Below are 230,076 nucleotides of genomic sequence, written 5' to 3' on the forward strand. Positions count from 1 at the left end.
GGTAACCACCATTTTCCAAAGATGCCCCGGATGAACAACCTACCGAGAGATCACAGTTAGCCGGCTGTGGTGCTTCGCAGGGGCGTTCCTCCATCTGCTTTTAACGTGGGTATGGTGGTGTGGAGTGCGTCACGCACGGACCATGCGCCGTATCTCGTTTCCCGTGAAGAGGCCGCAAGTGCTCATCCACTTTCCGGTCACCGCTCTGCGCAGACGCTGGGCGTCCCTCCGATCAAGGACCGCGCCGTGACCCAGCTCACCCTCCCAGAACTTGCCAAGAAAATGGCCGGCATCGATTTCACGATGCTGCAGACCCACGCCGGTGGAGAAATTGCCGGTCGCCCCATGAGCAACAACGGTGACGTGGACTATGACGGTGACAGCTGGTTCTTCACCATGGAAGACACCGACATGGTGCGCGAGATCGAGGCTGACCCTGCCGTCGCACTGGGTTTCTCCGGCAGCAAGTCGCTGCTGGGCAAGCCGCCGCTGTTCGTGCACGTGCAGGGAAGGGCAGCGCTGGTGCGCGATCGGGCCACGATGCGCGAGCACTGGGTGAAGGACCTGGAGCGGTGGTTCGAACAGGGAGTGGATACACCAGGACTGGTACTGATCCATGTGCGCGCCAGCCGCATCCACTACTGGGATGGCGAGGACGAGGGCGAAATCACAGCCTGATCCCGGTGCGGGGAGGCCGGCGGCAACGCGGCCGTTGCACGCCACGCCCGGGCTTTGCCATCCTCCCCGCTGCGTTCCGTACCGTGGAGTTCCAATGCGCCCTGCCTCCTGGCTGATCCTGGCCCTGCTGCCTGCCCTGGCGGCGGCGCAGCCTGCGCGTGCACCCAAGGCCAGCGCACAGGCGCAGGACCCTTTCAGTGAGTTGTTCGATACCGCTTGCATGCAGCACATCGGCGCGCCAGCGCGGTTGCAGTCGTTGATGGAATCCAACGGGCTGTCACCGCTGCAGCCTGCCGAGGCGGCAACGTTGCTGCAGGGGCAGTCGGGCGTGGCCTGGATGGTGCCGCTGGCCAGCGGCCGCTATGCAGTCAGCTGGGCTGACGATGGCACGTGCACGGTCTACGCCGAAAAGGCCGACGCGGCGGTCGTGCAGAAGGGCTTTGCCCGGTTGGTGCAGGCGGCGCCGACGCCGTTGCAGGCGCGCTCGCTGCCAGGCCGTGGGCCGTTGTCGGCGGACCAGGTGGCGATCCAGTACGGCTGGGCCACGCCCGGGCAGGCCAAGCTGCAGGTGCGTTTCCGGCTGGTCACGCGGCAGGCCGCCGAGGCCGGCGTGCAGGCGATGGCCTCGGTGACGCCGGGCGAAGCGATGCTGGAGCAGGCTGCACCCAGTCGGTAACGCTGGCCCCGCGCCGCGCAGGCCGCCCATGCCTGCGATCCAGCCTTTCACGCTGGTTGTGATATATCGTTTATCGATAAATCCACCCCGGGGCGGCGAGGCCGCCCCAACGCCGGAGGCCGCTTGACCGCTCGTCCCGCCCGCGCCAGACCCGCGCGAGGCTTGTTCACCCTGGCCCAGGCCGCCGTCCAGGCCGTCCGGGCGATGTGCTGGCTGGGCATCCTGGCCGCACTGCTGGCCGTGCCGCTGGTCGCGCACGACCGTCGCTGGCTGCTCGACAGCGTCCACGATGCCGCTGCCGCTGCTGCGCACGGCAACGCCCTGTTCCTGCACTTCTGCCTGGGGCTGGCTGTGATCGTCGCGCTGCTGGTGCTGTGCCTGCTGTTCCTGCGCCATCTGCTGCGGCTGCTGAAATCGGCGGCGCGTGAAAGGCCGTTCACCCACGCCAATGCGCAGCGCCTGCAACGCATGGCGTGGCTGATGCTGGCGATGGAGCTGCTGTCGATCCTGATCGGCGCCTACGCGGCCTGGATGGGCCCGGACTTCAGCTGGATGGAGGTGGGCGGCGGCATGTCGATCACCGGGCTGGTGGCGGTGCTGATGCTGTTCGTGCTGGCACGCGTCTTCGCCGTGGGCGCGGCGATGCGCGATGACCTCGACGGTGTCATCTGATGGCAATCGTCATCACCCTGGACCGCGTGCTGCAGGAACGGGGCATGACCCTGTCCGAGCTGGCCGGTCGCATCGACATCACCCTGGCGAACCTGTCGATCCTGAAGACCGGCAAGGCGCGCGCCATCCGCTTTTCCACGCTGGATGCGATCTGCCGGGAGCTGCAATGCACGCCTGGCGACCTGCTCGGGTACGACCCGGCGCGGGCGCAGGACGCAGACTGAGTGTTTCTTCTTCTCCCTTGCCCACTGACGAAACGGACCTGAAATGGAATGGTTGACTGACCCCTCGATTTGGATGGGCCTTGCAACCCTGGTCGTGCTTGAGATCGTGCTCGGCATCGACAACCTGGTGTTCATCGCGATCCTTGCCGACAAGCTTCCGCCCCACCAGCGCGACCGCGCGCGGGTGATCGGCCTGGCACTGGCCCTGCTGATGCGGCTGGTGCTGCTGGCGGCGCTGGCCTGGATCATGAAACTGACCGCGCCGCTGCTTACGCTGTTCGAGCACAGCTTCTCCGGGCGTGACCTGATCCTGCTGGGCGGTGGCCTGTTCCTGCTGTTCAAGGGCACCATGGAGCTGCACGAACGGCTGGAAGGCCGCGCGCACCACGAAGACGGCAAGAAGGTCTACGCCAGCTTCGCAATGGTGGTGGCGCAGATCGTGGTGCTCGATGCGGTGTTCTCGCTGGACTCGGTGATCACCGCGGTCGGCATGGTCGACAACCTGGGCGTGATGTATGCCGCCGTCACCATCGCGATGGCGCTGATGCTGCTGGCGAGCAAGCCGTTGACCCGCTTCGTCAACAAGCATCCCACCGTGGTGGTGCTGTGCCTGGGCTTCCTGCTGATGATCGGTTTCAGCCTGGTGGCCGAGGGCCTGGGCTACAAGATCCCGAAGGGCTACCTGTACGCCGCGATCGCCTTCTCGATCCTGGTCGAGGCGTTCAACCAGTGGGTGCGTTTCAATCGTGAGCGCAACGAGCGCCGCCAGCCGTTCCGCCAGCGCACCGCTGATGCGGTGCTGCGCATGCTCGGGGCGCGCCCGGCCAACGGCCATTCCGATGACGGCGTGGACGAGCCGGTAGATGCCGAAGAGCGCCTGCAGCCGGCCGAGCACGAGATGATCCGTAGCGTGCTCGGCCTGGCTGACCGTCCGGTGTCGAGCGTAATGACCGTGCGCGCCGATGTGCAGTGGATCGACCTGGCGCGGGGCCAGGAGGATGTGGTGGCCCGCCTGGTGGCATCGCCACACACCCGGCTGCTGGTGGGCGATGGTGACCTGGACAGCCTGCGTGGCGTGGTGCAGAGCCGCGACCTGCTGGCTGACCTGCTGCAGGGCAGGCCGCTGCAGCTGGAAGGCAACCTGCGCGAGCCGCAGTACGTGCTGTCCAGCGCCAGTGCGCTGCAGGCGCTGGAACTGATCCGCCAGCATCCGGTACCGCTGGCGGTGGCGGTGGATGAGTACGGCAGCGTGGAAGGCCTGGTGACCGCCAACGATCTGCTGGCGGCGATTGCCGGCGATCTGGTCGATACCCAGGACGAGCGCTATGGCGTGGTCGCGCAGGGCGAGGACCAGTGGGAGGCCGACGGTGCGCTGACCCTGGACGACCTGCAGCGGCTGACCGGCGTATCGCTGCCACGCAGTGCCGACTACATGACCATCTCCGGGCTGGTGCTGGAGCAGCTGGGCCGGCTGCCGGACACCGGCGATGCGGTGGAGGTGGCGGGTGTGCGCATCACCGTGCTGGCGATGGAGAAGCGCCGCATTGCCCGCCTGCGGGTGGAACACCTCGACCAGCCGTTGTAGAGCCGAGCCCATGCTGGGCTTCGGGGATGCAGCCCAGCATGGCTCGGCTCTACACAACATGGCCCGCAGCCGTCACCATGGCGGGCCCGCTTTCTGTCATGGATGGTTGCAGTGCTGAGTACGATCGGTTTGTTGATGGGCCTGTATGTGGCCTGGCGCCTGTTCTGGCCGCTGCGCATGCCCATCGGGTTGAAGGTCGTGCTGTCGCTGCTGATGGTGGCTGTGGCCGTGCAGCTGCGCATCGTGGCGACCTTTTGGGGCACGATGGCGTCGCCGGAAATTCCGAAACTGGCCATCGCCACGCTGGCCACCGGCTCCACGGCGGTACTGCTGCTGGCATTGGTGATGCTGGTACTGGACGCCGGCCTGCTGGTTTCGCGCCTGCTGCGTTGGCCGCGCATGGTATCGGCCCTGCGTGCACCGCAGCTGCGGCCGGCGGCCGGCGTGCTGGCCCTGCTGGTCAGTGGCTATGGTGTCAGCCAGGGCATGGCAGTGCCCCAGCCGCGGCAGATCGAGGTGAGCATTGCCGGGCTGCCAGCGGCGTTCGACGGCTATCGCGTGCTGCAGCTGACCGACATCCATGCCAGCCGCCTGCTGACCGGTGACTGGGTGCGCAGGGTGGTGGACCAGGGCAACGCGCTGAAGCCGGACCTGATCGTGATCACCGGTGATCTGATCGACGGCAGCGTCGAGGCCCGTCGCGACGACGCGCGACCCCTGGCCGATCTGCGGGCGCCGGACGGTGTCGTTGCCATTACCGGCAACCACGAGTATTACGCGCAGTACCAGGCATGGATGCAGGCGTTCCGCGCGCTGCACATGCAGGTGCTGGAGAACAGTCATTTGCAGGTACGACGCGGCGATGCGGCGCTCACCATCGCCGGTGTCACCGACCCGGTGGCGGCACGCTACGGCCTGCCGCTGCCGGATCTCCAGGCTGCACTGGCGGGTGCCGATCCGTCCGCGCCGGTGATCCTGCTCGATCATCGCCCGCGCAATGCACGCGAGGCGGCGGCGCGTGGGGTGAAGCTGCAGCTGTCCGGGCATACTCACGGTGGGCAGATCATCGGCATGGACCAGCTGGTGAAGCGAGCCAATGGCGGTTTTGTCTCCGGCCGCTATGACGTGGATGGGATGACGCTGTACGTGGGCAACGGTGCGGGCCTCTGGGCCGGTTTCCCGGCGCGCATCGGCGTGCCGTCGGAGATCACCCTGGTGACATTGCGCCGCGCGCCGTGACCTGAAGTGGGGCAGGTTCCTTTGCGCAGGGAGTTCGCTGCCTATCGCGCTGGGATCCCTCTGTAGAGCCGAGCCCATGCTCGGCTGAACCAGAGAGGCAGCCGAGCATGGGCTCGGCTCTACAAGTAACCGCCTCCTCAAGAACTCCGCAGCGGCGGCCGCGCATGCGCATTGCGCCGCAGTGACTGCGCCCGCTTGGCTATCCAGCGCACCACGAAGGCGGTGAACAGCAGTGCCGACGGCACCGCATACCAGAAGTTGCCTGGCACGCGCTTGAAGTACGAGTAGGTGAACACCGCCGCGATGATCCACATGCCGGTCAGGTGCAGGCGACGCCAAGCGGTGGGGCCCATGCGTCGGGCGATCCCCCGATGCGAGGTGATGGCCAGCGCCAGGATGGCGATGTAGCCCACCGTGCCCGGAAGGTTGGCCAGCGCGGATCGTGCTGGCCAGAACGCCGGGTTGAGGATGCCGAAACTGGTGATGGCGATGGCATGCAGCAGGTGCGAAAACGCGAAGGACAAACCGACGGTGCGCCGTTCGCGCAGCAGGAACCGGGTGAATGGGCCGGGCAGAAGACTGGCGAACGACGATGCGGTGAACGCCGCCAGGAACAGCAGGAACGATGTACGTGCAGTGACCCGTATCGCCGCACGGCTGCCTTCGGCTGCATCGGGATACACGGCGAAGGCCGCCAGCGCGAATGCGATCAGGACCACGGCCATGGCCACAAACAGGCGCCAGCCGTGCAGGAAGGAAGTGTTGGAAGCAGGCATGGTGAGACCTCGAAGCAGGAATGGGGAGCACCGGCCGCTGGCCGGGCGATGAGTGGGTAGCGCCGGCCGCTGGCCGGCACCCTCAACAGTCGTTCGGCACAACCAGCACGCTCGCCGCACACAGCTCGCCCAGTACGGGCGCGCAGGCCGCGCGCAATGCGTCCGTTGCCACGCCATGTGCCCCGGACAGCACCCGGAGTGCTGCTTCCACAGCCGCGCCGTCTTCACCAAAGATCGATAGCAGCGCGTAGGCCAGCGGCGACAGTTGCTCGACCTGCAGGCTGAAATCGGCGAGGCGCCGGATCAGCAGCAGCGTGGGCGCAGCGCTCGGCACCGGCTCCAGGGCCTCGTCCTCATGCACCGGCCATCGGTAGCCCAGCACCCGCACCAGCGGCGAAACCGCCAGCACATCGCTGCCCTCGGGAACGCTGTGCAGCGACTGCCCGGCGTCACGAGCTTCAATGTGCAGCGACTGCAGCGTGCTCTCGTAGTGCGCAAGTTCCGCTGCCCAGGCCGGGAGTGCCAGCGCGTCCTGCACTGCCAGCCAGGCCGTGAACTCGCCGGCGATCTGTGGGAACAACGGGGTCTGGCAGGCGTGGTGGGCGTAGTAGTGCTCCACTGTGTCGCGCCAGTGTGGCGTGCCCAACTGCTGTTGCAGGCGCGGCAGGCTGCTGGCCAGCAGGGCGTCCAGGCTGTCGATGCACAGGCGGCAGTATACCGCCAGCCTGCCCGCCTCGACGCTGTCGGGTGCGGCCATTGCTGGGTCGCGCACATGATCGGCCCAGCGCCGTTGCAGGGTAGCCAGCGACTCAGCCATGGGCCACCTCGGGCCAGCGTGCCTCGGCTTGCGCCTGGCGGATCTGCGCGACCTCGGCCAGCAACTCCGCCAGCGGCGGAAAGTTGAAGTCGCGTTCGAGCAGCGTGGGGCGCACGCCGACCCGCGCATAGGCCTCGCGCAACAGCGCCCAGACCACGCCTTTCACCGGGGCACCGTGGGTATCGATCTTGAAGCCATCACCTTCATCGAAATGGCCGGCCACATGCAGCGAGGCAACACGGTGGGACGGCACGCGGGCCAGGAATTCGAAAGCGTCGTAATCGTTGTTGCAGGCGTTGACGAAGACGTTGTTGACGTCCAGCAGCAGGTCGCAGTCGGCTTCGGTGAGCACGGCGTTGATGAAGTCGATCTCGCTCATGTCCGCGCCGGCAACGGCGTAGTAGGAGATGTTCTCCACGGCGATGCGTCGGCCCAGCATGTCCTGTACCTGGGCGATGCGGCCGGCGACATGGCGTACGGCCTCGGCGGTGAACGGCAGCGGCAGCAGGTCATAGACATGGCCACCGGCGGCGCAGTAGCTCAGGTGTTCGCTGTACAGCTGCACCTGGTGCAGGTCGAGGAAGGCACGGGTCTGTGCCAGCAGGGGGAGGTCCAGCGGATCAGGACCGCCCAGCGACAGCGACAGGCCGTGGCAGGTCAAGGGGTGGCGCTCGCTGAGTTGGCGCAGCGCGGCGCCGTGTGCACCGCCGACGCCGATCCAGTTGTCGGGGGAGACTTCGAGGAAGTCGATGGCGCCGGCCGGCATTGCCAGCAGCTCGTCGATCAGGCCACGGCGCAGGCCAAGACCGGCGGCATTGGAGGGCAGGGGCAGGGACATGGCGGATGCTCCAGAGAGAGGGCGCCGCCTTGAAGGCGGCGCCGGTTGAACGTCGATCAATCGGCAACGCGGGAGAACAGGCCCTTCGGCATCGGCTTGCCGTTGGCGGTGTAGACGCTGCGCAGGTAGTCGTGTGCTTCCTGCTCGCTGATGTAGCCGTCGTGGTCGGTGTCGATGCGGTCGAACTCGGCGGCACGCTTGGCGGCCACCGCGTTGAACTCGGCGCGCGAGACCTTGCCGTCGTGGTCACGGTCGGTGCGGGCAAACGAGGCGTCGCCGCACTTGCCTTCGCCACACTGGCCCTCGGCCACCTTGGCCTTGCCGGCGGGCTTGCCGGTGGTGGCCTTGTTGGCCCCGCACTTGCCTTCGCCGCACTTGCCTTCGGCGGCGGCGCTCATGGCCACCGCGCTGATCGCCAGCGGCTGGATCGCAGCGGCCTGGCCGGCCAGCAGCAGGCCACCGGCCAGGGCGATGCCGATGGCACCGATGCGCGGCAGACGGGAAGAGGGGGTGTTCTTGGTCGAGACGGACATGGTGGTGACTCCTTGGGAATGCACGCGACGCGTGCGGGGTGGACGCCGCCGAAAAGGCGACGGAAAGGGAAACACTCGGGAACAGGGGGAAGCGGCTCAGGCGGTGCGGCGGCGTCGCAGCAGATGACCCAGCAGCAGCACGCCACCGAGCAGGGCGCCGCCGAAGCCGACGCCGGGCAACAGCGCGGCAACCGGCAGCAACAGGGCGATCAGGCTGACGCCCCAGCCCAGGCCGTCATTGCCGACGGGGGCATGCTGTGGGCCGGCCAGCAGCCGGTCCACGCTGAGCGCGCCACCGCCGTTGAGGATCAATGGCAGCAGCATGGCCAGGAACAGCAGCGGCAGCTTGAAGTTGCCGTAGCCCTGGTCTGTGATCGCGTAGCCCTGCCAGAGTTCACCCAGGCCGTTCCACTGGTCGGGCCAGTGCACGGCGGCGATGGCGACCACCGTCAACACCCAGAAGACGTAGGCCACCGAGCGCGTGGCCAGGCCGAGCAGCAGCATCACCGCACCCACCAGTTCCAGCCAGGTGGCCAGTTGCCAGTTCAACGATGCGGGCAGGGTGGAGAACGGGAACGGGAAGCGACCTTCCAGGTCGGCGAACCAGTTCTGGCCGCCCAGCTTCTCGCGGCCTGACTCAAAGAACTCCCAGGCCAGCAGGGTGCGCAGCGCCAATGGCGACAGCCAGCGGCCGACGGCGTCCAGGCGGGGGGTATACACGGAAGAGGCGGTGCTGATCATGGTGGTGTCCTGCGGGCCAGTGGTCGATGGAGGCCATTCCAGGCGGTGCAGGTATCGGCAACGTGTGCCGTTGCCCGGGGTTTTGTCAGCGACTGTGGACGCGACCGGGGTTTCGTACAGTCCGATACAAAGACGATGCGTGGATGCACATCGGCGTTGTGCGCACGCGGGCGGGGAACGATGTCCGGCCGGTAGTAGCCGGCCTGGCCCGTCGCGCAAATGTATCCCAGTGTAGAAACCCGCCTGCGCCCTACAGTCCGGTACAACTCCGCACAACGGAGAAACAGCGCCGATACACCGGCAGGCGGAAATGGCCACTCCCAACACCGGAGTGACACCCATGATCCGTACCTCCTTGCTTGCCGCCGCTCTCGCCCTGGCCGGCGCTGCCGCCCCCGCCTTCGCTACCCAGGTCGATACCGCTGCACCGCCCACCGTCATCCTGGTGCACGGCGCCTTCGCCGATGGCTCCAGCTGGAGCAAGGTCCTCACCACGCTGCACGACTGGAAGGTGCCGGCGGTGGCGGTGCAGAACCCGCTCACCTCACTGGCCGACGATGTGGCGGCCACCCGCCGCGCGATTGCCGCCGCGCCTGGCAAGGTGGTGCTGGTCGGCCACAGCTGGGGTGGCACGGTCATCACCGAAGCGGGCAATGACCCGAAGGTGCAGGCGCTGGTGTACGTGGCGGCCTTCGCACCGGATGCAGGGCAGTCTTCGGCGCAACAGGGCGAAGGCTTCCCGGTCGGGCCGGGCCTGGCCCGGCTGCAGGAGAGGGATGGCTACCTGACCTTGCCGGCCGATGCCATCGCCCAGGACTTCGCCCCGGACGTGATGAAAAAGTCGGCCGCACTGCTGTACAGCACGCAGGTCCCGTTGAAGGCCAGCGCGCTGGGCGAGGTGGTGAACGTGGCGGCCTGGCGCAGCAAGCCGAGCTGGTACGTGCTCAGCCGTGATGACCGCATGCTGTCGCCACAGCTGCAGGCCGCGACCGCACGTCGCATCGGTGCTCAGCTGCAATCGATCGGCAGCAGCCATGTGTCGCTGCTTTCGCATCCGGCGCAGGTGGCCGACAGCATCCTGGAAGCGGCGGGGGTGAAGCCGGTGGAGCTGCCGCTGGCCGAGCAGGGGGGCTGAGCGATGGCCGCACTGCGAGGGTACGCACGGCCGCTGCTGCTGGGCCTGCTGGGCGGAGCGGTGTTGTTGCTGGCATGGCCCAGCCCGGAGGCCGATGCGCGGCCGGCACAGGCCGTTCCCGCCACCGGGTTCGACGGTGGCGGGCCCTGGCACAACAGCCCACCGCTCACACTGAAGCAGTTGCGGGGACAGGTGGTGCTGGTCGAGTTCTGGACCTACACCTGCAGCAACTGCCTCAACGTGGCGCCGTATGTCCACCAGTGGCATGCACGCTACGCGCCGCAGGGCCTGAAGGTGATCGGCGTGCATACGCCGGAATTCGCCCATGAAGGGTTGCCCGGCAACGTGCGCAAGGCCATCGCGCGGTTGGATATCACCTGGCCGGTGGTGCAGGACAACCAGTACCGGATCTGGAACGCCTGGGGCAACCGCTTCTGGCCCGCGCTGTACCTGCTCGACCGGCAGGGGCGGGTGGTCTACCGCCATTACGGCGAGGGCGACTACGCACGTACCGAAAGCGAGATCCAGCGCCTGCTGGCCAGCCCTTGAGCCGCGCTACCATGGCCGCGCAGCGCGGCCCTGACCTCCGTCTTCATCGAGAACGCAATGAACCATGTACCGCACATCCTGGTCGTCGACGATGACAGCGAGATCCGCCAGATGCTGGCCGACTACCTGCAGCGCAACGGCCTGCGCGTGAGCCAGGCCGACGGTGGCCGGGCCATGCGCGCGCTGATGGATACCCATGCGGTGGATCTGGTGGTGCTGGACGTGATGATGCCGGGCGAGGACGGCCTGAGCCTGTGCCGCAACCTGCGCGCCGGCAAGCATCGTGCGGTGCCGGTGGTGCTGCTGACCGCCCGCGATGACGAAACCGATCGCATCATCGGCCTGGAAATGGGCGCTGACGACTACGTGACCAAGCCCTTTTCTTCGCGCGAGCTGCTGGCACGCATCAATGCGGTGATCCGTCGCACGCAGATGCTGCCGCCGAACCTGCAGGTGAGCGAGGCCGGGCGCCAGCTCGCCTTCGGCGAGTGGCGCCTGGATACCACCGCGCGCCACCTGCTGGACGCACAGGGGACCGCGTATCCGCTCAGCGGCGCCGAGTTCCGCCTGTTGCGCGTGTTCCTCGACCACGCCAATCGGGTGCTCAGCCGCGACCAGCTGCTCAGCCTCACCCAGGGCCGCGATGCAGAACTGTTCGATCGCTCGATTGACCTGCTGGTCAGCCGCGTGCGCCAGCGACTGGGTGACGACGCGCGCGAGCCGACCTACATCAAGACCGTGCGCAGCGAAGGCTATGTGTTCAGCGTGCCGGTGCAGTTGCTGGGGCCGGACGAATGAACACCGGCGCACGCCGTCCACGCTGGCCGCGCACGCTGTCGGCGCGGCTGCTGCTGGTCCTGCTGGGCGGACTCACCCTGGCCCACACGCTGTCCTTCGGCCTGCTGTTCTTCGAACGCTACCAGTCCACCCGTAGCATGATGCTGCGCAACCTCGACGAGGATGTGGCGGTGAGTGTCGCACTGCTGGAGCACCTGCCCGCAGACCAGCGCGATGCCTGGGTACCACGGTTGGAACGACGCACCTACCGCTACCTGTTGCGTCCAGCCGAGCCCGGGCCGGGGCTGCAGACCGATCGTGCGCGCCAGGTCACGACGATCATCGACGACAGCCTGCGGCACCGCTATCGGTTGCAGGCGCGCCAGGTGGCTCGCCTGCCGGAGCGGTTCGAGGTGGAACTGCGCCTGCACGACGGTACCCCCGTGACCATTGAAGTCACCCCGTCGGGGCTGCCGCTGGCGCGTTGGTTGCCCGCCGTGCTGCTGGCGCAGCTGGCGCTGCTGCTGGTGTGCGCGTGGCTGGCGGTGCGCCTGGCCATGCGGCCGCTGCAGCAGCTGTCGCATGCGGTCGAGCATCTGCAGCCGGGCAAGGACGGGCCTGCACTGCCTGAAGATGGCCCTGCGGAAGTGGGCGGCGCGGCGGCTGCACTCAATGCACTGCAGGCACGCATTCGTGGCCATGTCAGTGAGCGCCTGCAGATCCTGGCCGCGATCTCGCATGACCTGCAGACCCCCATCACGCGCATGAAGCTTCGGGTGGAGACCCTGCCTGAAGACAGCACCCAGCAGCGGCTGCTGGCCGACCTCGACCACCTGGGTCAACTGGTGCGTGAGGGCGTGGCCTATGCGCGCAGCAGCCACGTCGCCAGTGGCGCGCCGGTGTCGATGGACCTGGGCGCGTTCCTGGCCAGTGTGGTCGGCGACTACGAGGACATGGGCAAGCCGGTCATTGGTGGTGCGCCCGCTGGACTGGTGGTGCAGACCTGGCCGCAGCCGCTGCGCCGGGTGGTCGGCAATCTGGTCGACAACGCGTTGCGTTACGCCGGTGCCGCCGAGATCGAGGCGGGTCGCGATGAGGCCGGAAGGGTCTGGATCAGCATTTCCGACCGTGGCCCCGGTATTCCCGAGGGCCAGCTGCAGGCAGTGCTGGCGCCGTTCCACCGGCTGGAAAGCTCGCGCAATCGCGATACCGGCGGGACCGGCCTGGGCCTGGCCATCGCGGTGCAGCTGGCGCAGTCGCTGGGCGGCTCGCTGCGGTTGCACAACCGCGAGGGTGGCGGCCTGCGGGCGGAACTGCAGCTGCCGGGCTGAGTTGCCCGGCCTTGTGTTCCAGCAAGGATGCTTCTGCTTCGGCTTTGACGGCGAACGTTTCACCGGCCATGAAACCCAGTACATGCAGGCAGCGGACAGCCGATGACCGGCATTTCACCCCGTCCATGCCACGCTGCGCCGAACCTGTACATCCGGGATCGAGGCTGTTGAAGGCGAACACGCAATGACTGCGGCGCGGCAGCGCTCGATGTGGGTGGCCGGCCTGTCCACGGTGGTGGAGTGGTACGACTTTACCCTGTACCTGTACTTCGCCACGGTGCTGTCGCGGGTGTTCTTTGGCGGTGGCGAGCAGGCGTTGCTGGTCACCTTGGCCGGATTCGCCGTGTCCTACCTGATGCGTCCGCTGGGCGCGCTGTGCTTTGGTCACCTGGGTGACCGGCTCGGCCGGCGATGGATGTTGCTTGCGTCGATGGCGTTGATGGCAGCGGCAATGCTGGCCACCGCGCTGCTGCCGACCGCGGCCACCGCAGGCGCCACGGCCGGCGTGCTGCTGCTGGTGCTGCGCTGCGTGATGGCGTTCTCGGTGGGCGGCGAATATACCGGCGTGGTGGCGTACCTGCTGGAAAGCGCACCGGCGCGCCGACGCGGCCTGGTTACGTCATTGGCTTCGGCGGCCAGCGAAGTGGGCGCACTGCTGGCGGTGGCGATCTCTGCACTTACCGTCGCGCTGCTGCCCACACCGCAGCTGGACAGCTGGGGCTGGCGGATTCCGTTCCTCGTCGGCGCTGCGCTTGCGCTGGTGATCCTGATTGCGCGTTCGGGCATGCACGAGTCGCCGGAGTTCGAGCGCCAGCGCCGCGAAGGCAGCATTCCCGCCACACCGCTGCGGCATGTGCTGCAGCATCATCCGTTGGCGGTGGCGCGCACGTTCGCGATTTCGGCGCTGGGATCGATCACCTACTACGTGGGCATCACCTATGTGCCTGCATTCCTGCACGCGCAGGGCCACGATGAGGGTGACGCACTGTGGCTGTCGACGATCGCGGCGGTGGCAGTGATCGCGATCACGCCCCTGTGTGGCGCATTGTCGGACCGCGTCGGACGACGTCCGGTGTTGTTGGGCCTGACCGTGCTGGCAGCGCTGCTGCCGCTGTCCCTGTTTGCGTGGATGGCACAGGCGACGGCGCTGGGCGTCGTGCTGGCTGCGGTGCTGCTGGCCTGCGTGGCCGGCGGTGTAAGCGCGGTGGCCGCCCCGGCCACGGCTGAGCAGTTCCCAGGCGAAGGCCGGGTCAGCGGTCTCGCACTGGGGGTAACCATGGCCACTGCCTTCTTCGGCGGCGCAACGCCGTGGCTGGCGCAATGGTGGGTGGAGCGCAGCGGCTGGGCGGCGGCGCCGGGCGCGATGATCGCACTGGTGGCGGTGCTGGTGCTGCCGGTGCTGTGGACCCTGCCCGAGACGGTCCCGGGCAGGGCCAGGCGCTAGACGGTCAGACCTTCAGGGTCTGCTCGATGTCGGCCAGTACCGCGGCCGCATCCACACCGATGGCAATCGACTGCACCACGTGGCCGTCCCACACGCTGGGGCCGAATGCCAGGCCTTCCGGCTTGGGAATGGTCATGCCGCGGGCAACGCCGTCGGTGGCCACACGCACGCTGGCGCGCTCGAACTGGAACAGTTCCGGGCGGGTCAGCGCGATGCATGCGCAGCAGTCATGCACGACCATGCCCTTGTGGCCGGCCTGCAGGTAGAAGTCGACGTAATCCTGCGACAGCGCACGGACCAGCTCGGCGTCGGCACCGCCGATGGCGGCCAGCTTATCCAGGCCGTCACGGTCCATTTCCACGCGGGTGGTCACGTCCAGGCCGATCGCGGTGACCGGCCAGCTGGCGGTGAACACCACGTCGGCCGCTTCGGCATCGCCCCAGATGTTGGCCTCGGCGGCCGGGGTGATGTTGCCGTTGACGTGGAAGGCGCCGCCCATGATCACCACGCCGCGTACCAGGCCGGCGATGTCCGGGGCCTGCTGCAGGGCCAAGGCCAGGTTGGTCATGCGGCCGACCGCGACCAGGGTCACTTCGCCCGGATGGGCGTGGACCAGATCGATGATCAGCTGGTGGGCCGGGCGGGCATCGGCGGTCACGTCCAGGCTGGCCGGCACCGGGTGGTTGCCCAGGCCGTTGTGGCCGTGGATGTGCACCGGCCAGGCTTCCGGGGTGGCTTCCGGCTGCAGCGGGCCATCGGCACCGCGCGCGACCGGGGCGGCGAAGCCCCAGGCCTGCTTCAGGTACAGCGCGTTGTGCGTGGTCGACTCCACCGAGGCATTGCCGAAGGTGGTGGTGACACCGATCAGGTCGATCTGGGCGTGCTTGTGCAGGTACAGCAGGGCCAGGGCGTCGTCGACGCCCGGGTCGGTATCGAAAATGACTTTCAGCATGTTGTTGTTCTTCTTCTTCCGTGTGGTGCGAGGGGCGCCGGCGGCCACGGGGCAGGCCGGCGCGCCCCCACATTGTCCCATCTTCATGACAGGCAGGGCCATTGCCGGGGTGGCAGGCCATAATGCCTCCAGTCCAGGCATGGAGTCGCCGAATGCTGATCGTTGCCCTTCTGCTGGTCCTGCTGGTGCTGGGCCTGAACGTGGTGGCCACCGTGGTGATCGTCAGGCGTGATGGGCTGTCGGCGGGTGGCCGGACGGTGCAGCTGCTGCTGGTCTGGCTGCTGCCGCTGGTCGGCGCCATCCTGTGCATGGCGGTGGCTACGGCCGATGGCTCCGGGATCCGGGGCGACAACAGTTTCGGCGGTGGCTACGATCATCCGGGCGGCCAATCCGGCGACAGCTACAGCCATCAAAGTCACAGCAGCTCCGACTGCAGCAGCGACGGTGGCAGCGGTGACGGCGGCAGCTGCGGTGGTGGCGATTGACGAGATGTTCCAGGATGCCGGCCAGCGGCCGGCACTACCAGGGCGTGACCTCGGCTGGGTAGTGCCGGCCGCTGGCCGGCAACCTCATCCGCTCAACCGCCGCCTTCGGTCGGCAAGGGCGCTGGCACGTTCAACAGCCCGCCCGCTGCCACATAGGCGGCCAATGCCTGGCCCTGGCTGAGCAGATGGCGCTCCATGGTGCGTTCGGCAGCCTGCGCATCGCGGCGGCGGAAGCACTCCATCAACTCGCGGTGTTCGGCCAGCGACTGCGCCGTGCGGCCCGGGGTCAGCAGCTGGCGGCCGCGATGCATCTTCAGGATGCGGTGCAGGTCGTGGGTGATGCGGATCAGCCACGGATTGCCCGCGTAATGCTGCACGGTTTCGTGGATCAGGTAGTTGTTGCGGTAGTACTCGGCAATGTTGCCCTCGGCCGCCGCCGCTTCCATCGCCGAATGCAGGGCCTCCAGTTGTTGCACACCGGCATCGTCGATGTGCTTCACCGCCTCGTGCGCGCAACGGCCTTCCAGCATGGCCATTACCGGGAACAGCTGGTTGAGGTCTTCCAGCGTCAACCGGGTGACCCGGCTGCCACGACCGGCATCGATCTGCACCAGGCCTTCGGCTGCCAGCAGCTTCAACGCCTCGCGCAGAGGCGTACGGCTGATGCCCAGTTCTTCGCACAGCGCGGGCTCGTCGATCCACTCGCCCGGCGGCAGCCGGTAGTCGTAGATGCGCTCGCGCACGTGGTCGGCCACCTCTTCATACAGAGGTGCGCGCTTCTTCGGTGACCGCGGGGCAGGGGCAATGGCCATGGAGGAAGTGTACCGCCAGGTAGTGCCGGCCGCTGGGTGGCAACCCATGATCGCTGGATGGCTTCATGGGATTGCCGGCCAGCGGCCGGCACTACCGTTGGGTGGTTACATCCAGCCCGGCACCACGAACACCAGCCAGGCCAGCAACGGCCCCAGCGCCACCACCAGACCGCTGTACACCAGGAAGCGACGGAACAGGCTCTCGCGCTCTTCCTTGGCTGCCGAAGCCACCACCAGTGCGCCATTGGTGGAGAACGGGCTGACATCGACGATGGTGGACGACACCGCCAGCGCGCAGATCACGCCGGCGGCGCTGAGGTGACCCTGCATCAGGAACGGCACCGCCAGCGGAATCGTGGCGCCCAGCACTGCGGCCGACGAGGCGAATGCGGAGACGATGCCGCCGACGTAGCAGACCAGCAGCGCGCCGAGCAGCGGAATGCCGATGTCGGACACGCCATTGCCGATGAAGTCCACCGCGCCGGCATGTTCCAGCACGCCGATGTAGGTCACCACGCCACAGATCAGCAGCACGGTGGACCAGCTGATGCCATCGACCGCGCCCTTCTGGCTTTGTGGCGACAGCAGCGCCAGCGCAACCGCGACGGTGATCGAGACCAGGCCGACGTTGAGGTTGTAGATCAGCGCGGCCACGCCCAGGCCGAGCAGGCCGATCAGGGTGAACAACCGTTCGCGGGTCAGGCCCACCGCATCCAGTGCCGCCGGATCATTGCTGAGCGTGCCGCCGCCTGCTGCGACCAGCGCGCCATGGCCTTCGATCGCGAACTGGCGCGACGACGCCTGCGGGCCACCGGCCATCGCCAGTTCGGCATTGCCGATCGTTCCTGCCGCGGTGATCGAGCCGCGACGCAGCAGGGCGATGCCACCGAAGGCGAAGAAGCAGATCGTCGCCATCATGAAGTTGAAGCCCAGGCTGGTCAGGAACACTGCCATCTCGGTCACTTCCAGCCCAGCCTTCTGCACCACGCCGTTGGTGATGCTGCCGTACACGCTGATGGGCGAGAAGCCGCCGGCCTGCGCACCATGGATGACCAGCAGGCCCATCATCAGCGGGTTGATGTTGTACTGCTTGGCAAAGCGCAGCGCGACCGGGCCGATGATCGCGACCGCCGCCGGGCCCAGCGCACCGAACGCGGTGAGCACCGCGGTGATCACGAACATCACCCACGGAATGGCCACGATATGGCCGCGCACCGCTTTCACTGCCCAGTGCACCAGCAGGTCGATGGTGCCGTTCTTCTGCGCGATGGCGAACAGGTAGGTGATGCCGACCAGGGTCAGGAACAGATCGCCGGGAAAGCCGGCCAAAACCTCCTTGCCGCCCATGTCGACCCACAGCCCGCCGATGATGAAGGCCAGCGCAAAGGCGACCGCGCCCATGTTGATCGGCATCGCGGTGGCGACGATGAACATGATCACCAGACCGATGATCGTTGCGATTTGTGGACTCATGCGCCCTCCCAGACACGTGACTCACGTACAGCGCGGATGGAGACCCGCCATCCCCGGGGTAAGGCGACGTACTGCGTGATGCGTGATACGTACTGCTCGAACCCGTTACTGCAGCCGCTCCAGCGCACTGCGGACCCACGCCGCGGCGCCTTCCAGGCTCTGGAACTCTTCCACCGCGCGCACTTCGCAGCACGGATAGGACGGCGCGACCATGCGCGCCAGTGCGTTGCCCGGGCCCAGCTGCAGGAACACCCGCGCGCCGCGCTCGAAGGCCTGGCGCATCACCTGCGCCCATTCGATGGTCTGCGCCAGCTGCGCCGACAGCGTGTGGACCGCCATTGCGCGATCCCGCACCGGTCGCGCATCGATGCCGGCCAGCAGCGGCAGGCGTGGGGCCTGCAGTGGCGAGGCATGGAGTGCGGCAGCAAACGGTGCTACCGCCGCCGCCAGCAACGGTGTGTGTGCAGGCACGTGCACCGGCAGCGGACGGATGTCCGCACCCTGCGCCTGCGCTGCATCGGCTAGCCGCAGCAACGAGGCGTGCGTGCCGCCCACGATGAAATGGTCCTGCCCGTTGGCGATGGCCATGTGCGCACCGTGCAGATCGCACAGCGGCTGCAGTACATGGCGTTCCAGGCCGAGCACGGCCTGCAGGCCTGCATCGGCGGGGCTGGCGCCGTCCATCAACTGCGCGCGCTGCGCAGCCAGGGCAAGGCAGGTGGTCGCATCGAAGCTGCCGGCGATGGCATGCGCGGCCAACTCGCCGATGCTGTAGCCGGCGATCAGCGTCGGCGTTGGCACGTTGTCGCGCACCCCCTGCCACTGCGCCAGAGTGGCCGCGCACAGCAGCGGTTGCGCCTGCGCATTGTCGAAACGATCGTCGGCCGCAGCGGCGGAAAACACATCGCGGCCGAGTACCGTGCTGGCCACATCAAGGGTATGGCGTGCGGCCGGAAGATCGCGCACGCGGTCGAACATCGCCGCATGCTGCGCACCTTGGCCGGAGCAGAGCAGGGCAAGGCTCACGCGTCCTCCTGATGTAGCAGGAACCAGGCACAGGCCAACAGGTCGGCACTGCCACCGGGACTCAGGCGGCGCGCGACGAAGCGCTCACCGATGCCGTGCAGGCGTGCCTGCCAGCCGGGCACGAACGCACCACCGCCGTCGAGGAAACCATGCGCCTGTCGCTGTGCCCAGCGCAGGCCGTCGGCGCCGCCACGGTGCAGCAGGTTGAGGTCATCCACGCATGCGACCAGCTGCATCAGGGCCTGGCACATCGCGGCCTCGCGTGGCAGGCCGCTGGCCAGTGCGTGGCGCAGGACAGGCAGTGCCACTTCGCGCAGCAGCGGGTAGCCAGCGGCTGCTTGTTCGCGCACCCCCTGCACGCCATGCCGGGCGCGAGCGCGCTGGCCAGGGCTGTTGGCATCCAGAGGTGCGTTGGCGAGCTCGGCAGACCAGCGGCGCACTTCCTGGCAGACCTGCTCACCTGTGGCGGCATGGTCCAGGCGGGAGCGACAGGCCGCGGCGGCCGCCACCAGCAGGCCGAGACTGAAGACCGCGCCACGATGGGTATTGACGCCGGCGGTTGCGCGCAGCATCGCGATTTCAGCGGCAATGCCACATCGGCGCAAGGCGTCGAAGTCCGCCCCGGCTGCACCGATGCAGGCCACGGCGGTGAAGTAGTGGCGCAGTGCGAACAGGCTGCGCAGGAACATGCCGGCGTCCATGTCGTGATGGCTGCCGCTGTCGAATGGCGTGACCAGTCCGGGCTTGGGTGCCAGCGCCAGCTCCGCATGCAGGCTGGCGACGGCGAGGCGCCCCAGACGCGCGCTGTCCACGGCAGCTGCCGGCCTGACTGCCGATTGCAGGACGGCGTTCATGCGCTCACCCCGGCGGAGGCGAACAACGCATCGCGGAGTTCCAGTGCGGCACCATCGAGGCGCTTGACCAGTACCTCGCGGCTGCGTCCGGCGTACTCCCGCCAGTTCACGGCGGCGTCGCGGCCCAGGCACAGCTCGCCATCGACCCGCCGGTCGTGTTCGGCTTCCCATGCCTGTAGCCGTGCAGCCAGGGCATCGGCCTGCGCGGTGGTGTCGATCGGCCACAGCAGATCGACGTCCGAGCGCGCGTGCACATAGCGCAGGCCAGTAAGGTGCTGCCACGCGAAGGCACCGAATACGCGCGCCTCAGCGATGTTCTGCAGCACTTCAAGGGGCCGCCGCCAGTCCTGTGGAACGTCGCCTTTCAGCACCGCCTGAAGTGCCGGCGGCGGGGTGGTGCGCAGCACATCGTGTGCTGGCACGCGCAGGGCCAGGCGCAGTTTGTCCTCGGCGGGCGGCAGCGGCACGCCGAGACGCAGGCGTGGATCGGCATCGTCGGCGGCACGCCGCGCGACGATGGCCGGCCGGCCCTGTGCAAACCAGTCGGCCAAGCGCGACTCATGCGCGGCGATGTCCGCCTGCCAGCCGGCGTGCGCTGACAGCCAGACCAGCGTATGTCGGGGCAGCCGCTCAGGCATCGCCCTGGCTCACGGCTTCAGCCACGCGTGCGGCAAGCATGCGCCCGCCACGTTCGGCTCCGCGCACTGCGCGGTGGTCGCCATGGGCGGGCGTGCGCAGGGCCTGCAGAAGGTGCTGCGCAAGATCGCCCTCCCACAACGATTCCACCGCACCCATCGCCACGTAGTTCTCCACGCCCGGTGCGAACACCGGTGAGGTCTGGCTCAGCGCCTGCAGTTTATCCAGCGGCTGCTTGGTCACCCGGGCCATCGCGCGCAGGTCCATCACCCGCACCTGCGCATCCGGCAGGGCATGGATGTGGTCGGCCATCAGCCCGAACGAGAGGAAGCCACCACTGACGGATTCACCGTAGACCAGCGTGACCAGTCGCGCGCCACGTCGACGCGCGAGATCCAGCGTCTGCGCCAGGTGCGCGAAACAGCCGTTGATGCCGAGCAGTTCGTCGCGGCGTGCCAGGCGCTGGCCGGCGGTGTCGACCAGCATCACGATCGGTTGCTGCGGATGCGCGGCGGTGCTGGCCAGCACCGTTTCGGCCAGTGCCAGTGCGTGGTCCACGCCCACCTCGAGCTTGTTGGCGGTGCCGATCACAGTCACATCGCCGTTGTCGGTGGTGGCGCTGCCGGTCAGCACCGAATCGCTCACCGCAATGGCATGCCCATGCGGAAACAGGGCATCGAGCAGTGTCTGCAACGGCATGCTCATGGCAGGCTCCGGTCGCCGGTGGCGGTGAGGAATTCATCGGTGTCGAGCAGTGGCAGGCGTTCGGGGTGGGCAATGCCCAGCCGCGCCCAGATCTCCAGGCCATCGCGGCAATCGCTCCACGCCTGCACGCGCGTCTTCAATGCCAGATGGCGTTGCTGCAGCGCGGCCAGTGCAGTATCCGGATCGGTACTGCTGGTATCCGGCCGCAGCGCATTGAATGCCGCTTGCGCGAACGCCTCGATGGCATCGGGCACCAGCACCTGTGCCTGGTCGATCAGGTAGCGGTGCTTGCCTCCCGTTACGCGCCAGACCAGTGCGCGGTCGCGGGAATCGAACTCTTCCACGCCGCGTACGGTTTCGATCACCTCTGGCCCGGACAGCGACAGCCGGCCTTCCTCGGACATGATGACCGTGGTGCAGCAGCGGGCAACGATGCCCATGCCACCGAAGGCGCCGTTGCCGCTGCCGATCAGCGCGATCACCGGCACGCCCGCTGCACGCGCGTCCAGGGTGGCGCGCATGATCTCGGAGATCGCAATCAGGCCCGCATTGGCTTCGTGCAGCCGCACGCCGCCGGTATCGAGCAGCAGCAGCACGCCGTCAGGGCGGGTGTACGCCGCACGGCGCAGCAGCCCGATCAGCTTGGCGCCATGCACTTCGCCCACGCCGCCGCCCATGAATTCACCCTGTTGTGCGGCCAGCAGCACGTGTTTGCCCTGCAGCCTGGCCTCGCCGACGACGATGCCATCGTCGAACGCGGCCGGCTGGTCGAGCTGGTCCAGGTGCGGACTCATCATCCGTCGCGCCGGGCCGAGGAACTCGTGGAACGAGCCGGCGTCGACCAGCCCGGCGATGCGCTCGCGCGCATCGGCTTCGTAATAGCTGTGGCGCTGTACGTGGTTCATGGCGCGCCTCCGGCCAGCAGGGTTTCCACGGCCTGGTCCAGGCGCAGGCTGACCACGGCCGGGGTCGCACCGGCGTCGTTGATCGAGACGCGCACATCGCGCAGCGGATGACGCTGTGCGAAGTCGTTGATCACCGCCTGCCAGATGCTGCCGAAGCCCTGCGCGGCGGTGATGACGCGCACCGTCATCGCGCCCTGCTGCGCCGCCGGTTCCAGCAGGATTTCCAGGTTGCCTGACGCCAGCACGCCCACCAGCACCGCATCGCGCGCGAACGGCACGTCGGTGCGGCCTTCGAATCGATAGTCGAGGGTTTCCATGCTCAGCCCCTTACCAGTTGCGGAAGCGCTTGGGCGGGTCGTACAGACCGCCGGACCAGCGCACCAGGTCCTTCACCGAACGCGCCGCCAGCAAGTCACGGCTGGCATCGCGCACGGAGATGCCGAGGTCATCGGGACGGCGGATCACGCCGCGGTCGCGCAGGTTCTCCACCATCGCGCGGTCGCGCCCGATGCCCACGGCGGTATAGCCGGCCACGCCACGGATCGCCTGTTCGCGCTCCTCGGGGGTGCGGCACAGCAGCAGGTTGGCGATGCCTTCCTCGGTCAGCACATGGCTGACGTCGTCGCCGTAGATCATCACCGGCGGCAGCGGCATGTTCGCGCGTTCGGCCAGTTCCCAGGCGTCGAGGCGGTCAACGAATGCCGGGGCCATGTGCTCGCGGAAGGTTTCCACCATCTGCACCACCAGTTTGCGCCCGCGTGGCATCTCGCCCGGGCGTGCGGCCTGCTGGCCGGCCTTGATCCAGGCCTCGCTGGCATGGCGGCGGCCGCGCGCGTCCGAGCCCATGTTCGGTGCGCCGCCAAAGCCGGCGATGCGGTCGCGGATGGCAGTGGAACTGTTGCCCTGCAGGTCGATCTGCAGGGTGGAACCGATGAACATGTCGCAGGCATACAGGCCTGCGGTCTGCGAGAACGCGCGGTTGGAACGCATCGAGCCGTCGGCGCCGGTGAAAAACACGTCGCCCCGCGCGGCAATGTATTTCTCCATGCCCAGTTCCGAACCGAACGAATGCACCGATCTGACGAAGCCCGATTCGATCGCCGGAATCAGTGCAGGGTGTGGGTTCAACGCCCAGTGCTGGCAGATCTTTCCCTTCAGCCCGAGCGATTCTGCGTAGGTGGGGAGCAGCAGTTCGATGGCGGCGGTATCGAAGCCGATGCCGTGATTCAAACGATTCACGCCGTACTCGGCGTAGATGCCCTTGATGGCCATCATTGCCATCAGCACCTGGATCTCGGAGATCTGCGCAGGGTCGCGGGTGAACAGCGGCTCGATATGGTTCGGCTTCGGCGCCTGCACCACGAAGTTGACCCAGTCCGCAGGAACATCGACGCGGGGGAGGCTGTCGACGATCTCGTTGACCTGGGCGATGACGATGCCGCCACCGAAGGCGGTGGCTTCGACGATCACCGGCGTGTCTTCGGTATTTGGCCCGGTATAGAGGTTGCCGTGGCGGTCGGCGGCCTGCGCGGCGACCAGCGCTACGCGCGGCGTAAGGTCGATGAAGTAGCGGCCGAACAGTTCCAGGTAGGTGTGGATGGCACCGATCTGGATGCGCCCTTCGGCCACCAGGTTGGCCAGTCGCACCGATTGCGGGCCGGAGAACGAGAAATCCAGTTTCGAGGCGATGCCACGCTCGAATACGTCCAGGTGCGAGGGCAGTGAGAGGACCGACTGCACCATGTGCAGATCATGCACGCGGGCGGGGTCGAGGTCGGCCAGCGCCTGGGCGAGGAAATCTGCCTGCTTCTGGTTGTTGCCCTCCAGGCAGACCTTGTCGCCTGGCTCCAGCAGTGCATGCAGCAGCTCGCCGACGTCGCCGGCGGCGACCTCGCGTCCCCGGGCCCACGGCGCGGCACGTTCCAGGCGGGCCTGGCGGCTGCGTTCCAACGTATCCCAGCTCGGGTTCATCGACCGGCTTCCGATTGGTGTTGATGTAATTACGACATAATTACGAAGCGCGCCGCAACCTGCAGTGCAGCAAAAGGAAGGGCCCGCGCGGAGGCGGGCCCATTCAGGTAGGCCGCGACGGTGGGTCGTGGCGGAGGGCGTGCCGACCAACGGTCGGCACCCACCAGGCACCCACCGGTTCGCGGGTTGCTCAGAACTTCCAGCGCAGGCTGGCGGACACGAAGCGCGGCTCGCCGTAGTTGTTGTAGTCCAGGTTGGCCCAGTAAGTCTTGTCCAGCGCGTTGCGCACGCTCAGCGTTGCAGTCCAGCTGTCGCTGATGCGGTAGTTGGCATTGAATTGCACCAGCATGTACGCCGGCTGGTTCACGGTCACCGTGCCGCCCAGCGGGTAGGCGATGTTGTAGCCCTGCACCTTGCTCTGCCACTGCAGGCCACCGCCGATGCTCAGGCGTTCCAGCGCACCGCGCAGCTGCAGTTGCGTGTTGAGCTGCAGCAGGTCCTTGGGCGGGTTGGCGTACAGCAGGTCGGTGGCGGCGCGGGTGACCTTGACGTGGGTGTAGCCGGCATTGACCGTCCAGCCCGGCAGGATCTCGCCGTTGATGTCCATCTCCCAGCCACGCGCCTTGGTACCGTTGACGCCGATGTAGGCCGAGCTGCCGTCGCTGAGCGAACCCTCCGGCACACCCATGTCACGCACAGCATAGTTGTCCTGCTTGGCCTCGAACACAGCGGCATTTGCGGTCAGGCGGCCATCGAACCACTGCGTCTTGATGCCCGCTTCCAGGTTCGAGCCCTGCACCGGTGCCAGCAGGTTCTCGTTGCGGTCCTTGTAGTTCTGCGGATTGAAGATCTCGGTGTAGCTGGCATAGGCCGACACGTTCGGGGTGATCTCGTAGACCAGGCCCACGTACGGAGTGACTTCATCGCTCACCTTGTACGCACCGCTGGTGCCGGTATAGGCGCCGGTGGCGTTGTAGGAGCGGGTGAGGGTTTCCCAGCGGCTCAGGCGTGCACCGGCAATCAACGACAGCGGATCGGCCAGGTGCAGGCGGGTGGCCAGATAGACGCCGCTCTGCGTGGTCTTCGCTACGCGGCGTGCGCCGGTGCGGGTGTAGGTCACCTCGGAAATGTCGCCGTTCCAGGAGTACACATTGGGGATGTAGTAGCAGCGCTCACGCCCGCAGGTGGCCCAGTCTCCCGGGAAGTTCAGCGACACGGTATTGGTGGTGCCTTCCAGGTCCGACCACTGGGCGCCGATCGTGAGGTCGTGGTCGCGGCCGAACAGCGGGAAGCTGCCGGTCAGGTAAGCATCGACATTGCGGCGGGTGTCCTTCGAATCACCGGCGGCCGCACGCAGGAAGATGCCCGAGCCGGTCACCGGTTCCGGGTTGCCGGTGCCGTACAGGCGCACGTTCTGCACGTTGCCACGGGTGTAGGCGGTGTTGATCTTCAGCAGCCAGTTGTCGCCGAAACGCTGCTCCAGGTTGGCGAAGGCGGTGTTGCTCTCGCGCTTCCAGTAGCTCCACTTCGGCGACAGGTTGGTCGAGCGCGGCAGATGGGCGAAATTGCCCTGGCTGTCGAAGAACGGCACGGTGCCCCAGGTCGAACCGGTCGGGTTGTTGTCCTGGGTCTGGTAGCCGAGGGTGAGGGTGGTGCTGTCGGTGACATCGCCTTCCAGCACCGCCATGCCGGCCATCTTGTTCTCGTCGTAACGGTCGTAGTACAGCCCGCGATCGGTGTAAGCGGCGACCACGCGGCTGCGGAAACGGCCGTCATCGGTCAGCGGTGCGGTGACGTCGGCTTCCATGCGGCGGTAGTCCCAGCTACCGGCGCTGACCGCGAACGACGCGTCGAATTCCTTGCCGGGGCGCTTGCGCAGCAGGTTGACCGTGGCCGACGGCACGCCGGCGCCGCTGAGCAGGCCGTTGGCACCGCGGATCACTTCGATGCGGTCGTAGAAGGCGGTGTCGTATTCCTGGTTGGTGGAGCCGCTGTAGGTGGGAATGCCGTCGACCTGGAAGTCGGTGATGGCGAAGCCACGCGCGTAGTACAGCGGGCGCTGCGTGTCATAGAAGGACACACTGACGCCGGTCACGTTGCGCATCACATCGTTGATGCTGAACAGTGATTCGTCCTGCAGGCGCTGCAGGCTGATCGCGGTGGCCGACTGCGGGGTTTCCTGCAGGGTGATCGGCAGGCGCGTGGTGCTGGCCGGCGGAGCGGACTGCTCGGCCCGGACGCTGACCCGGTCCAGGGTCTTGGCATCGCCGGCGGCATCGGTGGCGGCGAACGCGGCGGGCGTGGTCAGCAGGGTCAGCGACGAAAGCAGGGCAGCCGGCAGCAGCGCGCGGCGGGGCAGGCGGTTACGGACAGGCAGGGGCATGGTGGGCTCGAGGCTTGGAAACGGGGGAAGGGCGGCAACAGTCGTCCAGCACCCGGGGCGGCGGCTTCGGGCACGGTCAGGTCCATCTGGAGCGGCGCGATTACTGCGCAGGGTGTAAATGTAAATAATTCTTAACAACATTACAATTCGCGTCACTGCGCAGGGGCTTCCCGGCGCAGAGCGGTGGCGGGCTGGGGTCGGATCCCGTTGCTGCAGGCAATGGGCTCTGACCCCATCATCGACGCCCAATCGCAGGTCAGAGCCCTCCCGTGCGGGAGGGATCCGACCCACCTCGCACAAAAACAAACGGCCACCCGAAGGTGGCCGTCCGTCTGCATCGAAGGAACGCGCGGGCTTACAGCGCCTGCAGTTCCTCATTGGCATTGCGCTTTTCCTTCGCCGGTGCCGGAGCCGCAGCGGCCGGAGCCGGCACCGCCGCGTTCGCATCCACCGGCACCTCCAGGTACGGCAGGTGCAGGGTCTGGCTGGTCAGCGTACGGATCTCGTTGACCAGTGCGGCGCTGTCGTTGAGCTTGCGCCCGTACGACGGCACGATCTCGCGCAGGCGGGTTTCCCAACCGGCCTTCATCTGGTCCGGGAAGGCCTTGGCCATCAGGTCCAGCATGATCGGCGGCGAGGTCGACGCGCCCGGCGACGCGCCGAGCAGCGCGGCGATGGTGTGGTCCTTGTCGGTCACGATCTCGGTACCGAACTGCAGCACCGGGCCCTTCAGCGGATCGCGCTTGATGATCTGCACGCGCTGGCCGGCGGTGACCAGCTTCCAGTCACCCGGCTTGGCATTGGGGAAGTACTTGACCAGTTCGGCCTGGCGGTCGGCATCGTTCAGGCGCGCCTGGCCCATCAGGTACTGCACCAGGTCCAGGTTGTCCTTGCCCACTTCCAGCATCGGGCCAACGTTGTTGTGGGTCACCGAGGAATACAGGTCCCACCACGAGCCGTGCTTGAGGAACTTGGTGCTGTACAGCGCGAACGGCCCGAACAGGACCACCGGCTTGCCGTCCAGCTTGCGTGCATCCAGGTGCGGCACCGACATCGGCGGCGAACCGGTTTCGGCCATGCCGTAGGCCTTTACGCCATGGCGCGAGGTCACGTCCTGGCCCTGGAAGGCGAGGAACTGGCCACCGACCGGGAAGCCTGCGTAGTCCTTCGATTCCGGAATGCCCGACATCTGCAGCAGCTTCAGCGCGGCGCCGCCGGCACCGATGAACACGAAGCGGGTGTGAGTGGTGGTTTCGGTGCCGGCCTTGAGATCCTTCACCGTGACGTTCCAGCTCTTGTCGGCGTTCTGCCGCAGGGCGGTCACTTCATGGTTCAGGTGCAGGCTGAAGTTCGGGCTGCGCTGCAGGCCGGCGGTCAGCTGGCGGGTGATCACACCGAAGTTGACGTCGGTACCGAGCGGCATCCAGGTCGCGGCAACCTTCTGCTTCGGGTCACGGCCTTCCATCAGCAGCGGGGCCCACTGCTTGATCTGCGCCGGATCCTCGGAGTACTGCATGCCGTAGAACAGCGGGTTCTTCACCAGGGCCTGCTGGCGCTTGTGCAGGTAGGCGATGTTGTCATCGCCCCAGACGAAGCTCATGTGCGGGGTCGGGTTGATGAAGTCGCTGGGCTGGCTCAGCCGGCCTTCCTTCACCTGGTGCGACCAGAACTGGCGCGAGACCTCGAACGATTCGGCGATGCCGACCGCGCGCTTGGTCTCGATGCTGCCGTCGGGCAGTTCCGGGGTGTAGTTCAGTTCGGCGAACGCCGAGTGGCCGGTGCCGGCGTTGTTCCAGCCATCGGAGCTTTCACCGGCGACGCCGTCGAGGCGTTCGTAGACCTGGATGTTCCAGTCCGGCTGCAGTTCCTGCAGGTAGGTGGCCAGGGTGATGCTCATGATGCCGGCGCCGACCAGCACAACATCGACGGGCTTGTCGTTGCTGGCGGCGGGCACGGAGCGCTGGGTCAGTGGCCAGTACAGGAACAGCGCGGCGGCCAGCAACAGCAGCACGAGCAGGGCGAGCAGGGCCTTGCCAAATTTCTTCATGGGGGCGGGATCGTTGGCGGAGGGGAAGGGGTCAGGATGCGCGTGGGGCAGGGAAAGGGCGTGAAGAAACAACGCCTTGCAGCATCCATCCGCGATTCTAACCGGATCCGGTCGTTTTTTGATGCAACGCAGCATCCGACGTTTCGCGGCGCCGTCACGTGGGGGGCGGGCTCGACCTGATGACCTCAGCCCAGTAGCGCCAGGCCATGCCTGGCGACGCCTTCAATCAGACCAGCTCAAGAATCTCGTCACCGGCCTCGTCGATCTCCCCGGTCGGGCGCCAGCCCAGGCGGCGGTAGAAGCCATGCGAGCGCGAACGCGGGTCGGCCGAGCAGGCCAGGAACAGCCGCTGGTGGCCGGCATCGCGGGTCAGGCTGACCACGTCCTGCAGCAGCTGGCGGCCGATGCCGCGGCCCTCGTAGTCCGGCAGCAGGGCAAGCACCAGCACCTCGCCGCTGTCACGATCGGCGAAGCAGTAACCGGCCATGCGCTCGCCGTCCCAGGCGACGCGGCCGATCGAATCGCCCTGGGCGATGCCGGCTGCCCAGCTGTCCTCGGTGATGCCCAGTTCTGCCAGCTGGGCCGCACTGAAAGCGTTCTCGCGGGTGCGCCCGCGCAGGTCGATGCAGGCGGCGGCATCTTCGGGGCGGGCGTCGCGGACGAATACAGGCATGCAGGGCATCCTTGCAGTGATCGGCCGACCAGTATCCGCATCACGCATGGACCTAGTGTGGAGCTTACGTGGAGATCCGATGGAGCAAAAAAGGGGACGGAGGGGATTAAGTCGTTTAAGACCCAAACGACATCCGGGGCAAAGACGACTTAATCCCCTCCGTCCCCTTTTTCCCGCTGGGCGTCAGCGCTTGCGCCGGATCAGCGCCGAGGACGCGTCCAGTACCGCACGGGTCAGCAAGGCCATGGTCTGCACGTCGCCCTTCCAGTGCTGCCAGTACAGCGGTACGTCTTCCCACGCGCGCTGCCGTACGTAGACCAGTCGCCCGGCGTCCAGGTGGCGCTTGACCAGCGGCAGGGGGTTCATGGTCCAGCCCAGTCCGCCGAGGTTGGCCTGCACGAAGGCCCGGGTGGAGGGGATCCACCAGGTCGGTGCGGTGCTGGGCAGGTCGTCGCCGGCCATGCGCCGGGCGAAGCGCGACTGCATTTCGTCCTTGCGGTTGAACACCAATACCGGCGCCTGTGCCAGCGCCTGCGCGGTCACGCCCTTGGCGAAGTGGCGCTCGCGGAACTCGGGGGTACAGGTCGCCGCGTAGCGGATGCTGCCCAGCGCGTGGATCTGGCAGCCCTGCACCGGCTCATCCAGGGTGGTGACCGCGCCCAGCACCGTGCCCTGGCGCAGCAGCTCCACGGTGTGGTCCTGGTCTTCCACGCGCAGGTCCAGGGTGGTGCCGGTGGTCTGCGCGAACTGGTAGGCGGCCTGCGGAAACCAGGTTTCCAGGCTGTCGTGGTTCACCGCCACCGGGATGCTGGCCTGGGGCAGGTCCTCATCGGCCAGGCCCATCCGGTGCAGCGCATCGTGTTCGAGCAGGGCGGTCTGCTCGGCCAGCTGCACCAGCAGCTGCCCTTCGGCGGTGGCGGTGGCCGGGGTGCCGCGCTTGACCAGCAGGCGGCCGATCCGGTCCTCCAGTGCCTTGACCCGCTGCGAGATGGCCGAGGGCGTGACATTCAACGACTGTGCGGCGCGGTCGAAGCTGCCTTCGCGGATCACCGCGGCCAGGGCGCGCAGCTGGGCATGATCGATGCGCATCGAATTAAGCTCCGCTAATGTTGGTTTAGGAAGTTTAGCTCGTCTTTTCCATGTTGCGGCGCGACAATGGCGTCCGTTCCGGTGCTGTCCGCCTTCGCGAGGCACCGTCCCCCCAAGCAATACAAGGCAGTGAATCCCATGTTCTCGGTCATCTCCGCCAGCACCGGCCTCGGTGCCTGGTTCTCTGGTGCAGCCACCGGCATCGGCCTGTTCGCGGTGGTCGGCGCCCAGAGCGCCTTCATTCTGCGCCAGGGCATCCTGCGCAAGCACATCGTGCCGGTGGTCGCCACCTGCGCGGCCATCGATGCCATCTTCATCTTCGCCAGCGTGGCCGGCCTGCGCACGCTCACCTCGGCGCTGCCGTGGCTGACGACCGCCGTGCTGTGGACCGGTGTCGCGTTCCTGGCCTGGTATGCGATGAAGTCGGCACGCCGTGCGATCGCCGGGGGTGGTGGCATGGGCGAGGCCGACAGCGATGACGGCAGCCGCCGCGCGGTGCTGATGGCCGCGGTCGGCTTCTCGCTGATCAACCCGCACTTCTGGCTGGACATGATGGTGATCGGCTCCATCGCCGAGAACTTCGGCAACGCCCGCATGGCCTTCGCTGCCGGCGTGGTCACCGCCAGCTGCCTGTGGCTGACCGCGCAGGGCCTCGGCGCCCGCCTGCTGGCGCCGCTGTTCACCAAGCCCAGCACCTGGCGCGTGCTCGACGGCACCATCGCCGTGATCCTCAGCATCCTGGCCCTCATGTTGGCGGTGCGCGGGGTCCACTGACCCGGCGCACGTCCCCCGAACCCACGTCCTGACTCTCTCTCCAAGGTAGTGGCAACGACGGCACCGGCAACGGTGCCGTCGTCTTTTCCGGCTCTGGCGTCAAACGCTCGGCGCTGCCTAGAATCGGCCACCAGGACAAGGTGTCCACAGGAGCAGGGGAAGGATGCACAAGACCATTCTGGCGGCCGCACTGGCCGTCATCGGGGGCGTTGCCGCAGGCAGCGCGGGGGCGGTGGACCTGACGCAGTACCTGCGCCGGGAGACCTTCACCGATATCAAGATCTCGCCGGGGGGCGAGTACGTAGCGGCAACGGTTCCGAGGGAGGACAGTACCGCGATCGCGATCCTGCGGTTGAAGGACAAGGAGGTGGTCGGCAGTTTCTGGCCGCCCAGCCGCAATCATGCGCAGGAATTCGACTGGGTCAGCAACGAGCGCCTGTTGATCGGCCTGGCCCAGAAGTGGGGCTCGCTCGACCAGCCCAATCCCACCGGCGAACTCTATGCCATCGACGCCAATGGCAACCGTGGCGAGCTGCTGGTCGGCTATCGCGTCGAAAGCAAGGGCCCGGGGACCCGCATCCAGCCGAAGAAAGTCGAAGCCGTGGCCGCCTTCCTGGCCGACGACCTGCCGGGTGACGAGCGCAACGTGCTGGTGACCGTATGGCCGCTGGCCGAGGATCCGTTCACCCGCGTCGATCGCATGGATGTGACCACCGGTCGTCGCTCGCGGGTGGCGTCTTCGCCGGTACGGCGCGGTGAGTTCACCACCGACGGCGCCGGCGAGGTCCGCTTCGTGCACGGCTCGGGCAGCGACAACATCAACAAGCTGTATTTCCGCGAACGCAGTGGCGACAGCTGGAAGCTGATCAATGATGAGGCGGTCAGCAAGCGCATCGAAACCGCCCTCGGCTTCTCGGCCGATGACAGCCTGGCCTACCTCAACGTCGAGCAGGCCCAGGGCCCGGATGCGATCGTCAGCTGGAACCCGCAGACCGGCGAACGCGCGACGCTTCTACGCGACGAGGTGGTCAATCCGTACCGCATCATCCACCGGCCCGGCACCCATGTGCCGGTAGGCGCGCTGTACCTGGGTGACAAACCGCGCACGCGCTTCTTCGATGAAGGCTCGGCCGATGCGCGCCTGTACCGCAGCCTGGAGGCCGCCTTCGGAGGGCCCGTCTACATCACCTCCAGCACCCGCGATGGCCGTGTCGTGCTGGTGGAAACCTGGTCGGGCTCGAATCCAGGCGATTTCTATGTGTACGACACGGTGGCGCGCAAGGCCGATCACCTGATCAGCCGCAGCGACTGGATCGACGTGGACCGTAGCGCCAGCGTGAAGCCGATTGCACTGAAGGCGCGCGACGGGCTGCCGCTGCATGGCTTCCTGACCCTGCCGGCCGGCAGCGACGGGCGCAACCTGCCGATGGTGGTGATGCCGCATGGCGGCCCGTTCGACATCTTCGATTCCGGCCAGTACGACCGCGAAACGCAGATGCTGGCCGCGGCCGGTTATGCCGTGCTGCAGGTCAACTTCCGTGGTTCGGGCAACTACGGCCGGGCCCACACCCAGGCCGGGGCGCAGCAGTGGGGCGCGGCGATGCAGGACGATGTCACCGATGCCACCCGCTGGGCAATCAGCGAAGGCATCGCCGACGGCCGTCGCATCTGTATCTACGGCGCCAGCTACGGGGCCTACTCGGCGATGATGGGTGCCGCCCGCGAACCCGGGTTGTATCAGTGCGCGGCGGGCTATGTCGGGGTCTACGACCTGCCGATGATGTACACCCGCGGCGACATCCAGGACCGGGGTTCAGGCGTGACCTATCTGCGCGAATGGCTGGGGGATCCGGCCAAGCTGGGTGCGGTGTCGCCGGTGAACATGGCCGAACGGATCAAGGTGCCGGTGTTCCTGGCCGCCGGTGGCGAAGACAAGCGCGCGCCGATCCAGCACACCGAGCGCATGGAAGCCGCGCTCAAGCGCGCCGGCACGCCGGTGGAAAGCCTGTACTACAAGACCGAAGGCCACGGCTTCTACACCGAGGCCCATCGCAGCGAGTACTACGACAAGCTGCTGGCCTTCCTGGCGCGCAGCCTGGGCGGCAAGACTGCGACGACCGCGCCCGCGACCGGCAAGGACAAGGCGCCCTGAGCTGACAGGGCGGTGGATGATCATTCCGCCGCCCTGGTTTTCCGCAAGCGCGGGGTTTACTTCACCCCGTGCATCATCTTCTTCAGCAGCGGTGCGGCGATGAAGGCCGCCAGTGCGCAACCCAGGCCGATCCACATCAGCAGCCAGAACAGGTGCGCATAGGCGCCGGCTGCGGCCACCATGTCCAGCGATTCGCCTTCCGGCACCTCGATCGCGGCCAGCTTGCCGAACAGCGCGGCCAGCGTTTCCGAGAACGCGGTGGCCAGGAACCAGGTGCCCATCATCAGGCTCATCACCCGCGGCACGGCCAGCTGGGTCACTGCCGACAGGCCGACCGGCGACAGGCACATCTCGCCGCTGGCGAGCAGGAAGTAGGCCAGCACCAGCCACCACACGCTGGCCATCTCGCCAGTGGCGCCCACCTGCTGCGCCGCCAGTGCCAGCGGTACGAACGACAGTGCGCCAATCACCAGGCCCCAGGCCGACTTCACCGGCTTGCCCGGCTCCCAGCCGCGGCGGTCCATCCACGTCCACAGCGCGGCGAAGGCCGGCGCCAGCAGCACCAGGAACAGGCCGCCGAGGTAGGTGAGCGAACCTGCGGTCTGCGGGATCACCAGGCAGTCGCGCACCAGCAGCACCAGCATCAGCACGACAATGGCGGCGAAGAACGCGCGCGGTGCGGCCGAACCCGGGCGCCGTTCCGACAGGCGCGCGCTGACCACGAAGCCCAGCGGTGCCAGCAGCAGCGAGAGGATGGACCACGGCAGCGGCGTGCCGCCGGTGATCACCAGCGAGGGCACGATGTCCTTGGTCAGCAGGCGGTCGGTGAAGGTCACCCACGAGCCGTAGGACTGCTCGTACATCGTGAAGAACACCAGTGCCATGAAGATCAGCACCATCAGCGCGATCATCTGCTGGCGCTGCACCGGCGTGCATTTCGTGCCGGTGAACCAGGCGAACCAGACCAGCACGCCGCCCAGCACCACCAGCATCAGCATCAGCGCCAGGCTGATTTCTCCGCCCAGCGCGAACGCGCCGTTGCCGGCGGCCCACATCAGCCACGCCACCGGCAGCACACCAAGCACCGCGCACAGGTAGATGAGCCATTCGCGCGGCAGGCCCATCACCTTCTGCTTCAGCGCCGCCGGCTGCGGCGGTTCGGCGTGGCCCTGCAGGTACTTCTGGCCCCACAGGAACATCGCCAGGCCGGCCAGCATGCCGATGCCGGCTGCACCGAAACCGTACTTCCAGCCATAGGCCTCGCCGAGGAAGCCGCACACCAGCGAGGAGAACAGCGCGCCGAGGTTGATGCCGGCGTAGAACAGCGAGAAGCCCGAATCGCGGCGCGGGTCGTCCTTGGCGTACAGCTTGCCGACGATGGTGGAGATGTTCGGCTTCAGGAAGCCGACGCCCATGATGATCAGCGCCAGCGACAGGTAGGTCACCGCCAGTGCCGAGGTGTCGCGCACCACTTCGCCGTTCACCCGGTAGGCTGCATGGCCCTCGAAGGCCATGCCGAGGTGGCCGAGCACCAGCAGGATGCCGCCGAACAGCACCGCCCGGCGCATGCCCAGCCAGCGGTCGGCCAGCATGCCGCCGAACACCGGGATGCAGTACACCAGGCCGCCGTAGGCGCCGAGCAGGTCCAGGCCGGCCTTGTCGCCGAACAGGTGGTACTTGGTCAGGTACAGCAGCAGCAGCGCCTTCATGCCGTAGAAGGAGAAGCGCTCCCACATTTCGGTGAAGAAGCAGACGTAGACGCCCTTGGGGTGGCCCAGGAAGTCGTCGGAAGCGATAGCGGTGGAATTCATCGCGGAATTATAGGCCTGTGGCCCGATCCGCTTTCAGTAGATCCACGCCATGCGTGGATTGCCGGACTGGCCTGGGCGATCACAGGTATCGCAACCAAGGCAGATCGCGCCTTCGCGCTTTGAACCGCGCGAAGGCCCGCGTCGGCGGATACAGCACCACTGCCAGTGCACAGGCCGCCAGCAGCAGGCCGCTGACCGAATCCAGGGCATACAACTCGCCATGGGTCGGCCCCCAGGCCGCCAATGCGGCCAGGTACAGCCCCTTCAGTAAGTACAGGTGCAGCAGGTAGAAGAACATCGGCGCAGCGCCGATATCGGCCAGCGGCTGCAGTGCCCGCGCCAGCGGCGGCCATTCGTACAGCCGCAGCAGCAACACTCCCACGCCCAGGGTCAGCAGCAGGAACTGCAAGGACGGCGGGTACTTGGTGACGTTGAAGATGCTCAGCCAGGTACGCAGCGTGGTGGCCTGGTACTGCCACGGTGCATCCCCGTACTGGTTGGCCAACCGCAGCAATGCGAACAGGGCCAGCGCGCTGACGCCTGCCCACAGCAGCCAGCGCTGGCGCTGCTCCGGCGCGCGCTCGCGGGCGAACCAGGGCCCCATCAGATAACCCAGTGCGATCACCCCGATCCACGGCAGTACCGGATAGGAGGTGCGCAGGCGCAGCGTGCCGGCCTCGATCCAGTCGCGCTGGTGCAGCACTTTCCACAGCACCGCCAGCAGGCCATTGCCTTGCAACCGAAGGCCGTCGAACAGGTTGTGCCCGGCCACCACCGCGATTGCCAGCATCAGCAGGGCCGGGCGTGGCAGCCACAGCAGGCCGGCCAGCGCGATCATGCTCAGCCCGATGGCCCAGATCACCTGTAGGTACAGCGTGTGCGGCGGCAGCTGGAAGGTCCAGGCGAAGTTCACCAGGGTCAGTTCCAGCACCACCAGGAACAGCCCGCGCTTGAGCAGGAAGGCGGCTGTGGCCCGGCGCGGATCCGGCTGGCGCTGGCCGTACAGCCAGGCCGACAGGCCGGTCAACAGGACGAACACGGGTGCGCACAGGTGGGCCAGCAGACGGCAGGCGAACAGCGCAGGGGAGACCGTGGCTGCGTCCATCGGGTCGCTCACCTGGTGCTGCAGGAAGAAGGTCTCGCGCACGTGGTCCAGCAGCATCAGCAGCATCACGGTGCCGCGCAGCTGGTCGATGGAGGCCTGGCGGGGAGAGGGGGAAGAGGGCACGTACGAGGTTTGGTTGGCGTGACAGGATATAACATAACGTTATGCGGTGCGGCCGTTCAGGATTGGCAGGCGTCCGCGCTCCAGCCCTTCTGTGCGTCGTGGCGGACGGGGATCACCCGAGTCGATCCGTCAGGCGCAGCTTTCAGGCAGAACTTCGCCGTGTAGCCCCTGATTGGGCCATTGGTGGGAGCGTTGAGGTAGACCTCATACAAGGTTGCAGGAATCAATGGCTGTGGAGAGGTGCGCAGCGTGGCCGAGGCTGGCAGATCACCGTAGACGATGCACTGGCCCGGCGCCAAAGGCTCTGCGGGAGTCAGGTCGTACATGAACGACCATGCCTTCACCGTGTCGTGGTGATAGACCATCACCGCTTGCAGGATACGGGGCGATCGGACCCATTCCAGTGCCCGCGGAGGCAGGCCGAAACAAGGTATTCCTTCCCGATCCTCGATCACCGCGGTGCCAAACCCGCTGTAGGCGTTGACGTTGCCTATACCCAGCAGCAGGCACAGCATCGCGCCCGCTGCAACGAGGAAGGCTCGCATCATCGTGATCAATGGTGCGTCTGCCATGCGGTCTCCTTGCCGACGATGTGTTGGTGGCAGTGCACGGTGTTGGATTCCGGGAATCGACTCAAGCAGGCGCTGAGCCGCAAACCCCATCGCCTGGCACGCATCGCCCGGTGGGCCGGGGGCGTCGGGGGATTGGGGTCAAGGGACCCCCGCTCCGACAAACCGGTGCACTGTGCACAACTTGGTCAAACACGACACATCTGAAGGGGCCAAGGGCCTGCTGGGGCGCAGTGCTGGGCGAGGGCTTGCCAGCCGGTACCAACCGCACTGGACTTGCCGCCCCCTGAACGCTAGCGTGGCAGGGATTTTTTGCCAGCAGGGGCTTCCATGAACCACGACGCTGCGCCCAAGCAGCTCACCTTCCGCGCAGTGGCCCTTGCCATCGTGCTGGCGGTGGTGCTGTCGGCCGCAAACGCCTACCTCGGTCTGTTCGCAGGCCTGACCATCGCCACCGCCATTCCCGCCGCGGTGATTTCCATGGGCGTGCTGCGCCTGCTGGGCGGTGGTTCCATCCTCGAGAACAACATCGTGCAGACCGGCGCCTCGGCCGGCTCGTCGATCGCCGCCGGTGTGATCTTCACCATCCCCGCGCTGGTGATCATGGGCTACTGGCCGGACTTCAAGTACTGGTGGGTGCTGGGCATCGCCGGCCTGGGCGGCCTGCTGGGCGTGCTGTTCTCGGTGCCGCTGCGCCGTTCGATGATCGTTGAAGACCCGCTGCCGTTCCCGGAAGGCAAGGCGGCGGCGGAAGTGCTCAAGGCCGGTGAGAACCCGGGTCCGGGCCTGAAGATCCTCGGCCTGTCGGCGGTGATCGGCGCCTTCGTCAAGCTGGCTGCGGAAAGCGGCATGCGCTTGATCCCGGACGCCTGGGCCACCTCGGCCTATGTCGGCAGCTCCAAGGTCACCGCCTTCATCGGCACCAACCTGTCGCCTGCACTGCTGGGCGTGGGCTACATCGTCGGCCTCAACGTCGGCATCGTGGTGGTGTCGGGCTCGATCCTGACCTGGCACATCGCCATTCCGATCTACCAGGCGTTCTTCATGAACACCGATCCGGCATTGGCCGCGTCGGTTGCTGCGGCTTCCTCCACCGAGGCCGCGTTCGCCATCTGGGGCGCGAAGATGCGCTACCTGGGCGTTGGTGCGATGCTGATCGGTGGCATCTGGACCCTGATCTCGCTGCGCAAGTCGCTGCTCAACGGCGTCAAGAGCGGTTTCGCCGCGGCCCGCAAGAGTGGTGGCCCGGTGCTGGCGCATACCGAGCGCGACCTGCCGATGAAGTGGATGCTGGTCGCCCTGGTGGCGTTCGTGCTGCCGCTGCTGGCCCTGTATCAGGCCATCGTCGGCCAGTGGCACGTGTCGATCCCGATGACCCTCATCATGATCGTCGCCGGCTTCCTGTTCGTCTCGGTCTCGGCCTACCTGGCCGGCCTGATCGGTTCGTCCAACAATCCGGTCTCGGGCATCACCATCTCCACCATCCTGTTCGCCTCGGCCGTGCTGGTCGTGCTGCTGGGCGCTGACGGCCTCAAGCCGGTCGGTGCCGGCGGGGCGCCGCTGGGCGCGGTGGCCGCGATCATGATTGGCGCGGTGGTGTGCTGTGCCGCTGCGGTCGGTGGTGACAACCTGCAGGACCTCAAGGCCGGTTACATCGTCGGTGCCACCCCGTGGAAGCAGCAGCTGATGCTGGGCATCGGTGCGTTCTCGTGCGCACTGATCATGGCCCCGGTACTGAACCTGCTGGCCACTGCCTACGGCATCGGCGTGAAGTCCGAGCTGCACCCGAACGCGCTGGCGGCGCCGCAGGCCAACCTGATGGCCTCGGTGGCCAAGGGCCTGTTCGGTGGTGAACTGCCGTGGACCTTCATCGGCATCGGTGCTGTGGTCGGCGCTGCCATCATCGCCTTCGACAGCTGGCTGAAGTCGCGCAACGCGCGCTTCCGCGTGCCGGTGCTGGCCGCCGCCATCGGCATCTACCTGCCGCTGGAACTGATGGTGCCGATCTTCCTCGGCGGCCTGATCGCCCATCTGGTCGAGCGCTTCCACAAGGTGCGCGCCGATGACGAAGAAGGCCGCGACCGCGTGCACAAGCCGGGCGTGCTGTTTGCCGCCGGCCTGATCACCGGTGAGGCACTGATGGGCATCGCCATCGCGATTCCGATCGTGGTCAGCAGCCGCGCCGACGTGCTGGCGGTGCCGTTCCACCTGCCGGGCGCACAGTGGATCGGCCTGGCCGTGCTGTTCCTGGTGGGCTGGCTGATCTACCGCACCGGCAAGTACGCCAAGGCGTAAGCAATGGGGTCGGACGCCTTCCCGCAGGGAAGGGCTCCGACCCCGCGCTGACGGCGTCTGGGGTCAGAGCCGATTCCGCCGGAATCGGATCCGACCCCGGCGTCCCCACAAACCCCGCTTCGGCGGGGTTTGCTGTTTCTGGCGATTGCCCGCCTGCAGCCATGACCGATGGCCTTGGCAGCCCCGGCCATGCGGGCCTACCATCGGTTTTTTGCCGTCCTGCGGAGACCCCGATGAAACTGCGTCATGCCCTGCTGCCACTGAGCCTGCTGGCCGCCCTGCCCAGCGTCGCCGCTGCCCGTGGCCTGGAAGTCCGCGACATGGTGGCCATGGACCGCGTCTCCGCGCCGGTATTGACCGCTGACGGCGGCACCGTGGTGTTCGCCAAGCGCAGCGTGGATGCCAATCTCAAGGCCTCCACCGCGCTGTACGCGCGCAACCTGCGCACCCGCGACGCAGCGCCGCCGAAGCAGATCACCCCGGCCGGCTGGAACGTCAATTCCGCTTCGCTGTCGGCCGATGGCCAGACCGTGTATTTCCTCAGTGCCAGGAACGGCAGCCAGCAGCTGTACGCGCAGCCGATCAGCGGCGGCACGCCGCGCCAGCTGACCGACTTCCCGGTCGACGTGGACAGCTACCGTGTGTCGCCGCAGGACGACCGCGTGTTGTTCAGCGCCGGCGTGTTCCAGGCGTGCGCCTCGGACCTGGCCTGCACCGAGAAGAAGCTGAAGGAAAAGAAGGACGCCAAAGCCAGCGGCCAGGTGTGGGATTCGCTGTTCGTGCGCCATTGGGACACCTGGAACGACGGTCGCCGCAACACCCTGTTCGTCGCTCCGCTGCCGGCAGCCAAGGCCGGTGCAGTCAAGGGCGCTTCGGCGCTGAGCGCGACCATCGATGGTGATGCGCCGTCCAAGCCGTTCGGCGGCAATGACGACTTCGTTTGGTCGCCGGACGGCGCCAGCGTGGTGGCCAGCATCCGCGTGGCCGGCAAGCAGGAGCCGTGGTCGACCAACTTCGACCTGTACCGCTTCGACGCCGCCGGCAAGCAGGCGCCGGTCAACCTGACGGCCTCCAACCCGGCCTGGGATGCCGGCCCGGTGTTCAGTGCCGACGGCAAGACGCTGTTCTACCGCGCGATGAAGCGCCCGGGCTTCGAGGCCGACCGCTTCGGCCTGATGGCGATGGACGTTGCCAGCGGCAAGACCCGCGAGATTGCCCCGCAGTGGGATCGTTCGGCCGGTGGCATCACCCTGTCCGCCGACGGCGCCAGCATCTACACCACCGCCGACGACCTCGGCGAACACCCGCTGTTCCAGATCGACGTGGCCAGCGGCAAGGCCACCAAGCTGATCGGCGACGGCAGCGTTACCGCGGTCGACGTGGCCGGCAACAGCGTGGCGATCACCCGCAACAGCCTGAAGAGCAACGACCAGGTGCTGGTCGGCCTGCTGCCGGCCGCGGGCGAAGCCATCGGCGAACTGCGCGCGCTGACCCCGGCCGCAGGCGAGGTGCTGAAGGACGTGTCCTTCGGCGACTACGAGCAGTTCGAGTTCAAGGGCTGGAACAACGACACCGTGCACGGCTACGTGGTCAAGCCGCACAACTACCAGGAAGGCAAGTCCTACCCGGTGGCGTTCCTGATCCACGGCGGCCCGCAGGGCAGCTTCGGCAATGGCTGGAGCTACCGCTGGAACCCGCAGACCTACGCGGGCCAGGGCTACGCGGTGGTGATGATCGACTTCCACGGCTCCACCGGCTATGGCCAGGCATTCACCGATGCGATCAGCCAGCACTGGGGCGACCGCCCGCTGGAAGACCTGCAGAAGGGCTGGGATGCGGCACTGAAGAAGTATTCCTTCCTCAACGGTGACAAGGCCTGCGCGCTGGGCGCCAGCTACGGCGGCTTCATGGTCAACTGGATCGCCGGCAACTGGAACGGCCCGTTCAAGTGCCTGGTCAACCACGACGGCGTGTTCGACCAGCGCATGATGGGCTACGCCACCGAAGAACTGTGGTTCACCGAGTGGGAGCAGGGCGGCACGCCGTACCAGAAGGCCGCCAACTACGAGAAGTTCAACCCGGTCAACCACGTGGCGGACTGGAAGAAGCCGATCCTGGTCATCCACGGCCAGCAGGACTTCCGCATTCCGGTCGAGCAGGGCCTGGCCGCGTTCACCGCCGCCCAGCGCCAGGGCATCGAATCGAAGTTCCTGTACTTCCCGGATGAAAACCACTGGGTGCTGAAGCCGAACAACAGCATCCTGTGGCATGACACCGTCAATGCCTGGCTGAAGCAGCACATCGGCAATTGATGATTGCAGCGCCGCCCTTCGGGGCGGCGCTTTTGTTTCACCCTCTGCTTTACCGGTGGGGGCCGACCGTTGGTCGGTACACCTTCCGGATCTGCCGCCAACAGCAGCCGGCCAGCGGCCGGCTCTACCAGAGCGCCTGCATGCCTTCGACTGCCCTGATCCAGAACGACATCGTCGTCTTCGGTTTGATTGCCGCCACCCTTGGCGCCGTGTTCTGGACCGCCTCGCGGGAGCAGGGCCTGTGGAAGCGCGTCTACACCTTCGTGCCGGCACTGCTGCTGTGTTACCTGATTCCCGGCATCTACAACACTGTGGGCCTGATCGACGGGCAGAACACCCGGCTCTACAACCCGATCGCGCGCGACATCCTGCTGCCGGCGGCGCTGATCCTGCTGACCCTTGCGGTCGACATCAAGGGCATCCTGCGGCTTGGCCCGAAGCTGGTGCTGATGTACCTGGGTGCCTCGGCCAGCATCATGCTCGGTGCGGTGGTGGCGTTCCTGCTGATGCGTGCCGTGCATCCGGAAACCGTGGCCGGAGACACCTGGGCCGGCATGGCCGCGCTGGCGGGCAGCTGGATCGGCGGCGGCGCCAACATGCTGGCGATGCGTGAAGTGTTCGACGTCAATGCGACCACCTTCGGACAGTTCGCGGTGGTCGACGTCGGGGTCGGCTACGTATGGATGGCCGCGCTGATCTTCCTGGCCGGGCGCGCGGCGAAGATCGACGCGCGCAGTGGCGCCGATACCTCGGCCATCGATGAGCTGAAGGAGCGCATCGCGCGCTTCCAGGCCGAACACGAACGCATTCCCAGCCTGACCGACCTGATGCTGATCGTGGCGGTGGCCTTCGGCGGTGTCGGCCTGGCTCACGCCATTGGCGCACCGCTGGCGGCGTGGTTCAAGGCGAATGTCAGCTGGGCTGCGCAGTTCGGCCTGGACGCGCCGTTCGTGTGGGTGGTGGTGCTGTCGACCACGCTCGGCCTCAGCCTGAGTTTCACCCGTGCGCGCAACCTGGAAGGCGCGGGCGCATCGCGCCTGGGCTCGCTGCTGCTGTACTTCCTGATCGCCTGCATCGGCATGCAGATGGATCTGCTGGCGCTGCTGGACCGCCCGTGGCTGTTCCTGCTGGGCATCATCTGGATCAGCGTGCACATCGTGCTGCTGTGGTGCCTGGGCAAGCTGCTGAAGGTACCGTTCTTCTATTTCGCCATCGGTTCGCAGTCGAACATCGGTGGCCCAGCCTCGGCGCCGGTGGTGGCCGCGGCGTTCCATCCGGCCCTGGCGCCGGTCGGCGTGCTGCTGGGGACGATGGGCTATGCCACCGGCACGTACCTGGCCTACATCGTCGGCATCACCCTGCGCGCGCTGGCCGGGCAGGGCTGATACGGTGATGGGGTCAGATCCCTTTTGCGACGCAAAAAGGATCTGACCCCGGTTCCCGGTGAATCACGCCACCGGCAAGCCGCGTTCGATCAACCACGCCTTCGCGTCTTCGGCGTCCTGTTCAAACCACGCCTGGGTAGATCCCAGCCGATACGTATATCCCCACGCATCCATGTCGGCCATCAGCCGCTGGCTGCCGACACCGGGCAGCTGCCCGGCCAGCACGATCTGCAGGTAGCAGGTCGCGTCTTCCTCGGCCACCGAGTCGGTGGCATCGGTGTGCACCTGCGCACGCCGTTCCGGCGGCAGTACGATCAGGTGGCAGGCCTCATGCAGCATCGAGTGCACGGGCGTGTCATCGCGTACGTACACGTTGCTGGCGATGATGCCGGCCTCTGGCTCGCCCCAGTAACTGCCGGGAATCGGTTCGCCGGGCGCCACGTGGTGCAGCCGAAGGCCATGCGCGGCGAGCAGGCGCTGCGCGTCGGCGAAGGCGATGTCGCCCACGCAGGTGATGTCCACGGCGGTTGTCGTATCGGTCATGCGGGTCAGACAGCCCCGCCCATGCAGGCACGGGCGGGGCAGGGGATCAGGGCTTGTCCGGACCTTCGGGCAGCGCCACGGAAATGTCCAGCACGTCGTGCTGGCCATCCTTTACCAGGTCGACCTTCACCGCATCGACGTCGATGTTCACGTACTTCTTGATCACTTCCAGCAGCTCGCGCTGCAGCAGCGGCAGGTAGTCCGGGCCACCACGGTGGCTGCGTTCCTGCGCGATGATGATCTGCAGGCGGTTCTTGGCGGTTTCGGCGGTGGTCTTCTTCGCTTTGAGGAAATCAAACAGGCCCATGCTTACCCTCCGAACAGCTTGCTGAAGAAGCCCTTCTTCTCGACGTTGGTGAAGCGCATCGGGCGTTCTTCGCCGAGGATGCGCGCGACGGCGTCTTCATAGGCCTGGCCGGCAGCGGATTCGACATCCAGGATGACCGGCTCGCCCTTGTTGGAGGCGTTGAGCACGTCGCCCGATTCCGGAATCACGCCGATCGCCTTCAGGCCGAGCACTTCCTCGACGTCGGCGATGCTCAGCATCTCGCCGCTTTCCACGCGCAGCGGGGTGTAGCGGGTCAGCAGCAGGAAGGCCGGCACGTCCTGGCCGGACTCGGCCTTGTGGGTCTTCGAGTCGAGCAGGCCGATGATGCGGTCGGAGTCGCGCACCGACGACACTTCCGGGTTCACCACCACCACCGCACGATCGGCGAAATACATCGCCAGGAAGGCACCCTTCTCGATGCCGGCCGGGGAGTCGCAGATGATGTAGTCGAAACCGTCGGCGGCCAGGTCCTTCAGGACCTTGCCCACGCCTTCCTGGGTCAGTGCGTCCTTGTCGCGGGTCTGCGAGGCGGCCAGCACGTACAGGTTGTCAAAGCGCTTGTCCTTGATCAGGGCCTGCTTGAGGGTGGCTTCGCCGTGCACGACGTTGACGAAGTCATACACCACGCGGCGTTCGCAGCCCATGATCAGGTCGAGGTTGCGCAGGCCGACGTCGAAGTCGATCACCGCCACCTTCTTGCCGCGCCGAGCCAGGCCGCAGGCCAGGCTCGCGCTGGAAGTGGTCTTGCCGACGCCGCCCTTGCCGGAGGTGACTACGATGATTTCAGCCAAAGGACTTCTCCTGATGATTCTGTTTGGGGGCTGCGTCAGTCCAGCGCAGCGATCTTGATCTGGTCCTGTTCCAGCCACACCTGCACGGCCTTGCCGCGCAGGTTGTCCGGGACATCGTCCAGTACCTTGTAATGGCCTGCAATGGCGACCAGTTCCGCATGGAAATCACGGCAGAAAATGCGTGCCGCAGTGTTGCCCTGGGCCCCTGCCAGCGCGCGGCCGCGCAGGGTGCCGTAGATGTGGATGCTGCCATCGGCAATGACCTCGGCGCCGGCGCCGACGGTGGCCATCACGGTCAGGTCGCAGTTCTCCGCGTACAGCTGCTGGCCCGAACGCACGTTGCCCAGCTGCATGCGGCCCGGCTTTGGTGCAGCCGCGTCGGCCACCTTGGCCACCGGCGTTGCCGGGGCCGGCTTCGGTTCGGCACGGGCTGCGCGGCGCGGCTCCGGTGCAGGCGGCGGCGGGGCCGGTTCGGCCTCGGCACGCTCGTACTGCGCTCGGAACTTGGCCAGCAGCGGCAGGCCGAGCTGCTGCGAGAGCAGGTCGATCGCGCTGGTGCCATAGGCAAGCGCCACCGGCAGCACGCCGGCGCTGCGCAGGCCATCGACCAGCGCCTGCGCGGTGGCCACATCCGGCACCTGGCTCAGGCCGCCGAAGTCGAGGATCACCGCGGCGCGGCCGAACAGCTTCGGGGCGCGGGTCACGCGCTCGCGCATTTCCTGCACGAGGCGTTCGACATCAAGGGTACGGATGCGCAGGTTGGCGATGCCCACCTGGCCGATCTTCAGTTCACCGGCCTGTTCGTAATCGAAATTCACCGCCACGCTCAGGTCCCCGTCGGCCGCTGTGCCTGCGCCGGCAGCTGCCGTGCGCGTGTCCATGCCACATCCGGCAGCTTGCCGCCGTAGGTCTCCTTGACCCAGGGGTAGCTGCACAGTTCCTTGGCCAGCATGCTGGCGCGCACATCGACCTGCGGCATCGTGTTCTGGCCCAGCTCGCGGAAGCCGAAGCTGCCGTGGAAGAGCAGGGCGGCATCGGCGCCATGGTCGAGGAAGACTTCGCAGGTCATCTGCGGGTAGCGCAGTTCGGCGAAGCTCTGCGCGTCGGCATAGAACGCACGGCCGACGCCGCCGCCACGACGGCGGCTGGCGACCACGATGCGGTCGATATAGAAGAACGGGGTGTCCAGCTGCTGCTTGAACCAGGCGAAATTGCTGCTGTCGTGCTGGCTGTCGCTGCCAAAGCCGATCAGGAAGCCGGCCAGGTTGCCGTCGCGCTCGGCGACGCGGAAGTATTCAGCGGTTTCATAGAACAGGCGCAGGCGAGCCGCATCCAGGGGAAGGATGGCCAGGCCAGCATTGTTGTTCAAAGCCAGGACGGAATCGAGCTCGTGCTCGCGCACGTCGCGGATGACAATCGACATTGTGACTCCGTGGGGTAACGCGGTTGGTCCATCAAGGGACCCTGCGCACGATTATTGCATGCCCGGGGTGGGCTGCGGCATGAACAGGCGACTGCAGGGGCATGACTTCCGTGGGAGTGCGCGACGCAGGCCGGGCCCGTAGAGTGCTGGCATGTTGGGAGTCCTCAGCCATACCCGCGTCCTCCGCCTGGCCGGCCTGTTCACCTGGGTCATGGTCGGCCTGCCGCTGGCGTACTCGCAGTTCGAGAACCTGCACAGCCGCGCTGACATGGGCGGCTGGGCGATCCTGCTGTTCGTTGCCTACCTGTCCTTCGGCACGGCCTACTACTGGCTGACCCGCATCCTGCGCAGCGACAGCCACACCAGCTGGCTGGACCGCAGCCTGCTGCTGTTGCTGACGGTCTCGGCGCTGGGGGTCAGCTTCCTCAGCGGGTCGGGCCTGGGCAGCATCCTGATGATGGTCGCCGCCGGGGTCATTCCGTGGATGCTGTCGGTACGGCTGGGGGTGCTGTGGCTGCTGGTCAGCCAGCTGGCCGTGGCTCCGGTCTACTACATGCTGCTGCGCTTCCCGCTGTTCGAAGCGGTGATGCAGTCGCTGCTGTACGGCGGCTTCTCCATGTTCATCTTCGTGACCAGCCTGGTTGCGCGTCAGCAGACCGAGGCCCGCGACGAGCAGCGCCGGCTCAATTCAGAGCTGCGCGCCACCCGCGCCCTGCTGGCCGAGAGCGCGCGGGTCAACGAGCGCACCCGCATTTCGCGCGAACTGCATGACCTGCTGGGCCACCAGCTGACCGCGCTGACCTTGAACCTGGAGGTCGCCGGGCACCTGGCCGAGGGCCAGGCCCTGGATCACGTGAAGCGCTCGCACGCGCTGGCCAAGCTGTTGCTGGGCAACGTGCGCGAGGTCGTGAGCCAGCTGCGCGAGACCGGCGCGATCGATCTGGCCGCGGCCCTGCGCCCGCTGACCGAGAACGTGCCCTCGCTGGACATCCAGCTGGAGATCGAGGATCCGCTGAACGTGGAGGACCCGCAGCGGGCCCACGTACTGCTGCGCTGCACCCAGGAGATCATCACCAACGCGGTGCGCCATGCCAGTGCCCGCCACCTGTGGATCAAGGTGTACCGTGAAGCCCCCGATCGGGTGGTGGTCGAGGCCCGCGACGACGGCGTCGGCGCGGATATGGTCAATGTGGGCAATGGCTTGCGCGGCATGCGCGAGCGCCTGCAACAATGTGGTGGCCAGCTGCAGATCGAAACCCGCCCCGGTGAGGGTTTCCGGCTGCGGGCGACGGTGCCGGCAACGGTGCTGGTGGCGGCCCTTACCAAGGTTCCTGAAGGAGTGCGTTGATGATTCGCGTCTGCCTGGTCGACGACCAAACCCTGGTGCGGCAGGGAATCCGCTCCCTGCTGGCGCTCGACGACGGCATCGAGGTGGTGGCCGAGGCCGGCGACGGCCGGCAGGCGGTCGAGCTGATCCCCCAGGTACGCCCCGACGTGGTGCTGATGGACATGCGCATGCCGGTGATGTCGGGGCTGGAGGCCCTGCAGGTGCTGTCGAGGCAGGAACAGCTGCCGCCGACCATCATCCTCACTACCTTCGACGACGATCAGCTGGTGCTGGCCGGGCTCAAGGCCGGTGCCAAGGGCTACCTGCTCAAGGACGTCACCCTGGCACAGCTGGTCGGTGCCATCCGCACCGTGGCCGACGGGGGATCGCTGGTGCAGCCGGCGGTAACCCAGCGCCTGCTGTCCGGCCTGGAGCACATGCGCAATGAATTCGTCAGCCTGGACCGCCCGGACCCGCTGACCGACCGCGAGACCGAGATCCTGCGGCTGATGGCCAGTGGCTTCTCCAACAAGGAGATCGCCAATTCGCTGGGCGTCGCCGAGGGCACCATCAAGAACCACGTGTCCAACATCCTTTCCAAGCTGGGTGTGCGCGACCGTACGCGTGCCGTATTGAAGGCCTTCGAACTCCAGCTGGTATAAGAAAAATCTTTCAAGTACAAAGACTTGGGCCGTGGCCGGGGGTTTCCGCCAGGGTTGACCCCTACTTGCCGGGTAGCGGTATGCGTTACCCTTCGAATCCTTTGTCCATACAAATACGCAGCCGGCAGGGAAACCGGTGCGCCAATCCCGATAAACAATGCCCGCGAAGCCTGCTAGGATTGGCGCTTCGCTTCAATCAACCCGGCCGTGGGATCGGCCCCGGAGACTCTCTGAATGACCCGTATTATCGAGTTCCTGATCGCCTTGGGGATCGTGGCTGGCCTGTTCGTCATCATTGGCGTATGTCTGCCGGGCGAGCGTCACATCACCGAAAGCATCGAGACCAACCGCAAGATGACGATCGTGTACGACACGGTCAGCAGCCTGCGCCGCTTCAAGGACTGGAACCCGCTGGTACTGCGCGATCCCGCCGTTGACCTGAAGCTGTCCGGCCCGGCCTCGGGTGTCGGTGCCACCCTCGACTTCACCTCCAAGGACCTGGGTACCGGTTCCTGGAAGATCACCGAAGCCGAAGAGAACAAGCGTGTTGTGATCGCCATCGAGGACGCCACCAAGGGTCACGACAAGGTCACCACCTTCAACCTGGAGCCGACCGGCAAGGGCGGTCGCAACGTCAAGATCACCCAGGACTACTCGGTGAAGTACGGCTTCGACCTGTTCGGCCGTTACGCCGGCCTGTATGTCAGCCGCCAGATCGGCGACGACATCAAGATGGGTCTGTCGCGCATGGCCAACATGCTCGCAACCGTGCCGAACGTGGACTACCGCACGCCGGAAGCCCCGCTGACCGACCTGGCCATCGTTGAAGTGCCGGCCGAGAACCTGCTGGTGGTCAACGCCGGCAACGTGGACCGCGGTCAGGACACCATCACCAAGTCCATCAAGGACAACCAGGAGTGGATCAAGCGCGTGATGGAGGCCAATGGCCTTGAAGCTGCCGGTCCGTTCCGCATCATCACCACCGACTTCGGCCAGGAGAAGTACGCCTTCGACATTGCCCAGCCGGTGAAGAAGAAGGGTGCCGAAGGTGCTGCTGCCGACGAGCTGACCGTCAAGATCGACGGCGGCGCTCCGGTCAAGTACGTGCACGTTGCTCCGCACCGTTCGGCGCATGCGGCCTACACCGGCCACATGGCGGGTCTGGACGTGGCGCGCAACGGCCTGCGTGCCTGGGCCGTGACCTCGGGCAACGAAGTCATCGACCGTCCGTACGAAACCTGGAAGGACGGCATCGACAAGTCGTTCACCCCGGAAGGTACCTACGACATCTACTGGGCCGTCAAGTAATCCCCGGCTGACCCATGTAGTGTTGGACACGAAAACGCGCCGCTCATTGCGGCGCGTTTTTTTTTCATCCGGCGCCCGGCAAGGGGCGCTGCGCAAGGAGCCCTCATGTTCAATCTGGAACGTCGCGCACGTAAGCCTTCCCTGCTGGCCTGCCTCGGGGCGCTGTTGGCTGCCGTCTCGATCGGCCTGTCTGCCTATGCATCGCATGGCGTGGCCGACCCGTTGGCGCAGCAGCATCTGAACATGGCGGCGCTGTATGCGTTCGCGCATGGCGCGGTGCTGGTCGCGCTTGGGCCGCGCGCGCAGGGGGTGATCGCACACCTGGCGCTGTACGTGCTGCTGCTGGGGGTCCTGCTGTTTTCCGGCAGCCTGGTGGGTGGGGCGTTGTGGCAGTGGCCGACACGGATGGCGCCGATCGGTGGCACCAGCATGATGGCCGGGTGGGTATTGCTGGCGATCAATGCGTTGAGGCGGTGAGGGTCGCAGGGCTGTCGCTCCGATCCATGCCGATGCGATCGTGATGGTTCATGGGCGTTACTTTTCTTTTCGGGCGAAAAGAAAAGTAACCAAAAGAAACGCGCCGCCGGCCGCGAGCCGGTGCTGTGCACCGGTCCCCTGCGCTCCTCGGCCCGTCGAGGGGCGGTGCGGAGAGCAGCCGAGCATGGCTCGGCTCTACAGAATCGCAAGCACCTCTTCACCCTCGCCGGACCTGCGGTGCTCGGCTCGCTTGAAGGCGGACCCAACAGCCGCGCGCTGATCCGTTGTAGAGGCTTCGAGCGAAGCGACCGGCTTTTGTCTTTGCTCTCTTGTTCCATCCCGCGGCCATGCGCTGACCGCTCCAGGCTTTCGCCACGAGGGGCTCAGCCGTTGGCCGGTTTCCAGCACCAGTGCCACGGTTCGTAGACGATGCCGTGCGGGTTGTCGCGCGGGTAGCTCAGCTGGAAGCCGTGCCCAGCGGCATGGGCTTGCAGCCAGGCGAACGCGTCGGTGGCTTCAAATGATTCCTCGGCCGGGGCATCGCCCGGCGTGCCGATGTCCAGCGCGTGGCCGCTGTGGTGTTCACTGAACCCCGGCGCGGCATTCACCTTCAGGATCTCCGTCACGCTCAGCCCGCGTGCCAGCTTCCGTTCGAAGATGCCCAGCTGGTAGGCATGGCTGCGGAAGCCGGAGATTGCATCCAGCGCGATGCCATCGCGCGCTGCATGCAGGCGCATCCGCCGCCAGGCCTGTGCAGCGCCGCGGCGCAGCCACAGCGGGCGGGCGAAGCGGTCGCGCCCAGCAAAGTGAAGCAGGCACGGTTCGGGTTCCAGCGGCAGGCCGCTGTCGTCGGCATAGCGCTGGGCATCCAGGCCGAGCTGCTGCAGGCGCTGCTGCAGCCCGGCGAGGGGCAGCCACTGCGCTTCCAGATTTGCACCGAACGGCCGGGCCGCGGCTGCATCCAGCAAGGCCAGTGCTTCCTCGGCCCCGAGCTCGCGCGCCAGGCGCGGCACCATGGCGTGCACGCCGTGTTCCACCACCGCCGCCAGGTAACGGCCATCGCACTTGCGCCGCAGCACCCAGTTCGCTCTTGACAGCAGGCGCGCGTCGAGATTGCTGCGCGCACGCAGCAGGTCTGCGGGCCACAGTTCGATGGCTTCGGTATTGATCAGCAGGGGCAGGCGTCGTTGCATCGCCGCAGCTTACTGCCGCGGGCCCGGCACGGCCACCTTGCGCAGTGCTTCCAGCAGCGCCTGTGGCCGATCGAGACTGAGCAGCAGGGTGCTGCCATCGCGGACCGGCAGGGCGAGGACGCTCGCGCGGTTGGTGACCAGCGCGAAACCCTTGCCACCGCCCTGCAGGCGAAAGTGACCGGAATAGAAGCCCGGCATCGCGTAGCCGTTGGTCTTGAAGCGGATGCCATAGCGGGGATCACGCTGCAGGTCGACCACCTCGGCCTGGTCCAGCCGCAACTGCGCCACCGGCACGCGGCGGCGGTACATCGTCGAGCGCACATCCAGCACGTTGTCGGCCAGTTCCACCCGGCGACGGAAGAATGCTGCGCCCAACCCGATGCCGAGTACCGCGATCACCAGCAGACTCCAGGCGGCACTGCCGCCCATCCGGAACCAGGGCGGCGACAGCGTTACTTCGATCCAGGGGGCACTGGCCGGCGCCTTGTACAGCTGCGCATACAAGCAGGCCACGAAGGCGGCGAGCAGGGGCAGCACGATCCACAGCACGCGCAACGGCGAGCTCTCGGCCACCTCGTACTGTTTCGGATCGCTGGCGCCCATGGCTCAGGCCTCCTTCTTGAACACCAGCATCGCCGGGCGCATCGGTGCGGGGATGATGATGTTGACCAGCTCCCAGCCCAGTTGGCCTTGGCGGCTCAGTTCGCTCTGGATGTCCTCGGCCTTGAGCAGGCCCATCATGGACGTCTTGACCTCGATCGTCTGGTAGCTCCAGCGCTTGCTCATTCCTTGTCCTCTGAAGATGGCGTGGGTTTCGGCAGGCGGCCTGCCTTGCGCAGGGCGTCGCGCAGCACGTATTCGATCTGTGCGTTGAGGCTGCGCAGCTCGTCGTCAGCCCAGCGTTGCGCCGCGGCCAGGACCTCGGCGTTGATGCGCAGCGGATAGGCTTTCTTCTCACTCATGCAAGCTCCTGGCGGGGCGGTGGGGCGCCCCGTTGCGAGGGTGGTTCAGTACAGCGAACCGGCGTTGACGATCGGCTGGGTGCCGCGGTCCGAGCACAGCACGGTCAGCAGGTTGCTGACCATGTGCGCCTTGCGTTCCTCATCCAGCTGCACCACGCCGTTCTTCTGCAGTTCGGCCAGGGCCATTTCAACCATGCCGACCGCACCGGCCACGATGCGCGTGCGTGCAGCGATCACTGCGTTGGCCTGCTGCCGCTGCAGCATCGCCTGGGCGATTTCGGCGGCGTAGGCGAGGTGGCTGATGCGTGCGTCGATCACCTGCACGCCAGCGTCGGCCAGGCGTTCGGCCAGCTCGTTCTTCAGGTGCTGGGAGATCTCGCTGGCATGGCTGCGCAGCGCCAGCTGTCCCTCCTCGTGCTGGTCGTAGGGATAGCTGGTGGCCATCGCGCGCAACGCCGATTCGGACTGGATGTGCACGAAGCTTTCGTAGTCGTCCACGTTGTAGACGGCCTCGGAGGCATCGACCACCTGCCAGACGATGACCGCAGCAATCTCGATCGGGCTGCCGTCCAGCTCGTTGACCTTCAGCTTGCCGCTCTCGAAGTTGCGCACGCGCTGGCTGACCCGGCGCTTGGCATAGAAGGGGTTGTTCCAGCGCAGGCCGTTGTCCTTGACGGTGCCGATGTACTTGCCGAACAGGCTCAGCACCGCCGCCTGGTTGGGCTGGATGGTGTACAGGCCGGCCAGGATGAACACGCCCAGGACCCCCAGCAGCGCACCCAGCAGCATAAGCAGCAGGTTGGGCGAGCCGGTGCTGGCCTTGGCGGCCACGCCCAGTACGAACAGGGCAGCGCCGGCGAGGGCGACGAGCAGGGCACCGGCCAGGGTGCCCAGGCCGTTGAGGGAGGCAAGCGACTTCTCTTTCATGGCGGTACGTCCTTGAGGGTTCGAATTGAAGATATCAAAGTGATATCACTTTTCGACTACCGTTCGTCGGATGCCATGACCAGGGTGCGCGGCCAGCTAGAATGCCCACCCGCCTTCACGTCGCTGCTGGAACCGCCATGGCCAAGCTTGGAACTCCGTTGTCTCCCTCCGCCACCCGCGTGCTGCTGCTGGGCTCGGGCGAACTCGGCAAGGAGGTGGCCATCGAGCTGCAGCGGCTGGGCGTGGAAGTGATCGCCGCTGACCGCTACGCCGATGCCCCGGCCATGCAGGTCGCCCACCGCTCGCACGTGATCGACATGCTCGATGCGATGGCGCTGCGCGCCCTGATCGCCCAGGAGCAGCCACATCTGGTGGTGCCGGAGATCGAGGCCATCCATACCGAGACCCTGGTCCAGCTGGAGCAGGAGCAAGGCCTGCGGGTGATCCCGACCGCACGCGCCGCGCGCCTGACCATGGACCGCGAGGGCATCCGCCGCCTCGCCGCCGAAACCCTGGGCCTGCCGACCTCGCCCTACCGCTTCGTCGATACCGAGGCCGAATACCGCGCTGCCGTGGCTGCCATCGGCCTGCCGTGCGTGGTCAAGCCGGTGATGTCGTCCTCGGGCAAGGGCCAGAGCACCCTGCGCAGCGAAGCGGACGTCGCTCCGGCCTGGGAGTACGCACAGACCGGTGGCCGTGCCGGTGCCGGCCGCTGCATCGTCGAAGGCTTCATCGATTTCGACTACGAGATCACCCTGTTGACCGTGCGCCATGCCGGCGGCACCTCATTCTGTGCGCCGATCGGCCACCTGCAGAAGGATGGCGATTACCGCGAAAGCTGGCAGCCGCAGCCGATGTCGAGCGCGGCACTGGCGCGTGCCGAAGAGATTTCGCGTGCGATCACCGACGACCTTGGCGGCTGGGGCCTGTTCGGCGTCGAGCTGTTCGTGAAGGGCGACGAGGTGTGGTTCAGCGAAGTGTCGCCGCGCCCGCACGATACCGGCCTGGTGACCCTGGTTTCGCAGGAACTGAGCGAGTTCGCGCTGCACGCGCGCGCGATCCTCGGCCTGCCGGTTCCGGTGATCCGCCAGAGTGGCCCGTCGGCGTCGTGCGCGCTGTTGGCACACGGCGAGGGTGTGCCGTACTTCAACAATGTCGCTGCCGCGCTGCAGGTACCGGATACCGCCGTGCGCCTGTTCGGCAAGCCGAGCGTGCATGGCCACCGCCGCGTCGGTGTGACCCTGGCGCGCGCGGAAACCATCGACGAAGCACGCGCCATCGCGCGTGATGCCGCCGACGCCATCGGCGTCGAACTGCGCCCCTGAAAAAGGAGCGACGACCAACGGTCGTCGCCTACCGAAACCCGGTGGGTACCGACCGTTGGTCGGTACAAAAAAAGGGGACGGACGGTTACGGCTTCACATCCACCCACACCAGGTGGTGGTCGCTGCCGTCGGCGATCTTCGCTTCCGGGCTTTCATTGGCCGGCCAGAAGATGCCGCTGCCCACGTACTCGAAACCGGTCGAGGGAAGCACGTAGTCCAGGCGCATGGTGCCGGACTTCGGGCCGAAATCGCCGGTGGCGTGGAACGGTGCGCCCTTGCGTTCGATGCCCTTGGCCGCATAGGCCAGGCTGGTCTGCTCGCCGCCGACGCTGCGCGGGGTGGGGTAGCGCAGCACGCGCGCGTTCTCGATCAGCTCGACGATCGCCTCGTGGCGGCCATCGCCATCGACCGGGTCGTTGTTCAGATCGCCGAGGATCACGAAGCGCGCGTCCTCCGCCAAGCCGCCGCACTGGCCCTTGTCGTCGCACAGCCAGGGCTTCTCACCCTTGGACAGGTATTCCTGCCACAGGCGCAGTTCGTCGTGGTTGCGTGCCGCGTTGCGCTTTTCCGGGCCGTCGAACACCGGCGGCGTCGGATGCGAGACCAGCGCGTGGACCACGCCGCCCGGGGTCTTCACCGGCACGTCCCAATGCGACTTCGAGGACAGGCGCAGCTGCGACCACACGTGGTCGTTGTAGAAGCTCTGGCCGGTACGCGGATCGACCGGGCGGATGGCGCCGGGCATCGCGCTCCACTTCAACAGCTGGAAGCTGCGCACCTTGGTTTCATCGATCGGGTAGCGCGACAGCACCAGCATGCCGTACTGGCCCGGGTGCAGGCCGTAGCCCCACGCGTCATTGCCACGGCTGCGGCCTTCGCCGCCGACCACGCCGTTGTTGTCCAGATCCAGGCCGCTGGGCACACCGGTGTTGACCGGTGCCAGGTAGCGGTAGGCAAAGTGCAGCGGCTTGCCGCCGCCGGGCTGGGCGACTTCCAGGTAGCGCTTCTGGAACAGGTCGGCGGCGCGATGGGCATCGTCGAAATCGAATTCGTTCAGCAGTACCAGGTCCGGGCGCACCTGCTGCAGCACGGCGGCGATCTTGCGTGCGTGCTCGCTGTCGCCCTCCAGTTCCTTGATCAGGCCACCGGCATCATCGGAGTACAGCGAAGTGTTGTAGGTGGCCAGGCGCAGCGCAGTGGACGGCTTCTCAGTCATCGCGGGGGACGTGGCAAAGGCGGGGGCGGTGGCGCCGCAGAGCAGGGCCAGGGCGAGGATCAGGGGTTTGGCGTTCATCCCCCTATTCTGCACCCGGCCCGGTGTCAGCGGTTTGTCAGCGCCCGTCCAGTTCGTTGTCGAAATCGTGCCAGCGGCGGCCGTCGTAGGCCTCAAGGGGATGGAAGCGGCGCTTGTAGTCCATCTTCTGGTGCCCGCGGATCCAGTAGCCCAGGTACACGTGCGGCAGCCTCTCGCGGCGCGCCCACTCGATCTGTTGGAGGATCGCGAAGGTACCCAGCCCGCGCGCGGCGTGGTCCGGGTCGAAGAACGTGTAGACCGCCGACAGGCCATGCTCGGTGACGTCGGTCACCGCCACCCCCAGCAATTGGCTGGGCTGGCCGTCGTGGCCGGGCAGGCGCATCTCCATGAAGCGGGTGTGCGACCAGCTGCCGATCAGGAACTGCTCGAACTCGTGCGGGCCATGGTCGTCCATGCCGCCATTGGCGTGGCGGTGGGTGAGGTAGCGGTGATACAGCGCGAACAGGTCGTCACGGGCGGTGGCGGCGGTGATCCGCACCTCCAGGTCGTCATTGCGGGCGGCACAGCGGCGCTGGCTGCGGTCCGGGGCGAAGCGGGCCACCGGGATGCGCACCGCCACGCAGGCCTGGCAGTGCGCGCAGTGCGGCCGGTAGACCAGATCACCGCTGCGGCGGAAGCCCCAGCTCAGTGCCAGCGGGTACAGGCCACCCAGCCGGCGATCGTGCGGATCCAGCACCAGGTCGCGCGCCACCCGGTCGGACCAGTACCCGCAGGGGTGCTCGCCGGTCTGGAAAAGCCGCAGTTCGTCGTCTCTATCGCCGTGTAGTGCCATGGGCACAGCATAGCCCCAGCCCGTCGCAGTGGCGGCGACTGTCCGCCGGATGAATGGAACCGGCCACGGCGTCAACCGATGTCGCGCCCGGGCGTTGTTGTCACTCGAGGGTGAAGTGATCACCCCGACGCAATTCCCATTCCCAGGAGTGACCCCATGATCCGTACCCCCCTGCTGCTGGCCCTGCTGCTCGGCACTTCCGCCTCCGGCATCGCGCTGGCGGCCGACACCCCGGCCACGTCGGCGCAGCGCCCGGCCAAGCTGGACACCAATGGCGACGGCGTGATCGACCGCAGCGAGGCGGCTGCCAACCCGCGCCTGGCCGCGAAGTTCGACGAGCTGGACAGGAACAAGGACGGCAAGCTCTCGCGCGATGAGATGCCGCGCTGGCAGCATGGCCGCCGTGGCCACGGCGGTGAGCGCTGGGCCAGGCTGGACGTCAACAAGGACGGCCGCATCAGCCGCGACGAGGCCAAGGCCGACCCGCGCCTGGCCGCGCGCTTCGACCAGCTCGACCTCAACAAGGACGGTTACCTGGACAAGGCTGACCGCGAGCTGCGCATGAAGCAGCATCGTGATGCCTGGTTTGCTGCCGCCGACACCAACAAGGATGGCCAGCTGAGCAAGGCCGAGTTCGACGCGGCCAAGGGCCCGATGCACGGTGGCCCGCGCCAAGGCGGTCCGCGCGACGGCGGTGCACCGAAGTCGCAGCGCTGATTCATCGCGCGCTGACCGACCACGACGCCGGCGTACTGCCGGCGTCGTGCGTTGAGGCCCTAGCGGCCGCTGGAATGGGCCACGGCATACAGCACGACGCCCAGCACCACGATGTTCATGGCGATGATCCCGGTACGCCCATACAGCGATTCATACACCCAGTTGGTGCCGGTGCGCCCACGCCGCGACGAATCGCGCGCGATCAGCGGCGCCATGATCTGCTGCAGCGGTCCCAGGCACTGGTAGTTCACCAGACCCATGCCGAGCACCAGCACCAGCAGATGCACCCACGTCGGGGTCTGCAGCAGTACCACCGCCAGCACTGCCAGGCAGCAGGCCATGGCTGTCCAGGTGTTCATGCGCACAAAGCGCCAGACCCGCGCGCGTTCGGCATCGGTCTTGGCATAGGACAGCAGGAATCGACCGCCCAGGTAGCTGCCGATCACGCCGCCGGCAACGCCACCAGCGAACGCGCCCCAAGTGCTGGCCGGAATCATGTGCAGGTAGCCCAGGGTGGCGGTGACCGAGCCCATGGCTGTACCCCCGGCCACGCTGGCCCCGCCCAGGCCCAGCTTGCTGCTGCCCACGCCGACGCCGGCGCTCAGCAGGATCGCGGCACTGGCGGTGCCGGGTGCGGCCACCAGCACCATCGACACCACGGCGGTGGCGAAGGCGGCGCTCGGCGCGCTGCTGCGCGCGAACTCACCGAAGCGCTGCAGCAGGCCGTCGCGCACCAGCGCGCGGGCGCGCGACAGGCGCTTGCGCACGGCGGCGTCGCTGAGCCCGAGCAGGTCGGCCACCTGCTGCGAGCGCTGGCCTTCGCGGTAGTACAGCAACAGGACTTCGCGGCTGTCGGCGGGCAGGGTGGAGATGATGTCCTCGGCGGCGATTTCTTCCTCCACCCGTTGCAGGCGATCGGCTGCGCCCGGGGACGGATCGGCGGCCATCCCCATCGCCACCTCGGCCGCCTCGCCGGTCAGTGGACGGTCACGCTGGGCGCGCAGCCAGTCGCGGGCCAGGTTGCGGGTGATCTGCCGCAGCCACGGCAGGAAGCTGGTCGCGCTGCGCAGCTGGTGCAGCTGCTGCCAGCCCTTCACAAAGGCCTCCTGGGCGATGTCCTCGCTGGCCTGGCGGTCCCGGGTGATGGCCAGCGCGATGGCGGTGACCGTGTTCTGGCAGGCCAGCACGATGCGGCCGTAGGCGTGCTGGCAACCGCTGGCGGCGGCGGGCAGTTCGCGTTCCAGGGTCTGGTCGATCGATGCGGTGAACGTCGTCATGGCGGCGGCTCTCCTGCGGGGATTGTGTCCCATGACGGAGCCGCGCGCGAAGTGTGACCAGCATTCTGTGCGGTAGTGCCGGCCGCTGGCCGGCATCCTCATGACAAAAAGGGGACGGAGGGGATTAAGTCGTTTGTGCCACAAACGACTTAATCCCCTCCGTCCCCTTTTTCACCCGCGAATCATTTCGAGGGCTGGATGCGGACCCGGACTTCTTCCTCTTCCGGCGCGGCCTGCGGGGCCGGTTGCGCCTGCTGCGGCTGGGCCTGCGGGGCGGGCACCGGGGCGCCGCGATGGCGCAGGCCGATCACCAGCGCCACGCCAGCGATCACCACCAGCAGCGCGATGCGGATGCGCCAGGCCCAGCTGCGGCCGCCGCTGCCCGGTTCCGGCGCGTCGCGGAAGGCGAATTCGGCGGTGGGGTGGTCACGGCGGGTAGTGTCGAGCAGGCGCGCTTCGCGCAGGATTTCGCGCGCGCGCGGCTGGTCGTCGGCACGCACGATCCATACCGCCGGATAGGCGTTGGCGTTGCCCAGGTCGGTATAACTGAACTGGCCGCGGCGACGGGTCTTGTACGAGCGCCCGTTGGTCACCTTGACGTCGATCCCATGCCCGCGCAGGAGCTCGGCCACGCCTTCGACGGTTTCCACGCGCTGGCTGCTGAAGATCTGGCGCATGGGTTACTCCTTGGCCGGCACGGCGGCGGCCGCAGCCTGGTCGGGAACCACGCGGATCAGGCCTTCCTGCGCAGTGCTGGCCACCAGCACGCCGTTGCGGGTGAAGAACTGGCCGCGGGCCAGGCCGCGCGAATCCTGCGCGCTGGGGCTGTCCAGCGAGTACAGCAGCCAGTCGTCGGCGCGGAACGGGCGGTGGAACCAGATTGCGTGGTCGAGCGAGGCCATCTGCACGTGCGGATGGTAGTAGCTGATGCCGTGCGGGAAGGTCGCCGTGCCCAGCAGGTGGAAGTCGGAGGCATAGGCCAGCAGCGCCTGGTGCAGCTCCGGGGCATCGCCGACCGGCTCGCTCAGGCGCAGCCACACCTGGTGGTAGGGCGGGCGCTTGGGCGGGTTCAACTCGTCGCGCGGGTAGACGTGGCGGAACTCGAACGGGCCGCCACGCGACAGCCAGCGCTGCACCTTGATCGGCAGCCGCTCCAGCACTTCGGCCGGCAGCGGCCGGTTCGGTTCGATGTCTTCCGGCTGCGGCACTTCAGGCATCTTGTGCTGGTGCTCGGCGCCGGTCTCGGCCTGCTGGAACGAGGCCGCGCAGAAGAAGATCACCTTGCCGTGCTGGATCGCGGTGACCCGTCGCACCGAGAAGCTGCCGCCATCGCGGGTGCGGTCCACGTCGTAGACGATCGGGTGGTCGATGTTGCCGGCGCGCAGGAAGTAGGCGTGCAGCGAGTGCACGTGGCGGCCGTTGTCGACCGTGGCCTGCGCCGCAGCCAGGGCCTGGCCCAGCACCTGCCCACCGAACACGTACTTGGTGCCGATGTCGCGGCTCTGCCCGCGGAACAGGTTGTCCTCCAGCCGCTCCAGCGTGAGCAGGTCGATCAGCTCGGAGACGACGGGTTCGGGCGTGTCGTTCAAGGGGGCGGCCACAGCAGTGAAAGAGGGCCTGATTATACCGGTCAGGGGTCAGATCCCTTTCGCCCGGCGAAAGGGATCTGACCCCGGGCGGGGCAACCGCTACTTGCCCAGGCGCGCCGCCAGGGCCTGCAGGGCGTTCTGTGCGTCCGGGGCGAACCAGGCCTCGACGAAACGGTCCAGCTGGATCAGGTCCGGGTGCAGCGCTTCGTGCAGGTCGGCGCGAGCGATGGCGCGGGTCAGCAGCATCGGCTGCCGAGGCTGCTTGAGCAGGTTCTGCAGCCAGGCCACGGCGCGGGCCACCACCAGGTCGCCTTCGGCCAGTTCATCGACCAGGCCGATCTGCAGCGCCTGTTCGGCCGGTACCAGCGAACCGGTGGTCAGCAGCACGCCGGCGCGGTGCACGCCCACCGCACGGCGCAGCAGGCGCTGGATGCCCTCCGGCGCGATCAGGCCCACCTGCACCTCGTTCAGGCCGATGGCATACGGCCGCGACGGATCGGCGCTGCGCGCCATTACCCGGTAGTCGCAGCACAGGGCCAGCACGCAGCCGCCGGCCGGCGCGTGGCCGGTGATCGCCGCGACCACCGGGATGCGGCTCTCGGCCAGTGTGCGCACGGCGCCAAAGAAAGCGTTCCAGGTGTCCAGCAGCTTGTGCTTGTCATCGCCATGCGAGAGCAGGTGCGGCACGTCCATTCCACCGGTGAAGATGCGCTCGCTGCCCGACAGCACGATGCCGTGCGCGTCTTCGGCCATGGCCAGTTCGATGGCATGGATCAACTGCCGGCACAGATCGGTGTCCAGTGCATTGACCGGCGGCCGCGCCAGGCGCAGTTCGCGGATGGGGCCGTGGTTGATCACCTCGATGAGCGTCGTCATGCTGCGGTCTCGTTGCGAAGAAGGAACCTGGGCGATGATAACCAAACCATTCGTTGGCGTACTGTGGGTGCTGTGTGCGGCCGCAGCATCGGCTTCGGCTGCGGAATCACGCTGCGTCACGGTGGAGCAGGGCTGGGCGCGGTTGCCACCGAATCCGGCGATGCCGATGACTGCCGGCTATGGCGTGATCCACAACGGCTGCAGCAGGGCGGTGGTGATCACCGGTGCGACCAGCAGTAGTTTCGGCGACGTGTCGCTGCACGAGACCACGATCGTCGATGGCGTCAGCCGGATGCGCGCGATCGAGCGCCTGCCGCTGGCAGCCGGCGCGCGTGCCGAACTCAAGCCCGGTGGCCTGCACCTGATGCTGATGCAGGGCAAGGGCGCGCTGAAGGAAGGCCAGGCGCTGCCGTTGCGGCTGCAGCTGGAAGGCGGTGGCGAAGCGAGCGCGACGTTGACCGTCCGCAAGGCCGCGCCGTAGCGGGATGGTAGTGCCGGCCGCTGGCCGGCAAAAACAGGAAATGCCGGCCAGCGGCCGGCACTGGCGCAGGGTTTTACGACCAGTCGTACGAGAACAGCACCGTGCGGCTCACCGGCTCATACAGCATCACGATCGCGTCGGCGCCGGTGGCGCACCAGTTGTAGCCGGCGACTTCGGCGACGGCGAAGAACTTGTGGCCATCGCGGCGGATGATCGCCAGTTCGGCATCATCTGGAGCATGCCGGTCGTTGGCGGCGTCGGTGAATTCCAGGGTGAAGGCGGCAGGAATATCGGCCGTTTCGATCCAGTTGCCACAGGAAATCTGTCCCCCCAGCGTATCCAGATAATCGCGCTCGCTGGCCTCACCCTTGCCGTAGCGCGAGTAGCAGGCGAGGCGGCCATGCATGGCGTGGTAGTCGCGGGCCTTGGCGTAGCTGTCGCGCATCTGCGCAATGTGTTCCTGCGCGTCCTTGTCCTGTACTGCATCGCCGATGAAATAGCCCTCGTTGCCGAGGAAGCGCATCTGGTTGCCGGCGGTCAGCTCGAAGGCGATCCAGTTGGTGGCGGTGAAATCGTTGTGGTGTTCTTCGGTGGTTTCGCCGATGCAGCCGTCGTACGGCTCGATCGGGCACAGCATCGTCGCCACCTGGCCGGCCAGTTCCGGGCGCAGCACACCGAGGTCGATCTTCAGCAGCGGCAGCAGATGCTGGCCGAGCCAGGCCTGGTCGGCGGGGAAGACGTCGGTGGGGAAGGGGACCATGCCGGGCAGCAGGTCGCTCAGTTCAGTCTGGTGGATCATGTCAGTCCTTTGAATTGGATCGCTAGTGCCGGCCGCTGGCCGGCATGCGCGAAGCGTCTGGAGGTTGCCGGCCAGCGGCCGGCACTACCTTCAGGTGGAAGCGTTGCGGATCGCCTCAGGCAGCGGCGCGCTCTTGCCGGTCTGGGTATCCATCCAGACCACCACCACGTTGCCATCCGAGTACAGCTTCGATGCGTCCTGCTGGTCGACGATGCGGTGGCCGATGGTCACGCTGCTGTTGCCCAGGCGCTCGACGAACAATTCGACCACGATGTCGTTGGGCCACACGATCGGCAGCCGGTAATTGACGTTGGTCGCGGCCACGACCGGGGCGATGCGGTCGGTCATCGACACGCCGTCCACGCCCAGCATCCAGCGCACGCGCGCTTCTTCCAGGTAGGAAATGTACTTGGCGTTGTTGACGTGGCCCATGCTGTCCATGTCACGCCAGCGCACGCTGATCGGGATGCGGGCCAGGATCTTGTGTTCGCTGCTCATCAGGCGTCCTTCTTCTTCGACGTGCTCTTGCTGGCCTTGCCGGTGCTCTTGGCGGCCACGGCCTTCTTCGCCACCTTGGCCGGCTTCTCGGGCTTCACCTTGCGCGGCGGGCGGGCGTCGGGCTTGTTGGCCACGGCGGCCGGTTGCTCGGGGCGCGCGCTGGTGGAGGGCAGCATGCGGGCCAGGAACTGGCCGGTGTACGACTGCGGGCAGGCCGCCACGTCTTCCGGCGTGCCGGTGACCAGGATGGTGCCGCCGCGGTGGCCACCCTCCGGACCCAGATCGACGATCCAGTCGGCGGTCTTGATCACGTCCAGGTTGTGCTCGATCACCACCACCGTGTTGCCTTCGTCGCGCAGCTTGTGCAGGACGCCCAGCAGCGCTTCGATGTCGTGGAAGTGCAGGCCGGTGGTCGGCTCGTCGAGGATGTACAGGGTGCGGCCGGTATCGCGGCGCGACAGCTCCTTGGACAGCTTCACGCGCTGCGCTTCACCACCGGACAGCGTGGTCGCGCTCTGGCCCAGCTTGATGTAGCTCAGGCCGACGTCGACCAGTGTTTCCAGCTTGCGTGCGATCGACGGCACCGGCTCGAACAGCTTCAGCGCATCCTCGACGGTCATTTCCAGCACGTCGTTGATGTTGAAACCCTTGTACAGGATCTCCAGCGTCTCGCGGTTGTAGCGTTTGCCATGGCAGACATCGCACGGCACGTACACGTCCGGCAGGAAGTGCATCTCGACCTTGATCAGGCCATCGCCCTGGCAGGCCTCGCAGCGGCCACCACGCACGTTGAAGCTGAAGCGGCCCGGCGAGTAGCCGCGTGCACGCGCTTCGGGCACCTGTGCGAACAGTTCGCGCAGGGGAGTGAACAGGCCGGTGTAGGTGGCCGGGTTCGAACGTGGGGTGCGGCCGATCGGCGACTGGTCGATGTCCACCACCTTGTCGAACAGGTCCAGACCATCGATCTCCCTGTACGGGGCGATCGGGTGCGAGGAACCGTTGATCTCGTTGGCGGCCAGCGAGAACAGGGTGTCGTTGATCAGGGTCGACTTGCCGGAGCCGGACACGCCGGTCACGCAGGTCAGCAGGCCCGACGGAATCGCCAGGTCCACGCCCTTGAGGTTGTTGCCGCTGGCCCCGCGCAGGTGCAGGGTCATCTTCGGGTTCGGCTTGTGCCGGCGCGCCGGGATCTCGATCGCGCGCTTACCCGACAGGTACTGGCCGGTCAGCGAGCGCGGTGCCTCCAGGATGTCCTGCAGGGTGCCCTGGCCGACGATCTCGCCGCCATGCACGCCTGCGCCCGGGCCGATGTCCAGCACGTAGTCGGCCAGGCGGATCGCGTCCTCGTCATGTTCGACCACGATCACCGTGTTGCCGAGGTCGCGCAGGCGGGTGAGGGTGCCCAGCAGGCGTTCGTTGTCGCGCTGGTGCAGGCCGATCGACGGTTCGTCGAGCACGTACATCACGCCGACCAGGCCGGCACCGATCTGGCTGGCCAGGCGGATGCGCTGCGCCTCGCCACCGGACAGGGTGTCGGCCTTGCGCTCCAGGGTCAGGTAATCCAGGCCCACGTCGACCAGGAAGCCGAGGCGTTCGCCGATTTCCTTGACGATCTTCGCCGCGATCTCGCCACGCCAGCCCGGCAGGCTCAGCTCGCTGAAGAACTTCAGCGCCTCGTCGATCGGAAGCACCACCAGCTCCGGCAGCGGGCGGTCGGCCACGAACACATTGCGTGCAGCCTTGTTCAGGCGCGCGCCATGGCATTCCGGGCAGGGTTGTTCGCTGATGTACTTGGACAGCTCTTCGCGCACCGCCGGCGATTCGGTTTCCTTGTAGCGGCGCTCGAGGTTGGGAATGATGCCCTCGAAGCGATGCTTGCGCTGGGTGCGGCCACCGGCTTCGGTGAAGTAGGTGAAGGTGATCGCTTCGTCGCCGCTGCCGTACAGCACGGCCTGCTGCACCTTGTCCGGCAGCGAGTTCCAGGCCGCGTCGACGTCGAACCGGTAGTGCTTGGCCAGCGAAGCGATCAGCTGGAAGTAGTAGGCGTTGCGGCGATCCCAGCCGCGCACCGCGCCGGCGGCCAGCGACAGCTCGGGGTGCACCACCACGCGCGAGGGATCGAAGAACTCGGCCATGCCCAGGCCATCGCAGCCGGGGCAGGCGCCCATCGGTGCGTTGAACGAGAACAGGCGCGGCTCCAGTTCTGGCAGCGAGTAATCGCAGACCGGGCAGGAGTATTTGGAGGAGAACAGGGTCGGCGCGGTTTCCGTGTTGTCCAGGCTCTGCACCGAGGCCATGCCGTCGCCCAGCTTCAGCGCGGTCTCGAAGCTCTCGGCCAGGCGCTGCTTGATGTCCTCGCGCGGGCGGAAGCGGTCGATCACCGCCTCGATGGTGTGCTTCTGGCGCAGCGCCAGCGGCGGCACCGCGTCGATCTCATGCAGCTCGCCGTCCACGCGCACGCGCACGAAGCCCTGTGCGCGCAGCTGGTCGAACACCTGGGCATGCTCGCCCTTGCGGTCGCGGATGACCGGCGCCAGCAGCATGTAGCGCTGTTCCGGGTCCAGGGTCAGCACCTGGTCGACCATCTGGCTGACCGTCTGCGCTTCCAGCGGGTAGCCGTGGTCTGGGCAGCGCGGGGTGCCTACGCGGGCGTACAGCAGGCGCAGGTAGTCGTAGATCTCGGTGATCGTGCCGACCGTCGAACGCGGGTTGTGCGAGGTCGACTTCTGCTCGATCGAGATCGCCGGGGACAGGCCCTCGATGTGGTCCAGGTCCGGTTTTTCCATCACGCTCAGGAACTGGCGCGCATAGGCCGACAACGACTCGACATAGCGGCGCTGGCCTTCTGCATAGATGGTGTCGAACGCCAGCGAGGACTTGCCCGAGCCGGACAGGCCGGTGATCACGATCAGCTTGTCGCGGGGCAGGTCGAGGTCGAGGTTCTTCAGGTTGTGCGTCCGCGCGCCGCGGATGCGGATGAAATCCATCGCCATGGGGGATCCGGTTGTGGGGGCGTTGGCTGGGTGCCGGGCCAGCAGGGAACGGCAATCGGTCAGCCTACCGAGGTGACCAGATGGGGGCAATGGGCGACAATGCCAGCCCGGTGTCTCACCTTGTGAGACAGGCCGACAGGCAGGGGTCAGATCCCTTTTCACGGGGTGAAAAGGGATCTGACCCCGTTCCGACGCCGCCCCCTGCGGCGTTCAGGGGTTGACTTGACCCGCGCCCGATGATCTGCGTACAATCCCGCTCCTGTCCGCCCTCGATGGCGGCAGCTCAGACCACAATAACTACAGAGGAAGGCCTGGTCATGTACGCAGTACTGGTCACCGGCGGTAAGCAATACCGCGTGGCGCAGGGCGAAAAGCTCCGCATTGAAAAGCTCGAAGTCGAAGTCGGCAGCGAGATCAAGTTTGACAACATCCTGATGCTGGGTGACAGCGACGGCGTGAAGCTGGGCGATGCGCTGAAGGGCGCTGCCGTCACCGCCAAGGTCCTGTCCCAGGGTCGTGCTGACAAGGTCCGGATCATCAAGTTCCGTCGCCGCAAGCACCACATGAAGCGTCAGGGTCACCGTCAGTACTACACCGAAATCGAGATCACCGGCATCGCCGGCTAAGCATCAGGAGAAGCAGTCATGGCACATAAAAAGGGCGTAGGCTCCTCGCGCAACGGTCGCGACTCCAACCCGAAGTACCTGGGCGTCAAGATCTTCGGCGGCCAGGCCATCGAAGCCGGCAACATCATCGTGCGTCAGCGCGGCACCCAGTTCCACCCGGGTTCGGGCGTTGGCCTGGGCCGTGACCACACCCTGTTCGCCCTCGTGGACGGCAAGGTGGAGTTCTCGGTCAAGGGCGCCAAGAAGCGTCGCACCGTCAGCATCGTCTCGGCCGACGCCTGATCCAGGCATCGCCGGCACCCGTGCCCCGGCATGGGAGTGCTGCATGAAGAGCCCCGCTTCGGCGGGGCTTTTCGTTAGAGTTGAAGCAAGACCGGCCAGGCCGGGCTGCCGGCCATCGGCAGGCATAACATTCAAGGCGGCGGCCTGCAGGCCACGCCCATCGCAGGCATCGAAACAATGAAACTGGTAGACGAAGCAGAAATCGAAGTGTTCGCCGGCAACGGCGGCAACGGCTGCATTGGCTTCCGTCGCGAGAAGTTCATTCCGCTCGGCGGCCCGGACGGCGGCGACGGCGGTGCGGGCGGCAGCGTGTACATCCGCGCCGACGAAAACCTGAACACCCTGGTCGACTTCCGCCATGACCGCATCTTCAAGGCGCAGCGCGGCGAGAACGGCATGGGCCGCCAGGCCTATGGCAAGGGTGGCGAAGACCTGACCATCACCGTGCCGGTCGGCACCGTGGTGATCAACGTGGCGACCGATGAAGTCATCGGCGACCTGACCCAGCACGGCGATCGCCTGCTGGTGGCCAAGGGCGGTCGCGGCGGCCTGGGCAACATGCACTTCAAGAGCTCGACCAACCGCTCGCCGCGCCAGGCGTTGCCGGGCGAGCCGGGCGAGGAGCGCACGCTGAAGCTGGAGCTGAAGCTGCTGGCCGATGTCGGCCTGCTGGGCTTCCCCAACGCCGGCAAGAGCACCCTGATCCGCGCCGTTTCGGCGGCGACGCCGAAGGTGGCTGATTACCCGTTCACCACGCTGTACCCGAACCTGGGCGTGGTGAAGGTGGAGAACCACCGCAGCTTCGTGATCGCCGACATTCCCGGCCTGATCGAAGGCGCGGCCGATGGCGCCGGCCTGGGCGCGCAGTTCCTGCGCCACCTGCAGCGCACCCGCCTGCTGCTGCACCTGGTGGACATCTCGCCGATGGAAGGTGGCGTGGACGGCATCTCGCCGGTGGAGCAGGTGCGTGCGATCGAGCGCGAGCTGGGGAAGCACGATCCGGAACTGCTGAAAAAGCCGCGCTGGCTGGTGCTGAACAAGGCTGACCTGATGTTCGAAGACGAGGCGCAGGCCGCGGCCGAGCAGATCGTTGCCGAGCTGGGCTGGAAGGAGCCGTGGTTCCTGGTCTCCGCACTGGGGCGCGAAGGCACCTTCCCGATCATGAGCCGGATCATGGCCTTCTTCGATCGCCAGAAGGAAGAAGAGCAGGAAGCCCGCGACGCGCAGTAATGCTGTTGTGGTTCCATGCGAAAAACCCGGCTTCGGCCGGGTTTTTTGTTGCCGGGGTCAGATCCCTTTTCCGCTGGAAAAGGGATCTGACCCCGGACGTGTCAAAAGTCCCGGATCGCGGGCAACAAAAAACCCGGCCGGGGCCGGGCTTTTGTCTGCAGCCCAACCCCGAAGGGCAGGGCGGCAACGCCGGATCAGGCGGCCTTGAGGGCCTTGATGCGGTCGTTCAGGCGGCTCTTGTGGCGAGCAGCCTTGTTCTTGTGGATCAGGCCACGCGCGCTGAAGCGATCCAGGATCGGCTGGGCAACGGCGAAGGCGGCTTCGGCGCCGGCGGCATCGTTGGCGTCCAGCGCCTTGATCACTTTCTTGACAGCGGTGCGCAGCATCGAGCGCTGAGCCACGTTGCGCGCGTTGCGCACGACGGTCTGCTTGGCGCGCTTCTTGGCGGACTTGATATTGGCCACGGTGGTGGTTTCCTGAAAAAATCGGTGTTATGGGAACAGCAAGCTAGCTAGTATGATGGCGTAAGAAATGCACGTCAAGTCGATTGTCAAGAGGGACGCTGAGTGAGTTCACCCAAGTTGTTGCGGGGCCTGCTGTCGTTCAGCAGCATGACCATGGTCTCGCGCGTTCTCGGACTTGTCCGGGACTTCGTGGTGACCACCACGTTCGGCACCAACGCCATCACTGATGCTTTCTGGGTCGCCTTCAGGGTACCCAATTTCCTGCGGCGTTTGTTCGCCGAGGGCTCGTTTGCCACTGCTTTCGTGCCCGTGTTCACGGAAGTGAAGGAAACCCGCAGCCACGCCGAGCTGCGCGAACTGATGGCGCGCACCGCCGGCACCCTGGGCGGGGTGCTGATGCTGGTCACCGCACTGGCGCTGATCTTCGCGCCGCAGCTGGCCTCGGTCTTCTCCAGTGGCGTTGATACCGACCCGGTCAAGCAGGGCCTGCTGGTCGACCTGTTCCGCCTGACCTTCCCGTTCCTGCTGTTCGTCTCGCTGACCGCACTGGCCGGTGGTGCGCTGAACAGCTTCCAGCGCTTTGCCATGCCGGCGCTGACCCCGGTCATTCTCAACCTGTGCATGATCGCCGGCGCGCTGTGGCTGGCACCGCGGCTGGGCGGCACGCCGGAAAAGCAGATCCTGGCGCTGGGCTGGGCGGTGCTGGCCGCCGGCATCCTGCAGTTGCTGTTCCAGCTGCCCTCGCTGAAGGGCATCAACCTGCTGACCCTGCCGCGCTGGGGCTGGCGCCACCCGGGTGTGCGCAAGGTCATGACGCTGATGGTGCCGACCCTGTTTGGTTCCTCGGTGGCGCAGATCAACCTGCTGCTGGATACGGTGATCGCGGCCAAGCTGACCGACGGCTCGCAGTCGTGGCTGTCGCTGGCTGACCGCTTCCTGGAGCTGCCGCTGGGCGTGTTCGGCGTGGCACTGGGCACGGTGATCCTGCCGGCGCTGGCCCGCCACCATGTCAGCACCGACCGCGAGGGCTTCTCGCGCTCGCTGGACTGGGGCCTGCGCATGACCCTGCTGATCTCGGTGCCGGCCATGCTGGGCCTGCTGCTGCTGGCCGAGCCGCTGATCGCGACCATCTTCCAGCACGGCCAGTTCAGCGCCTTCGACACCCGCATGACCGCGCTGTCGGTGTATGGCCTGAGCTTCGGCCTGCCGGCATTCGCCCTGCTGAAGGTGGTGCTGCCGGCCTTCTACGCCCGCCAGGACACCAAGACCCCGGTGCGCGCCGGCGTGGCGGCGCTGGTGGCCAACATGGTGTTCAACTTCGCCCTGCTGGCCGTGCTGTACCAGGTGATGGTGCCCGACGCGCTGAAGGCGCAGGGCGTGATGGCGGCCATCGGCAAGCAGCCGGGCCTGCACCTGGCACTGGGCATCGCCAGCGCGCTGTCCAGTTACCTGAACCTGGGCCTGCTCTGGTACTGGCTGGGCAAGACCGATGTCTACCAGCGCCGGCCGGGTTGGGGCGGCTATCTGCTGCGCCTGGTGCTGGCCTGTGTGGCCATGGTTGGCGTGCTGTTGGCCCTGCTGCACTGGCTGCCGGGTTTCTCCGCGATGCGTGTCTGGGAGCGGATCGGTGCCCTTGCGTTGCTGGTCGGCGGCGGCGGCGCGACCTATGCGGTGGCCATGCTGGCGATGGGCTTCCGTCCGCGCGACCTGCGCGGGCATTGATCGCGGCCCGTGGCGGCTATACTTCAGGGTTACACCATTGAAGCGGCGGCCCCGGTCGGGCCGGAACGAGAGTTGATGAGCAGGCTGTTCAGAAGCGTCGAGGGCGGGGAGCTGTTCCCCAACGGAAGCGTGGTCTGTATCGGTGCATTCGACGGCCTCCACCTGGGCCATCGTGCGCTGGTCCGCCACGCGGTCGCCCGCGCGCGCGCCTTGGGCGTGGCCGCAGTGGCCGTGGCATTCGAGCCGCTGCCGCGTGAATTCTTCGCCCAGGGCACGCCGCCGCCGCGGCTGACCCTGGCGCGCAGCAAGGTCGAGATCCTGCGCGAGCTCGGTGTCGATGCGGTCGGCCTGCTGCGCTTCGATGCTGCGATGGCGGCGATGCCGGCCGAGACCTTCGTGCGCCGGTTGCTGGTGCACCGGCTGGGCGCCCGCGAAGTCTGGATCGGGCCGGAGTTCTGCTTCGGCAACCGCCGCCGCGGTGATCTGGCACTGCTGCAGGAGATGGGCGCCGAACTGGGCTTCAGCGCCGGCGAGATTGAAGCGGTGGACCTGCATGGCGAGCGCATCTCCAGCACCCGCATCCGCCAGCTGCTGCAGGGGGGCGATTTCGCCCGCGCCAACGACCTGCTCGGTCGCCCGTATGCGATCAGCGGGCGCGTGGTGCGCGGTCGCCAGCTTGGCCGTACGCTGGGCTTCCCCACCGCCAACCTGCGCTTCCCGAAGACCCCGGCGCTGTCGGGCATCTACGCAACCTGGGTGCACGGCGTGTTCGACCAGCCGTGGCCGTCGGTGTCCAGCTTCGGCACTCGGCCGACGGTGGAGGGCGTGGAGCCGCTGCTGGAAGCCCACCTGTTCGATTTCCAGGGCGACCTGTACGGGCGCCACATCGACGTGGAGTTTGTCGCCAAGCTGCGCGACGAAGAGAAATTCAATGATCTGGCGGCACTGACCGACCAGATGCACCGCGACGCCGAACAGGCGCGCGCCCTCCTTTCCGAACATAGATTGCGAGCCACTGCGTGAGCCAGGACTACAAGACCACCCTGAACCTGCCAGCCACCGAATTCCCGATGCGCGGCGACCTGCCCAAGCGCGAGCCGGGCATTCTGGCGCAGTGGGAAGCGCAGGGGCTCTACCAGCAGCTGCGTGACAACGCCGCCGGCCGCCCGCTGTTCGTGCTGCACGACGGCCCGCCCTACGCCAACGGCCGCATCCACCTGGGCCATGCGGTCAACAAGATCCTGAAGGACATCATCGTCAAGTCGCGCTACCTGGCCGGCTTCGATGCGCCCTATGTGCCGGGCTGGGACTGCCATGGCCTGCCGATCGAGATCGCGGTCGAGAAGAAGTGGGGCAAGGTCGGCACCAAGCTCGATGCGGTTGAATTCCGGCAGAAGTGCCGCGAGTTCGCCGAAGAGCAGATCAACATCCAGCGCGTGGACTTCAAGCGCCTGGGCGTGACCGGCGATTGGGACAACCCGTACAAGACCCTGAGTTTCGACTTCGAAGCCAATGAGATCCGTGCGCTGGCCAAGGTCGTCGCCAACGGTCACCTGGTGCGTGGTGCCAAGCCGGTGTACTGGTGCTTCGACTGTGGCTCGGCATTGGCCGAGGCGGAGATCGAGTACCAGGAAAAGGAATCGCCGGCGATCGACGTGGCCTACGCCGCGCGCGATGCCCAGGCCATCGGCAAGGCGTTCGGTGTGAGCGTGCCGGCCGACGTCGAAGTGGCCGTGCCGATCTGGACCACCACCCCGTGGACGCTGCCGGCCTCGCTGGCGGTGTCGCTTGGCGCGGAAATCAACTATGTGCTGGCCGAAGGCCCGGCCCACAACGGCAAGCGCCGTTGGCTGGTGCTGGCCGCCGCGCTGGCCGAGCGCTCGCTGCAGCGCTACGGCGTCGAGAGCGTCGTGCTGCACGGTGAAACCACCGGTGCGGCGCTGGAGAACCAGCTGCTGGCGCATCCGTTCTATCCGGAGCGCGACATCCCGCTGCTCAATGGCGACCACGTCTCCGACGAGGACGGTACCGGTGCGGTGCACACCGCCCCTGGTCACGGCCAGGAAGACTTCGTGGTCAGCCAGAAGTACGGCCTGCTGGACAAGTACAACGCCGGGCAGGTGACCCCGATCGACGGCCGTGGCGTGTACCTGGAATCGACCCCGCCGGCCGGTGAGGTGGTGCTGGCCGGCCAGCACCTGTGGAAGGCGCAGGAGGCCATCGTCGGCGTGCTGCGCGACAACGGTGCGCTGCTGGCCTTCCACCCGATCCGCCACAGCTATCCGCACTGCTGGCGCCACAAGACACCAGTGGTGTTCCGCGCCACTCCGCAGTGGTTCATCTCGATGGACAAGGCCAACCTGCGCAGCGATGCGCTGGCTGCGATCGACACTGTCGGCTGGTTCCCGACCTGGGGCAAGGCGCGCATCCAGAGCATGGTCGACGGTCGCCCGGACTGGACCATCTCGCGCCAGCGCACCTGGGGCGTACCGATCGCACTGTTCACCCATCGCCAGACCGGCGAGATCCACCCGCGCTCGGTGGAGCTGATGCAGCAGGTCGCCGACCGCGTCGAAGCCGAGGGCATCGATGTGTGGTACTCGCTGGACGCCGCCGAACTGCTCGGCGCCGAAGCGGCCGACTACGAGAAAGTCACCGACATCCTCGACGTCTGGTTCGATTCGGGCGTGACCCATGAAGGCGTGCTCGCCGCGCGTGGCTTCGGCAAGCCGGCCGACCTGTACCTGGAAGGCTCCGACCAGCACCGCGGCTGGTTCCAGTCCTCGCTGCTGACCGGCGTGGCGATCGACAAGCGCGCGCCGTACAAGCAGTGCCTCACCCACGGCTTCACCGTGGATGAGCACGGCCGCAAGATGTCCAAGTCGCTGGGCAACGGCATCGAGCCGCAGGACATCATGAACAAGCTGGGCGCGGACATCCTGCGCCTGTGGATCGCCTCGGCCGACTACAGCAACGAGATGTCGCTGTCGCAGGAAATCCTGAAGCGCAATGCTGACGCCTACCGCCGCCTGCGCAACACCGCACGCTTCCTGCTCGGCAACCTGGACGGTTTCGATCCGGCCCGGCACCTGCAACCGCTCGAGCAGATGGTCGCGCTGGACCGCTGGATCGTGCATCGCGCCTGGGAGCTGCAGGAGAAGATCAAGGCGGCCTACGACGGCTACAACATGGCCGAGATCGTGCAGCTGCTGCTGAACTTCTGCAGCGTGGATCTGGGCTCGCTGTACCTGGACGTGACCAAGGACCGCCTGTACACCATGCCGACCGATTCGCATGGTCGCCGTTCGGCACAGAGCGCGATGTACCACATCGCCGAAGCGTTCACCCGCTGGGTGGCGCCGATCCTGACCTTCACCGCCGACGAGCTGTGGGGCTACCTGCCGGGCGAACGTGCCGGCCATGTGCTGTTCACCACCTGGTACGACGGCCTGGCGCCGCTGCCGGCCGGTGCCCAGCTCAACGCCGCCGATTTCGACCAGCTGCTGGCCGTGCGCGAGCAGGTGGCCAAGGTGCTCGAGCCGATGCGTGCAAACGGCGCGATCGGTGCCGCGCTGGAAGCGGAAATCACCATCGCCGCCAGCGAAGAGCAGGCCGCGAAGTGGCAGCCGCTGGCCGATGAACTGCGCTTCCTGTTCATCAGCGGCGACGTGCAGGTGCGGCCAGCGACCACCGACGAGGTGTTCGTCAGCGCCCAGCCGACCACCAAGACCAAGTGCGTGCGCTGCTGGCACCATCGCGCCGATGTCGGCAGCAACGCCGACCATCCGGAACTGTGCGGCCGCTGCGTGAGCAACATCACCGGTGCCGGTGAAGTGCGGAGCTGGTTCTGATGGCCGCGTCCCGTCCGCATCCGAACGCCCTGGTCTGGCTGCTGCTGTCGGCCGCCATCATCGGCCTGGACCAGTGGTCCAAGGCCTGGGTGCTGTCGAGCCTGCCGGAGTTCCAGCCGGTGGTGGTCATCGACGGCTTCTGGAACTGGTACCGCACCTACAACACCGGTGCGGCGTTCAGTTTCCTGAGCGACGCTGGTGGTTGGCAGAAGTACTTCTTCACCGCGCTGGCAATCGCCATCAGCGGCCTGATGGCCTGGTGGCTGCGCGGCACCGCCCGTGGCAACTGGAAGGCCGCGGTGCCGTATGCGCTGATCATCGGCGGTGCCATCGGCAACGTGATCGACCGCCAGGTCCACGGCCATGTGGTCGATTTCATCCAGTGGTACGTGGGCAGCTATACCTGGCCCTCGTTCAACATCGCCGATTCGGCCATCGTGGTGGGTGCCATCGGCATCGCCCTGTTTGGCCTGTTCGACGGCAAGTCCGCCAAAAAGGCGGATAATGCCAATCCGAAACCGTAAGCCGGCCGCTGCCGGGAGATTGAACTGATGGATGTGCTGCTCGCCAACCCGCGTGGTTTCTGTGCCGGTGTCGATCGTGCGATCGAGATCGTCAAGCGCGCGATCGAAACGCTGGGCGCGCCCATCTACGTCCGCCATGAAGTGGTGCACAACCGCTTCGTGGTCGACGACCTGAAGCAGCGCGGCGCGATCTTCGTCGAAGAGCTCGACGAGGTTCCGGACAACAACACGGTGATCTTCAGCGCGCATGGCGTCTCCCAGGCCGTGCGCCAGGAAGCCGAGCGCCGTGGCCTGAAGGTGTTCGATGCCACCTGCCCGCTGGTGACCAAGGTCCACTTCGAAGTCGCCCGCCATTGTCGTGCCGGCCGTGACGTGGTGCTGATCGGCCATGCCGGTCACCCGGAAGTGGAAGGCACCATGGGCCAGTGGAACCGCGAAGCCGGTACCGGCCAGATCTACCTGGTCGAGGATGTCGAGCAGGTTGCCACGCTGCACATCAACCAGCCGGACAACTTCGCCTACACCACCCAGACGACGCTGTCGGTGGACGATACGCGCGGCATCATCGATGCGCTGCGCGAGCGTTTCCCGGCGATGCAGGGCCCGAAGAACGACGACATCTGCTACGCCACGCAGAACCGCCAGGACGCCGTGCGCGACCTGGCCAAGCGCTGCGACCTGGTGCTGGTGGTCGGTTCGCCGAACAGCTCCAACTCGAACCGTCTGAGCGAACTGGCCCGCCGTGAAGGTGTGGAGTCGTACCTGATCGACGGTGCGCACGAGATCGACCCGGCGTGGGTGGTGGGCAAGCAGCACATCGGCGTGACCGCTGGCGCCTCGGCGCCGCAGGTACTGGTCGATGGCGTGCTGGCGCGCCTGGCCGAGCTGGGTGCAACCGGCGTGGGCGAGCTGGAAGGCGAACCGGAATCGATGGTGTTCGCGCTGCCGAAGGAACTGCGTCTGCGCCTGGTCGACTGACCGGGAAGCGCCTCATCCACGCATGGCGTGGATCTACTGAAACTGCTCTGGTGGGTGCGAACCTTGGTTCGCACGCTTTTTGTCATGCGCGGATGGCCGGCCCGCCCATGACCTTTGGCCATGGGGCAGGGCACTTTACAGGCCTAGCATCGGAGGATTCTCCGCTGTTGGATGCTGCCCGATGAAGACCCGAGCCCTGGTGATGTCCGTGCTGTTCGCGCTGGCTGCTTCGCCTGCACTGGCGCAGACCTCGCCGCCTGCCGACGCCGCGGCTCCCGGCCTGCTGCGCATCGATGTGGATGCGCGCGATCTCGCTCGCCGCATCTTCAAGGTGACCGCCACCGTACCGGTCAAACCCGGTCCGATGACCCTGCTGTACCCGCAGTGGATTCCCGGCAACCATTCGCCCACCGGGCCGATCGACAAGCTGGCCGGCCTGCGCGTGACCGCCAACGGCAAGCCGTTGGCCTGGCAGCGCGACCAGTACAACGTCTATGCGTTCAAGGTAGACGTGCCCGAGGGCGTCAGCGAGATCGTCGCCCACTTCGACTTCCTGTCCTCGCAGGGCGGCAGCCAAGGCCGGGTGGTGATGACCCCGGAGATGCTCAACCTGCAGTGGAATGCCAACTCGCTGTATCCGGCCGGCGTCGATACACGCGACCTGCAGGCGCAGGCCAGCGTGATCCTACCCAAGGGCTGGTCGTTTGCCACTGCGCTGGAAACCGCGCGCCGCGACGGCGATACCGTGGTGTTCAAGCCGATCTCCTATGACCACCTGGTCGATTCGCCGTTGTTTGCCGGCGAGCACTACCAGCGCATCGATCTCGATCCGGGCGCGAAGGTGCCGGTGCACCTCAATGTGTTCGCCGACGAGGCCAAGTCGCTGAAGCCGAGCGAGGCACAGATCACCCTGCACCGCGCACTGGTGCGGCAGGCCGACAAGCTCTACGGTGCGCGCCACTACAACCACTATGAATTCCTGCTGGCGTTGACCGACCGTCTTGGTGGCATCGGCCTGGAGCATCACCGTTCCAGCGAGAACAGTGCCGACCCGGGTTACTTCACCGAGTGGGACGACAACGCCTGGATGCGCGATCTGCTACCGCACGAGTACACCCATTCCTGGAACGGCAAGTACCGGCGTGGCGCTGACCTGGCAACCGCCAACTTCAACACGCCGATGGGCGACAGCCTGCTGTGGGTCTACGAAGGTCAGACCCAGTTCTGGGGACAGGTGCTGGCGGCACGCTCGGGGCTGTGGTCGACGGCGCAGGCGCGCGACATGCTGGCCAATGTGGCCGCGACCTATGATCGCGGCCGCCCGGGCCTGGCCTGGCGCCCGTTGCAGGACACCACCAACGACCCGACCATCGCCCAGCGCCGGACGTTGCCGTACCGCAACTACCAGATGAGCGAAGACTATTACTCCGGTGGCCAGATGCTGTGGCTGGAAGTGGAGGGCAAGCTGCGCGAACTGAGCGGCAACCGCCGCAGCCTGGATGACTTCGCGCGCGCCTTCTTCGGGGTTGGCAACGGTGACTGGGACGTCAACCCCTACACCTTCGACGACGTGGTGGCGACCTTGAACGGCATCGTGCCGTACGACTGGGCGACGTTCCTGCGCGGGCGCCTGGACGGCCACGGTTCGTTGACCGGGGGGCTGGAACTGGCGGGCTGGAAGCTGGTCTACCGCGATACTCCGAACGACGCCTACAAGGCGCAGGAAAAGCGTGCCAAGGCCGCACTGCTGGCCTATTCGCTGGGCGCGACCGTGCTCGACAGCGGCGTGGTCGGCGACGTGATCTGGGACAGCCCGGCGTTCAACGCCGGTCTTGCACCCGGCATGAAGGTGATTGCGGTTGGCGGGCGCGAGTACAGCAGCCAGCGCTTGAAGGATGCGGTGGCGACGGCGGCCAAGGACAAGGCGCCGATCGTCCTGCTGGTGAAGCAGTTCGACCGCATCGAGACGATGAACATCGACTACCACGGTGGCCTGCAGTATCCGGTGCTGGAGCGTATCGCCGGCAAGCCTGACCGCCTGGCGGACCTGTGGAAGGCGCGATGAAACCGCGCGCCCGCGATGGCGTGATCCTGTTGATGGCGATCCTCGCCATCGTCGGCGCGTTCTTTCACGGTGACGGGCGCTGGCTGCATTGGCTGGCGAAGCCGGCGACCACGCTGCTGATCGCTGCCATCGCCTGGCGGGTGCGTGATCCTGCGCAGCCGTCCTACCGGCGCGCGGTGCTGGCCGGCATGCTGTTGTCGTGCCTGGGTGACATCGCGCTGATGTTGCCGATGGACGCGTTCGTACCGGGGCTGGTGGCGTTCCTGCTGGCGCACCTCTGCTACATCGTCGCCTTCCGTGAGGGCCTGCGTGCCGGGCGTGGCCTGCTCGCCGCCAGCATCCTGCTCGGTGCGTTCGCTGTACTCAATGTGCTTGGGCTGTGGCCGCACCTGCCTGCACCGATGCGTATGCCGGTGCTGGCGTACGTGGTGGTGCTGGCCTCGATGGCGATGTTGGCCTTGGCACGGCAATGGCGCAGCCCGCAGCCTGCCGTGGAAGCCCGAAGTGCGCCCTGGGCTGCCGTCGGTGCGCTGCTGTTCGTGGCCAGCGATTCGCTGCTGGCCTGGGACCGCTTCGCCGGCGGCCTGCCACTGGCCAGCCTGCTGGTGCTGTCCACCTATTACGGCGCGCAGTACGCCATCGCCCGTTCGGTGAAATAGAAAAAGGGGACGGAGGGGATTAAGTCGCAGACCGCACCAAGGCACATGCGACTTAATCCCCTCCGTCCCCTTTTTGCGTTGACTATCGTCGGTTCGCGTGGCCGGAACGCCCCTGTGCGTCGAACGAGAGTCGTGCGGACTGGCGATCGCCGGCGACCTCGTCCGGCAGCCACACCAGCCTGCCCCCCTTGCGCACGATCACATAGACGTGGCCGACGTCACCCGGCGTGGCCATCAGCGCGTTGCGCTGCGCCTGCAGCGCCTGGGCCACGCGTGGCACCGCCTCGAAATCGATGTTGGCCAGCGCCGTGCTGCTGCGGCGCAGGGTGATGGTGGGCGCGAAGCGCTGCGGATCGACCGGGTCACCCTTGCGCCACTGGCCGTGCTCGAAGTGGTAGCTGTCCACGTGCGTAGGTTGCTGCGGATCGACCAGATCCAGATTGATGCGGCCATCATCGTAGAAGTGGATGCTGTGGAACACCATCAACCGGTGCCCGGCCAGGGCTGGCATCTGTTCCAGTGCCTGGCGGGCGGCCAGCAGGTAGTCCGCATCGAACAAGCGGTTGCTGCGTTCGGGCATCGGCATCGACCGCGGTTCGGGAATCGGTGCGAGCGAAGCAGGCCGCTCGCGCGGTGGAGGCGTGGTGATCGGCGTGGTTGCGCGGTCATCCTGCACCGAATGGCCCATCGTTTCGGCAAGGGTCTGCAGTGCCCCGCCGGCAACGGCGACGCCGGCCAGCAACAGCAGCACCATCGAAAATACCAGTCGCGTCGAGGGGGGCTGCTTCATACACCCTCCAGGCGAACGTTGCCGCGATCTTCCGGGTCGTACAGCAGCGTGACCTGCTCGCGTGGAAGGTTGGCCAGCTCGATCAACGGGATGAAGCGGCGCACGTTCACCTGCTGTATGCCACCTTCGCGGTCGGTGTACTCCAGCTGGAACTCCACCTGCGGCTGCTCGTTGAGGTAGGTGCCGGTCTGGCGCAGCTTCAGCACCTTCGCATCCACGCCGATGCCGCGGTACTTCAGCGCGTCTCCGCGTGCATCGGCCTGCAGCAGGCGCCCCAGGACGCGCAGGCCCAGGGCGTAGCCGCACAACACCAGCGGGCACACCAGCAGTGGGTGGCCGAAGGACATGAACGTCCAGCCCAGGCCCTCACTCTGCAGCCGATAGGCGAGCACGTAGGCGCTGGCAACCACGACGATGCCGATGACCGCGCCGGCGCCGCGGCGCCAGAGGCTGGCGACATCAAGTTCGGGCTGGGCGCCCTCCAGCACCACATTGGGGAACGCACCCGGCGTCCGGCTCAGGCGAACCTCGATGCGCTGGCCGGCCACGAAACGCTGCAGCTGCGGTTTGCTGTCCACCACCAGCATCTGTTCATGGATCGGCGTGCCGGACAGGTTCTGGAAGCCAAGCTTCAGTCTCCACTGCGCGAAGCCGCGCACGTGCACGCCGGTCTGCTCGGCCTGTTCGATCAACGCATCACGCGGCTCACCGTCGGCCAGGATGGTGCGCACCCGATGCAGCGCGCGCGGCGGGCCCAGCAGCAGGTAGTGCAGGAAGGCGAGCAGCAACGCGAGCCACAGGGCCAGCGACAGGGCGAGCAGCAGCAGGGCCAGCCATGGCGCGCTGCGGTCGGCCAGTGGCACCGGCCACGACGTGCCGAAGTAGAGGATGCAGGGGAAGGGCAACGCGAAGAACAGCAGGAACGCGCCCCAGAACCAGAGATAGGCCTTCATGGGGTGGTGGGGGACCGATGGAACAGGGCGCGTAGGGTACTACGCTCAGCGGATCTGCAGGGTCAGCAGGAAGTAGCGGCCAAGTGGATCGTCCAGCCCCGGCATCTGGCCGCCATTGCCGACCAGGTAGTTCACCGGTTGCGTGTCGAGCACGTTGTGCACGTCCAGCGCGGCGACCAAGCGCGGCCCCAGCCGCCTTGCCAGGTGCAGGTTCCAGCGCAGCTGCCGCGGATTCATGCAATGGTTCTGCTCGCGCTGTTCCTCCGGGCATTCCGCACCGGGCAGCCAGGCACGCGTGCGCCCTACCTGGTTGCCGCGCAGGGCGATGTCCCAGTTGCTGTTCTGCCACTGCACATTGAGCACGGCGGCCATCGCTGGCGTGACATGGCCACGCAGGTCCACCGTCGCTTCATGGCCACGCTCGCGGCGCAGTTCCTGCTGCTTCAGCGCATCGAGCGAGAACAGCCACTGGCCGGTGCTGCCGGTGTCGATGTGGTACTCCCCGCGCAGAACAAGGTTGCGCGACGTGGTGCGGCCGATGTTGTCGAAGGACAGGCGCAGGTTGTGCAGGTTGCCGTCCTCGTCCAACTCCCACGTGCTTGAATTCCACACTGCGTCGGCCGGTTGCAGGGCCAGGATCTCGTTGCGCAGTTCGACGATGTTGTGGGTCAGCGACAGTGAAAACGCATCGGTCGGTGTCCAGGTCGCACCCAGGGAATGGCTGCGCGACCGCTCCGCTTTCAGCGCATCGTTCTCCACCACGTCCACGGTTACGCTGCAGCGTCCGTTGCCGTTGCTCTGCGCGCAGTTGGGCAGTGCGCTGGAGGCGGGTAGTTCGATCGCGCCGAAATAGCCCGGCGGCCGCCGTTGCTCGAACAGGCTGGGGGCCCGGTAGCCGCGCCCGGTGGCAAGCAGGAATGACCACTGCGGTGTCGGGCTCCAGCGTACGCCCACGCGGGGCGAGAAAGCCTGGTAATCGCCATCGCGGTCCCAGCGTGCTGCCAGGTCCATGCGCAGCGTGCGCGCCAATGGCAGGCCGAGTTCGGCGTAGGCACCGCCACTGCGGCGTGACAGGTGGCGTTGTTCCTGTGGCAGGCCCAGCGCCAGGTCGCCCTGGCTCAGCAGCGCGTCGGGATGCGACGTCCAGCGTTCCTGGCGCAGGTCGATGCCGGTGGCCACTTGTGCAGCACCGCCGGCCAATGGCATCAACTCGCGCTGCATGCCCCACCAGCCCTGCCACTGCTCGGTGCGCCCGCGGTTGCGGATCGACGGGAACAGCTGCGCGGCGGTCTCTGCCGGCAACGAGGTGAAGCCGGGCAGGAAATCCAGCGTCTCGGCAGCGCGCAGCAGTGGTTGGGCGCGCACGGTGCCGGACGTCGTCAGGGTGACATCGCTGCGCTGTGCGCTGATGCCGGCATCCCAGCTGCGGCGGCCCTGGTCGCGGCCCATGCCGAAGGTGACGTCGGCATCGGTGGCACGTACATGCGGACGCACGTTGCCGGCTTCGCGCAGCACGCTGTTGAAGGTGAACCCATAAAGCCCGATGGCTACGGCGGTCGGGCCGAGGTCGAAGCGTTGCCGGTTGTGGCTGGCCCGCGCCTCGGCGTAGGCGTAGCGACCTTCGCCGCGCTCATGCCGATAGCGCAGGTAGGCCGAGGCGGTGTCCGAGGCCGGTTGCAGCGAACGCGGGCGTGCGCTGTCAAACCAGCAGGCGCCATCGCGCCGTTTCAATGGCCCTTCGCAGCGCTTTGCCGGCCAGTAGCGTCCATCGCGGAACGCGCCGATCAGGTACTGCGAGGTTTCCGCATGCCATTCGCGGCGATCGCCGGCCACGTGGTCGATGCGATGCAGGTCGACGCCAGCGAACCAGCGGTCCCCTCCGTCGCGCACGCCACCGGTGGCCGCCTGCAGGCGATACTGGCCGGCGTCGCCGCGCCCGCTCAGGCCGGTCTGCAGCATGGCTTCAGGGCCATCGGCCTGGTCACGCAGGATGATGTTGACCACGCCGGACATCGCGTCGGCACCATAGATGGCCGACGCACCGCCACGCACCAGTTCGATGCGCTCGACGAAGCTGAGCGGGATGCCCCCCAGGTCGGTGAGCCCGCCCTGTTCCAGCGACACCATCGGATAGCGTGGCAGGCGCCGGCCATTGACCAGGAACAAGGTCGCACGCGGACCCATGCCGTCCAGGCTGGTGGTGGTGGCCGCACCCACCGGCAGGTACTGCGAATCGCCACTGCGCGAGGTGCTCATCGCCGGGTGGCCGTTCATGCCCGGCAAGTGCCGCAGCAGGTCGAACAGGCTGCCGTAACCGCTGCGCAGGATGTCATCGCGGTCGATGATGGTCACCGGCAGCGTGGTCTGCACGGAGGTGCGCGGCAGCCGGCTGCCGGTGACATGGATCGGCGCCAGCTCCACCTGCGGTGGCGTCTCGGGCACCCCGCCCGGCGACGGTACCGCGGGCATCGCACGCGTCGCGACCGGCGGGGGCGATGGCGGTGCTGGCCGGGTGCGGCGGACGACGAATCCACCGGCAGGCGTGCGCAGGATGGTCACCGGCATGCCGGCGACCAGTTCCTTCAGGGCCGCGGCCGCATCGCGTTGGCCATGGGTGCCGGCCGTGCGCAGGCCATCCAGTTCACGCGCATCGAACAGCAGGGCGATGCCACTCTGGCGCGCCCATTGCTGCAGGGCCGGTGCGAGTGGGCCTGAACCCACATGGACCTCCAGGGTGCCGGCCTGTTCGGCTGCATCGGCAGAGGGCAGCGCGGCGATGCTCAGCGCGAAGCAGAACAGGGTGCAGAGCAGCCCCTCCCGCAGCGCGCCCGGTACTGCCTTCACTGCAGGCCTCCTCAGTACGTGCGGCGCAGTTCCAGCGCGCCATCCGGTCGCGTCTGGCCAGCTACCGACCAGCCCAGTTCCAGCGCCGACAGCAGTTCCTGCGCATCGCCGGCACGGAAGGTGCCACTCACGGCCAGGCTGGCGATCTCGGGATCGGCGATCACCAGCGGCGTGCGACCGTAGCGGTTCATGCGCTCGACCACGATCGACAGCGGCGTGGCATCGAACACCAGCTGTCCCTGCAGCCAGCCTTCGGCAGCGGCATTGGACGACAGCGCCGGGCCGGGCTGGAAGCGGCCCGATGGCAGCACCTGCAGCTGCTGGCCGGGTGCCAGGGTGTGCTGCGTCCCCCCATTGCTGACTTCCACCGCACCTTCCAGCAGTGCGACTTCGACCAGGCCGTCGTTCAGGCGCTCCACCTGGAAGGTTGTGCCGATGTCGCGGATGGTGCTGTCGCCGGCGCGCAGCTGCAGCGCCTTGCTCGACGGTGCGACCTGCAGCTGCACGCGGCCCCGTTCCAGCACCAGGTTGCGATGGCGCCAACCGAATCGGGCATGCAGCGTGGTGCCCGCATCCAGCGTGGCCACGCTGCCATCGGCCAGCGTCTGCTGCCGGGGCTGGTGGGAATCGTTGGCATAGCGCAGCGGCGTGGGGTTGCCGTCGATGGCGACCATCCAGCCGATCCCGATGGCCAGGCAGACGCCTGCGGCGGCCACTGCCGGCAGCCAGCGACGCTGTGCCGGCCGTGCCGCACGTGCTGCGGCGGTGCGCAGCCACGGGTCGGCGGCCAGTTCTTCGCCCCGCTGGAACAGGGTCTCGGCCTGGATCCAGGCGCTGACATGGGCCGGGTCCTCGGCCAGCCAGTCCTCGAACCTCTCTCGCTCGCCCGGCGTGCAGTCCGGAGCCTCCAGCCGCGCCACCCAGGCGCTGGCGCGTTCAAACAGCAGGGTGTCTTCCCTGGGGCTGGCGTGACTCATCCGTTGTCCCTGTCGTTGTGCAGCGGATCCGATCCGAGTTCCTGGCGCAGGCCCTGCAGGGCGCGGGCGATATGTTTTTCCACGGTCTTGGCGGTGATTCCACAGTGCCGCGCGATCTGCGTATAGCTCATGCCGGTGATCCGGTTGAGCAGGTACACCTCGCGCGCGCGCTCGGGCAGCTTGAACAGGGCCTGCCGCAGCAGGGACAGCATCTGCCCGGACTCGGCCTGGCGCAATGGATCGGGCGACGTGCTGGAGGGCTCGTCGCCGCCATCGTGTTCGGCAAGGGACAGGTGTGGCCGCGACTGCGACGAGCGGCCACGGTCTGCCAGGCGGTTGCGGGCGATACGATACAGCAGCAACCGCAGCTCGTCGGCACTGTGCGCGCGATAGCGGATCAGCCGCTCCATGCAGTCCTGCGCGATGTCCTCGGCATCCTCCGGCCCAACGCCGCGCGTGCGCAGGAAAGCGCACAACGGCGCGCGTTCTTCCCGTACGAACGCAATGAACGCGTCCGTCGGCACGGACAGGTCCGGCGCGCGATGGATCAGAGGAGAGGGGGTGGACAGGGCTGGCCTCGGGCGTCGGTGGCGGGTGCGTCTTCGAGTTTTACGCGACGATGACCGGATGGGGAAGAGTGTGCATGGCCCCTGATTTCATTGTGAATGCATTCATGTTTCGGAGGCTGGTGCGCTGGGGGAGTTTGCGCCGCCCGGACGTTGAACTCCTGACCCGTGTGTTGCGGGTGGAGAGAGAACACATGAAACATTCGAAGTTGAGCCTGGCCCTGGCCGGGCTGATGGGCGTCACCGCCATGGCGGCGGTTGATGACGTCATGGCAATGAATTATCACGTGCGGGACGATCGCGTCTTCCTCAGCGGCGGCGTCACCGTCGCCGACGTGGTGGCGCTGCCCGCGCTGCTGGCCAAGGCACAGGCTGAAGGCCGTCCGATCCGCGAAGTCGTGCTGCGCACATCCAATGGTGGCGCGCTGATCGCCGGCGAGTGGCTGCAGGCGGTGATCCGCACCCAGGGCCTGGACACCATCGTGTCCGGCCACTGCATCTCGTCCTGCTCGATCATGCAGTCCGGTGGCGTCAACCGTTACCTCGGCGGCGATCTGCCACTGGTCGACTCGGTGCAGATCCATGCCGCCAGCAGTGGCGGCAAGATCACCTATGCGCCGTCAGCGCGCATGACCCAGATCTACACAGGCAACTACGGCGGCGGGATGGATGCGGGCCTGTTGCACAAGGCGATGTATGAAGTGGTTCAACCCAATGGCCTGCTGGTATTCCGCGACCCGGCGCGCACCACGGGTACGTCGGTCACCTTCGATCCGGATGGCAGCGGCAGCAAGCTGGAGTCGTTCCCGGGCCAGGACATCCGCGGCAACAACATCATCAACACGGCAGGCTATCGCGATCCGGGCGACACCCTCCGTGTCACCAGCAACGTCAGCGGCGACATCAACCCGGGCTACCTGCGCACCGCACGCCAGCTGCAGGCCTTCGTCGACGACGATTTCGCGCGCTGGAACACCGACTGGGCCAGCACGTACATCAACTACGCGGTGAGCCTGTACAACGTCTCCACGCGGGGGGCGAACGGCATCGGCACGCAGTCGCTGCAACAGATGCTCGCCGATCCCGACCTCCAGGATGAGCTGCGCGGCCAGTTGCGGTTGGCCGATCTGGATGCCTCGACCCTGGCAAGTTCGGCGGGCGTGATCCGTGTCAGCAATGGCGCTACCTGGCGCACCGCCGAAACCACTGGCGCCGATTTCATTCTGGTGGACAACGGCACCATCGCACTGGAGGGTGGTGCGCTGCGCACCCCCGAGCTGCGCGTGATGCCGGGCAGCATCGTGGTCGGCCATGGTGATATCGCATCGGTCGGCACCGACAGCGATGCGCTGCTGGATGGCACCGGCCCGTCCTACCGCGAAGACGGCTTCAACCGCCTGCGCGTGTTCGGCACGTTGATGCCGCGTGGTGGTGATCTGGTGACCCACGGCTACGTCAACATCATGCCCGGCGGGCAGGTGCTGTTCGATGTTACCGAAACCGGTGGTACCGGCAGTGGCCGCCTGCGCGTCGGCAGCTTCTACGATGGCGGCTCCGAGGAGGGTGCGCTGGTGATCGCGCAGGGCGCACATCTGGCGCTGAACGTGGCCCAGGGCTTCTATGCCGGCACCTACCGTCGCGACCTGGTGGAAGGACCGATCTACCAGGGGGGCTTCCAGGATGCCGTGCGGCTGGGCGATGCCGGCTACAGCGCCAGCATCACGGCCGGTGAAGTGTTCCGCCCGCGCCACAATTCGCTGCTCAGCTTCAACGTCAACCAGACCGCCGACGGCCTGTGGCTGACCGCCAACCCGGGCTTCGATCAGCTGGGCCTGTTCGCCAACGGCACCTCCGGCGACGGCCTGGGGCGCGCGCTGGCCGCTGCAGCGGACCGCCAGGACAGCGGCCTGAAGTCGTTGCTCGGCGCGCTGCAGTTCAGCGACCGCGATGTGATCGCACAGCAGGCTGGCGCCCTGCGCGGTGATGCGCATGCCAGCCTGCGCCTGGCCGACAATGCACTGATCGGCAGCATCGGCAACGTGGTGCAGCAGCACCAGGCAGCGATGCGCAGTGGCGGCGATGCAGACGGGTTGGCTTCGCAGGCGGCGCAGTCGGTGTCGGCGCAGCCGGGCATGCGCCATGGCAGCCTGTTCAACCAGCTGGCCATGCATCTGGTCGAGCCGGCGGGCGAGGCTGCTGGCGACAGCCGGGTGGCGGGGCGCAGCCATGGCCTGTGGGCACGCGGTTTCGCCAGCCATGGCCGCATCGATGCCGACGGCGGCGTGGCCGGCCTGAGCCATAACATCGGCGGCATCGTGGTCGGTGCCGACACCCGCGTGGCCGATGACCGCGTGACCCTGGGCGTCAGCGTGGCCGCGGCGGACATGTCGACCAAGGCAAGCGATGGCTCCGGTTTCAGTGGCGACGTACGCGCGCTGGATGTGGGCGGCTACCTGGATGCGACCTATTCGCGGGGCTACCTGTCGGCTGCCGTGCGCTACACCGACCTGCGGCATGACACCCGCCGCAGTGTCGGCGGCATTGATGGGCTGCAGCAGCCTCTGCGCGCGAAGTACAGCAACGATGCCATCTCGGCACGGGTGGAGCATGCGTTCTCCTTCACCACTGGAAAGGGTCTGGTGATCCAGCCGCTGCTGCCGGTGGTGGACTACGCACGGACCTCGGCCACCCGTTTCAATGAAGGGCAGGGCGCCGGTGCGCTGGTGGGCCGCAGCGGCAGCCTGGAGAGCATTCGTGTGGGTGCCGGCCTGCAGCTGTTCAAGACCTTCGAAGGCAACAACGCTGAGCGCATCACCCCGCGTGCCCGCGTGGTATGGCAGAAGGAACTGGGTGACACCCAGGCCCGCTACAGCACCGGCTTCGCCGCAGCTCCGGACCTGCTGTTCGGTGCCAGCAGCCAGGCCGTGGGCGAGCAGGTGCTGGCCTGGAACGTCGGCGTGACCAGCCGCGCCAGCGAGCGCCTGTCGATCATGGCCGACTACGTGGGTGAGCGCCGGGACGGGCAGATCCAGAACGGCGTGATGCTGGGCCTGGGCTATCGGTTCTAAGCGGTACTCGGCCCCGGCGATATCCGTATCGCCGGGGCCATCCCATCAGGGCAGGTGCTGCGGTATGGTCGGCAGGGAATTCCAGCCAGGCCCGTCCATGCAGATCGCCGTCTTCAGTGCCCGCCCCTACGACCGTCGCTTCCTGGACGAGGCCAATCAGCGCGATACGGCCGGGCAGGGCTTTGCGTTCGTGTACTTCGATGCCGCGCTGGACGTGCATACCGCCGCGCTTGCGCAGGACTGCGCCGCCGTCTGCGTGTTCGTCAACGACCGTCTCGACGCGCCGGTTCTGCACGCGCTGCATGCGTTGGGCGTGCGCGCCGTACTGCTGCGCTGCGCCGGCTTCAACAATGTGGACCTGGCAGCCGCGAAAGCGCTGGACCTGTTCGTCGCACGGGTGCCGGCCTATTCCCCCGAAGCCGTGGCCGAGCACGCGCTGGCGCTGGTGATGACGCTCAACCGGCAGACCCATCGCGCCTACAATCGCGTGCGCGAGGGCAACTTCATGCTCGATGGCCTGCTCGGCCGCACTCTGCATGGGCGCACGGTCGGCATCGTCGGCACCGGCAAGATCGGCCTGGCCACCGCACGCATCTTCCACGGCATGGGCTGCACCGTGCTGGGGCATGACCCGTATCCATCGCCGGCCTTCGCCGGCGTGGGCGACATGGTTGGGCTGGATGAACTGCTGGCGCGCGCCGACATCGTGTCGCTGCATTGCCCGCTGACGCCCGATACCCAACACCTGATCAACGACGCCTCGCTGGCGCGGATGAAGACCGGCGCGATGCTGGTCAACACCTCGCGCGGCGCGCTGGTCGATACCCATGCGGTGATCCGCGCGCTGAAGTCGCGGCGGCTGGGTCATCTGGCCATCGACGTCTACGAGCAGGAAAGCGCGCTGTTCTTCCAGGACCTGTCCGGCGAGATCATCGATGATGAGGCCTTCCAGCGCCTGATGACCTTCCCCAACGTGCTGGTGACCGGCCACCAGGGGTTCTTCACCGTAGAGGCGCTGCAGGAGATCTCGGCAATCACGCTGGGGAACCTGCGGGATTTCGCCGAGGGGCGGGTGTGTGCGAACCGGGTGGAGACATCGCTGAGATGATTGGAAGTCATGAGGGGTGTGCGTTTTCATACCTATCATTGAGGGGCGCAGATGAAACGCTTAGTCACCTTGAAAGTTGGGCTGCTGTTTCCATTGCTGATGGCGGGCGGCTGTGCAGCGGAGGAGTCCCGAGGCGAGAAGGGGTGGGAAGGGCTAGAACGATGCGTGACAACAATCGAGACTTACGTTCAAGAGACGAGGGGATGGAAACGGGAGATGTATCGGATTGCGGAGGAGTCTTCCGGCACCGCAGATATTGGCTTCTCGGTCCAGCACGTCCATGACAGGGTTCTGCTGCCAGAAGGCGGACTGAAGTCATTTCATGTTGATCTCGACCTGCGATGTTCCAGGGTCATCCGTGAAAGCCACTTTCAGTAGCTGATAGCCGCTTGTTGGCCCATGAAGACGGTAGATGCGCGGCCATTGACCGCATGTTGCTTGTAGTCCTACAATGCCTAGCTAGGCCGGAATAGCTCAGTTGGTAGAGCGGCGCATTCGTAATGCGTAGGTCGCAGGTTCGACTCCTGTTTCCGGCACCAGTTGTAATGAAAAGCCCCGGCCTTGGTTGGGGCTTTTTGTTTGCGCCCGCCGGTGATCCTTGGATGGCCACCTCACTGAAGGCTGCAAGCCTTCATCAACGCCTCGTCATCCCTGCATCCCGCGCCAGCCACCATGCCAGCTGCCGGAGATAACCACCTGCAGCTCCCGCCAATGCGCCGATCAGCAGGCGTGCGAGCACTCTGGTTCCGCACGTGGCCCGCTCCCGCACCCAAGGCAGGACCGCCACCACCTGCGCACCCAGCAACAGCATCAGCACGTCCAGCCCCAGCGCATCCACCACCGGTAACAACGGCAGCAGATCCGGATTGCAGGCCAGCATGATCACCAGTGCAGCACCCAGCACGGCCATCAGGCGGCCTCCGGCGGGCAGGGTGGTCCAGCGCATCAGGCGGTTGTTCAGGCGCACGGCATTCCTCGTGTCATCTGCGGGAATCCTCATCAGGCCCGATCGGCCGCACCGGCTGCCGCAGCACGGTTTTCAACCGCGCTGCGTCGGTCCTGCGCGGGTCGCTCAGGTAGATCTCATGATGGGGGCCGGCAAAGGTGTATCCCAGTGCGGGCATCACTTCGTCATGCAGCTGCGCCAGGACGGGTCCCTCGTCGTCGTAGGCGCCCACGTGCAAGGTCTGCAGGCTGGGGCCCTCGGCAAGGAGTTCATGGCGAAGGCTGGGCGGCGCCTCTCCCAGCTTCGCGCGCGCCTTGCTGATCGCGGCCTGCCACTGTGCAGGGCCGATGCCCTCGGGCGTGCGGATCATTACGGTCCAGGCCCACTCATCCTTGCGCCGCGCGACGAAGCTGGCCGGGTCCTCGGCACTCCACAGCGCCTCCAGCGGTGGCACCACGTAGTCGCGCCCTTCGGCCTTCAGCGCGAACTTCAGTGCATAGCTCACCGAATACAGCCACTGCACGGCCTGCAGGTAGGCGGGGGCCGTGTTCGGGTCGCCGCGACCATCGATCATCACGTAGGGAATGGGCGGTACATCCACGCGTACGAACCTGCCGGCGGGCGGTTGATAGAGCGCCCGGTCGCGCTTCCTGAAGTCGATCTTGTCCACGGGCCTTCCTCCTGCGCCGAGCATCCCACGCCAGGCACCCGCCAGCACGCCTGAACAGGTTCAGGTGACTTTGCCGAACGAGGGCGGACTGCCGGCCAGCACCTGATGCCAGGATGCCGCCCGCGGGCGTCCTGCCCGCCGCGCGTGCGCGGTGCGACAACGTGTCGCAGCCAGAATCGGGCCTTTCCTGCGCTCGATCAATGTCAATGCCTTTCTTAAATGGTGGGTGACGGCCTAAAATTGAAAGGCTGACTCGACCCCACCTCCCTGCCTGTCTTCCGGACCGGTGGGACCGGCTTTGGCCGGAACAGGCAGGGACGGGGAACGGCATTCCCTCGCAATTGGATCGACCGATGATTCCGTTGAAAACCCTTGGGCGCTGGTTGCGCCCGGGCCTGCTGCTGTCGTTGCTGGTGATGCTCACCGGCTGCGATGCCGTGGCCATCCTCAGTCCGAAGGGCCAGATCGGCCAGGATGAGAAGACCCTGCTGATCACGGCCACCGTGCTCATGCTGCTGGTCGTCATCCCGGTCATCATCATGACCCTGACGTTCGCGTGGAAGTATCGCGCCTCCAACACCAAGGCCCGTTACGAGCCGAAGTGGTCCCACTCGACGGCGATCGAGGTGGTGGTGTGGTCCATTCCCTGCATGATCGTGCTGGTGCTGGCGGTCCTGACCTGGCGTTCGTCGCACGCACTGGACCCGTACCGTCCGCTGGATTCGGACGTCAAGCCGGTCACCATCGAGGCGATCTCGCTGGACTGGAAGTGGCTGTTCATCTATCCGGAAGAGAAGGTGGCGGTCGTCAACGAAATCAAGTTCCCGGTCAACACGCCGCTGAACTTCAAGATCACGTCCGATTCGGTGATGAATGCCTTCTTCATCCCGCACCTGGGCAGCATGATCTACTCGATGGCTGCGATGGAGACCAAGCTCCACCTGATCGCCAACGAGACCGGTGAATTCCCGGGCATGTCCTCGCACTACAGCGGCGCGGGCTTCGCCAAGATGCACTTCACCGCCTACTCGGTCACCGATGCCGAATACCGCCAGTGGCTGGACCAGGTCCGCGCCGGCGAGCAGACCCTGGACAAGGCCTCGTTCAAGGCCCTGGGTGAAGCGCGCAACGCCGAGTGGTATCCGGTCACTTACTTCGGCAAGACCGAAGAAGGCCTGTTCGACTGGGTCATCGCCAAGCACATGGGCGACAACAAGCATTACGGCATGAAGCACTCGCATGCCGGTGCCGCCGCTGCCGATGCCGCCACCCATGAAGCGCACGAGGGCCATGCCCCGAGTGACGCGCATGATTCCAAGGAATCGGGTGAAAACCTGGATGCCACCGAACACGAACACGCAGGCCATGCCGGCCACGCGGGTTCGGGAGAATGAACATGTTGGGAAAACTCTCTCTTGAGTCGATCCCCCACGATCCGATCGTGCTGACCACCCTGGTCGGCGCGGTTCTTGGTGGCCTGGGCGTCGTCGCCCTGATCACCAAGTTCAAGCTGTGGGGCTATCTGTGGAAGGAGTGGTTCACTTCGGTGGATCACAAGAAGATCGGCGTGATGTACCTCATCGTCGCCTTCGTCATGCTGCTGCGCGGTTTCTCCGACGCCATCATGATGCGTACCCAGCAGGCCATCGCCGTCGGTGGTTCCGAGGGTTACCTGCCGCCGCACCACTACGACCAGATCTTCACCGCCCACGGCGTGATCATGATCTTCTTCGTGGCGATGCCGCTGATCACCGGCCTGATGAACCTGGCCGTGCCGCTGCAGATCGGTGCGCGCGACGTCGCGTTCCCGTTCGTCAACTCGCTCAGCTTCTGGCTGTTCGTGGCGGGCGCGGTGCTGATCATGCTGTCGCTGTGGATCGGTGAGTTCGCTGCCACCGGCTGGCTGGCGTTCCCGCCGTTGTCGGGCATCGAATACAGTCCAAGCGTCGGCATGGACTATTACATCTGGGGTCTACAGGTGGCGGGTTTGGGTACCACGCTCAGTGGTATCAACTTCTTCATCACCATCCTCAAGATGCGCACCCCCAGCATGAAGCTGATGCAGATGCCGGTGTTCACCTGGACTGCCCTGGTGACCAACGTGCTGATCGTCGCGGCCTTCCCGGTGCTGACCATCACCCTGGTGCTGCTGACCCTGGACCGTTACCTGGGTACGCACTTCTTCACCAATGACGGTGGCGGCAACGCCATGCTGTACATCAACCTGATCTGGATCTGGGGTCACCCGGAGGTGTACATCCTGGTCCTGCCGGCGTTCGGTGTGTTCTCCGAAGTCATCGCGACCTTCTCGCGCAAGGCGCTGTTCGGCTACAAGGGCATGGTCTACGCCACCGCCTGCATCGGCGTGCTGTCGTTCATCGTGTGGCTGCACCACTTCTTCACCATGGGTTCGGGTGCCAACGTCAATGCCTTCTTCGGCATCACGACGATGATCATCTCGATCCCGACCGGCGTGAAGATCTTCAACTGGCTGTTCACCATGTTCCGCGGTCGCGTGCACTTCACCACCCCGGTGCTGTGGACCATCGGCTTCATGGTCACCTTCGTCATCGGCGGCATGACCGGCGTGATGCTGGCGATTCCGGCCATCGACTTCGTGCTGCACAACAGCCTGTTCCTGATCGCCCACTTCCACAACGTCATCATCGGCGGTGTGGTGTTCGGCATGTTCGCCGGCATCACCTACTGGTGGCCGAAGATGTTCGGCTTCCGCCTCAATGAGTTCTGGGGCAAGTGCGCGTTCTGGTGCTGGTTCATCGGCTTCTACGTGACCTTCATGCCGATGTACGTGCTGGGCTTCATGGGCATGACCCGCCGCCTGCAGAGCACCGTGAACCCGGCCTACGAGCCGCTGCTGCTGGTTGCTGCCTGCGGCGCGTTCATCGTCGGCGCCGGCATCCTGTGCCAGATCATCCAGGTGGCCGTGTCGATCCGCGACCGCAAGAAGACCGTCGACCTGACCGGCGACCCGTGGGATGCCCGTACGCTGGAGTGGGAAACCTCCTCGCCGCCGGCCTTCTACAACTTCGCGACGCTGCCGGAAGTCACCGAGCTGGACGATTTCTGGGAGCGCAAGCAGCGGGGTGAAGCCTGGCCGAAGCCGGCCAAGTACACCGACATCCACATGCCGCGCAACACCGGCACGGGCGTTGTCATCGGTGCCTTCAGCCTGGTGTTCGGCTTCGCGATGATCTGGCACATCTGGTGGCTGGCCATCGTCGGCTTCGTCGGCATGATCGCCACGTTCATCTACCGCACCTTCGACCAGGACGTGGACTACTGGGTCCCGGCCGCCGAGGTGGAACGCATCGAGAACGAACACCGCAAGCACCTGGAAGCCCAGGGCCTGGTGAAGTCGGAGCTGAAGGCATGAGCACCAATACCTCGACCCTGAGCCACGGGCACGCCGCGCATGCGGCGGCCCATGGCCATGACGACCACGAGCACCACGATACCGGCGGCAACACCGTCTTCGGTTTCTGGGTGTACCTGATGAGCGACTGCCTCATCTTCGCCTCGCTGTTCGCCACCTACGTGGTGCTGGCGGGCGGTACCGATGGTGGTCCCACCGCGAAGGACCTGTTCGAGCTGCCGTTCGTGGCGTGGGAAACCGCGCTGCTGCTGACCTCGTCGCTGACCTTCGGCCTGGGCATGATTGCCATGCACCGCAAGCAGATGGGCCAGATGTACCTGTGGCTGGGCATCACCTGGCTGCTGGGCTTCGGCTTCATGTGCATGGAAGTGTGGGAGTTCCAGCACCTGATCCATCAGGGCTACGGTCCGGACCGCAGTGCCTTCCTGTCGGCGTTCTTCGCCCTGGTCGGTACCCACGGCCTGCACGTCAGCGCCGGCCTGCTGTGGCTGCTGGTGATGTTCGTGCAGCTGAAGAAGTACGGCCTGACCCCGACCAACAAGACCCGCATGGCGTGCCTGAGCCTGTTCTGGCACTTCCTGGACCTGATCTGGATCGGCGTGTTCTCCGTCGTCTACCTCAATGGAGCGCTGTAATGGCACATGACAACCATGCACACGACCACGGCACGGGCGGCGAAAGCCACGGCAGCGTGAAGTCGTACCTGATCGGCTTCGTGCTGGCGGTGGTGCTGACCGTCATCCCGTTCTGGATGGTGATGTCGGGCGATTTCTCGCGCACCGTCAACGGTGTGGTGATCGCAGTCACCGCGGTGCTGCAGATGCTGGTCCACCTGGTGTTCTTCCTGCACCTGGACCGCTCTTCGGAAAGTCGCTGGAACGTCAACGCTGCGGCCTTCACCGTCGTGGTGATCGGCATCATCGTGATCGGCACCCTGTGGGTCATGCACAACATGAACGTGCACATGATGCACTGACGTCCTCGCGACGTTGCCACGCAGAAAGGCCGCCCTCGGGCGGCCTTTCTGTTGGCGGATGGATGGGGTCGGATCCCTGTCCGCAGGGCAGGGCTCTGACCCCGGGGCCCGGGTAGATCCACGCCATGCGTGGATGGAGTTGCGTGGATGGGGTCAGAGCCCATGCCTGCGGCAAGGGCTCTGACCCCGAAACCGGGGCCTCACCCCACCCGGCGCAGGAACTCTTCGGCCTCCATCGGCCGGCCCAGATGGTAGCCCTGCAGCTGGTCGCAGCCGAGCTCGCTCAGGTACTCGCGCTGCGCCTGGGTCTCCACGCCCTCGGCCACCACCTGCAGCTGCAGGGTGCGGCCCAGCGCGATGATCGACGAGACAATGGCGGCGTCCTCGTCATTGCGTTCCAGGTCGTGCACGAACGCACGGTCGATCTTCAGTTCGGTGGCTGGCATCCGCTTGAGGTAGAGCAGGCTGGAATAGCCGGTACCGAAATCATCGATGGCGATGTGCACGCCCATTGCGGTCAGGTCGCTGAGGATCGCCAAGCTGGCATCGACGTCCTTCATCGCCGTGGTTTCGGTGATCTCCAGGGTCAGCCGTGCCGGTTCGATCCGGTGCCGCTCCAGCACCTCGCGCACGCTGTCCAGCAGTGCCGGCGAGGCGAACTGCAACGGCGAGAGATTCACTGCCATGGTCCATTCCGCATGCCCGGCATCGTGCCATGCCCGCAGTTGCGCGCAGGCCCGGTCCAGTACCCAGTCACCGATCGGCAGGATAAGGCCGCTGCGTTCGGCGATCGGAATGAAGACATCCGGTGCCAGCAGCCCCAACTCCGGGTGCTGCCAGCGCAGCAGCGCCTCGGCCCCGGTGGCCGGTGCGCCCGCGGCCGGAAATTTGGGCTGGTAATGCAGGATCAGTTCGTTGCGGGCGATGGCCTTGCGCAGGTCCTGCAGCAGGCGCAGCTGGCGATTGGCACTGAGCTGCATCGAGGGGGTGAAGAAGGTGTAGCCGTTCCGCCCGGTCTCCTTGGTGTGGTACATCGCCGCATCGGCGTGCGCCATCAGCTCGCGCTCGTTGCTGGCGTCATCCGGATACAGGGCGATGCCCAGGCTGGCGCTGACCTGCAGTTCGGCCGCATCCAGCGTGAACGGCTCACCGGCGGCGGCAATGATGCGCTCGGCCACCACTACCGCATCGTCGGGAATATCGATGGCCAGCACGATCACGAACTCGTCGCCGCCGAGGCGGGCGAACGTGTCCTGCGGGCGCAGCAGGCCGCCGATGCGCTGCGCCACCGCCACCAGCAGGCGGTCGCCAAGCTGGTGGCCATAGGCATCATTGACCGCCTTGAAACCATCCAGGTCGCAGAACATCACCGCCACCGCATGATTGCGGCGCCGCGCCTTCTCGATGGCCTGCTCGATGCGGTCCTGCAGCAGCATGCGGTTGGGCAGCTGGGTCAAGGGATCATGCAGTGCCGCCTGGATCAGCTTGTCGTTGGCGTGCGCCAGCGAATCGGCCAGCAGCCCGGTGCGCACGCGCATCTGCCGGTCGAACAGCGAGGCCACCAGGGCGATGCCCAGCGTGGCCACGGTGGTGACGATCACCAGCACGGCCAGCCAGCGCGTGTCGATGCCGCCACTGCCGACGGCGCCACAGATGCTGCCTTCGGGGAAGCGCGCCGCCGCCATGCCGGTGTAATGCATGCCGACGATGGCCAGGCCCATCACCAGCGATGCGAGCACGCGCAGGAGCAGGGTGTGGCGCTGCTCGGCGCGCAGGCGGAAGGCGATCCACAGGGCGGCGCCAGCGGCACCGATGGCCACCGCGATGGAGGCGGCAAACCAGCCCGGGTGGTAGTCGATGCCGGGCTGCATGCGCATCGCAGCCATGCCCAGGTAGTGCATGGCTGCGATGCCCAGGCCCATCAGCACGGCCCCGGCCAACAGCCGGCGCCACGGCAGGGTGGGGCGCGACACCAGCCACAGCGCATAGGCGGAGGCGCAGATCGAGACCGCCAGCGAGTACAGGGTGATGCCGAGGTCGTAGCCCAGCGCAATCGGCAGGTCGAAGGCAAGCATGCCGATGAAGTGCATCGACCAGATGCCCAGGCCCATCGCCGCCGCACCCCCCGCCAGCCACCAGCGGGCCACGCGGCCCTCGGCGGTGGCCAGGCGCCCGGCCATGTCCAGCGCCGTGTACGAAGCAAGAATGGCCACCAGCAGGGAGATGATGACCAGGCTCTGACTGTAACTGCCAGTCATGTTGAATCCAGTGGGGGAGGAAGGGGGCGCCCGCAAGGCGCACGCCCGCGACCCCTATCGGCGCGGGTGGGCAGGACTTGAGCGGTCGCAGCAGCTGCGACCGGGCTCGGCTATCCTGCCACGCCTGTTCCCGTTGCTGGAAATCATCCGATGGCCAAAGCCCGCACCGCCTACGTCTGCAATGAATGCGGCGCCGAATTCAGCAAATGGCAGGGCCAGTGCACGGAGTGCAACGCCTGGAACTCGCTGTCTGAAATCGTGCTGGAGAGCGCGGCGGCGGCCAAGGCACCGGCGTCGCGGCGGGCGGGCTGGGCCGGCAAGATCGATACGCCGAAGATCACCGCGCTGAAGGACGTGGAGCAGACCGAGCATCGCCGGGTCTCCACTGGCATCGGCGAGTTCGACCGCGTGCTGGGTGGTGGCCTGGTCGAAGGCGCGGTGGTGCTGGTGGGCGGCGACCCGGGTATCGGCAAGTCGACGCTGCTGCTGCAGGCGGTGGCGAAGATGGCGGCCGAACTGCCGGTGCTGTACGTCACCGGTGAAGAGTCGCTGGCCCAGGTGGCCGGCCGCGCGCACCGCCTGGAGCTGCCACTGGACGGGGTCAACGCGCTGGCCGAGACCGGGGTCGAGTCGATCCTGCAGCATGCCTCCAGGGCTGGGCCGCGGCTGATCGTGGCCGATTCGGTGCAGACCCTGTGGACCGAGAGCCTGACCGCTGCGCCGGGTTCGGTCAGCCAGGTGCGCGAGAGTGCGGCGCGGCTGGTGCGGTTCGCCAAGGAGACCGGCACTGCCGTGTTCCTGGTCGGCCACGTGACCAAGGAGGGTGGCATCGCCGGCCCGCGCGTGCTGGAACACATGGTCGACGCGGTGCTGTACTTCGAGGGCGAGAGCGGCAGCCGCTTCCGCCTGTTGCGCGCGTTCAAGAACCGCTTCGGTGCGGTCAACGAACTGGGTGTGTTCGCGATGGGCGACAAGGGCCTGAAGGAGGTCTCCAACCCTTCGGCGATCTTCCTCTCCGGCGGCAGCACCCACCAGCCGGGCAGCTGCGTGATGGTCACCCGCGAGGGCACACGGCCGCTGCTGGTGGAGGTACAGGCGCTGGTCGATGCATCGCCGCTGTCGAACCCGCGCCGTGTCGCGGTCGGCCTGGAGCAGAACCGCCTGGCGATGCTGCTGGCGGTGCTGCATCGCCATGGCGGCGTACTGGTCGGCGACCAGGACGTGTTCGTCAATGTGGTCGGTGGCATCCGCGTGCAGGAGACTGCCGCCGATCTGCCGGTGCTGCTGGCGGTGTTGTCGTCGCTGCAGGATCGGCCGCTGGCGGAGAAGACCATCGCCTTCGGTGAAGTGGGCCTGTCCGGCGAGATCCGCCCGGTGCCCAATGGCGAAGACCGCCTGCGCGAGGCCGCCACCCATGGTTTCAAGCGCGCCATCGTGCCCAAGGCCAATGCGCCCAAGGGCGGTTCGGTGAAAGGCATGGAGGTGATCGCGGTGGAACGCCTGTCCGAGGCCATCGACGCGGCGTGAGGCCGGCTCTACAAACGTCAATCACGGCAACGGTCAGCTTCCTTGTGCTAGTTTTTCCCGCTCGACGAAGACGCCCTCTGGCGTCTTTCCGTGCCCAGGAGTAAACGATTACATGCAGGACACCGCACTCACCGCCCCCAACGCCGAGATCCGTCGCGCCGGGGTCGATCTCAATGGATTGATGACGGTGCTGGGCAAGCACCTGTATTCCACCCCGGTGGTGGCGCTGCGTGAGCTGGTGCAGAACGCGCATGACTCGATCATCCGCCGCCGCATCGAGCAGCCCGGTGTTGACGTGCCTTCGCGCATTTCGGTGCAGGTTGATGCCGGTGCCGGCGTGCTGCGCATCACCGATACTGGGGCCGGCCTGACCCGCCAGGAGATCCACGATTACCTGGCCACCGTCGGCGTCGGCTACACCCGTGGCCTGCGCCAGGGCGGTGAGGACGATGAAGGGCTGATCGGCATGTTCGGCCTCGGCTTCCTGTCGGCCTTCGTGCTGGCGCGCCGGGTCAGTGTGCGAACCACCTCGTACCAGGCGCCGGATCTGGGCCATCTGTACGTGTCCAGCAACGCCGAGCAATACACCGTCAGCGAAGTGCCTGCACGCGCGGTCGGCACCGAGGTGGAGCTGGAGCTGCATCCGGACTTCCTGCCGCTGGCCAACGAGGCGCGCCTGCATGAGGTGCTGGGCCGCTACTGCGCGTTGCTGTCCGAGCCGATCTTCATCGGTGCTGCGGGCGAGGCGCTCAATCCCGAGCCGCCGCCGTGGCGCGGCCAGGGGGATGTCGCCGTGCATCCGGTGCAGGCGCGTCGGCAGGCGCTGCAGTTCGCCGCGCGGTTCGAGCACGATTTCGAACCGATCGTCACCGTGCCGCTGCGCGCCGATGGCAACAGCGATGCCACTGGCCTGCTGTGGGTGCAGGATGGCGCCACCTATGGCACCAGCGACAACCGCAACCTGTCGGTGTTCGTGCGTGGGATGCTGCTGGATGACGACGCGCGCGACCTGTTGCCGCCGTGGGCCGGATTCATCGGCGGAGTGATCGAATCCTCGCGGTTGACGCCCACCGCCAGCCGCGAAGACCTGCAGCGCGATGACCAGTACCGCGCGGTGCAGCATGCACTGCTGGAGGCGCTGATCGACGGCCTGGCCGACGTTGCGAAGCAGCAACCGGAAGCCTGGCGGCGCGTGCTGACCCGCCACAACGAGGCCCTGCTGGGTGCGGCACTGTGCGATGAGCGCCTGTTCGAACTGCTGATGGAGCATGTGCGGGTACCGACCTCGCAGGGCGACCTGCCGGCCAGTGCGCTGCCGGCGCGCGGTGCCGTGCATGTCATCCTCGACAACGGCGGTGGCTTTGAAGAGATGCTGTTCCGCGCGATGGGCGTACCGGTCGCGCATGGCCATCGCTACGCGGTGGTGCCGTTCCTGCGGCGCTGGGCGCAGGCCAAGGGCCTGCGCCTGGTCGAGCTCGGTACCGAACAGGGCAACCGCGCACTGTTCCGCAGTGATGACAGCCTCGACGAGGCGCAGCTGGCGTGGCTGCGCGAACAACTGGGCGACGGCGAGCAGCTGCTGCCCGCGCGTTTCAGCCCGGAGGCGCTGCCGGTGGTGGTGGTGCCCGACCGCGAGGCCGAGCTGAAGCAGCGGCTGGAAGACGACGAGAACGACAAGCGCGTCTCGATGGCCGCGCTGCGCCTGGCGCGCCAGTTCACCGCGCGCATCGAATCGCGCGCACCGTCGCGGCTGTATCTCAATCTCGACAACCCGGCGGTGCAGGCACTGCTGCGCGCCCAGCGCGAGGGCCACCCACAGGCCGAGGCTGCGGCGCGCCTGCTGCGCTCGCTGAAAGTCATCGTCGCCGCGCAGGGCCGCCCGCTGGCACGCGCGACCGCTACGCCGGGCCCGGATCTCAATGGTGCCTTCACCGATATCGCCGGTGCCCTGCAGCAGATGCTGCGCTGAGCACCGCACCCTCTCATCCAGCCTTCGCTAGACAGGAGCAATTATCCCCATGGACATCTGGAACTGGGTCGAAAAGCTGCAGGGTGACCTGCGCCAGGCCGGCCAGGCGCAGAACGCGCACCTGCTGAACCGTCTCGCCGACGAGGTCAGTGAACTGCAGATCGACCGCGTCGATGCCCTGCTGCCCGAAGCACGCGCCTTGGGCAAGGCGCTGGACAACCCTTGGGTTGACGTCTATGTCGGCCACTGGGCGCTGCGCAACCGCGTCGGCAACCGCGTGGAAGGCGAGAGCGCACTCGGCGAAGCCGTAGCGCTGTTCGAGCGCGCGCACCGCGAGGACACCCTGGAATGCCCGCAGTCGATCTGCGTGACCCAGGACCTGGCCGCCTGCTACGGCAACATCGATGGCCCGGGCTGGGTGCCCGAGCGCATCGAGGTCTGCGACGAAACCCTTGGCCGCATCGATCCGAGCTGGGCCTGTTTCCAGTGCCTGAGCTGCGAGAAGGCCGATGCGCTGCTCGATGATGGCCGTGGCCAGGAGGCGCTGGATTACCTGCAGGTGCAGGCCGATGCCGTGGAAGCCTGTGGCAAGGAAGTGTTCGACAGCTTCCCCGAGATGCAGATCAAGATCCTGCTCGCTGTCGGCCGCGCCGACGAGGCACTGGCGCTGATCGAGAAGCGCGAGGCCGAAGTGGCAGCCTCCGGGGAGTACGAACCGGCCAACTGCACGGTGCCGCGTCGCTTGTCCAAGGCCTGGGCGATGGCCCAGCTGGGCCGCGACGAAGAGGCGCTGCAGCAGCTGGTGCCGTGGAGCGAGCTGACCCCGAACTACTGGCGGCTGTGGGCAAACACCGCCGCAGCACTGTGCCAGCGTGATCCCGCGCGCAATACGTGGGATCTGGGCACGCGCTTCAACACCATCATCGAGCACTTCGCACGGGTCGGTTCGCACCGCCTGCTGATCGAAGTCGCGGCGCTGAGCCTGGAGCTGGCGCTGCAGCGTGGCGCGCGCTGGGTCGCACTGCGGCAGCTGGAACTGGCCCGCACCCATCTGGCGCAGCTGCGCCAGGATCGGGGTGCTGCGGCGCTGGTGGCCGGCCTGGCCGCGCGCATCGACGCATTGCCGGACGTCGCGCCGCTGCCGGTGCCGGCGGGCGAGCTGCTGGCATGGCTGGACGCGCAGGGCGAACAGAACCAGTCGCGCGATCCCGAGCGCGAAGCGCAGTGGTTGCTGCAGGCGCATGCCGAGCTGCCCGATGACGAGGCGCTTGCCGAGATGGCTGCCTCCGCGCTGAATGCCTGCGGCGCGCAGGCCGAGGCGCGGTCGCTGCTGTGGCGGTTCGTACGCGGCCATACCCAGCACGATGGCCCCGCGGCCTACACGCTGATGCGCTGGCTGGCCGAACAGGGCGACGACGACGGACTGCGCCAGCTGGCCGATCTCTATCGCGGCAGCGTGCCGGTGTTCGCGCACTGGTGCGAGGTGCAGCGTGCACGCCGCGTGTCCGACTGGCCGGCGCTGGAGCAGGCGGCCCGATCGCTTCTGGAGCTGTCTCCGGGCTCGCACGGCGCGCGCGGCACGCTGGCGCGCATGTACATGGAAACCGGCCGTTTCAGCGAGGCCCAGGCCTGTTATGCACAGCTGGTGGAGCTGCTGGAGGAGCCCAATGCCGCGCATTGGGACCACATGAGTGCAGCCAGCGCGGCGCGCGACTGGGACGCGGTGCGCCGCTCGGCGGCGGCGATCGGCATGGAATTGTCCAGCCAGGATGGCGTGGTCGAGGAGCCGTGGGGCTGGGTGATCATCCGCAGCGAGGAGAACGGCGAACCGATGGAGTACTACGCCCGTCGCAGCGGTCCGGTGACCGCGCGCATCGTCGAGAACGCGCCGTCCAACCGCGCCCAGCAGGTGGGTGACTGGGTGGTGTTCGATGCCGCGCTGGTGCATCCGGCCCCGGAGGAGGAGGAAGCACGCGAGCATTTCATCCCGACCTATGCGCAGGTGCATGTACTGGAGCGCGGCGGTTTCGCCCGCAGCTGGATGATCGATGGCGCGCACCCGGGCGAAGAGGCCTGGAATGCCTTCGTCGAGGCGGCCGAGGCACAGGGCTGGAAGGTGTGGTCACACAGCCGGCCGGACTACACCGTCACCGACCCCGATGTGGAAGAGGGTACGCTGCCCGGCCTGCTGTTCACCGTGGCCCAGCCGCAGGACCACGCACCGCTGGCACTGCACCGCTTCCTGCAGCAGCACACCGCGACGTGGCCGCATCCGCATTGCTGGCTGCGCCTGGCTGAAGCCTGTGACCAGGATCGCCAGCCGCATCTGGACGTGATCGAGCGTTACGGGTTGTAGGCCGGCACTACCTCAGGGACAAATACATGCGAAAGACATGGATGTTGATGATCGCCGGGCTGCTGCTGGCCCCCACCGTGCAGGCGTCACCCGCCTGCCAGGAACCAGAGGCGGTGGCCCGCGCCTTCTACCAGGCAACGACGGGCAACGGTGATCTGCTGGAGCCACCCCCGGCCCTGGTCAGCCCTGCCTTCGGCAAGGCACTGCGTGGAGAGCGCGCCTGCCAGCAGCGCGAAGAGGGCATCTGCACAATCGATTCGGATCCGTGGCTGGATGCGCAGGACGGTGACATCGAAACCCCGGTGCGCTACAGCTGGAAGGAGGCTTCGGCCTCCGCCGGCCAGGTCGAGATGCGCTATTCGGTGTGGAAGAAGGCCTACCTGACCCGCCTGCCGATGGTGCGCCACGGGCAGGGATGCTGGCAGGTTGATGACATCGTCACCAACAGTGGTCGTTCGGTGCGGAAGATCCTGGCCCAGCCTTGACGGTAGCGCCGGTGGGTGCCGACCGTTGGTCGGCACACCGCCTATCGCGAATGCCCGAACACCAGTTCGATCACGAACTGGCTGCCGAAGAAGGCCAGCAGCAGCAACAGCATCGCCGCCAGCGTCCAGTGCACCGCCTTCATGCCGCGCCAGCCGTAGCGCCGGCGGCCGATCAGCAGCACGCCGAACACGATCCACGACAGCACGCTCAGCACGGTCTTGTGCACCAGCTTCTGCGCCAGCAGGTCGTCGACGAACAGCACCCCGGTGACCAGGGTGAGGGTCAGCAGCGCGAAGCCGACGGTGATCACCCGGAACAGCAGTGATTCCAGGTCGGCCAGCGGCGGCAGCGCGCGCAGCCAAGGCCGGAACTCGCGGCGGCGCAGGGCGCGTTCCTGCAGCCACAGCATGATCGCCAGCAGCGCGGCGATGCTCAGCGTGGCGTAGGCCAGCAGGGCCAGCCAGGCGTGGCTGGCCAGGCGCCAGCCCAGCACCTTGCTCGGTTCGTGGCCGTAACCGTGGTAGGCCAGCAGCAGCACGGCGGCCAGCGGGAACACCACCACGCCCAACGCCGACATCCGCCCGCGCGCGCCGACCAGCGAAGTCAGCCAGGCCATGCCCAGGCCGACCAGCGACAGTGCGGCGAAGAAGTGCATGTCCGGCCCGCCGTTGGTGCGCATCGCCACCATCACGTGGTAGCCGCCGTGCAGCAGCATGGCGGGCAGGGCCGGCCACAGCCAGATGGGGGAGCCGGTCGTCTCATCGCGGCCAAGCGCGCGCACCAGCAGGGCACTGGCAGCCAGGTAGAGCAGGACGGCGATGAGAACGATTGTCATCGTTGCAGTTTCGCATACCCCCGTGATGCTGGCGACGGCCCCGTGGCCGCAGTCCGGGGAGACAGCCAGACCCGTTATACTGTCTGCCTTATTGTCCCCCGCTTTCAGACAGGTTGCGCCGCATGTTCGAGTCCCTGACCCAGCGCCTTTCCGGCACCATCGAGCGCCTGCGTGGCCGCGGCCGCCTGACCGAGGAGAACATCCGCGAGGCGACCCGCGAAGTGCGCATCGCGCTGCTCGAAGCCGACGTTGCGCTGCCGGTGGTGCAGGCGCTGATCGAGCGCATCAAGGTGCGCGCGGTCGGCCAGGAAGTGCTGAAGTCGCTGACCCCGGGCCAGGCGCTGATCAAGGTCGTGCGCGACGAGCTGACTGCGGTGATGGGCGCTGAAGCCAGCGACCTGAACCTCAATGTGCCCGCTCCGGCCATCATCCTCATGGCGGGCCTGCAGGGCGCCGGCAAGACCACCACCGTGGGCAAGCTGGCCAAGCACCTGAAGGAAAAGCGCAAGAAGAAGGTGATGGTGGTCTCGGCCGACGTCTACCGTCCGGCCGCGATCGAGCAGCTGAAAACCCTGGCCGAGCAGGTGGGCGTGCTGTTCTTCCCGTCCAGTGCCGACCAGAAGCCGGAAGCCATCGTCCGCGCCGCCATCGACGATGCACGCAAGTCGTTCGTCGACGTGCTGCTGGTCGATACCGCCGGCCGCCTGGCCATCGACGAAGCGATGATGGCCGAGATCAAGGCCCTGCACGCTGCGGTGAATCCGGCCGAAACGCTGTTCGTGGTCGACGCCATGACCGGCCAGGACGCGGCCAATACCGCCAAGGCCTTCGGCGATGCCCTGCCGCTGACCGGCGTGGTGCTGACCAAGACCGACGGTGACGCCCGCGGCGGCGCCGCGCTGAGCGTGCGCTACATCACCGGCAAGCCGATCAAGTTCGTCGGTGTCAGTGAAAAGCCGGAAGGCCTGGACGTGTTCCACCCGGACCGTATCGCCAGCCGCATCCTCGACATGGGCGACGTGCTGTCGCTGGTCGAGCAGGTCGAGCAGCAGGTCGACAAGGACAAGGCCGCCAAGCTGGCCGAGAAGGTCGCCAAGGGCAAGAAATTCGACCTGAACGACATGCGTGACCAGCTCGAGCAGATGCAGAACATGGGCGGCATCGGCGGCCTGATGGACAAGCTGCCGGGCCTGGGCAACATCCCCGACCATCTGAAGCAGCAGGTCAGCCAGGGCAAGGAAGTGCCGCGCATGATCGCCATCATCAGCTCGATGACCAAGAAGGAACGGCGCAATCCGAACCTGCTCAACGGCTCGCGCCGCGCGCGCATCGCCAAGGGCTCGGGCGTGACGCCGGCCGACGTCAACAAGCTGATGAAGCAGTACATGCAGATGGAAAAGATGATGAGCAAGATGGCCGGCGGTGGCATGAAGGGCATGTTGCGCAGCATGAAGGGGATGATGGGCGCCATGGGCGGCCGCGGCATGCCGTTCCGTTGATGACGGCCCCGTCCGCAATCTGATGTAGCGCCCGGGCCCACGCTCGGGCGGCGGCGCACAAGCGCCGCAGCAGGCCGTCGGGCAGCAGGCTCGACTCTTCCCCTGTCCTGCGCGCACCATGGGGGCCTGTCCGAAACGATGGGCCGTCATGCAGAGTTCCGCTGTAGCTTCCCGCGCCGAGGCGTTCTGCCGGCGCTTTGGCGTTTCCGTTCCGATCCTGCTGGCACCGATGGCCGGTGCCTGCCCGGTACCGTTGTCGGCTGCGCTGGCCAACGCCGGCAGCATGGGCGCAATGGGCGCGGTGTTGTCGTCGTCGGCCGATATCGGTCGCTGGATTGATGACTTCCGCGCAGCCTCCAGTGGTCCGGCGCAGGTGAACCTGTGGATGCCGGACCCTGTACCTGCCCGTGACGTTGCCGCCGAGGCCGCCAGCCGCGCCTTCCTCGCGCAATGGGGCCCGGAGGTGCCGGCCAGCGCCGCCGACGCCACGCCGGCCGACTTCGAAGAACAGTTCGCCGCACTGCTGGCGGCGCGTCCTGCGGTGGCCTCGACCATCATGGGCGTGCTGTTGCCGCGCCACGTGCAGCAGTTGAAGGACGCCGGCATCGCCTGGATCGCCTGTGCCACCACCTTGTCCGAAGCGCGCGCGGCACAGGACGCCGGCGCCGACGCGGTGGTGGCGCAGGGCGCGGAGGCCGGCGGCCATCGTGGTTCCTTTGATCCGGCGATGGCCGAGCGCCAGCTGGTCGGCCTGTTCGCGCTGCTGCCGCGCCTGGCCGATCACCTGCAGATTCCGGTGATTGCCGCCGGCGGCATCGCCGATGGCCGTGGTATCGCTGCCGCACTCGCCTTGGGCGCCAGTGCTGTGCAGATCGGCACCGCCTTCCTGCGCACGCCGGAAGCGGCGATCGCTTCGGCGTGGGCCGATGGGCTGGCCGCCAGCGAACCGGAAGATACCTGGCCGACCCGCGCCTTCAGTGGTCGCCTGGGCCGTGGCCTGGCGACGCCCTATGTGCGCGCCGCTGCTGCAGAAGGCGCCCCCGCGCCGCGTCCATACCCGGTGCAGCGCGGCCTGACCGCCCCGATGCGCAGGCAGGCGGCACAGGAAAATCGTCTGGCGGCGATGCAGGCCTGGGCCGGGCAGTCGGCGTGGATGGCGCCGGCGCAGCCGGCCGCCGACGTGCTGCGCGGCATGTGGGAACAGGCGCAGGCACTGCTGCCATGATGGTGAGCTGCAACGGCCGGGCGGCGCAGGTGGAAGACCTGCTGCCGGCGCTGGTGAATTACGGCCACTTCACCTCGCTGCAGGTGCGTGGTGGTGCAGTGCAGGGGCTGGACCTGCATCTGGCGCGGCTGTCACAGGCTACGCGCGAACTGTTCGGCAGCGAACTGGACACGGTGCAGGTACAGGCATGGATGGCGCAGGCATTGCAGCAGTCAGGGCAGGCCGATGCCTCGCTGCGGGTGACGGTGTACTCGCGCCGCTTCGATTTCCGCAATCCGCTGGCGGCGGTGCCGGCGGACGTGCTGGTGGCGGTTTCAGCGCCGGTGACGCTGACCGTCGCCAAGCGCGTGCGCAGCGTGGCCTGGCAGCGTGAACTGCCGCAGATCAAGCATGTGGGCACCTTCGGCCTGTTCGCCGAGCGTCGCGCGGCGATGGCGGAAGGATTCGACGATGCGCTGTTTGTCACCGCCGATGGCGACGTGAGTGAAGGCAGCACCTGGAAGCTGGCCGTGCACGATGGTGAACGGCTGCTCTGGCCGCAGGCGCCGGCCCTGCGCGGGACTGCCGAGGCACTGCTGAAGCAGCATTGGCCGGGGCCTCAGGCCACTCAGCCGCTGCGGCTGGCCGATCTGGCCGGCGTGAAGGCGGCTTTTGCCTGCAACGCCAGCGGCCTGTGGGCGCTGGAGGCCATTGACGGGCATGTCCTGCCCGGCTCCCAGGCGCTGGCTGAACAGGGCAGGGCGGTGCTGGCGGCGGTGGCTTGGGACAAATTGGGGTCAGATCCCTTTTGCGCCGCAAAAGGGATCTGACCCCGTGAGTTCATCCCCGGGGTTGGCCCGGCCGCGATCTGCCGCTATAATCGCCCGCTTACCTCGCCATCCTGGCGACTGGGCAATAGGAAAAACACCATGGTCAAGATCCGACTGACCCGCGGCGGCGCCAAGAAGCGTCCGTTCTACCACATCATCGTCACCGACGTGCGCAGCGCGCGCGACGGCCGCAACATCGAGCGCGTCGGCTTCTACAACCCGGTCGCTCAGGGCGCCGAGAAGCGCATCGAGCTGGACCTGGCCCGCGTTGACCATTGGGTCAAGAACGGCGCCCAGCCGACCGACAAGGTCCGCAACCTGATCAAGGAAGCGACCAAGTCCCAGGCCGCTGCGGCCTGATCCTGACGGGCCACGCTTCGGCGTGGCCCTCTTGGTTGAAGCAGATGAAAGATATCGAGCGCCGCATCCTGCTGGGCAGGGTTGTCGGCGCTTTTGGTGTGCGCGGCGAAATCAAGCTCGAGTCCTGGACCGAGCCTCGTTCCGCCATTTTCCGTTACCAGCCGTGGATCGTGCGCAGCCCGTCCGGCGTGGAAACCACGGTTGAGGGTGTACGCGGCCGCGACAGCGGCAAGCACCTGGTGGCCCGTTTTCCCGGGGTCGAGGATCGCGATGTGGTCGAAGCGATGCGCGGCACCGAGATCTACGTGGCCCGCAGTGCCCTGCCGCCGCCGAAGCCCGATGAGTATTACTGGGTGGACCTGGAAGGCCTGGATGTGAAGACCACCGAGGGCGTCGCCCTGGGCCAGGTCTCGCACCTGTTCAGCACCGGCGCCAATGACGTGGTGGTGGTCCGGGGTGACCGCGAGCGGATGATTCCGTTTGTGCAGCCGGACTTCGTCAAATCGGTCGATTTCGAGGCCAACCTGATCGTGGTCGACTGGGACCCCGAGTTCTGAGTGCGAGCATGCGTTTCGACGTCATCACCCTGTTTCCCGAGTTCCTCGCCCAGTCCGCTGGACTGGGCGTGGTCGGGCGCGCGCAGGAGAAGGGACTATTCAGCCTGCATGGCTGGAACCCCCGTGATTACGCCGAAGGCAACTACCGCCGGGTGGACGACCGTCCGTTCGGTGGTGGCCCGGGCATGGTGATGCTGATCGAGCCGCTGCAGGCCTGCCTGCAGGCGATCCGAGAGGCCGATCCCACCCCGGCGCGGGTGATCTACCTCAGTCCGCAGGGCGCGCCGTTGACCCAGGCCAAGGTGCGGGAACTGGCGGCGCTGCCGCGCATGGTCCTGCTCTGTGGCCGCTACGAGGGCATCGACGAGCGTTTCCTGGAGGCCAATGTCGACGAGGAAATCTCCCTCGGCGACTACGTGCTGTCCGGGGGCGAGCTGGGCGCGGCGGTGATCATCGACGCCGTGGCCCGCCTGCAGGACGGTGCCCTGAACGATGCGGAGTCGGCGGCGCAGGACAGCTTCGAGGGCGACCTCGGCCTGCTCGACTGCCCGCATTACAGCCAGCCGGCCCAGCACCCGCTGGGGGACGTGCCGGAGGTGCTGCGCTCGGGCAACCACGCGGCCATCGCCGCCTGGCGCCGCCAGCAGTCGCTGCTCCGGACCGCCCAGCGGCGCCCGGACCTGCTGGATGAACAGGCACTGGGCAAGGCCGACCGCAAACTGCTGGAGCAGGGCCGCCAAGCCCGGAACCAGAAGGCCAGCCCCTAGCGCAGGGCTGGCTTTATCGGCTATCATGGCCAATTCCCGCCAGCCCCGGTTGGCGCGCGCAGTACCCAAAACAAACGTGCAGCACAGTCCGGTGACTGCATGAGCCCACGTTGTCGATACGACACGCCCACCCGAACAAGAATCGGTGTAACCCATGAGCAAGCTGAACAAGTCCATCGTCGCGGAATTCGAATCCGCCCAGATCACCCGCGAACTGCCGAAGTTCAGCCAGGGCGACACCGTTGTCGTCAACGTGAAGGTGAAGGAAGGCAGCCGCGAGCGCGTGCAGGCCTACGAAGGCGTCGTCATCGCCACCAAGAACGCCGGCCTGAACTCCTCGTTCACCGTGCGCAAGATCTCGCACGGCTACGGCGTCGAGCGCGTTTTCCAGACCCACAGCGCCATCATCGACTCGGTCGAAGTGAAGCGTCGTGGTAAGGTCCGCGCCGGCAAGCTGTACTACCTGCGTGGCCTGGAAGGCAAGGCTGCCCGCATCAAGGAAGACCTGGCTGCCGCTGCTGCCGCCAAGGCTGCCCGTCTGGCCGACAAGGCCTGATAAACAACTTCGGTTGTTGCCGCGACGGCCACCTTCGGGTGGCCGTTTGCGTTTCCGGCATCGCATCGGCCACGATCAGGTGATGAGCGACATCAACCCGCGCTATCCTGCCGTGATCCAGTCGGCGCTGCGCTTCCTGGACGGCCAGGGGCTGGCGCGCGTGCAGTCGGCACCGCTGCTGCATCGCCTGCTGTGGCGCCTGGGCATTGCACTGCCGCCGCCGATCCTGGCCGGATTTGCTACCAACGCGTTGGTGCAGGGCCTGCTGTTCGGGCTGTTCTGGACCGCGCTGATGTGGCTGATGCTGTGGCAGGGCAGCGAGCGCCCGCTGGCGCTGTTGCTGGTGGCCGGCCTGTCGGCTGGCGTGCTGTTCGGCATGGTGATGGCGGCGCTGATGCGCTCGCTGCGCCGCCACCGCAAGCTGCCGGACTGGCGACGGTTCCGCGCACGGCAGGCAGACTGAGCCGATGGCGCACTGCGCCGTGACCACACGGCGGGCCCGCGCTAGGCTGCAGCTTCATCCCGATGGACATAGCGTGCGATGCCTGCCAAGCGAACCGCACCTTCCACTGCGCCCACGCTGCTGTCCGGTGGCAACCCGCAGATCGCCAAGGGCGAGGGCGATGCGCCGGTGCAGGCATACATCGCCGCCATGCCGGACTGGAAACGTCCGATCGGCGCGCGACTGGATGCATTGATCGAGCAGGCCGTACCTGGGGTGCACAAGGCGGTGAAGTGGAACTCGCCGATGTATGCGGTTGCGCCGGGCGAAGGGTGGTTTCTCAGCTTCCATTGCTTCACCCGCTACATCAAGGTGGCGTTCTTCCGTGGCGCGGCACTGGCGCCAGTGCCGCCCGAGCCGTCCAGGAGCGCCGATACGCGTTACCTGCACATCCCGCAGGACGGCCTGCTGGATGAGGCACAGTTCCTCGACTGGGTGCGCCAGGCCGCCGCGTTGCCCGGCGAGCGCATGTAACCCCGACCTTCTCATTCCTTTCCCGACGAGAGCTCCTGATGGCCACGCATGCCCCCAACCCGGCCGATGCCGGAACACCGGCCGCCGAGTTGATCGATGCACGCATCGCCGAGTTGGCAGACTGGCGCGGTGAAACACTGGCACGCGTGCGTGCGTTGATCCATGAAGCGCTGCCCGACGTGCAGGAAACCTGGAAATGGCGGGGTACACCGGTGTGGGAGCACAACGGCATCCTGTGCACCGGCGAGACCTACAAGCAGGCAGTGAAGCTGACCTTCGCCAACGGTGCGGCGCTGGCCGATCCAAAGGGGCTGTTCAACGCAAGCCTGGACGGCAACACGCGGCGTGCGATCGACATCCATGAAGGCGCGATGCCGGATGCCGCTGCGTTCAAGGCGCTGCTGCGCGCGGCGGCGACGCTCAACGCGGCGAAGAAGAAGCGGTAGAGCCGGCCGCTGGCCGGCTGCTTTGCGATGCTTGCGGAGGGGTTTGAAGTTGCCGGCCAGCGGCCGGCACTACCGTGGTAATCCCCGGCGGCGAAGAAGCGGTAGAACCGGCCGCTGGCTGGCTGTTCTGCGATGCTTGCGGAGGGGTTTGAAGCTGCCGGCCAGCGGCCGGCACTACCGTGGTAATCCCCGGTGGCGGAGAAGCGGTAGAGCCGGCCGCTGGCCGGCTGCTTTGCGATGCTTGCGGAGGGGTTTGAAGTTGCCGGCCAGCGGCCGGCACTACCGTGGTAATCCCCGGTGGCGGAGAAGCGGTAGAGCCGGCCGCTGGCTGGCTGTTCTGCGATGCTTGCGGAGGGGTTTGAAGTTGCCGGCCAGCGGCCGGCACTACCGTGGTAATCCGCGGCGGCGAAGAAGCGGTAGAGCCGGCCGCTGGCCGGCTGCTTTGCGATGCTTGCGGAGGGGTTTGAAGTTGCCGGCCAGCGGCCGGCACTACCGCTCCAGTGCCGCATCCGGGTCGGCCACCGGCGAGGGTGGGCAGGCGGGAATCTCAGAGGGCGTGGCCAGTTCTTCGGCATGCGAGGGCTTGCCGATCATCTTCGCCTTGCGCCAGCCACCCCAGCGGTAATACGCCAGCGACAGCAGCATCGACACCAGCGAGCTGACCGGGAAGCTCCACCAGATCGCATCGGCGCCCCAGTACGGCTGCAGCAGTTCGGCGAACGGCACGCGCACGCCCCACAGCGAGCCAGCCAGGATCAGCAGCGGTGGAATCACCGCGCCGGTGGAGCGCACTACGCCGGAGATCACGAAGCTGACGCCGAAGAACAGGAACGAGCCGATCACTACGTGGTTGAGGTGGCGCGCGATCTCCAGCGCTTGGCTGGCCGGTGGCAGGAACAGCGCCAGCAGCTGGCGATCGAACAGCACCAGCGGCAGGATCAACGCGCCGGTCAGCAGGAAGTTGAACAGCACGCCCTGGCGCGCGGTGCCGCGCACGCGATCCCAGCGCTGCGCCCCCACGTTCTGTGCGGCCATCGAAGAGCACGCTGCACCGATCGCCATCGCTGGCATCTGCAGGTAGTTCCACAGTTGCAGGGCAGCGCCGTAGCCCGCGCCGGTGTCGGTCCCGTACTGGTTGACCATGGTCATCAGCAGGATCACCGACAGCGAGATCAGCACCATCTGCAGGCCCATCGGCACGCCCTTGACCACCAGCGCCTTGAGGATGGTCATGTCGAGCTTGAACAGGCGCATGTCGGCGCGGCCCAGCCACAGGGTGTGGCGCTTGTGCCGCATGTACAGCAGCAGGCCGGCCAGCGACAGCGTCTGCGCGACCAGCGTGGCCCACGCCGAGCCGGCGATACCCAGCGCGGGAAACGGCCCCATGCCGAAGATCAGTACCGGGTTCAGCACGATGTCCAGCGCCACCGACACCATCAGGAAGCGGAACGGCGTGCGCGAATCACCGGCACCGCGCAGCGCCGCGGTGAGGAAGGCGAACGCGTACAGCGTCGGCATCGCCAGGAAGATGATCTGCAGGTAGGCCTCGGCCAATGGCAGCGAAGCGGCCGGCGTGCCCATCGCCGCCAGCAGCGGATGGGCCATGAACCAGCCGGCGAGGGCGATGATCACCGACAGGCCGATGAAGAAGGTGGCGCTGGTGCCGACCACGCGCCGCGCCTGCACGATGTCGCGCGCGCCGATCGCCTGGCCGATCAGGATGGTGGAGGCCATGCCGAAACCGAACACCGAGCCGATCAGGAAGAACATGATGTTGTTGGCGTTCGCGGTGGCGGTCAGCGCCGCCTCGCCGAGGAAGCGCCCGACCCAGACCGCGTTTACCGAGCCGTTCAGCGACTGCGCGATGTTGCCCGCCAGGATCGGCAGGGAGAACAACAGGAGATTGCGCCCGATCGGGCCGGAGGTCAGGTCAAGCGGTGCCTTGGCCATGGAGTGGTGATCGAATCCCGGGAGGCGCACACTAGCACCAAGCCGGTTTGCGGGATGTGGCAATGCATCAACGACTGCAGGTGGAGCGGAGGCTGGCGCTGGCCTTGATCAGCGTCGTATTGGCCGCATGTTCGATGGACGACCGGCTGGGTGATACCCAGATCCGGCCAACCGACCGTCCCGAGTGTCTGGTCGGCAGCCAGCGCCAGGACCTGGCCTCCGGGGGGCGGCCATTGATCGGCGGCACCGGCTGCCGGGCCGACCCGGACAATCCGCGTCCCCTCAACAAGCCACTGGAGTAGCCTGCCCCCATGCCCGAGCTTTCCCCGCTGTCACCCAGTGTCCGCCTGGACATCTGGTTGTGGGCGGCCCGTTTCTTCAAGACCCGCAGCCTGGCCAAGCAGGCGATCGAGACCGGCAAGGTCAGCGTTGCCGGGCAGCGTCCGAAATCCTCACGCGCGGTGCGCGTGGGCGAGCAGCTTCAGGTCGACCGTGGTGAAGAGCATTTCGAGGTCCAGGTGCTCGGCCTGAGCGATCAGCGCGGGCCCGCAGCGACGGCGCAGCAGCTGTATGCCGAGAGCGAGGCCTCCAAGGCGCGTCGTGCCGAACAGCGTGCGCTGCGCATCGCCGCGCGCGATGGGTTCCAGCCGCCGGAGCACAAGCCGGACAAGCGCGCGCGCCGGTTGATCCGCGCGCTGGGCGATATTGACGCGCTGTAAATGATGCGGCGCCGGGCCGGGTCCGGCGCCCGCAGGCGTCAGCGCTTGCCGCCGAGCAGGCTGCCGCCGATCTTCAGCAGATCGCCCACGCCGAGCTGGCCGTCACCGTCCTGGTCCAGCAGGCTGCCGAGCAGGCCACCGGCAAGACCACCCTGTTGCTGCACGTGCTGCTTTTCCTGGCCAAGCGCCTGGCTGAGCGAGCCGGCATCGGCCTGGCCGCCACCGAGACGCTGGGCGAGGAAGGCCATCACGATCGGTGCGAGGATCTGCAGCAACTGGCTGGTGCGGCCGCTGTCCAGCTGGGTAGCCTGCGCCAGCCCGCTTTCGACCTTCTGCTGGCTGCCGCCGAAGATGTGGCCGAGGATGCCGGCGCCATCGCTGGCGGCACCACCGCCACCGCCGCCCAGTACCGAGCCGAGCACGCTGCCCAGGTCCAGGCCGCTGTGGTTGTTCTGCAGTGCGCCGAGCAGCGCCTGTGCGCCCTGTGGCTGCGAGGCGTTGTTGCCCAGCGCGCCCATCAGCACCGGCAGTGCGGCGCTGATCGCACCGGAGGCCTGGGTATCGCTGATACCGAGCTGCTGGGAGACCTGCTGCAGCGGCGCGCCCTGCAGTTTGGCGAGAAGTTCATCGGTCAGGCTCATCTGCGGATTCCTTGATTGGGGTGGGGCGTGCAGAAGGTACGACGCGGACCGTTAAAACGGCGACGCCGCCTCACAGGGGGGCGGCGTGCCGTACACGGGGAGGGCGATCAGAGCTCGATGTCTTCCGCGCCCGGGGTCGCAGTAGGGAAGTCCGCTTCCGGTTGCGCCGGCTTGAACGGATCCGATGGCTGGCTGGCCAGCGCCTTGAGGGCTGCGGCGACGCCGGCACCGTAGGCCGGGTCGGCCTTGCTGCAGTTGTCGATGTGGCGCTGCTTGATGAAGTCCGGTGCATCGCCCAGGGCGCGAGCAGTGTTGGCGAACAGGCGGTCCTTCTGTGCCTGGTTGTAGCTGCGGAACAGCGCACCGGGCTGGCTGAAGTAGTCGGCGTCGTCCTCACGGAAGTTCCAGAAGTCGGCGTCGCCGCGGATCTTCATCGGCGGTTCGCGGTACTGCGGCTGTTCCTGCCACTGGCCGTAGCTGTTCGGTTCGTAATGCGGCAGGCCGCCGTAGTTGCCATCCACGCGCATCGCACCATCGCGGTGATTGCTGTGCACCGGGCAGCGTGCGGCGTTCACCGGAATCTGGTGGTGGTTCACGCCCAGCCGGTAGCGCTGCGCATCGGAATAGGCGAACAGGCGTGCCTGCAGCATCTTGTCCGGCGACGGGCCGATGCCCGGCACCAGGTTGCTCGGTGCGAACGCCGACTGCTCCACGTCCTGGTACCAGTTGACCGGGTTGCGGTTCAGTTCGAACTGGCCCACTTCGATCAGCGGGTAGTCGCTCTTCGGCCATACCTTGGTCAGGTCGAACGGATGGATGCGGTAGGTTTCCGCCTCCAGCTCCGGCATGACCTGGATGAACAGCTTCCACTTCGGGAAGTCGCCCTTCTCGATCGCGTCGAACAGGTCGCGGCCGTGGCTTTCGCGGTCATGGCCGACCAGGATCTGCGCCTGCGCGTCGGTCAGCGATTCGATGCCCTGCTGGCTGACAAAGTGGAACTTGACCCAGAAGCGCTCGCTGTCGGCGTTGGTGAAGCTGTAGGTGTGCGAGCCGAAACCATGCATGTGGCGGAAGCTGCGCGGAATGCCGCGGTCGCTCATCACCACGGTCACTTGCAGCAGGGCTTCGGGCAGCAGCGTCCAGAAGTCCCAGTTGTTGCGCGCGCTTCGCAGGTTGGTGTGCGGGTCGCGCTTGACCGCTTTGTTGAGGTCGGCGAACTTGCGCGGGTCGCGCAGGAAGAACACCGGCGTGTTGTTGCCGACCAGGTCCCAGTTGCCTTCTTCGGTGTAGAACTTCAGTGCGAAGCCGCGGATGTCACGCTCGGCGTCGGCGGCACCACGCTCGCCGGCCACCGTGGTGAAGCGCGCGAACATCTCGGTCTGCTTGCCCACCTTCTCGAACAGTTTGGCGCGGGTGTACTTGCTGATGTCGTGGGTGACGGTGAAGGTACCGAACGCACCCGATCCCTTGGCATGCATGCGGCGCTCGGGAATGATCTCGCGGTTGAGGTTGGCCAGCTTTTCCAGCAGCCACACGTCTTCCATCAGCAGCGGGCCGCGCGGGCCAGCGGTCTTGCTGTTCTGGTTGTCCACCACCGGTGCGCCGAAGGCCGTGGTCATCGGCGTGACCGGATCGTCGCCGTGCTTCTGCTTCGGCGTCGTGCTCAGCTCACGCTGCTGCTGGGCGCCTTCTGCCGGCGACGGAGCGGTGTGATACGGGCACTTGGGACTGTTGTTATCGGACTGGCTCATGGCTGGCTCCTGCGGGTGAAGACGGGGTGGAACATCTTCACTCGACTTTAGCTAGGGCCAGATGAAATGAATAATCGAATGATCCGTTCAGATTGATAGATTCTGTCAATTGAAACGCAAAATCGGATCTGCAGAGACTTTCAAGAGGCCTCCTGCATGGCAGCCGGAGGCCGTCTCTATGCGTTGCAGTTACAGCAGCGCTTTCAACCGGTACAGGGCTTCCAGCGCCTGCTTGGGTGTCAGTTCGTCCGGGTCGATCGCCGCCAGCGCTTCCTGCGCCTTGCTGGCCGGGGCGCTGAACAGGCCGAACTGCTGCGGCGCATCCAATGCCTGCGGCGCCAGCTCGGCGGCATGGCTTTCACCGCCGCGCTGCTCCAGCTCGGCCAGGCGCCGCCGTGCCTGCGCCACGGTAGTGCGCGGCAGGCCGGCCAGCGCGGCCACCTGCAGGCCGAAGCTGCGGTTGGCCGGACCGTCCTTCACCGCGTGCATGAACACCAGCGCTTCACCGTGCTCGACGGCATCCAGGTGCACGTTGGCAATGCCGCTGCGGCCGCCCTCGTGTTGTTCGTCGGCCAGCGCGGTCAGCTCGAAGTAGTGGGTCGCGAACAGCGTATAGCAGCGGTTCTGGTAGGCCAGGTGACGTGCGACCGCATCGGCCAGCGCCAGGCCGTCGTAGGTGGAGGTGCCGCGGCCGATCTCGTCCATCAGCACCAGCGAATGGGCGGTGGCGTGATGCAGGATGTAGCTGGTCTCGGCCATCTCGACCATGAAGGTCGACTGCCCGCGGGCGAGGTCGTCACCGGCGCCGATGCGGGTCAGGATGCGGTCGATCGGACCGATAACCGCACGGCTGGCCGGCACGAAGCTGCCGATGTGGGCCAGCAGCACGATCAGCGCGTTCTGCCGCATGTAGGTCGATTTACCGCCCATGTTCGGGCCGGTGATGACCAGCATGCGACGGTCGGGATGCAGGTCCAGGTCGTTCGGTTCGAACGGCTGCTCACGCACCGCTTCGACCACCGGATGGCGGCCACGCTCGATCTTCAGGCACGGTGCCGTTTCCAGTTCCGGCCGCGACCAGTCCAGCGCCTGCGCGCGTTCGGCGAAGGCCGCCAGCACATCCAGTTCGCTCAGTGCAGCGGCGCACTGCTTCAACGGTTCCAGCTGCGCGCCAAGGGTATCCAGCAGCTGCTCGTACAGGTACTTCTCGCGCGACAGCGAACGGTCGCGCGCGGACAGCACCTTGTCTTCGAATGCCTTCAGTTCCTCGGTGATGTAGCGCTCGGCATTGGTCAGCGTCTGGCGGCGGGTGTAGTGCACCGGCGCACGGTCGGACTGGCCCTTGCTGATCTCGATGTAGTAGCCGTGCACGCGGTTGTAGCCCACCTTCAGGGTGGGAATGCCGCTGCTTTCGCGTTCGCGCTGTTCCAGATCGACCAGGAACTGGTCAGCATGGGTGGACAGGCGGCGCAGCTCGTCCAGCTCTTCATCGAAGCCGTCGGCCAGCACGCCGCCGTCGCTCAGCTTCAGTGGCGGCATTTCGGCAATGGCGCTGGCCAGCAGCTGCGCGCACGCGTCATGCTCGCCCAGCGCGGCGTGCAGGGCCTGCAGGCGCGGCGAGTCCAGTGGCGCCAGCACCTCGCGCACGGCGGGCAGCAGCCCCAGGCCATCACGCAGGGTGGAAAAATCGCGCGGGCGCGCCGAGCGCAGTGCGACGCGGGTGAGGATGCGTTCCAGGTCGCCCAGGCGGCGGAACTGTTCGCGGATGTCGGCGTCGCTGCCGCGATCGATCAGGGTTTCCACCGCATGGTGGCGCTGCACCAGCACCTCGCGCAGGCGCAGCGGGCGGTGCAGCCAGCGCCGCAGCAGGCGGCCGCCCATCGGCGTCACCGTGCTGTCGAGCACGCCCAGCAGGGTATTGCGGGTATCGCCGTCGACGCGCGTATCCAGTTCCAGGTGGCGACGGGTGGCGGCATTCATCGCGATCGCCTCGCCAGCGGTTTCCATCGCGATCGAAGTCAGGTGCGGCAGGCGCTGCTTCTGGGTTTCCTCGACATAGCCGAGCAGGGCACCTGCGGCAGCGGTCGCGCGCGGCTTGTCATCGATGCCGAAGCCGCTCAGGTCATGCAGCTTGAAGAAGTTCAGCAGCTGGCGGCGGCCGCTGTCGGCGTCGAACAACCAGGGGGCGCGACGGCGCACGCCGGTGCGCTGGCGCAGGAATTCCGGCCAGTTTTCTTCGTCGGGCACCAGCAGCTCGGCCGGCTCCAGTCGGGCCAGTTCGGCTTCCAGGGCGTCGTCGGTTTCCACTTCGTTGACCAGGAAGCGGCCACCGGCCAGGTCGGCCCAGGCCAGGCCGTAGCCCTGCTTCGTGCGCGACAGCGCCATCAGCAGGGTGTCACGGCGCTCGTCCAGCAGCGCTTCGTCGGTGACGGTTCCGGGGGTGACGATGCGCACCACCTTGCGTTCGACCAGGCCCTTGGCCAGCGCCGGGTCACCGATCTGCTCGCAGATCGCCACTGACTCGCCCAGCGCCACCAGCCTTGCCAGGTAGCCCTCGTAGGCATGCACCGGCACGCCGGCCATCGGAATCGGCGCGCCGCCGGAGCTGCCACGCTGGGTCAGGGTGATGTCGAGCAGGCGCGCGGCCTTGCGCGCATCGTCGTAGAACAGCTCGTAGAAGTCGCCCATGCGGAAGAACAGCAGCAGGTCCGGGTACTCGGACTTGGCTGCGAAGAATTGCTTCATCAGCGGGGTATGTTCGGCGGACTTGTCTTTGGACATGGGACTCGTGGATCAGGGCATCCGGCCGCGCCGGAGGGCAGCGGCAGCGGAGCGCGTACAGGGCCGTCCATGGTAACTGCTGGGGCGCAGGGCTGCCGCCACCGGTGGCAGGCCGGTACGGCACGGAAAGGAGTCAGGCCGGGACCAGCGTGATCTGCCGGTGGCTGGTGAAAATCTCCATGACGATCTCGAAGTAGGTCGGGCCTTCGCCCCGTTGCAGGGCCTGCAGCTGGTGGGCAATGGCCTGCGTATTGAAGCTGCCCGGTGTGTCCAGCTTTGCCAGCAGCCATTGGCGGGTGGTCTCCATGCCCAGGGCCGTGCGGCTGTGGGCAATATCGCGCCAGATCAGCGTGGCCTGCGCCTGGCCGGCCAACGCGCCATAACTGCCATGCAGCAGGTCGTCCAGCGCATCCAGGCTTGGCCCGAGCTGCCACGCCTCGCCAGCCATGAACACGCGGTTGATCTCCGCGTACAGGCTGGCGATGTCATCGATGGCGGCGCCTTCAATCTGTAGGACGATGGTCATGCGCCGACTGTAGCGTGACCCGCGCGCAGGGCGTGTGCGGCTGAACGGATTCGCTTTGCGGGCGTGGGCCGTGCACCGCATACTTCGCGGCTGCACTTCGCTGCACGGCTGTCGTGCAGCCGCATGCGCCGCTTTGCAGGCACGAGGCGAACGCTCGTTCCGCAACCTGCCAACGCTTTGCCGCGAGCCCTTGCACCGGGCTGACGCGCGCCCTGCGGAAATTCATCCTTCAGAAACTCCCGCGCCGGCCGATCTGTACTGCGGCATTGCGCCTGTCGCGCGATGCCGTGGCTGTCCATGGTGGCGCAGCCTCGGTTCACGTTCCTGCAGCACCGCGGCTGGCAGGACGATTTCGAATGGAACGTAGCGTGGAAACAGGGAAGAAGCACCCGGGGCCGAGGCTCCATCGTGGTTGGTCGTTGATGCTCGCCGTTGCCGCATGGCCGGCGACCGCCCAGCAGGCCGGTGATCCCGCCGCGCAGGAACTGCTGCGGCAGCAGGAGCGCGAACGCGTGCTGCGCGAGCAGCAGGAACAACGTCCCGACGTCCGCCTGGAGCGGGACGCGCAGAAGGAGAGCGACCGCCTGCCGGCGCAGGAGCACCCGTGCGTACGCATCGATCGCATCGTGCTGGAAGGCGAAGACAGCCAGCGCTTCGGCTGGGCACTGGCGGCGGCCGACCCGACGGACGATCCGGCCACTGGCCGTTGCCTGGGAACCGAAGGCATCAACGTGGTGATGAAGCGTGTGCAGAACGCGATCATCGCCCGTGGCTATGTCACCACGCGCGTGCTGTCGGCACCGCAGGACCTCAACCAGGGTACGCTGGCGTTGTCGGTGGTGCCGGGCCGGTTCCGCGAGGCTGCGTTCTCCGATCCGCAGGGACGGCATCCGGCCCTCGCCAGTGCACTACCGATCCGCAGTGGCGACCTGCTCAACCTGCGTGACATCGAGCAGGGCCTGGAGAACCTGCAGCGCGTGCCCACCGTCAGTGCCGACATCAAGATCGCGCCGGCCGACGGCGAGGGCGCGGTGCCGGGCCAGAGCGACCTGCAGATCGACTGGACGCAGCGTTCACCGGTACGCGCCAGCGTCACCCTGGACGATGCCGGCAGCCGCGGCACCGGCAAGCTGCAGGCCAACGCGACGCTGTCGCTGGACAATCCGCTGGGCCTGAACGAGCTGTTCTACGTCAGTGCGGGCCGTGGCGTGTTCAACGGCCGCGGCAAGGACACCGACAGCTGGACCGCGCACTACGACGTGCCCTACGGCTACTGGCTGTTCGGTGCTACTGCCAGCGCCTACGACTACAGCCAGAACGTGGTCGGTGCCTTTGAACGCTACGAGTACAGTGGCCGCAGCCGCAACGCCGAAGCGCGGGTGGACCGGCTGCTGCTGCGCAATGCCAAGATCAAGTTCAGTGCCTACGCACGCGGCTGGCAGCGCGAGTCGAAGAACTACATCGACGATACCGAGATCGAAGTGCAGCGCCGCCGCACCGCTGGCTGGGAACTGGGCCTGACCCACAAACAGTTCATCGGCACTGCCACGCTCGATGCCAGCGTGGCCTACCGGCGTGGCACGGGCGCCTTCCACGCACTGCGTTCGCCGGAAGAGATGGCGCAGTTGTGGGACCCGACGTTGCTGCTGGAAGGCACCTCGCGGATGAAGCTGATCACTGCCGACGCGCAGTTCAGCGTGCCGTTCCAGCTGGGTAGGCAGCGCCTGCGCTACACCGCCGCATGGCGAGCGCAGTGGAACCGCACGCCACTCTCGCCGCAGGATCGCTTCGCCATCGGTGGCCGCTATACCGTGCGCGGTTTCGACGGTGAAAGCTCGCTCAGCGGCGAGCGTGGCTGGTCGCTGCGCAACGATCTTTCGCTCGGTATCGGTGGCGGCCAGGAGTTCTACGTGGCTGCCGACTACGGCCGCATCGGCGGCCCATCCGCGCAGTGGCAGTCCGGCCATGACCTGGCCGGCATGGCACTGGGCCTGCGCGGCGGCTGGCAGCAGCTTTCCTGGGATGGCTTCGTGGGTTCGGCGCTGCGCAAACCCGCCCATTTCCCCACCGACTACACCACATTCGGCTTCAGCCTGGCCTGGCGCTACTGATCTGCCACAGGGACACGTGACATGAACACTATCTATCGTCTGGTTTTCAACCGCGCGCTGCGCGTCTGGCAGGTGGCTTCGGAGCTGGTGAAGGGCGGCGGTGGCCTGGTCGGCCATGTGCCGGGCCGGCAGAGCGCTGCGCTGTCGCCGCTGGGCTTCGCACTGATGTGCTCACTGGGCTGGGTCAGCCTGGGAACGCCTGCGCTGGCGCAGTCCGATGCGCGCATCATTTCCGATCCAAATGCGCCGGGCCGTGAACGGCCGACGATGGTGACGGCACCCAATGGCGTGCCGATGGTGAACATCACCACGCCGTCGGCAGCGGGTGTGTCGCGCAACCGCTATTCGCAGTTCGACGTGGGCCGCGATGGCGTCATCCTCAACAACGCCCGCGGCCAGGTGCAGACGCAACTGGGTGGCTGGGTGCAGGGCAACCCGTGGCTTGCCACCGGCAGTGCACGGGTCATCCTCAATGAAGTGAATGGTCCGGCCAGCCGGCTCAACGGCTATGTGGAAGTGGCCGGGCAGCGCGCCGAGGTGATCATTGCCAACCCGGCCGGGATCCAGGTCAATGGCGGCGGTTTCCTCAATGCCAGCCGGGTGACCCTGACCACCGGCACGCCGATGTTCACGGGTGCAGGCGCACTTGAGGGCTACCGCGTCACAGGGGGCGCGATCCAGATCGATGGTCAGGGCCTGGACACCAGCCGTGCCGATTACACCGACCTGATCACCCGTTCGTTGCAGGTCAACGCCGGCATCTGGGCCAACCAGCTGCAGGCGACGCTGGGCAACAACGTAGTCAGTGCCGACCACAGCCAGGCCAGCGCGACCGCGGCCAGCGGCGAGGCACCGGCCTTCGCGCTGGACGTTGGCGCGCTGGGCGGCATGTTCGCCAACAAGATCTGGCTGGTCGGCAACGAGCACGGCGTGGGCGTGCGCAATGCCGGCAGCATTGGCGCACAGGCCGGCGAGCTGGTGGTGACGGTGGATGGCCGGCTGGAAAACACCGGCGCCCTGCAGTCGCGGCAGAACGTGCGCGTGCAGGCGCGCGGTGATCTTGCAAATGCCGGCACCATCGCCGCCACGCGCGAGGTTGCGATCGACACCGGCGGCACGCTGGACAACAGCGGCGGCAAGCTCAACGCACAGCGCCTGCGGGTCGAGGCGCAGGGCCTGCGCAACCATGGCGGCACCATTGAACAGACTGGTGTGCAGGCGCTGGCGCTCAAGGCCGACGCAGCCAGCAACCGTAGCAATGGCCTGTTGGGTGCACTGGATGCCGTAGCGTCCGGTGGCAACGGCAGTGGCCCGGGGGGCGGTACGTTGCCGGGCAGTGGCGGCGGAACGCCGGGAACCGGTAGCCCGGGTACGGGGACGCCGGGTGCCGGCGGTGGCTCGACCGGCACGCCGACCTCGCCGGTGGTACCGATGGCCGAGGGCCTGATCGCCATCGCCGGTACGCTGGACAACGACGGCGGCAGCATCAGCAACGGCGGCACGGTGTCACTGGTCGCACGCAACGGTCTCGACAACAGCGGCGGTCGCCTGGGCGTGAGCGCGCTGCAGGCCGGGGGTGAGCTGCGCAATGACGGCGGCATGCTGCAGGTGCATGGCGATGCCGCGTTGCAGGTGGGCCTGTTGTCGAACCAGAAGGGTGCGCTGAGCGTGGCCGGCGACCTGTGGCTGGATGCGCAGTCGCTCGACAACCGCGGTGGTGAACTGCGCCACGCCGGCAAAGCGGCATCGTCGTGGACGGTGCAGGGCCTGTTCAACAACGACGGTGGCCTGCTGGCCACCAATGCCACGCGGCTTGCATTGCGCGCAGGCCAGGTCGGCAATGCCGGTGGCCGCATCGAACATGCCGGCGAGGGTGGCCTGCAGCTGGGTACCGGCGACTGGGCCGGCGCCGGTGGGCATCTGAGTACCCTGGGCCGCCTGCAATGGTCGGTCGGCAACGCCGATCTGCGCAACGGTTCGCTCAGTGCGGCCGGGTTCGAGATCCTGGCCGCGACGCTGGACAACCGGGGCGGCAGCCTGCTGTCGCTGGGTAGCGGGGCCAGTTCGGTGAAGGCCGCGACGCTGGACAACAGTGCCCGCGGCACGTTGGCCGGCAACGGCGATCTGGCACTGGTCGCGACCACGCTGGACAACAGCAACGGCCTGGTTCAGCAGGCTGGCACCGGCACCCTGAGCGTGCAGGCCGATACGTTGCGTGGCAGCGAAGGGCGCCTGCTCAGCAACGGCGCGCTGGTGCTGTCCGGCGGGGAGTTGGACGTGAGTGGTGGTACGACATCGGCGCAGAGCGTGCAGATCCACGCCGGGGCACTGCGCAACCGCCAGGGCCAGATCGTCTCGCAGGGTGTCTCGGCGCTGGCGCTGGACGTGCGCCATGCGTTCGACAATCAGGGCGGCCAGATCGTCGGCAACGGCGGCCTGCGCATCGACGCCGGTCGCATCGACAACCAGAAGGGCACGCTGCAGTCGGCTGGTACGCAGGGAGTGTCCCTGGCGGTGCGCGGCACCCTGGACAACAGCGGCGGCGGCATCTCCGGCAATGGCCAGGTGCAGCTGCAGGTTGGCAGCCTGGTCAACCAGGGCGGCAAGGTGCTGGCCGCAGGCAGTGGTGCGCTGCAGGTGCTGGCCCGCGAACTCCTGGACAACAGCAACGGTGGTCGCCTGGCCGGTACTGGCGATCTGCGATTGCAGGCGGTACGGCTGGACAACCGCAGTGGGGCGATCGAACACGCCGGCGGCGGCACCTTGCAGATCCACGCCGACGGCCTGCAGGGCGCGGGCGGCCGCATCCTCAGCCAGTCGTCGCTGATGCTTGAGGGCGGCCAACTGCAGCTGGGGGCCGGCAGCATTACCCAGGCCGAGCGCATCGCCATCGATGCGCAGCACCTGGACAATGCCGGCGGCAACCTCAGCGCGACCGGCAGCGACATGCTACGGCTGCACGTGGCGCAGCGCGTGGACAACAGTGGCGGTACGATCGCCGGCAACGGCGCGCTGGATGTACAGGCCGGTGAACTGATCAACCGCAAGGGCACGCTCAGCGGTGCCGGAACGGCTGACGGCACGCTGCAGATCGCCGGAGCGCTGGACAATCACGAAGGCACGATCGCCAGCAATGCCAAACGCCTGACGGTCACTTCCGCACGGCTGGACAACAGAGGCGGCAGCATCCGCCAGGCCGGCAACCTGGGCCTGGATATCACCACCGGCCGCCTGGACGGCAGCAAGGGCACGCTGGTCTCCTCGGCCACGCTGACCCTGCGTGCTGGCGACGTGGATCATCGTGACGCGACGCTGGGCGCCGATCGCCTCGACCTTGAGGCCACTACGCTCGACAACGCCGGTGGCCGCATCATCGCCAGCGGCGAAGGTGCCAGTCGCATCAAGGCCACGACGCTGGGCAATGCCGGTGGCACGCTGGCCAGCAATGGCGACCTGGCCCTGCTGGCACAGGCGCTGGACAACCGTGCAGGCAGGATCCAGCACGCGGGGAGCGGCCAGCTGCAGGTCTCGGCGAAGACCCTGCTGGGCAACGGCGGCAGCGTGCTCAGCAATGGCAGCTTCGCGCTGGATGGCGCCAACCTCGATCTGACCGCGGCAACCACCTCGGCGCGCCGCGTCGACATCACCGCCGATACCCTGACCACCTCCGGTGGCACGCTCACCGCAACCGGTGAAGACGCGCTGCGCCTGCGCGTACAGGGTGTGCTGGACAATCGCGGTGGATCGCTGGCCAGCAATGGCGCGCTGGATGTCAGCGCGCAGCAGCTGATCAATGCACAGGGCACGCTGCAGGGTGCAGGCAGCGGTCACTCCACACTGGCGATCGGCCAGGCGCTGGACAACCAGAAGGGCCGCATCCTGCTGGGCGGTGCCGGCACCCTCACCGCAGCCAGCCTGAGCAACCTGGGCGGTACCGTGCATGCGGGCGGCAGCGCGCTGGTGCTGGGCGTTGACGGTCGCCTCGACAATGGCGAGCAGGGGCTGCTGTCCAGTACCGGCACGATGACCCTGGGCGCCGGCAGTCTCGACAACCGCCACGGCACCCTGGTCGCTGGCAAGGACCTGAGCGCGACCACGGCGGCAGGCGTAGACAACAGCGACGGCGCGATGCAGGCCGGCGAACGGCTGCAGTTGCAGGGCAACGGCCTGCTCAACCAGCGCGGCACGCTGCTGGGCGGCCAGCTGGACATCGATACCCGCGGCCAGCGGCTGGACAACCGCGCCGGCACGCTGGGCACGCAGAAGGGCGACCTGATCGTTCGCAGTGGCGCGATGGACAACCAGGGCGGTCGCGTGCAGTCGGCGGCCGACCTGGCCATCAACACGGCCGGGCAGGACATCGACAACCGCGCCACCGCCGGCAGCGGTGGATTGCTGGCGGCCGGAAAGCTGCAGCTGGATGGTGGCGTGCTGGACAACCGTGGCGGCGCAGTCAATGCACAAGGCGATGCACGCTTGCTGCTGGCCCGCGTCGACAACAGTTCCGGTGGAACGCTTGCCAGCGCTGCGAACCTGTCGCTGCAGGCGGCGAGCCTGGCCAATGCCAGTGGTCGCGTGCAGGCCGGGCGCAACCTCGACCTGACCCTGGGCGGGCACCTGGACAACGCCGACGGCGCGATCGCGGCCGGCCAGCTGCTGACCCTCACGGCCGCCAGCGTGGACAACCGCAACACCCGTGGCGGCGACGGCACGCGTGGTCTGCAGGCGGGCCAGCTGCAGTTCGGCGCCCAGTGGCTGGACAACAGCCAGGGCCAGGTCATCACCGATGGCGGTGCGCGGCTGCAGATCAACGGCCAGCTGCAGAACACCGGCGGCGTGATCAGCACCGGCGGCAATCTGGACAGCCAGGCGGACAACGTCGCCAACAGCGGTGGCCTGCTGCGCGCCGATGGCAGCCAGACCCTGGTGGCACGTGCGCTCAGCGAAGATGGCCAGGTGCATGCGCAGCGTGACCTCGGCCTCACCCTGCAGCAGGGCATGCGCCAACGTGGCGAATGGATCGCCAACGGCACGCTGTCGCTGAACCTGTCCGGCGACCTCGACAACCAGGGCGTGGTGCGCGGTGGCAACCTCGACCTCAACGCCCAGAACATCACCAATGCGGCTTCGGGTGAGATCTCCAGCCAGGGCACGACCCACCTCAATGCCCGTGGCCAGCTGACCAACCGCGGCCTGATCGATGGCGCGCTGACCCACCTGGAGGCCGGCGAGATCGACAATCTTGGCACCGGGCGCATCTATGGTGATCGCGTGGCGATCTCCACCGGCGTGCTGAAGAATCGCGCCGAAGAGGCCGGTGGTGCCACCCGCGTCGGCACTGTGGCTGCACGCGAGCGCCTGGACCTGGGCGTGCGCGAGCTGCAGAACACCGGCAAGGGCCTGATCTACAGCGGCGGTGATGCTGCCATCGGCGGCACGCTGAGTGCCGATCGCATCGCCAGCGGCATTGCCGGGCGGATCGACAACATCAGCTCGGTCATCGATGTGACCGGCAACCTGTCCATCGATGCGCAGGTGGTCAACAACATCCGCGAGAACGTGGTCATCACACAGACCACCACCGTGAACGCTCCGGTGCGCATGGATCGACCCGCCTGGTGGCGCAACGGCAAGAATGGCACCGAGGACATTCGCAGCACCAGTCACTATTCGGCGCACGAGGTGTACTACCTCAACCCGACCGATATCCTGGAAGACACGCCGCACATCACGCCGGATGGCTTTACCGTGCACCGTGCGGTGGTACGACTGACCGCGCAGACCAGTGCCTACTTCTTCGGGCGCGGTGGGCTGTATGCCGCGCTGGGTGAGCGTGCGCGGCTGAACGTGCAGGACGGCACGGTGGTGATGTACTACGTCGGCCGCCAGGACAACCAGGTCAATCCGGACCAGGTTGCCGCTGGTGCCGACGATCCGTTTGCCGAGCTGGCCACCCTGCATCCCGATTCGCCGGCATTCCGCTACGTCGATGACAAACTCACCTACTCGTCAGCGTATGGCACCTGTACGACCAACTGCGTGCAGTTGTGGACCTACAAGGACTACGATCCCGACCGCATTCTGACCAGCCCACAGTTTGCGGGCGGCAACTCCACCAGTGCCAACGAGCAGTATCGCCTGGCCACGCGCACCGTGACCGAAGATGTGTTGCAGCCGAGCGTCGGTGCCGATGCGGTCATCCGGTCAGGCGGTGCGATGCGCATCCGCAGCGATGACCTGCGCAACCACTACGGCAGCATTGCCGCCGGCGGCGATCTGGACATCATCGGCCTGACCGGCGCGGCAAAGGTGGAGAACCTGGCGGCCACGCTGTATCGCACGCACCAGTTCTCCAACGTCAGCCACACCTTCGGCGGGGATGTGATGACCTGGAGTGCTCCGGCCATTTCCGAGGTGACCGGTAAGATTGGCGGCAGCATTGTCAGCGGCGGCTCGTTGAGCATCGACGTCGGTGACCTGAGCAACCTCAACCAGGGACGGAACGCGCCGAACGTGCAGAACGGTTCGGCCATGGCCAACCTCAACGTGCAGGGGCCCAAGGCGCTGCCGGATGGGCCGGGCCACGGCGGTGCGCAGGGGCCGGGCCAGTCCACCGGCACCGGTGCCGAACGCGCGCTGGCGCAGGCGGCCGATGCCGCCGGCACCCAGCAAGGGAGCAGCGTCGGCGGCGTGAGCGGCAACACCGGTACGTCCGGGCCGCGCGTGGTCGCAGCCAGTGGAGGATCGCCGGATCGCATCGCGATGGGTGCACCGGACACGCGCGTGCCGAGCGCCAGCCTGTTCAACGTCAATCCCAACGGTGGCCACTACCTGGTCGAGACCGATCCGCGCTTTACCGACCACAAGACCTGGCTGAGCTCGGACCACCTGCTGGGCCAGATGGGCTACTCGCCCGATACCGTGCAGAAGCGGCTGGGTGATGGCTACTACGAGCAGAAGCTGGTGCGCGAGCAGATCGGCCAGCTGACCGGTCGCCGCTTCCTGGACGGCTACGCCAGTGACGAGGCGCAGTACCGCGCGCTGCTGGAGGCCGGTGCCACGGTGGCCAGCGAATGGGGCCTTCGCCCCGGCGTGGCGCTGACCGAAGCGCAGATGGCACAGCTGACCAGTGACATCGTCTGGCTGGTCGAGCAGACCGTCACCCTGGCCGATGGCAGCACCACCACCGCGCTGGTGCCGCAGGTCTACCTGCGCCTGCGCCCGGGAGACCTCGACGGCAACGGTGCACTGCTGGCCGGTGCCAATGTCGATATCAAACTGGGCAATGGCCTGGTCAACTCCGGCAACATCGCCGGGCGCAAGCTGGTGACCATCGATGCCGGCAACATCGAGCATCTGGGCGGCAGCATTTCCGGCCAGTACGTCGGGCTGTCGTCGGACAAGGACATCCGTGTTGTGGGTGCCGCCGTGACGGCCACCGATGCGCTGTCGGTCAAGGCTGCGGGCAATGTCACGGTGGCCTCCACGGTGGAGACACAGCAGGGCGGTGGCACCTACCAGTACGAGACCAACCGCATTGATCGGGTTGCTGGTCTGTATGTGACCAACCCCAGTGGCGACGGCATGCTGTCGGTGGTGGCCGGTGGTGACATCAGCCTGCAGGCCGCACAGATCCGCAACGCTGGCGCCGACGGCCTGACCCAGCTGGCCGCAGGCGGCACTCTGGATGTTGGCGCGATTGCGCTGGAGGAGCGCCGCGACGCCACCTTCGATGAACGCAACCATCAGCGCAGCAGCAGGACGACGCACGCTGCCACATCGGTGCAGGGCGCTGGCGATGTGGTGCTGGCGGCCGGCAAGGACATCAACCTGGCCGCCGCGCAGATCAAGGCGGCGGGCGGTCTGGCATTGCAGGCCGGTGGGGACATCAACAGCCAGGGGCTGGTGGACAGTGAGAGCCGGGATTTTGCCAATGCAGGCAAGCGCAGCTCGCTGCAGGTCAGCCAGCGTGATGAGACGGTGCGGGGCAGCCAGTTGTCTGCTGACGGCGGAATCGCACTCAGTGCAGGTCGCGATGTGAACCTGGTAGCCGCGGAGGTACGAAGCGAACAGGATGCGATCAGTATTGGTGCTGGCCGTGATGTGAATCTGACATCTGCGCAGGAAGAGCATACCTGGGAGCAAGACACCCAGCGCAAGAAGCGTGGGCTCACGTCCACTACGCGTACCGCAACGCATGATTCGACCCAAGACATCCTGGCCATTGGCACGGTTTTGTCGGGTGAGCGGATCAGCATCGGCGCAGGTCGTGACATCACAGCCGAGGGCGCCAAGATTGCGGCCACTGGCGATGTAGTGATGGCTGCCAAGGGCAATCTCAGTATTGTTGCTGCGGAGTCCAGTCATTCCGAACAGCACAGTAGCGATCGCAAGAAGTCCGGGCTACTTGGAGGGATGAATGGCAGCTTCGGGGTTACCTTCGGCAGCCGAAGCAGCGGCAACAGCAGTTCCCTGACCGAGACGATCGCGGAAGGAAGCATCGTCGGCAGCGCGCTGGGCAGCGTGACACTAACGGCGGGAGAAACGCTGCACATCGGCGGATCCGATGTTCTCTCCAAGAACGGAATGACGTTGCTTGGCAAGAATGTACGTATCGATTCAGCAGAACAGCACTCGGAGTACAACGACAGGAACTACTTCAGGCAGTCCGGTCTGAATGTTGCCGTGGGCGGTGCGACCGTTGATACGATTCAAAGTGCACGCGCCGTGTACGCTTTCGCCAAGCGCGCAGACGAGGTCGAGGACGATCGCCTCAAGGCGCTCTATGCGTACAAGGCGGCGCAGGGTGCAATCGCGGTGGCCCAGGCTGCGGGGCAGCAGTCGGGCGATGGCGGTGGCGGCGCCGGATTGAACGTCCGGGTGACCGCAGGAACCCAGCGATCCCAGTCGGAAACGACGATGGAGCAGACGACCCATCGTGGCAGCACATTGCACAGTGATGGCGATGTGGTGATCGCAGCCACGGGCGGTGATCTGACCGTGGTGGGCAGTAACGTGTCCGGTCGCAACGTAGATCTTGCGGCGGCCAAGGATCTGGTGATCAGAAGCAGCGAGGATCGCTATGCCCAGGACAGCAGAAGCCAGTCCCAGGGTGGAGAGATCGGTGTTGCGATCAGTGGAAGCAGCGGCGGTGGTGCAGCGATCGGTGTCTATGTTGGCGCCAATGCCGCGCGTGGCAAGGCCGACGGGAACGGCACCGTCCACAACGAAAGTATCATCAAGGCCGGGGATCGCCTTACGTTTGCGAGTGGTGGAGACACGACTTTGCAGGGCGCACAGCTGGTTGCCAACCAGGTGATTGGCCAGGTAGCGGGCAATCTGACGGTGCGCACAGAACAGGACACGGATAGATACAAGAGTCAGCAGCTTGCGGCGAAAGGTGAAGCCACGATTGGCTATGGCTTCGAGGGTAGTGCCAGCGGCAGTGCCGCCTTGATTGACAGTGACTACCGTGGCGTCCGTGAGCAGACGGGAATCGCCGCTGGCGACGGGGGCTTCCAGTTGCAGGTGGGGGGCAACACGCATCTGGTCGGGGCCGTCATCGCAAGTACCGCGGATTCCTCGAAGAATCTACTGTCGACGGGTAGCTTGACGGTTGAGGATCTAAACAATCGAGCGGAGTTCCTTTCTGCATCGATCACTGGCGGTACCAGTGGCGGTGGGAGTCCCTCAGACGGGTTCAATTTCAACCCGTCGGTGATGCCGGGCATGCCGACGGGTGACAGCAGGAACACCACCACGCGGAGCGGCGTAGCCGACGGCACGATCGATATCAGAAACGGAGACAGCAGCACGCTGGCAGACCTGCAGCGCGGCGTAACCAGTCTGGACAACGCCAACGGGTTTGCGCCCATCTTTGACGAGAAGAAGGTTCAGGAGCGGCAGGAACTCACGCAGATCCTGGGAGAGATCGGTTTCAAGGCCGTTGGCAATCTGGCCTCCAAGAAGAGTGCCCACGCCAAGGTGGACCTGGAAGTTGCGCGCGCCAATGGTGATGCCGAGGCCGAGGCAGACGCGCTGCGGCGGATCAGCGAGTGGGGTGAAAGCGGGCGCAACAAGGTCTTGCTGCATGGCCTGACAGGCGCTGCCGTTGCGGCATTGAGTGGCGGCGATATTAGTGGCGCCGCTGCGGGTGCCACCGGTGCCGCGCTGGCCAAGGAGGCAATGACGCGTTTCCTCACAGGCCAGGGCATAGATCCGCGAAGTGGTGAGTTCAACAGCTTGATCGAACTCGCCAGTGCTGCGCTGGGCGGGGTCGTGGGTGGTACCGATGGTGCGGGCACGGCGCTGCTGGGAGATCAGTTCAATCGACAGTTGCATCCTGATGAGATCAATTTCCTGGCCGCAAAGGCCAAGGACTTCGCCAATCTGCTGTTCGGATGCGGGGAAAACTGTAGTAGCGATCAGGTCAAGGTGGCGCGGGGGCGTCTGTTGCGCGAAGCCTACGCACGTGTAGATGCCATATACGGCTCGTACGAGTCAGACTTTGCTGCGTCAAGCTTCATTGGCTCAAACCCAATGACGTTCGTTGGTCCCGATGGTCAGCAGCGCGAAGGGCTCATAGAACTGGACAATGATCGCCGCAATGACCACAGCCTGTACAAGGATCTGCTTGGCACCCGGCGAACGGAATTCAATCTGTTGACGGAAGCACTGCTGGACGGTGGGAAAACCGAAGCGGCGTTAAGACTGGACTACAACCGGCAGCTCGCTGAGCTCGCCACGAGTGCACGTGGCCGCGATGGAGTGATGATCCTCGAAACCTTCAGTGGAGAAATCGGGGGATGGGGCTCAGTAGTAAAGAATGTACTGAAGGGGGATGGTGAGTCTGCGAGCCTTGCAGCTGCGCCTCTTCTTATTTTCACCAAGGTGCCGGGGGCCAAGACCGCAGCCGAGTTGGCGGAGGACCTAGCGACGCAGATTGTGAAGGGAGCTGCGTCTCGGGCCGAGGCAACAGCAGGCACAATGAGTGCGAACATTGGCACTCCTTTGACCTTCAACAAGGCGACCCGGACTTGGAGTAGTCCGGGAGGGCTTGACTATGGGATGGGCTCTATACATGGAAATCGTATCAAGCACATATTGGCACATACGGTTCCAAACCCAGCAAAGGTCACGCATTCCGTTTTCGTTGAGGATAGATCCAAGTTGATCTCTCTTATCGACGAGGCCTGGAGGATGAAGGGCGCTGCGGTGCCTGGAGATCCGGGGGCATTCATAGTCCCTATGGGGCGAGTAATTGGCACTGCCGGTGAGAAGAACATAAGAATTATTGTTAAGCCTGGCACCAATAAAATAATATCTGCGTATCCTGTACAGTGAGGTGTTTCGTGATTTGTCCGCGTTGTGAGCAAGGTGAGATGCTTGAGGCCCGCGTCAAGGAGAGTGGGGTTCAGATGTTTGTCTGCGACGAATGTGATGCTGTATGGTTTTCTTTGAGTGACATCGGCGTTTCTCCGTTCCGGGATCTTGAGACCTACCTCGAGGAGAATTCAATTGCTCCATCTTGGGATTCAATTTCCGTGGATCGGCGACTGTGATGCCTTGATACACGCGACGGTTTTTCTCTAGTGAAACAGCAGGAGCAGGGGCGGCACTGAAACAGGGTCGGCCATTTGAGAGTGGCTGGAATGCAGCAAGCTGCAAGCCACGTATGAGCAAGAAGTAGGTACGACCTCCGATGGAGTCCTGTGTGCTTCGTCAAGTGCTACGCCGCGACGTGCGGGTTACGCTTTGTGCTCTCCTTTCAGTTCGAGAGCACCATGCGGCAAGGCGCGGGAAGGAGCTGGTCTTCCCGGGGCTTGCTGCCCCGTAATGCCCGATAGCCGGGTCGCAGCTCCTAGCCTAATACCACTCGCTTCACGTGGTGATATACCTTATGGATATAAGGCGCAGCCTCCGGCCTGCGCGCGGCCACCACGTCGACCGTGGTGACTGCGGGCAGCCAGCGCACCAACAGCGAACAGAGCCATTCGACCAGTGATGCCCGCGTCAGCCAGTTGGCTGCAGGCGGCGATCTCACGTTGATTGCCAACGGCGGCTCAATCCTCAGCCAAGGCACACAGATGTCTGCCGAGGGCAACGCCGTGTTGCTGGCCACCCAGAACATCGTGTTCGACGTGGCCCACAACACCGAGCGCAGCGACAGCAGCAGCCGTGGCAAGGGCTGGGGCTTTGCCAACAACACCAGCGGCCTGCCGTTCGGTACCAATAACTCGCAGAGCCAGGGCAGCGGCAGCAGTGACACCATCACCGGCACGCAGCTGTCGGTCGGCGGCGGCGTGCGCATGGCCACCACCGAGGGCAACATCAGCCTGACCGCAGCCAACATCGCCGCCGAGAAGGACGTCAGCATCCGTGCCGCCGGTGATCTGCTGGTGCGCAGCGGGCAGGATACGGTCAGCAACGCCAATACGTCCGACAGCAAGGCGATCGGCACGGTACAGATATCGGATACCGAGAAGTTCTCCGGCTGGCACCGCGAGCAGCACCAGGACGACAGCGCGCAGGTGTCACAGGTGGCCAGCAGCATCGGCAGCCTGGGCGGCAGCGTGAGCCTGACCGCCGGGGGCAAGTACACGCAGACGGCCAGCAACGTGGTGGCGACCAAGGACGTGAACATCACCGCCGCCGAGATCGAGTTGCTGACCGCGGACGAAAGTGGTCACTACTCGCAGAGCGACAAGGACCTGAAGATCGGCGTGTTCGCGCGGGTGAAGTCGCCGTTGATCGACCTGATCAACAACGTGGACGCGGCCCGTCAGTCCGATGATCGCCTGCAGAAGATGCAGGGCATGGCAGCGGGCGCCAACGCGTACCAGGCAGCCAGTGCGATCTCGGCGCTGTCCGGCCGAGGCGGCAGTGGCGAACTGTTCCGTGCTGAAGCAGGCATCGGCTTCAAGACCGCCAACAGCAGTGCCGATGGCAGCAGCAGGGTGTCGCGTGGCTCCTCCATCCAGGGCGGCGGCAACGTCAACCTCACCAGCACGACGGGCGACATTCACGTGGTGCAGGGCAATCTGAGTGCAGGCAACACCCTCAGCCTGGATTCGGCCGGCGACATTCTGCTGGAAGCAGGCAAGGCGCATGTGGCCGACCGCAGCAAGAGCAGCAATGCCGGCGCCGAAGTCGGCGTGGGCGTCTCGGTAGGGGCGCAGACCGGCGTGTACGTGTACGCCGAAGCGAGTGTTGGCAGCAGCAAGGCCAATGCCGAGAGCAGGACCTGGCAGAACACCACGCTGACCGGCAAGAACATCTCGATGAAGGCCGAGGGCGATACCACGCTGCGTGGCGCCACGGCGACCGCTGATCGCATCGACGTCAAGACCGGCGGCACGCTGACGATCGAGTCGCTGCAGGACATCGCCGAGAGCATGTCCAGGAACAGCCAGGTGGGTGGCCGCGTGCAGGTGTCGTTCGGTACCGCGTGGAATGCCGACGGGTATGCGAGCGCAGGCAAGGCCAGCGGCAGCTATCAGGGTGTCGGCCAGCAGAGCGGCCTGTTTGCCGGCAACGGCGGCTACCACGTCGATGCCGGCCACGTGAATCTGGTGGGCGGTGCGATTGCCAGCACCCATGCGGGCAACAGTGAACTGACTGCGGGCTCGCTGACGTTCACTGACCTGCAGAACCACATGGACTACACGGCCAGCTCCGGCAGCATCAGTGGTGGTGCGGGCGGGCAGATGGATGGCTGGGCGCCCAAGCCGGGAACGGCCGCACCGCGAGGTGCTCCGGGCCTGCCGATGATGGAGAAGGGCAGCGACAGCAGCTCCACCCTTGCCACCTTGACCGAGGGCAACATCACCATCGGTGGCAAGCAGACGTCGGCGGCCGAGCTGGGCATCAACACCGACGCCAGTGGAGCGCATCGTGCGCTGGATGCATTGCCGGACGCGAGCAAGTTGCTGGCTGACCAGCAGGCGATGGCGGCTGCGGCGGGGACGGTGATGGCCACCAGCCAGCAGATTGCCTGGGACGTTCAAGCCTATCAGAGCAAGAAGGCAACCCAGGCGTACTACGATGGCCTGTCATCCGATGATAAGAAGGCGTTCAACGCGCTCAGCGCGGAACAGCGCGATGCGGTGCTGACGGCAAACAGCCAAGCTTATAACGATGCGAAGAAGTGGGGTGATGGCGGTGAGTACAGTCGTGCCCTGAGCGCAGTGACGACGGCTGTGGTAGGGGGCGTAGGCGGCCAGGGCGCCGGTCAGGTCGCGTCCAATGCGCTGGCGCCCTATGCCGCTTACTTCATCGGCAGCAAGCTGGACTCGAACCACGGCAGCGATCCCAATGCGACTCTGCAATTGCTGTCGCATGCGGTGTTGGGTGCGCTGCTGGCAGAAGCCAATGGTGGCAGTGCGGGAACCGGAGCGGTCTCTGCGGCTGGCGGCGAGTTGGCCGCGAAGGTGCTGACTAATACGTTGACCGGGGGAGATCCTTCCAGGCTGAGCCCGGAGCAGAAGGAGATGGTGCTGGCGTTGTCGCAGGCGGTGGGAGCACTGGCGAGTGGGTTGTCAGGGCAGGATCTGGCTGGGATTGCGTTGGATGCGGGGATTGCCAAGAATTCGGTTGAGAACAATTTCCTTGGCAATGACGATCATGCTCGGATGGTGCATCTCCGCGAGAAGGCCAAGCGGCAGGGGGGGCTGGATAAACAGGAATCCTTGGAACTGGTTCTGCTTGATGCTGCGGACCAGATGAGTGCGGGGTTGCTCCGGAAGGCGTTGGCAGGAGAGACCCTGACTGAGGTTCAAGCCGCAGATCTCGCGACTTATATCAATCGTTACGAACTGCAAAACGGTCCGCTAGACCTTCCGGAGCTACAGAAGCAGTTCCTCGCCAATAGTGGTTCTCTGAATCCTGGCGAATTGCAGGGAATCAACCCGTCGCAGTCCTATGGGCGACCCTATGTCGGTTTGGGGGCTGACCAGAAGGCATACAAGGATGCAAACTATTCGTGGTTTGAAGATTTAATCTATCGTGGCAAAGGGAAAAACGAGCGCCTGTACGATGCTGCGTTGAAGCAGTCTGGGCTTGAAATAACTCGTTCCGAAGACTTGCTTCCCTCAGCAATGCAGCTTAGGAACTTCTTCGCTGTACATGACGCTCAAGCTTCAAGTGCTATCGCCAGTGCCGCGTTCATTGCCGCAACGTTGGGTGGCGCGAGCGAAGAGAATCGACGAGCGCTGACGTTGACGATGGGGGCCTTGGCCAACATCGGAGCAGTGAGATTTGTGAACAGGACTGGGCTTTTGCCTCAGACGGGCGGTCTTGGTGTAACGCGGCCACGAGCGCTCAGACCAACTGATGAGGCGTCGACAACGAATTCCGTGCCGGCTGGGTACGAGAAGGGCTTCTCTCGTCCGGAAAATTCCAATCCGCCAAAGTTACAGGTAACCAATGACGGTGGGGGTTTCAGTGCTCCAGGAAATCCAGTTCAGCGTGGTGTAGTGCTTTCGCGAGTCAATCTGGCCAACGGACGGACACGAACAACGCCTTTGCGCGACTCAGGGGCTCCGGTTTCTGCGGGCTTTCAGCATGTTCTAGATGGGCACTTTGGAAAGTCACCAACTGGAAATAGATCCATCTTCAGTATTAATCCGGATGAGCTCAAGGTGGTTCTACAAAGCGCGGTTGTTGTTCGCTCTCCTGTCTATGAAATTCCTGGAGGACAATACGTTCGTATTGTTGATGTTGGAAGGCCGATTGGGATATCTTCACTGAAGGATGGGGGGCAGCCAACCTCCGTCATCAAAGTGTTTACAGATAAGGCGGGAAACTTGATTACAACGTTTCCAATAAAGGGTGGAGAGTAATGGCTCGCTTGTCGGGAATTTTGAGGAATAGACTGATTTCAGGTCTTTCGAGCGTAAATAATAATTCGGGTGCGAGGGGTGTTGTTGAGGCACTGATCCAATGGGTTATGGAATGCGAGGGCGAGGTTCGCAGAGAACCATTCCTAAGCTATGGCTTTGACTTGATTGTGAATATGGATGGTCGATTGGATGAATATCCATTCGCGGAGATCGGGGAAGCGGATGTTGGGCGCGTGCATTCGCGTGCGACCCAGTTGAGAAACGCAAGTGATGACGGTGTCGCGCAGTTTGTCAGAGATCTGATGGAGGAGTTGGTCGCCGTCGAGATTGACAGGGTGTGTTCCCGCTGCGGGGAGGCGTATATGCGGGCATATATGGGGTTGATCAGTTTTACGCCCGCATTTCAGTGTGATGTATGCGGCTATGGCGAATTCTTGAATGGTTCGGCTTTGAGAGGTGAAAGGCTTCGATTCATTACATTGAAGGAGCTTGAGTCTTTCGGGATTTCTTAGCTGTAGATTGCATGCGATTCCTGTCATCTTTGAGTGTATCTGCAGTAATCTCATTAGAAAGGATGGTGTGAGTATGGGCTTAATAAATCGTTCTAGCTTGAGTAATGTCACTGGCGCGAAGTGGACCGTGGATACAATTTCACCAAATGAGCGTTAGACTGAGAAAGTGTAGATTAAGTTAAAGTGATTAATGATTGGTTGGATGGTCTTGATGTAAGGGGATTTATTGGTAGTGTGGGGCTTCTTGATGTTGATGTGATCTGGTGGAATTGTTTTGACTATCTTCCCGGTCTTTCGCTTGAAGAGAGGAGGCAGTTCTTCCGATGGGGGTCGGGTGCTGTTTTAAGTGAAGGGAGGGCTAGGCTCGAAGATGTGAATGGTTTTTGGGGCGGTGCCGTTAATGAGCAGATTGAGCGTTTCATGGCGGCTTGACCGCCTGAGTTGGACTGAGATCCGGACATGTTCTGGGTTGCCAAGCCTGGATATGGCTGGGTTCCTGGCGGTTTTGTCTGGAAGCTGGAAGATGGTAGCTATTTCAGTCCGTAGATCTAAGTGCTGCTGGGGGGCGGATCGAAGAAAAATGAATCCGAAACATGGACGAGGGTCTTAACCCAGTCGGTCGCTGACGGAATCGGAGAGGGTTTATTGATGAGTGACTCGTTTGAGATTGCCATGGAGGTCGTCCCGTGGGTCAACGAGTCCTAGGTGCTGGAATCGATCGGTCGCACGGCTGAGTCCGTCTCGCGGACCGAGCTGGATGGCGAGCCGATAGCGGTTGGCGACTGGCTTGCGGGAAATGTCGATGACTTCCCGTGCAGTTCTTGCATGATCCAGGAGATCAATGGTTTTAGGCTGGAATTCGCCGTTCATATTCCTACGTTGCTGATTCGCGTCTTTAGATTCGACAGAACGGTAAGTATAGATTTCTCATTCGAGATGGATTGGTCGGATGTTGCCGTGGCCATGCCCATACTCCATAGGCATTTCCAGCAATTGAAGTTGCTAAGTGAAGCGCGCACTGTGTTTGGAGGGATGGAGCCGGCGCAGGATCTGGACACTAGATTTTTCACTGATGATGCGCGCGGCCCTTTGGGGAGTTCCATTGTCTGATCTGGAAGGGAATCGCCGCTCCGTGAGGCCTTAGGCTTGATCTCTTAGGGGATTTCAACCACTGGCGATTGCGGCAAGGGTGATTCACAAGGGTTGGGTACTACGTGAAGCTGAGTGGGATCGGTTCTACGGGTGGGGGGGCGAAGTCCCGGTTGATCGATCCGATCATCAACGTCGACGCGGCTCGAAATCCCAATGATCGCCTGCAGAAGATGCGGGGCGCGCAATAACATCTCGATGAAGGCCGGGGGCGATACCGCGTTGCGTGGTGCCACGGCGACCGATGATCGCATCCTATAATGTCAGATAGGAAGGTTTTGGTGCTCGGCCAGGAAGCTGCTGTGAAGGGTTACAAGGACGCTGTTGCTGCGGGGAAGAGGATATATGAGTCCAATGCGGGAGGCGTCTCTTTCGTTGTGTACATCGATGATGCCGGTGTAGTTAAAAATTTCCACCCTAAGTGAGGTTGGTATGAGTGATCAGTTGTTTGGATCTTGGATGGATAAGAGGGATTCTGATTGGGTGGTTTTTGCTTACTTTGATTGGATTTATTCTTCGGGAGTGTTTATTCAGATGCTCGAGTGTTTATCAAGGGGCTGGGGTTTTGGCACCGATGATGTTGACTGTAGATTCCCAGATAATAGTAGCTTCGACGTGGATGATCACTTTTCTGGGGTGGAATTTTCATATGGGCTCAAGTATGACCCGGACGTTGTGATTGTTAGTGATGAAGAGTTTAGTCGATACCTGGGTATGGCATGTCTCAAGTATATAGAAAGAACTCCGGGATCGGCTGAGTACGTTCGCTCAATGCTGTGCCGGAATGAGCTGGGAAATGGCTAATCCAGACTGCGGCCCTGCTGATGATTGCAGCATCGTTGATGCGGGCGCTGTGGCTGGCGCTGTTGCCATCGCTGATGAGCCGTCTGCTTACGCATTACTGGCGAGCTCGCTGTGCCTGTGCCATCGCCAGAAACTTATTGGGTGCTTTAGGGTAGGATTTGGCCGGGATCGCGTTGAATGCGGGGATTGCCAAGAACTCGGTTGAGAATAACTTCCTTGCTGAGGATCAAGCTCGAGTAATGAAGCGGCAACTCGACGAGTATGGCAGCGACACGTCATGCCAAAAGATGGTGCGTGACGTTGCCAAGCAACTGTCGGAGCGAATGGACTGTGAGCTGCTCTCGGTTTGTACAGCGAACTCGGCGAGCCCTGCGTGTCAGGCGTTTGTGAATGCGGCTGTTTCGTACAAGTATGGGTTCGTGGCCCGGAGAGCTTGGACTGTTCGATGATTCAAACGGAGGCGGTTCTGGCGCTCTCTAAAGCGGTGGGAGCGCTGGCGGGTGGGTTGTCGGGCAGGATCTGGCGGGGACCGTGTTGAATGTGAGGATTGCCAGGAACTTGTTTGAGAACAACTTCCACGCAGGGGATCAGGCGAGCGCAATCTGGTGCGAGTTGGGCGACTGATGTGCGGGACAAGTCGATAGGTAATGGGGGCAAGTAGGGGTGAGGCTAGAATGAGGGATGAAGTCTATTCTGCAGTGATGAATTCTTCGTTTGGGTTGTCTCTTGGTGCCGTCTGGCAGCACATGACGATGGAGATGGGGGATGTTGGGATTTCTGGAAGGAGGGACGCGTTCTTCGAGTTGATGGGGCGTTTGCTGAGAGAGCGGAAAGTAAAACTCGCATCGGACGGGAGGACCTTGGAGGGTGACTGGCGGGAACAATTGTTGTTCATCTCAAAGGCATGGCCTGAGAGTCCTGGCGAAGATGATATTGATGGATTCGGCCTTTGGTTCTTGATCGATGCTCCGGCGGGCTTGGTTTGGATTGGCGCAGATGGCCGTGAGCATTGGACGTAGCATTCCAGTCCAAATCGATCGCACCTCACCATCGACGGCAAACAGATGTTGGCGGCTGAGCTGGGCGTCAACATCGATACCAGCGCAGCGCGCGGTGAAGGCATTGCTGATGCAAGCACGTTGCTGATAGACAGGCAGGCGACGGCGGCTGCCGCCAATAGAATTGTGGAGATCAAGTTCAAATGATGTCTGATGCGATCAGGAATGTTCTTCATTACTCTTATGGATACTCCATGGGGGTTCTGTGGAGAAATATGAATATGGAGTTTGATGGGGGTGGGGTTACTTTTGAGCAGCAAACGGAAGAGTTCTTTTCGATGCTTAGGATGCTGATGGAGGAAGGAAGGCTGAAGCTTGCCTCGGACGGCGTCTTTGCCGATGGCGATATCGATGCGCAATTGGGTGTTCTGCGTCGTGCCTGGCCTAGTACAAGAGATCAGGAAGATCTCGATGAGGACGGATTTTGGTTTCTTACAGATGCTCCGTTTGGACTGGTTTGGATCGCGCCTGAGGGAGACGTCTGGACCTGATTTGAGTGTGTGCTCCAACGGATGAGGTCTTCTGTTTGACTGGTGCGTTGGATTTCTGTCGGGGCGCAGTGATTAAATCATCATGCATCGCTGCATTGCCCTTGAATGCAGGCAGGGGGGCAGTGGCCGGGATGCCGCTTTGGAAGTGGTCTTGAGTGATTTCGTGTCGAGTTTGGATAGAAGATAATGACAGCAAGGATTGAACCCACCTTCGGTGGCGCCGACGGTGGAGCAGTACAGCGCACAGATGCAGCCTCAGATGGGTTGAGCGAGAAGGAAGCACTGGCGATCGTGGTAGGTGACAGGTTCCGCACCTATCTCCATCACTGGAGGCTCTACGAAGCAAGCGGCAGGGCGCCAAGGCGATGGAACTGGCCGGCGTTCCTGTTCTCGTCACTCTGGTTCTTCTTCCGGCGCATGCATGCGTGGGGCACAATCTGGTTCATCCTTTCGCCGTTGCTGATGACCACCTTCGTGCTGCTGGGGCTGCCATGGTTGTCCTTGCTCTCCTTCGTGGTGTTTCGCGTACTTGCAGGAATCCTGGCGAATCCGCTGTACCTAGCGCATTGCCGAAGGATTGTCCGCAAGGTTGATGCTGAGCATCGCGGGGCACATCGGCGGCACCTTGAGCTGCAGAAGGCTGGTGGTGTCAGCTACACCGCTCTGGTGATCGCCTTGGCGGTAACGGCCTCACAGAACACCCTGATCAAACTGATCGTTGGTTCGATATCAGAGCCAACGCCCACGCAGTCTGCTCTGCACGTGGCGGCGAACCCGCCGGATCTGCCGGACCCGCAGATAGAGGAAGCGGAGCAGGTGGAGTACCAGGAGCAAATGCGTGCGATCGCAATGACGGCGTGGCCAGCAGGTGTTCCCATCGAGGGCAATGCCTGCATTGTCGAGCTGCGACTGGCGCCCCCGGGGCGAGTGCTGGAGGCCAATGTTCTGGAGCCCTGCACGTTGAGCGAGGAGCAGCGCGAGATGATGCTGGGCGAGATCAGGCGCACGGACTTCACGATCGAGGGGAAGATGCGGTTCTTCAACAGGCATACCCTCATCGGCCTGCGCAGGTAATGAGCATTTCGCTGTTTCTCGAAGTCGAAGCCGGTGCCGACCTGGCTGCCGTGGTGCACGCTCTGGATTCGATCCAGGCCGAGTACTCCGACGGTACTGACGGTCTGCATGGGTATCTTCCAGCCTCCAACACGGGCTTCGGATTCAGCATCGTCGACCCGCCGGAAGCTGTCGTGGCGGAAGGGATTGAAGCCGAGTGGCGGGTGGGCCTGCTCGGCTCGTTTCATTTCCAGGCGACCGGGTTTGAACGTGCCTGGGAGGAAATATGCCACTTCATCAAGCGTTACGCTGCGGCGTGCGGGTTCCGGTTTGTACTCTCCTTCCAGCTCGAGAGCGTCTATGCGGCAAGGCTCGGGAAGGATCTGGTCTTCCCGGGGCCAGCTACCCCGTAATGCCGCGCAACGGGCTGGCAGGTCCCTGTCTGATCCCATCTCGCTATCCGTGGCGATATACCTTATGGATAGAAAGCCCTTGTGAGTCGTCCTATTTCACACCTGTCTGCACAGTTCCAGAGTTTTAGATCGATATAATAATATCGACCCATAAAGTTTCCCCTGCCTGCGCCGCCATCGATCGTACGGCCATGATCAAGGGAATTGAGATGCTCGCCTTACGCAACCTCCGTGTGGGATCCCGGCTGGGTGCCGGGTTCGGTTTGCTGCTGCTGTTCATCGTGGCCATCGTCGGCCTGGCGCTGTACGGAAACCATCTGAAGTCTGCCCAGTTCTCGAAAGTGGTGGACGTAAATATGGTGAAGATGCGGCTGTTGAACGAGATGCTGGATACCAACAACGCGGTGCTGATGCATCGCCGGCTGATGGTGATCAAGCGCGGTGAGGATTTCGACAAGGATTATCAGAAGGCGCAGGAGCTGTCGCAGACCTACGACGGTATCTGGGCCAAGTACATCAAGATTCCACGCGATGCCACCGGTGATGCCCTGGTGGCGAAGATCGACGCGGCACGCAAGGCCACCGACGCCTCCACCCAGCATCTGCACGAGCGCATGAAGGCCGGTGATTTCGACGGTGCGGCCAAGGAACTGCTCGCCGAGCACGGCCTGGCTGCCGCATGGAATGAGACGATCTCGACCCTGCTGCGGCATCAGGAGACACTGACCGCGCGCAGCCGCGAGGAATACCGTTCAACCGAATCCTGGACCGGCACGCTGTCGATCGTGTTCGGCGTGCTGAGCCTGATACTGGGCTCGCTGGCCGCGTGGGCCATCACCCGCAGCCTGACCCGCCCGCTGGAAGGTGCGGTGAAGCTGGCCGACGGCATCGCCAACGGGCGGCTGGACAACAGCATCGACGCGTCCGGCAACGATGAGGTGACGCAGCTGCTCAGGTCGATGCAGCGCATGCAGGCGCAGTTGCAGTCGGTGATGGCGGCGCAGGGCGAGCTGGCCCGCCAGCACGATGCCGGCAGCCTCAGCTATCGCATGGACGAGGCTGCCTTCCCCGGCGACTACGGGCGCATGGTGCACGAGACCAATGCGCTGGTCGGCTCGCATGTGCAGGTGCAGAACCGGCTGATCGAAGTGATGAAGCATTACGCCCGTGGCGACCTGTCGGTGGACATGGATCCGCTGCCGGGCGAGAAGGCGGCGATCACCCAGGCAATGGACGAGACCAAGACCAGCCTGTCGGCGATCAACTGCGAGATCCGCCGGCTGGCGACGGCCGCGGCGGCGGGCGACTTCAGCCTGCGCGGCGATGAAGATCGCTTCGCCTACGATTTCCGCGACATGGTGGCTGGACTCAATCGCCTGATGCAGACCACCGACGAGAACCTGGTGCAGGTGTCGACGCTGCTGCAGGCGATTTCGCGCGGTGACCTCACCGTACGCATGCAAGGTGATTTCCACGGCGTGTTCGCCCGCATGCGAGATGACTGCAATGCCACCGTCGATCAGCTCAAGCAGATTGTCGGCCGCATCCAGTCCAGTGCGTCCAGCATCAACCTGGCAGCAGGCGAGATTGCCTCGGGCAACACCGATCTGTCGCGGCGTACCGAACAGCAGGCGGCAAACCTGGAAGAGACCGCAGCATCGATGGAGGAACTGACCTCCACCGTGAAGCAGAACGCCGAGCATGCACGCCAGGCCAATCAGCTCGCCATCGGCGCGCACGGTGTCGCCTCGCAGGGCGGCGAGGTGGTCGGCCAGGTGGTCACCACGATGTCGGCCATCGAAGCCTCGTCGAAGAAGATCGCCGAGATCATCAGTGTCATCGACGGCATCGCCTTCCAGACCAACATCCTGGCCTTGAACGCGGCGGTGGAGGCCGCGCGTGCCGGCGAGCAGGGCAGGGGCTTTGCGGTGGTGGCCAGTGAGGTGCGCACGCTGGCACAGCGCTCGGCCGGAGCGGCCAAGGAGATCAAGGGCCTGATCGAGGATTCGGTCGGCAAGGTCGCCGATGGATCGGCGCTGGTCCGCCAGGCAGGCACCACGATGGGAGAGATCGTGGCGTCGGTGCAGCGCGTGACCGACATCATGGCTGATATCTCCGCCGCATCGCAGGAGCAGAGCTCGGGCATCGAGCAGGTGAACCAGGCTGTGGTGCAGATGGATGAGACCACGCAGCAGAATGCGGCGCTGGTGGAAGAGGCCAGTGCAGCGGCACGCTCGATGGAAGAGCAGGCCAACCTGCTGGCTGAGGCGGTTTCGGTGTTCCGCACGGGTGCGGCGACGGCAGCGGCGGTGGTACGCCCCGCATTGGCAGCGGTAGCTGCGACGGTCACCCCGGTACGCCGGCCCGCTGCGCTTTCACCCCGCATCGAACCGACACTGGCGGCCAATGCCGGTGGTTGGGAAGAGTTCTAGAACGTGGCACGCCGGTAGGGAGACGGCGCCCATCACGATGGCTGATCGTGATGGGCGCGGATTTTCTTCCTGAACGCGCGATGGCCGATGAGGTGGCGGACACGCGCATTTCACCTTGGGTTGCCAACCGCGGGAGGACACTTGCGCCATACCGGAACTCAGGAGATGGCCATGAAGACCTCGACCCGATTGCTTGTGCTGGGCACCCTGCTGGCGGCTTCGTCGGTGGCCGGCGCGCAGACGTATGGGCCGCGCGATGAGGGACGCAAGTTCAACGACGGCAGCCGCGTGGTCTGCAAGAACGTGGAAGTGCAGCGCAACTCGCGCGATCCGAACCGCATCGCCGGTACGGCCACCGGCGCGGTGATCGGCGGCCTGCTGGGCAACCAGGTGGGCGGCGGCAATGGCAAGAAGCTCGCTACCGTGGCCGGTGCTGTTGCCGGTGGCGCGGCCGGTCGCCAGATCCAGGGCAACAGCCAGCAGAAGAATGGCGACCGCGTGGTCGAGCGCCGCTGCGAACGCGTCTATCGCTGATCGATCGCCGACAGCCCCAGTTTTCCCCTTCCACATCGCAGTACTTGAACGCCGGCCCCGCGCCGGCGTTCTTCGTTGCAGGAAAAGGGGACGGAGGGGATTAAGTCGCAATCTCCCAAACCGGCCGGTTACGACTTAATCCCCTCCGTCCCCTTTTTTGCGAGGAGGCGCCAGGTGGCGAGGCTGCCGTAGAGCAGCAGCAGGACGGTGAGGGTGATCAGTTCGTGGCTGATGTCGGCCAGGCGGGCGTCCATCTGGTTCAGGCGCACCATCAGGTTGATGCCCGAGGTGGTCGGCAGCAGCTGTGCCAGCCAGACCAGCGGTTGCGGCGTCATCACCGCCGGCCACGACAGGTTGGCGAGGAAAAACAGCGGGATCGAGGTGGCGATGATGTACTGGAAGGCGCGTTCGCGGGTACGGAAGAAGCTGCCGATGAACAGGCCGAACGCCACCGTCGCGGCGATGAACAAGGTGCCGCCCAGCAGCTGGCCCAGCGGGTTGCCTCCTCGTGGATAGTCCTGCACCCAGGCGGTGAACCCGGCATACCAGAACAAACCGAACAGGCCGATCAGGCCGAAGCCCATCGCCATGCCGGCCAGGGTCGGGAGGTCGAAGCGCAGGCGCCGGCCGAGCGCGAGGCGGCGGCCGCCGAGGAGAACGCCGATGCCCATCAACAGCGTCTGGTGCACGATCAGCTCGGCCACGCCGGGCACGATGGCGCTGCCATAGCCTTCCTGGGTGTTGTACAGCGGGCGCTGTACCAGGGTGACCGGCGGTGCCTGTGGCGCGCCCATGAAGGCGGCCTGGCCGACCACGGCGTCGCGCCCGAATGCGCCCAGTGCATCGGCCACGCTGCCCAGCACCCAGCTGGCACGGCCCAGGTAGGCACCGTTGCCAAGCAATACCAGCTTGGCCGGATGGCCGCTCAGGATGTCGCGTTCCAGGTTGGCCGGGATCACGACGATGCCTTCGGCGTGGCCGGCTTCGAGCTGCTGGCGTGCGCTGTCGACGTCCGCCGGTTGCCCGACCACGCGCGCAACGCGCAGTGCGTCGAGCTTGCGCAGCAGCTCGCGGCTGGTCGCGCTATGGTCTTCGTCCACCACCAGCACCGGCAGGTTGCCGGCCACCTGGTGCCGGTAGGCGGCTGGATAGAAGAACGAATACAGGATCACCGCACCGACCATCACCACGATCGCGTAGCGGTCGCACAGCACCGCCATCAGGGTCTGCCGCAGGCTGCGCCAGAGCATGCTCATGCGTCGGCCCCTGCGGATTGTGCGGCGGCAGGCGTGCGTGCAAAGGCGATCAGGCGCAGGCCGCCGATGCCACCGGCCACCACCGTCATCAACAGCAGCGTAGCCAGCGGCCATGCCGAAACCTGCAGCGGCGAGCCGATGAACTGCTGCTGGGTCTGCAGCTTGATGTAGGCGCTCAATGGCAGCAGCTGGTGCCAGACGCGGGTAAACAACGGCCCGTCCAGCACCGGGAAGGTGGCACTGGAAAACGCCAGTGCGGTGCCGATGCTCAGACCCACCGCGGACAGCGCGGTACCCATGTCGCGGGTGACGCCGACGAAGAACAACGCGTAGGCGGCCGTGGCCAGGTAGAACAGGGGCTGTGCGAGCAGCAGCAGGAGCACGCTGCCGGCCACACCATCGCCGCGCAGCCAGGCCAGGTAGCCGATACCGAGCGCGCCATACAGCGAGAACAGCAGGAGGTACGGCGCGACCTTGCCGGCGATCGCCGACCACGGCGTGCGAGCCAGCCAGGCGGGCAGGGTGCCATCGCGGATCTCGCGGCCGAGGCTGCCGGCCACCGCAAGTGCCAGTACCAGTGACAGCACCGCCGGGAAGATCAGTGGCAGCAGGAACAATTCGTAGCTGCGCGCCGGGTTGTAGAGGATGTCCGACTGCACCGCGATCGGCGCCGCGCGCAGCTTGCCCGGGCCAACCTGCAGGCCGATGCGCTCGCGCAGCAGGCGTGCGTTCCATGCGGAAACCGCGTCGCCGATGTCGCGCGACGCGGACTGGCCGGTGGTCATGTAGGTGGCGTTGTAATAGGCGAACACCTTGCCCTGGCGCCCACGCAGCGCCTGCCGGGTGACATCGCGCGGCACCAGCACGATGGCGAACACGTCCAGGCTGCGCAGCTGCGAACGTGCCTCCTCCAGGTCCGCTGGCTGGCTGGCGACGCGTACGCCGGGACTTGCGTCGAGCATGCGCAGCAGCAGGCGGCTGTCACTGCTGTGGTCAAGGTCGACCACAGCAATCGGGATATCGCGCATCACCGACGGCGTGAACATCCATGCCATCACTACCAGCATCAGTAGTGGCAGCAAGGTGACCAGCAGCAGGTCGGCACGGTTGCTGCGCAGCGACTGCAGCTCGCGCCGCCACGAAGCGGCGAAGCCGTTGCGGTCCGGGCTCAGTGCTGGGGCCATGCGAACAGCACGCTCATGCCGGGGCGGAAGCCCTCGATGCGGCGTACCGGGCGCACCCGCACCTCGAAGCTGCGGACGTCATAGCCGGACGACTGGCGGGTGGTACGCCAGGTTGCGTAGTCGCCGGCCGGATTGATGAAGTAGACCTCGAACTCACCATCCAGGCGCAGCGCCGGCACGCTGCCCTGCAGTTTGCTGCCGACCTTCAGGCCCTGCATCTGCGATTCGCGCAGGTTCATCGCCACCCACATGCGGTCGATGTCGACCAGGGTGAACACCGGATAGCCGGCCGGCACCAGCTCGCCCGGATCGGCCATGCGCTTGTTGATCTCGCCCGCCACCGGCGCACGTCCTTCCACTTCTGCTCGCGCGGCGTTGACCTCGGCCACCGCGCCCTGCGCCTGCTGTACCTGGCCCTGCGCGGCGCGCTTGTCCTGCTCGCGGGCGCCGGCCAATGCCATGTCGTACTGCGCGCGGGCGGCGCGGGCCAGTTCGCGCGAACTGGTGGCCTGGGCATGCGCTTCATCGCGCTTCTGCCGGGTCATCACCCCTTCGTTGAACAGGTTCTGCACGCGCTGGTAGGTCGCTTCGGCCAGCGTCGCGCCGGCTTCGGCCCGCTTCCAGTTCGCTTCGGCGGCACGGATGTCTTCGCTGCGCGCGCCTTCATCGGCCTTGTCGGCCACCGCCTGCGCAGCGGCCAATGCGCCGTGCGCCTGTTGTTCCTTGGCGGCCACTTCGGGACTGTCGAGCAGGAACAGCACCTGCCCGGGCTGCACGCGATCGCCCTCGCGCACCTTCAGCTCGGCCACGCGCGCGGTGATCTTGGCGGCCACGTTGATCGTGTCCGCATCGGCCATGCCCTGGATCTGGTCGGCCGGGCTGCGCCAGGCCAGCCACAGGCCGAGCACCACCGCGACCAGCAGGACCACCAGCAGGATCGGTCCCAGCCGTCGCTTGCCGGGGGGCGTCGTCGCATCGTCGTGCAGCACATCACTCATGGTCCATCACCTCGTCCGCACGCCGCCGGAATTCTTCGAAACGGTCCATCTGTCCACTGATCTCCAGCAACTGTGCCAGCGCAATGTCGTATTGGTAGGCGGCCTGTGCGCGCTCGACACGGGCGCCGCCCAGGCCGAGCCGCGCATCGATCACATCCAGCGAGGTGGCCTGGCCTTCGCGGAATGCCAGCTCCTGCAGGCGCAGGTTTTCCTGTGCCTGGGCGATGCTGCTGTCGAGCAGCACGAACTGCTGGCGCGCGGTCTCAAGTTCGTTCCAGGCCTTGCGCACGCCCAGTGCGACCTGGTTCTCGGCCTCGCGCAGGCCCGCTTCGGCCTGGTCCTGCTGCGCACGCGCGGCGCTGATCTGCGCCGGCCGCGAGTTCGGCGACAGGAAGGTGTACTTCAGGCCGATGCCGAACGCCCAGTCCGGGTCGGTCAGCATCTCGTCGCGGCGACGGAAGTCGTACTGGCCGAAGGCGAAGATCTGCGGCTTCAGCTTGGCCTGCTGCACGCGCACGCCCTGTTCGGCCTGCGCCACCATCGCGCGCAAGCGCGCGATCTGCGGCTGGCGCGCCTGCGCCGTGCGCTCGAAGCTGGCCACCGGTTCCATCGGCACGCGCTGCACGAACAGCGGCGACACCGGCTGCACCTCGCCACCACTGCGCAGCAGCGTGGCCAGCGCGGCCTTCAGCGTAGCCAGATCGTTCACCGTCTTCTGGTATTCGCGCTCGGCCTTGTCGCGGGCCACGGTGGCCTGCAGGCGCTGGGCGCGGGTGGCGAAGCCCTCGCGCTCCAGCTTTTCTGCATCGGACAGGTGGCGGTTGAGGCCGTCGCGTACGTCGCGGCGCACGTCCACCGCCTGCTCGGCCAGGCGCTGGCCGAAGTAGGCCTGGGCCAGCTGCACGGTCAATGATTGGCGCTGTGCCTCGCGCTCGGCGTTGGCCTGCTCATGGGCGGCGCTGGCCGCACGTTGCGCGGCCGGGATCACGCCGCCGGTGTACAGCGGCAGCACCGCGGTCACTACCGGGCGTGTACGCCAGTCGCGCTCGGTGAACGACAGCGGCGAATCGATACCGAAGGCTTCAGCCACGGGCGCCAGCGAACCCAGTGGCAGGGTCAGGGTCTTCTGGAACTGCAGGCGGCGTACTTCGCCGGTGATCTCCGGCAGGCGCAGCAGGCGCGTGGCGTCCTGCAGGTCCTGCTTGTTGCGTACCGCTGCATCAGCGGCTGCCAGCGCATCGGAGACCTGCTCCAGGCGTTGGCGTGCCTGTTCCCAGTCCAATGCGGGGGCGTCGTTGCTGTTCTGCGCGGACGCAGCGGTTGGCAGGCATGTCGCCAGCACCAGCGCCAGCGCGGCCTTCGCGCGGTGCATCCTTGTACGTCGGCCGATCACGCCCATGCCGTCCCAGTGGTAAAGAAGTGCGCAAACGGTAGTGCGCGCGGCGTGAAGCCCGAGTCTGCGGTCATCGGATTGTCCTCAACGAAGGGTGCCGCTGGCCGCAGTGCGCAGCGCCTGGGTGATGTGCTGCAGCGTGCTTGAGCGCACGGCGGCATGTTGCCAGTACAGCGGCACATCCAGCCAGCGGCGGGGTTCCAGTACCACCACGCGGCCGGCGCGCACGGCGGGCGCGACCAGGGTTTCCGGGGCCATGCCCCAACCGAGTCCGCACGCGGCAGCTTCGACGAAACCGGTGGAAGAGGGCAGGTAGTGTAGCGGCGGCTGCAGTCGCGCGCGGGTCAGGCGCCGCACGAAGCGCCATTGCAGCTCATCCTTGCGGTTGAACACCAGCATCGGTGCGCGCGCCAGGGCCGCGGCCTGCATGCCATCGTTGAAGTACTGGCGGGCGAAGCCGGGCGAAGCGATCGCGTGGTAACGCATGGCGCCGAGCGGGTGCACGTTGCAGCCCTTCACCGGCTGGCTTTCGGCGGTCACTGCGCCGAGCACGCTGCCATCGCGCAGCAACTGCAGGGTGTGGTCCTGGTCGTCCATGCGCAGGTCGAACAGGTAGCCGTGGCGCTGGTGCAGGTCTGCGATGGCGGGCACGAACCAGGTATCAAGCGAGTCGTCGTTGACTGCCAGGGGGATCGGCGTGCGCGCGGTGTCACTGCCACGCTCGGGCAGCAGCTCGGCCAGCGCCTCGGCTTCCAGCGCCTGCATCGGCCGTACCCGGCGCAGCAGCGCTTCACCCGCGGCGGTGGGGCGGCACGGTGCCTGGCGAACCAGCAACACCTGCCCGAGCCTGTCCTCCAGGGCCTTGATCCGTTGCGACAGTGCCGACGGGCTGATCGACAGGCGGCGTGCCGCAGCCTCGAAGCTGCCTTCTTCCAGCACCGCAGCGAATGCGGCCAATTGTGGATGTACCAGATCCATGCCGGTGCCCCTTCAGTTTTTCTGCACAGGATAAAGAAAAACCAGATTGTCTTAACCGGCCGTTGGCCGCACCCTGCGCATCCCTTCGCTGCCTGGCTTGTCCTGATGTGGATCGCCGCTGCCGCCGCCGGCCTGTTCGCAGGTGCCGGCCTGATCATCGCCATCGGTGCGCAGAACGCCTTCGTGCTGCGCCAGGGCCTGCAGCAGCGCCATGTGGGGAAGGTGGTGCTGGCCTGCGCCGGCGCGGACATCGTGCTGATCCTGGCGGGCGTGGGCGGCATGGGCGCGCTGGTGCTGCAGTGGCCGCTGCTGCTGCAGGGGCTGCGCTTCGGTGGCGCGGCCTTCCTGCTCTGGTATGGCCTGCAGGCGGGGCTGCGCGCATGGCGCGGTGGCAGTGCGCTGGCCGCCGCCGAGGCGCAGGGCGGCAGCGGACGGCAGGTGCTGCTGACCTGCCTGGCCTTCACCCTGCTCAACCCGCACGTCTATCTGGATACGGTGGTGCTGCTGGGCAGCCTGTCCACGCGCTACCCCGGTGACCTGCGCTGGGCGTTCGCCGCCGGTGCGTGCGCCGCCAGCGTGGCCTGGTTCTGCACGCTGGGCTATGGCGCGCGCCTGTTGCAGCCGGTGTTCCGCAGGCCGGACGCCTGGCGGGTGCTGGATGGGGGCGTCGCGATCTTCATGTTCTGCCTGGCAACGCTGCTTCTGTTGCGTCCGCTCTAGCCCGCATCCACCGCGCACAATGGCGTTTCGCCGGGGCGCAGGGTCAATACGCGCACGCCGCTGCGGGTAACCGCCACGGTGTGCTCGAACTGGGCAGACAGCTTGCCGTCGCGGGTGTAGACCGGCCATTGGTCCGGCTGCTGGCGGATGGCCGGCCTGCCCTGGTTGAGCATCGGCTCGATGGTGAACACCATGCCTTCTTCCAGCACCAGGCCGGTGTTGGGATGGCCGTAGTGCAGGATCTGCGGTTCCTCGTGCATTTCCTGGCCGATGCCATGGCCGCAGTATTCCTTCACCACGGTGTAGCCGTGGCTGCGCGCGTAGCGGGCGATGGCGTGGCCGATGTCGCCCAGGCGCGCGCCGGGGCGCACCGCGGCGATGCCTTCCCACATCGCCTGGTAGGTGGTCTGCACCAGCCTGCGCGCGGCGTAGTCGACCTCGCCCACCAGGTAGGTGGTGCTGGAGTCGGCGATGTAGCCGTTCTTCTCCAGGGTGATGTCGAGGTTGACGATCTGGCCGTTACGCAGCACGTCGGTGGTGCTGGGCACGCCGTGGCAGATCACGTTGTCGATCGAGGCGTTGAGCACGTACGGGAAGCCGTACTGGCCCTTGCTGGCCGGCCGCGCCTGCAGCTCGTCAACGATCATGCGTTCGACGAAATCGTTGATCTCCATCGTGCTGCGGCCCTGCAGCGGCAGCCGGTCGAGCGCGGCGAACACCTGCGCAAGCAGGCGCCCGGATTCGGCCATCAGCGCGATCTCGTCGGGGCGCTTGATGATCGCCATCTGCTCAGACCTGTCCCGGTGCCAGCAGCGGCGGCTGCACGCCGGCAGCCCGCAGTTCGCTGGCGACGATGTCCTGGAAGCTCAGCGTGGGATTCATTTCGCACAGCATGCCGACCCGGATCCAGAAGTTGGCCTGGGCGTTGATCGAACGGCTGGAGACAGTGCAGGCACGGCGCAGCTGGTCGTGCAGGGTGTCATCGATGTTGACGATGCCCATGGGCGGTCCTGGCGGAGTGGATATACGAAGCATATATGTTTCGTATATATGCCTCAAGTCCGCATTGTTCAGTCCAGGTGGGTGGCAAAACGCAGGCGGTTGCCGTCGGGGTCGCGCAGCAGCATCTCGCGGCTGCCCCAGTCGGTGTCATGCGGTGGCTGCTCGATCGGCACGTTGGCGGCGCTGAAGGCGCGGTACAGGCTGTCGACGTCGTCGACGATGAAGTACACCGCGCCGCCGACCTCGCAGTCACCGCTGTGCTCGGTGAGGAAGATCGTCTGGCCATCGCGGGTGAGCTGGGCGAACAACGGCAAACCGGCTTCGAAGCGGTGTTCCCAGTCGACCACGAAACCCAGCCCCTGCACGTAGAACGGCAGGGTGGTATCGGCATGGCGCATGCGCAGTTGCGGGATGACGGTCTGGGGCATGGCGAGGGCTCCGGGGCGGGAACCCAGTGTAGTGCCGGCCGCTGGCCGGCATTCCCGTGAGCCCGGGAACAATGAGGTTGCCGGCCAGCGGCCGGCACTACCGAAGCCACGCCGGCCAACGCCCGGCATTGCCGACGCGGTCAGCAGGCCGTCGGAGCGGCGGCGATTGCCGCCAGCAGTTCGCGGTTCACCTGCTGGTGCCGGGCCTGCCAGGCAGGAAGATCATCGGCGCTGACGTCCGGCTGGCCATCCAGCGACGACAGCCAGCGCTTGAAGCGGCTCTGGTAGTTGGCCAGCGAAACTTCGCCGGTGATGTCACTGCCGACCAGGCCACCGGCGCGCAGTGCTTCGATCACCACCAGTGCGTGTTCCAGCTGGAAGCGGCCCTGGTCCCAGTTGCTGCGCGCAACGTCCTCGGCGAATACATCCTTGTCGATCGACAGGTAGGTCGGCTGTGGGGATGCGGCCTGCTCGGCGGCGAACGCGGCGACCAGTGCTTCCGGGTGCTCGAAGCGTCGGAACGCACGGCCCATGCCGAGGCGGTGGCCCCAGCCCACATCCACGTCCATGCACCAGTACGTCAGGCGTCCACCCATCAGCGGTCGCCAGTGGTTCTCCCAGGCATGACCGAGGCCGATATCGCTGGAAGTGATGCCGAGCACATGGACGTGCGAGATCTGCGGCAGCTTGCTGGCGGCGTTCACCCACGAGCCGCAGTGCATGCCGAGCGGGAACCGCATGTTGTCCGGATGGTTGTCCAGCACCACCAGTTGGAACGGGGCCTGCCCGCGCATGCGGCGCAACAGTGGCAGGCTGAGGTGGTGGAAGTCGCCACTGCCGAGCATGACGGTTCCGAGCTGGGCCGGCAGTGGTGCCAGCACGTCAGCGGCGAAACGGTCCAGGGTGGCATTGCTGCAGGCAAAGCGCAGCGGGTCATGCCACTGCGGCAGGGCCAGGGTCTGTGCCTGGGGCAGCGGCAGCACGCCACCGTCCAGGTCCAGGATCAGCGGGGAACGCAACGGCATCGTTCAACCGCCTCCATCAGGTTCGCTCTGCAGGTGCGGGGTCAGCTTGCGCAGGGCGGCGCGCAGCAGCGGGGAGCGTGCGTGGATCGCGTGCCGGGTGGAGGTGAAGCGCGCACCCAGTTCGGCCTTGATGCGCGAGTCGGTCCAGCCGGCCACGTAGTGGCTCAGGCCGTGCTGCAGCGCGTACTCGAGGTTGTGCATCCAGCTGACGGCGTACAGGTTGTGCTCGCGCGACTGCGGATAGGCCAGGCCGATGTACTTGTCCACCAGCTTGCCGGCATGCACGTAGCACAGGTTCCAGCCGATCAACCGGCCCTGGTGGCGGTACAGGAACATCCGTCCCTGGCCCTGGCTGTCGGCCAGCAGGTACTGGAAATAGGGCAGGTCGAGCTGGTCGAAATGCACCGCGCTCTGCGCGTATACGCCCAGGTACAGCGCGTACAGTTCGGCCTGCAGTTGCGGGTCGGCCAAGGCCGGGTTGCCGGTGGCGATGCAGTCGATCTGCAGGTCATCGCGCGAACGCAACTTGCGACGGATGTTCTTGCGGCGCGAGGATGACAGGCGGCCGAGATAGTCGTCGAGCGAATCGAAATCGATCGCCACCCAGGCCAGCGGCATGCCTTCCAGTTCGACGAAGCCGCGTGCCAGCAGCGCCTGCAGGAAGGCGCCGCTGTGTGCGTTGGCCGCGTCGTCCAGCAGCGGTGAATCGACTGCCAGGTCCTTCACCACCAGCAGCCGGGTATCGCCGATCGCGTGACGCGTCACGTCCTCGGCCAGCGCCTCCGGGGCAACGTGTGCCGGCAGCGGGGTGTACTCGGTGCTGGTGGCACCGACGAAGCGCGTCTTCCAGGTGATCCACGGCCGCCACAGGCGCGACAGCGGCAGGCCGAGCAGCCTGCCGCGCAGTTCGTCATCCATCGTGGTGGTCAGGTCCAGCGGCGCACGGAAGGTCGGCAGGCCGCTGGGAAGGCGGCCTGCCTCAAATCCGAGCGGCGGGTGGGCCAGGAAGCCCTCCAGCAGCGCGGTCGGTTCCAGCGCGGTACTGGATGCGCGTGACGTCATCTCCATCGGCACGGGAACCGGCAGCGCATCGACCTCAGCCCTTGGCCTTGGTCAGCGCCTGGTCGAGCAGGGTGACCGCCAGGTCGATTTCTTCGTAGCTGATGTCCAGCGACGGCGCGAAGGTGATCACGTTCTTGTACCAGCCACCCACGTCGAGCACGAGGCCCATGCGCTTGCCGTCGTGCAGCAGGTCACCGGCCAGGCCGATGTCGACCATGCGGTCCAGCAGCTCCTTGTTCGGGGTGTAGCTGTCGGCCTGGCAGATTTCCGCACGCAGCGCCAGGCCCAGGCCGTCGACGTCGCCGATTTCCGGGTGGCGCTTCTGCAGGCCGCGCAGGCCGTCGAGGAAGTAGGCGCCCTTTTCCGGCACGGTGCGCTCGTAATCCATTTCCTTGCCCAGCTTCAGCACTTCCAGGCCCAGGCGGGTGCCCAGTGGGTTGGAATTGAAGGTGGAGTGGGTGGAGCCCGGCGGGAACACGGTCGGGTTGATCAGCTCTTCGCGCGCCCACAGGCCCGACAGCGGGTTCAGGCCGTTGGTCAGCGCCTTGCCGAACACCAGCACGTCCGGGGTCACGCCGAAGTGCTCGATCGACCACAGCTTGCCGGTGCGCCAGAAGCCCATCTGGATTTCATCGACGACCATCAGGATGCCGTACTTGTCCAGCACGCGCTTGAGGCCGGTGAAGAAGTTGCGCGGCGGGATGACGTAGCCACCGGTGCCCTGGATCGGCTCGACGTAGAACGCGGCGTACTCGGCCTGGCCGACCTTGGGATCCCACACGCCGTTGTACTCGCTTTCGAACAGGCGCTCGAACTGCCACACGCAGTGGTCGGAGTACTCGTCCGGGGTCATGCCCTTCGGGCGACGGAAGGGGTACGGAAACGGGATGAACATCGCGCGCTCGCCGAAGTGGCCGTAGCGGCGGCGGTAGCGGTAGCTGGAGGTGATCGACGACGCACCCAGGGTGCGGCCGTGGTAGCCGCCCTCGAAGGCGAACATCAGGCTCTTGCCGCCGCGCGCGTTGCGCACGATCTTCAGCGAGTCTTCAATGGCCTGAGCACCGCCAACGTTGAAGTGCACGCGACCGTCGAGGCCGAACTTCTCGTGCATGTCCACGGCAATGGTCTTGGCCAGCTGCACGCGGGTCGGGTGCAGGTACTGGCTGGCGACCTGCGGCAGGGTGTCGATCTGGTCCTTAAGTGCATCGTTCAGGCGCTTGTTGCTGTAGCCGAAGTTGCACGCCGAGTACCACATCTGCAGGTCGAGGTAGGGCACGCCCGCGCCGTCGAACATGTAGCTGCCTTCGCCGCGCTGGAAGATCTTAGGCGGATCGACGTAGTGGACGGTATCGCCGAAGGAGCTGTAGCGGGCTTCGTCGGCCAGCAGCTGCGCATCGGAGGCAGCGGCGGCGGCGTTCTTGTCAAAAATGTTCATGCAGTTCGGTTCCGTGAAGGACGTTCGAAAGGGGTAACAGGGGAGCGCGCCTGCAAGGGAGTGCTCAGGCGGTGGCAAGCAGCAGGGGCAGTGCGGCGGGCTGCGGGCTGGCGTCGAGGCGACGTGGCTGCAGCAGGCTGCCATCGAGCAAGCGCGGCAGCAGTGCGATTGCATCGTGGAAGGTGTCGATGGCGGCATGCTCGATGCCGGCATTCGTGCAATGGGTAATCAGGCGGCGCTTGGCGAACACGAAGTCGGCGTCTTCGGACACGCAGAAATCCGAGCTGCCGTCGCCGATCATCAGCACGCGCGGTGCTTCGTTGGCGCGCGCCTGCGCGGCGCAGGCGCATTTGCAGGTGCCACTGCGGCAGCCTTCGGCCTGGTAGGGCGATTCCAGTTCCCAGTGGTCATCGCACCAGCGCAGGTGGTTGGCCACCACCGGCAGCTGCGCCAGGCCGTGGTTGGCGAGGATGCGATGGATCGCATAGTCCAGGCCGTCGCTGACGATGCGCAGTGGCAGGCCCAGCTGCTCGGTGCGAGCGACGAAGGCGACGAAACCTGGATCGATCTGCACCTGGTCCAGATGGGCATCAAGCGTGGCCGGATCCAGTTCCAGCCGCCGCACCTGGCCCTGCATGCATTCACGCGAGCCGATCTTTCCCGCCTTCCACTGGTCTTCCAGTTCCTGCCAGCCCGGCTGGCCGTACTTTTCCAGCAGCGAGTCGATGACATCTTCGAGGCTGATGGTGCCGTCGAAGTCACACAGGATGCTCCAGTGCATGGGCAGGTCCGTCGATGAGAAAGGCGTCCGGCACATTGCCGGGGCAGGCTCAATGTAGGCAGGCCGCCTTTCTCGTTCCTTTCCTGTTGAAAGGCGCTTTTGACGGGCTGGGAAAGCGTTCAGGAAAGTACATGGATGAATGCGCGGAGCGCAGGCCACGCGCGCACGTGCGGGTCAGGCGCGGGCCAGGACCTGCAGTATTTCGCCCGTCTCCTCACGGGTCTGCCAGGCGCTGTTGCCAAGGGTGAGCATGCGTGCGGCGAAGTCACGTGCATTGGGCACGTCCTCCTGCGGCACGATGCCACGCAGGTAGGCGTAGTCGGGCAGGGCATGGATGAACATGCGGCTGGCACCGAGGCCGCGCGGCCACAGGTCGTCCAGCGCGGCATCGCGCGCGCGCTGGCTGGGCAGCAGCAGCATCAGCATCGGCCAGGTGCCGCCGCTACCGGCCAGGCCATCGACCACCTCCACCGCCGGCAGTTGTGCCAGCTGCACGCGCAGCTGCAGTGCGCGCAGGCGCCCGGCCTGCAGGAACGCCGGCAATCGCCGCGCGGCATGGGCACCGATGTTCTGTCGCCATCGACTGACCCGGTGCTGCGGTATGTCCAGCGGGAAAATGTCACCGACCGCGTCTTCCAGATCGCCACGCTGCAGTGCGCTGCGCAGCGGATTGCCGTACACCAGCGACAGCAGCGAGGGGCGATAGCAGGCGGCAAGGCCAAGCAGCTGCACACTGCGAAGCAGCTCCCAGCGCAGGTTGAAGCGCACCTGTTCGGCGGCATGCTCGGCCAGTTCGGCGCGCAGTTCGTCATCGCGGCTGACCAGCAGGCCGCCTTCGTGCAGGCTCAGCCCCTTGCCGGCGGCCAGGCTGAAGAATCCGATGTCGCCACGCAGGCCGACACTGCTGTTGCCCACCCGTGCGCCCAGCGCCTGTGCGGCATCTTCGATGACCCAGGCGCCGGCGCTGCGGGCGATGTCGCAGGCCCGTTCGACATCGGCGATGCGACCGCCGAGGTGGGTTGGCAGGATGGCCAACGTACGCGCATCGGCCAACCGTTCGAGCTGGCCGGGATCGAAGTCGAAGTGGCCGCGCCGGGTATCGCACAGCTGCACGCGCAGGCCGAGGCTGTGCACCGCGATCGGCACCAGCGGGCAGGTGTAGGCCGGCATGATCACTGTGTCGCGCCTGGGTGCGCGCTTGCGCAAGGTGCGCAGGGCGATCAGCAGCGCGTGCGTGCCGGAACAGGTCAGCTGCAGCGGCGGCGTGCCCAGCTGGTTGGCCAGGATCCCGCGCAGGTCACCACCACCGGGAAGGAAGTCGCTGGCCTGCATCGGCAGGCCGGCGGTCGGTGGCAGTTCGCGCGCGAACAGGCTCATCGCAGCCCGCTCACGAGGTGCTTTCGGCGGGGCTGTGCGGGTCGTCCGCTTCCGCGCGGCCGAGGCAGACGATGCCGGCCACGATCAGTACCGCACCGACCAGGTGGTGCAGGGTGAGCGGCTCTTTCAGCAGCCAGGCCGACAGCAGCAGCACACTGATCACTTCCAGGTGCGAGGCCGCGAATGCCGGGCCGATCGGCGCATGCCGCAGCAGGCTCATCCAGGTGAAGAACGCACCGACGTAGCCCAGGATGGCGCCGTACACCCATGGTTGCGACAGCACGCGCAGCAGCCAGGTGGTGTTGGCCTCGACCGGCAGCGCAGCATCGCCGGCGTACTTGAAGCACAGCTGGGCCAGGGTGTCGAAGGCCATCAGCAGGGGGAAGCCGATCACATACAGGCGCCTCATGAGCCGGCCCCCACCACCGCCACGCCTGCTGTGACCAGCAGCATCCCGGTCACCCGCAACGGCGTGAGCTTCTCGCGGAACAGGATGCGGCCGGCGATCATCAGCGCCACGATGTTGATCGAGCCCAGCAGCACGCCCTTGGACAGCGGAACCAGTGACAGGAAGGCGATCCAGGCGACGAACTCAAGCACGTAACAGGCGATGCCGATCCACAGCCAGGGGCGGCTGAGCATGTGCTTCCAGCGCTGCAGTCCCTCGCCCTCCTGCGGGTCGCTGGCGGCGGCCTTGAAGGCGAGCTGGCCACCGGTATCGAGCACGACATTGGCCAGCCACAGCAGCGTGGCAAGTGCCCCCATCTCAGGCCACCGCCTTGAGGACGCCGCTGCGTTCACCGATCCCGGTGAAGAAGCGCGCGCTGCGGCGGATCACCTCGCGGCGTTCGCGGTCGATCGTGATCATGTGGTAGCTGTCCTCCAGCACCACCAGTTCCTTCGGGCCACTGACCCGCGACATCACCAGTTCGGCATTGCCCATGCTGGCCACGTCGTCTTCGCGGGCGTGCATCACCAGGCACGGGGCGGTGACCTGGTGCAGGTGGCGGCGGGTCCAGTTGCTCAGCGCACGCATCTCGGCCAGCGCGTGCCAGGGATTGCCCGGAAGGCCTGCCGCCGCGCTGTCGCCGGACAGCATGGCGGCGCTGACCTGCGCACGCAGGCGCTCGTCGCGCAGGCCGTACGGCGGTTCTTCCATGAACATGCGGTCGCGGCCGATGTTGAAGCGCTTGAACCACGGCAGCAGGAACGAGAGGCGGGCGACAGCGGGTATGTTCCAGCCGTCGTAGCGGAACGTGGCGCCATACACGCCGACGCCGGACACCCAGTCCGGTCGTCGAGCAGCAAGTGCCAGCGACAGCACCGCGCCCATCGACAGGCCACCGACGAACAGCTGGTCGACCTTGCCGCGCAGGCTTGCCGCCGCATCTTCCACGCCCTGGTACCACTGTTCCCAGGTGGTCGCCAGCAGGTCATCCACGGTGCCACAATGGCCGGGCAGCTGCACGCCGTGTACGGTGAAGCCGGCGTTGTTCAGCCCTTTGCCCAGCATGCGCATTTCCGCCGGGGTACCGGTCAGGCCGTGGACCAGCAGCACGCCCTGCGGGCCACCGGGGAGGAAGAAGTCGTGCGAGTCGGTCACCTGGCGGCTCCGGGACGGCAGTGGGGAGGGTCAGGATCGCAACCGCGATTTTCGCCAGCCTTTCAGCGCCCCGGTCCGGGTCAGGGGGCCTTCAGCAGCGGCAGTGTGATGGCGACCTTGAGTCCGCCGCCGGGGCGGTTGAGGAAGGTCAGGCGCCCGCCGAAGTGCTCCACCGCCTCGTGGGCGATGGCCAGGCCCAGGCCGGTGCCGCTGGCGGTGGTGCCGGGGGCGCGGAAGAAGCGCTCACCCAGCCGCGGCATCACGTCCTCGGGTACGCCGGGCCCGTTGTCCTCCACGTACAGTTCGACGTCATTGTCATCCAGCGCGTGCACGCCGACGGTGACGGTCGCATCGCGGCCGGCATAGCGCAGCGCATTGTCGATCAGGTTGTCCAGTGCTTCCTGCAGCTGGGCACCGTTGCCGAGCACGCGCAGCGGCTGGGGGCTGCCGCGGTAACCCAGATCGATGCCATCGCGGATCGCTTCAGGCACGCGTGTACCGACCCACTGCGGCACCCGTTCGCACAGGTCCAGTGCCTCCACCGTCTCCGGCACGGTCTGGGCCCGGCTCAGCGCCAGCAGCTGGGTGCTGACCCGCGCGGTGCGCTGGTTGAGCCGGCGGATGTGCTGCAGTGCCTCGCGCACCGTGTCCGGGTCGCCATGCGCCAGTGCCTGGTCCACGTGCAGGGCCATGCCGGCCAACGGCGAGCGCAGCTGGTGCGCGGCGTCGGCGATGAAACGGTTCTGCAGGGTGATCATTTCCGCCTGGCGGGCAAACAGATCGTCGATGGTGCTGATCAGTGGCTGGATTTCCTCCGGCACGTCGGCGTCGGAGATCGGCGCCAGTTCGCCGCGGCGCTGTGCCAGGCGGGTCCTCAGCGGGGTCAGGATGCGCAGGCCATGGGTCACCCCGAACCAGACCAGCGCGGCAGTGCCCAGCGCCAGCATGGTCATCAGCGGGATGATGATCATCAGGATCTCGCGCGCGCGCTGGCGTCGTTCGGCCATGCTTTCGGCCACGGTCACCGCCAGTTGGTCCTGCGGATCGTTCATCGCACGCGTGCAGACGGTGGCCATGCGCACCGGCTGGCCGTTGAGAATGCCATCGTACAGGGTGGGGTCCACGCCGGTGCATTCCTGCGAAGGCGCGTAGGCACTGAAATCCGCATTGCCGCTGAGTGTCCCCTGGCGGCTGCTGTCCACGTTGAAATAGCGATGGCCGTCGGGCTCGTACTCGATCAGGAAGCGCGCCTGCGGAGACAGGTCGCTGGTCACCGGCATGGTGCTCAGCATCTGTGCGAACGAGTGCGTGTCGTCGATCAGGTTGCGGTCGTGGATGCGGTTGGAATAGTCCAGCGCAACGTAATAGGCCAGGATCGTATTGAAGGTGAGCAGGCCAAGCATCGGCAACGCCAGGAACGCGAGCAGGCGCCGGCGCAGGCTGGGCGGTCCACTGATCACGGGGCGCTGTCGTCCTGCGCGTCTTCCAGCATGTAGCCCAGCCCGCGCACAGTGCGGATGCCCATGCCGCCCGGCTGCAGCTTGCGGCGCAGGCGGTGCAGGGCGATGTCCAGGCCGTTGTCGGTCAGGTCCTGGCCCCAGTCGCACAGCGCTTCCACCAGCTGCGCGCGTGACACGATGCGCTCTGCACGCACCGCCAGCGCCGACAGCAGGCCGAACTCGCGTGCGGTCAGTTCAAGTGATTGGTCGTCGATCCATACGCGGTGCCCGGCCAGGTCCAGGCGCAAGCGGCCGATGCGCAGGTCCGGATTGCCATTGCTGGTGACCCGGCGCAGCTGTGCACGCACGCGGGCTTCGAATTCGTCCAGTGCGAACGGCTTGACCAGATAGTCGTCGGCACCGAGGTCGAGCACGCGCACCCGCTCGGCCAGGCCGTCACGCGCGGTCACCACCAGCACCGCCAGGCCATCGCCACGCTGGCGCAGTCGTTGCAGCACGTCGCGGCCATCCAGTTGCGGCAGCCCCAGGTCCAGCACCAGCAGTGCGTACTGGGTCGAGCCCAGTGCTGCATCGGCGTGCGCACCGTTGTCGACGTGGTCGACCACGTGCCCCTGCCGGCGCAGCGAGGCGCACAGGCCGGAGGCGATGTCCGGGTCGTCTTCAGCAATCAGAACGCGCATGCGCGGGGGCTCCTGTAACGGTCAGGCCCACCGGCTGGACGGGGCGGGCCTCTCGGCTGCCGAAGGGTAGCCGCAAACCGGGTGAAGGTGGAGCGCGCCGGCACCTCCTGGCGCCGTCACGCTGTCCCTCCATTCAGTCCTGCAGCCCCGGCTCACCCCGCGCCAGCGGCACCCGGGAGCCATCCAGCAGGCCACGGCTGAGCTTGCCCTCCTCGATGAACAGCAGTTCGCCGTTCTCGCCGTTCTTGATGCTGCTGTCGATGGCGATCACGCGGTCGCCGTGGAAGCTGCTGACATGTGGCATCGAGGTATGGCCGACCACGATGCGCTTGAGCTGCAGGCGGTCGAGTACGGCCTGCACACCCGCGGTGTCGAGGCGGCCATCGAAATAGCCGCGGTACCAGATCGGGCTGGTCTTGCCGTCATACAGCGGTGCGGTGGCCGGGTCGGCCTTCACTTCGGCCCTGGGCAGGCCCAGCGAGGCCTGATAGGCCGCGTTGGTGCGTGCCGGGTCCAGCGCCAGCCGCACCGCCTCGGGCGAGATGCCGCCGTGCAGGAACAGGGTATCGCCGATCTTCAGCAGCACCGGTCGGGTGCGCAGCCACTGCCCGATCACCGAGTCGGCGCCATACAGCTGCGGGTAGCTGCGGCCCAGCAGCTGGGCGCTGCGCAGGTACTTCGGGTTGACGTAGCGCAGGTCGTCATACAGCACCATGGTTTCGTGGTTGCCGAGCACGAAGTGCACGGCGCCACCGGCGGCGGCCGCCTGCTGCTGCAGGCCGTAGAGCAGCCAGAACGCCTCGGTCACCTGCGGGCCGCGGTCGAACACGTCGCCGGCGATGACCAGCGTGTCCTTGCCCAGCGCCCAGCGATCCTGCGCGTCGATCACGTGATGGGCACGCAGCAGGCGCACCAGCAGCCCATACTGGCCGTGGATGTCGGACAGCGCGACGATGCGCGGTGTGGCCGGCAGCACCGAGACCGAGGCTGCATTCGGCGCAGCCACATGCACGGTGTGTTCGTAGCCGCAGCGCGGTGCGATATCGGTCCCTGTTGCCCCGGAGGCAAGCGTGCGCGATTCGACCTTGTCGGCACAGATCCACTTGGCCTGCACCCGGTCGCCCTGGCGGAACACATAGGGGCCATCGGCCTGCACGTGGTCGGCGGGCGCGGCCACCTCGCGCGCCTGCGTGGTTCCGGCGCTGCAGGCCAGCAACGGCAGCAGCAGGGCGGTCATCAGGGAAGGGCGAAAGCGCGACATCGTCGGTGTCCGGCGGCGGAAACATCCGATGCTAACCGGCGCGACCGGGTCGCGGTGTGCGCGAATGGGCGGGTCAGGCGCTGTGCCCGTCGTCCCGGAGCTTGCGCACACGGGTGGCGGCGGCCTGCAGCGGCTGACCGTCGCGACCGCGCGGCTGCATGTACGGCAGCGGGCGCCGCGTGCTGGACTCGATCAGCTGCGAATGGGCCTCGCCCGCGTCGAAGCGATGGCGCTCACCCCATTGGCGCAGCGCGACCAGCACCGGGAACAGCGCCTGGCCCGCGGCGGTGAGCACGTATTCCTGATAGGCCGAGCCATCGGAGGCCGGTTGCAGTTGCAGGATGCCCGCCTCGACCAGCCGGCGCAGGCGGTCGCTGAGGATGTTGCGCGCGGCGCCGAGGCTGCGCTGGAAGTCGCCGAAGCGGGTGATGCCATCGAAGGCATCGCGGATCACCAGCAGTGCCCAGCGATCACCGAGCAGGTCGGCGCTGCGGGCAACGGGGCAGGGACTGTTGGCGTGCATGCTGTGGCCTCCGAATGTGGTTGCAGTTTAAAACCAATGACGATAGCCTGCATCAAGTTTCAAATTGCAACTACATCATGAGCGCATCGATGTCCCGCCCATTGCTGACCCTGCTCGCGGTCGCGGCCGGCGCCAGCGTGGCCAACGTCTATTACGCGCAACCGCTGCTGGATCGGCTGGCACAGGCCTTCGCGCTGGAGCGGGCGGTTGCCGGCGCGGTGTTGGCCGCAACCCAGGCCGGCAGTGTGCTGGCATTGCTGGGCCTGCTGCCGCTGGCCGATCGCGGTGACCGGCGACGCCTGCTGCGGATGCAGTTCATGGCGCTGGTGCTGGCCCTGCTGTGGCTGGCAGCGGCACGCACGGCCGGTTGGCTGTTGTCGGGCATGCTGCTGGCCGGGCTGTTGGGCACCGCGCTGACCCAGGGCTTGATCGCCTATATCGCCACGCTAGCGCCGCCCGAGCAGCGCGGGCGCGTGGTGGGCGTGGTGCAGGGCGGCGTGTTCATCGGCCTGTTGCTGGCGCGCGTTGTATCGGGCGCGGTCGCGGCCACCGTCGGCTGGCGGGCGGTCTATCTGCTGTCGGCAGCGCTGATGGCAGCCCTGGCCGTACTGCTGTGGCGGCGCCTGCCGGCCGTGCCGATACCCGCGGTACCGCCGCGGTGGCGCGACCTGCTGGGCTCGATGCTGGGCATGCTGCGCCGGGATCGAACGCTGCGCGAGCGTGGTCCGCTGGGATTGCTGCTGTTTGCCGGACTCAACGTGTTCTGGGCGGCGGCTCCCTTGCCGCTGTCGGCCCCGCCGCTGCAGTGGTCCACTGCGGCCATCGGTGCGCTCGGCCTGGCCGGGGTGGCAGGTGCATTGATGGCGTCGCGGGTCGGGCACTGGATGGACTGCGGTTTTGCCGATCGGGTCAGTCTTGGCGCGCTGCTGTTGATGCTGGTTGCGTGGTGGCCCCTGCTGGGCCTGCCGCAGTCGCTGTCGTTGCTGCTGCTGGGCGTGATCGTGCTCGACCTCGGCGGCCAGGCACTACATGTTTCGAACCAGGCATTGTTGCTGCGTGCACCGGCGGAACAGCATGGGCGCCTGGTGGCGTTGTACATGCTGTTCTATGCGGTGGGTAGTGGTGCCGGTGCGGCTGCCGGGCCCTGGATGCAGGCCCGGCACGGCTGGCCTGCCGTGTGCCTGCTGGGTGCAGGCATCGCGTTGCTGGCGCTGCTGTGGTGGGCGGGGTGGGGAGTGGTGGCGTTCAATGCATCGGCTGGCGCGCGGACCGGTAAAGTCGACTGTCGGTAGAGTCGACTGTCAGTCGACTGCTCTTCGCCCCGCGTGCGAAAAATTCCGCGCTGCGCGCGATAGTCGACCAGCGGTCGACTCTACCTGTCCTGTCGTCATCGCTGCAACGCACGCCGCCCCGGGGCTTCCTGCAGGTCCCCGCTGGCCACCACCACGCGGTTGCGGCCGCTGCGCTTGGCCTCGTACATCGCCGCGTCGGCACGTGCCATCAACCGTTCGTAGTCCGGGTGGCCATCATGGCCGGCCACGCCGATGCTGGCAGTCAGCGACAGAACCTGGCCGTTGGCCAGTGCCACTGGCGACTGCGCGATCTGCCGGCGCAGGCTCTCGGCGATCACCGAGGCCTGTGACTCACTGGCGGCAACCAGCACCACCACGAACTCCTCGCCGCCGTAGCGGAACAGGTAGTCGCTGCCGCGGGTCAGCTGGCCGAGCAGGCCGGCGACGTGCTGCAACGCGCGGTCGCCGGCATCGTGGCCGTGGCCGTCGTTGATCGCCTTGAAGTGATCCAGGTCGAGCAGCAGCAGCGAGAACGGCGTGCGATTGCGCGTGGCCAGCTCGATCTCCCTGCGCAGCACGGTAGGCAGGAAGCGGCGGTTGAGCAGGTTGGTCAGGGCATCGCTGCCGGCATCCAGTTCACCGATGCGTTCGAACAACAGCGTCATCAGGGTACGGATGGCGGCCAGGTCCTCGCGAATGGCCGGCAGCACCGCCAGTCGTTGCGCCGGGGTGTCATTGCTTGCCCGCTGCAGGTTGCCGTCGATGCGGGCCATCAGCTGGCCGACCTGCTGGGTTTCGCTGCTCTCGCCGAAGCTGGGGATGCCCTTGTGGGTGAACCACAGGCCGAATTCCGAGGTCGCCAGGCTGGCGCTTTCGCCGGCCTGCACGTGGCCGGCGAGTGCGTAGAGCAGGGCGTTCTCCCAGTCCAGCAGCAGTGCACGCTGGCGCTCGCGTTCGGTACCGACATTCTGCACCAGCGAGAACAGCCGGTAGGCAGCATCGGCACGGGTGGAGCGCTCACGTGCATGGGTGTAGGCCAAGGTCATGCCTTCCATGGCGATGTCCATGATCGCGCTGAGGCAGTCGATGGCGGCGAACGCGGTGGCGCTGTCGGGCGCGTCGTCGCGCAGGCGCACGAACAGCTCGTGCTTGAGTACGCGCGCGCCGCGGGTGACCAGGTCGACCGGAATGCCGACCCGGGCATGCACATCGCCGATCACGCGTTGCGAGGCAACGGTGGCGGCAATGCCGTCGGCATCAGTGGTCAGCAGCTGCACCAGCCAGCGCTGCATGGCCGGTTGCAGGCGTTGCTTGACCTGATCGTGGGACAGGAAGCGGCGTGCACGCCCGTCCTGCAATAGCACTTCGTAGAAGCGTTGGGCCAGCGCCGGCGGGGCATCGGTTGCGGCGGCGTGCAGCAGCGCGGTGGCGGCCGGGCCGGCCTGTTGCAGGCAGTGCTGCCAGGCCTCGGCCAGCGGCTGGCTGGCATCGTCCAGTTGAGGTGGTTCCACGTCGATCTCTGACTGCGTACGGCAAACCACCGGTATCGGCCGCGGCGGCGTGCGGTTGATGGTGGGCAAGCCAGCCAGTTTAAGCCCGATGCAGGGTCGTTCGGCACGCAGGGCACATCACGCCTGCGGTAGCAATGAGTGAACGCATTTGAGAATCACTCGCATTGATGGGAGAATGCACGCACGGATCGGGCCGCAGTCGACTGCAGCGACGCTCCGCCTCCCCCTCGTCGTTGCCTCAAGCCCTTTGCCAGAGGCCCCGTTGCCCTGCCAGAAGGTCCAGATCATGTCTCCTGCCGTTGTCCTCTCGCCGCGCCCGCTGGCGCTCGCCGTTGCCGCCCTGCTGGCGGGCAGCGCGCTGACCGCCCAGGCTGAAACCGACGCCACCGATATCGACACGGTGCACGTCACCGCCTCGCAGATTGCCCGCCAGGCGTTGGGTACCTCGACCATCACCGCCGAGGACATCGCCAAGCGCCCACCGGCCAACGACATCGCCGAACTGTTGCGCACCATGCCGGGCGTCAACCTCACCGGCAACAGCGCCTCGGGCCAGTACGGCAACAACCGCCAGATCGACCTGCGCGGCATGGGCCCGGAAAACACCCTGATCCTGGTCGACGGCAAGCGCATCGGTGCGCGCGATGCCGTGCGCATGGGCCGCAGTGGCGAGCGCAACACGCGCGGCGACACCAACTGGGTGCCGGCGGAGATGATCGAGCGCATCGAAGTGCTGCGCGGACCGGCGGCGGCACGCTATGGCTCCGGTGCTTCCGGTGGCGTGGTCAACATCATCACCAAGCGCCCGACCGGCGACCTGACCGGTGCGGTCGACCTGTACGGGCTGGTGCCCGAACACAGCGCCGAAGGTGGCAGCGAGCGCGTCGGCCTGCAGCTGAGTGGGCCGATGACCGACACGCTGTCGTTCCGCCTGTACGGCAACCTCAACAAGACCGACGCCGATTCACTCGATCTCAACCGCCAGTACGCCACCCAGCCGAACGCAGTGCCACCGGCTGGCCGCGAGGGCGTCAAGAACCGCGACATCAACGCGCTGCTGCGCTGGGACGTGACCGCCGACCAGGTGGTCGAGTTCGAGGCCGGCACCAGCCGCCAGGGCAACATCTATGCTGGTGACCGCGCGGTCAGCACCACCGGCACTTCGACCGGCATCGATCTGGCCGCCCTGGCCGACGGCAAGGCGGAAACCAACCGCATGTACCGCAACACCGGCGCGATCAGCCATCGTGGTCGCTGGGGCGATGTCACCTCGCGGGTGACCGCTGCAGTTGAAGCGGTGAACAACTCGCGCATCAACGAAGGCCTGGCCGGTGGCCCGGAAGGCAGCTTCAACGGCACCGACTGGTCGACCTCGCGCCTGCGCAACTACCAGCTGGATGGCGAAGTGAGCTTCCCGACCACGCTGGGCGGCGCCGAGAACATCTGGACGTTGGGCTTTGAATACCTGGACAGCCGGCTGACCGACCCTTATTCGATGAGCCAGTCCAGCAGCAGCGGCGGTGGCATCCCGGGGCTGTCGGCCGATCGTGCGCGCGGCAAGGCCGATGCGCAGACCACGGCGGTGTTCGTGGAAGACAACATCTACCTGGGTGAGCGCTGGATCGTTACCCCGGGCCTGCGCTTTGACCACCACAGCCAGTTCGGCAACAACACCAGCCCCAGCCTCAATGCGCAGTTCCGCATCAACAGCGACTGGGTGGTGAAGGGCGGCATCGCCCGCGCGTTCAAGGCGCCGAACCTGTACCAGTCGAATCCGGACTATCTGTACTACACCCGTGGCAACGGCTGCCCGAATGCGCTGCCGAGCCTGGGCGCCGGTTGCTACATGCGCGGCAACGCAGACCTGAAGGCGGAAACCAGCCTGAACAAGGAACTGGGCATCGAGTGGGCACCGCAGAGCGGCTGGCAGGCCTCGTTGACCTACTTCCACAACGACTACAAGGACAAGATCCAGGCGGGCTACACCCAGATTGGCCTGACCGCCGACACCAAGGGCCGCATCTTCCGCTGGGAGAACGCGCCGAAGGCGATCGTGCAGGGGCTTGAAGGCAACCTGGTGATTCCGCTGCTGGGCGAGCAGGGCAACCGCCTGAAGTGGAGCAACAACTTCACCTACATGGTGGAAAACGAGAACAAGAGCACCGGCCAGCCGCTGTCGGTGATCCCGAAGTACACGATCAACACCATGCTGGACTGGCAGGCCACCGACAGGCTGTCGCTGCTGCTGACCGGCACCTTCTACGGCAAGCAGGAACCGGCCACGACCAATATCAACAACGACCCCCGCTGCACCGGCAGCTGCGATGCATCGATCGCGCTGCAGGATCGTGGCGCGTACAACATCTGGGGCGTGAGCGCGCGCTACAAGGTGACCGAGACGGTCAGCTTCGGCTTCGGCGTGAACAACCTGGCCGACAAGCGCCTGTTCCGCGAGGCCAACAGCAGCGATGCCGGCGCGGCGACCTACAACGAACCGGGCCGCGCCTACTGGGCCAGCCTGCGCTTCGGGTTCTGAGCATACGCAAGTGCAGATCCGCCGTGGCCGCCGGGTCCTGCCCGGCGGCACCGGTGCTGCACGCCTGCAATGTTATAAACATCGTAATAGTCTCCTCCGCCGGCACCGCGTAGCCTGCACCGCATCGCAAAGGAGCTGTTGCCATGGGCCACGACCACGATCACCTGCCGTCCCAGATCCGCCACGAGAAGCCCTTGTGGTGGGCACTCGGCCTGACCACCACCTTCCTCGTCGTCGAAGTGGTGGGCGCGTTCTGGACCAACAGCCTGGCGCTGTTGTCCGACGCCGCGCACATGGCCACCGACGCGCTGGCGCTGATGATCGCGCTGGTTGCGGTACGGCTGAGCCGGCGCCCGCCGGATGCGCGCCGCACCTACGGCTATGCACGGCTGGAAGCGTTGGGCGCGATGATCAACGGTGCCATGCTGTTCGTGGTCGCCGCCTACATCCTGTGGGAGGCGATCGGCCGCTTCCGCCAGCCGCAGGAGATCGCCTCCTCCGGCATGCTGGTGATCGCGGCTGCGGGCCTGGTCATCAACCTGATCTCGATGCGCCTGCTGCAGGCGGGCAGTGGCGAGAGTCTCAACGTGAAGGGCGCCTACCTGGAAGTATGGGCCGACATGCTCGGCTCGGTGGCAGTGATTGCGGGCGCATTGTTGATCAAGTGGACCGGATGGAAACCGATCGACCCGATCCTGGCCGTGCTGATCGGCCTGTGGGTGCTGCCGCGTACCTACGTGCTGATGCGTGAGGCGATCAACGTACTGCTGGAAGGCGTGCCCAAGGGCATGGACGTGGCCAGGGTGCGCGACAGCCTGTCCGGCCACGTCGCAGTCCTGGACGTGCATGACCTGCACGTGTGGGCGCTGGCTTCCAGCACGCCGGCGCTGACCGCGCACATTGTGATGCGCGACGGCACCGACGCCGATGCGTTGCGCCGCGAGCTGGGCGGTCGCCTGCATGATGACTTCGGTATCGAGCACGTGACGCTGCAGATCGAAGCGGACCACTGTGGTGAAGCCTGCGCTGGACCGGCGTCGGCCAACGGCGGCGCGCAGCAGGGCCATGAAGGCCACGACCACGGTGAGGATGCGCAGGGCCATCGCGGCCACGTGCATCGTTGAATGAAAATGAAGGCCGCACCGGAGAATGCCCGGTGCGGTCATTCGTCGCGTCGCGAGGCCAGCCGATCCGCCAGCCGGGTTGGCTCCGGCAACCGGTAGCCGCGCAGGGTGCGCTGCACCCAGCCCAGCGCGGTATCGGCACTGACCCGATGGCCACCGGCCACGAACAGCGGCTTGCAGCGCACCTTGCTGCGCAGCACCCAGCCCAGTTGCTCGTCGCCATCCAGCAGCGGTGTATGCGCACCAGCTTCGGCGCCCGGTTCGACGAACCTTCCCACCAGTTTCGATTTCGCCACGCCGATGCTCGGCAGGTCGGTGACCACGCCCAGATGCGCGGCGACGCCCAGCCGGCGCGGATGGCTGATGCCGTGGCCATCGACGAACACCAGGTCCGGCGTGCGCGGCAGCAGCGCCAGCGCGGCCAGCAGCGCCGGCAGCTCGCGGAAGCTGAGCAGGCCGGGGATGTAGGGCATCACCGTGGGGATGCGCGCGATCTCCTGTGCCACGGGCTTCAGCGTCTCCGCGTCCAGCAGTACCGCCGCGGCGCGGGTGATGGCGCCGTTGTCCTCGAAGCCGACATCCATCCCGGCCAGCCAGCGCACGTTGCGTGGCAGGCGGTCCTGGCGCTCCACGCGGCCTGCCAGTTGCAGCTGCTGCGCACGGGCGGCAGCGACGCTGCCTTCCCAGCGTCCGGGGTCGATCACCGTATTCATGGGTCACAGCATCGCACGGGCGGCGCCACGGCCCGGTGAGCGGCGGCCGGGCTACAATGGCGGCCTGCCTTTCCTCGCGTTGGAGACCCTGCAGTGACCCGTAGACTCGTACTGTTGCGCCATGGCCAGAGCCAGTGGAACCTGGACAACCGCTTCACCGGCTGGGTCGATGTCGACCTGACCGAGCAGGGGCGTCGCGAAGCGGCCGCCGCCGGCCGCCTGATGCGCGAGGAAGGCCTGCAGTTCGACGTTGCGCACACCTCCGTGCTCAAGCGCGCCATCCACACCCTGCAGGGTGCGCTGGCCGAGCTGGAGCAGGACTGGCTGCCGGTGAACAAGTCCTGGCGCCTCAACGAGCGGCACTACGGCGGCCTGCAGGGGCTGGACAAGGCCGAGACCGCGGCCAAGCACGGCGAAGAGCAGGTCAAGGTGTGGCGTCGTTCGTACGACATCCCGCCGCCGCCGATGGACCTGGAAGATCCGGGCCACCCGATCCATGACCGCCGCTACGCCGGCCTGGACCGCAACGCGCTGCCGGGCACCGAGTCGCTGGCCACCACCCTGGATCGCGTGCTGCCGTACTGGCACGACGCCATCGCACCGCAGCTGAAGGACGGCAAGACCGTACTGGTCACCGCCCACGGCAACTCGCTGCGTGCGTTGTACAAGTACCTCAACAACGTCTCGCGCGAGGAAATCCTCGAGCTGAACATCCCGACCGGCATCCCGCTGCTGTTCGAACTGAACGATGACCTGACCGTGCAGTCGTTCCGCTACCTGGGCGACCCGGAAGCGGCGCGCAAGGCCGCCGAAGCCGTAGCCAACCAGGGCAAGGCGAAGTAAGAAGCAGAAGGCCGGCGCAAGCCGGCCTTTCTTTTTGTAGAGCCGAGCCCACGCTCGGCTGACGCTGTCGCAACCCGGTAGAGCCACTTCATTGGGGCTGCATGTGCCAGCTACGAAGGACCCGGCAGGCGCACCTTCGGCGACTGCAACGCAGCAATGTCGATGACGTGGTCCTGGCATATCACCTGGTAATGCGTGAATGGGCCCGGGTAACGGGTATCAGCGAAGGTGGCACGGCCCAGATATTCAAGGAATTTCGAACGGCTGTAGCGGCGGAACAGGTTGCCGCTCCAGGCTTCGGCGTCGTCCCAGCTCTGGTAGGACTCGTTGTGCACGGCGTAGCTGATGTAGTGGTCCCAGATCAGTTCAAACCGCTGCGAGTGGGGCACCACCTCTATCGCACGCACATCATCGATTGAACGTCCATGACCGAGCTCCACGCGGGAGGGCTTTCCGACCACCCGGCCCTCCTCGACGACCAGGCGCAGACGATTCGCTTCCGGCTCGCCAATCTCAGTAAGAAACAGAAACTCACAGGTGTCGAGGGCCAGCAGCAGCGCAGTTTCGTCCATGGTCATGAGGTCCAGTGATCGCAGACGCCAGAGCATACCGGCGCGCGGCGGGAGCTGCGCCGTGGGCTCTGTGACCTTTGGCCGGTCCCCAACCTCACGCCCCCGGCTACCCTGTGAAATTACCCGCAGGAGAGCCTCATGAACGTCCGCAACCTGGTCCCGCTGGGCCTGACCATCGCCATCGCTGCCTCGCTGGCCGCCTGTGGCAAGAACGAAACCGCGCCGGCGGCCAGTGCCGACGCCAAGCCGGCCTTCGACCTGTCGCAGATCAAGACGCCGCTGATCTCGCTCAACAGCGCCGACCTGGATCCGGCCATTTCGGCCTGTACCGACCTCAATGGCTTCGTCAACAGCAAGTGGCTGAAGGCCAACCCGGTGCCGGGAGACCAGACCACCTGGGGCAGCTTCGAGATCCTGCGCGAGCGCTCGCTGGAAGTGCAGCACGCGCTGGTGCAGCAGGCCGCCGCCAGCCAGGCCAAGGCCGGTTCGGTGGAAGCCAAGATCGGTGACATCTGGAAGACCGGCAACGACGAGGCCAAGATCGAAGCCGCCGGCCTGGCGCCGCTGCAGCCGCAGCTGGACAAGATCACCGCGCTGAACGACACCGCCGCCATCACCCAGTACCTGCGCGACAGCCAGGCCGAGGGCAAGGGCGTGCTGTTCTCGCTGTTCGCCAATGCCGACTACAAGGATTCGGCCAACGTCATCGCCTACGTTGGCCAGGGCGGCCTCGGCCTGCCGGAGAAGGGCTACTACTTCGATGATGCGCAGGCCAAGATCCGTGATGCCTACGTGGCCTACATCGCGCAGGTGCTGACCCTGTCCGGCGTGGACGCGGCGCAGGCCGCCGAGCAGGCCAAGGCCGTGATGGCCTTCGAAACCCGCCTGGCCAAGGCCTCGATGTCACGCATCGAAATGCGTGACCCGGCCAAGCGCTACAACCCGCTCAGTGCCGCCGACGCGGACAAACTGACCCCGAACTTCAGCTGGACCGCGCTGTTCGACACCCTGAAGGTACCGGCCGCGCAGAAGTTCTCGCTGGCGCAGCCGGGCTTCTTCGGTGAAATGGACAAGATGCTGGCCGATGTGCCCGCCAGCACCTGGCAGGCCTACCTGCGCTTCCACACCATCGACGATGCCGCGCCATACCTGAGCAGCCAGTTCGAGAAGGCCAACTTCGATTTCTACGGCACGACCCTGCGTGGCCAGAAGGAAATGCAGCCGCGCTGGAAGCGCGTGCTGGAGTCGGTCAACGGCGGTATGGGTGAAGCCCTGGGCCAGCTGTACGTCGACGCCGTGTTCCCGGCCGAGTCGAAGGTCGCCATGCAGCACCTGGTGGAGAACCTGTCGCAGGCGCTGAAGGCGCGCCTGGAGCAGCTGCCGTGGATGGGCGAGGAAACCAGGAAGAAGGCGCTGGAAAAGTGGGCCAGCTTCACCCCGAAGATCGGTTACCCGGACAAGTGGCGTGACTGGGCGGGCCTGCAGACCAACGGCGACAGCTACCTGGGCAACATGCAGGCGGCGCGCGCGTTCAACTACCGCTACATGCTGGACAAGATCGGCAAGCCGGTGGACAAGACCGAGTGGGGCATGACGCCGCAGACCGTCAATGCGTACTACAACGCCACCAAGAACGAGATCGTATTCCCGGCGGCGATCCTGCAGGCGCCGTTCTTCGACGCCAAGGCCGATCCGGCGTTGAACTACGGCGGCATCGGTGCAGTCATCGGCCATGAGATGATGCACGGCTACGACGACTCGGGCAGCCAGTTCGCCGCCAACGGCAACTTCGACAACTGGTGGACGGACGCCGACCGCAAGGCCTTCACCGAGCGTACCGACCAGCTGGTCGCGCAGTTCGACGGCTACGAGTCGGTGCCGGGCGTGTTCGTGAAGGGCAAGCTGACCCTGGGCGAGAACATCGGCGACCTGGGCGGCCTGACCGTGGCCTATGACGCGCTGCAGATGGCGCTGAAGGAAGACCCGAAGGCGAACGTCGAGGTGGACGGCCACAGCCAGGACCAGCGCTTCTTCATGAACTGGGCCACCGTGTGGCGCCGCAACTTCACCGATGGCGAGCTGCGCGTGCGCCTGAACACCGATCCGCACGCGCCGGCCAATTTCCGTGCCAACGGTGCGCCGTCGAACATGCCCTCGTTCGCTGCTGCATTCCAGTGCAAAGCGGGTGATGCGATGGTGCGCGCCGACGACAAGCGCGTGGTGATCTGGTAATCGATCACCCGTGATGCGTGGAGCGAAAGGCCCGGCGAACGCCGGGCCTTTTGTCTTCCAGGCCGGCAGCGCGGCGCCGACTGGTAGAGTCGACTGTTAGTCGACTATCGCGCGCAGCGCGGGATTTTCGCGATCTGGACGAAGAGCAGTCGACTAACTGTGTAAACCCACCACGTTGTTCAGCGGGATTCTGGAAATAGGCGGCTGGCTGCCGGTAACCACCATTTTCCAAAGATGCCCCGGATGAACAACCTACCGAGAGATCACAACTAACAGTCGACTCTACCGGCGGGTCGTTTCACCGTCGGGAAGATCTCAGGCCAGCGCCGGTTCCCGCTCCAGCATGCGATGGAAGCGTTGCAGCACGTACGGATCCACCAGCCCGCCGGCCTGCTCGTCGATGATCCGCAATGCGGCCTCATGCTCCATCGCATTGCGATACGGGCGCACGCTGGTCATCGCATCGTAGGCATCGGCGATGGTGACGATGCGCGCACCCAGCGGGATGGATTCGCCGCGCAGCCCATCGGGGTAGCCGCTGCCATCGAAGGCCTCGTGATGGGCGCGGATCAGCCGCGCCACCGGCAAGGCGTCGCTGCGGCCGGTGGCCAGGAAGATGTGTTCGCCGCGTACCGGATGCTCGCGCATGATCGCGCGCTCCTCATCGGTATGCCGGCGGGGTGCCAGCAGCACATCATCGGGTATGCCGATCTTGCCGATGTCATGGAAGCGCGCGGCCAGGCCGATCTGCGCACGGGCCTCGTCATCAAGATCGCAGTGCGTGGCCAGACACTGCGCGAGCAGGCCAACGCGGTCGCAGTGGTGGCGGGTGTAGGCGTCGCGCATCTGCAGCGACATCGCGAGGGCATCGATCAGGCAGGCCTGCGCGTGCAGCAGGTCGGGGGCGGGTACGGCGTCAGGGAACATGGTCATCCGCCCGCACCGGGTGGGGGCCGGTGCGGGGTGTTCGGGGGGGTGATCAACCCGGGGCGAGGGTGGTCAGAAGGGCGCGGGCCGCGTTGAAGCGGTCTTCCGGCAACGGCAGCGGGTGCTTGATGCGCAGCTTGTCGGGCCCTTCCATGGCATAGAGGTTCGGTTGTTTCTGGATCAGCTGGATCACCACCATCGGATCGATGTTCGGCTTGGACTCGAACACGATGCGGCCGCCGTTCTCGCCCAGGTCGAGCTTGCGGATGCCCAGCGTATTGGCTTTCAGCTTCAGCTCGGCGATGGCGAACAGGTGCTTGGCTGCATCCGGCAGCAGGCCGAAGCGGTCGATCATCTCCACCTGCAGCTCGCGCAGCGCATCGCTGTCGCGCGCGCTGGAAATACGCTTGTACAGGGTGAGGCGGGTGTGCACGTCCGGCAGGTAGTCTTCCGGGATCAGCGCCGGCACATGCAGCTCGACCTCGGCGCCGCGCACTTCCTCACCGGCATCCAGGTCGGGCAGCTTGCCCTGCTTGATGCTGCGTACCGCGCGTTCCAGCAGCTCGGTATACAGGCTGAAGCCGACCTCGGCCATCTGCCCGCTCTGGTCCTCGCCCAGCAGTTCACCGGCGCCGCGGATTTCCAGATCGTGCGTGGCCAGGGTGAAGCCGGCGCCCAGCTCGTCCATCGAGGCGATCGCTTCCAGGCGCTTCTCGGCGTCGGGGGTGATCGCGCGACGGTCGGGGGTGATCAGGTAGGCGTAGGCACGGTGGTGCGAACGGCCCACGCGGCCACGCAGCTGGTGCAGCTGGGCCAGGCCGAAACGGTCGGCACGGTTGATGATGATGGTGTTGGCGTTGGGGATGTCGATGCCCGATTCGATGATCGTGGTCGACAGCAGCACGTTGAAACGCTGCTTCTGGAAATCCAGCATCACCTTTTCCAGTTCGCGCTCGGGCATCTGCCCGTGGGCGATGCCGATGCGTGCCTCCGGCACCAGCTCGGACAGCTCGCGCTGCATGCGGCCGATGCTCTCCACATCGTTGTGCAGGAAGTACAGCTGGCCACCGCGCGCGAGCTCGCGCTGGAAGGCTTCGCGCAGCAGCGCGTTGTCCCACTGGGTGATGAAGGTCTGCACCGCCAGCCGGTTCGGCGGCGGCGTGGCGATGATCGACAGATCGCGCAGGCCGGCCATGGCCATGTTGAGCGTGCGCGGGATCGGCGTGGCGGTCAGCGTCAGCAGGTGTACGTTGGCGCGCAGCGCCTTCAGCGCCTCCTTCTGGCGCACGCCGAATCGCTGCTCCTCGTCGACGATGACCATGCCCAGGTCCTTGAACTTCACGTCAGGCTGCAGCAGGCGATGGGTGCCGACGATGACGTCGATGGTGCCAGCGGCCACCTTCTCCAGTTCGGCCTTGATTTCCTTGCTGGTCTTGAAGCGCGACAGCACTTCGACCTTCAGCGGGTAATCGGCGAAACGGTCGCGGAAGTTGCGGTAATGCTGCTCGGCCAGCAGCGTGGTCGGCACCAGCACCGCCACCTGCTTGCCGGCACTGGCCGCAGCAAATGCAGCGCGCACCGCCACCTCGGTCTTGCCGAAGCCGACGTCGCCGCAGACCACGCGGTCCATCGGCTGGCTGCTGGCCAGGTCGCGCAGGGTGGCATCGATCGCAGCCAGCTGGTCGGGGGTTTCCTCGAACGGGAAACCGGCGGCGAACGGCTCGTACATCGCGCGGTCGACCTGCAGTGCCAGGCCGGCACGCGCCTGGCGGCGGGCCTGGATTTCCAGCAGTTCGGCGGCGACATCGCGCACCTTCTCGGCGGCCTTGCGCTTGGCCTTGCTCCACTGCTCGCCACCGAGCGAATGCAGCGGTGCGGTTTCCGCCGAAGCACCGGAGTAGCGGCTGATCAGGTGCAGCTGGGCGACCGGTACATACAGGCGGTCGCCCTTGGCATATTCGATGTCGAGGAACTCGCCGGGCATGCCGCCGACGTCCATCGCGATCAGGCCACGGTAGCGGCCGACGCCATGGTCCTCGTGCACGATCGGCGCACCCTCGGTCAGCTCGCCGAGGTCGCGGATGATCGCCTCCGGCTCGCGGCCGGCACGGCGCGTGCGGCGGGTGCTGCCGGCGCGCTCGGGGAACAGCTGGCGCTCGGTCAGCACCGCGATGCGCGGGTCGTCCAGCGCGAAGCCATCTTCCAGCGGCGCCACCGCGATCGCGAAGCGCGCATCGCTAGCGAGGAAGCTGGGCAGGTCGGCCACCACCGGCGGCTTCAGCTCGGCGGCCTGCAGCACTTCCAGCAGTGCCTCGCGGCGGCCGGGCGAATCGGCGGCGATCAGTACCCGGCCCGGATAATGGCCGAGGAAGGATTTCAGCGCATCGCCGGCGGGAGCTTCGCGTGCGGCCACCGGCAGCGGGGGCAGCGGCTGGTCGCCCAGCGCGTGCGCGTCGGCGATGCGTGCGTGGTCGGCGGCCCATACCTCGATGCGCGGGGCATCGTTCAGGCGCTCGCGCAGCAGCTCCGGCGACAGGTACAGCGCCGACGGCGGCAGCAGCGGCCGTTCCACATCGTGGCGGCGCTGCTCATAACGCTCGCCGGTCTGCGCCCAGAACGCCTCGGCGGCTTCGCCGGCACCGGCACAGACCACCGGCAGGCTGCCGCTGGGCAGGTAGTCGAACAGGGTTGCGGTGCGCTCGAAGAACAGCGGCAGGTAGTACTCGACGCCGGCCGGGGCCAGCCCGGATTTCAGGTCCTGGTACAGCGCGCTGCGCCGGGTATCGACATCGAAGCGCTCGCGCAGCGTGGACAGCACGCGGGCGATGCTGGCCTCGTCCATGGGCACTTCGCGGCCCGGCAGCATGTGCACCGCCTCGACCTTGTCCAGCGAACGCTGGCTTTCCGGATCGAAGGCACGGATCGAATCGATGTCCTCGTCCAGCAGTTCCACCCGCAGCGGCTCGTCGGCGCCCATCGGGAACACGTCGAGCAGGCCGCCGCGCACGGCGAAGTCACCCGGGTCCATCACCTGCGGCACGTTGCGGTAGCCGGCGCTTTCCAGGCGGCGCTTCTCGGCTTCCAGATCCAGGCGCTGGCCGACCTTCAGGTCGAAGCTGCCACCAATGACGTAGCTGCGCGGGGCCAGCTGCTGCAGCAGGGTCTGCACCGGCACGATCACCAGGCCACGCTTCAGCGTGGGCAGGCGGTGCAGGGCAGCCAGACGCTGCGAGATGATGTCCGGATGCGGGCTGAAGCGGTCGTAGGGCAGGGTTTCCCAGTCCGGGAAGGCGACCACCGGCAGGGCCGGGTCACCGCCGAGCAGGGTCTGCAGATCGGCTTCAAGCTGGTTTGCGCCGTGGTTGTCACGGGCGATCACCAGCAGCGGAGCGTCGTGCACGCGCGATGCCTGGGCCAGGTACCAGGCCAGTGCGGTGGGCGAGGCGGGGGCGCGCCACCAGGCGCGGAGCTGGCCGGCGCGCGGCAGCGGCGGGGCGGGGTATGAGGTACGCGACATGGACCCCGGATTTTAGCAGAAGCCCGATCCGGTCCCGGTGCATCGTGCCGGCCCGTTGCCGGCAGCCTCATCTGCCGTTGGGGCAGCGGAATGCCGGCCAGCGGCCGGCACTACCGGGAGACGTGGCCGGGCAGGGCCCGGCGCATCCGTCAGTTGTCCAGCTCCAGCACCATCCGGACCAGGCCTTCGGCTCCGGTCGGGTGCGGCACCGGCTTGAAGCCCAGCGACGCGGCCAGCTGCTTCATCGGTTCGTTCTCGGCGGCAACGTCGCCGTACAGGCGGTCCAGGTACTTGCCACGGCCCCACTTCACCAGCTTGCGCATCAGCTGCCGTCCCAGGCCTTGGCCGATCAGGAAGCGGCTGATCAGGATCGCGTACTCGGCTTCACGGGTGCCGGGGATGATCGAGGCCCGGGCGACCGCGCCGACCACCGCTTCGCCCGCGGGCAGGGACTCGGCTGCGACCAGGGTGATCTCGGTCTTGGGGTTGGGGTGGGTCAGACGCTGGGTGGTTTCCGGCGACAGCTCGGTCACCGCCTGCAGGAAACGATCACGGATTTCTTCCGGCCCGAACAGGCTGAATGCCGCTTGCAGCGGTGCGCCATCTTCCGGGCGGATGGGGCGGATCAGCAGCTCGTGGCCGCTGGGAGCCTTGAAGATCTCATGCCAGGGCGGCATGCGGTTGCGAGTGGCCATACCGGGTGATTCCTTGGTGGTCCATCGATTGTGGCATCACCGGGGCTGCGTTCCGTGAACGAAAGGCTCACGGCGGTACAGCCTCGTGAAGGCCGTTATTCGGGGGCTTTGAGCCAGTCCAGGCGGGTGCTGGCCCCGGGTTCGCCCAGGTGCTGGCGCAGCGCCGGCAGGGCCGGACCGACCACGCGGTCGAACTGCCACGGCGGGTTGAGCAGCAGCATGCCGCTGCCGTTGAGGCGCAGCGGCGAGTCGTCCGGGCGCACCAGGAACTCGATCGTCATCGCCGATTTCACCGGCAGGGCGGTGGCCTTGCGCAGGAAGTGCAGGATGGTGCGGCGCTGCTTGATCGGGAACCAGACCGCACAGGTGGCCTGCGGCCAGCGTGCCAGGGTTTCGGCCAGGGCGGCCAGCACCGCCTGGTACTCGGCATCCTGGGCTTCGTAGGGCGGGTCGATCAGCACCAGGCCGCGGCCGATCTTGCTGCCGTTGAACTTCGGCGGCAGCAGCGAACGCAGCAGGGCATAGCCATCGCCCGCCCGAACGTCGACGCGGCTGTCATGGGCGAACAGGGCCTTCAGCGTGGCCGTTTCGGCTTCCTGCAGCTCACAGACCGCCATGCGGTCCTGCGCGCGCATCGCCTGTGCGCTCAGCAGCGGCGAGCCCGGGTAGTTGGTCAACGCGCCCACCGGATTGTCGGCCTGCACCGCCTTCAGGTAGCGCTCGACCACCTCCGGCAGCTTGGGCTGGGCCATCAGCCGCATGATCCCGGACTCGGCCTCCAGGGTCTTGCGGCTCTCTTCGCTGGCCAGCAGGTAGCGGCCGGCACCGCCGTGGGTGTCGAGCACGAAGAACGGGCTGTCCTTGCGCTTGAAGCTGTCGATCAGGGCCAGCTGCACGATGTGCTTGAGCACATCGGCGTGGTTGCCGGCATGGAAGGCGTGGCGATAGTTCATGGGCGGCAGTGTACGGGGCGGCGGCCGCAGCGGCTATGCTGCGCGCCATGACAGCTCCTGTTGCCCATGTCCTGGTCGTCGAGGACGAAGCCGCCATCGCCGAAACCGTGCTTTATGCGCTTCGCAGCGAGGGCTATGCCGCCAGCCACTGCCTGCTCGGTGGCGAGGCCCTGAAGCGCCTGCAGGCCGGGGATATCGACGTGGTGGTGCTGGACGTGGGCCTGCCCGACCTGGGCGGTTTCGAGGTGTGCCGGCGGCTGCGCGCGCAGCCCGGGCCGGCGGCCCAGCTGCCGGTGATCTTCCTGACCGCCCGCAACGATGAAGTGGACCGCGTGCTGGGCCTGGAACTGGGCGCCGACGATTATATGACCAAGCCGTTCTCGCCGCGTGAGCTGGTGGCGCGGGTGCGTGCGCGCCTGCGTCGCGCCGCACCGGTCGCGGCAGCCCCCGGCGCCGATGCGGGCTGGCAGGAACATGGTGCCTTCGCCATCGACCGCGAAGGCCGGCGCATCCGCTTCCGCGGCCACGCGCTGGACCTGACCCGCTACGAGTACGCGTTGCTGGAAGCGCTGCTGCAGCGGCCGGGCGCCATTCTTAGTCGCGCCCAGTTGATGGATCGCGGCTGGGACAGCAGCGCCGACAGTGCCGACCGCACCGTCGACACCCATGTAAAGACGTTGCGCGCCAAGCTGCGCGCAGCCGGTGCCAGCGACGACCCGATCCGCACCCACCGTGGCCTCGGCTACGCGCTGGAGGTCTAGCCGATGCGCCTGGTCCTGAAGCTGTTCCTCGGCTTCTTCCTGATCACCGGCATCGCCGCGTTCTTCGTGATGCGCGTGTTCGTCAACGAAGTGAAGCCGGGTGTGCGCCAGGCGATGGAATCGACCCTGGTCGATGCCGCCAACGTGCTGGCCGAGATGGCGGCGGCCGATGTCAAGGACGGCACCATCCGCAGCGGCAGCTTCACCCGCAACCTCGCCAAGGCGCGGCAGCGTGACCTGAAAGCGATGGTCTGGCGCTTTCCCAAGCGCTCACTGGACTACCGGGTGACCATCACCGATGCCAAGGGCATCGTCATCTACGACTCGCTGGGCCGCGACCTGGGGCGTGACAATTCGCGCTGGAACGATGTCTACCGCACCCTGCGTGGCGAGTACGGCGCCCGCTCCAGCCCGGAAGTGCCAGGCGAAGAAGGCGATACGGTGATGCATGTGGCGGCGCCGGTGTACGACCCGGCCGATGGCCGCACCCTGATCGGCGTGCTCAGCCTGGCCCAGCCCAATCGCAGCATCGATCCGTTCATTGCGGCCAGCCAGCGCGCCATCATCGAGCGCGGCGCCTGGCTGATCGGATTGTCGGCGCTGGTCGGCGTGCTGGTGACGATGTGGCTCACGACGGGCCTTGGCCAGCTCAGCCGCTATGCACGGGCGGTCAGCGCCGGCGAACCGGTGCCACCGCCGCGGCGGCGCCGCGACGAGATCGGCGACCTGGGCCAGGCACTGGAAACAATGCGCCGCAAGCTGGAGGGCAAGGCCTACGTCGAGCAGTACGTGCAGTCGCTGACGCATGAAATGAAAAGCCCGTTGGCGGCGATCCGCGGTGCCGCCGAGCTGCTGCAGGAGCCGCTGCCGGAGGCCGACCGCGTGCATTTCGCACGCAGCATCGTCGATCAGCAGGAGCGGCTGACCGAGACGATCGACAAGCTGCTGGCGCTGGCCGAAGTGGAACAGCACGGCTGGCTGCAGACCCGCGATCCGATCGCGCTGCCAACCTTGCTGGCCGACGCAGCGGCGGCCGCGCAGGTGCGCGCGCAGGCGGCCGGCGTGCAGGTGCGCATCGGCAGCGTGCCCGACATGCGCGTGCAGGGTGATGCCTATCTGCTGCGGCAGGCGTTGCACAACCTGATCGACAACGCCATTGCCTTCTCACCGCCCGGCGCGGACATCGCGCTGCAGGCCGAGGTGGACGGGCCGGGCGTGCGCCTGCAGGTAGCGGATCGCGGTGCCGGCATTCCCGACTACGCGCGCGAACGGGTGTTCGAACGCTTCTATTCGCTGGCCCGCCCCGGCAGCGGCCGGCGCAGTTCCGGCCTGGGCCTGCCGTTCGTGCAGGAAGTGGCTCGCCTGCATGACGGACGCGCCAGCCTCGACGCCCGCGATGGCGGTGGCACGGTGGCCAGCCTGTGGCTGCCGTTGGGTGCTGCGGGCCAGCGCCCGCGCCGCTGACTTCACACTCGCTTCAAATTCGCCACAAACCCTGCTCACCGCAGCGGTCCATCCTGCAGCCCTCTCCAACGAGGATGGACCATGAAATCCCTGAAGATGCTGCTGCGGTTCGCCATTGTCGGCGGGCTGATCCTGTTGTTGCTGGTGCCGCTGATGATGATCCGCGGGGTGATCACCGAGCGCAGCCAGTACCGCGACGAGGCCTTTGCGCGGGTGGCCGACAGCCGTGCCGGCACGCAGCAGCTGGTGGGCCCGGTGCGGGTGGTGCCGTGGGTGGAACGCAAGCAGGTTGAACTGGTTGACCCGCTGGGCGTCAAGAAGACCGAGGTGCAGGTCACCGAGGGGCACTGGCTGCAGATGCCGGCGTCGCTGGAGGTGGGCGGTGAGATGCTGCCGAGCCAGCGCGAAGTCGGCCTGTTCAAGGTGCCGGTGTACAGCTGGAACGGCCAGATGAAGGCGAGCTTCGCCGCTGACGACTATCCCGTGAAGGCAGGGCGCACGTATGGCCAGCCGTATGTGGCGGTGGGCGTTTCCGATGTGCGCGGCCTGGTCGGTACACCGAACCTGCGCGTGGATGGCAAGCAGCTGCGCCTGCTGCCGGGCGTCGGCGTGGCCAGCGAAGTTGGTCGTGGCCTGCATGCGCCGGTGGCCGGTTTCGCTGCGGATCAGGGCGGCACGCTGGCGGCCAGCACCGTTGAACTGGAGCTGCGCCTGGATGGCAGCCGCATGCTGTCGGTGGTGCCGGTGGGCGATGACACCCACATCGCGCTGCGTTCGAGCTGGCCGCATCCGTCGTTCAGCGGTGCGTTCCTGCCCAACGAGCGGCGCGTTGATGCACAGGGATTCGACGCGCGCTGGGCGGTGTCATCGCTGGCCTCCGACGCACAGCGGCAGCTGCGCAATGAAGGTTCGGTCGACTCGCAGGCGGTGACGGTGTCGCTGGTCGATCCGGTCGATACCTACACCCAGGCCGACCGTGCGTCCAAGTACGGGGTGCTGTTCGTGCTGCTGACCTTCGTCGGCTTCATCCTGTTCGAGCTGATCAAGTCGCTGCGCATCCACCCGCTGCAGTACCTCATGGTCGGCCTGGCGCTGGCGATCTTCTTCCTGCTGCTGATCAGCCTGTCCGAGCACATCGCGTTCTGGAAGGCCTACCTGGTTTCGGCGGTGGCCTGTATCGGCCTGCAGGCGGTGTATCTGGCCAACGTGCTGGGCCATTGGAGGCGCGGCCTCGGCTTCGCGGCCCTGCTGACCGTGCTGTACGGCGCGCTGTATGGCCTGCTGGTGTCGGAGAACAACGCACTGCTGATGGGGTCGCTGCTGCTGTTCGTGATCCTGGCGCTGGCGATGTGGGTGACCCGCCGGGTCGACTGGTACGCGCTCGGCGCGGACCTGAAGTAAGGAGCACGCCATGGGCTGGCGCCAGGGATTGCGGCAACGGGCACGGCAGGGCATTCCGGCCCTGCTGGAAGTGGATGCGCTGCTGCAGGCACATGGCGTGCTGGCGGCCCTGCCGGGGGCGCGGATCGCCCCCGGTCTGGTCCGCTTCCAGCTGGCGGCGGTGACCTGCGAAGGATTGCAGGGGCAGGGATTGCGTTGGCTGCAGGGTGCGCGGCAGGGACGCGGCGCGGTGGCCGGGCGGGTGCCGCGCTATCGGCCATGGAAGGCCGGCGCGGAGGCATTGGCCGAGATCGGCATCGGCGGCCTTCCGGATGACTGGCCGGCACACGCGGCGGTGTACGGCTGCAGCAGCGTCGACCGGCGGCACTGGTTGCTGTTGCTGCCGGAGCGGGCGCAGTTGTGGTTGGGATGGAGCGGGTGATTCGGCTTTTGCGGGTACGAACCAAGACTCTGCTGTGGGTGCGAACCAACCACTCTCCTGTGGGTGCGAACCTCGGTTCGCACGCTTCCGCGCCGCCCATGACCGATGGGACGGTATCGCCGCGCCCCGGCTGGCTAGACTCGATGGGTTGATGATCGAGCCGAAGGGCAGGGGTGCGATGTGTTGAAGTGGGGCGTGCTGGCCGTAGCGCTGGCGATGGGTGGCAATGCAGCGGCGCAGCAGCGCGAAACGGTGGACCTGGACATGGTCAGCCGCATCCGTCAGGAGGCGTTCCACCGTTCGCAGGTGATGGACACCTTCAGCTATCTCACCGAGCGCATCGGCCCGCGCCTGAGCAATTCGCCGGCGATGGGCCGCGCCAATGCGTGGACCCGCGGCAAGTTCAACGAATGGAAGCTGGACAACGTCCACGACGAAGCCTTCGATGATTTCGGCCGTGGCTGGGAATTCACCTCGGCGAGCGTGGAAATGCTGGGTGACCGCGTGCAGCCGCTGCATGCGCTGCCCAAAGCCTGGACCCCCGGTACGAAGGGCCCGGTCGAAGGCGAGCTGGTGCAGGTCGACATCAAGAAGCCCGAAGACATCGAGAAGTACCGCGGCAAGCTGCGCGGCAAGATCCTCCTGCTGGGCGAGGCACGCGAATACAAGCGGGGCACCGAGCCCGATTCGCACCGCCACGACGCAACCTCGCTCGAGGGCCTGCAGGAGTTCACCCTGCCCAAGGACAAGGACGCTACCGCCGAGCGCGCCAAGCGGGTCAAGGAGTACCAGGAACGCCGGCAGCTGGCGGCCAAGGTCAATGCGTTTTTCGTCGAAGAGGGCGCGCTGGCCTCGATCAGCATCAGCAGTTGGGACAACGGCATCATCCGCGTTGCCGGCGGCGGTTCGCGCAAGGCCGGTGAGCCGGTGGGCATCCCGGAACTGGCGATGATCAGCGAACACTTCAATCCGCTGGTGCGCGCGCTTCAGGCCAAGCAGACGGTGCGCCTGCGCGTGGATGTAGCGGCGCGCTTCACCGACGAGGCCGACCAGCCCGGCTACAACACGCTGGCCGAGATCCGCGGCAGCAGCAAGCCCGATGAAGTGGTGATGATCGGTGCGCACCTGGATTCGTGGCACAGCGGCACCGGTGCGGCCGACAACGCGGCCGGCGTGGCGGTGATGATGGAGGCGATGCGCATCCTCAAGGCCACCGGCGCCAAGCCCAAGCGCACCATCCGCGTGGCGCTGTGGAGCGGCGAGGAGCAGGGCCTGATCGGCTCGCAGGCCTACGTCGCCAAGCATTTCGGTCGCTTCCCCGAACCCACTGACGCGGCGCAGAAGGCGCTGCCGGCGTCGCTGCGCGAGCCGACCGGTGCACTGCAGAAGACCCGCGATTACAGCAAGTTCCAGGTTTACTTCAACATGGACAACGGCTCGGGCCGCTTCCGTGGCATCTACGCGCAGGAAAACCTGGCGGCGATGCCGATCTTCGAAGCCTGGCTGGCGCCGTTCCATGACGTCGGCGCCACCACCGTGGCCACCCGCAACACCGGCAGTACCGACCACATCAGCTTCGATCGCATCGGCCTGCCGGGCTTCCAGTTCATCCAGGACCGGCTGGACTACTTCACCAACGTCCACCACAGCCACCTGGACACCTGGGACCACGCCGAACCGGAAGACCTGAAGCAGGCCGCGGCCATCGTCGCTTCGTTCGCCTACAACGCCGCAATGCGCGAGCCGTCCTTCCCGCGAAAGGCAGAACCGTAAAAGGGGACGGAGGGGATTAAGTCGTATCTCCCCTCCGCTTCCCGGTTGCAGCACCCCAGGGCTGGGCAATCGCGACTTAATCCCCTCCGTCCCCTTTTTCCGTCGGGGGCGGTGGGCTGGTAAAATCGGGGGATTCCCGTTCCTCGAGCCGTCCATGACCTGCCGCACCCGCTTCGCCCCCAGTCCCACTGGCTACCTGCACATCGGTGGTGCCCGCACCGCGCTGTACTGCTGGCTGGAGGCCCGTCACCGCGGCGGTGAGTTCGTGCTGCGCATCGAGGACACCGACCGCGAACGCAGCACCCAGGGCGCAATCGACGCCATCCTGGAGGCGATGGAGTGGCTGGGCCTGGACTACGACGAAGGCCCGATCTACCAGACCGACCGCGTCGCCCGTTACCAGGAAGTGGCCGAGCAGCTGATCGCCGAGGGCAAGGCTTACTACGCCTACGAGACCCGCGAGGAGCTGGATGCCATGCGCGAGGCCGCCATGGCCAGGCAGGAAAAGCCGCGCTACAACGGCGCTGCGCGCGATCTGGGCCTGCCCTACCGGGACGACCCGAACCGCGTCATCCGCTTCAAGAACCCGCTGGAAGGCACGGTGGTGTTCGATGACCTGATCAAGGGCCGCATCGAGATCGCCAACAGCGAGCTGGATGACATGGTCATCTTCCGCCCGGACGGCTACCCCACCTACAACTTCGCGGTGGTGGTGGACGACTGGGACATGGGCATCACCGAGGTCATCCGCGGCGACGACCACATCAACAACACCCCGCGCCAGATCAACCTGTATGAAGGCATCGGCGCGCCGGTGCCCAGGTTCGGCCACATGCCGATGATCCTGGACGAGCAGGGCGCCAAGCTGTCCAAGCGCACCGGTGCGGCTGACGTGATGCAGTACAAGGACGCCGGCTACCTGCCCGATGCGCTGCTGAGCTACCTGGCCCGCCTGGGCTGGTCGCATGGTGACCAGGAGCTGTTCAGCCGCCAGGAACTGATCGACCTGTTCGACGTGAAGGATTGCAATTCCAAGGCCTCGCGCCTGGACATGGCCAAGCTGGGCTGGGTCAACCAGCACTTCCTGAAGACCGAGGACGTGGCCGCGATCGTGCCGCACCTGGTCTACCAGCTGCAGAAGCTGAGGCTGGACGTGGCCGCCGGCCCGGCTCCGGAGGATGTGGTGATCGCCCTGCGTGAACGCGTGCAGACCCTGAAGGAAATGGCCGAGAAGGCCGTGGTCTGGTACCAGCCGCTGACCGAGTACGATGAAGCGGCGGTGGCCAAGCACTTCAAGGCCGGTGCCGAGGTGGCGCTGGGCAAGGCCCGCGAGCTGCTGGCCGCGCTGCCGGAATGGACCGCCGAGTCGGTGGGGGTGGCCCTGCATGACGCGGCCGCAGCGCTGGAGATCGGCATGGGCAAGGTCGCCCAGCCGCTGCGCGTGGCCATCACCGGCACCCAGGTCAGCCCTGACATTTCCCATACCGTGTACCTGGCCGGCCGCGAACAGGCCTTGAAACGCATTGATGTGGCCATCACCAAGGTAGCAACGGCCTGAGGCATCCTTGCCAGGCCCGAACCGGAGAACACGCATGCCCGCCAAGACCGCCACTGCCTGTACCGCCCCGCACCACCACGTCCACGACGCATCGGATTTCGTGGCGGTGGTCGAGCGTGTCTCGCGCGAACGCGGGCTGCGCCTGACCCCGATCCGCGCCAACGTGCTGAAGCTGATCGCCGAGGCCGGCAAGCCGGTCAAGGCCTACGAGCTGCTGGAATGGGTGCGCAACGGCAAGGGCGTGGGCGCTGATGCCCCGCCCACCGTGTACCGCGCGCTGGACTTCCTGATGGCCAATGGCTTTGTGCACAAGCTGGAGTCGGTGAATGCCTTCGTGGCCTGCCACCATCCCAGCAGCGCCGCCCATTCGGTGCCGTTCCTGATCTGCAACAGCTGCCACAGCGCAGTGGAGCTGGAAGACCGCGAGATCGTCAGCCAGCTGGAGAAGCGGGCCAAGGAACTGGGCTTCCAGCCGCAGGCACAGACGCTGGAAGTGCACGGTCTCTGCGCGCGCTGCGCGGGCTGAGCAATGGGTCTTGGGGTCAGATCCCTTTTGCCTTGGCAAAAGGGATCTGACCCCCGTTTCATGACAAACGCTAGTCCATCGGCTTGCCTGCGGTATCCACCCGCACGATCACCGACATGCCAGGCCGCAGCTGCGCGGCCAGCTTCTGGCCTTCATCGATCGATATCCTCACCGGCAGCCGCTGCACTACCTTGGTGAAGTTGCCGCTGGCATTGTCCGGGCGCAACACGCTGAACTCCGATCCGGTGGCGGGCGCGATCTCCTGCACGCGGCCGCGCAGCACCTGGCCCTGGAACGCGTCCACCGAGAACGTGGCCGGCTGGCCGATCGCCATTCCCCAGGTCTGGCCTTCCTTGTAGTTGGCCACCACCCACAGTGTGTCAGGTACCAGGAACAGCAGCTGCGAACCGGCGGCGACATACTGGCCCACGCGCACGCTGGCTTCACTGATCTGGCCGTCGCGCGGTGCGTGGATCACCGTATTGGCCAGGTCGATGCGGGCCAGTTCCAGCTGCGCCTGTGCGCTTTCCACCTGGGCCTCCAGGCTCTTGCGCGCGACCTGGGTCGACACCAGTGTTTCCTCGGCGATTCGGATCTGCGCCTGCGACTGCTGCACGCTGGCCTGCGCCGAGGCTTGGCTGGTGCGGAACTTGTCGCGGTCATTGATCGACACCAACTGCTGCGCGGCCAGTTCCTCGTAGCGCTTCAGCTCGTTGCGTGCGCGCTGCAGTTCGGCCTGGCCAGCCGAGAGCGTGGCGCGCGCCGAGGCGATCTGCGCACGGTTCTGCGCCTGCGACTGGTCGGAGTTGGCCAGCGCCGCGCGCGCACTGTCCAGCGTCGCTTGCGCCTGGGCGACGCGTTGGGCATAGATGCGGTCATCGATGCGCAGCAGCGGCTCGCCCTGCCTTACGTGCTGGAAATCCTTCACCAGCACTTCAGTCACATAGCCATTCACCTGCGGCGCCATCACCGTGATCTGTCCGCGCACATAGGCGTTGTCGGTCACCATCACGCTGCTGGTGAACGGCCACAGGTGCCAGGCGCGCAGGATCAGCGCGATGCCCAGCAGGGCGACCACCACCATCACTACCACGCTGCGCGCGCTGGGCTTGAGGTACTTCGGCGCGACCGCCGGTTCAACGGGCGTGGGCGCAGGCGCCGCGTCGGTCGGCGGCGGTGGGGTCACGTTGTCGGCGTCGTCGGATCGGGGCGGGACGGGGGGCATGGTCGAGAACTCAGCGGGGCGCGGCTGGCGTGGCCGCAGTGGAAAGGGCGGGGTGGCGCTTGCGCCATTGCTTGAGCACGGCGGTGCGCAGCGACAGCAGCAGCAACCAGCACAGGAAGCCGATCGCCAGCCAGCCGCTCAGCGTGAACACATCATTGAAGCCGCGCACGTTGGCTTCGCGGCGAGTGGTCTGCGCCAGCTGCGCGCTGCCCTGCGCGCTGCGCAGCACCGGGTCGGTGATCTGGGCGGCATACAGCTGCTGTTGGATGCGCAGGCGCTGCGCCACCACCGGATCGGCGGGATCGAGCTGGCTGGTCAACGCGCTGGAGTACAACTGCTCGCGATGCAGCTGGAAGGTCCCCAGCACCGCCGAACCTGCCAGGCCGCCCAGCGTCTGCGTGATCGACAGCGTCACCAGGAAGGTGATCATGTGGTCCACACCCTGTTTCAACGCAGCGGAAATGCCGAGCATGATCAGCGGGCCCATGAACATGCCGGCACCGACCGAGGCCAGGAACTGGCTGGCGTAGAAGTCGTGCGGCCGATCCAGGCTGGTGCGGTGCTGGTCGAAGAAGGCGGCAGCGCCCAGCAGCAGGATCGCCATCAGCAGCTGCGGGATCAGCCGTTTGGGCCCGAAAGTCAGTGCAGTGCCGGCGATACCGGTGATCACGCCGGCAAGAATCACCACGAACAGCGGCCGCAACTGATCAGGGCCCATGCCGAGCGTGCGCATCAGGTTGACCACGCCGTAGGACTGCTCGGTGGTCAGGAAGCGGATCAGGAACGCGCCGACGATGAAATGCAGTACGGGCAGGCTGGCCAGCCAGCGTGTCTGCAGCAGCGGATTGCGCCGGTAGTGCTCGATGATGAAGGCGGTGGTGGACAGCACGATCGAGGCGATCAGCGCCCAGCCCAGCCACGGCGTGTTGAGCCACCAACGGGTGTAGCCCTGCGCCAGTACGATCACCAGCAGCGCAACCGCCGGCGCCAGCAACGCGAAGGTAAGGAAATCCAGCGGCTCGAAGGCCTTCACCTGGATGCCGGGCGGCAGCTTCAACACCACTACGGCGGCGAATGCGCACAACGCAAGGCCGGCCTCGAACGAATACAGCTGGTGCCACTGGCCGGTATCCACCAAGCCTGGTGAAACGATCCAGGCGATCGGCACCGCCAGCTGCGAAAGGCCGACGCCGACCACCAGCAGGTTGCCGGTAAAGCGGCGGGGCAGGGCCTGCAGCATGTACAGCGTGCCCAAGGTCGAACAGGCCGCGCCGGCGAAGCCGCTGGCGGCACGGGTCAGCATCGTGGTCTCGAAGCTGCCGACGAACAGGTGCAGCACCGCCAGCGCCGCGTACAGGCCCAGCCCGATTTCGGCGAACAGGCGGATGCCGTACTGCTGGCGGAATTTGAAGGCCAGCAGGTTGGCGGTGACATTGACCATTGCATAGGCCGCCACCAGCCAGCTGCCCTGGGTCGGGGTCAGCGCCAGCTGGCCCTGCAGGAACGGCAGGTTGGCAGTGACCAGCGCATTGCCCAGCCCGCCGGTGATCGCCACCAGCAGCGATACCAGCGCATAAGCCACACGCCGGTACGGTGGGTGCCAGGGCATCGACGCCGAGCCGGGCATGGTCGGCTTCTCGTGCTCCTCCCAATCCGGAACCGGCTTCAGATACGGCTGGACCATCAGCGGGCCTCGCTGGTTGCTCCCTGGAGACCCCCGCGCAGCAGCTGCAGGGCGCGCCCGGCGAGGTGGGCGCGCTCGTCGCGGGTCTTGCCGCGCAGGGCTGCGCCCAGCATGCCCGAGATCAGTGAAATATCCGTCTTCTCCAGATCGGCACGGCACAGCCCGGCGGCCTTGGCGCGGGCGATCGGCTCCTCCAGCAGGTCGCGCACGGTCTCGCGCGCCGCGCGCATGGCCGGCACGTCCGAATCGACCGCGCGCCAGTAATCGGCCAGCGCCGGCGAATCGATGATGCGCTGGGCCATGCCCTCGAACACCTCGAACAGGGCGTCGTCGCGGTCGCCGAGCTGTTCGACCTGGCGCCGGATGCGGTCGACCGTACGCTGCAGCAGCGCCTGGATCAGCGCGGTGCGGTCGGGGAAGTTGCGGTACAGGGTGGCGCGGCCCACCTGGGCGCGTTCGACCACCAGGTCCAGTGGGGCAGTGACACCGTGTTGGCCGAACACATGATCGGCGGCGTCGAGGATGAGGGCACGGCGGGCAGCAGCATCGGCACGTTGGGCGGTCATGGAGTTATTTTCGGACAAAAGTGTCCGCTTGGCGAGACATTGAGTGACGGGATTGTCCGCTTGTTGTGGTACGCACATCTTTGTGACGGGTGCGTGAGCGAGGGCGCCGCGACCTCGCTCACGCACAAAGGAACGGGGAGCCAGACGGCCCCCCGGGAGAGAGAATGGTACTCGTGGTGCGGTCCCGCCATGCGTTGAAGGGCGAGTGGGGGCAGAGCCCTTTCCCGCGGAAAGGGATCCGCCCCTCCTACATCCGATCAGAAGAACGCGCGGATACCGAATGCGACGCCACGGCCCGGCAGCGGCGAGTAGTCGCGCAGCAGCGAGGTATGCGGACGCACTTCGCGGTTGGTCAGGTTGCTGCCATCCAGGAACACCTCGTAGCTGTTGCTGGCGTTGCGGTCCCAACGATAGGCCAGGTGCGCATCGACCAGGGTGTAGCCATCGCTCGGCTCCTCGTTCTGCGCCACGTCCTTCTGGCGGCTGTAACGCACCGCACCGACCGAGGCGCGCCAGCCATCCTTCGACCAGCGCAGGTCGGCGCCGACGCGGGCCGGGGCGATGCGCGGCAGGTAGCCGGTGTTGGCCAGCTCCACCGTATAGTTGTGGTTGTGGTCGCCGTGCGGCACGGCGATGTCGAGGTTGCGGCTGCCGCTGCCATCCAGCTTGGCTTTCACGTAGTCACCGAACAGGCGCAGGTCCCAGTCACCGGCGCCGCCCTCGAACAGGTGCACCAGGGCCTCGGCCTCGGCACCGCGGAATACCGCGTCCTGCTGGGTCCACGCACGAACCGGCAGGCCCTCGGTAACGCCGGTGTCGGCCAGGTAGATGAAGTCCTTGAACTTGGTCTGGTAGACCGAGGCGGAGAAGTCCAGGCGCTCGCTGTGGGTGTGGATGCCCAGCTCCACGCGCTGGCCGCGCTCGGTCTTCAGGTTGCCGTCGCCGATCTCCAGCGAACGGGTAGCAATGTGCGCGCCGGCGGCGTACAGCTCTTCGTTGGTCGGTGCACGCTCGGAGCTGTCCACGCCGATGCGCAGGTCGACCGCGTCGTTGAGCTTCCAGATGCCGGCAGCCGAGAGGTTGGTGGCGCCGAAGGTGCGGCGCCGGTAGTCACCGGTCGGGTCCAGCTTGACCTGGTCGTGGCGGCCGCCCAGTTCCAGCTTGAACGGGCCGAACTGCTTTTCCTGCAGTACAAACAGGCCGATGTTCTTCGTACCGGTATCCGGTACGAACGCTTCTTCACCCTTGGCGCCGAAATCACTGTTGCCGAACTGCAGGCCGAAGGCGCCGTCCCAGCCACCGATCTGCTGCTGCACCGCTTCCAGGCGCGCTTCGATGCCACGGTTGGTGAAGCGGGTGGAGGGCGTGCCGGCCTCCAGCTCCACGTGCTCGTAGTCGGTGTAGGCCACGCGTGCGTTGATGTTCTTCAGGAACGAGACCGGGTTGTAGATGCCGGCCTTGGTCTCGAAGCGGTTCTGCACCATGTCGATGCGCACGTCATGCTCGTCGCCGCCTTCCTCTTCATCGCCGTGGTCGTGGCCGTGGTCATGGCCGTGATCGTCGCCGTCGGCGTGCACGTGTGCGCCGTTGGGAATGCCGTAGTTGGTGCGGTAGGTGCTGGCCGACACGCCGAAGTAGCCGCCTTCGCCCAGCCAGGTGGCGCCGACGCCGCCGGCGCGGGTGCGGATGGAGCTGTTGTCGAGGCGGCCGCGACGCGGCTCTTCGCCTTCCTCGCCCGCGTGGTCGTGGTCGTGGTCGTCGTGGTGGTCTTCCAGGCTGTCGATCACCGCATAGCCGGGAATGCGGTAGTCGTCGCCATTGCGCACCAGGCCGTCCACATGAAGCACGACATTGCCGCTGACGCCATCGAGGCGGAACATGCCGCTGCGCTCGTTGTTCACCGAATTGCCACGCAGCTCGGCGCGGCCGCTGAGCGGGCGCTCGGGCAGCTCGCGCGCGATGCGGCCGTCGACCACATTGACCGCACCACCGATGGCACCGCTGCCGAACAGCAGCGTGGCCGGCCCCTTCAGCACTTCGATCTGGTCAGCCAGGAACGGCTCGATGCTGGTGGCATGGTCCGCACTGACGGTGGATGCATCCATGTTGCCCATGCCGTTGGACAGCACCGCAACGCGTGGGCCTTCCTGGCCGCGGATGATCGGGCGCCCGACGCCGGGCCCGAAGAAGGTGCTCTGCACGCCGGGCAGCTTGGCCACGGTATCGCCGAGGGTGCCGGCCTTCTGTTCGTCCAGGCGCTCACCGGCCAGCACCTCCACCGGGCGCGCAAGGGATTCGGCATCGCCCTGCAGCGGCGACGCGGTGACCTGCACCGAGGACAGCTCGGTCAGGTGGCGGTCACGATGGGCGGTGTCCTGACCGGCTGCAAAGGCGACGGACGGCAGCAGGGCGGCGAGGGCCAGGGCCAGGGAATGCGGCTTGAGCCGTGCGGTGTGGGCGGGCATGGATGGGTCCTTTGTTACACTGTATCAATCGCGGGGCGCACGAATCCCGTCGATGGGACAGGGGGAGGGAAAGCGTGCGGGTTGGGAAGGGATGTTATATTATTCCATAACGATTCGCCGACCCTGCTGGAAGTCATGTCCTTGTCCTCACGCCTGCGCCACCTGCTCGACCGTTTCGGTGCCACCGGTTCGATGCTGTGCGCGGTGCATTGCGCAGTCATCCCGGTGCTGCTGGCGGCAGCGCCCTCGCTGGGCCTGTCGTTCTGGCTGAGCGACGGCGTTGAACAGGCCCTGGTGCTGTTCGTGACCCTGCTTGGGCTGTTCAGTCTGGTCTGGGGTTACCGCCGCCATGGCGCGCTGCGTGCGCTGGGCTTCCTGATCCCCGGCCTGGTCGCGCTGTGGGCCGGCGTGCTGTACGAGCCGCTGCATCACAACGCCGTGCCGCATGCGGTGGTGATGACCATCGGTGGCCTGCTGGTGGGCGTTGCCCATCTGGTCAACCTGCGCCTGAACCACGGCCACGTACACGACGCCAGCTGCGCGCACTAGGCGCTCCATGATAGGATTTTCGATCGTGCGCGGGGGCGCCCAGCAAGGCGGCCCCGCCGAACCCGTGTCAGTACGGGGTAACCAGATTTCACACTTGAGGAGTTGAAGACATGGGTAAGGGTGACCGCAAGACCGCCAAGGGCAAGCGCTACAACGCCAGCTACGGCAACGCCCGTTCGCATACCGCGAGCAAGGTCGCCGTAGGCGCCGCCGCCCCGGTTGCCAAGAAGACCGTGGCCAAGGCTCCGGCGAAGAAGGCCGTGGCGAAGAAGGCCGTCGCCAAGGCCTGATCCGGCCGCGCGACTGGTCCAAGGAAGAACGCGGCGCCTGGCGCCGCGTTTTTTTATGCATGATTTTGCAGAGCCGAGCCCATGCCCGGCTGGCGCAATGCAGCCGAGCGTGGGCTCGGCTCTACAACCGGATCAGCGCAGGGTCTTCTTCAGCGTTTCCGGGTTGCCGTCGTTCGGCGCGGCTGGTACCTGCAGAAGGTGTGCCAGCAGTGGATAGACATCGACATTGTCGAAGCCATCGATCACCAGGCCCTGGCGGAACGACGGGCCACTGGCCACGAACACCGCGCGCATGGACGGCAGCGCGTTGTCGTAGCCGTGCGAGCCGCGGTCCTGCTGTTCGCGCTTGGCGATCTTTTCCTGATGCAGGGCATCCCAGCCTTCATCCATCATGCAGACAATGGCGGGAATGCGCGGATGGGTGCCGTAGTGCAGGCGCGCCGGCAGTTTTTCTTTCTTCCAGCATTCGTAGTGCGCGTGGCGGCCGAGCAGAGCGCGTTCGGCGGCGGCTTCATGGCCGACCACCGGTGCGAAGCCGACCGACTGGCCCTGGCTGACATTGCGCGCAATCGCCGGGTCGACCATCGATTCGGTGGCGATCACCCGGCCAGCGGGGACACTGGCCATGCCATGGTCGGAGACCACGATCACATTGGTGGTTGCGGCCAGCCCACGTTGCTGGAGTCCGTCGAGCACCTGGCCGACGATCTGGTCGGCGCGCACGATGGCGTCGGCGTACTGCTTCGACTCGGGGCCGTAGTTGTGACCGGCCTTGTCCACGTGTTCCATGTACAGCGTGGTCAGGCGGGGGGCATCGGCGTCGGTCTGTGACAGCCAATCGAGCACGATGCCGGCGCGCTGTTCCAGCGGCTCCTTGCCGTCGTAGATGCGCCACTGGCTGGGGCGTACGCCACGGATCTCCGATTCACTGCCCGGCCATGACGTGGTGGCCGAACGCACGCCAGCATTCTCGGCGCCGACCCAGATCGGTTCGCCGCCCCACCAGCCACTGGTGGTAACCGCTTCGCGATTGCTCAGCTCGAACCGGCCCAGTGCTTCATCGTCCATGCTGTTGTTGACGATGCCGTGGTGGTCCGGGCGCAGGCCGGTAACGAGGGTGTAGTGATTCGGGAAGGTCAGCGACGGATAGGACGGGGTCATCCAGCGTGCGCGCACGCCGCCATCGATCAGGCGTTGCAGGTTCGGGGTCAGGCTGCGATCCAGCGCGTCGGCACGCAGGCCATCGATGGAAATCAGCAGCAGCTTGGGCGGTGCCGCTGTTGCAACAGCGGTGGGAACAGAGGCGGAAGGGGCGGGTGCGGTGGTGCAGGCGGCCAAGGGCAGCAGCAGCGCCAGCGCGCAGGTCAGGCGTACGGAAGTCATCCGCGCATGATAGTGCGAGGTAATGACGCGCCCAAGACACGGCGCGCTATCGCGCGCGGTGTCCGCGCATTTTCTCCTTATCCCGCGCCTGTCGGCGCGCCCTTCAACAAGAAGGGGGCTTTTCTCCAGACAGATTCCAGATGCCGCCATCCACGCATGGCGTGGATCTATCGTGTCGACCAAGGTCGACACCTGCCAGCCGCCGCGGGAATCTGTCGAAGGTGGGGCGGTGTGGGTGGGCAGGACCGTTGGCGCCATGGATGGCGCCATCGAGGCCCCATGGATGGGTTTACGGCGTGTCCTGCCCACCCATACCGCCCCACCCAACGCGTAGAAAATCGGAGCTGTATTGGCTCTTGACCTTGTCGTTGCCTCTGCGGGTGCCGGGCGCAGCCCGGCCGGCCCTCTCAGGCGAACAGCGGGGCCTGGCGCTGTTCCAGCCGCAGCAGCGCGGCCTTGGTTTCCAGGCCGCCACCGAAGCCGGTCAGTGCACCGTTGCTGCCGATCACGCGGTGGCAGGGCAGGATGATCGGCAATGGATTGCGGCCATTGGCCGCGCCCACCGCGCGGGTCGCGCTGGGTTGGCCCAGGTGCTGCGCCAACTGCAGATAGCTCCAGGTCTGGCCGAACGGAATCAACGCCAGCGCCTGCCACACGCGCAGCTGGAACAGCGTGCCGCGTGGTGCCAGCTGCAGGTCGAACCGGCTGCGTTCACCGTGCAGGAACTGCAGCAGCTGTTCGCGTGCCTCCGGCAGTGCATCCGGTGCGTAATGCCAGCCGTCGCGCCCGCGTGCGGGGTGACGGTTCTCCGGAAACAGCACGTGCGCAAGACCACGCTCGTCACCGGCGATGGTCAATACGCCGATCGGGCTGTCGAAACGATCGAACAACAGGGTCATGTCGGTTCTCCAACGAACGTCCCGGACAGGTGCCACAGGTGCAGCACCGCGTAGGCGCGCCACGGCCGCCACGGTTGCGAGCGCGCTTCGGTTGCGCGTTCGCTCAGGCGCTGGCCCTGCGCATGGCCGAGCACCTGCTGCAGCACAAGGTCGCCGGCCGGGAAGGCATCGGGCTGGCCGAGGCCACGCAGGGCGATGTACTGCGCGGTCCAGGGGCCGATGCCGGGCAGTGCAACGCAGCGCGCAACGAATTCCTCCAAGGCCTGGCCGGGCCCGAAGTCGAGCCGGCCGCTGGCGCAGGCGGCGGCCAGGGCGCGCACGGTGGCGGCGCGGCTGCGCGGCAGCCCGATGGATTCCAATGGTGCCTCGGCCAGTACCTCGGGCGCGGGGAACTGGCGATCGAATTCCGATGGCATGCCCGGCAGGTGTGCGCCGTAGGCATCGACCAGGCGCCGCGCGAAGGTGGTGGCCGCGGCCACGCTGACCTGCTGCCCGAGCACCGCGCGTACGCCCACCTCGAAACCATCCCAGCCGCCGGGTACGCGCAGTCCGGGGCGTTCGGCGATGCCACGCGCGAGCAGCGGTTCTTCGCCCAGCGCGGCATGGACCTGCTGCAGGTCGGCATCCAGATCAAACACCCGACGCACGCGGCGCACGATGTCGGGGATCAGGCGTGGATCCACCGCGCCCAGTTGCAGGCGCAGCTCCGGGCGCTTCGGGTCGGCGGTGACGCGCAGCAGGGTGGGGCGTTCAGGCGTGCCCAGCACGCGCTGGTAGCTGTCTTCGCCGATCAGTTCGATGCCGGGCAGGCTGCGTTTGCGCAGGAAGGCCAGCATGCGTGGGAAGTCCAGTGGTGGACGGTAGCCCAGGCGCAGCACCAGGCCGCCATCATCTGCAGCCAACGGTTGATGCTGGCGACGCAGGGCGGTCGGCGCCATCCCACAGCCCTGCAGGAACGCGGTATTGAAGCGGCGCAGGCTGTTGTAGCCGGCAGCCAGCGCGACGTCGGTCACCGCCAGCGTGGTTTCGGTCAGCAACTGTTTGGCCAGCAACAGGCGATGGGTTGCGTGGATCTGCCCGGGCGTTGCGCCGAGATGTTCGACGAACAGGCGCTGCAGTTGGCGCGCGCTGAGGCCGAGCTTCGTTGCAAGATCGGCCACCGGCTGCTCCTGCAGGAAGCCGCCGTGGATCAGCGCCAGTGCCCGCTGCACGGTCTGTCCGGCCAGGGCCTGCTGGGCCTGCGGTGCCAATTCCGGGCGGCAGCGCAGGCAGGGGCGGTACCCGGCGGCCGCAGCGGCCGCGGCGGTCGGAAAGTAGGTGATGTTGCGCGGCTTCGGCGGCGGTGCCGGGCACACCGGGCGGCAATAGATGCCGGTGCTGCGCACGGCGGTGAAGAACACGCCGTCGAAGCGTGCGTCGCGGGCCAGGCGGGCGCGGTCGCAGGCGGCGGTGTCGAGGGCGAGGGCGGTGTCCATGGCGCCAGTCTAGGCCCGTGCGGGCGGCGATACTCGCCACATTCGGACATGGATGCTGAAGGGGGTCAGGCCGGGCTGCGCCCGGCACCCGCGGTAGTGCCGGCCGCTGGCCGGCAACGGCAACGGCAGAAGCTGGTTTTCTGTGGGGAGGCGGGGTGGGCCCGGTTGCGGGAGACGCCGTAAACCCGTCCTTGGGGGCTTGGCCGCGGCATCCATGCCGCGGACACTCCCGCAACCGGACCCACCCCGCCTTCGACAGGTTCCTGCGATCTGTCGGAAGGGCATCCCGCTCTGGTAGGTGTCGACCTTGGTCGACACGCTTTTTCCCCAAGGGTCAGAAGGGGTTCATCACCACGCACTGAATGCGCGGCCTGGACGGGTAGACTGTGGCTCTTGCTCACGTGAAGACCGGTTGCCCGATGTCCGCCAAACTCCGCTGGTTGCCCCTGTTGTGCCTGGCCCTGGCGGGCTGCAGCCAGCTGGAGAATCCGGGCAATGTGACTGCCGCCGACAAGGCCGCGCGGGCGCCGTCCAGCGATGGCGAGAACATGGTGTCGATCAATGCGGCTGACGCACCGCCGCCGTCGGCACCGCCGCGCAGCCGGGAGGACCGGCCGTGGCCGCAGGCGCAGCTGGAGAATGGACGCGCCTGGATCAGTTGCAGCACCGAGTACGCCGGCGAGGCTGGCGACGGTGTCGAGCTGGAAGGCCTGCAGCGCGAGCAGATCACCCAGGCGCTGGCGCCGTGCGCCGAGCGCGGCCTGATGCGCGTGCGTTACGCCGGCAAGATCAATCCGGGCTTCGCCGAGATGATGTGGCGTCTGGCGGTGGTGGCCGACCAGCAGAAGATCCACAAGCGCATCCTTGACCTGGATTCCAGTGGCGGGCAGGTGGAGTCGGCGATCGTCGCCGGTGACAGCATCGGTGAATCGGGCTGGACCATCTGGGTGCGCGAAGGCTCGATCTGCCACAGCGCCTGCGTGTTCGTGCTGGCCGCCGGCGACAACCGCCTGCTGTCGGGCAAGGTCGGCATCCACCGCATGATGCGCATCAGCTCCAAGGCCACCTCGCGCGCCGAGCTCAACCGCGAGCTGCACGAGGTCTACGACAACGTGAAGGACTACCTGCAGCGCAACGGCGTGGCGGTCGGTGTGGCCGATCTGATGATGACCGTGCCCAACCGCAGCCTGCGCCTGCTGACCCCGGACGAACTGCGCCAGTACGGCCTGGATGGCACCAATGCGGTGCAGGACGATCTGGAACGGATCAAGCAGATGCGTGCCTGCGGCGACGATTTCGTGCAGCGCAAGGACGCCTTCCTGGTCGCCTTCGACCAGCAGTGCAAGCGCGAAGGCGCCGACATGGAGTCGATCAACAGTTGTGGCCAGGCGTTGAAGCAGCGCTTCGGCTTCCCGGACGCGGTCTGTCCCGACGAAAGCCCGCTGTCGGAGATCGATGTGGCGACGCTGCCACCAGCGCCGCCGGAGCCCCCGCCGGTGGCCGAACAGGCGCCAGGGAACGCCGCCGCGCCCGCCGCGCAGGCTGATGCGGCAGCGGTGGAGGGCGACGCCCCGGCACGCTGACAGCATAGTCACCGCGCTGGCGTAGACTGCGGTTCTCTCCAGAAAACCGGCGGTGTCCATGAAGCGCGTGCTCCTGCTGCTGTCCCTGCTGCCCCTGACTGCGTTGGCGCAGGCACCTGCGCCGGCCACGCCTGCACCAGCTCCGGCACGCCCGGCCCCCGCATCGCCGGCGGCTGCGAAGCCCGCCACTGCCGGTGCCCCGGCGTTGACCGCTGCGCAGCAGGCCCAGGTGCAGAAGCAGGACGCGGAGATGGGCGCGGCTGCGTTGAAGGCGGCGCAGCTGGTCGATGCCAACCGCGCCGGCGAACTGTGGGATGGCGCTTCGGCCGTCGCCCGTCGTGCGGTGCCGAAGGCCGCCTTCGTCAGCCAGCTGACCACCGAGCGTGCGCGCCTGGGTGCGTTGGCCGGGCGTGGCCAGCCCACCATCACCCGGGTCAAGTACAGCGCCGGTGCTGCGGTGCCGGAAGGGCTGTACATCAACGTCAGCTTCCCGACCCGTTTCGCCAACAGCGCGCAGCCGGTGCGCGAGCTGGTCTCGTTCCGCTTCGACGAAGACCAGGTCTGGCGCCTGGCCGGTTACAGCCTGCGCGCGTCGGCACCCTGAGGAGATGAACGATGGCAACTGAGCTGACAATGCTGGCCTGGTCGGTGCTGCTGGGCTTTGTCTACATCTTCGCCACCTCCACCGTGGTCACCCGCGAGCGCGGGATGAAGTGGAATGCCTCGGCACGCGATGGCGATGCAAAGCCGCTCAGCGCGCTGGCCGGTCGCCTGCAGCGTGCGCAGGCCAACTTCCTGGAAACGTTCCCGTTCTTCGCCGCTGCCGCCATCGCGGTGGTCGTGGCCGGGCGCAGCAACGACACCACGGCGCTGGCTGCGCAGGCCTACGTCTGGGCGCGTGTGGTCTACCTGCCGCTGTATGCCGCAGGCGTGCCCTACGTGCGCAGCCTGGTCTGGCTCGTATCGCTGCTGTCGATCCTGGCGCTGGTGTTCGCACTGCTGTAGCCGGGCCTGATCCAGATCAAGGCCAGTCATGCGCGCGGCGCTATGCTGGCCCGGACTGAATCAACGGCAGGAGGCGCGCATGCGCAGGATGGACGTGGTGGTGGTCGGCGCTGGACCGGCGGGCCTGTGCTTCGCGCGTGCGCTGGCCGGCAGTGGCCTGCAGGTCGGGCTGGTCGAAGTGCAGCCGCGCCAGGCCCTGGCCGAAGCCGCCTTCGATGGCCGCGAGATCGCGCTGACCCATGCCTCGCGGCAGAGCATGGAGCAACTGGGGCTGTGGCAGCGCCTGCCGCAGGCCGAAGTCGCCGAGCTGCGCGATGCCAGGGTGATGAACGGCGGCTCGCCGTTCGCGTTGACCTTCGCCAGCAGCCAGGTTGATGGCCAGCCGCTGGGCTGGCTGGTGCCCAACCACCTGATCCGCCGCGCCGCCTGGGATGCCGTGCAGGGCCAGGATGCGCTGGAGCTGTTCGATGGGCGCAAGGTGCTGGGCGTGCAGGCCGATGCGCAGGGCCACGTGGTCAGACTCGATGACGGCAGTCAACTGCACGCGCGACTGCTGGTCGCGGCTGACAGCCGCTTCTCCGCCACCCGCCGCATGCTCGGCATCGGTGCGCAGATGCGCGACTTCGGCAAGTCGATGCTGGTGTGCCGCATGCAGGTCGAGCGCGACCATCGCCACACTGCCTGGGAATGGTTCGGCTACGGCCGCACGATGGCGCTGCTGCCGCTCAACGAGGGCCAGGCATCGGCGGTGATCACGCTGCCGCCGCGGCAGATCGAAGAACTGCTGGCGATGGACGAGGTGGCTTTCGGTGAGGCCATCAGTGCCTGCTTCGAGCATCGGCTGGGCCGCATGCAGCCGGTGGCCACACCGCAGGCGTATCCGCTGGTGGGGGTGTACGCGCACCGTTTCGTCGGCGAGCGTTCCGCGCTGATCGGCGATGCCGCGGTGGGCATGCACCCGGTCACCGCGCACGGCTTCAATCTGGGACTGGCCAGCGCACAGCGGCTGGCACAGGGCATCGTCGCGCAGCAGCGGCGCGGTGCCGACATTGCCGCCGCCGGCATGCTGGCCAGCTACCAGCGCGGTCATCGGTTGGCGTCGCGGCCGCTGTACGAGGCCACCAACGCGATCGCCAGCCTGTACACCGACGATCGTCGCCCGGCACGCCTGCTGCGGGCCGCGGGCCTGCGCCTGGCGCAGGGCGTGGCGCCGTTCAGGCAGCTGATCGCCTCGCACCTGACCCAGCGCGTGGCCTGAACACCCTCGGATCAGCCAGCGGCCAGCACGCGGATCTGGCTGTCGGCGAACTCGACCACCTGGCCTGCGCGGATTTTGCAGGCCTTGCGTAGTTCGACTTCGCCGTCGACCCGCACCTGGCCCTCGCTGATGACCATCTTGGCCTCGCCGCCGCTGGTGACCAGGTCGGCCAGCTTCAACAGCTGCTTGAGTTCGACGTAGTCGCCGTCGAGGTCGAATTCGAGAATCTGCATGGAGCGAGGGGTCCTGGAAAGAGGGCGCAGGCCAGCGGCCGGGCCGGGGAGAGGGCGCGTATTGTGCGCCAGCACGGGGCACGACGGCACGCGCATGGAAAGCTGTACGCCTCGTTCAGGATCAATGCGGTATCATTCCGCTCTGAGCGAGTGAAATCTCCTCCGACCGAGCAGCGCCAGGGCACGCGATAAGAAGGGCGCCCAAAGCGCGGACCATCACCCTTTTTATCGCACTGCCAGGAAGACGGCAGTGCCTTCGGAGTTCCCCATGTCCCAAGATTCCCAAGCGCCGCTGCAGTTCGCGCAGCTCGGCCTGTCCGAGCCCGTGATGCAGGCGGTCACCGCCATCGGCTACGAAACCCCGTCGCCGATCCAGGCCGCCACCATCCCGGCGATGCTGGAAGGCCGCGACGTGCTGGGCCAGGCCCAAACTGGTACCGGCAAGACCGCTGCGTTCGCACTGCCGGTACTGTCCAACATCGACCTGCAGCAGATCAAGCCCCAGGCCCTGATCCTGGCGCCGACCCGCGAGCTGGCCATCCAGGTTGCCGAGGCATTCCAGTCCTATTCGTCGAAGATCCCGGGCTTCCGCGTGCTGCCGGTGTACGGCGGCCAGCCGTACGGCCAGCAGCTGTCGGCCCTGCGCCGTGGCGTGCACATCGTGGTCGGTACTCCCGGCCGCGTGATCGATCACCTGGACCGCAGCACCCTGGACCTGTCCGAGCTGAAGACCCTGGTGCTGGACGAAGCCGATGAAATGCTGCGCATGGGCTTCATCGACGATGTCGAAGCGGTGCTGAAGAAGCTGCCGGAGCAGCGCCAGGTGGCCCTGTTCTCGGCCACCATGCCGCCGCAGATCCGCCGCATCGCGCAGACCTACCTGCAGGACCCGGTGGAAGTGACCATCGCGGCCAAGACCACCACCTCGGCCAACATCCGCCAGCGCTACTGGTGGGTGAGCGGCATGCACAAGCTGGACGCGCTGACCCGCATCCTGGAAGTCGAGCCGTTCGACGCGATGATCATCTTCGCGCGCACCAAGGCCGGCACCGAAGAACTGGCCAGCAAGCTGCAGGCGCGTGGCCTGGCCGCTGCCGCCATCAACGGTGACATGCAGCAGGCCCAGCGCGAGCGCACCATTGCCATGCTGAAGGAAGGCAAGCTGGACATCCTGGTCGCCACCGACGTGGCCGCCCGCGGCCTGGACGTGGAGCGCATCAGCCACGTGCTGAACTACGACATCCCGTACGACACCGAGAGCTACGTGCACCGCATCGGCCGTACCGGCCGTGCCGGCCGCAGCGGCGAGGCGATCCTGTTCGCCACCCCGCGCGAGAAGGGCATGCTGCGCCAGATCGAGCGCGCCACCCGCCAGCCGATCGAAGAGATGCAGCTGCCGAGCGTGGAAGCGGTCAACGACACCCGCATCAACAAGTTCACCTCGCGCATCACCGAAACGCTCGGCGCCGGCGGCCTGGACTTCTACCGCCAGCTGCTGGAGCGCTTCGAGAACGAGCAGAACGTGCCGGCCATCGAGATCGCCGCCGCGCTGGCCCGGATGCTGCAGGGCGATACCCCGTTCCTGCTGCAGCCGCCGGTGCGTGCCCCGCGTGAAGAGCGCGCGCCGCGCGAGCGCTTCGACCGTGGTGACCGCCCGGAGCGTGGCGATCGCTTCGACCGCAACGAGCGGGGTCCGCGCTTCGAGCGTGGCCCGCGTCGCGACGACGCCGAAGGTGGTTTCGAGCCGCGTCCGCGCCGCGAGGTTCCGCCGCGTGGTGCGCCGGAGCAGGGCATGGAGACCTACCGCATTTCGGTCGGCCACCAGCACGGCGTGAAGCCGGCCAACATCGTCGGCGCCATCGCCAACGAAGCCGGCCTGGAAAGCCGTTTCATCGGCCGCATCGACATCCACGACGACTTCTCGCTGCTGGACCTGCCGGCACAGATGCCGCCGGACGTGCTGTCGCACCTGCAGAAGGTGTGGGTGTCCGGCCAGCAGCTGCAGATGCGACCGCTGGCGGCCGGTGAAGAGATCAACCCGGCCCCGCGTCCGTTCAAGCCGCGCTTCGACAAGCGTGGTCCGGGCGGCCCCGGTGGCCCGCGTCGTGGTGGTCCGGGTGGTCCGGGTGGTCCGGGTGGCCATGGGGGCGACCGCGGCGGTGACCGCGACAGCCGCCCGCCACGTCGTGATGGCTTCAAGCCGCGCGGCCCGCGCAGCTTCTAAGCCGCACCCACAGCCGTCCAGAGCAACGCCGACCCACGGGCCGGCGTACAGGAAAAGGGGACGGAGGGGATTAAGTCGTTTTCGGCATAAGCGCATGGCCTGCCATATACGACTTAATCCCCTCCGTCCCCTTTTTCGCACGGTCAACACATTGCCGGTCATAGGCTGGTCCGGTTCCAAAGGAGGTTGTCACCGCAGCACATTCGGGGGGATCCGGGATGGGTAGGAGTGGCACGGACCAACAGAGCCGGCGGGTGCCGATGACCCGGGGGCTGGGACTGCGATTTGCGTTGTTGACCGGCATGGCGATCGGACTGGTCGCACTGTCGGCGTTGATCCAGGAACTGCAGGCGGCCTCCACCGCCTGGATCGCCGGCCAGGGATACTGGTCGCGCGGTCAGCAGGATGCGACCGCCGCGCTCAGTCGCTACCTGGCGCGCGGTGATGCCCAGGACCTGGACGATGCACGCCAGGCCCTGCAGGTGCCGTTGGGCGATCTGCAGGCGCGCTTGGCGCTGGAACAGGCGGAGCCTGACGAAGAGAAGGCCCGGCAGGGCTTCCTGCAGGGGGGCAACGCGCACGCCGACATTCCGCGCCTGGTGTTTTCGTTCCGCTACGCGCGCGATATCGGTGCCTTCCGCGAAGCGACCGCGTTATGGCGGCAGACCGACGGGGACCTGATGGCGCTGCAGCGCCTGGTCGATGAGTTGCAGCGGCGGCACGAGGGTGGCCCCTTACTGACAGCCACGCGTGACCAGTACCTGCAGCAACTGCGTGATCTCGACCGCCGGATGAAGGTGCAGAGCCAGGCGTTCTCGCAGGCGCTGCTGCGGATGGCGACGCTGGTGAGGCTGGCCACGTTGATGGTCGCGGGCCTGTCGGTGCTGGCGATCAGCCTGATGGCGGTGGCCCTGGCGCGCCGCGTCGGCAAGGACCTGACCGAACACGAGAGCCGCTTCCGCGCAGCGTTCTACCAGGCCAACGTCGGCATGCTCAAGCTCGATACCGAAGGCAAGGTGATCGAGGCCAACCAGGCGATGGCCGACATCCTCGATCATCGCCGCGACGTGCTGCTGCAGCTGTCGCTGGCTGACCTGCTGATGGACGGCGAGCTGGTCATTGACGGGGTGGGGCGCATCGATTGGGACCGCCAGCTGCGGCCGAGCGAACTGCGCTTCCGCCGTCGTGATGGCAGCCTGGTCTGGGGCCGCTGGAGCGGCACCGGTGTGCGCAGCGCCGGCGGTGGCCTGTCGGTGTTCGCGATCATCGAAGACGTCAGCCAGAACCATGCACTGGCGCGCGAGATCGAGCACCACGCCAGCCATGACCCGCTGACCGGCCTGATCAACCGGCGCGAGATCGAGCGCCTGCTGGAACGCGCGCTGCTGCAGGTGCGCAGCGAAGGTGGTACGCACGCGCTGTGCTACATCAACCTGGACCATTTCAAGCTGGTCAATGACAGCTTCGGCCATGCCGCCGGCGACCAGATGCTGCGCAGCTTCGCCGATTACCTGGTGGCGGCGGTGCGCGATGGTGACTGGGTGGGCCGGCTGGGTGCGGACGAGTTCGCGGTGTTCCTCGCCCATGCCGGGCAGGACGAGGCCAAGCGCGTGCTGCAGCGGGTGATCCGCAATCTGGGGCAGGCGACGTTCCCGGTGAGCGAGGGCAGCCCGCAGTTGAGCTGCAGCATCGGCGTGGTCGAGGTCAGCGCCGATGCACCGGATGTGAACTGGTTGATGAGCGCCGCCGACAGTGCCTGCTATGCGGCCAAGCAGGCCGGGCGCAACCGCGTGCACTGCTTCAACGAGAACCGCATGGCGTTGGAGGAACGGCGCCGGGAAGCCGAGCGGCTGCAGGGCGTCAGCCTGGCCATGGCCGAGAACCGCATGGTGCTGTATGCGCAGCGCATCGCCCGCGTCGGCGATCCCACCTACCTGCACTACGAGGTGCTGGTACGCATGCGCGGCAGCGATGGCAGCCTGCACCTGCCGGGCCAGTTCATGCCGGCGGTGGAGCGCTATGGCATGGCCGTGGCGCTGGACCGGCACGTGCTCGGCTTGCTGTTCCGGCACCTGCAGGTGTGCCCGGCGCATGTGCGGCAGCTGGGACTGTGCAACGTCAACGTGTCGGCGCAGTCGATCGCCGAACCCGGCTTCCTCGCCTTCGTCTGCGACCTGCTGGAGCGCAATCGCGCGCTGGCCTCCAAGCTGTGCTTCGAGATCACCGAGACCGCAGCGATCAGCAACCTCAGCCAGGCGCGCGCGTTCATCGATGCGGTGAAGGCGCGCGGCTGCCGGATGGCGCTGGACGATTTCGGCTCCGGGCTGTCCTCGTTCGGCTACCTGCGCCAGCTGCCGGCCGACATCCTGAAGATCGACGGGGCCTTCGTGCGCGACATGGATACCGATCCGGTCAGCCACGCCACCGTGCGCGCGATCAGTGAACTTGGGCGCGAGCTGCAGATGGAGGTGGTGGCCGAATGGGTAGAGACCGCCGAAGTCGCCGCCGCGCTGACCCGGCTCGGGGTGCAGGGCCTGCAGGGCTATGCGGTCGAGCGACCGCAGCCACTGGAACGGATGACCCTGGCCGACCTGCGGCCGGTGCGCCTGGTGGCGGTGCAGGGCCCGCCTGCCGCAGGTTGAACGCCGTCGGCGACTTTGGTCTACACATGCGTTGCAGCCGCGGCTGCGATAATGCCTGCCAGGGGCGACGCGCAGTGGGCGCGGGCGTAAGCAGGAACAGGACGTGGCGTGGGCGGCAGGCAGTGGCAGTACGGAACAGGGGCGGTGCTGGTCGTGCTGCTGGTGTGGTTGGCCACGCCGTGGCCACTGTGGGCCGCTGCCGTCGAAGCCGGCCGCGATTATCTGCTGGTCGGCGCAGCCACCGATGAACCCACTCCACATCGCGCATGCACGCCGGACATGCTGGCCGGTCACCGGCAGCAGGTGCAGGTGCCTGCGCCGCCAGGCGGCTGGTCGGGGCAACCGCAGGCCCTGGACGTGTTCAATGTGTTCGCTGGCGAAGTCCGCGTGCAGTATGGCGATCGCGAGATCTGCGGCAACATGCACGATGCCCGTACCCGAGACTCACGCTTCCGCGCAGGCATCGGGCTGGTGGCAGTGCCGCCAGCGGGCAGTCACGATCCATTCCTGGTGTCGTGGCAGACGCCGTTGAAGGCGCGTTGGGTACCCACCCTTCGGCTGGGCGCGCCCAGTCCCGTGCAGCAGAACGATACCGCCCGCCTGCTGGTGCGCGCGGCCTGCATCGCCGTGGCGATCGCACTGGCGTTGTCGGCACTGATGGCCTTCCTCACCACCCGCGACCGCAGTTTCCTGGTCTACATCGCCGGTACCACCGTGCTGGTGCTTTGGCAGGCCATCCTCGGTGGCCTCAGCGGCTATCCGGAACCCTGGTTGCCGGTGGGCGAGCGCGGTGCCTGGTGGCTGCTGGTGTTGACTGCGGCCACGCAGGCCTTGGTGCTGCCGGCGCTGTGGCGGCTGAATGGCGGTGATCGCCTGTTGCCGCGTTCGCGTCCGTTCCAGCTGGTGGCGCTTTGGGGATTGCTGGTGTTGGCTGCACTGGTGCCCTGGCTGCCATGGGACAGCCTGGCCTGGGTGGCGCAGGGCCTGCAGGTGTCCTATCTGCTGGGCTGCGGCCTGGCGTTGATGGCCGGGGTGTGGGCACGGCTGCGCGGTGACCGCTGGGCGCAGGCGGGGCTGGCGGCGCTGGCGCCGATGCTGGTGTTGATCCTGGCCGACGCCTGCCGCGCGCCGTGGTTGCTGGAATACCGCGTGGAGGCCCTGCAGCTGGCGGTGACCTGGCTGCTGATGATGGCCGCCTACGCACTGAACCAGCGGCTGGGTCGCCTGCGCCAGCAGCGCGATGAACTGCGCCAGCTGGCCGAGACTGATGGCCTGACTGGCCTGCCCAACCGCCGTGCCGGCCTGCAGCAGTTGGCCCGCCACCTGGAGCGGGTTGACCGCGAGCGTGGCCCGCTGGTGATCGGCTTCCTCGATATCGACCTGTTCAAGGACATCAATGACCGCCATGGCCACGCCGTGGGTGACCTGGTGCTGGTGGCGGTGGCGCGTGCATTGCGTGCCGCGGTACGCAGCCAGGACCAGGTAGTGCGGATGGGCGGCGAAGAGTTCCTGCTGCTGATGCCGGGCATGCCCCGCGAGGCGGCGTCGGCGCGCCTGGATCGCCTGCGCCAACGCATCACGGAGGCGGCCCGGGCGCTGCAGGTGCCCGGCCTGGAGGTCACCGCCAGCATCGGCCTGGCGCAGTGGCGGCCGGGCGAGGACGATCTCGCCGCGCTGCTGCGCCGGGCCGACCATGCCATGTACGTGGCCAAGCGTGCCGGCCGCAACCGGGTGTTCGACGGCGAAGAACTCGATCCACCCGGCCTGGCATGAAGCGCGGCGGGCGGCGATGCCGGATAATAGGGCGATGACCACCCGACTCAACAAACACATCGCCGACACCGGCTTCTGCTCCCGCCGCGAGGCCGATCGCCTGATCGCCGCCCGCCGGGTCACCGTCAACGGCCATCCGGCCGGCACCGGCGCGGTGGTGGGCGAGGAAGACCAGGTGCTGGTGGACGGCCAGCCGCTGCGCGCGCGCGTGGCCCGCAAGCCCGGCGCCCGCCGCCACGTCTACATCGCGCTGAACAAGCCGGTCGGCGTCACCTGCACGACCGAGACGTCGGTCAAGGGCAACATCGTCGACTTCGTCGGGCATGAACAGCGCATCTTCCCGATCGGCCGCCTCGACAAGGAGTCCGAAGGCCTGATCCTGATGACCAGCAACGGCGACATCGTCAATCAGATCCTGCGGGCCGAGAACGGCCACCAGAAGGAATACCTGGTGGCGGTGAACAAGCCGGTCACCGATGAGTTCCTGCGCGGCATGGCGCGTGGTGTTCGCATCCACGACCAGATGACGCTGCCATGCAAGACTTCGCGCATCGCCAAGTTCGGTTTCCGCATCACCCTGCAGCAGGGCTTGAACCGGCAGATCCGCCTGATGGCCGCCGAGTTCGGCTATCGCGTGACCCAGCTGCGCCGCGTGCGCATCGACAACATCAAGATTGGTGCGCTGAAGCCGGGCCAGTGGCGCAACCTGACCGAGCAGGAGCTGCAGGGCCTGCTGCCGAAGCAGCTGGACTGGTAGTGCCGGCCGCTGGCCGGCTGCAATGGGCGCGCGATGTATCCGGGATGCCGGCCAACGGCCGGCACCACCGCCATGCGGATTGCTCACCGGCATCCGCTAGACTTCGCGGTGACCTGCCGGAACGTGACGTTGCATGATCAAGCCCGACAAGCCCGCCAACGAAGCCCTTCGGCTCGAGGCGCTGTATCGCTACCGCATCCTCGATTCGGAGCGAGAAAAATCCTTCGACGACCTGGTGGTGATCGCCAAGGCGGTCTGCGGCACCTCGATGGCGGCGGTGACCCTGATCGATGTCGAACGGCAATGGTTCAAGTCGATCCAGGGCATCGATGCGGCGGAAAACCTGCGCAGCGAATCGATGTGTGGCCACGCCATCCTGCAGCCGCAGCAGATCATGGTGGTCGAGGATGCGCTGCAGGATGTGCGCTTCCACGACAATCCGGTGGTGGTCGGCGATCCGCACATCCGCTTCTATGCCGGCGCGCCGCTGATCAGCTCCGACGGCTTGCCGCTGGGTACGCTGTGCGTGTTCGACGCACAGCCGCAACACCTGGCCAGCGACAAGGCCGAGGCGCTGGCCGCACTGTCGCGGCAGGTGATGCTGGTGATGGAGTTGCGCCGTTTCGCGCTCGACATCCAGAACCACATGCTGGAACGCGATGATTATGAGCGCCTGCTGTCGGAGTACCACGACGTGCTGCTGGCGCAGAACGCCGACCTGGCCGAGCAGAGCCGCACCGATGCGCTGACCGGCCTGCCGAACCGCCGCGCGATGGCAGCGGCGCTGGACGAGGCCGTGGCGATGACCGGGGAGCAGCCCGCTGAGGCCTGCGTCGCGCTGCTGGACATCGATCATTTCAAGCACATCAACGACTTCCAGGGCCACGCCACCGGCGACCGCGTGCTGGCCGAACTGGGCGCGCTGCTGCGGTCGCACTTTGCCGGCCGTGGCATGGCGGCGCGCTATGGCGGCGAGGAGTTCGTGGCAGTGATGCCCGCAACCGACCTGCGCACCGCCGAACTTCAGTGCGAGTTCCTGCGCCTGGCCGTGGCCGACCTGCCACTGGGCTTCCCGGTCACGATCAGTATCGGCATCGCCCAGCACCAGCCCGGTGAAAGCGTGGACGACACGCTGGCACGTGCCGACAAGGCGCTGTACCGGGCCAAGGGCAATGGCCGCAACCGGGTGGAAGTAGCGGGCTGAAGCGCCCCGCCCGGTAGATCCACGCCATGCGTGGATGCTCTTCCCGATTCACATCGCGTCGCAGCGCCTGCGATCAAGAGCGGGCAGCATGACGCTCTGTCTTCCCCGGACGCCGACCATGCTGCAGACCCTGGCCATCGCCCACTATCGCTCGTTGCACGGGTTGGTATTGCCGCTGCAGCAGTTGAATGTGGTAACCGGCGACAATGGCAGTGGCAAGTCCAGCCTGTACCGCGCGCTGCGCCTGCTGGCCGAGACCGCGCAGGGCGGCGTCGCGGCAGTGCTGGCCCGCGAAGGTGGGCTGGGCTCGGCGCTGTGGGCGGGCCCGGAAAAAATAGACCGTCGGGTTGCTGCCGGCGAAATCCCCTTGCAGGGCGGCCCACGCCAAGAATCGGTGGGGCTGAAGCTGGGCTTCACCACCGACGAATTCGGCTATGCCATCGACCTGGGCTATCCGCCGCCCAGCCGTTCGCCGTTTGCGCTGGATCCGCAGATCAAGGCCGAGGCGATCTGGGCCGGGCCGTTCCTGCGCAGCGCCAACCTGCTGGTCGATCGTCGCGGGGCGATGGTGCGGCAGCGCCATGCGCGCGGTTGGGATCTGGTGGATGACCGGTTGTCGCTGTTCGACAGCCTGTTCACCCAGGTCGGCGATCCGCAGCGCATGCCCGAAACGATCACCTTGCGTGAGTACATCCGTTGCTGGCGCTTCTATGACCATTTCCGCAGCGATGGCGATGCCCCGGCGCGGCAACCGGCGATGGCCACGCGCACGCCGGTGCTGCATCACGATGGCCGGGACCTGGCGGCGGCCTGGGTGACCATCGTCGAGATCGGCGACCCGGTTGCGTTGGCACGCAGCGTCGACGACGCGTTCCCGGGCGCTACGGTCGATTTCGAGGCGCTGGATGGACGCCTGGCGCTGCGCTTCCACCAACCCGGGTTGCTGCGGCCATTGTCGATGGCCGAGCTCTCCGACGGCACGCTGCGCTTCCTGCTGCTGGCGGCGGCGCTGCACACGCCACGCCCACCGCCGTTGATGGTGCTCAACGAACCGGAGACCAGCCTGCACCCGGACCTGCTGCCGGCGCTGGCGCGGCTCATCATCGCAGCCAGTGCGCGCAGCCAGGTATGGGTGGTGTCGCACGCCAGCCGGCTGATCGCGGCGTTGGAACAGGCGCCAGGGTGCCATTCGCTGCATCTGTACAAGGACCAGGGCCGCACGCTGTTGAGCGGGCAGGGCCTGCTGGATGCGCCGGCCTGGCATTGGCCGCAGCGTTGATGCGGCCATCCACGCCATGCGTGGAGGCACTCAATCGGCGATGTTGCGCGCTTCGGCCGTGCCAAGGATTTCCGGATGCTGCACCGGCTTGCGGCGGTTCAGCAGCGGATGCAGGAACACCGCGCCGACGATGATCGCCACGCCCAGGTAGAACCACGGGGTGACTTCGTGCTGCTCGCGCAGCAGCACCACCGCCAGTACCACCGCATAGACCGGCTCCAGGTTGGTCACCAGCTGCACCGTGTAGGCGCTCAGGTGGCGCAGTGCGACCAGGGCCAGGGCGAACGGCAGCAGCGTGCAGAACCCGGCCAGCACCAGCAGCAGGATCCCGTCGTGCAGATTCGGGACCACCCACAGCGGGCTGGCCAGCGCCGGCAGCAGATAGGGCATCAGCGGCGCCAGCAGGGTCAGGGTGAGGGTGCCGGCACCCAGCTCCAGCGCGGTGACCGTGAGCGGATCGGCATGGCTGACCATGCGCTTGTTGAGCGAACCGAACACCGCCACCAGCAGCGCCGAGATCGCGCCGATCAACACACCCAGGCGCATGCCATCGGGCACGCCACCGACCACCAGCGCAACACCCGGCAGCACCGCCAGGCCAAACGCCAGCTCACGCAGCTGGAACGGCCGCTTGGCCACCCACGGCTCGATGATCGAGGTGAACACCGGTGCCAGTGCGATGCAGGTGGCAGCCACCGAGGCATTGGCCAGCTTCACCGCGCCGTAGAACGTCAGCCAGTGAAGGGCGACCAGCGCGCCGATGCCGGCGTAGCCTGCCACCAGCCGCAGGGGCAGGGTGCGCAACCCGCGCCAGACCCGCGGCAGCAGGGCCAGCATCGCCGTCACCAGCAGCATGCGCCACCACACCAGCGGCAGTGCGGGCAGGGTGATCAGCTTGCCGAGGATGGCCGTGATGCCCCACAGCAGGACACAGAAATGGATCTGCCACAGCGCTTTGCGGGTGTCGGGTGTGCTCATCGGCCTATTGTGAGGCAATCGTACGGTCGCCGGCGACGCCTGTGGCATGCTCGCGGAAACTCCTCAGGGGAACCCTGCAATGGCTGCCAACCGCTCCGCCCTGCGTGCATGGGCAGCACTGACTGCACTGGCGGCCGCCACCGCGTTGCTGCTGCAATACCTGTTGCTGCTACGCGGCCCCGGGGCGGCTGCCGGGGTCGGCATGGCGACACTGCGCTTCGTTGGTTACTTCACGATTCTCAGCAACCTGGCGGTGTGCCTGGGATGCGTCAGGCTGATCCGTGCGGGTGTGCTGGACACGACTGTCGCCGCGGTGATCGCGTTGTGCATCGGGGTGACCGCGTGCATCTACATGCTGGCGTTGCAGGGGCTGTGGCAGCCCACCGGGCTGCAATGGTGGGTCGATGCCGGCCTGCACTACGCTGTGCCGGTGCTGTACCTGCTGGGGTGGTGGTGGCTGCTGCCGCATGGGGCGCTGCGCTGGCGCGCGCTGGGCGGCGTGCTGCTGGTACCGCTGGTCTACCTTGGCTGGGCGATGCTGGTCGCTGCAATGACCGGACAGGCGCCGTATCCATTCCTCGAACTGCAACGCCTGGGCCTGGCGGCCTTTCTGCTCAACGTGCTGCGCGTTGCGGGCGTCTTCGTGGTGGGCTGGACCCTGCTGTGGGGGCTGGACCGCTGGCGCCGTCGATGAGGCGCTGCAGGGCCATCGCTGCGGCCGGGTTGCGGGCCTTGCCGGCACCGATGCACAGCAGGTAGACCTCGCGCGGGGTCTCCGGGGCGGGCCCGGCCAGGCAGGGCAGGTCGTCCACCGGCTCGCCGCGTGACCAGCGTCGTGCGCGTTCAGCCCAGCGCTGCTGGACGGACGCAGGCAGGCCCTCGTTCAAGCGGGCCTGGCTGCGCTTGATCCGCGCGTAGACGAAGCCCGCACTGACATCGCCATGCAATAGCGCCTCGTCGCTGTCCTCGATCACCAGCGCCACGCCGTGGCGGCGCGCGGCGGCGACCAGAGCCGGTCCATGTGCCTTGGCGTTGCGCACTTCCAGAGCGTGCTGCAACGGCACGCCCTCGAGCTGCTTCGGCAGCTGCGCCATCAGCGCTTCCAATGCATCGGCGTCGGCCGGATGGTGCGGATCGAACTGCCACAGCAGCGGGCCGAGCCGGTCACCGAGCGCAAGTGCCGTCTGCAGGAATGGCGTGGCCGCTTCCACGGTGCTGGCCAGGTCGCGGCGCTGCACCAGGTAGCGTGGCGCCTTCATCGAGAAACGGAAGCCTTCCGGCGTCTGCGCGGCCCACTGCGCGCACTGGGCCGCAGTCGGCGTGCGGTAGAAGGTGCCGTTGATCTCGATGCAGCGCAGGGCGCGGCTGGCATGGGCCAGTTCCTCGCGCTGCGGCAGTCCCACCGGATAGAACATGCCGCCGCGCCACTCGGGAAACACCCAGCCGCCGATACCGCAGCGGATCGCCATCCGGCCGGCAGCGGTCACTGGCTGTGGTCCCCGCGCCAGGGGTCGTAGCTGCCGAACCACCACAGGTAGCCTTCAGGATCGGCACAGGCGTAGCCGCGGCCACCGTAGTCCTGGTCGGCAATGTCGATGACGATGCGCGCTCCAGCCGCCTTGGCCCGCGCATAGTGCGCATCGACATCGGTGACGATCACGCAGGCGCTCTGGGTCTGGCGGCCGCCGACTTCTCCGGGCAGGACCGCGTGTTCGCTCCACGCGCTCTGGTTGTTGGCCGAGCCGAGCATGATCATGCCGTTGCCGAAGGTGAGCTGGGCATGGAAAACCGTATCGCCATCGGCATACACGGCCTGGGCATGGAAGCCGAAGGCCCGCTGCAGCCAGTCGATGGCGGCCAGCGCGTCGCGGTAGCGCAGGCACGGAATGATGGTGGAGCCGTTGCTTGGTTGGCCGTTCCCGCCCATGACACCCCTCCTATGGCACGGGGCAGGGTGCATCGACGACCGTTACCATCCTGCGAAACCCCGGTGACGGCCTGCACATGGCCGCTACCCCTGTTCGGAGATGGTGCTGGATGAAAACCTGGATCGGAGGAGCCGTGCTGCTGGCGTGCACGACCATGGCCAATGCGGCGACCCCGCAGCAGCTGCAGGACCTGGATGCGACCGTCGAGCGCGTGCGCACGCAGTTCGACGTGCCCGGCATCGCCGTGGCCGTAGTCAAGGATGGCCAGGTGGTGCTGGAACGTGGCTGGGGCGTGCGCGAGCAGGGCAAGCCGGAACCGGTGCAGGCCGACACCCTGTTTGCCATCGCTTCCAATACCAAGGCGTTCACCGCCACCTCGCTGAACCTGCTGGCCGAGGACGGCAAGCTGAAGATGGATGACAAGGTGATCGATCACCTGCCGTCGTTCCGCATGTCCGATCCGTTCGTGACCGGGCAGATGACAATCCGCGACCTGCTGTCGCATCGCAGCGGGCTGAGCCTGGGCGCCGGTGACCTGCTGTTCTGGCCGGCCACCTCCTACAGCAACGCCGAAGTGGTGGAGCGACTGGGCAGGGTGCCGCTGAAGGGCGGCTTCCGCGAGAGCTATGCCTACGACAACATCCTGTACGCGGTCGCCCAACAGGTGATCGAGCGCGTGTCCGGCATGAGCTACCAGCAGTTCCTGCAGACGCGCATCTTCGACAAGGTGGGGATGGCCGGCACGCGCTACAACGCCGACCACCTGAAGCCAGGTGACAAGGCGGCGGTCGGCCACGCCAAGTACGATTTCAAGGACCTGCGCACCGTTGCACCGCTGACCTGGTCGAACAATGCCGGCGCCGGTGGCATCTATTCCAGCGCGCACGACATGGCGCGCTGGATGCAGGTGCAGCTGGCCGGAGGCAAGCTCGCCGATGGCACGGTGCTGTTCAGTGAAAAGAGCCAGCAGCAGATGTGGCGGATGATCACCCCGCAGTCGATCCCGGCGCCGAGCGTGCCGGAGCTGGCACCGGCGCGGGCCAATTTCGCCGGCTATGGCGAAGGCTGGAGCCTGAGCGACTACCGCGGGCAGAAGCTGGTCTGGCACACCGGTGGCTGGCCGGGCATGGTCTCGCGGTTGACCCTGGTGCCCGGCGAGAAGCTGGGCGTGGTGGTGCTGACCAACCAGGAAGTGGGCGCGGCGTTCAATGCGATCACCCTGAGCGTGCTTGACGCTTACCTGGGCGGAGAAAAGCACGATTGGGTGGATGCCTATGCCAAGGCCGTGGCCAAGGGCCAGGACAAGGCCGACGAGGCCTGGGCCAAGCACCAGAGCGCACGCGACAAGGGCAGCAGGCCATCGCTGGCGCTGGCCGGCTACACCGGCAGCTTCCGTGACCGCTGGTATGGCGACATGCAGATCAGCGCCGAAGGCAAGGGCCTGCGCCTGCGCTTTGCGAAGACCGCGCAGCTGAGCGGGCGGCTGGAGCACTGGCAGCACGACACCTTCATCGTGCGCTGGGACGACCGTTCGCTCAACGCCGATGCGTTCGTGAACTTCAGCCTGGACCCGGATGGCAAGGTGCGCGAGGTGCGCATGCAGCCGATTTCCGACCTGACCGATTTCAGTTTCGATTTCCAGGACCTGCTGTTCACCCCGGTCAAAGAATGAGGGTCGTGCCGGCCGCTGGCCGGCAACCTCATGATCCCTGGAAACGTCGCGAGGTTGCCGGCCAGCGGCCGGCACTACCGGCGCCGCGGCATCGTCGGCCGGCGTACACATCCGGCGTGGGATACTCCGCCGGCTATTGATGGCGAGGGAATGCGATGTTCCGTTGGTTTGAATCCCTGATCCCGGTTTTCCCGCCCGTGGATGGGCGCATGCCACCGCGCAAGGTGCTGCCGTTCTACCTGCACTACCTGCGCCCGGTCTGGCCGGTGCTGCTGGCGACCCTGATTGCCGGCCTGCTGCTGGCGCTGGTGGAAGTGGCCATGTTCGACTACCTGGGCCGCATCGTCGATATGGTCGCCGAGCAGCCCGGTGCCGATTTCTTCAAGCGCCATGCCAATGAACTGGGCTGGATGCTGTTCATCACGGTCATCGCGCGGCCGATCCTGGTGGGCCTGCACAACCTGCTGGTCAACCAGGCGATCGTGCCCGGCCTGAGCAACCGCTCGCGCTGGCTGATGCACAACTACGTGGTACGGCAGAGCCTGAGCTTCTTCCAGAACGACTTCGCCGGCAGCGTCGCCAACCGGGTGATGCAGACCGGTACCTCGCTGCGCGAGTCGGCGGTACAGATGGTCGACTCGCTCTGGTACATCGTGGTCTATACCGGCACGGCGCTGTACCTGTTCGCGCAGGCGGACTGGCGGTTGATGGTGCCGCTGGTCCTGTGGCTGCTGGCCTATGCGGTGATCATGGTCTACTTCGTGCCGCGCGCGAAGGAACGGGCCTGGATTGCGTCCGAAGCGCGCTCCAAGGCGATGGGCCGGATCGTCGATGGCTACACCAACATTCCCACGCTGAAACTGTTCGCCCATGGCGGGCGCGAACAGGCCTACGTGGCCGAGTCGATCCAGGAACTGGCGGTCAAGCACCGCGCGCAGACCCGGATAACCACCGGCATGGACCTGACCATCGCCATCGTCAACGGTTTCCTGATTGCCGGCACCTGTGGGCTCGCGCTGTGGCTGTGGAATGGCGGTCATATCACCGTGGGCGCGATCACGCTGGCGACCGGTCTGGTGATCCGCATCCACAACATGTCCGGCTGGATCATGTGGACCATCAACGGCATCTTCGAGGACATCGGCACGGTGCAGGATGGCATCACCACCATCGCCCAGCCGCTGACCGTGCAGGACCGCGGGGACGCGGTGCCGCTGCAGGTGACCCGCGGTGGCGTGCACTTCCAGGACATCCACTTCCATTACGGCAAGAAGGGCGGCGTGATCGCCGGCCTCGACCTGGTGGTGAAGCCGGGCGAGAAGATCGGCCTGGTCGGTCCTTCCGGTGCCGGCAAGTCGACCCTGGTGAACGTGCTGCTGCGCCTGTACGACCTGGAGAGTGGCCGCATCCTGATCGACGGCCAGGACATCGCCTGCGTCACCCAGGAAAGCCTGCGCCAGCAGATCGGCGTGGTCACCCAGGACACCTCGCTGCTGCATCGCTCGATCCGCGACAACCTGCTGTACGGCCGCCCCGATGCGACCGAGGAGCAGCTGCGTGCTGCCGTAGCCAAGGCGCGTGCCGAAGCCTTCATCGATACGCTGGTGGACGGGCAGGGGCGTCGTGGCTACGACGCGCATGTCGGCGAGCGCGGGGTGAAGCTGTCCGGTGGCCAGCGCCAGCGCATCGCCATTGCCCGCGTGCTGCTGAAGGACGCGCCGATCCTGGTGCTGGACGAAGCGACCTCGGCGCTGGACTCGGAAGTGGAAGCGGCGATCCAGGACAGCCTGGATGAGCTGATGGGCGGCAAGACGGTGATCGCGATCGCGCACCGGCTCTCGACCATCGCGCGCATGGACCGGCTGGTGGTGATGGACCAGGGCCGCATCGTCGAGACCGGCAGCCATGCCGAACTGATTGCGGCCGGTGGCCTGTACGCGCGCCTGTGGGCGCGGCAGACCGGTGGTTTCGTGGCGGCCGATCAATGAGTACTTCCGGGGTCGGAGCCCTTTCCTTCGGAAAAGGCTCCGACCCCGGCGTGCTTCTGGAGACCTGCATGATCCGCGCCCTATGCTCCCTGTTTCTGCTGATCGCGCTGGCCGTGAGCACTGCGACCGCGATGGCCGCACCCGTCGCCGACGAGCAACTGCAGCAGGTCATCCTGCTCAGCCGCCACAACCTGCGCGCACCGATGGTGGCGTTCGGCGCACTCGCCAAAGCGACCCCTGAAACCTGGCAACGCTGGGACGTGGCACCGGGCGAGCTGACCACCAAGGGCGGCGTACTGGAGGTCTACATGGGCCGCTATGTGGGCCAGTGGCTGCGCCAGGCGCAATTGTTGCCGGCGTCGGGTTGCCCGCAGCCGGTTGACTTCCACGCCCATGCCAACAGCCTGCAGCGCACCCAGGCCACCGCGCAGTTCTTCGTTGCTGGCGCCTTCCCGGGCTGCCCTGCTGCGGTCGAACAGCGCACGCCGCTGGGGACGATGGATCCACTGTTCGATCCGGTGATCCATAACGATGACCCTGCCTTCCGCGCCCGCGCGCTGGCGGCAATGCAGAACGCGCTGGCGGCAGCGGATCTGGCCCCGGCACTTTCCGTGGTGGAGGAAATCACCCGTTACCCGCAGTCGGCGGCCTGTGCGGGGCGCAGCGACTGTCATCTGGTGCCGGGCGACACGACCTTCAATGCGGAGCCGGGCAAGGAGCCACGCGCTTCGGGTTCACTGGCACTGGCCAGCGGTCTGGTCGATGCCCTGCTGATGGAGCATTACCAGGGAAGTGGCGTTCCGCGCGAAGGTTGGGGCCGCTTGAACACGGAAGGCCAATGGCTGGCGTTGGTGCAAATCCGCAACCGCTACCAGAACATCCTGTTCGGAACACCCGCGGTGGCGCGTGACGTGGCCGCTCCGCTGTTGGCGCGCGTGGATGCGTCGTTCGGTGATCCGGCGTCGCCGAAGGTGATCCTGCTGGTCGGCCATGATTCCAATATCGGTTCGGTGCTGGCGGCGATAGGAATCGGTGACTACAGCCTGCCAGGCCAGTTCGAGAAGACGCCGATCGGTGGCCTGCTGCAGTTCGAGCGTTGGCGTGACCGCCAGAGCGGTGGCGAGCGGTTCCGCCTGGCCTACGTCTATCCGACCACCGCGCAGCTGCGCGATGCATTGCCGCTGACCGAGGCGCAGCCGCCGGGACGCGTCGCACTGCCCTTGCCGGGCTGTGACCGGCAGGGCTGCAGCCGTGCGCAGTTCCAGCAGCTGCTACAGCGGGCCCGTCGCTGAAACAGGGGGCTATCGCGGCGGCGTGCGCACGATGCCGTGCGTGGCCATCAGGGTAAGGTCACCGCCCAACCGCGGCGAATGGAACGGTCCGCGTGCGTGCGCGGCATCGAACAGGCCGCCATCGGGTGAGCGCAACCGGTAGAACTCGACCCATCCGCTGGCCTGCAGGGGCAGTTGTGCAACACCGGTCTGCTGGTTGAACCACGCTGGGTCCTTGCTGCCTTCGATGACGCGACGCGCCAGGCGGTCGATGGCGTGATCGCGTCTGGCGTACCAGTCCTGACCGCGCAGCCGCGCCAGCTCCGCCATCATCACCAGCGGCGTCAGCGCGTAGTCGTGGTAGTGCAGGGCACGTTGCCCGCGCGCCATTTCCAGCGGCAGGCTGCCATCGTCCTGGATGTCATCGATGCCCTTCTGGAAGGCTGCATGACCAGCCTGCCACAGGGTCTGGTCATCGGTGACCAGGCCGGTGGCCAGCACGCCCAGGCCGCCCCAGTAGTAGTGATTGTTACGGCGCCGTTTCGGGTTGTCCCAGTAGGACAGGTTGGCCCTTGCCAGCTGCTGCAGCCACGGATCGATGCGCGCGCGCTGCTGCGGGTCGGCCTGGTCATGCACTTTCAGGTAGGCCATGGCCACCGCATCGAGCATCCACTGCTGCATGTAGAACGACTGATCGTTGTTGACCCGGATCATCTGCCCGAGCATGGCGCCCTCGTCGGCCCACGCACCCAGCCAGTTCAACGTGCACTGCGCCGCTGCCGGGTCACCGCTGCGCAGATAGTCGTCGCTCATGTGCGCCACGTCGGCGGCATAGCGGTCCAGCGGCGCGGTGGCATCCTTGTTCTGCTGGTGCAGTGCCGGGTCGATCACCGAGCCGGCCTTGTCGGTGTAGTAGCCCAGGGCACGGATGTCGGGCTGGCCAGCGGGTGGCGCAGGGCACGCAGCAAAGGCACAGGCGCTGGCCAGCAGTGCGGGCAGCAGTGCAAGGCGGAGCAGAGGGAGAGACATGGATGCCGGTGGAAGGGGGAACCCGGCGAACGATGCGCCTGGCTCCGTTGCCGGCATGTGATGCGGCGATGGCGTGGCGATCCTGTGCAAACGGAACGGCCCGGGTTTGCCCGGGCCGCTCTCGTTCAACTCACACCTGCGCGATCACTCGATCGGCTGGTCCAGCATCAGCTGGCGGGCGAAACGCACCGGCGGTGCGCCGTAGGACAGCACCTGGTCGTGGTACGCCTTCAGGTTGAACTTGTCGCCCAGCTTCTCCTGCACTGCCTTGCGGGTGTCGAAGTGTTCCTGCGCACCGACGAAGTAGGTCGGCAGCTGTGCCGACGTCAGCTGCGCGCGCACCCACTTGCCGGCCGCTTCGCTTTCCTGCTGGAACGCGTCGTGGGTCATCAGGTGCATCGCCTTTTCGCGATCCCAGTTGTCCACGTGCACGCCCTGGTCGAGGATCGCGTTGGAGATGGTGCGCAGGTAGAACTTCAGCTGCACCAGGTGGAACAGCGGATCGTTGTTGAGGTAACCCTGCTCCTGCATCATGCGCTCGGTGTAGACCGCCCAGCCTTCGGCGAACAGGCCTGAACGCAGCACCGCACGCAGGGTCGAGGGGAACTTGGCCGAGTGCCAGCCTTCCAGGTAATGGCCCGGAGTACCTTCATGGATGCTGAGCAGGTGGATCATGCGCGAGTTGTACTCACGCAGGAACGAGTCGACCTGTTTCTCGTTCCAGTCGTCCGGAATCGGCGACACGGCGTAGAAGGTCTTCAGGTTCTTGTCCAGCGGGCCCGGCGAATCGCAGTAGGCCACGGCCACGCCACGCTGGAATTCCGGCATCAGGATGATGTCCACCGGCGCATCGGGCAGCGTCATCAGATCGTGCTCGCGTACGAACGCGGTGGACTGCTCCAGCGCGGCCTTGGCATCGTCGACCACCTTGTCGCGTGCCGGCTTGTCGGCGTAGGCCAGTTCCAGCGCGGCCTCGATCGCCTTCTGCTGCTGCTCGTCGGTCGGCTGGGCCGGCATCTCAGGTGCACCCGGCTTGTCCTTCAACACGGTCTGCGCGATGCCGTACATGTCCTCGCGCACGCGCTTGAGTTCGGCGCGCGCACGCTCACCGATCTCCTGGCGCGTCAGCGAGGAGCTCAGCGCGAATTTCAGCTTCTGGTCGTATTTCTCCGCACCGATGCGGAAGTCGCCCTTGGCGTTCGGTACCAGGGTCTTGTCCAGCCAGGTCTGCTGCTCGTCCACGGCCTTCTTCAGGCCGTCGATGGCCGCTTGCAGACGCTGCTGGTCGGCCTGCGGCAGTTCGCCGATGTGCGGGGTGATGAAGGTATCGACGATGCTGAGGATGCCCTTGTTCTGCTTGGCAACGGTCTCGGCGTGGATCTTCGGCACGCGGGCCGGGTCCAGGTTCTCGCGGGCCTGGGCGAAGATCGCCGGCAGCTTCTCCATGCGCGCGGTGGCCGCCTTCAGGCGCTCCGGCAGCGGTGCGAACTCGCGCGCCATCAGGCCGTAGATCGCGCTGCCGGCGACGCCGTTGTACAGCTGCGGGTCCCACTTGCCGGACTGCAGCACTTCGGCGTTCCAGATTTCCGACTGCAGCTGGTTGCGCAGGATCGCTGCGTCCACCTGGTTCTCACGGCCCAGCTTGGCCACCGCGATCTTGTCCAGCTCGCCCAGCAGCGCCTTGTAGGCGGCCACGGTCTTCTGCTGGCCGGCGGCACTCAGGTCGTCCAGCTCGCTGTCGTAGCGGTGGTCACCGATCTGGGTGGCGCTGACTGGCGACAGCTGCATCCAGGTGTCCAGCGCGCGCTTGGACAGATCGGCGAAGGCGGCGTCGACCGCCGCGTCACCGGCCTGCTGGCTGGCGGCCGGGGTGGAAGCATTGGTCGGGGCGTCGGCCGGCTGGCAACCGGCCAGCGCGGCGACCAGGGCGAGGGCAAGAAGATGCGGGCGCATCGGCATTCCTGTACGGGGTCAAACCCTGAGCATAGGGCCCCGTCGCTGCTTTGTCCCCGTGCCATAGGATTACCATGAGCGGATTCAAGGACCCTCCAAAGGAGCGCAGGACATGGAATACCAAGGAAGCTGTCATTGCGGCAGGATCGCATTCACCGTACAGGCCGAGGCGCCGATCAGCGACGTCATCGACTGCAACTGTTCGATGTGCCGGCGTCGCGGCAGCCTGCTGTGGTTCGCCCCGCGTGCGGCGTTCCAGCTGGCCACCGATCCGGCTGACGTGGCCACCTACCACTTCAACAAGGCCCACATCGACCACCACCACTGCCGCCAGTGTGGTATCGCTCCCTACAGCGAAGCGGTCGACCCTCGCACCGGCACACCGATGGTGGCGGTGAACGTGCGCTGCGTGCCGCAGGTGGATCTGGCTGGCCTTTCGGTGACCTCCTACGACGGAGCGGCACTGTGAGGCCGGTGCGAGCGTGGACGCGCAGGGCGGCGCTGCCGGTACTGCTGCTGGCGCTGGGCGCCTGCGCCAAGCAGGGCGACATGGTGGGGGATGCGGGCGCCACGGCCGCGGAGGCGGCCATCGCTTCGCCGGAAGGCGCCTTCCTGGCCTACGAACATGACGTGCAGGTGCAGCTGGAAGCGGCGCAGATCGCACCGCGCATCCAGCAGATCGCCCAGGCCTGCCAGAGCGCGAAGTTCGGTGACTGTGCAGTGTTGCAGGTCGAGCAGCACGGCGGCGAGCAGCCCAGCGGTGAAGTGAAGGTGCGCATCGCCCCGAAGGGCACCGAGCCGCTGATCGCGATGGCTGGTGAAGGCGGCAAGCTGCAGTCCCGCAATACGCGCGCCGAGGATCTCGCGCAGGCGGTGGCCGACACGGCATTGACCAAGGCGCGGCTTGAAAAGGAGCACGCCCGCCTGCTGTCCTACCAGGACCGCAAGGACCTGAAGGTCGAAGACCTGATGGCGATCACCACGCGCCTGTCGGAGATCGAGGCGGGTGTCGAGCAGGCCAACAAGGACGCCGCGCAGCAGCGTCGGCGCATCGATACCCAGCTGGTGGCGATCCACTTCGACACCACCTCTGGCCAGCGCAGCCGCAGCGAGATCGGCGAGGCGCTGAGCGAGTCGGGCAGCATCCTCAGCACCAGCATTGCGTTCCTGATCCGCGCTGCTGCCGCGCTGCTGCCGGTGGCGGTGCTGGCCTTGATCGCGGCCTGGGGTGTGCGGGCATGGTGGCGTCGCCGCCGTCGCAAGCTACCGCCCAACCCCTGAGATGAAGGCCGATGCCGGCCGTCAGCCGGCATCAGCCCTCGTCGGTCTCGTACTCGACGAACACATCGAGCTCCAGCGCCAGTTCCTGCACCGCATCGCGCACCTTCTGCGCGGTGCTTTCATTGCCGACTTCCACTTCCAGCTCGTGGATGCCCGGGCCGATGTCATCGGACAGCCCGGCCGAACTGGAATCGTCGTCGTCCATGTGCGGCATCAGGTCGTCGGTTTCTTCGACATGTTCGATGCCGTCCAGGCCGAGCAGCAGGTCGCTGATGGCGCGGGCGTCGTCTTCGGTTCCGGTGATGCGCAGTCGCAGCATGGCCATGGCATAGGTACGTTGTGGGTTCGCCAGCAGCCTAGCCAGCGTGAGGCAAAGAACGGGTGAGGGCGCAGTCAGGCGTGCGTTGCCGGCCGCCCGAGCAGGCTGTCCGGCAATGCCGGGATCGGCGTGCGCTCGTCCTGCGCCTGTTCCAGCAACCAGTCGATGAACAGGCGCGCAGCCGGGCTCGGCGGTTGCCCTTCTGCGTGCACCACGTGATAGGCATAGCGCGCCTTCAATGCCGGGCCGGGCAGGCGTACCACCTCGTAGCGCTGCAGGTAGGGCTGGGCGATGTGGGTGCGCGCCAGCACCGCGCCCATGCCATACACCGCTGCACGCATCGCGTCGGTGCTGTCGGCGAAGGTGTGCATCGGCGGCATCGGCGACGGCGGGCGCGCGCCGGCGTGGCGGAACCAGTCGCGCCAGCCCTGCGGCGACAGGTCGGTCAGCAGCGGCAGCTCGGCGATGCGCGCCGGATCGACCAGCATTTCGACCCCGGCTAGTGCCGGTGAGGCCACCGGGAACAGGTAGTCATCCATCAGGTGCTGCGCACGCAGGCCCGGCCATTGGCCCAGCCCGTAGCGGATGCCGACTTCCGGTCCGTTGTCGTCGTAGCGATCCAGCCCGCTGCCGGTGTGCAGCTCGATGCGGATGTGTGGATAGGCCTGGGTGAAGCGTGGCAGTCGCGGCAGCAGCCAGCAGTACGAGAGCGAGCGCAGCGTGGTGATCCGCAGCGGCACGCTGTCGGCATCCGGTTGCAGGTGATGGGCCACCGCCGCGACATCGGTGAAGGCGGCGCTGGCGGCGTCGGCCAGCTGCCGACCCTCGGCAGTCAGGCGCACGCCGCGGGCGTGGCGTAGGAACAGCCGTACTTCCAGCACTTCTTCCAGGCGGCGGACGTGGTGGCTGACCGCGCTGGCGGTCAGGTGCAGCTCCTGCGCGGCCTGGGCGAAATTCTGGTGGCGTGCGGCGACCGCGAACACGGCCAGTGCGGGGAGCAGGGAAGGACGGAGCAGCATGTCGAGCCTCAAACCATATTTGTGGCTGACAGCGATACTACGCGCTTGTGCGGCAGGCGTCTGCGCCTGATCCTGTCTGCCTTGGCGAGGAACAAACGATGGACGGAGGCAGGACATGAATGCGATCCCACAGGCGGCCGAGCGCGACTGGCGCACGCCGCTGGAATTGACCCTGCTGGGCGCCATCTGGGGCTGCTCGTTCCTGTTCATGCGGGTGGCGGTGCCGTCGTTCGGCCCATTCGCGCTGGTCGAGGTACGGCTGGTGCTGGGCGCGCTGGTGCTGCTGCCGTTCCTGTGGCGCGCCCGCGCGCAGTTCCCGCCGCGGCGCTGGCTGTGGTTGGCACCGATCGGCCTGATCAACTCAGCGCTGCCGTTCGTGCTGTTTGCCTATGCCGCCGAGCAGGCGCCGGCCGCGATCGGTGCGATCTGCAATGCGATGACGGTGCTGTTCGCTGCGCTGATCGCGTTCCTGTTCTTCGGCGAGAAGATCGGCATGCGTCGTGCCGGGGCGCTGCTGGCCGGCTTCGCCGGCGTGGTGGTGCTGGCCACGGCCAAGGTTTCCGGCCTGAGCATCGGCACCGCAGTGCTGGCCGGTGCGGCGGCATCGCTGCTGTACGGCCTGGGCGTGAACCTGGTGAAGCGGCACATGACCGGGTTGCCGTCGGCCGCCGCCGCGGCGGCAACGCTGTCGTGCGCCTCGCTGTGGATGCTGCCGATGGCGGTCAGCCACTGGCCGCAGGCGGCGATTCCGTTGAAGGCCTGGGGCGCGGCGATCGCATTGGGCGTGGCCTGTACCGGGCTGGCGTTCCTGATGTTCTATCGCCTGATCGGTCGTATCGGCCCGTCGCGGGCGTCGACGGTGACCTACCTGATTCCGTTGTTCGGTGCGGCGTTTGCGTGGTTGTTCCTGGGGGAGGCGGTGACGGTACAGATGTTGGTGGCGGGGGCGTTGATTCTGGGGAGCGTGGCGGTGAGTCAGAAGGGCTGAGGCGTTGGCGTTTTGCGCGTGGCGCGTGCTGAAGGTGCTTCATTGTTCATGGGCGTCACTTTTCTTTTCGCGCGAAAAGAAAAGTAACCAAAAGAAACGCGCCGCCAGGTCGCGAGCCGCCGCGCTTCGCACGTCGGTCCCCTGCGCTTCTCGGTGAATCAGGGGACGGTGCCGAACTCGCTGCGCTCAGACATCGGCACCTCTTCGCCCCTGATTCCCCTGCGATGCTCGGCTCGCTCAAGGCGGACCCAAGGTCAAGAGCCACAGCTGCACGACGATGCTTGGTAGTGCCGGGCCGGGCCCGGCGAGCGAAGCGACCGCTTCTGCCTTTGATCTTGGATCCGCCTTGAGCGAGCCGAGCACCGCAGGTCCGGCGAGGGCGAAGAGACGCGGGTGTCTGAGCGCAGCGAGTTCCCGCGCCGTCCCTCGACGGGCCGAGGAGCGCAGGGTACCGGCGCGCAGCGCCGGCTCGCGACCGGCGGAACGTTTCTTTTGGTTACTTTTCTTTGCGTACAAAGAAAAGTAACGCCCATGAACAGTGACGTACCTTCAGCACGCGCAACGCGCAGCAAGCCAGGCTCCTACCGCACCGGCACCGGAATATTGCAGAGATCGATATGCCCCGCCGGGCGCTTGTAGAAATCATCCACGCGATTGCGCCGCGCCTCCACCGTATCGGCGAAGGTCTTCGAATCGGTGCGCAGCACCTGGATCGGCGTGCGCTCGGCCACCGGCACGTCGCTGGCACGGCGGATCGACACGATCGGCGTACGCAGCTTCGGGTCGGTGTAGAAGCCCATCGGCGCCGGTCCGCGCGGCGTTGCGCTCAGCAGCTCCATGCCCTTCAGCACGCGACCAACCAGGGTTATGTTGCGGTCCAGCTGACGCGGTGACTGGCCGGTCACCACATAGAGTTCGGCGCCGATGCTGCTGTCTTCCTCGTTGCTGCGGCCGGCACCGAGCATCCCGTAGCAGTGCGCCAGCCAGGCCTTGCCGGCATGCGGGTCCTGGCCGACCGGGAAGCCGTCGACGAAACCGGTCTGCGCGGCCCAGCCATCGCGGTCCGGCAGCACGCTGACCTTCAGGCCGGCGCTGGCGCGCTCGAACTCGGCCGGCAGCTTGCGCGCGGCACTGCCGAACGGCTTGGCCTTGGCTGCGTCATCGGCGTCGGCATCGCCGAACTGCACCACAAAGTTGTCCTGCGAACGGTAGATGCTGGTGCCGTCCCAGAAATGTTCGTGGGCGAAGGTCTGGATGTTGGCCACATGCCGCGGGGCGAACTGCGGTGCCAGCTCGATGATCACGCGCCCGGCGGGCAGGTCCATGTACAGCAGGTTGGCCGGGTCCGGCGTGCGCCAGTCGCTGGCTGCCGAGGCGTCGAGGATCTGCTGCGGGCTGCGGTATGGGGTGGCCGCGCTGGCCAGCGAGGGCAGCAGGCTGGCCAGGGCGAGGGTGGTCAGGGCAAGGCGACGGCGGTGCGGCATGGGAACCCCGGAACATGAACGAGACTTCGATTCTGCGCGAGAGTGCGCGCGTGCGCCACGGTGGCGTACTGGCCCTGTCCATGCAGGTGCGGCACGATGGTCATTGTCCTTGATGGAAGCAGACGATGGTCATACCGCATCCGGAAGCGCCCGAAGCCGAACTGCGCGCGATGATCGACAAGATCCTGAAGTGGTTCGTCGATGAGCACGCGGATCGTGTGCATTGGTTGCAGACGCTGTCGCCACGAGGATTGTTCGATCTTGATGAGCGTCGACGCAGCTGGTGGGCCCCCAATGACGACAGGCTGCTCGCCGGCCTCAACGCCTGCGCAGCGGCACCGCTTGATCTGCAGACGGCGGCACTGTTCCTTGCGGGCTCGGACGGCAATGGTCACACGCGCGAGGCCGCGTTGCAGCGGATGCGCTCGGTACCCAGCCATCTGACTTTGTCCTGCGCCTTGCTCCGCTG

Annotated in this window: 202 protein-coding genes and 1 tRNA gene (1 of these 203 only partly in view); 104 read left to right on the top strand and 99 right to left on the bottom strand. The window is 66.6% G+C overall.

Going from position 1 to position 230,076, the window contains the following annotated elements:
• The first annotated feature begins 246 nt into the window (after positions 1-246).
• From PEM_RS03715 to PEM_RS03740, 6 genes are all read left to right on the top strand, one after another.
• Positions 247-678 carry a pyridoxamine 5'-phosphate oxidase family protein gene (locus tag PEM_RS03715; RefSeq protein ID WP_053497616.1) on the top strand — a complete coding sequence of 144 codons (432 nt, stop codon included), beginning with the start codon at positions 247-249 and terminating at the stop codon, positions 676-678.
• Between the two features lie 94 nt (positions 679-772).
• Positions 773-1,354, top strand: coding sequence for a hypothetical protein (locus tag PEM_RS03720; RefSeq protein WP_005415652.1), 582 nt, complete (start codon positions 773-775; stop codon positions 1,352-1,354).
• Between the two features lie 204 nt (positions 1,355-1,558).
• Positions 1,559-2,026, top strand: coding sequence for a DUF2975 domain-containing protein (locus PEM_RS03725; protein ID WP_032954010.1), 468 nt, complete (start codon positions 1,559-1,561; stop codon positions 2,024-2,026).
• Positions 2,026-2,250, top strand: a complete 225-nt coding sequence (locus PEM_RS03730) for a helix-turn-helix transcriptional regulator (RefSeq protein ID WP_053497620.1) — start codon at positions 2,026-2,028, stop codon at positions 2,248-2,250. The genes PEM_RS03725 and PEM_RS03730 overlap by 1 nt, the downstream gene beginning before the upstream one ends.
• A 43-nt stretch (positions 2,251-2,293) precedes the next feature.
• Positions 2,294-3,835, top strand: coding sequence for a TerC family protein (locus tag PEM_RS03735; protein ID WP_065186008.1), 1,542 nt, complete (start codon positions 2,294-2,296; stop codon positions 3,833-3,835).
• A gap of 102 nt (positions 3,836-3,937) precedes the next feature.
• Positions 3,938-5,074, top strand: a complete 1,137-nt coding sequence (locus tag PEM_RS03740; RefSeq protein ID WP_032954011.1) for a metallophosphoesterase — start codon at positions 3,938-3,940, stop codon at positions 5,072-5,074.
• A gap of 137 nt (positions 5,075-5,211) precedes the next feature.
• Here the strand turns inward: PEM_RS03740 and PEM_RS03745 are convergent, their stop codons facing one another.
• The 5 genes from PEM_RS03745 to PEM_RS03765 form a co-directional block, all read right to left on the bottom strand.
• Positions 5,212-5,850: a ferric reductase-like transmembrane domain-containing protein gene (locus tag PEM_RS03745; protein ID WP_111127859.1), complete on the bottom strand. Its 639-nt coding sequence runs from the start codon at positions 5,848-5,850 to the stop codon at positions 5,212-5,214.
• Positions 5,851-5,932: 82 nt separating this feature from the next.
• Complete coding sequence (locus PEM_RS03750) at positions 5,933-6,667, bottom strand: putative DNA-binding domain-containing protein (protein WP_111127860.1); 735 nt, start codon at positions 6,665-6,667, stop codon at positions 5,933-5,935.
• Positions 6,660-7,505 carry a DUF692 domain-containing protein gene (locus PEM_RS03755; RefSeq protein WP_005415659.1) on the bottom strand — a complete coding sequence of 282 codons (846 nt, stop codon included), beginning with the start codon at positions 7,503-7,505 and terminating at the stop codon, positions 6,660-6,662. The genes PEM_RS03750 and PEM_RS03755 overlap by 8 nt, the downstream gene beginning before the upstream one ends.
• A gap of 56 nt (positions 7,506-7,561) precedes the next feature.
• Complete coding sequence (locus tag PEM_RS03760) at positions 7,562-8,038, bottom strand: EF-hand domain-containing protein (protein WP_069139051.1); 477 nt, start codon at positions 8,036-8,038, stop codon at positions 7,562-7,564.
• A 96-nt stretch (positions 8,039-8,134) separates the two neighbouring features.
• Positions 8,135-8,779: a DoxX family protein gene (locus PEM_RS03765; protein ID WP_111127862.1), complete on the bottom strand. Its 645-nt coding sequence runs from the start codon at positions 8,777-8,779 to the stop codon at positions 8,135-8,137.
• A 340-nt stretch (positions 8,780-9,119) separates the two neighbouring features.
• On the opposite strand from PEM_RS03765, the gene PEM_RS03770 reads away from it, so the two are divergent.
• The 5 genes from PEM_RS03770 (at position 9,120) to PEM_RS03790 (ending at position 14,015) form a co-directional block, all read left to right on the top strand.
• On the top strand, positions 9,120-9,914 hold the full coding sequence (locus PEM_RS03770; protein ID WP_111127863.1) for an alpha/beta hydrolase: 795 nt from the start codon (positions 9,120-9,122) through the stop codon (positions 9,912-9,914).
• A 3-nt stretch (positions 9,915-9,917) separates the two neighbouring features.
• Entirely contained in the window at positions 9,918-10,463 is a 546-nt protein-coding gene (locus PEM_RS03775) for a redoxin family protein (RefSeq protein WP_005415663.1), read from the top strand.
• Positions 10,464-10,520: 57 nt separating this feature from the next.
• Entirely contained in the window at positions 10,521-11,261 is a 741-nt protein-coding gene (locus PEM_RS03780) for a response regulator transcription factor (RefSeq protein WP_095377752.1), read from the top strand.
• Positions 11,258-12,571, top strand: a complete 1,314-nt coding sequence (locus PEM_RS03785) for a HAMP domain-containing sensor histidine kinase (protein ID WP_111127865.1) — start codon at positions 11,258-11,260, stop codon at positions 12,569-12,571. Before PEM_RS03780 ends, PEM_RS03785 begins: the two co-directional genes overlap by 4 nt.
• 184 nt (positions 12,572-12,755) lie before the next feature.
• Positions 12,756-14,015 carry an MFS transporter gene (locus PEM_RS03790; protein ID WP_111174797.1) on the top strand — a complete coding sequence of 420 codons (1,260 nt, stop codon included), beginning with the start codon at positions 12,756-12,758 and terminating at the stop codon, positions 14,013-14,015.
• A 4-nt stretch (positions 14,016-14,019) separates the two neighbouring features.
• Here PEM_RS03790 and PEM_RS03795 read toward each other — a convergent pair whose 3' ends face one another.
• Entirely contained in the window at positions 14,020-14,967 is a 948-nt protein-coding gene (locus tag PEM_RS03795; RefSeq protein ID WP_111127901.1) for a nucleoside hydrolase, read from the bottom strand.
• A gap of 152 nt (positions 14,968-15,119) precedes the next feature.
• Here PEM_RS03795 and PEM_RS03800 point away from each other — a divergent pair, with 152 nt between their 5' ends.
• The gene (locus PEM_RS03800) at positions 15,120-15,452 is read left to right on the top strand and encodes a hypothetical protein (RefSeq protein ID WP_065186003.1); all 333 of its coding nucleotides are present in this window, start codon (positions 15,120-15,122) and stop codon (positions 15,450-15,452) included.
• Between the two features lie 92 nt (positions 15,453-15,544).
• Here the strand turns inward: PEM_RS03800 and PEM_RS03805 are convergent, their stop codons facing one another.
• The 13 genes from PEM_RS03805 to PEM_RS03865 all read right to left on the bottom strand — a co-directional run bounded on the left by PEM_RS03805 (position 15,545) and on the right by PEM_RS03865 (position 30,026).
• Positions 15,545-16,264, bottom strand: coding sequence for a GntR family transcriptional regulator (locus tag PEM_RS03805; RefSeq protein WP_111127867.1), 720 nt, complete (start codon positions 16,262-16,264; stop codon positions 15,545-15,547).
• A gap of 105 nt (positions 16,265-16,369) precedes the next feature.
• Positions 16,370-17,737, bottom strand: coding sequence for an SLC13 family permease (locus tag PEM_RS03810; protein WP_111127869.1), 1,368 nt, complete (start codon positions 17,735-17,737; stop codon positions 16,370-16,372).
• Between the two features lie 105 nt (positions 17,738-17,842).
• The gene (gene mdcH, locus PEM_RS03815) at positions 17,843-18,763 is read right to left on the bottom strand and encodes a malonate decarboxylase subunit epsilon (RefSeq protein WP_111127870.1); all 921 of its coding nucleotides are present in this window, start codon (positions 18,761-18,763) and stop codon (positions 17,843-17,845) included.
• The gene (gene mdcB / locus PEM_RS03820) at positions 18,760-19,617 is read right to left on the bottom strand and encodes a triphosphoribosyl-dephospho-CoA synthase MdcB (RefSeq protein ID WP_111127872.1); all 858 of its coding nucleotides are present in this window, start codon (positions 19,615-19,617) and stop codon (positions 18,760-18,762) included. Before mdcB ends, mdcH begins: the two co-directional genes overlap by 4 nt.
• Complete coding sequence (gene mdcG, locus PEM_RS03825; RefSeq protein WP_111127873.1) at positions 19,614-20,255, bottom strand: malonate decarboxylase holo-[acyl-carrier-protein] synthase; 642 nt, start codon at positions 20,253-20,255, stop codon at positions 19,614-19,616. The genes mdcB and mdcG overlap by 4 nt, the downstream gene beginning before the upstream one ends.
• Positions 20,248-20,952 carry a biotin-independent malonate decarboxylase subunit gamma gene (gene mdcE / locus PEM_RS03830; protein ID WP_111127902.1) on the bottom strand — a complete coding sequence of 235 codons (705 nt, stop codon included), beginning with the start codon at positions 20,950-20,952 and terminating at the stop codon, positions 20,248-20,250. Before mdcE ends, mdcG begins: the two co-directional genes overlap by 8 nt.
• A 2-nt stretch (positions 20,953-20,954) precedes the next feature.
• Positions 20,955-21,863 (bottom strand): biotin-independent malonate decarboxylase subunit beta, encoded by a 909-nt coding sequence (locus PEM_RS03835; protein WP_111127875.1) that lies wholly within the window; start codon positions 21,861-21,863, stop codon positions 20,955-20,957.
• On the bottom strand, positions 21,860-22,180 hold the full coding sequence (gene mdcC / locus PEM_RS03840) for a malonate decarboxylase acyl carrier protein (RefSeq protein WP_065178127.1): 321 nt from the start codon (positions 22,178-22,180) through the stop codon (positions 21,860-21,862). The genes PEM_RS03835 and mdcC overlap by 4 nt, the downstream gene beginning before the upstream one ends.
• Before the next feature lie 10 nt (positions 22,181-22,190).
• Entirely contained in the window at positions 22,191-23,834 is a 1,644-nt protein-coding gene (gene mdcA, locus PEM_RS03845) for a malonate decarboxylase subunit alpha (protein WP_111127876.1), read from the bottom strand.
• Between the two features lie 190 nt (positions 23,835-24,024).
• The gene (locus PEM_RS03850) at positions 24,025-26,217 is read right to left on the bottom strand and encodes a TonB-dependent siderophore receptor (protein ID WP_111127878.1); all 2,193 of its coding nucleotides are present in this window, start codon (positions 26,215-26,217) and stop codon (positions 24,025-24,027) included.
• A 355-nt stretch (positions 26,218-26,572) separates the two neighbouring features.
• On the bottom strand, positions 26,573-28,264 hold the full coding sequence (gene mqo / locus PEM_RS03855) for a malate dehydrogenase (quinone) (RefSeq protein WP_005415670.1): 1,692 nt from the start codon (positions 28,262-28,264) through the stop codon (positions 26,573-26,575).
• A gap of 226 nt (positions 28,265-28,490) precedes the next feature.
• Positions 28,491-28,937, bottom strand: a complete 447-nt coding sequence (locus PEM_RS03860; protein ID WP_005415671.1) for a GNAT family N-acetyltransferase — start codon at positions 28,935-28,937, stop codon at positions 28,491-28,493.
• 183 nt (positions 28,938-29,120) lie between these two features.
• Positions 29,121-30,026 carry a LysR family transcriptional regulator ArgP gene (locus PEM_RS03865; RefSeq protein ID WP_005415672.1) on the bottom strand — a complete coding sequence of 302 codons (906 nt, stop codon included), beginning with the start codon at positions 30,024-30,026 and terminating at the stop codon, positions 29,121-29,123.
• A 138-nt stretch (positions 30,027-30,164) separates the two neighbouring features.
• Here PEM_RS03865 and PEM_RS03870 point away from each other — a divergent pair, with 138 nt between their 5' ends.
• Both PEM_RS03870 and PEM_RS03875 read left to right on the top strand, forming a co-directional pair.
• A complete protein-coding gene (locus PEM_RS03870) occupies positions 30,165-30,800 on the top strand; it encodes a LysE family transporter (RefSeq protein WP_005415673.1) in 636 nt (211 codons plus the stop codon).
• A 163-nt stretch (positions 30,801-30,963) separates the two neighbouring features.
• A complete protein-coding gene (locus tag PEM_RS03875; protein ID WP_065178122.1) occupies positions 30,964-32,952 on the top strand; it encodes a prolyl oligopeptidase family serine peptidase in 1,989 nt (662 codons plus the stop codon).
• Positions 32,953-33,008: 56 nt separating this feature from the next.
• Here the strand turns inward: PEM_RS03875 and PEM_RS03880 are convergent, their stop codons facing one another.
• The 3 genes from PEM_RS03880 to PEM_RS03890 form a co-directional block, all read right to left on the bottom strand.
• Positions 33,009-34,763, bottom strand: a complete 1,755-nt coding sequence (locus PEM_RS03880; protein WP_065185996.1) for an oligopeptide:H+ symporter — start codon at positions 34,761-34,763, stop codon at positions 33,009-33,011.
• Positions 34,764-34,842: 79 nt separating this feature from the next.
• Positions 34,843-35,991, bottom strand: a complete 1,149-nt coding sequence (locus PEM_RS03885) for a heparan-alpha-glucosaminide N-acetyltransferase domain-containing protein (RefSeq protein WP_111127879.1) — start codon at positions 35,989-35,991, stop codon at positions 34,843-34,845.
• A gap of 56 nt (positions 35,992-36,047) precedes the next feature.
• Complete coding sequence (locus PEM_RS03890; protein ID WP_005415677.1) at positions 36,048-36,563, bottom strand: hypothetical protein; 516 nt, start codon at positions 36,561-36,563, stop codon at positions 36,048-36,050.
• 327 nt (positions 36,564-36,890) lie between these two features.
• Here PEM_RS03890 and PEM_RS03895 point away from each other — a divergent pair, with 327 nt between their 5' ends.
• From PEM_RS03895 to PEM_RS03905, 3 genes are all read left to right on the top strand, one after another.
• Complete coding sequence (locus PEM_RS03895; RefSeq protein ID WP_049435318.1) at positions 36,891-38,855, top strand: oligopeptide transporter, OPT family; 1,965 nt, start codon at positions 36,891-36,893, stop codon at positions 38,853-38,855.
• Between the two features lie 233 nt (positions 38,856-39,088).
• Positions 39,089-41,167 (top strand): S9 family peptidase, encoded by a 2,079-nt coding sequence (locus PEM_RS03900; protein WP_005415679.1) that lies wholly within the window; start codon positions 39,089-39,091, stop codon positions 41,165-41,167.
• A 140-nt stretch (positions 41,168-41,307) separates the two neighbouring features.
• Positions 41,308-42,552, top strand: a complete 1,245-nt coding sequence (locus PEM_RS03905; RefSeq protein ID WP_111127881.1) for a DUF819 family protein — start codon at positions 41,308-41,310, stop codon at positions 42,550-42,552.
• 63 nt (positions 42,553-42,615) lie between these two features.
• Here the strand turns inward: PEM_RS03905 and PEM_RS03910 are convergent, their stop codons facing one another.
• Genes PEM_RS03910 through PEM_RS03930 form a run of 5 tightly spaced genes read right to left on the bottom strand, consistent with a single transcriptional unit; the run spans position 42,616 to position 45,637 of the window.
• Positions 42,616-43,095, bottom strand: coding sequence for a hypothetical protein (locus tag PEM_RS03910; protein ID WP_005415681.1), 480 nt, complete (start codon positions 43,093-43,095; stop codon positions 42,616-42,618).
• Positions 43,096-43,141: 46 nt separating this feature from the next.
• Positions 43,142-43,402: a cell division topological specificity factor MinE gene (gene minE / locus PEM_RS03915; RefSeq protein ID WP_005408532.1), complete on the bottom strand. Its 261-nt coding sequence runs from the start codon at positions 43,400-43,402 to the stop codon at positions 43,142-43,144.
• Between the two features lie 2 nt (positions 43,403-43,404).
• Positions 43,405-44,214, bottom strand: a complete 810-nt coding sequence (gene minD, locus PEM_RS03920) for a septum site-determining protein MinD (RefSeq protein WP_005415682.1) — start codon at positions 44,212-44,214, stop codon at positions 43,405-43,407.
• 35 nt (positions 44,215-44,249) lie between these two features.
• On the bottom strand, positions 44,250-45,095 hold the full coding sequence (gene minC, locus PEM_RS03925; RefSeq protein WP_049413254.1) for a septum site-determining protein MinC: 846 nt from the start codon (positions 45,093-45,095) through the stop codon (positions 44,250-44,252).
• The gene (locus tag PEM_RS03930; RefSeq protein ID WP_005415684.1) at positions 45,041-45,637 is read right to left on the bottom strand and encodes a GNAT family N-acetyltransferase; all 597 of its coding nucleotides are present in this window, start codon (positions 45,635-45,637) and stop codon (positions 45,041-45,043) included. The genes minC and PEM_RS03930 overlap by 55 nt, the downstream gene beginning before the upstream one ends.
• 151 nt (positions 45,638-45,788) lie before the next feature.
• Between PEM_RS03930 and PEM_RS03935 the strand changes: the two genes are divergently transcribed.
• The 4 genes from PEM_RS03935 (at position 45,789) to PEM_RS03950 (ending at position 49,411) form a co-directional block, all read left to right on the top strand.
• Positions 45,789-46,985: a sensor histidine kinase gene (locus tag PEM_RS03935; protein ID WP_053497662.1), complete on the top strand. Its 1,197-nt coding sequence runs from the start codon at positions 45,789-45,791 to the stop codon at positions 46,983-46,985.
• On the top strand, positions 46,985-47,626 hold the full coding sequence (locus PEM_RS03940; protein WP_006424175.1) for a response regulator transcription factor: 642 nt from the start codon (positions 46,985-46,987) through the stop codon (positions 47,624-47,626). Before PEM_RS03935 ends, PEM_RS03940 begins: the two co-directional genes overlap by 1 nt.
• 234 nt (positions 47,627-47,860) lie before the next feature.
• Positions 47,861-48,934 carry an SRPBCC family protein gene (locus PEM_RS03945; RefSeq protein WP_005415686.1) on the top strand — a complete coding sequence of 358 codons (1,074 nt, stop codon included), beginning with the start codon at positions 47,861-47,863 and terminating at the stop codon, positions 48,932-48,934.
• A 105-nt stretch (positions 48,935-49,039) separates the two neighbouring features.
• Positions 49,040-49,411: a DUF423 domain-containing protein gene (locus PEM_RS03950; protein ID WP_005415687.1), complete on the top strand. Its 372-nt coding sequence runs from the start codon at positions 49,040-49,042 to the stop codon at positions 49,409-49,411.
• Between the two features lie 383 nt (positions 49,412-49,794).
• Here PEM_RS03950 and PEM_RS03955 read toward each other — a convergent pair whose 3' ends face one another.
• From PEM_RS03955 to PEM_RS03975, 5 genes are read right to left on the bottom strand one after another with little or no spacing between them, the layout of a single operon-like run.
• Complete coding sequence (locus tag PEM_RS03955) at positions 49,795-50,604, bottom strand: M15 family metallopeptidase (protein ID WP_111127882.1); 810 nt, start codon at positions 50,602-50,604, stop codon at positions 49,795-49,797.
• A 9-nt stretch (positions 50,605-50,613) separates the two neighbouring features.
• Entirely contained in the window at positions 50,614-51,207 is a 594-nt protein-coding gene (locus tag PEM_RS03960; RefSeq protein WP_111127884.1) for a PH domain-containing protein, read from the bottom strand.
• A 3-nt stretch (positions 51,208-51,210) separates the two neighbouring features.
• Complete coding sequence (locus tag PEM_RS03965) at positions 51,211-51,390, bottom strand: DUF4177 domain-containing protein (RefSeq protein ID WP_005415690.1); 180 nt, start codon at positions 51,388-51,390, stop codon at positions 51,211-51,213.
• On the bottom strand, positions 51,387-51,566 hold the full coding sequence (locus PEM_RS03970; RefSeq protein WP_065178114.1) for an Arc family DNA binding domain-containing protein: 180 nt from the start codon (positions 51,564-51,566) through the stop codon (positions 51,387-51,389). The genes PEM_RS03965 and PEM_RS03970 overlap by 4 nt, the downstream gene beginning before the upstream one ends.
• A gap of 45 nt (positions 51,567-51,611) precedes the next feature.
• A complete protein-coding gene (locus PEM_RS03975; protein ID WP_111127885.1) occupies positions 51,612-52,493 on the bottom strand; it encodes an SPFH domain-containing protein in 882 nt (293 codons plus the stop codon).
• Between the two features lie 137 nt (positions 52,494-52,630).
• Between PEM_RS03975 and purT the strand changes: the two genes are divergently transcribed.
• Entirely contained in the window at positions 52,631-53,818 is a 1,188-nt protein-coding gene (purT, locus tag PEM_RS03980; protein ID WP_069139075.1) for a formate-dependent phosphoribosylglycinamide formyltransferase, read from the top strand.
• 85 nt (positions 53,819-53,903) lie between these two features.
• On the opposite strand, the gene PEM_RS03985 is transcribed toward purT, so the two are convergent.
• Both PEM_RS03985 and PEM_RS03990 read right to left on the bottom strand, forming a co-directional pair.
• Positions 53,904-55,112, bottom strand: coding sequence for an endonuclease/exonuclease/phosphatase family protein (locus PEM_RS03985; protein WP_111127886.1), 1,209 nt, complete (start codon positions 55,110-55,112; stop codon positions 53,904-53,906).
• Positions 55,113-55,149: 37 nt separating this feature from the next.
• Positions 55,150-55,905 carry an arginyltransferase gene (locus tag PEM_RS03990; RefSeq protein ID WP_111127888.1) on the bottom strand — a complete coding sequence of 252 codons (756 nt, stop codon included), beginning with the start codon at positions 55,903-55,905 and terminating at the stop codon, positions 55,150-55,152.
• A gap of 156 nt (positions 55,906-56,061) precedes the next feature.
• On the opposite strand from PEM_RS03990, the gene PEM_RS03995 reads away from it, so the two are divergent.
• Positions 56,062-56,622 carry an EF-hand domain-containing protein gene (locus tag PEM_RS03995; protein WP_111127889.1) on the top strand — a complete coding sequence of 187 codons (561 nt, stop codon included), beginning with the start codon at positions 56,062-56,064 and terminating at the stop codon, positions 56,620-56,622.
• A 59-nt stretch (positions 56,623-56,681) separates the two neighbouring features.
• On the opposite strand, the gene PEM_RS04000 is transcribed toward PEM_RS03995, so the two are convergent.
• The 4 genes from PEM_RS04000 to PEM_RS04015 all read right to left on the bottom strand — a co-directional run bounded on the left by PEM_RS04000 (position 56,682) and on the right by PEM_RS04015 (position 60,364).
• Positions 56,682-57,899, bottom strand: coding sequence for a sigma-70 family RNA polymerase sigma factor (locus PEM_RS04000; RefSeq protein ID WP_111127891.1), 1,218 nt, complete (start codon positions 57,897-57,899; stop codon positions 56,682-56,684).
• Between the two features lie 182 nt (positions 57,900-58,081).
• Positions 58,082-58,576, bottom strand: a complete 495-nt coding sequence (locus PEM_RS04005) for a pathogenicity-like protein (RefSeq protein WP_065178109.1) — start codon at positions 58,574-58,576, stop codon at positions 58,082-58,084.
• 3 nt (positions 58,577-58,579) lie between these two features.
• A complete protein-coding gene (tesB, locus tag PEM_RS04010; RefSeq protein WP_005412623.1) occupies positions 58,580-59,488 on the bottom strand; it encodes an acyl-CoA thioesterase II in 909 nt (302 codons plus the stop codon).
• Positions 59,489-59,587: 99 nt separating this feature from the next.
• Positions 59,588-60,364, bottom strand: coding sequence for an enoyl-CoA hydratase/isomerase family protein (locus PEM_RS04015; RefSeq protein WP_005415699.1), 777 nt, complete (start codon positions 60,362-60,364; stop codon positions 59,588-59,590).
• Between the two features lie 34 nt (positions 60,365-60,398).
• Between PEM_RS04015 and PEM_RS04020 the strand changes: the two genes are divergently transcribed.
• Positions 60,399-60,845 carry a copper chaperone PCu(A)C gene (locus tag PEM_RS04020; RefSeq protein ID WP_065178108.1) on the top strand — a complete coding sequence of 149 codons (447 nt, stop codon included), beginning with the start codon at positions 60,399-60,401 and terminating at the stop codon, positions 60,843-60,845.
• Between the two features lie 73 nt (positions 60,846-60,918).
• On the opposite strand, the gene PEM_RS04025 is transcribed toward PEM_RS04020, so the two are convergent.
• The 3 genes from PEM_RS04025 to uvrA form a co-directional block, all read right to left on the bottom strand.
• A complete protein-coding gene (locus PEM_RS04025; protein ID WP_053501118.1) occupies positions 60,919-61,644 on the bottom strand; it encodes a hypothetical protein in 726 nt (241 codons plus the stop codon).
• A gap of 90 nt (positions 61,645-61,734) precedes the next feature.
• On the bottom strand, positions 61,735-62,142 hold the full coding sequence (locus PEM_RS04030) for a thioesterase family protein (protein ID WP_065178106.1): 408 nt from the start codon (positions 62,140-62,142) through the stop codon (positions 61,735-61,737).
• On the bottom strand, positions 62,142-65,135 hold the full coding sequence (uvrA, locus tag PEM_RS04035; RefSeq protein ID WP_065178105.1) for an excinuclease ABC subunit UvrA: 2,994 nt from the start codon (positions 65,133-65,135) through the stop codon (positions 62,142-62,144). The genes PEM_RS04030 and uvrA overlap by 1 nt, the downstream gene beginning before the upstream one ends.
• Positions 65,136-65,452: 317 nt before the next feature.
• Between uvrA and rplU the strand changes: the two genes are divergently transcribed.
• From rplU to cgtA, 3 genes are all read left to right on the top strand, one after another.
• Positions 65,453-65,761, top strand: a complete 309-nt coding sequence (gene rplU / locus PEM_RS04040) for a 50S ribosomal protein L21 (RefSeq protein WP_005408557.1) — start codon at positions 65,453-65,455, stop codon at positions 65,759-65,761.
• Between the two features lie 18 nt (positions 65,762-65,779).
• Positions 65,780-66,043: a 50S ribosomal protein L27 gene (gene rpmA, locus PEM_RS04045; RefSeq protein WP_005415704.1), complete on the top strand. Its 264-nt coding sequence runs from the start codon at positions 65,780-65,782 to the stop codon at positions 66,041-66,043.
• A gap of 177 nt (positions 66,044-66,220) precedes the next feature.
• Positions 66,221-67,273, top strand: a complete 1,053-nt coding sequence (gene cgtA, locus PEM_RS04050; RefSeq protein WP_069139083.1) for an Obg family GTPase CgtA — start codon at positions 66,221-66,223, stop codon at positions 67,271-67,273.
• Positions 67,274-67,467: 194 nt separating this feature from the next.
• Here cgtA and rpsT read toward each other — a convergent pair whose 3' ends face one another.
• Positions 67,468-67,737, bottom strand: coding sequence for a 30S ribosomal protein S20 (gene rpsT, locus PEM_RS04055; RefSeq protein WP_005408560.1), 270 nt, complete (start codon positions 67,735-67,737; stop codon positions 67,468-67,470).
• 117 nt (positions 67,738-67,854) lie between these two features.
• Between rpsT and murJ the strand changes: the two genes are divergently transcribed.
• The 7 genes from murJ (at position 67,855) to PEM_RS04090 (ending at position 77,536) form a co-directional block, all read left to right on the top strand.
• Entirely contained in the window at positions 67,855-69,459 is a 1,605-nt protein-coding gene (gene murJ / locus PEM_RS04060) for a murein biosynthesis integral membrane protein MurJ (protein ID WP_111127892.1), read from the top strand.
• A 75-nt stretch (positions 69,460-69,534) separates the two neighbouring features.
• Positions 69,535-70,482: a bifunctional riboflavin kinase/FAD synthetase gene (locus tag PEM_RS04065; RefSeq protein WP_005415707.1), complete on the top strand. Its 948-nt coding sequence runs from the start codon at positions 69,535-69,537 to the stop codon at positions 70,480-70,482.
• A complete protein-coding gene (ileS, locus tag PEM_RS04070) occupies positions 70,479-73,310 on the top strand; it encodes an isoleucine--tRNA ligase (protein ID WP_111127894.1) in 2,832 nt (943 codons plus the stop codon). The genes PEM_RS04065 and ileS overlap by 4 nt, the downstream gene beginning before the upstream one ends.
• On the top strand, positions 73,310-73,834 hold the full coding sequence (lspA, locus tag PEM_RS04075) for a signal peptidase II (protein WP_005415709.1): 525 nt from the start codon (positions 73,310-73,312) through the stop codon (positions 73,832-73,834). Before ileS ends, lspA begins: the two co-directional genes overlap by 1 nt.
• Positions 73,835-73,861: 27 nt before the next feature.
• Positions 73,862-74,812 carry a 4-hydroxy-3-methylbut-2-enyl diphosphate reductase gene (ispH, locus tag PEM_RS04080; protein WP_005415710.1) on the top strand — a complete coding sequence of 317 codons (951 nt, stop codon included), beginning with the start codon at positions 73,862-73,864 and terminating at the stop codon, positions 74,810-74,812.
• A 181-nt stretch (positions 74,813-74,993) separates the two neighbouring features.
• Entirely contained in the window at positions 74,994-76,877 is a 1,884-nt protein-coding gene (locus tag PEM_RS04085; protein WP_032954023.1) for a M61 family metallopeptidase, read from the top strand.
• Complete coding sequence (locus tag PEM_RS04090; protein ID WP_005415712.1) at positions 76,874-77,536, top strand: lysoplasmalogenase; 663 nt, start codon at positions 76,874-76,876, stop codon at positions 77,534-77,536. The genes PEM_RS04085 and PEM_RS04090 overlap by 4 nt, the downstream gene beginning before the upstream one ends.
• 82 nt (positions 77,537-77,618) lie before the next feature.
• Here the strand turns inward: PEM_RS04090 and PEM_RS04095 are convergent, their stop codons facing one another.
• Genes PEM_RS04095 through PEM_RS04115 form a run of 5 tightly spaced genes read right to left on the bottom strand, consistent with a single transcriptional unit; the run spans position 77,619 to position 83,624 of the window.
• Positions 77,619-78,326, bottom strand: a complete 708-nt coding sequence (locus PEM_RS04095) for a hypothetical protein (RefSeq protein WP_005415713.1) — start codon at positions 78,324-78,326, stop codon at positions 77,619-77,621.
• Positions 78,323-79,279: a hypothetical protein gene (locus PEM_RS04100; RefSeq protein WP_095377772.1), complete on the bottom strand. Its 957-nt coding sequence runs from the start codon at positions 79,277-79,279 to the stop codon at positions 78,323-78,325. Before PEM_RS04100 ends, PEM_RS04095 begins: the two co-directional genes overlap by 4 nt.
• Before the next feature lie 45 nt (positions 79,280-79,324).
• On the bottom strand, positions 79,325-82,123 hold the full coding sequence (locus tag PEM_RS04105; protein WP_111129584.1) for a TonB-dependent receptor: 2,799 nt from the start codon (positions 82,121-82,123) through the stop codon (positions 79,325-79,327).
• An 11-nt stretch (positions 82,124-82,134) separates the two neighbouring features.
• Positions 82,135-83,100, bottom strand: coding sequence for a FecR domain-containing protein (locus PEM_RS04110; RefSeq protein WP_111129585.1), 966 nt, complete (start codon positions 83,098-83,100; stop codon positions 82,135-82,137).
• Positions 83,097-83,624 (bottom strand): sigma-70 family RNA polymerase sigma factor, encoded by a 528-nt coding sequence (locus PEM_RS04115; RefSeq protein ID WP_080352916.1) that lies wholly within the window; start codon positions 83,622-83,624, stop codon positions 83,097-83,099. The genes PEM_RS04110 and PEM_RS04115 overlap by 4 nt, the downstream gene beginning before the upstream one ends.
• 236 nt (positions 83,625-83,860) lie before the next feature.
• Here PEM_RS04115 and PEM_RS04120 point away from each other — a divergent pair, with 236 nt between their 5' ends.
• The 4 genes from PEM_RS04120 to PEM_RS04135 all read left to right on the top strand — a co-directional run bounded on the left by PEM_RS04120 (position 83,861) and on the right by PEM_RS04135 (position 88,381).
• On the top strand, positions 83,861-86,734 hold the full coding sequence (locus tag PEM_RS04120) for an autotransporter outer membrane beta-barrel domain-containing protein (protein WP_111129586.1): 2,874 nt from the start codon (positions 83,861-83,863) through the stop codon (positions 86,732-86,734).
• A 97-nt stretch (positions 86,735-86,831) separates the two neighbouring features.
• Positions 86,832-87,842 carry a 2-hydroxyacid dehydrogenase gene (locus PEM_RS04125; protein WP_111129589.1) on the top strand — a complete coding sequence of 337 codons (1,011 nt, stop codon included), beginning with the start codon at positions 86,832-86,834 and terminating at the stop codon, positions 87,840-87,842.
• A gap of 51 nt (positions 87,843-87,893) precedes the next feature.
• Complete coding sequence (locus tag PEM_RS04130) at positions 87,894-88,220, top strand: hypothetical protein (RefSeq protein WP_065196540.1); 327 nt, start codon at positions 87,894-87,896, stop codon at positions 88,218-88,220.
• Positions 88,221-88,305: 85 nt separating this feature from the next.
• Positions 88,306-88,381: transfer RNA gene (locus PEM_RS04135), tRNA-Thr, on the top strand.
• A gap of 95 nt (positions 88,382-88,476) precedes the next feature.
• Here PEM_RS04135 and PEM_RS04140 read toward each other — a convergent pair.
• Positions 88,477-88,809, bottom strand: coding sequence for a hypothetical protein (locus PEM_RS04140; protein WP_111129587.1), 333 nt, complete (start codon positions 88,807-88,809; stop codon positions 88,477-88,479).
• 13 nt (positions 88,810-88,822) lie between these two features.
• Positions 88,823-89,458 (bottom strand): GyrI-like domain-containing protein, encoded by a 636-nt coding sequence (locus tag PEM_RS04145; protein ID WP_111129588.1) that lies wholly within the window; start codon positions 89,456-89,458, stop codon positions 88,823-88,825.
• A gap of 353 nt (positions 89,459-89,811) precedes the next feature.
• Here PEM_RS04145 and cyoA point away from each other — a divergent pair, with 353 nt between their 5' ends.
• From cyoA to cyoD, 4 genes are read left to right on the top strand one after another with little or no spacing between them, the layout of a single operon-like run.
• Complete coding sequence (gene cyoA / locus PEM_RS04150; protein ID WP_005415723.1) at positions 89,812-90,852, top strand: ubiquinol oxidase subunit II; 1,041 nt, start codon at positions 89,812-89,814, stop codon at positions 90,850-90,852.
• Between the two features lie 2 nt (positions 90,853-90,854).
• Positions 90,855-92,852: a cytochrome o ubiquinol oxidase subunit I gene (gene cyoB / locus PEM_RS04155; RefSeq protein ID WP_095377778.1), complete on the top strand. Its 1,998-nt coding sequence runs from the start codon at positions 90,855-90,857 to the stop codon at positions 92,850-92,852.
• Positions 92,849-93,487 (top strand): cytochrome o ubiquinol oxidase subunit III, encoded by a 639-nt coding sequence (cyoC, locus tag PEM_RS04160; RefSeq protein ID WP_005408583.1) that lies wholly within the window; start codon positions 92,849-92,851, stop codon positions 93,485-93,487. Before cyoB ends, cyoC begins: the two co-directional genes overlap by 4 nt.
• The gene (gene cyoD / locus PEM_RS04165) at positions 93,487-93,828 is read left to right on the top strand and encodes a cytochrome o ubiquinol oxidase subunit IV (protein ID WP_005415725.1); all 342 of its coding nucleotides are present in this window, start codon (positions 93,487-93,489) and stop codon (positions 93,826-93,828) included. The genes cyoC and cyoD overlap by 1 nt, the downstream gene beginning before the upstream one ends.
• 200 nt (positions 93,829-94,028) lie before the next feature.
• Here the strand turns inward: cyoD and PEM_RS04170 are convergent, their stop codons facing one another.
• Positions 94,029-96,086 carry an EAL domain-containing protein gene (locus PEM_RS04170; protein ID WP_111174800.1) on the bottom strand — a complete coding sequence of 686 codons (2,058 nt, stop codon included), beginning with the start codon at positions 96,084-96,086 and terminating at the stop codon, positions 94,029-94,031.
• 150 nt (positions 96,087-96,236) lie between these two features.
• On the opposite strand from PEM_RS04170, the gene radA reads away from it, so the two are divergent.
• From radA to PEM_RS04190, 4 genes are all read left to right on the top strand, one after another.
• Positions 96,237-97,613: a DNA repair protein RadA gene (gene radA / locus PEM_RS04175; RefSeq protein ID WP_111127974.1), complete on the top strand. Its 1,377-nt coding sequence runs from the start codon at positions 96,237-96,239 to the stop codon at positions 97,611-97,613.
• Between the two features lie 112 nt (positions 97,614-97,725).
• Entirely contained in the window at positions 97,726-99,582 is a 1,857-nt protein-coding gene (locus PEM_RS04180; RefSeq protein WP_053498505.1) for an ATP-binding protein, read from the top strand.
• A gap of 49 nt (positions 99,583-99,631) precedes the next feature.
• The gene (locus tag PEM_RS04185) at positions 99,632-101,938 is read left to right on the top strand and encodes a tetratricopeptide repeat protein (RefSeq protein WP_111127972.1); all 2,307 of its coding nucleotides are present in this window, start codon (positions 99,632-99,634) and stop codon (positions 101,936-101,938) included.
• Positions 101,939-101,964: 26 nt separating this feature from the next.
• Positions 101,965-102,423 (top strand): hypothetical protein, encoded by a 459-nt coding sequence (locus PEM_RS04190; RefSeq protein ID WP_032954025.1) that lies wholly within the window; start codon positions 101,965-101,967, stop codon positions 102,421-102,423.
• Between the two features lie 41 nt (positions 102,424-102,464).
• Here PEM_RS04190 and ccsA read toward each other — a convergent pair whose 3' ends face one another.
• Complete coding sequence (ccsA, locus tag PEM_RS04195) at positions 102,465-103,259, bottom strand: cytochrome c biogenesis protein CcsA (protein ID WP_005415730.1); 795 nt, start codon at positions 103,257-103,259, stop codon at positions 102,465-102,467.
• Positions 103,260-103,381: 122 nt separating this feature from the next.
• Between ccsA and ffh the strand changes: the two genes are divergently transcribed.
• The 10 genes from ffh (at position 103,382) to PEM_RS04245 (ending at position 110,454) form a co-directional block, all read left to right on the top strand.
• On the top strand, positions 103,382-104,758 hold the full coding sequence (ffh, locus tag PEM_RS04200; RefSeq protein WP_005408591.1) for a signal recognition particle protein: 1,377 nt from the start codon (positions 103,382-103,384) through the stop codon (positions 104,756-104,758).
• A 148-nt stretch (positions 104,759-104,906) separates the two neighbouring features.
• Positions 104,907-105,983: a nitronate monooxygenase gene (locus tag PEM_RS04205; protein WP_111127969.1), complete on the top strand. Its 1,077-nt coding sequence runs from the start codon at positions 104,907-104,909 to the stop codon at positions 105,981-105,983.
• The gene (locus PEM_RS04210; protein ID WP_111127968.1) at positions 105,980-106,792 is read left to right on the top strand and encodes an aminotransferase class IV family protein; all 813 of its coding nucleotides are present in this window, start codon (positions 105,980-105,982) and stop codon (positions 106,790-106,792) included. Before PEM_RS04205 ends, PEM_RS04210 begins: the two co-directional genes overlap by 4 nt.
• Before the next feature lie 99 nt (positions 106,793-106,891).
• Complete coding sequence (gene rpsP / locus PEM_RS04215; RefSeq protein ID WP_005415733.1) at positions 106,892-107,152, top strand: 30S ribosomal protein S16; 261 nt, start codon at positions 106,892-106,894, stop codon at positions 107,150-107,152.
• A gap of 44 nt (positions 107,153-107,196) precedes the next feature.
• Positions 107,197-107,709 carry a ribosome maturation factor RimM gene (rimM, locus tag PEM_RS04220; RefSeq protein WP_005415734.1) on the top strand — a complete coding sequence of 171 codons (513 nt, stop codon included), beginning with the start codon at positions 107,197-107,199 and terminating at the stop codon, positions 107,707-107,709.
• An 8-nt stretch (positions 107,710-107,717) separates the two neighbouring features.
• Positions 107,718-108,476 (top strand): tRNA (guanosine(37)-N1)-methyltransferase TrmD, encoded by a 759-nt coding sequence (trmD, locus tag PEM_RS04225; protein ID WP_005415735.1) that lies wholly within the window; start codon positions 107,718-107,720, stop codon positions 108,474-108,476.
• A 154-nt stretch (positions 108,477-108,630) separates the two neighbouring features.
• Positions 108,631-109,032: a 50S ribosomal protein L19 gene (rplS, locus tag PEM_RS04230; protein ID WP_005415736.1), complete on the top strand. Its 402-nt coding sequence runs from the start codon at positions 108,631-108,633 to the stop codon at positions 109,030-109,032.
• Between the two features lie 82 nt (positions 109,033-109,114).
• Positions 109,115-109,495: a DUF6404 family protein gene (locus PEM_RS04235; protein ID WP_072166884.1), complete on the top strand. Its 381-nt coding sequence runs from the start codon at positions 109,115-109,117 to the stop codon at positions 109,493-109,495.
• Between the two features lie 78 nt (positions 109,496-109,573).
• On the top strand, positions 109,574-110,008 hold the full coding sequence (locus tag PEM_RS04240) for a DUF1801 domain-containing protein (RefSeq protein ID WP_005415738.1): 435 nt from the start codon (positions 109,574-109,576) through the stop codon (positions 110,006-110,008).
• A 38-nt stretch (positions 110,009-110,046) separates the two neighbouring features.
• Entirely contained in the window at positions 110,047-110,454 is a 408-nt protein-coding gene (locus PEM_RS04245) for a DUF1801 domain-containing protein (RefSeq protein ID WP_111127966.1), read from the top strand.
• A gap of 489 nt (positions 110,455-110,943) precedes the next feature.
• Here PEM_RS04245 and PEM_RS04250 read toward each other — a convergent pair whose 3' ends face one another.
• Positions 110,944-112,404 carry an MATE family efflux transporter gene (locus PEM_RS04250; RefSeq protein ID WP_111127965.1) on the bottom strand — a complete coding sequence of 487 codons (1,461 nt, stop codon included), beginning with the start codon at positions 112,402-112,404 and terminating at the stop codon, positions 110,944-110,946.
• 62 nt (positions 112,405-112,466) lie between these two features.
• Between PEM_RS04250 and PEM_RS04255 the strand changes: the two genes are divergently transcribed.
• Together PEM_RS04255 and PEM_RS04260 are read left to right on the top strand one after the other, a co-directional pair.
• The gene (locus PEM_RS04255) at positions 112,467-112,706 is read left to right on the top strand and encodes a hypothetical protein (RefSeq protein ID WP_111127963.1); all 240 of its coding nucleotides are present in this window, start codon (positions 112,467-112,469) and stop codon (positions 112,704-112,706) included.
• A 9-nt stretch (positions 112,707-112,715) separates the two neighbouring features.
• Complete coding sequence (locus PEM_RS04260) at positions 112,716-113,123, top strand: RNA-binding S4 domain-containing protein (protein ID WP_005415742.1); 408 nt, start codon at positions 112,716-112,718, stop codon at positions 113,121-113,123.
• A 38-nt stretch (positions 113,124-113,161) separates the two neighbouring features.
• Here PEM_RS04260 and PEM_RS04265 read toward each other — a convergent pair whose 3' ends face one another.
• From PEM_RS04265 to PEM_RS04280, 4 genes are all read right to left on the bottom strand, one after another.
• On the bottom strand, positions 113,162-113,764 hold the full coding sequence (locus tag PEM_RS04265; protein WP_065178082.1) for a DUF937 domain-containing protein: 603 nt from the start codon (positions 113,762-113,764) through the stop codon (positions 113,162-113,164).
• A 107-nt stretch (positions 113,765-113,871) separates the two neighbouring features.
• The gene (locus tag PEM_RS04270) at positions 113,872-115,383 is read right to left on the bottom strand and encodes a catalase (RefSeq protein WP_188248333.1); all 1,512 of its coding nucleotides are present in this window, start codon (positions 115,381-115,383) and stop codon (positions 113,872-113,874) included.
• Positions 115,384-115,704: 321 nt separating this feature from the next.
• Positions 115,705-118,296 carry a DNA mismatch repair protein MutS gene (gene mutS / locus PEM_RS04275; protein WP_111127962.1) on the bottom strand — a complete coding sequence of 864 codons (2,592 nt, stop codon included), beginning with the start codon at positions 118,294-118,296 and terminating at the stop codon, positions 115,705-115,707.
• Between the two features lie 133 nt (positions 118,297-118,429).
• Positions 118,430-118,822 carry a barstar family protein gene (locus PEM_RS04280; protein WP_111127961.1) on the bottom strand — a complete coding sequence of 131 codons (393 nt, stop codon included), beginning with the start codon at positions 118,820-118,822 and terminating at the stop codon, positions 118,430-118,432.
• Positions 118,823-119,178: 356 nt separating this feature from the next.
• Between PEM_RS04280 and PEM_RS04285 the strand changes: the two genes are divergently transcribed.
• From PEM_RS04285 to PEM_RS04340, 13 genes are all read left to right on the top strand, one after another.
• The gene (locus PEM_RS04285; RefSeq protein WP_095377786.1) at positions 119,179-120,933 is read left to right on the top strand and encodes a ShlB/FhaC/HecB family hemolysin secretion/activation protein; all 1,755 of its coding nucleotides are present in this window, start codon (positions 119,179-119,181) and stop codon (positions 120,931-120,933) included.
• 21 nt (positions 120,934-120,954) lie between these two features.
• Positions 120,955-132,276 carry a hemagglutinin repeat-containing protein gene (locus PEM_RS04290; RefSeq protein ID WP_240431586.1) on the top strand — a complete coding sequence of 3,774 codons (11,322 nt, stop codon included), beginning with the start codon at positions 120,955-120,957 and terminating at the stop codon, positions 132,274-132,276.
• Positions 132,277-132,884: 608 nt separating this feature from the next.
• Positions 132,885-136,772 carry a hemagglutinin repeat-containing protein gene (locus PEM_RS04300; protein WP_276117500.1) on the top strand — a complete coding sequence of 1,296 codons (3,888 nt, stop codon included), beginning with the start codon at positions 132,885-132,887 and terminating at the stop codon, positions 136,770-136,772.
• Positions 136,772-137,284, top strand: a complete 513-nt coding sequence (locus PEM_RS04305; protein ID WP_155760283.1) for a hypothetical protein — start codon at positions 136,772-136,774, stop codon at positions 137,282-137,284. The genes PEM_RS04300 and PEM_RS04305 overlap by 1 nt, the downstream gene beginning before the upstream one ends.
• A gap of 183 nt (positions 137,285-137,467) precedes the next feature.
• Entirely contained in the window at positions 137,468-137,716 is a 249-nt protein-coding gene (locus tag PEM_RS20210; protein ID WP_134955893.1) for a hypothetical protein, read from the top strand.
• A gap of 273 nt (positions 137,717-137,989) precedes the next feature.
• Complete coding sequence (locus PEM_RS04310) at positions 137,990-138,394, top strand: hypothetical protein (protein ID WP_065196530.1); 405 nt, start codon at positions 137,990-137,992, stop codon at positions 138,392-138,394.
• A 1,517-nt stretch (positions 138,395-139,911) separates the two neighbouring features.
• Positions 139,912-140,256, top strand: coding sequence for a DUF596 domain-containing protein (locus tag PEM_RS04315; protein WP_162911574.1), 345 nt, complete (start codon positions 139,912-139,914; stop codon positions 140,254-140,256).
• Positions 140,257-140,301: 45 nt separating this feature from the next.
• Positions 140,302-140,442 (top strand): hypothetical protein, encoded by a 141-nt coding sequence (locus PEM_RS20220; RefSeq protein ID WP_162911575.1) that lies wholly within the window; start codon positions 140,302-140,304, stop codon positions 140,440-140,442.
• Complete coding sequence (locus PEM_RS04320) at positions 140,442-140,786, top strand: DUF596 domain-containing protein (RefSeq protein WP_162911576.1); 345 nt, start codon at positions 140,442-140,444, stop codon at positions 140,784-140,786. The genes PEM_RS20220 and PEM_RS04320 overlap by 1 nt, the downstream gene beginning before the upstream one ends.
• 264 nt (positions 140,787-141,050) lie before the next feature.
• Complete coding sequence (locus PEM_RS04325) at positions 141,051-141,860, top strand: DUF2628 domain-containing protein (protein ID WP_240431587.1); 810 nt, start codon at positions 141,051-141,053, stop codon at positions 141,858-141,860.
• Entirely contained in the window at positions 141,860-142,252 is a 393-nt protein-coding gene (locus PEM_RS04330) for a hypothetical protein (RefSeq protein WP_095377792.1), read from the top strand. Before PEM_RS04325 ends, PEM_RS04330 begins: the two co-directional genes overlap by 1 nt.
• Positions 142,253-142,461: 209 nt before the next feature.
• The gene (locus PEM_RS04335) at positions 142,462-144,684 is read left to right on the top strand and encodes a methyl-accepting chemotaxis protein (RefSeq protein ID WP_095377816.1); all 2,223 of its coding nucleotides are present in this window, start codon (positions 142,462-142,464) and stop codon (positions 144,682-144,684) included.
• Between the two features lie 165 nt (positions 144,685-144,849).
• Positions 144,850-145,218: a glycine zipper 2TM domain-containing protein gene (locus PEM_RS04340; RefSeq protein ID WP_005415760.1), complete on the top strand. Its 369-nt coding sequence runs from the start codon at positions 144,850-144,852 to the stop codon at positions 145,216-145,218.
• A 128-nt stretch (positions 145,219-145,346) separates the two neighbouring features.
• Here the strand turns inward: PEM_RS04340 and PEM_RS04345 are convergent, their stop codons facing one another.
• The 5 genes from PEM_RS04345 to PEM_RS04365 all read right to left on the bottom strand — a co-directional run bounded on the left by PEM_RS04345 (position 145,347) and on the right by PEM_RS04365 (position 151,027).
• Positions 145,347-146,474 (bottom strand): ABC transporter permease, encoded by a 1,128-nt coding sequence (locus tag PEM_RS04345; protein ID WP_111127958.1) that lies wholly within the window; start codon positions 146,472-146,474, stop codon positions 145,347-145,349.
• Positions 146,471-147,658: an ABC transporter permease gene (locus PEM_RS04350; protein ID WP_095377794.1), complete on the bottom strand. Its 1,188-nt coding sequence runs from the start codon at positions 147,656-147,658 to the stop codon at positions 146,471-146,473. The genes PEM_RS04345 and PEM_RS04350 overlap by 4 nt, the downstream gene beginning before the upstream one ends.
• On the bottom strand, positions 147,643-148,656 hold the full coding sequence (locus PEM_RS04355) for an efflux RND transporter periplasmic adaptor subunit (RefSeq protein WP_095377795.1): 1,014 nt from the start codon (positions 148,654-148,656) through the stop codon (positions 147,643-147,645). Before PEM_RS04355 ends, PEM_RS04350 begins: the two co-directional genes overlap by 16 nt.
• Positions 148,649-150,055 carry a TolC family protein gene (locus PEM_RS04360; protein ID WP_095377796.1) on the bottom strand — a complete coding sequence of 469 codons (1,407 nt, stop codon included), beginning with the start codon at positions 150,053-150,055 and terminating at the stop codon, positions 148,649-148,651. Before PEM_RS04360 ends, PEM_RS04355 begins: the two co-directional genes overlap by 8 nt.
• A gap of 78 nt (positions 150,056-150,133) precedes the next feature.
• The gene (locus PEM_RS04365) at positions 150,134-151,027 is read right to left on the bottom strand and encodes a LysR family transcriptional regulator ArgP (RefSeq protein WP_005415765.1); all 894 of its coding nucleotides are present in this window, start codon (positions 151,025-151,027) and stop codon (positions 150,134-150,136) included.
• A 105-nt stretch (positions 151,028-151,132) separates the two neighbouring features.
• On the opposite strand from PEM_RS04365, the gene PEM_RS04370 reads away from it, so the two are divergent.
• Positions 151,133-151,747: a LysE/ArgO family amino acid transporter gene (locus tag PEM_RS04370; protein ID WP_111127956.1), complete on the top strand. Its 615-nt coding sequence runs from the start codon at positions 151,133-151,135 to the stop codon at positions 151,745-151,747.
• Here the strand turns inward: PEM_RS04370 and map are convergent.
• From map to PEM_RS04445, 15 genes are all read right to left on the bottom strand, one after another.
• Complete coding sequence (gene map, locus PEM_RS04375; protein ID WP_181453252.1) at positions 151,744-152,526, bottom strand: type I methionyl aminopeptidase; 783 nt, start codon at positions 152,524-152,526, stop codon at positions 151,744-151,746. The two genes, PEM_RS04370 and map, sit on opposite strands and share 4 nt — an antisense overlap.
• Before the next feature lie 10 nt (positions 152,527-152,536).
• The gene (locus PEM_RS04380; protein WP_005415768.1) at positions 152,537-152,749 is read right to left on the bottom strand and encodes a ParD-like family protein; all 213 of its coding nucleotides are present in this window, start codon (positions 152,747-152,749) and stop codon (positions 152,537-152,539) included.
• Between the two features lie 68 nt (positions 152,750-152,817).
• The gene (locus tag PEM_RS04385; protein ID WP_053498166.1) at positions 152,818-153,177 is read right to left on the bottom strand and encodes a VOC family protein; all 360 of its coding nucleotides are present in this window, start codon (positions 153,175-153,177) and stop codon (positions 152,818-152,820) included.
• 140 nt (positions 153,178-153,317) lie between these two features.
• Positions 153,318-154,202: a hypothetical protein gene (locus tag PEM_RS04390; RefSeq protein ID WP_111127953.1), complete on the bottom strand. Its 885-nt coding sequence runs from the start codon at positions 154,200-154,202 to the stop codon at positions 153,318-153,320.
• Positions 154,203-154,205: 3 nt separating this feature from the next.
• Positions 154,206-155,270, bottom strand: a complete 1,065-nt coding sequence (locus PEM_RS04395; RefSeq protein WP_111127952.1) for a GNAT family N-acetyltransferase — start codon at positions 155,268-155,270, stop codon at positions 154,206-154,208.
• A 28-nt stretch (positions 155,271-155,298) separates the two neighbouring features.
• Positions 155,299-156,699: an aminotransferase class III-fold pyridoxal phosphate-dependent enzyme gene (locus PEM_RS04400; RefSeq protein WP_111127950.1), complete on the bottom strand. Its 1,401-nt coding sequence runs from the start codon at positions 156,697-156,699 to the stop codon at positions 155,299-155,301.
• A 64-nt stretch (positions 156,700-156,763) separates the two neighbouring features.
• Positions 156,764-157,480, bottom strand: a complete 717-nt coding sequence (locus PEM_RS04405; protein WP_111127949.1) for an MtnX-like HAD-IB family phosphatase — start codon at positions 157,478-157,480, stop codon at positions 156,764-156,766.
• A gap of 174 nt (positions 157,481-157,654) precedes the next feature.
• Positions 157,655-158,857: a DegT/DnrJ/EryC1/StrS family aminotransferase gene (locus PEM_RS04410; RefSeq protein ID WP_111127947.1), complete on the bottom strand. Its 1,203-nt coding sequence runs from the start codon at positions 158,855-158,857 to the stop codon at positions 157,655-157,657.
• Between the two features lie 10 nt (positions 158,858-158,867).
• The gene (locus PEM_RS04415; RefSeq protein WP_032954032.1) at positions 158,868-159,266 is read right to left on the bottom strand and encodes a DMT family transporter; all 399 of its coding nucleotides are present in this window, start codon (positions 159,264-159,266) and stop codon (positions 158,868-158,870) included.
• Positions 159,263-159,622: an EamA family transporter gene (locus PEM_RS04420; protein ID WP_021202495.1), complete on the bottom strand. Its 360-nt coding sequence runs from the start codon at positions 159,620-159,622 to the stop codon at positions 159,263-159,265. Before PEM_RS04420 ends, PEM_RS04415 begins: the two co-directional genes overlap by 4 nt.
• A gap of 1 nt (position 159,623) precedes the next feature.
• Positions 159,624-160,460, bottom strand: a complete 837-nt coding sequence (locus tag PEM_RS04425; protein ID WP_005415777.1) for an alpha/beta fold hydrolase — start codon at positions 160,458-160,460, stop codon at positions 159,624-159,626.
• An 80-nt stretch (positions 160,461-160,540) separates the two neighbouring features.
• A complete protein-coding gene (locus PEM_RS04430) occupies positions 160,541-161,920 on the bottom strand; it encodes a sensor histidine kinase (protein WP_065186713.1) in 1,380 nt (459 codons plus the stop codon).
• The gene (locus tag PEM_RS04435; RefSeq protein ID WP_008265770.1) at positions 161,917-162,600 is read right to left on the bottom strand and encodes a response regulator; all 684 of its coding nucleotides are present in this window, start codon (positions 162,598-162,600) and stop codon (positions 161,917-161,919) included. The genes PEM_RS04430 and PEM_RS04435 overlap by 4 nt, the downstream gene beginning before the upstream one ends.
• A 133-nt stretch (positions 162,601-162,733) precedes the next feature.
• Positions 162,734-163,861 carry a metallophosphoesterase gene (locus tag PEM_RS04440; protein ID WP_111127946.1) on the bottom strand — a complete coding sequence of 376 codons (1,128 nt, stop codon included), beginning with the start codon at positions 163,859-163,861 and terminating at the stop codon, positions 162,734-162,736.
• 73 nt (positions 163,862-163,934) lie between these two features.
• On the bottom strand, positions 163,935-164,384 hold the full coding sequence (locus tag PEM_RS04445) for a helix-turn-helix domain-containing protein (protein ID WP_111127944.1): 450 nt from the start codon (positions 164,382-164,384) through the stop codon (positions 163,935-163,937).
• 14 nt (positions 164,385-164,398) lie between these two features.
• Between PEM_RS04445 and PEM_RS04450 the strand changes: the two genes are divergently transcribed.
• On the top strand, positions 164,399-165,676 hold the full coding sequence (locus PEM_RS04450) for an MFS transporter (RefSeq protein WP_162911577.1): 1,278 nt from the start codon (positions 164,399-164,401) through the stop codon (positions 165,674-165,676).
• Positions 165,677-165,771: 95 nt separating this feature from the next.
• Here PEM_RS04450 and PEM_RS04455 read toward each other — a convergent pair whose 3' ends face one another.
• Positions 165,772-167,187: a GGDEF domain-containing protein gene (locus PEM_RS04455; RefSeq protein ID WP_065179787.1), complete on the bottom strand. Its 1,416-nt coding sequence runs from the start codon at positions 167,185-167,187 to the stop codon at positions 165,772-165,774.
• Positions 167,188-167,473: 286 nt separating this feature from the next.
• Here PEM_RS04455 and PEM_RS04460 point away from each other — a divergent pair, with 286 nt between their 5' ends.
• Entirely contained in the window at positions 167,474-169,723 is a 2,250-nt protein-coding gene (locus PEM_RS04460) for a TonB-dependent siderophore receptor (protein WP_111127976.1), read from the top strand.
• 143 nt (positions 169,724-169,866) lie between these two features.
• Positions 169,867-170,847, top strand: a complete 981-nt coding sequence (locus tag PEM_RS04465) for a cation diffusion facilitator family transporter (protein WP_111127942.1) — start codon at positions 169,867-169,869, stop codon at positions 170,845-170,847.
• A 38-nt stretch (positions 170,848-170,885) separates the two neighbouring features.
• Here PEM_RS04465 and nfi read toward each other — a convergent pair whose 3' ends face one another.
• Positions 170,886-171,560, bottom strand: a complete 675-nt coding sequence (gene nfi, locus PEM_RS04470) for a deoxyribonuclease V (protein WP_111127941.1) — start codon at positions 171,558-171,560, stop codon at positions 170,886-170,888.
• A gap of 93 nt (positions 171,561-171,653) precedes the next feature.
• On the opposite strand from nfi, the gene gpmA reads away from it, so the two are divergent.
• Positions 171,654-172,403, top strand: a complete 750-nt coding sequence (gene gpmA, locus PEM_RS04475; protein WP_005415787.1) for a 2,3-diphosphoglycerate-dependent phosphoglycerate mutase — start codon at positions 171,654-171,656, stop codon at positions 172,401-172,403.
• 110 nt (positions 172,404-172,513) lie between these two features.
• On the opposite strand, the gene PEM_RS04480 is transcribed toward gpmA, so the two are convergent.
• On the bottom strand, positions 172,514-172,975 hold the full coding sequence (locus tag PEM_RS04480) for a hypothetical protein (RefSeq protein ID WP_229766039.1): 462 nt from the start codon (positions 172,973-172,975) through the stop codon (positions 172,514-172,516).
• A 138-nt stretch (positions 172,976-173,113) separates the two neighbouring features.
• On the opposite strand from PEM_RS04480, the gene PEM_RS04485 reads away from it, so the two are divergent.
• Complete coding sequence (locus PEM_RS04485; protein WP_053499310.1) at positions 173,114-175,207, top strand: M13 family metallopeptidase; 2,094 nt, start codon at positions 173,114-173,116, stop codon at positions 175,205-175,207.
• A gap of 315 nt (positions 175,208-175,522) precedes the next feature.
• On the opposite strand, the gene PEM_RS04490 is transcribed toward PEM_RS04485, so the two are convergent.
• The 4 genes from PEM_RS04490 to rlmJ form a co-directional block, all read right to left on the bottom strand.
• Positions 175,523-176,140 carry an HD domain-containing phosphohydrolase gene (locus PEM_RS04490; RefSeq protein ID WP_005415790.1) on the bottom strand — a complete coding sequence of 206 codons (618 nt, stop codon included), beginning with the start codon at positions 176,138-176,140 and terminating at the stop codon, positions 175,523-175,525.
• 46 nt (positions 176,141-176,186) lie between these two features.
• A complete protein-coding gene (mfd, locus tag PEM_RS04495; protein ID WP_119706066.1) occupies positions 176,187-179,651 on the bottom strand; it encodes a transcription-repair coupling factor in 3,465 nt (1,154 codons plus the stop codon).
• A 149-nt stretch (positions 179,652-179,800) separates the two neighbouring features.
• Positions 179,801-180,346, bottom strand: a complete 546-nt coding sequence (locus PEM_RS04500; RefSeq protein WP_004150340.1) for a GNAT family N-acetyltransferase — start codon at positions 180,344-180,346, stop codon at positions 179,801-179,803.
• Positions 180,347-180,441: 95 nt separating this feature from the next.
• On the bottom strand, positions 180,442-181,299 hold the full coding sequence (gene rlmJ, locus PEM_RS04505; protein ID WP_024958156.1) for a 23S rRNA (adenine(2030)-N(6))-methyltransferase RlmJ: 858 nt from the start codon (positions 181,297-181,299) through the stop codon (positions 180,442-180,444).
• A gap of 35 nt (positions 181,300-181,334) precedes the next feature.
• Here rlmJ and creB point away from each other — a divergent pair, with 35 nt between their 5' ends.
• The 7 genes from creB to PEM_RS04540 all read left to right on the top strand — a co-directional run bounded on the left by creB (position 181,335) and on the right by PEM_RS04540 (position 189,203).
• Positions 181,335-182,060: a two-component system response regulator CreB gene (creB, locus tag PEM_RS04510; protein ID WP_072166850.1), complete on the top strand. Its 726-nt coding sequence runs from the start codon at positions 181,335-181,337 to the stop codon at positions 182,058-182,060.
• Between the two features lie 3 nt (positions 182,061-182,063).
• Positions 182,064-183,524 (top strand): two-component system sensor histidine kinase CreC, encoded by a 1,461-nt coding sequence (creC, locus tag PEM_RS04515; protein ID WP_005415794.1) that lies wholly within the window; start codon positions 182,064-182,066, stop codon positions 183,522-183,524.
• An 81-nt stretch (positions 183,525-183,605) separates the two neighbouring features.
• Complete coding sequence (gene creD / locus PEM_RS04520; RefSeq protein WP_065177468.1) at positions 183,606-184,925, top strand: cell envelope integrity protein CreD; 1,320 nt, start codon at positions 183,606-183,608, stop codon at positions 184,923-184,925.
• A 10-nt stretch (positions 184,926-184,935) separates the two neighbouring features.
• Complete coding sequence (locus PEM_RS04525) at positions 184,936-185,346, top strand: hypothetical protein (RefSeq protein WP_005415796.1); 411 nt, start codon at positions 184,936-184,938, stop codon at positions 185,344-185,346.
• Positions 185,347-185,526: 180 nt separating this feature from the next.
• Positions 185,527-187,119 (top strand): M20/M25/M40 family metallo-hydrolase, encoded by a 1,593-nt coding sequence (locus PEM_RS04530; RefSeq protein WP_111127939.1) that lies wholly within the window; start codon positions 185,527-185,529, stop codon positions 187,117-187,119.
• A 154-nt stretch (positions 187,120-187,273) separates the two neighbouring features.
• Positions 187,274-188,677 (top strand): glutamate--tRNA ligase, encoded by a 1,404-nt coding sequence (gene gltX / locus PEM_RS04535; RefSeq protein ID WP_111127938.1) that lies wholly within the window; start codon positions 187,274-187,276, stop codon positions 188,675-188,677.
• 34 nt (positions 188,678-188,711) lie between these two features.
• On the top strand, positions 188,712-189,203 hold the full coding sequence (locus PEM_RS04540; RefSeq protein ID WP_005415799.1) for a Fur family transcriptional regulator: 492 nt from the start codon (positions 188,712-188,714) through the stop codon (positions 189,201-189,203).
• A 70-nt stretch (positions 189,204-189,273) separates the two neighbouring features.
• Here PEM_RS04540 and PEM_RS04545 read toward each other — a convergent pair whose 3' ends face one another.
• The 4 genes from PEM_RS04545 to PEM_RS04560 form a co-directional block, all read right to left on the bottom strand.
• Positions 189,274-190,428 (bottom strand): HlyD family secretion protein, encoded by a 1,155-nt coding sequence (locus PEM_RS04545; protein ID WP_005415800.1) that lies wholly within the window; start codon positions 190,426-190,428, stop codon positions 189,274-189,276.
• A 10-nt stretch (positions 190,429-190,438) separates the two neighbouring features.
• Positions 190,439-192,112 (bottom strand): MFS transporter, encoded by a 1,674-nt coding sequence (locus PEM_RS04550; RefSeq protein WP_065177464.1) that lies wholly within the window; start codon positions 192,110-192,112, stop codon positions 190,439-190,441.
• The gene (locus PEM_RS04555; protein WP_005415802.1) at positions 192,112-192,678 is read right to left on the bottom strand and encodes a TetR/AcrR family transcriptional regulator; all 567 of its coding nucleotides are present in this window, start codon (positions 192,676-192,678) and stop codon (positions 192,112-192,114) included. Before PEM_RS04555 ends, PEM_RS04550 begins: the two co-directional genes overlap by 1 nt.
• Positions 192,679-192,935: 257 nt before the next feature.
• A complete protein-coding gene (locus tag PEM_RS04560; protein WP_070489233.1) occupies positions 192,936-195,143 on the bottom strand; it encodes a TonB-dependent receptor in 2,208 nt (735 codons plus the stop codon).
• A 135-nt stretch (positions 195,144-195,278) separates the two neighbouring features.
• Here PEM_RS04560 and PEM_RS04565 point away from each other — a divergent pair, with 135 nt between their 5' ends.
• Together PEM_RS04565 and PEM_RS04570 are read left to right on the top strand one after the other, a co-directional pair.
• Positions 195,279-195,692 carry a MerC domain-containing protein gene (locus PEM_RS04565; protein ID WP_005415804.1) on the top strand — a complete coding sequence of 138 codons (414 nt, stop codon included), beginning with the start codon at positions 195,279-195,281 and terminating at the stop codon, positions 195,690-195,692.
• A gap of 110 nt (positions 195,693-195,802) precedes the next feature.
• Positions 195,803-195,982, top strand: coding sequence for a 30S ribosomal protein THX (locus PEM_RS04570; protein WP_004150462.1), 180 nt, complete (start codon positions 195,803-195,805; stop codon positions 195,980-195,982).
• Positions 195,983-196,114: 132 nt separating this feature from the next.
• Here the strand turns inward: PEM_RS04570 and PEM_RS04575 are convergent, their stop codons facing one another.
• The 3 genes from PEM_RS04575 to PEM_RS04585 all read right to left on the bottom strand — a co-directional run bounded on the left by PEM_RS04575 (position 196,115) and on the right by PEM_RS04585 (position 199,739).
• Complete coding sequence (locus tag PEM_RS04575) at positions 196,115-197,365, bottom strand: ectonucleotide pyrophosphatase/phosphodiesterase (RefSeq protein WP_111127936.1); 1,251 nt, start codon at positions 197,363-197,365, stop codon at positions 196,115-196,117.
• A 407-nt stretch (positions 197,366-197,772) separates the two neighbouring features.
• On the bottom strand, positions 197,773-198,264 hold the full coding sequence (locus PEM_RS04580) for a methylated-DNA--[protein]-cysteine S-methyltransferase (protein WP_111127935.1): 492 nt from the start codon (positions 198,262-198,264) through the stop codon (positions 197,773-197,775).
• Positions 198,261-199,739, bottom strand: a complete 1,479-nt coding sequence (locus tag PEM_RS04585; RefSeq protein WP_111127934.1) for a DNA-3-methyladenine glycosylase 2 — start codon at positions 199,737-199,739, stop codon at positions 198,261-198,263. Before PEM_RS04585 ends, PEM_RS04580 begins: the two co-directional genes overlap by 4 nt.
• 419 nt (positions 199,740-200,158) lie before the next feature.
• Here PEM_RS04585 and PEM_RS04595 point away from each other — a divergent pair, with 419 nt between their 5' ends.
• From PEM_RS04595 to ubiM, 4 genes are all read left to right on the top strand, one after another.
• The gene (locus tag PEM_RS04595; protein ID WP_111127931.1) at positions 200,159-201,322 is read left to right on the top strand and encodes a hypothetical protein; all 1,164 of its coding nucleotides are present in this window, start codon (positions 200,159-200,161) and stop codon (positions 201,320-201,322) included.
• A gap of 58 nt (positions 201,323-201,380) precedes the next feature.
• Positions 201,381-201,926 (top strand): DUF4019 domain-containing protein, encoded by a 546-nt coding sequence (locus PEM_RS04600; RefSeq protein WP_111127929.1) that lies wholly within the window; start codon positions 201,381-201,383, stop codon positions 201,924-201,926.
• A gap of 11 nt (positions 201,927-201,937) precedes the next feature.
• Entirely contained in the window at positions 201,938-202,327 is a 390-nt protein-coding gene (locus tag PEM_RS04605) for an MAPEG family protein (RefSeq protein WP_095379034.1), read from the top strand.
• Between the two features lie 79 nt (positions 202,328-202,406).
• On the top strand, positions 202,407-203,585 hold the full coding sequence (ubiM, locus tag PEM_RS04610) for a 5-demethoxyubiquinol-8 5-hydroxylase UbiM (RefSeq protein ID WP_111127928.1): 1,179 nt from the start codon (positions 202,407-202,409) through the stop codon (positions 203,583-203,585).
• Positions 203,586-203,596: 11 nt separating this feature from the next.
• On the opposite strand, the gene PEM_RS04615 is transcribed toward ubiM, so the two are convergent.
• Positions 203,597-203,818 carry an RNA-binding S4 domain-containing protein gene (locus PEM_RS04615; protein WP_014036469.1) on the bottom strand — a complete coding sequence of 74 codons (222 nt, stop codon included), beginning with the start codon at positions 203,816-203,818 and terminating at the stop codon, positions 203,597-203,599.
• A gap of 268 nt (positions 203,819-204,086) precedes the next feature.
• Between PEM_RS04615 and PEM_RS04620 the strand changes: the two genes are divergently transcribed.
• The 6 genes from PEM_RS04620 (at position 204,087) to PEM_RS04645 (ending at position 213,697) form a co-directional block, all read left to right on the top strand.
• Positions 204,087-206,042: a DEAD/DEAH box helicase gene (locus tag PEM_RS04620; protein WP_111127926.1), complete on the top strand. Its 1,956-nt coding sequence runs from the start codon at positions 204,087-204,089 to the stop codon at positions 206,040-206,042.
• Positions 206,043-206,260: 218 nt separating this feature from the next.
• Complete coding sequence (locus PEM_RS04625; protein WP_111127925.1) at positions 206,261-208,684, top strand: EAL domain-containing protein; 2,424 nt, start codon at positions 206,261-206,263, stop codon at positions 208,682-208,684.
• A 108-nt stretch (positions 208,685-208,792) separates the two neighbouring features.
• Positions 208,793-210,457: a diguanylate cyclase gene (locus tag PEM_RS04630; protein WP_111127923.1), complete on the top strand. Its 1,665-nt coding sequence runs from the start codon at positions 208,793-208,795 to the stop codon at positions 210,455-210,457.
• Between the two features lie 34 nt (positions 210,458-210,491).
• The gene (locus tag PEM_RS04635) at positions 210,492-211,214 is read left to right on the top strand and encodes a pseudouridine synthase (RefSeq protein WP_005408708.1); all 723 of its coding nucleotides are present in this window, start codon (positions 210,492-210,494) and stop codon (positions 211,212-211,214) included.
• A gap of 133 nt (positions 211,215-211,347) precedes the next feature.
• Positions 211,348-212,418 carry a sensor domain-containing diguanylate cyclase gene (locus PEM_RS04640; protein ID WP_005415818.1) on the top strand — a complete coding sequence of 357 codons (1,071 nt, stop codon included), beginning with the start codon at positions 211,348-211,350 and terminating at the stop codon, positions 212,416-212,418.
• A 118-nt stretch (positions 212,419-212,536) separates the two neighbouring features.
• The gene (locus tag PEM_RS04645; RefSeq protein WP_111127922.1) at positions 212,537-213,697 is read left to right on the top strand and encodes an AAA family ATPase; all 1,161 of its coding nucleotides are present in this window, start codon (positions 212,537-212,539) and stop codon (positions 213,695-213,697) included.
• Positions 213,698-213,727: 30 nt separating this feature from the next.
• On the opposite strand, the gene PEM_RS04650 is transcribed toward PEM_RS04645, so the two are convergent.
• Positions 213,728-214,675: a DMT family transporter gene (locus PEM_RS04650; protein ID WP_061479504.1), complete on the bottom strand. Its 948-nt coding sequence runs from the start codon at positions 214,673-214,675 to the stop codon at positions 213,728-213,730.
• A 79-nt stretch (positions 214,676-214,754) separates the two neighbouring features.
• On the opposite strand from PEM_RS04650, the gene PEM_RS04655 reads away from it, so the two are divergent.
• Entirely contained in the window at positions 214,755-215,369 is a 615-nt protein-coding gene (locus tag PEM_RS04655; protein WP_111127920.1) for a Pr6Pr family membrane protein, read from the top strand.
• On the opposite strand, the gene PEM_RS04660 is transcribed toward PEM_RS04655, so the two are convergent.
• Together PEM_RS04660 and PEM_RS04665 are read right to left on the bottom strand one after the other, a co-directional pair.
• Positions 215,290-216,162, bottom strand: coding sequence for a DUF72 domain-containing protein (locus PEM_RS04660; protein ID WP_111127919.1), 873 nt, complete (start codon positions 216,160-216,162; stop codon positions 215,290-215,292). The genes PEM_RS04655 and PEM_RS04660 overlap by 80 nt on opposite strands.
• On the bottom strand, positions 216,159-216,602 hold the full coding sequence (locus tag PEM_RS04665; protein WP_111127917.1) for a VOC family protein: 444 nt from the start codon (positions 216,600-216,602) through the stop codon (positions 216,159-216,161). The genes PEM_RS04660 and PEM_RS04665 overlap by 4 nt, the downstream gene beginning before the upstream one ends.
• A gap of 110 nt (positions 216,603-216,712) precedes the next feature.
• Between PEM_RS04665 and PEM_RS04670 the strand changes: the two genes are divergently transcribed.
• The 3 genes from PEM_RS04670 (at position 216,713) to agp (ending at position 221,555) form a co-directional block, all read left to right on the top strand.
• Positions 216,713-218,275 carry a serine hydrolase gene (locus PEM_RS04670; RefSeq protein ID WP_065177449.1) on the top strand — a complete coding sequence of 521 codons (1,563 nt, stop codon included), beginning with the start codon at positions 216,713-216,715 and terminating at the stop codon, positions 218,273-218,275.
• 155 nt (positions 218,276-218,430) lie between these two features.
• Positions 218,431-220,263, top strand: a complete 1,833-nt coding sequence (gene smrA / locus PEM_RS04675; RefSeq protein ID WP_065177448.1) for a multidrug efflux ABC transporter SmrA — start codon at positions 218,431-218,433, stop codon at positions 220,261-220,263.
• Positions 220,264-220,331: 68 nt separating this feature from the next.
• Positions 220,332-221,555: a bifunctional glucose-1-phosphatase/inositol phosphatase gene (gene agp, locus PEM_RS04680; protein ID WP_111127916.1), complete on the top strand. Its 1,224-nt coding sequence runs from the start codon at positions 220,332-220,334 to the stop codon at positions 221,553-221,555.
• 9 nt (positions 221,556-221,564) lie between these two features.
• On the opposite strand, the gene PEM_RS04685 is transcribed toward agp, so the two are convergent.
• Both PEM_RS04685 and PEM_RS04690 read right to left on the bottom strand, forming a co-directional pair.
• Positions 221,565-222,563, bottom strand: a complete 999-nt coding sequence (locus PEM_RS04685) for a polysaccharide lyase (protein ID WP_111127915.1) — start codon at positions 222,561-222,563, stop codon at positions 221,565-221,567.
• Between the two features lie 144 nt (positions 222,564-222,707).
• Complete coding sequence (locus tag PEM_RS04690; protein WP_095379004.1) at positions 222,708-224,516, bottom strand: DUF885 domain-containing protein; 1,809 nt, start codon at positions 224,514-224,516, stop codon at positions 222,708-222,710.
• A gap of 112 nt (positions 224,517-224,628) precedes the next feature.
• On the opposite strand from PEM_RS04690, the gene PEM_RS04695 reads away from it, so the two are divergent.
• A complete protein-coding gene (locus tag PEM_RS04695; RefSeq protein WP_053497067.1) occupies positions 224,629-224,985 on the top strand; it encodes a GFA family protein in 357 nt (118 codons plus the stop codon).
• Positions 224,982-225,797 carry a DUF4349 domain-containing protein gene (locus tag PEM_RS04700; RefSeq protein ID WP_005415830.1) on the top strand — a complete coding sequence of 272 codons (816 nt, stop codon included), beginning with the start codon at positions 224,982-224,984 and terminating at the stop codon, positions 225,795-225,797. Before PEM_RS04695 ends, PEM_RS04700 begins: the two co-directional genes overlap by 4 nt.
• Before the next feature lie 31 nt (positions 225,798-225,828).
• Here the strand turns inward: PEM_RS04700 and PEM_RS04705 are convergent, their stop codons facing one another.
• Both PEM_RS04705 and PEM_RS04710 read right to left on the bottom strand, forming a co-directional pair.
• Positions 225,829-226,122, bottom strand: a complete 294-nt coding sequence (locus tag PEM_RS04705) for a hypothetical protein (protein ID WP_005415831.1) — start codon at positions 226,120-226,122, stop codon at positions 225,829-225,831.
• 68 nt (positions 226,123-226,190) lie between these two features.
• Positions 226,191-227,135 (bottom strand): LysR substrate-binding domain-containing protein, encoded by a 945-nt coding sequence (locus PEM_RS04710; RefSeq protein WP_069138003.1) that lies wholly within the window; start codon positions 227,133-227,135, stop codon positions 226,191-226,193.
• 115 nt (positions 227,136-227,250) lie between these two features.
• Between PEM_RS04710 and PEM_RS04715 the strand changes: the two genes are divergently transcribed.
• The gene (locus PEM_RS04715) at positions 227,251-228,123 is read left to right on the top strand and encodes a DMT family transporter (protein ID WP_111127913.1); all 873 of its coding nucleotides are present in this window, start codon (positions 227,251-227,253) and stop codon (positions 228,121-228,123) included.
• 581 nt (positions 228,124-228,704) lie between these two features.
• On the opposite strand, the gene PEM_RS04720 is transcribed toward PEM_RS04715, so the two are convergent.
• Positions 228,705-229,607 carry a peptidylprolyl isomerase gene (locus tag PEM_RS04720; RefSeq protein WP_111127912.1) on the bottom strand — a complete coding sequence of 301 codons (903 nt, stop codon included), beginning with the start codon at positions 229,605-229,607 and terminating at the stop codon, positions 228,705-228,707.
• Between the two features lie 125 nt (positions 229,608-229,732).
• Here PEM_RS04720 and PEM_RS04725 point away from each other — a divergent pair, with 125 nt between their 5' ends.
• On the top strand, positions 229,733-230,076 hold the start of the coding sequence (locus PEM_RS04725; protein ID WP_111127910.1) for a hypothetical protein. It continues 1,141 nt past the right edge of the window; the window shows 344 of its 1,485 coding nt (coding positions 1-344); it begins with the start codon at positions 229,733-229,735; its stop codon lies off the right edge, out of view.

Origin of the sequence: Stenotrophomonas sp. Pemsol, from assembly GCF_003586545.1 — a bacterium.
Taxonomy (GTDB): domain Bacteria; phylum Pseudomonadota; class Gammaproteobacteria; order Xanthomonadales; family Xanthomonadaceae; genus Stenotrophomonas; species Stenotrophomonas sepilia.

Coding starts and splice junctions, on each gene's coding strand:
- PEM_RS04240 (WP_005415738.1), top strand. CDS start 109,574: ATGCCTGCCAAGCGAACCGCACCTTCCACTGCGCCCACGCTGCTGTCC.
- PEM_RS04490 (WP_005415790.1), bottom strand. CDS start 176,140: ATGACCATGTTCCCTGACGCCGTACCCGCCCCCGACCTGCTGCACGCG.
- PEM_RS03975 (WP_111127885.1), bottom strand. CDS start 52,493: ATGAAAGAGAAGTCGCTTGCCTCCCTCAACGGCCTGGGCACCCTGGCC.
- cgtA (WP_069139083.1), top strand. CDS start 66,221: ATGAAACTGGTAGACGAAGCAGAAATCGAAGTGTTCGCCGGCAACGGC.
- PEM_RS04620 (WP_111127926.1), top strand. CDS start 204,087: ATGTCCCAAGATTCCCAAGCGCCGCTGCAGTTCGCGCAGCTCGGCCTG.
- mdcB (WP_111127872.1), bottom strand. CDS start 19,617: ATGAACGCCGTCCTGCAATCGGCAGTCAGGCCGGCAGCTGCCGTGGAC.
- PEM_RS04395 (WP_111127952.1), bottom strand. CDS start 155,270: ATGGAGATGACGTCACGCGCATCCAGTACCGCGCTGGAACCGACCGCG.
- PEM_RS03760 (WP_069139051.1), bottom strand. CDS start 8,038: ATGTCCGTCTCGACCAAGAACACCCCCTCTTCCCGTCTGCCGCGCATC.
- PEM_RS04025 (WP_053501118.1), bottom strand. CDS start 61,644: ATGATCCACCAGACTGAACTGAGCGACCTGCTGCCCGGCATGGTCCCC.
- PEM_RS03880 (WP_065185996.1), bottom strand. CDS start 34,763: ATGAATTCCACCGCTATCGCTTCCGACGACTTCCTGGGCCACCCCAAG.
- PEM_RS03930 (WP_005415684.1), bottom strand. CDS start 45,637: ATGTCGATTGTCATCCGCGACGTGCGCGAGCACGAGCTCGATTCCGTC.
- smrA (WP_065177448.1), top strand. CDS start 218,431: ATGTTCCGTTGGTTTGAATCCCTGATCCCGGTTTTCCCGCCCGTGGAT.
- PEM_RS04320 (WP_162911576.1), top strand. CDS start 140,442: ATGTCTGATGCGATCAGGAATGTTCTTCATTACTCTTATGGATACTCC.
- mutS (WP_111127962.1), bottom strand. CDS start 118,296: ATGTCCAAAGACAAGTCCGCCGAACATACCCCGCTGATGAAGCAATTC.
- PEM_RS04460 (WP_111127976.1), top strand. CDS start 167,474: ATGTCTCCTGCCGTTGTCCTCTCGCCGCGCCCGCTGGCGCTCGCCGTT.
- agp (WP_111127916.1), top strand. CDS start 220,332: ATGATCCGCGCCCTATGCTCCCTGTTTCTGCTGATCGCGCTGGCCGTG.
- PEM_RS03890 (WP_005415677.1), bottom strand. CDS start 36,563: ATGGCAGACGCACCATTGATCACGATGATGCGAGCCTTCCTCGTTGCA.
- PEM_RS04305 (WP_155760283.1), top strand. CDS start 136,772: ATGGCTCGCTTGTCGGGAATTTTGAGGAATAGACTGATTTCAGGTCTT.
- PEM_RS03790 (WP_111174797.1), top strand. CDS start 12,756: ATGACTGCGGCGCGGCAGCGCTCGATGTGGGTGGCCGGCCTGTCCACG.
- PEM_RS04065 (WP_005415707.1), top strand. CDS start 69,535: ATGAGCAGGCTGTTCAGAAGCGTCGAGGGCGGGGAGCTGTTCCCCAAC.
- PEM_RS04335 (WP_095377816.1), top strand. CDS start 142,462: ATGCTCGCCTTACGCAACCTCCGTGTGGGATCCCGGCTGGGTGCCGGG.
- mfd (WP_119706066.1), bottom strand. CDS start 179,651: ATGTCGCGTACCTCATACCCCGCCCCGCCGCTGCCGCGCGCCGGCCAG.
- PEM_RS04125 (WP_111129589.1), top strand. CDS start 86,832: ATGCAGATCGCCGTCTTCAGTGCCCGCCCCTACGACCGTCGCTTCCTG.
- PEM_RS04205 (WP_111127969.1), top strand. CDS start 104,907: ATGCAGAGTTCCGCTGTAGCTTCCCGCGCCGAGGCGTTCTGCCGGCGC.
- PEM_RS04500 (WP_004150340.1), bottom strand. CDS start 180,346: ATGGCCACTCGCAACCGCATGCCGCCCTGGCATGAGATCTTCAAGGCT.
- purT (WP_069139075.1), top strand. CDS start 52,631: ATGGCCAAGCTTGGAACTCCGTTGTCTCCCTCCGCCACCCGCGTGCTG.
- PEM_RS04280 (WP_111127961.1), bottom strand. CDS start 118,822: ATGACCATCGTCCTACAGATTGAAGGCGCCGCCATCGATGACATCGCC.
- PEM_RS04640 (WP_005415818.1), top strand. CDS start 211,348: ATGATCAAGCCCGACAAGCCCGCCAACGAAGCCCTTCGGCTCGAGGCG.
- PEM_RS04605 (WP_095379034.1), top strand. CDS start 201,938: ATGGCAACTGAGCTGACAATGCTGGCCTGGTCGGTGCTGCTGGGCTTT.
- PEM_RS04400 (WP_111127950.1), bottom strand. CDS start 156,699: ATGAACATTTTTGACAAGAACGCCGCCGCCGCTGCCTCCGATGCGCAG.
- PEM_RS04650 (WP_061479504.1), bottom strand. CDS start 214,675: ATGAGCACACCCGACACCCGCAAAGCGCTGTGGCAGATCCATTTCTGT.
- rplU (WP_005408557.1), top strand. CDS start 65,453: ATGTACGCAGTACTGGTCACCGGCGGTAAGCAATACCGCGTGGCGCAG.
- PEM_RS04285 (WP_095377786.1), top strand. CDS start 119,179: ATGGAACGTAGCGTGGAAACAGGGAAGAAGCACCCGGGGCCGAGGCTC.
- uvrA (WP_065178105.1), bottom strand. CDS start 65,135: ATGGCGATGGATTTCATCCGCATCCGCGGCGCGCGGACGCACAACCTG.
- PEM_RS04695 (WP_053497067.1), top strand. CDS start 224,629: ATGGAATACCAAGGAAGCTGTCATTGCGGCAGGATCGCATTCACCGTA.
- PEM_RS04250 (WP_111127965.1), bottom strand. CDS start 112,404: ATGGCCAAGGCACCGCTTGACCTGACCTCCGGCCCGATCGGGCGCAAT.
- PEM_RS03750 (WP_111127860.1), bottom strand. CDS start 6,667: ATGGCTGAGTCGCTGGCTACCCTGCAACGGCGCTGGGCCGATCATGTG.
- PEM_RS04435 (WP_008265770.1), bottom strand. CDS start 162,600: ATGCGCGTTCTGATTGCTGAAGACGACCCGGACATCGCCTCCGGCCTG.
- PEM_RS04185 (WP_111127972.1), top strand. CDS start 99,632: ATGGACATCTGGAACTGGGTCGAAAAGCTGCAGGGTGACCTGCGCCAG.
- PEM_RS04545 (WP_005415800.1), bottom strand. CDS start 190,428: ATGCCCCCCGTCCCGCCCCGATCCGACGACGCCGACAACGTGACCCCA.
- PEM_RS04355 (WP_095377795.1), bottom strand. CDS start 148,656: ATGAGTGATGTGCTGCACGACGATGCGACGACGCCCCCCGGCAAGCGA.
- nfi (WP_111127941.1), bottom strand. CDS start 171,560: ATGAATACGGTGATCGACCCCGGACGCTGGGAAGGCAGCGTCGCTGCC.
- trmD (WP_005415735.1), top strand. CDS start 107,718: ATGCGTTTCGACGTCATCACCCTGTTTCCCGAGTTCCTCGCCCAGTCC.
- PEM_RS04405 (WP_111127949.1), bottom strand. CDS start 157,480: ATGCACTGGAGCATCCTGTGTGACTTCGACGGCACCATCAGCCTCGAA.
- PEM_RS04685 (WP_111127915.1), bottom strand. CDS start 222,563: ATGTCTCTCCCTCTGCTCCGCCTTGCACTGCTGCCCGCACTGCTGGCC.
- mdcC (WP_065178127.1), bottom strand. CDS start 22,180: ATGGAAACCCTCGACTATCGATTCGAAGGCCGCACCGACGTGCCGTTC.
- PEM_RS04550 (WP_065177464.1), bottom strand. CDS start 192,112: ATGGTCCAGCCGTATCTGAAGCCGGTTCCGGATTGGGAGGAGCACGAG.
- PEM_RS04525 (WP_005415796.1), top strand. CDS start 184,936: ATGGGCTGGCGCCAGGGATTGCGGCAACGGGCACGGCAGGGCATTCCG.
- minE (WP_005408532.1), bottom strand. CDS start 43,402: ATGGGCCTGTTTGATTTCCTCAAAGCGAAGAAGACCACCGCCGAAACC.
- rplS (WP_005415736.1), top strand. CDS start 108,631: ATGAGCAAGCTGAACAAGTCCATCGTCGCGGAATTCGAATCCGCCCAG.
- PEM_RS04410 (WP_111127947.1), bottom strand. CDS start 158,857: ATGAGCCTGTTCGCGCGCGAACTGCCACCGACCGCCGGCCTGCCGATG.
- ffh (WP_005408591.1), top strand. CDS start 103,382: ATGTTCGAGTCCCTGACCCAGCGCCTTTCCGGCACCATCGAGCGCCTG.
- PEM_RS03775 (WP_005415663.1), top strand. CDS start 9,918: ATGGCCGCACTGCGAGGGTACGCACGGCCGCTGCTGCTGGGCCTGCTG.
- PEM_RS04340 (WP_005415760.1), top strand. CDS start 144,850: ATGGCCATGAAGACCTCGACCCGATTGCTTGTGCTGGGCACCCTGCTG.
- PEM_RS04655 (WP_111127920.1), top strand. CDS start 214,755: ATGGCTGCCAACCGCTCCGCCCTGCGTGCATGGGCAGCACTGACTGCA.
- mdcE (WP_111127902.1), bottom strand. CDS start 20,952: ATGCCGTTGCAGACACTGCTCGATGCCCTGTTTCCGCATGGGCATGCC.
- PEM_RS03745 (WP_111127859.1), bottom strand. CDS start 5,850: ATGCCTGCTTCCAACACTTCCTTCCTGCACGGCTGGCGCCTGTTTGTG.
- PEM_RS04555 (WP_005415802.1), bottom strand. CDS start 192,678: ATGACCGCCCAACGTGCCGATGCTGCTGCCCGCCGTGCCCTCATCCTC.
- PEM_RS03945 (WP_005415686.1), top strand. CDS start 47,861: ATGACCCGTATTATCGAGTTCCTGATCGCCTTGGGGATCGTGGCTGGC.
- radA (WP_111127974.1), top strand. CDS start 96,237: ATGGCCAAAGCCCGCACCGCCTACGTCTGCAATGAATGCGGCGCCGAA.
- ispH (WP_005415710.1), top strand. CDS start 73,862: ATGGATGTGCTGCTCGCCAACCCGCGTGGTTTCTGTGCCGGTGTCGAT.
- PEM_RS04095 (WP_005415713.1), bottom strand. CDS start 78,326: ATGAAGCAGCCCCCCTCGACGCGACTGGTATTTTCGATGGTGCTGCTG.
- PEM_RS04290 (WP_240431586.1), top strand. CDS start 120,955: ATGAACACTATCTATCGTCTGGTTTTCAACCGCGCGCTGCGCGTCTGG.
- PEM_RS04415 (WP_032954032.1), bottom strand. CDS start 159,266: ATGAGGCGCCTGTATGTGATCGGCTTCCCCCTGCTGATGGCCTTCGAC.
- PEM_RS04615 (WP_014036469.1), bottom strand. CDS start 203,818: ATGCAGATTCTCGAATTCGACCTCGACGGCGACTACGTCGAACTCAAG.
- lspA (WP_005415709.1), top strand. CDS start 73,310: ATGGCCGCGTCCCGTCCGCATCCGAACGCCCTGGTCTGGCTGCTGCTG.
- PEM_RS04720 (WP_111127912.1), bottom strand. CDS start 229,607: ATGCCGCACCGCCGTCGCCTTGCCCTGACCACCCTCGCCCTGGCCAGC.
- PEM_RS04090 (WP_005415712.1), top strand. CDS start 76,874: ATGAAACCGCGCGCCCGCGATGGCGTGATCCTGTTGATGGCGATCCTC.
- PEM_RS04390 (WP_111127953.1), bottom strand. CDS start 154,202: ATGCCGTTGCGTTCCCCGCTGATCCTGGACCTGGACGGTGGCGTGCTG.
- PEM_RS03965 (WP_005415690.1), bottom strand. CDS start 51,390: ATGAGCAAGCGCTGGAGCTACCAGACGATCGAGGTCAAGACGTCCATG.
- PEM_RS04005 (WP_065178109.1), bottom strand. CDS start 58,576: ATGCGCCAGATCTTCAGCAGCCAGCGCGTGGAAACCGTCGAAGGCGTG.
- PEM_RS04540 (WP_005415799.1), top strand. CDS start 188,712: ATGCCCGCCAAGACCGCCACTGCCTGTACCGCCCCGCACCACCACGTC.
- PEM_RS04485 (WP_053499310.1), top strand. CDS start 173,114: ATGAACGTCCGCAACCTGGTCCCGCTGGGCCTGACCATCGCCATCGCT.
- PEM_RS04020 (WP_065178108.1), top strand. CDS start 60,399: ATGATAACCAAACCATTCGTTGGCGTACTGTGGGTGCTGTGTGCGGCC.
- PEM_RS04180 (WP_053498505.1), top strand. CDS start 97,726: ATGCAGGACACCGCACTCACCGCCCCCAACGCCGAGATCCGTCGCGCC.
- PEM_RS04245 (WP_111127966.1), top strand. CDS start 110,047: ATGGCCACGCATGCCCCCAACCCGGCCGATGCCGGAACACCGGCCGCC.
- ccsA (WP_005415730.1), bottom strand. CDS start 103,259: ATGACAATCGTTCTCATCGCCGTCCTGCTCTACCTGGCTGCCAGTGCC.
- cyoA (WP_005415723.1), top strand. CDS start 89,812: ATGATTCCGTTGAAAACCCTTGGGCGCTGGTTGCGCCCGGGCCTGCTG.
- PEM_RS04110 (WP_111129585.1), bottom strand. CDS start 83,100: ATGAGTCACGCCAGCCCCAGGGAAGACACCCTGCTGTTTGAACGCGCC.
- mqo (WP_005415670.1), bottom strand. CDS start 28,264: ATGAAGAAATTTGGCAAGGCCCTGCTCGCCCTGCTCGTGCTGCTGTTG.
- cyoB (WP_095377778.1), top strand. CDS start 90,855: ATGTTGGGAAAACTCTCTCTTGAGTCGATCCCCCACGATCCGATCGTG.
- PEM_RS04560 (WP_070489233.1), bottom strand. CDS start 195,143: ATGCCCGCCCACACCGCACGGCTCAAGCCGCATTCCCTGGCCCTGGCC.
- PEM_RS04130 (WP_065196540.1), top strand. CDS start 87,894: ATGAAACGCTTAGTCACCTTGAAAGTTGGGCTGCTGTTTCCATTGCTG.
- PEM_RS03940 (WP_006424175.1), top strand. CDS start 46,985: ATGATTCGCGTCTGCCTGGTCGACGACCAAACCCTGGTGCGGCAGGGA.
- PEM_RS04585 (WP_111127934.1), bottom strand. CDS start 199,739: ATGGACACCGCCCTCGCCCTCGACACCGCCGCCTGCGACCGCGCCCGC.
- PEM_RS04440 (WP_111127946.1), bottom strand. CDS start 163,861: ATGTCGCGCTTTCGCCCTTCCCTGATGACCGCCCTGCTGCTGCCGTTG.
- PEM_RS04210 (WP_111127968.1), top strand. CDS start 105,980: ATGATGGTGAGCTGCAACGGCCGGGCGGCGCAGGTGGAAGACCTGCTG.
- mdcG (WP_111127873.1), bottom strand. CDS start 20,255: ATGCCTGAGCGGCTGCCCCGACATACGCTGGTCTGGCTGTCAGCGCAC.
- PEM_RS04570 (WP_004150462.1), top strand. CDS start 195,803: ATGGGTAAGGGTGACCGCAAGACCGCCAAGGGCAAGCGCTACAACGCC.
- rpmA (WP_005415704.1), top strand. CDS start 65,780: ATGGCACATAAAAAGGGCGTAGGCTCCTCGCGCAACGGTCGCGACTCC.
- rpsP (WP_005415733.1), top strand. CDS start 106,892: ATGGTCAAGATCCGACTGACCCGCGGCGGCGCCAAGAAGCGTCCGTTC.
- PEM_RS03770 (WP_111127863.1), top strand. CDS start 9,120: ATGATCCGTACCTCCTTGCTTGCCGCCGCTCTCGCCCTGGCCGGCGCT.
- PEM_RS04190 (WP_032954025.1), top strand. CDS start 101,965: ATGCGAAAGACATGGATGTTGATGATCGCCGGGCTGCTGCTGGCCCCC.
- creC (WP_005415794.1), top strand. CDS start 182,064: ATGCGCCTGGTCCTGAAGCTGTTCCTCGGCTTCTTCCTGATCACCGGC.
- PEM_RS04085 (WP_032954023.1), top strand. CDS start 74,994: ATGAAGACCCGAGCCCTGGTGATGTCCGTGCTGTTCGCGCTGGCTGCT.
- PEM_RS04450 (WP_162911577.1), top strand. CDS start 164,399: ATGTGGTTGCAGTTTAAAACCAATGACGATAGCCTGCATCAAGTTTCA.
- PEM_RS03780 (WP_095377752.1), top strand. CDS start 10,521: ATGAACCATGTACCGCACATCCTGGTCGTCGACGATGACAGCGAGATC.
- PEM_RS04710 (WP_069138003.1), bottom strand. CDS start 227,135: ATGCTGCTCCGTCCTTCCCTGCTCCCCGCACTGGCCGTGTTCGCGGTC.
- PEM_RS03900 (WP_005415679.1), top strand. CDS start 39,089: ATGAAACTGCGTCATGCCCTGCTGCCACTGAGCCTGCTGGCCGCCCTG.
- PEM_RS04705 (WP_005415831.1), bottom strand. CDS start 226,122: ATGGCCATGCTGCGACTGCGCATCACCGGAACCGAAGACGACGCCCGC.
- PEM_RS04645 (WP_111127922.1), top strand. CDS start 212,537: ATGCTGCAGACCCTGGCCATCGCCCACTATCGCTCGTTGCACGGGTTG.
- PEM_RS04030 (WP_065178106.1), bottom strand. CDS start 62,142: ATGAGCAGCGAACACAAGATCCTGGCCCGCATCCCGATCAGCGTGCGC.
- PEM_RS04715 (WP_111127913.1), top strand. CDS start 227,251: ATGAATGCGATCCCACAGGCGGCCGAGCGCGACTGGCGCACGCCGCTG.
- PEM_RS03970 (WP_065178114.1), bottom strand. CDS start 51,566: ATGAGTGAGAAGAAAGCCTATCCGCTGCGCATCAACGCCGAGGTCCTG.
- PEM_RS04575 (WP_111127936.1), bottom strand. CDS start 197,365: ATGACTTCCGTACGCCTGACCTGCGCGCTGGCGCTGCTGCTGCCCTTG.
- PEM_RS04380 (WP_005415768.1), bottom strand. CDS start 152,749: ATGGGCATCGTCAACATCGATGACACCCTGCACGACCAGCTGCGCCGT.
- PEM_RS03795 (WP_111127901.1), bottom strand. CDS start 14,967: ATGCTGAAAGTCATTTTCGATACCGACCCGGGCGTCGACGACGCCCTG.
- PEM_RS04625 (WP_111127925.1), top strand. CDS start 206,261: ATGGGTAGGAGTGGCACGGACCAACAGAGCCGGCGGGTGCCGATGACC.
- mdcA (WP_111127876.1), bottom strand. CDS start 23,834: ATGAACCCGAGCTGGGATACGTTGGAACGCAGCCGCCAGGCCCGCCTG.
- PEM_RS03955 (WP_111127882.1), bottom strand. CDS start 50,604: ATGCAACGACGCCTGCCCCTGCTGATCAATACCGAAGCCATCGAACTG.
- PEM_RS03870 (WP_005415673.1), top strand. CDS start 30,165: ATGTTCTCGGTCATCTCCGCCAGCACCGGCCTCGGTGCCTGGTTCTCT.
- PEM_RS03755 (WP_005415659.1), bottom strand. CDS start 7,505: ATGTCCCTGCCCCTGCCCTCCAATGCCGCCGGTCTTGGCCTGCGCCGT.
- PEM_RS03720 (WP_005415652.1), top strand. CDS start 773: ATGCGCCCTGCCTCCTGGCTGATCCTGGCCCTGCTGCCTGCCCTGGCG.
- PEM_RS04235 (WP_072166884.1), top strand. CDS start 109,115: ATGAGCGACATCAACCCGCGCTATCCTGCCGTGATCCAGTCGGCGCTG.
- cyoD (WP_005415725.1), top strand. CDS start 93,487: ATGGCACATGACAACCATGCACACGACCACGGCACGGGCGGCGAAAGC.
- PEM_RS04015 (WP_005415699.1), bottom strand. CDS start 60,364: ATGACGACGCTCATCGAGGTGATCAACCACGGCCCCATCCGCGAACTG.
- PEM_RS03785 (WP_111127865.1), top strand. CDS start 11,258: ATGAACACCGGCGCACGCCGTCCACGCTGGCCGCGCACGCTGTCGGCG.
- PEM_RS03990 (WP_111127888.1), bottom strand. CDS start 55,905: ATGGCACTACACGGCGATAGAGACGACGAACTGCGGCTTTTCCAGACC.
- PEM_RS03805 (WP_111127867.1), bottom strand. CDS start 16,264: ATGGCCATTGCCCCTGCCCCGCGGTCACCGAAGAAGCGCGCACCTCTG.
- PEM_RS03905 (WP_111127881.1), top strand. CDS start 41,308: ATGCCTTCGACTGCCCTGATCCAGAACGACATCGTCGTCTTCGGTTTG.
- PEM_RS03875 (WP_065178122.1), top strand. CDS start 30,964: ATGCACAAGACCATTCTGGCGGCCGCACTGGCCGTCATCGGGGGCGTT.
- PEM_RS03935 (WP_053497662.1), top strand. CDS start 45,789: ATGTTGGGAGTCCTCAGCCATACCCGCGTCCTCCGCCTGGCCGGCCTG.
- PEM_RS04480 (WP_229766039.1), bottom strand. CDS start 172,975: ATGGACGAAACTGCGCTGCTGCTGGCCCTCGACACCTGTGAGTTTCTG.
- PEM_RS03895 (WP_049435318.1), top strand. CDS start 36,891: ATGAACCACGACGCTGCGCCCAAGCAGCTCACCTTCCGCGCAGTGGCC.
- PEM_RS03740 (WP_032954011.1), top strand. CDS start 3,938: ATGGTTGCAGTGCTGAGTACGATCGGTTTGTTGATGGGCCTGTATGTG.
- PEM_RS04330 (WP_095377792.1), top strand. CDS start 141,860: ATGAGCATTTCGCTGTTTCTCGAAGTCGAAGCCGGTGCCGACCTGGCT.
- PEM_RS04445 (WP_111127944.1), bottom strand. CDS start 164,384: ATGCACGCCAACAGTCCCTGCCCCGTTGCCCGCAGCGCCGACCTGCTC.
- PEM_RS03860 (WP_005415671.1), bottom strand. CDS start 28,937: ATGCCTGTATTCGTCCGCGACGCCCGCCCCGAAGATGCCGCCGCCTGC.
- PEM_RS03950 (WP_005415687.1), top strand. CDS start 49,040: ATGTTCAATCTGGAACGTCGCGCACGTAAGCCTTCCCTGCTGGCCTGC.
- ubiM (WP_111127928.1), top strand. CDS start 202,407: ATGCGCAGGATGGACGTGGTGGTGGTCGGCGCTGGACCGGCGGGCCTG.
- PEM_RS03730 (WP_053497620.1), top strand. CDS start 2,026: ATGGCAATCGTCATCACCCTGGACCGCGTGCTGCAGGAACGGGGCATG.
- PEM_RS04670 (WP_065177449.1), top strand. CDS start 216,713: ATGAAAACCTGGATCGGAGGAGCCGTGCTGCTGGCGTGCACGACCATG.
- PEM_RS03995 (WP_111127889.1), top strand. CDS start 56,062: ATGATCCGTACCCCCCTGCTGCTGGCCCTGCTGCTCGGCACTTCCGCC.
- PEM_RS04465 (WP_111127942.1), top strand. CDS start 169,867: ATGGGCCACGACCACGATCACCTGCCGTCCCAGATCCGCCACGAGAAG.
- PEM_RS04690 (WP_095379004.1), bottom strand. CDS start 224,516: ATGCGCCCGCATCTTCTTGCCCTCGCCCTGGTCGCCGCGCTGGCCGGT.
- creB (WP_072166850.1), top strand. CDS start 181,335: ATGCTGCGCGCCATGACAGCTCCTGTTGCCCATGTCCTGGTCGTCGAG.
- rimM (WP_005415734.1), top strand. CDS start 107,197: ATGAAAGATATCGAGCGCCGCATCCTGCTGGGCAGGGTTGTCGGCGCT.
- creD (WP_065177468.1), top strand. CDS start 183,606: ATGAAATCCCTGAAGATGCTGCTGCGGTTCGCCATTGTCGGCGGGCTG.
- PEM_RS03850 (WP_111127878.1), bottom strand. CDS start 26,217: ATGCCCCTGCCTGTCCGTAACCGCCTGCCCCGCCGCGCGCTGCTGCCG.
- PEM_RS04000 (WP_111127891.1), bottom strand. CDS start 57,899: ATGACGACGTTCACCGCATCGATCGACCAGACCCTGGAACGCGAACTG.
- PEM_RS04665 (WP_111127917.1), bottom strand. CDS start 216,602: ATGGGCGGGAACGGCCAACCAAGCAACGGCTCCACCATCATTCCGTGC.
- rlmJ (WP_024958156.1), bottom strand. CDS start 181,299: ATGAACTATCGCCACGCCTTCCATGCCGGCAACCACGCCGATGTGCTC.
- PEM_RS04385 (WP_053498166.1), bottom strand. CDS start 153,177: ATGCCCCAGACCGTCATCCCGCAACTGCGCATGCGCCATGCCGATACC.
- PEM_RS04170 (WP_111174800.1), bottom strand. CDS start 96,086: ATGACTGGCAGTTACAGTCAGAGCCTGGTCATCATCTCCCTGCTGGTG.
- gltX (WP_111127938.1), top strand. CDS start 187,274: ATGACCTGCCGCACCCGCTTCGCCCCCAGTCCCACTGGCTACCTGCAC.
- PEM_RS03810 (WP_111127869.1), bottom strand. CDS start 17,737: ATGAGTCCACAAATCGCAACGATCATCGGTCTGGTGATCATGTTCATC.
- PEM_RS03835 (WP_111127875.1), bottom strand. CDS start 21,863: ATGAACCACGTACAGCGCCACAGCTATTACGAAGCCGATGCGCGCGAG.
- PEM_RS04350 (WP_095377794.1), bottom strand. CDS start 147,658: ATGGCCCCAGCACTGAGCCCGGACCGCAACGGCTTCGCCGCTTCGTGG.
- PEM_RS04370 (WP_111127956.1), top strand. CDS start 151,133: ATGTGGATCGCCGCTGCCGCCGCCGGCCTGTTCGCAGGTGCCGGCCTG.
- PEM_RS04255 (WP_111127963.1), top strand. CDS start 112,467: ATGCATCAACGACTGCAGGTGGAGCGGAGGCTGGCGCTGGCCTTGATC.
- PEM_RS03985 (WP_111127886.1), bottom strand. CDS start 55,112: ATGAACGCCAAACCCCTGATCCTCGCCCTGGCCCTGCTCTGCGGCGCC.
- PEM_RS04600 (WP_111127929.1), top strand. CDS start 201,381: ATGAAGCGCGTGCTCCTGCTGCTGTCCCTGCTGCCCCTGACTGCGTTG.
- PEM_RS04360 (WP_095377796.1), bottom strand. CDS start 150,055: ATGGGCGTGATCGGCCGACGTACAAGGATGCACCGCGCGAAGGCCGCG.
- PEM_RS03800 (WP_065186003.1), top strand. CDS start 15,120: ATGCTGATCGTTGCCCTTCTGCTGGTCCTGCTGGTGCTGGGCCTGAAC.
- PEM_RS03865 (WP_005415672.1), bottom strand. CDS start 30,026: ATGCGCATCGATCATGCCCAGCTGCGCGCCCTGGCCGCGGTGATCCGC.
- PEM_RS04420 (WP_021202495.1), bottom strand. CDS start 159,622: ATGGGGGCACTTGCCACGCTGCTGTGGCTGGCCAATGTCGTGCTCGAT.
- PEM_RS04260 (WP_005415742.1), top strand. CDS start 112,716: ATGCCCGAGCTTTCCCCGCTGTCACCCAGTGTCCGCCTGGACATCTGG.
- PEM_RS03960 (WP_111127884.1), bottom strand. CDS start 51,207: ATGGGCGCCAGCGATCCGAAACAGTACGAGGTGGCCGAGAGCTCGCCG.
- PEM_RS04270 (WP_188248333.1), bottom strand. CDS start 115,383: ATGACCACGGCCTTCGGCGCACCGGTGGTGGACAACCAGAACAGCAAG.
- PEM_RS04365 (WP_005415765.1), bottom strand. CDS start 151,027: ATGGATCTGGTACATCCACAATTGGCCGCATTCGCTGCGGTGCTGGAA.
- PEM_RS04315 (WP_162911574.1), top strand. CDS start 139,912: ATGAGGGATGAAGTCTATTCTGCAGTGATGAATTCTTCGTTTGGGTTG.
- PEM_RS04595 (WP_111127931.1), top strand. CDS start 200,159: ATGTCCGCCAAACTCCGCTGGTTGCCCCTGTTGTGCCTGGCCCTGGCG.
- minC (WP_049413254.1), bottom strand. CDS start 45,095: ATGGACACGCGCACGGCAGCTGCCGGCGCAGGCACAGCGGCCGACGGG.
- PEM_RS03725 (WP_032954010.1), top strand. CDS start 1,559: ATGTGCTGGCTGGGCATCCTGGCCGCACTGCTGGCCGTGCCGCTGGTC.
- PEM_RS20220 (WP_162911575.1), top strand. CDS start 140,302: ATGTTGGCGGCTGAGCTGGGCGTCAACATCGATACCAGCGCAGCGCGC.
- PEM_RS04120 (WP_111129586.1), top strand. CDS start 83,861: ATGAAACATTCGAAGTTGAGCCTGGCCCTGGCCGGGCTGATGGGCGTC.
- PEM_RS04265 (WP_065178082.1), bottom strand. CDS start 113,764: ATGAGCCTGACCGATGAACTTCTCGCCAAACTGCAGGGCGCGCCGCTG.
- PEM_RS04100 (WP_095377772.1), bottom strand. CDS start 79,279: ATGAAGGCCTATCTCTGGTTCTGGGGCGCGTTCCTGCTGTTCTTCGCG.
- PEM_RS04345 (WP_111127958.1), bottom strand. CDS start 146,474: ATGAGCATGCTCTGGCGCAGCCTGCGGCAGACCCTGATGGCGGTGCTG.
- PEM_RS03910 (WP_005415681.1), bottom strand. CDS start 43,095: ATGACCGATACGACAACCGCCGTGGACATCACCTGCGTGGGCGACATC.
- PEM_RS03765 (WP_111127862.1), bottom strand. CDS start 8,779: ATGATCAGCACCGCCTCTTCCGTGTATACCCCCCGCCTGGACGCCGTC.
- PEM_RS04635 (WP_005408708.1), top strand. CDS start 210,492: ATGACCACCCGACTCAACAAACACATCGCCGACACCGGCTTCTGCTCC.
- PEM_RS04565 (WP_005415804.1), top strand. CDS start 195,279: ATGTCCTTGTCCTCACGCCTGCGCCACCTGCTCGACCGTTTCGGTGCC.
- PEM_RS04580 (WP_111127935.1), bottom strand. CDS start 198,264: ATGACCCTGTTGTTCGATCGTTTCGACAGCCCGATCGGCGTATTGACC.
- cyoC (WP_005408583.1), top strand. CDS start 92,849: ATGAGCACCAATACCTCGACCCTGAGCCACGGGCACGCCGCGCATGCG.
- PEM_RS03735 (WP_065186008.1), top strand. CDS start 2,294: ATGGAATGGTTGACTGACCCCTCGATTTGGATGGGCCTTGCAACCCTG.